Below are 230,686 nucleotides of genomic sequence, written 5' to 3' on the forward strand. Positions count from 1 at the left end.
GGGTAAAAAATATCGCTGCCTGCAGGCGCACCCGGCTATGGCACACTGGAACCCGGCTGCAGCGGGCTCGCTGTGGCAGTTGCAGTAAGCGGTTAATCTCCACACTTTTTAGTTTCAGGGGTTAATCAATAAAAAAGGCCGGTTGCCCGGCCTGAGTTTGATGACAAAGTCGTCTTGATGATCGAGATACCCGGGCATAGCACACCTGGGGGCGCTCCGGCGGGCAAGCCCGCTACGACCCCAACGGTGCACTCTCCCTAATAACGGACTTTGTCAGCAGTCTGAGGCCGGTTGCCCGGCCTTACTAAAATCAGTTATTAACCGGAATAACAGCACCTTTATATTTGGTGCGGATCCAGTCCTGGATCTCTTTCGAATGCAGAACTTTTACCAGTGCGACGATATCTGGCTTATTCTCATCACCACGGTGAACGGTAATGATATTGGCATAGGGGTTATTCTCGCCGCTTTCAACCGCGATGGGGCCTTTTACCGGGTCGAGACCGGCATCAATGGCGTAGTTGGCGTTGATCACTACCGCATCCCCTTCATTGTTGTTGTACATCTGCGGCAGCAGTGCACCTTCAACGTTAGCCAGGAAGTTCAGGTGTTTCGGGTTGGAAACGATATCGGTAATGCGTGCATCCACCTTGCTCACGCCAGGTTTCAGTTTGATCACCCCTTCTTTCTCAAAAATCGACAGGATACGGCCTTCTTCAGCCACAGCGTCACGCATAATCACTTTACCGTTCTCTGGCAGGTCTTTCAGTGATTTGTACTTTTTCGAGTAGATACCAATTGGCTCAATATGGATGGCACCGGCGCTGACAAAGTCATAACTTTTATCGTCGGCATGATCTTTCAGCACGCTTTTCAAATAAGGAATGTGCTGGAAATAGTTGGCGTCGATATCATGACTGGCTAGCGCAGTGTTCGGCAGAATGTAATCCTGGAAAGGTTTGATCTCCAGATCGATACCCTGCTTGGCCAGAATAGGCTTTGCCTGCTCGAGGATCTCGGCGTGCGGCACGTTAGAAGCGCCAACGGTCAACGTATCAGCCCATGCACTCAGGCTCAGTGTTGCCGCGATCAGCAGCGTCAGTGTTTTTTTCATTTTATTTTTCCTAAAAAAGTTAACGTTTGTCGAGCCGAGTAGTGAGGGCATCACCTAAGAACTGGATGATAAAAACAATCACCAGGATCATTACTGTGGCAACCAGGGTGACATCACCGTGGTTGCGCTGAAAACCCTCCAGATAGGCCAGGTTTCCCAGACCGCCTGCGCCAATCACCCCCGCCATCGCGCTATAACTGACCAGCGCAATCAGCGTGACGGTAATGCCGGAGACCAGCGCCGGAGATGACTCCGGCAGCAGCACGCGAAAAATCAGAGTACTGATACGTGCGCCCATCGACCGCGAGGCTTCAATCACCCCTTTGTCGACTTCACGCAGACTAATTTCCACCAGACGGGCATAGAAAGGTGCCGCACCGACGATCAGCGCTGGCAGTGCGGCATTCGCGCCGAGAATGGTGCCAATTAGCGTTTTGGTAAACGGGATCAGCAAGACAATCAAAATGATAAACGGGATCGAACGGAACACGTTGACCAGCACCGAAATCACCGAATATGCCGCGCGATTCTGAAACAGTCCGCCGCGAGCAGTCAGGAACAGCACCAGCCCAAGCACAATGCCCAGCACAAAGGTGGCAGCACCGGAAAGCGCGGTCATATACAGAGTTTCACCGGTGGCGGCCCACAGCTGTGCCAGCTTGAGATGAGGAAACAGGGTGTCAAACATGGGTCACCACCTCGGTGGTAATGTCATAGCGATGTAAATCCGCCAAAATACGCTCAAGCTGGCTGTCGCTGGCCGCGACCTGTAACCACAGCTCGCCAAAGGTTCCGTGAGTGGTTTGCGTCATTTTTCCATGCAAAATATTAAATGGCAGGGCATATTTCAGCGTCAGTTCGCCGACGATCGGCTGCTGAGTGCTGACCCCAATAAAGGTCAGCTTTAATACGCAACCGCCCTGGGCATCCACCAACTGCGGATTAAACGGCGTATTGGCGCTGCTGTATTCGGTCGTCTGTTTGACAAACTGACGGGTGATCGGCTGTTGCGGATGAGTAAATACCGACAGCACTTCGCCCTCTTCCACAATGCGCCCGGCTTCCATCACCGCCACGCGATGACAGATTTTGCGCACCACATGCATCTCATGAGTGATCAGCACAATCGTCAGCTGTAGCTGGCGGTTAATGCTCAGCAGCAGATCAAGAATTGAATCGGTGGTTTGCGGATCGAGCGCCGAAGTGGCCTCATCACACAACAGCACATCCGGGTTATTTGCCAGCGCACGAGCAATCCCCACGCGCTGCTTCTGTCCGCCGCTAAGTTGCGCCGGATAGGTATCTTCTTTACCGGTCAGACCAACAAGTCCAATCAACTCCTGCACTCGCTGCTTGATCACCGCTTTCGAAGCACCGGCAATTTGCAGGGGAAAGGCAATATTTTCGCTGACGGTCCGCGACCACAGCAAATTGAAATGCTGGAACACCATACTGATTTTAAGCCGTGCCCGGCGCAGCTGTTCACCAGTGGCATCAGTGATGCACTGACCGGCGATGGTTACGCTGCCGGACGTGGGTTTTTCCAAACCGTTCAGTAAACGAATCAGGGTACTTTTCCCTGCACCGCTATAACCAATAATGCCGTAAATCTGCCCTTGCTCTACCTGAAAACTGACGTCTTCAACGGCAGTTACCGGACCCGAACTGGCGTTGAATACTTTAGAAACGTTGCGTAAAACTATCATTCGTTGCCTGTTATCTGCCGTCATATCAGCGAAATCGGCTGATTAATTGAAATGATGATTTTTCATTTATTATTGATAAAACTAATCGCTAAGCGATATTAGTCAGGTCGCTAAATATTGCAAACGACTTAAAAATTATGGCTTATAACCAAAATGAAGATTTGATTTAAATTTAATCAAGAAATTATCGAAAGGAGGAATAAGCGGCGAGCAAAGCAAGGTCTAATACGACCTGCTATTCACTTTGGCCAAAGCGGGCACGATATTGCGCCGGGGTGGTGGCGAACTGACGGCGGAAATAGAGACGGAAGTTGGTGGTACTGCCAAAACCAGACACCTCGGCAATGCGCATAATGGTCAAGCTGCTCTCTTCCAACAGACCACGGGCTTTGCTGAGTCGTTCGGCCATTAGCCAACGCGCCGGAGTGGTACCGGTAGCATCCTTGAAACGGCGCAAAAAGGTGCGCGTACTCATGCCGACTGACTGGGCCAGTGCGGCAATAGGTGCCTCGGCGGGAAGCTCCCGCCGCAGACGATCCAACAATGGCCCAAGTCGGGCACTTTCGTATTGACTCGGCACCGCCCGTTCGACGAACTGTGCCTGACCGCCGTCGCGATGGGGCGGGATCACCAGTCGACGGGCGACCATATTGGCTTTGGCGGCACCAAAGTCGCGCCTCACCAGATGCAGGCAAAGATCGATACCTGCAGCGCTACCGGCGGCGGTCAGTACCTGGCCATTATCAATATAGAGCACATCGGCTACCACGCTGATATCCGGATAACGCGCCGCCAGCATTTCGCTGTAACGCCAGTGGGTGGTGGCGCGGCCGCCCCGCAATAGTCCGGCCTGCGCCAGAACAAAGGCGCCGGAACATATAGAGAGAATGCGCGCACCACGAACATGAGCTGCCTGTAATGCCAAGATCAGGTTATCCGGAGCGGGTCTGTCGATATGGGTCCAGCCGGGGATAATAATGGTGCCAGCCTGCTCCAGCAATTCCAGCCCGCCATCCACCAGTACGCGAATACCGCCACTCGCTCGCAGCTCGCCGGGGTCAACGCTGGCCACGGCAAACTGATACCAGTTATCGCCCATCTCAGGTCGGCGCAGGCCAAACACTTCAACGGCAATGCTGAATTCAAAAGTGCAAAGACCGTCATAGGCCAGTGCGACAACAGAAAGATTATCAGGGAATAATTTTGGCATGATTCAGATGTTATATGTCATTAGTGCCATCTTCCAGCGAAAGCTGTGCCGGGCTTACTATAAAGCCTGACCCACAGGAGAATAACATGAGCTATGTATCTGAAATAAAAGCAGCTTCACCAGAGGATGCCCGCGTCTGGTTTGCCAAACGCCTGACGCTGGAAACCGACTGTGCCGATGTGCACGCCGCCATGAACGCCAATGAGATGGATTTTGTCCTGTTACAGGTGGTCGGCCAGCCGCAGGCTTTCCGGCAACGGCATATCCCCGGGGCATTGCATCTGCCGCATCGGGAAATGACCGAACAGCGCATGTCACAATGGCCAAAAGATCAACTGTTCGTGGTGTACTGCGCGGGTCCGCACTGTAACGGCGCCGAACGTGCAGCATTAAAGCTGGCAGAGCTTGGCCGACCGGTCAAGGTGATGATTGGCGGGATCACCGGCTGGGAAGATGAAGGCTATGCCTTCGCAACCGGCGAATAGTCAGGGTAAATAAGCCGAATGCTCAAAGCGTTGTTTGCTGCATAAAGCCATCTGCAAACTGATGTCCGCTGTTTTGCCACAAGCTGACACAGGTCTGCGCCAACACCGCGGTGGGATCGATCGACAATAACTGCGCTGGCGACTTGATAGCCGCCAGCGCCACAGGCACTTCGGTACAAGCGAGGATTAAACGCTCGGCACCGCGAGCCAGCAGAGCATTGGCCAACTGTTGCAATAACCTGCCCGCCGTCTGTAACTCACCGCGTTTTACCGCATAGCAGCCTGGTACAAACCATTGCTGCATCTCCTGCTCATCAGGCAATAGGGAGTCGATACCCAACTCAGCCAGACGCTGCTGATACCACCCCGCCGCCAGCGTGCCCTGGGTAGCAATCAGCCCCACGCGTGCGGGGCGAGGTGATAAACGCGCCACCTGTTCCACCGTCACCTGCGCGATATGCAAGATAGGCGCCCGACTGGCGGCAGCCAGTGGTGCATACCAGTGATGCGCCGTATTACAGGGCATGACGATATGACTGACCGCGAGACGATTAAGCTGCTCGACGGCATGCAGTAACTGCGGCAGCGGCGACTCGCCGGTTCCCGCCAGCGCTTTTTGCCGATCGGCAATTTGTGGCACATTCCAGGTCACCACCGGCAGATGATCCTGGTCACGTTGCGCGGGCGTGCTGGCGAGGATTTTTTGTAATAAATCCAGGGTCGCCAGCGGTCCCATGCCGCCAATAACGCCCAATAACAGGGTTTCAGCCATGTTTTACGGCTTGCTGTAATACCGGGCGATAGCCAAACAATCCGGCAGAACCACCGGTGTGAATAAACACCACATTGTCGTCTTTGCCAAAATGCCCCTTGCGCACCAAATCGATCAACCCGGCCATGCCTTTGCCGGAGTACACCGGATCAAGCAAGATCCCTTCCAGCTGCGCCAGCAAGGTTACTGCCTCCAGCATACCGGCCGTTGGCAAGCCGTAGCCATCGCCAACATAATCACTGTTGACCACAATGGCGCTGTGCGGAAGTTCGCCCGGTACGCCCAATAAATCGCGGGTGCGTTGGGCCAGGGCATAAACATTTTGTTCCTGTTTTTCTCTTGGGGCACGCACGCTGATACCCAATAGCGGAATACCGCTGTTGGTGGCAGTCAGACCGGCCACCAGCCCGGCTTGCGTACCGGTACTGCCGGTGGCATGCACAATATGGTCAATGCGCAAACGCTGCTGGCTCGACTGATACAGCAGTTCTTCGGCACAGGCAACATAACCCAGAGCACCAATCGGGTTGGAACCACCGCCAGGAATAATATAAGGTTTATGCCCCTCGCCGCGCAGTTTGTCTGCCAACTTCTCCATAGCCAAAGCCATATCTGTACCGGCCGGTAACTGTTCGACAATGGTGCCGCCCAACAGATTATCCAGTAACACATTGCCTGAGAGCTGGTAATCATCACCGCTATCTGCAACCCGCTGTTCCAGCAATACCTGGGTTTTCAGGCCAATTTTCGCGGCGGCGGCAATGGTTTGCCGCACATGGTTAGACTGTGTGGCACCCTGGGTGATAATCACCTCAGCGCCAAGTTGCAAGGCATCCGCCAGCAAAAATTCCAGTTTGCGGGTTTTATTGCCACCGGTTGCCAGACCGGTGCAATCATCACGTTTGATATATAAATTCGGGCCGCCCAAATAACGGCTCAAATTGGTTAATGGTTCCAATGGCGTCGGAAAATGCCCTAAAGATAAACGGGGGAAACGTGCTAAATGCATAATAAATCCTTAATTAATTATTCTTCGATTAAGCCATTCCCGGGAAATAAACAGGCTTCCCGCGATAAATGAACAACCGCTGAATTATCAGCGGATAATAATGGGTTTAAAATCCGGCCTACAGCACCGACAGTTTTTGTAATTCAGCCAACTGCTGCCAGCTGACTTCATCAACTTCAATGCCGTGCTGCCAACGCTGCTGGTAAGCCTTCTGGGCTTTTTCGCCCGGCAGTAATATTTGATTATCGCTGGCGGAGCTTTTCACCCACTTCAGCAACTCGGGGATCTCCGCCTGATAACTGCTGGCGCCCCCCAACCGCTGTGGGTCAATTAATATGGACAACATGCTGTTGACGATACGCTTGCCAGGCTCTAACTGGCGTTCGGTCTTACCCCCGGTTAAGGCGGCACCCAATAATGAACAGACCAGGGATAACCCGGCACCTTTATGCTCGCCAAAGGCCAATAAAGCACCGAACGGCGAGGTCATTAACCAACGCGGATCGGTGGTCGGTTGCCCTTCATTATCTACTGCACAACCTGGCGGTAAGGCCTTGCCGGCATTCCAGGCAATACGTGCCTTATTACCGGCAATGGTGCTGGTGGCAAAATCGAGGATAATCGGCTGGCTGCCTTCGACCGGAATACCAGCGCAAAACGGGTTGGTGCCAAGACGTGCGGCTACCCCCTGCCAGGGCAAGACATTGGGGCGGCTATTATTGACATTGGCAAAATGCAAGGACACCAGACCAGCGTCAGCGGCCTGCTCGGCCCAGGCACCAATGCGCCCCAGATGATGGGAGTTGGCCAGGCTGATCACTGCCACGCCCGTCTCGCGGACGCGCTCAATGCCTTGTGTCATTACTTCTCGCCCGACCACCTGACCAAATCCCTGCTGGCCATCAAATGCAAGCAACGCCCCAAAATCCGCGGTTTTAACCCCACGCGCCCCAGGATGTAAATCACCTTCGGCTATGGCTGCAACATAACGTGGCAGCATGCTGACCCCGTGCGAGTCATGGCCTTTAAGGCTGGCTTCCACCAGATTATTCGCCACTTCACTGGCAATATCTGCGGCAACGTGAATGTCCGTTAAACGGTCGCGCAGGTATTCACGTAAATAACTGTGACTGAAAACTGGCATAATAACTTCCTGTATAACGATGTGAAATTACTATAACGCCAGCAAAAGTACCGATAACATATCAAATACAGATATTGATATGCGAAAAACAGATATTAAAAATAAGTGGCAAGGGAATTTTCAAAGCCAAGTCAGGCAGAATCAATCACAGGGAAGATACTTAAATTATCGCTAAGCTTATCCATAGATATGATAACGCCATTTAAAACATAAAAAATCATTAGATAACAATCCACTACAACAACAGGCATCGATAAGTTATAGCTTATAGCAAAAAACACCTTATAAATAAAAACCCTCAACCCTAGGATAAGTCATCCATTAAAAAATATGCCATCCTCACGCTTTCTGCCAGTAGCTTGGTTATTACTCTTTTGATTTAATTACGGCGAGGGTCAAATGAATTACTCTGCAAAACATAATAAACTTAAAACCGCAGTGGCCGCCTTTACACTTGTTGGATTGGGATTGGCGCCACTTGGCGCACAGGCAGAAGGCACATTACGCATAGCGCAACAATTTGGCATTGGCTATTTATTGCTGGACGTGGTGCGTGACCAGCATCTGATCGAAAAACACGGCAAAGCGCTGGGTGTCGATATCAACGTTGACTGGCGTACCCTTTCCGGTGCCACCGCCATTAATGAAGCCTTGATTTCCGGTGCTCTGGACGTGGCCTCAGCAGGGGTGCCGCCAATGCTTACCGTATGGGATCGCACCAATGGCAAACAAAATATCAAAGCCATTGCCTCGCTGGGCTCAATGCCGAACTATTTATTAAGCAATAACCCGGCAGTAAAAACCATTGCCGATCTGAGCGATAAAGATCGCATTGCCGTACCCGCTGCCGGTGTCGGCTTTCAGTCGCGCACCCTGCAAATTGCCAGCGCCGAGCGTTTTGGCGACAAGGATTACCGCCATTTTGACAATATCACCATCAGTCTGCCGCATCCCGATGCCAGCGCGGCGCTGATTGCCGGCGGCTCGGAAATTTCTGCGCACTTCTCCAGCCCGCCGTTCCAGTATCAGGCACTGGAACATGCCAATGTACATAAAATCCTTAGTTCTTATGATGTTCTCGGTGGTCAGGCAACCTTCAATGTGCTGTACGCCACCGAAAAATTCCATAATGACAATCCGAAAACCTACCAGGCATTCTACGACGCACTGGCCGAAGCCTCGCAATTGGTCAAAAACAACAAGAAGCTGGCAGCTGAGATCTATCTGCGCAGCGAAGACTCTCATCTGTCGACCGAGCTGGTGCAAAAAATCATCAGCGATCCGGAAATCGACTTTACCATTGCCCCAGAACGCACCTTTGTCTATGCCGAAAAGCTTTATCAGTTAGGGGTATTAAAAACCCAGGCCCACTCCTGGAAAGACTATTTCTTCCCGGAAGCCTACAACCAGCCCGGCAGCTAAGGGCCCTGAGACCAGCAACCCGCAATTTTAGCCTGTTGCCGTCATGGCGGCAGCAGGACACTCTACTAAGGCAGGCACTTTATGCTTATCGTCACAGACAACACGCCAACGCAGCCGTTATTGCAAGTTTCTGGTGTCGGGCTGGAATACAAAACCCAAAAACACCATATCCAGGCTACTTATGATGTGAGCTTTGACGTCTATCCAGGCGATCGTTTTATTTTGTTAGGGCCGTCAGGCTGTGGCAAATCCAGCCTGCTGAAAGCCATTGGCGGGTTTTTATCGCCCAGCCAGGGCACGCTGCGACTGGATGGTGAACTGATCCGTAAACCGGGTCCGGAACGTATGATGGTGTTTCAGGAGTTTGATCAGTTGCTGCCGTGGAAAACGGTGCTGGACAATACCCTGTTCCCTCTACTGGCCAGTAAAAAATTTCCGCCAAAAGAAGCGCGCGAACGGGCCCGCCATTTTTTGCATAAAGTCGGGTTATCCGCCTTTGCCGATGCCTATCCGCACACGCTATCCGGTGGTATGAAACAACGGGTAGCCATTGCCCGCGCCCTGGCAATGCAACCCAAAATTCTGCTGATGGATGAGCCATTCGCCGCTCTGGATGCCCTCACCCGGCAAAAAATGCAGGAAGAGCTGCTGGCGTTATGGGATGACGTGGGTTTTACCCTGCTGTTTGTCACACACTCTATTGAAGAGGCGCTGGTGGTGGGCAACCGTATTCTGCTGCTTTCACCGCACCCGGGGCGAGTACGGGCAGAAATCAATAGCCACCAATTTACGCTGAACGATTACGGCAGTAACGCCTTCCAGGCCAGCGCTCAGCATATCCACCAGCTGCTGTTCCCCGGACAACAAGCGGCGCTCAATAGATCTCCACAAGGTCATCAAGATGAACAGACAACCGCCCGTCCGAGCAGAATATCAGCGTGAACTGGAGCCGCTGCCCGCGATGGCGGTGGCCCACCCATTACCCTTGATCCAGCGATTATGGAACCAGACCTGGTTACGTAAAAGCGTGATCATTTTGGTACTGCTGCTGTTATGGCAAGCCGGGGCAATGTGGGAAAACAATGACCTGATGTTGCCGAGCCTCTGGCAAACCGGCCATGCCTTTATCGAAGATATGTTTAACGGCACCTTGCCGGCCAAAATTGCCATTTCGCTAAGTACCCTGCTCAGAGGGTATCTGATTGGCAGCCTGCTGGCCCTGGTGCTCAGTGCCTTCGCCGCCGCCACTCAGTTAGGGCGCGATTTACTCAGTAGCCTGACCGCTATGCTCAACCCCTTGCCGGCCATTGCCTTATTACCTGTGGCATTACTGTGGTTTGGTCTGGGTAACAGCAGTCTAATCTTTGTATTGGTGCACGCCGTACTCTGGCCGATGGCACTCAGCACATACAGCGGCTTCCTTGGGGTATCGGAGACCCTGCGCATGACCGGGCGTAATTATGGCCTGAAGGGCATACGCTATGTGATCTATCTACTGATCCCGGCTGCGCTGCCCGCCATTATCTCCGGCTTGAAAAATGGCTGGGCCTTTGCCTGGCGTACCCTGATTGCCGCTGAACTGGTATTTGGTGCCTCCAGCGGCAAAGGTGGACTAGGCTGGTACATCTTTCAAAACCGTAATGAGCTGTATACCGACCGGGTATTTGCCGGGCTGATTTCAGTGATCATCATTGGTTTATTGGTTGAAGGGCTGGTATTTGCCAGCGTGGAAAAACTCACCGTGAAACGCTGGGGTATGCAACGCTAAGCCCCAAAGAGGAAAGATTATTATGCTCGAAATTAAAGTGCCGCAAAGATATCTCAATCTTGACGGGGTGACCGCCAAAGTGGGGGAATATATTGCGCCCCTGGCACAGCAAGTGTTGATCGTTACCAGCCCCAGTGCATGGAAAGCGACCCGGGATCAGGTCGAGTACAGCTTGCAAGAACAGGGTATCGGCTTTCAACTGAGCTTTTTGTCGGGTCCTTGCAGTGAAAGCGCCGTCAATGCCATTGCACAACAGGCAAGCCTTTATGGCGCACAGCTGATCCTCGGCATCGGCGGTGGCAGAGTAATGGATGCCGCCAAAGCTGCTGGGGAAAAGCTACAGCAGTTGCCGGTGATTAACCTGCCGACCATTGCCGCTACCTGTGCCGCCTGGTCGCCAATTAGCGTGATCTATAATGACCATGGCGGACAAATTGGCCCGCTGACATTGCAACGCCTGCCGGTTTGGGTACTGGTGGACAGCCAGGTTATTGCTCAAAGCGACAGTCGCTACCTGCAAGCCGGTATCGTCGATGCGCTGGCAAAATGGTATGAATTCCAGCCCTATTTGCGCCAGGGTGACCAGGGACTCTCGTTGTTATTGAAAGCACAACCGGCCAGACTGGCGTTGGATACCTTTATCAGCCAGGGACAACAAGCGGTTAAAGACAACCAGAACGCAGAGGTCACGCCAGCGCTGCGCCAGGTTATCGATGCGGTGATTGCCCTTGCCGGCTTGGCAAACAGCATGCGTGATGAAATCCCGCGGGTTGGCATTGCACACGCCATTCACAACAGCATGACCCATATTGAGGAACTGCATCACTGGCTGCATGGTGAAAAAGTGGGGTTTGGCCTGGCGGTACAGGCGTTACTGGAGTCTGACCATGCGCAAACCCGTGAAGAGTTGTTGCCATTATTGAAGATATTTGGCTCACCACTGAGCTTGAGCTACCAGGGCAATGTGCCATCGGCCAATCTTGGGCAACAGATTGCGCAACGTATCCATATTGCGCCATCGGTGATCGCCCGGCTTCCTTTCCCATTGGACCAGGACCGTATTGCTAGCGCGATAGAAACTACCCTCAATCAATATCGTCCTCACTAAGCGGCAATAAAAACTCTCGGGGTGCCATGCCGCCCCGGGAGTGATATCCATTACTACGTGGGCATAGATGCGTCGGTATTTCCCACCATAGCGATAAAGTTATCGCGAATTAAATCCGCATAACGATCATCCCAGGCAATGCCGACATCCCAGCTCACATAACGTCCGGTTAACGGGATCTGATTAATGCTCGCCGGGGCAATATGCATAATGCTGTGCGGCAGAATTGCCACGCCAATACCGGCAATCACCAGTGCGAGAAGGGTTTGAATATCCCCCGCCTCCTGCGTTGACGACGGAAAAAGCTGAGCAGATTGCAGGTACATATCGGTTTGCGCATTCAGTCCCCGGCCACGCTCGTTATACAGGCGTAACAGCGGCAGGCGCTTTAACCAGGTTTCCACAGTGCAACCGTAATCTGCGGGTGTCACCATAATTAAATGGTCTTTGAATAACGCCTGATAATACAACGGAGCTTTCGCCGGAACCCGGACAAAACCAACTTGCAGTGATCCATTCTCCAACAAATCGTACTGTCTGGTTGACGGAATATCCTCCAGACTCACCTCAATTGCCGGGTATAACCGCCGAAATCTGGCGATGCATTGCGGGGCAAAATAGAAGCTGGACAGGCCAAACCCGATGTTGATCCGCCCTTCCTCTCCCCTGGCAATCTGCTTAGCATGTTGCAAGAAACTGTCGGCCTGCTTCAGCACCTTTATCGCTTCAGGCAGCAGTCGCTGCCCCCCCATCGTCAACTGGCTTCCATGGCGGCCACGAATAAACAGTGGCGTATTTAGCAATGACTCCAGCAAGTTAATCTGTTTGGTCAGCGCCGGTTGCGTCATCGACAGGGCCAGTGCCGCTTGCAAATAATTGCCCTTCTCCGCCAACACGACAAAGGCTTTCAGCAGCTTCAGGTTCATCTATTACATTCCATTTGGTAATCATGATTAAAAAACAATTCATTATAAAGTTATCAGCGAGATTGCTGTAATACCAACACTGTCTCGCCCCCAACTTTAGCTGTGGAGAAATTTGATGAGTAAACCGTTGCCAATTAAAGCCGCTGTTGTTCAGTTTCAGCATCAGGCCGGTAATAAAAAATATAATCTGCTGGTGATTGAGAAATTTATTGAACAGGCTGCCCTGCAAGGAGTACAGATCTTGGCCTTTCCGGAAATGTGCATCACTGGTTATTGGCATGTGCCAAAACTGCCTGCCGAACAGGTTGCCGCACTGGCAGAACCCCTGGCCAGTAGTCCTTCGCTAGCATTGGTGCGCTCGCTGGCGGCGAAGCATCAGATGATGATCTGCGTGGGTTTGATTGAGCGCGCTGAGAATGGTCATCTTTATAATGCCTATGTGGCCTGCATGCCGGATGGTGATTTTCATACTCATCGTAAATTGCATGCTTTTGAACACCAGGCGATAAGCAGCGGCGACAGCTATACCGTGTTTGACACCCCCTGGGGCGTTAAAGCAGGAATACTGATCTGTTGGGACAACAATCTGGTGGAAAACGTCCGCGCAACCACCTTGCTGGGTGCCGACATACTAATAGCACCGCACCAAACCGGTGGCACCCACTCACGCAGTCCGTACGGTATGAAACCGATCCCGCTCGCCTTGTGGGAGCAACGAGTGGAACGAAAAGAGGAGATCACCGCAGCTTTCCGCGGCGTCAATGGCCGGGAATGGTTGATGCGCTGGCTTCCCTCTCGCGCCCATGACAATGGTATTTTTATACTTTTCAGCAACGGCGTCGGCGCTGACGATGATGAAGTCCGCACAGGTAACGCCATGATCCTTAATCCTTATGGTTTTATTATCGAAGAAACCGACGCAGCGGCTGATGCGATGGTTACTGCCGAGCTTGATCTGTCACTCATTCCACTCAGCACTGGCCGTCGTTGGATCTACGGGCGACGCCCGGATTTGTATCACATTCTGACTGAACCGCAGGGTTATGAGCGCGATGCCATTACCGCACGTTTCTCTGAGGAAAAAACCGGTAAGAAATAAGATTTTACCGTCCCCATGCCACCATGTAGCCATCGTTGAACATAGACAGGTGGCTGTCACGCAAAGATGCCCGGTGCAAAATCAAAGCCCGGCGCATACACTATTAACCCTAAACATTCCCATTTTGCGCCGGGCTGGCTGACGCCATGCAAATTTGCCCGCAAATCCGATAGTTACCAAACGATAGCGCCAGTTGTAAGCCCGTTATAGGAGCTTATAACGGCATTAGACTCGGTGCCAGCATCAGACACGGCGCGGCTAAAACTCGTCATAAAGTAGTCATTTAACAATCAATTACAATTAAGCATGTGAGGGAAATGAGATGGCCGATATCGTAAATTGGGGCGTGCTTGGTTATGCCCGCATAGCAAGACTTTCCGTTATTCCGGCGATAGGCCGAGCGGCTAATGCCCGCCTGCTGGCCGTGGCCTCGCGCAATGCCGCTGACTTGCCCACAGATCAGTGGGAAAAAACCTATAACAATTACGAGGCCTTGCTGGCCGACGATGATATTCAGGCGGTCTATATTCCGTTGCCTAACTCCTTGCATAAAGAGTGGGTGATTAAGGCGTTGAACGCCGGCAAGCATGTTTTATGTGAAAAACCCCTGGGCTTAAACGCCGAGGAAGCACAGGCGATGCAGCAGGCCAGTAAAAAGCAGCAGCGACACTTGATGGAAGCGGTTATGTATCGCTATACCGACCGCACGCGGGTAGTAAAAGAGATACTCGATAGCGGCGTGCTGGGCGAACTTCGTCATATCAATGCTTCGTTCCGCTTTTTGCTGGATCGGGAAAATACCATCAAAGCAAAACCGGAATTGGGTGGCGGTGCACTTTATGATGTCGGCTGTTATCCGATAAATTTTGTCGGTATGGTCACCGGCCGTCTGCCGCTACGTTGCAAAGCGCTGGAGGAAACCCATGGCGGTGTCGATACCAATCTCTCGGCGCTATTGCAGTACGATGACGGCTTGATTGCCAATATTCACTGTGGATTTAATGCGTTTTCGCGAATTTACGCGGAAATTATCGGAACCAAGGGGATGTTGCAAATCGATAACACCTTCCTGGATGATGCCGGTGAAGTCTATTTACACCAGGCGGAAGGCGTGCGCGCCATTCCCGTGGCAGCATCCGATCGCTATAAGGCGGAAATCACCCATTTTTCCGATGCAGTGCTTAATCCATCATCGCCTTTGTTATCACTGGACGAGAGTATTATGAATTTGCAAGTTCTCGATATGATTAGAAAAAGCATACAGAGCTGAATACGCAAGGTGCGATGATAGCCTTGTGTGTATAACGGCCATGGGAGCAACGGTGATCGCTGAGTCGGTCACCGAATTGTATAATTGGGCTAGCCTCTGCAAATAACTCTTTACTGCCATCCATTTACTTTTCTGGAGCGATGATAGAGCTTTCTCAATTTATTTTAATTTCATTAATTATTATCAAAATGAAATTAAAGCCACCACAGTAAATACAAACATGAGTATAACCTGACACCCAGAAAAAAACTCGATAAGAAATCTCTTTATATCGTCCTGATATAAACCAGAACCGCTTGGTGAATTCTGCCACAGCAAAGAATATTCTTTAAATAGATACTTAAAAGCCTCAACAATACGGCATAAGTTCTTGCGGTATTTTGATTATATTATCTAAGCAAAAAAGCAATGCAGTAAATATTCCATTCATTGGAATTAACACTCCCCCGCCAGGAAATCTCTATTTAAAGGATTATTATGAAAATTAAAATAAAACCACTGAGAATATTAATCGCCATGTCACTCATGGCCACAGGCATGCCTGCCGCCATGGCCCATAACGATCAGGGGACTACCGCTACCCCAACCATCTATTTCGCTACCCATCCCAATATGAAGGCCAGTAACTCCCTGAGTTCAGTGTCGGCGACGATGGAGGTACAAGAGATGACCAGCGACACCGCGCCCTGGTACTGGGCCTATCAAGGATGGTTTATGAGTGAGGGGGCATTCTATTTTGGTCTGCAACCAAACGGTCACTACGGCAAAACGGCTCTATTCAGCGTCTTTGGCAAAGGCACACAAAGTAGTTTTTCTTCTTGTAAAGGTGGCGCCGACTCGACTAATCCGGATACCGGCATGAGCTGCCATATTCCTTATGATTGGGAAATTGGCCATAAATATACTTTTAATGTTAAGCGTATAAATCTGGACGCTAAGCAAAGCCTTGCCACCTGGAAAGGCATAGTCACCGATCAAACAACCGGCGAGCAAACAACTATCGGGGAAATCAAGGTTCCTGCTCGTTGGTCAGACATAGTGCCAAGTATCATTGGCTGGGCAGAATGGTTTCAAAATGGCGGGCTTACCTGCGCGCAACGCACCAATTTTGTGGTTAACTACAGCGCTGTCTCAGGTGTTTATTCCAACTCATCCTCGCCGTGGCACAGTTATGTTTCCGGAACCACGGCCAACACCTGTGCAACCTATGATAAAACCGGCCCTTACCCGGCAGAAGTGACAATGAGTGCCGGTGGGACATTTAATGATAGTAATAATCCGGGGCCAGGCGTTATTAAGCCGGTTGCCGTTGTTCCCGCAGACTTTACAGTAACACAGTCCTCCAGTTCGGCTGGCTACCCACTGGATGGTTCCGACAGCAAAAATGCCCAATCTTACAGCTGGAAAATTGTGCAGGGTGCGGGTGATTTCTGGCTACAGGAAAAGCAGGGTGGCATCTGGCTGCGCGAGGTGAAACAGGCCAAGGCTCGCGCATTGGTCCCGGCCAATAAAGTTGGAACAGCCGTCTATGAACTGACGGTTACCGGGAAAGATGGCACTCAAGACGCGCGTCGTGTGACGGTAACGGTGAAAGCGGCTAATAACAAACCGGAGATCCCTGCTGACGCGGAGTACCCAGCCTGGAAACAGGGTACCACCTACGTTGCTGGCAACAAGGTCACCTACGAGGGTGTCAAATATATTGCTAAATATTGGACCAATGAAAGACCCGCCAACAGCAATGCCTGGAATTTTGCCGATCCCAACTATCGCTCTGAGTGGAGTCCATCCAAGGCCTATAGCGGCGGCGCTCATGTCAGTTACCAAGGTAAAAATTATAAAGCGGCCTACTGGACTCAGGGTAATACGCCTGGCCAGCATGCAGTCTGGATTGCCGAATAAGGGGGAGTCAATCCGCTCGGTTGGCGCAAGAAATTACCCACTAGTCTATCCATAACGGAAAATGGGCAAAAGTAAGACGGCGCTTTGTTCGATACTGGCGCCGTCTTATTATCGTCGGTTGGCACGCCTTTAAGCAGCTGGAGGAAACTGACCTAATTGCATAAACAGACCAAACCAGTCTTCCAGATGCCAGGTGGTCGTAATACGCTCGCCGTTAAGCTGATGAATTTCATGTAAGCGGATGCTGACAAATTTACCGGTAGGCTCAATACCCATAAAATTTCCTTTATGGGTACCGGTAATTTCTGCGCGGACTGCAATCTGCCCAGGTACCTGTATCAGGTCATGAATGACGATCTGCACATCAGGAAAGGCTGCAGCGAACCCTTCAATAATCGGCTTTAGCCCTTCAGGACCCGGTGCCTGACCTGGAGCAAGGGGAATATCATTCCAGTCTGGCGTTACCGCCTCATAAATTAACTCAGGATTTTTCTCGCTAAATGCCTGATAAATTTTTTCAACGGCCTTACGTTCCGCTATAAGACGATTTGCCATTTCGTTATTGTCGGGCATTGTTATATTCCTCTGGCTGATAACATTTAATGTGGTTAATCTGAAGTACGCAGCAAGTATTACATTGGCATCAGCAGTTATTGAAATAAGAAATGAATATAGAGGAATATACACTTTATGGATTTTAGGGGGCTTGATCTCAATCTTCTGGTGGCTTTTGATGCACTGATGGAAGAACGGAATGTGACCCGCGCCGCCACCAGGGCCGCTGTTAGCCAGCCAGCGATGAGCGCGGCACTTTCTCGCTTGCGAACGCATTTTGCCGATCCGCTGTTTATTCGCAGCGCAGCAGGACTGCTGCCAACCGCCCGGGCAAAAGAGATTGGCCTGCACGTTGCCAAAGCCCTGAACGAACTGACAAACCTGTTGGTTACAGATGAACAATTCTCCCCGCAGAACAGAACCATGTCATTCACGCTGGGCATGTCGGAATACCCAATGATGGTATTACTGCCCTCGATTATGAAAGCCATTAATCAGCAGGCACCGGGGGTGACGATCCATGTGCAAGCCTATGTCGATCGCGATGAGGCCGTTGCCATGCTCGATAGCGGAAAAATCGACCTGGTAATCGGCATCCCACCGACGCAAGCTGAAAACAGAATATTATCGACGCCACTTTTCAGTGATGAATTTGTCACCCTGGTTCGCAGTGATAGTGAAGCCGCCAGAAGTGGGATGACGTTAGATCGCTATCTCAGTATGAGTCATATATTGGTCTCGCCGGAAGGTAATCACTATGGCCAGGTTGATGAGCGGCTCAGGGAGATGGGATTGACCCGCGAACTTCGCCTGACGCTGCCCACCATGTCTGCCGTCGCCAGAGTGGTTCAGCAGACCAATTATATTGCGACAGTTCTGAAGCGAAGCGTAGTAGTCAGCGAAACGGATGGAAGCATTGTTATGCTTAGCCCGCCGTTAGATATGCCGGAGATCCCCGTGCATCTGTTCTGGCACCGTCGATCCAATGACAGCAGTGCCCAACAATGGTTAAGAAAGCTGATTTGCGCGCAATCCAGTGAATTGATGTAAGTCTACCGGTTACGGGCTTGGGTGGCAGGATCCCATAAAATCTCCCCCAGGCAGCGTCCGCTGCATTTTTCCATTTCACCATAATCTTCTGTTAACCAAGCCCCATCAACACGCCACCTGGCTTAACTCATTTAAAAATATCAGCATTCAGTACTCCGTCAGCCCTCACTTTAGGCGTTTCCCCCTGACCAATACTGTCGCCCGCATTATAACTTTCATTTTGCAAGTAACTATGACTTGCAAAATGAAAGCCACTGGTAGAGGATGACTCCATGCCCTGCCAAAATGAGACCGCAAGATGAAAAATACGCCCTTATATGAAACCTCCTGTCCGATTGCCCGCAGTCTGGGACGCATTGGCGACAGTTGGTCGGTGATGATCCTCAGGGATATCACCGCAGGCTTTACCCGCTTTGATGAGTTTCAAAAAAGCTGCGGCATCGCCCCCAATATTCTTTCCCGCAGATTGAAAGACCTGATTGACGACGGATTGCTGGAGAAGGTGAAGTACAGTCTCTCTCCGCCCCGCTATGAATATCAACTCACGCAAAAAGGCAAAGATTTCCGCCCTGTGCTGTTGGCGCTGGCAGTCTGGGGAACCGAACACTTCTCTCCTGAAGGACCGCAGCTACAACTGGTGGAAACGGAAACCCATCGCCCGCTGCGAACGGCTATGGTCGATGCCGCTACTGGCGAGGTTGTCGTTCCAGAAGCTTACTCGCTGGTGCCCGGCCCTGCTGCTGACCCGATTATCCGCTACCGCCACGCTTATCTTAGCCAGAAAAAAGCCGGTGTTGAGCCTTTGAAATTTACCCCACCGGAAAAGCAAGGATAACAATGCATGAGTGTTTCTAATGCTGAACCGCAAGGCCGCACGACGGGCAAGTTTATGCAACGCCCCGCAATTGTACTGGCGCTGCTGGTGTCCTTTTTGGCGATCGCCGGTTACGGCATTTACTGGTGGCAAATTGCACGTTTTATGCAGACCACCGATGATGCTTACGTCGGCGGCAATATCAGTGTGATATCGACCAAGGTCTCTGGATATATCAATGAGATAGCCGTGAAAGATAACACCCGCGTCAACAAGGGTGACCTACTGGTGCGCCTTGACGATCGTGATTATCGTACCGCCCTGGAGAAAACGCAGGGAGAGATCGCCGCGCAGCAGGCTGCACTGGAAAATATCACTGCGTCACGGCAGTTGCAGCTCGCCACCATCGAGGGAATGAAAGCCGCCGTTGACGCCGCAGGAGCGGGCACCGCCAAGGCCGCTGGCGATAGTCGACGCTATGATTCTCTTGCCAGCGCGCAGGCTATTTCGCAACAGGTTAAAGACAATGCCCGTGCCGACTATCGCGGAGCAAAGGCTGATGAAGACAAGGCCAAAGCCGATTACCTGGCAGCACAGCGGCAACTGGCAGTCCTGGATGCCCATGAAAAACAGACCCTGGCAGCGCTGACTCAGGCGCGCGCCAGTGAAAAGCAGGATAAATTAAATCTCTCCTATACCGAGATCCGCGCCCCCTTTGACGGCGTGGTGGGTAATCGCCATATCTGGATCGGTTCCTACGTGGATGGCGGCACACAGCTATTTTCCCTGGTCTCTTCGCAGGGACTATGGGTTGATGCCAACTTCAAGGAGAACCAACTGGCGCGCATGCAACCGGGACAACCGGTAGAAATTGTCGCCGACGTGCTCTCCGGCAAGACGTTCCATGGCCGGGTGGGAAGTTTGTCGCCAGCAACCGGCGCACAGTTCAGTATTCTCCCGGCTGAAAATGCCACCGGAAACTTCACCAAAATTGTTCAACGCGTTCCCGTGCGCATTGAACTTGATGAGACCAACTCGATATCTGACCTGTTACGCCCCGGTCTTTCGGTACAAGCCACAGTCAATGAGAATGGCAGACAATGAGTGCCACTCACGCCACCAGCGACCGCTCCCCGGACGCTATGCCATCACGGCAGAAGATCATCGCCTTTGCCACCATGTGTCTGGGCATGTTTATCGCGCTGATTGATATTCAAATAGTGTCGGCCTCACTAAAGGATATCGGCGGCGGCCTTTCTGCCGGCCAGGATGAAACAGTGTGGGTACAGACCAGCTATCTGATTGCCGAAATCATCATTATTCCCCTTTCCGGCTGGCTGGCGCGGGTAATGTCAACGCACTGGCTGTTTTGCATTTCTGCGACCGGCTTTACGCTAATGAGTTTACTGTGCGGATGGGCATGGGATATTCAAAGCATGATCGCCTTTCGCGCATTGCAGGGATTTTTTGGCGGGTCAATGATCCCGCTAGTGTTCACCACCGCATTTGCGTTCTATCAGGGCAAGCAGCGGGTGATCGCCGCAGCGACCATCGGCGGTATTGCTTCGCTGGCGCCGACCCTGGGTCCGACGGTGGGTGGCTGGATAACCGATAATTTTAGCTGGCACTGGCTATTTTTTATCAACCTGCTGCCGGGGCTGTATATCGCCATTGCGGTCCCTGTTTTAGTCAGAATTGATAAACCCGACTTTCGTCTGCTGAAAAGCGCCGACTATCTGAGCATTCTGTTGCTGGCCGTTTCACTGGGATGCCTGGAATACACCCTTGAGGAAGGCCCGCGCTGGGGCTGGTTTGATGATGCCACTATCATGCTCACTGGCTGCATAGCCGCATTAAGTGGCCTGTTTTTTATTCTGCGTACACTTTATCATCCGCAGCCGGTGATGGATCTTTATGCCCTAAAAGACCGAACCTTTGCACTGGGCTGTTTTTTCTCTTTTATGGCCGGTCTGGGGATCTTTGCGACCATCTATATGACGCCACTGTTTCTTGGCACTGTGCGAGGCTTCAGCGCTCTGGATATTGGCCTGACTATTTTTTCCACCGGCGTGTTCCAGATCCTTTCTATTCCAATCTATTCGTGGCTGGCTAATCGGGTAGATTTACGCTGGTTGCTGATGACCGGCATGGCAGGATTCGCCCTGTCGATGTACTTTTTCACCCCGATTACCCACGACTGGGGAGCCGATCAGTTGCTGCTTCCCCAGGCGCTGCGGGGTATCGCCCAGCAGTTTGCCATCGCACCCGCAGTGACGCTGACTCTCGGTAGCATTCCTCCACAGCGTATGAAACTGGCCTCCGGCCTGTTCAACCTGATGCGTAATCTCGGTGGCGCGATAGGTATTGCCCTTTGCGGCACAATAATTAATAACCGTACCAATATGCACTATAACCGTCTGGCGGATCACCTAACGGCCAGCGACCCGGCGGTAAGCAATCTGCTTAATGCGGGCGCCCAACGTATGCTCAGCCAGGGTTTCTCAGCAGAGCATGCACAGTCGATTTCGCTGCACTCTCTCTCTATCATGGTGCTAAACGAAGCCAGGACCATGGCATTTTCAGATGCATTCTATCTGCTGCTGGTTGGCTTTTTGATTACCGTTGTTCTGGTTCCGTTGATGAAAAAACCTTGAAAGTGAGTGTTGGGAAAACACTAAGCAGTGAGTGTTGGGAAAACACTAAGCAGTGAGTGGAACAACAAGCCCGAAGCCCATGCCGAATAAGAGAGAGTCGATCACTGCTGACTCCTGAACGGCGGCGGCTTCCCGCTCTGCCGCTGTCTGAACGAACAGCTCTGGAGACCCCAGCCCCTCTCGATCCGCACGCTGTGGCATGTTCATTGTGCATACCTTGTTTTAGTGCCTTACATACAGGCGAAAATGTGCTGTATGAAGACCAAAATTCTGATTGAGTGGCACCCGAGGCTATTGCGCCTAAGAAAATGCCAGGCTTCTCTCAACTTCAGTGAAGTTATCGCGTTGATGATGAACCGCATACATATCGAGTCCGGTAAAGTGACATTGCTGCCACTTTGCTCCGAAATATCTCAGATAAAATGACTGATAAGTATCACCATACCCAAACCAACAACCGAGTTGATCAACTCCAGTAACCCCCAGGTCTTAAAGGTATCCTTCATTGAAATACCAAAGGTCTCTTTAAACAACAGAAAGCCACCGTCGTACATCAGCGTAATGGTATTACTGCCACAGGCTACGGCAAGAACCATCAATGCCGGATTAAGATTAAATGCCCCCACCATCGGTGCCACTATGCCTGCCGAGGTAATTGCGGCAACAGCACCCTGCCCGGTTAAAATACGGATCACGGCAGTGATAAGCCAGGCGACGATAAATGGCGAGAACGGAACATTACTCATCACATGAACAATGCTGTCACCCACGTCTGAGTCAATAATTACTTGTTTGAGAATACCACCGGCACTTATAACAAATAGCACATTGGCGATTTGAGCAATCGCCAGACTGACATTTTTGGTGATGCCTTCCGGCGTCAATCCGCGCTTAACGCCGAGAAACCACATCGCGGCGCAGGTGGCGAGGAACATACTGATTTCTGCGCTGCCCAGCAGTTCACAGACGTGCGTGAGTTCAGATTTATTACCCGCAAGCGGTTTGACCACCGAAGCCAAAATCATCAGCACGGCAGGTATCAAGGGGATCATAATACTGATTTTGAACGAAGGCAGATCCTTCACTGCAAGCTCTTCAATGGGTTTAATCATTGAATTAAGCGGCATATTATTGATGCCAGGCAGAAATTTGGGCAACAAGATACCGGCACAGAACAGCGCAGGCAGAATAACCAGCACGCCATAGAGGTAAACCTGCACGATATCTGCATTAAATGCGCTGATTAACGCCACCGGCCCAGGCTGAGGGGGAAACAGGCTGTGCCCCATAGTGGCTCCCACCACCGTTGGTATCACCAGCTTCATATAGGGGATATTGGCTTTTTTGGCAATATTCATCACCAGTGGCATGGCAATAAGAAATGCCACCTCATAAAACATTGCAATACCAAATATCACACCAATAAAAATAAGACCAACTGAAAGAAAGCGGGTACCGCAATGATAAATAACTGTATCGGCTATTTTTTGGCTGGCACCCGACTCTGTCATAAACTTACCGATAACGGCACCGAAAATAATAATCAGCGCCAAATGCCCCATAATACCGCCAATTCCTAGCTGTATTGTGGAAACAATTTTATTTAGCGGAATACCGACCATAATAGCAACAAATACGCCGGCAATAAGCAGAGAAAAAATATTGTGGAACTTGTATTTTAGGTTCAGTACCACCAATAGCGCGATACCTGTCAGCACCCAAAAGAGTGATAAGAAAGGTGACATCGTTATCCTCAGATATTATGTAGCTGTAGTGATAATCGGGCACAACGAGATGGCGGAGCCATGCTCCGCCAGGTGAGATTAGTGTTGACTAACGGCTTCCCATAATCCGAGAAGGTAGGTTACCCCCAGGGCACGGTCATAAAGTCCGTAACCGGGCCTGCCGGTCTCTCCCCAGATAAAACGCCCATGGTCAGGTCTGATATAACCGTCAAAGCCATTGTCGTGCAGTGATTTAATCACCTTAAGCATATTCAATGAGCCATATTGCGTAGGATGGGCAGATTCGTAGAAATCCTTATCCTTGATAATCTTGATATTTCGCACATGGGCAAAGTGAATACGCTTACGGCTGGAGAACTCTTTCAGGATGGCATAGACATCATTTTCAGGATCCTCGGCGATAGATCCGGTGCACAACGTCAGACCATTGGCCTCAGAGTCAACGGCATTACAGATCCAGTCCAAGTCGTCGCGGTTTTTAACCACCCGCGGTAAACCAAAAATTGAATACGGAGGATCATCGGGATGGATTGCCATCTTAACGCCGACTTCCTCACAAACCGGGATAATGGCTCGGAGGAAATACGCCAGATTTTCCCGCAGCAGCGCATCGTCAACGTCCTGGTATTTGGCAAACAATTCCTGCACTTTTGCCAGGCGTTCAGGTTCCCAACCGGGTAAGGCAAAACCATTGGAGTTTTCCAGAACCTCTTTAACCACTTCATCGAGACTTTTATCGATACCGGCTTTTTCAAACGCCATGGTCAATGAGCCATCGGGCAGCACATAGTTCATGTCGGTTTTCATCCAGTCAAACACTGGCATAAAGTTGTAGCAAATGACCTTTACACCAAAATCGGCCAGGTTACGGATAGTTTGCTGGTAGTTGGCAATATAGCGTTCACGTGAGGGCAAACCGATTTTGATATCATCATGAATATTGACGCTTTCAATTACCTCCATGGTTAGCCCGGCATTGTGGGCCTGTTCTATCAATGCCTTGATTTTCTCTTTGGGCCAGACTTCACCCACCGGCACATCGTAAAGCGCCCCGACAACACCCGTTACCCCCGGCACTTGCCTGATGTGCTCAAGTGGGATCTTGTCTTCTTCGGGACCAAACCAACGCATTGTCATTTGCATGCCTGTCACTCTCTTTGCTAAACACGGTAAAATGTAGACTACCATTCTAGTATACATAGCTTGTTTTCTACTGGATTTGACGGAGGTCACATTGCGGACAAGGGATAGATCCACTAATTAGTGGTCGGAAGGATCGCCTGGGGGGTTGCATTGATGCCAATAGAGATGACTATCGCCGGAAGCCAATGCACAAGACACCATGTGGCTTATCCATTGTTATCTTTGAATCATACAGCGAGCCACAGAAAACCAGTTCAAGATAATCAGGGAGTTAGACCGAGGGGGGGGGGTAATTTTCACATTCGCAGCAAGAACAAGCCGTGGGGTAACATAGACCAGCCAGACCGCCGGTTGGGCGATCTGGTGATGATTTCAATCTTCGGTTAATTCATCATACAGACTGTGCAGCCGTGTGCGCAGAAAGAGTACTGCCTTGTGCTTGCGCGATAATAAGGTCTGAACACTGGTGCCGGTTTCTTCCGCCAGTTCATTATAGCTGTAACCCAACAGTTCCGTTTTCTCAAACACTTCGCACTGTGCTGCCGGAAGTTCAGCTAACGCCGCCTCCAACTCCTCCCACAGCAGCGCTTTGAGATATTCATCCTCCGGCGTTTGTGCTACACCAAAAAGCGTTTCTGCCAGTTCGTCTTCCGGGCCATTCTCCTCGTCGTCGCTAAAAAAGTCGGCTAACGACAGTTCACGCTTTTTACGTGAGCGATCGATCATTTCGTTGCGTGCAGCACGGAACAGCCAGGCGGCGACATTTTCCACCGGCTGCTCCACCAGCATCAGCTTATAGGTGACTTCCTGCAATATGTCGTCAGCGTCAGCGCGCACCGATGTTCGGCCGCGGATAAACGCTTTTAACGTTGTCCGGCATGCGTTGATCGCTGACATTAGCAGTGAATCCTGCGGCATCACAATTACTCGGCGTCTGTGGATTTTGTCGCGCTGTTGTCTGCCTGTGGCTGGCTGTCGTCTTTGTCATCGCGACGTCCACGCCAGTCACAAGGCTGGCAGTGCCCACGGTGACCAAAGTGTTTACGGCGGTGCTGCATAAACTCTTCACGTTGTTCCGGTGTCAATTGCATCCAACGTTTATGCATACGGTGACGCGCCATGCCAATCATTCCCGGATGAAAACCCAAGCCGCCAAATAAGATACGGCACAACACCAGGCCACCCAAAGCCTGCCAGAAGCCAATGCTTTTCACACCGATGACTGCTGGCAAAATAGCATTCCACAGTGACATCACCAACAACCCAAGTATGGCCGCGAACGCTACACCCAGCAGCAATGGTTTTATCATGCGGTGACCACCAAAGTGGTGCCCATGACCCTGTCCACGCATATCAAAATCTCTCATTATTTATTACCTCATTATTACATTAGCGGATAACTGCCTGTAATGAGGTAGACGAATGAGCGGCAGAAATATTGTCAGGAAAACCAGATAATATTGACGATTAGTTTTAATACATTGAAACTAATGAACTTATTTTATAGTCATCGACCCTGTGATCTCGATAGGTTCGCAAAATCTCGGAGGCCCGCGATACGTGCCAAAGAGCAGCCAGTCCTCGCCCCAATGATCCACTCAAGATTTTCGGCAGATAACGCCAGCAAAGTTTGCCTATCGCCACGGCCCATAGCTGCAAAAAAATCTTTCACAATCTGGATATGCTCTTGGGTACTTATCGCAACCCCTCCTTTTTATTACTTCAGCCGAGATCAACGTTGAAGGCAATGTTCCAGCTGCCTGCGCCGTTTTTGGCCACACCGATAAGCATCAGACCAAGCGCCTCAAGCGTCTGGGCCATCTGCAAGCCACCGACATCGAACGGACGCAGCCCGAGACGCTCAAGGAAAGTCGAGACACGCGCCTTGGCCTGCGGATCGTCAGCCGCGATAAATGCGTCGAGAGCGACAGTCCGAGCAAGTACGTGGCCGAAGAGAGTATTAAATGCCTTCACCACATGCGCGCTGGCCGGGACACACTTGGCTATTTCCTGCGCACCAGAACTGCCGCCAGGGGTGACGAGGCCCGTAACGTCAGAGGAAATCGGGTTGCTGATGTCGATGATAATTTTGCCGTCGAGCGCCTTCCCGTAATCGGCCACGACTCGCGCAGCACTGGCGTACGGTACGGCGAGGATAACGATATTGCCCGCAGGTACGGCACCGTATTCCCCGATCATCGCGCCGCCGGCCAGTTGGTCGGCCAGCGTCTGCGCTTTGGCTGGGTCACGGCTGATCACTTCGACGGTGTATCCAGCCTTGGCAGTACGGCCAGCGATCGCTGCAGCCATGCCGCCTGAGCCGATAATGCTGATAGTGTTCATATGCAGTTTCCTCATAGGTTGGGGATTGCCCGGCGAACCGCGTCATCCGCCAGACTTATTGCCTCAGCTCAACTTAGCTGGCAGGAAAGTAGTGGCCGTTGTCGAGGTCGTCGAGCAGGCCTGGCTGTATGGGTTCCCAGCCGAGAGTCTGTCGGGTAATAAAGCTGGATGCCGGAAGGTCTAGCGTGACCAAATTCGCAAGAAAGCCAAAGTATCCCGGTATCATTAGCACGTCCGCGGGAATGCTTACCACTGGCAGGCCCAAACGTTTGCCAATGGCCTCAGCGATCTCGCGAAACGGGATCCCCTCGCCCTCAGTCCCGTGCCAACTTTTGCCAGCTGACCCTTTCTCTAGCGCGAGTCGAAATAAAGAGGCAAGGTCACGGCTGTGCACCGCCGGCCAGCGGTTCGCGCCGTCTCCGGGATAACCGACGACGCCTTTTTCCTTCGCAAGTGCAATCAGCAGCGGGAGGAAACCGGCATCGGTAGTGCTATGCGCAATGGTAGGGATCCGCACGATAGAAGAGCGCACGCCCCGCTCCGCGAGACCGACAACAGTGAGTTCCACAATGTTACGAACCCGCAAGGTGCCCTTATATGCATCGCCGCCGGGAAGGGCTGGGTCCTCCTCGGTGGCAGGACGACCCAGGTTTTCCCACCCTGGCGAACCAATGCTCCCCGATACGACCAGCGGCTTTCCGGTTCCGGCCAGTGCTTCGCCATACGCGAGCATAATTTGCAACTCCGCAGCGGCCACGGCATCAAGACCACCGGAGGGAAGCAGGTCTTGCCTGTGTGCGACGTGGATGACGCCATCGGACGCTGCAGCCGCCGCCTTGAGCCCATCGAGGTCGGAAATATCCCCGCGAAGAACCTTGGCACCCAGCGCGGCTACCACTGCCGCAGACTCATCCGACCGGGCCAAGCCAGTGACCTCATGACCAGCAGCGATAAGCTCGGGAATGATGTATGAACCAATATGGCCGGTCCCGCCAGTGACGAATACATGCATGTTACTGCTCCTTGTTGACTATATGATGCGAGAAGTTGTGGTACCGCGGCACTCAGCCGAGCAGGCTCACACCGATTGAGAACTTGCTGTGCTTGATGGAGTGGGTAATGAGGCCCAGTGACAGTAGACAGGCGTGTTCCAGCGTACGTGCCATAAACAGCGGTCCTGTATCCATCGGGCGCAATCCGAGACTCTCGATAAACGCCGAAACACGTGTCTTCGCCTGCCCATTGTCACCAGCAATAAACACGTCCAACGGGTGGCCCTCGGTAGGACCGGCAGCCAGAACGTGAGAAAACAAGGTGTTGAATGCCTTGACAACCTGCGCATCGGCAGGAGCAATGCTGGCGATCTCCTGGGCACCGGAACTGTCGTCGGGGGTCACGAAACTTGTGTAGTCGGTGGCAACGGGGTTGGTAATATCTACGAGGATCTTGCCTGCCAGCGCTTCGCTGTACTGCTTTACCACGTCGAGAACGGCAAGGTAGGGAACCGCCAAAATGACGATGTCGCCAGCCGGAACCGCGCGGAACGACCCTGTCGTCGCGCCCTGTCCTATCTGCTCAGCCAATGCCCGCGCCTTCACCGTATCGCGACTTATCACCTCGACGGTATGCCCAGCCTTGACAGAAAGACCTCCGATCGCTGCGGCCATGCCGCCTGATCCTATGATGCTGATAGTGCTCATATACAGCCTCTTCACTCGTTGGGTGGTGTTCATGCTATCCAAATAGTACGCTTTGCGGTATTATCTGGACCAGTGATACGAATATATGGATCAGTGATCCGCTTGTCAAGGAGCTATTATGAGAGCCGACGCCAGAAAAAATTATGACCACCTGCTTACCGTCGCGCGAGACGTCGTCACCGAGCACGGCATCAATGCATCTATGCGTGATATCGCCCGCCGCGCCGACGTTGGGTTGGCCACTCTGCTGCGACATTTTCCGACACGAGAAGCCCTGTTCGAAGCATTGCTATGTACAAAGTCGAACGTTCTGACGCAGAAAGCAGCCGAGCTGGCAACGACGGCACCACCTGACGAAGCACTCATCTCCTGGTTTCGTGACGGGTTAGCGTTCGTCCAAACCTATAGTGGTGTTTGTGCCTTGATGGCGAGCGCGCACACAGACCCGGACTCGGCGCTTTACGCTTCAACTACCGCGTTGCATTCTGCGGGGGCGCGATTACTTGCCCGAGCTCAAGCCGAGGGAACGGCGCGTGCTGATATAGATGGGGAGGACCTGTTCGCCCTAATGTCGGCGCTCAGTTGGCTCGTCGACCAACCGGCATTCACACCGAAGGAGGATCATCTCTTTCAGGTCATCACCAGCGCTATTTTTACAAATCCGGCTGGCAACGATGTCAAAAAGATAATGCGTTGAGGGAGATGGATTTCATATGGTCGATGGTTGCCGTTGAGCGCTTAACTGATCCTACTTATCCGAGCAGTTAAAAATGGGGGGATTACCTTTGGGCCTGAACAATAGGGCAGCTGTTAACTCCCACTGTTTTGTACGATTATTATTCCGCTCACGGTGTGACTATGGGCCATCAAAATCCGAAAACGAATCCCCAAGTGAGAAGTTTTTTCCTTCTCGCCTAGATTATTTATATAGCAACGAGGAAAGTCCTATAACCATTACGATGCTCATAACTACCTGAATCAAAACGACCAAAAAGGCAAGAGCACCAAACACGGTGATTTTTTTTCGAAGGATAAACGTAATACCGGAAAATACAGCACTGAACAGAATTGTTTTAAGTATGTAAGACAACGGCACCATCGAAGTGTGGCCTGTATGTATACCGGCCAAACCAATAAGACCGATAAACAGACCACCGCAAAAACCCCATCCCCAGAATGTCATCGGCAGACTTAGCTGCCCTGTTACCAGCTTCTTCAACACAACTGCACCCCTTTTATAAGGTAAATATATTAAAGATTTTTATCCCTCAGGTATCCTGGCCTACCGCAAAATTTAGTCCCAGCTAAATACTACTTTCCCGAGAGTGAATCCTAGTTTGTACGGTTGATTTTACATTCTGTCAGCAGAGTCACACAAGAGCATTTATTAATACCGATTGAATTGTGACCTACGGGAGTGCGGACAAAAACTTGAACCATTTGGAGATAGTCCATGTACTCATACGAAGATCGCATACCGGCGGTAAAACTATACATAAAACCAGGGAAACACATCGCAGCTCCCCTTCGTCAGTTGGGTTACCCGACGAAGAATGCTCTCAAAAGCTGATATCGGGAATACGAGCAATCCCATTACCAACACCATGAACATTAAATTTTGCAGAAGCACCCAGTCTATTCATTAGCCCCCCCTTAAAATACATAGTTTATATTAAAGTAAACTTGCATTACATGAGCAAAATCGCACTCTGCTAGCAAAATTTATTATGTGCAATTGTAATATCTAATGCGCCAATAAAATACTCAACTTCATAATAAGAAGAACCGAGATCTATAACGTTAAATTTTATTCTTTCAATGTCTTCGGTCTGGGCGAAATTGTATCGAATACTGGGAGTACTTTGTATTGAAAGTTTTTCGAAAGCACGACCCCATGAACATGAACATTCAAAATTTAATCTTGGCAATTCATTTCCTGAGTCATAGATTACATCTCTACTGAAGCCATTTTTCGATTCACTTATGCTAAAGCAATAGGATAGCATCTGTTTACTTGGATTCTGGCACTCCACTGAAATACATTTTTAAAAAACTTATTCGTTATTTTATTATAAAATCCAAAACCATAATGGAGAAAAAAATTATTATATTCATTGTAATAATAAAAAAATATACTAAAACCAGCACCAACGAAAATTAATAATGGAAACCATTTTTTTCTAAACAAACACCAGCAGAATGAAGTAACAAAAAAAACAACGGCAACCTTAAGAATAAATACGTCATAATTGCCGTATTTTTGATATCTCGTTAAATCAACATTAATGTAAGAAAGCATTAAGCTTAATGATGACAATAGTGGTAATTTAAATATTTTCTGTTGCCAACTCACCATAATATTTTCCTGTTTATTTAACAGTCGAATTTTTTTTGGGTTAAGAATCACTAAATCCATAATGTAAATTCATACTGCTGTAATAAATAGGTGGTATTATTCTAAAATTACTGGCAAGCGTTATTATCGTAAAAAAATATGCAAAAGAATTCCTTTACCTAATGCGTGACATTATAATATCCAGAAAAAACAAGAGGAGTTATTACGTTCTATTGTGAAGAGACCTGAAAAACACCATCAATTAATATAAAAATCACCTTACCAAGAAAATTCCTCTTCCATTTTATTTTTTAGCTTGCATTTTTATAGTCTAAATTAATGGAAATAATTACCAGCTAAAATAAAATTGCACCAGCAATATTCTTAGTAAGCCAAAAACTTATAATTTTAATAAAACCGATTATAAATTATATATACATTACTTAAATTAAGTTAATGCAAAAAGATGTAAAAAACAACGCATCAATTTAATTAGTCTACTTACAAACTGGTTTTTTATAATTTGTTGTCTATTGGTTTACTTTTAGTGATTATTTTAAGGCCAGAAAATATTTTATCAATGTTGAACTATAAGCTTAAAATGGTTAATTATATTGTATTATTTAAAATTTAAGATACGTTATACTAATTTAATCTTGTGAATAAAATATACGTGAGGAATTCTTTCCCATGCTCCGACTCCAACCGGTGTCCGAATTACGGAATGATAAAACTTCCGCGAACGGAGGCTATGCTGTTGAAAGTCCTTCGGCACCGAAAAGAAAATTATCTATCACGGAAACAGGTAGAATTAAGCACGCCGAAGACCAAAAGTCTACCGTAATTACCGCCCATAAAGTTACCCGCGATGTCCCGCCCCTACGTATTGGATGAGTGACATGACCTATATAAGGACGCGTGAAGGCTGGTTATATTTGGCCGTTGTTCTCGATCTCTTCTCAAGGCGGGTTATCGGCTGGAGCATAGGAAGGCGAATGACAGCAGAGTTAGTGATGGATGCACTATTGATGGCGGTATGGCGACGCAAACCACCGGCCAAGGTGTTGATCCATTAAGATAGTGTTCTAAATATACGAGCGAAAGATGTCAGCATTTTATGACAGCTCACAATTAAAAAGCAACATGAGTCATCGGGATAATTGCCATAATAACGCAGTGGCAGAAAGCTTTTTCCAGTTGCTAAAACGGGAACGCATAAAGAAACGGATCTATAAAAATAAGGAAGAAGCGAAGGCAGATATCTTCGATTATGTGGAGATGTTTTATAATGCTAAACGCCGCCACAGTGCCTGTGAGGGGCAATCCCCTGCAGTTTATGAAAGTGCCTGGTTTATGAGGCACGGAACCGTCCAGGAAACTGGGGTCTATTCAGAATGAGTGAATCTTTGTAGCGGGAGAACGACGGGGATATTGCAGGAAAGGGGCGGAGGAAAGATTCTATTTTGATGCTAATCATATCTTTTCTGGTTAGTACTTGCTCATATTGTGAACCGCGTTAGTGTGATAAGCATCGTTTGCCAAAAGGTTAAGACAATGAATGCCATAGAGCAGCATGCTGCAGCACTTCTGGATAGTGTTGCACGATGGAATGAAGTAACAACTCTGGCTAAATTACGCTATCAGGCCGAGTTGGCTCCTGATTTCAGCCTTATGGACTGGCTGAAGAATGACGAACTGGCTCTTTCACGCTATCTGCGATTTTTGCTTTCTCCTGATGAAACGCATGGGCAGTCAGCGCTGTTTTTAAAGGGATTTATCTCCCTCATTGAAAAAAGTGGACACGATAGTCCTATAGCTACCGGAGGTTGCCATCATAACGTCAGGGTTGATTATGAAGTCACTATTGAAAACAGAAGAAAGATAGACCTGTTGATCGCGTCTTCAGAGGGTGTTATTGCTATCGAAAATAAGCCATGGGCAGTAGATCAGGAAAATCAGTTACGGGATTATGCGTTATGGCTGAACAAACGTGAAAGACCATGGAAGTTAATTTATTTATGCAATCAGGAACCGGGTGAGTGGACTCTTCCTGACAATACACCTGAAATGCTGAAGCAACATATCCTCACAATATCCTGGCATGAAGTTGTCGAATGGCTGAATGTGTGTTTATTGCATGTTCGGGCAGGTGCGGTCAGAATATTTGTTGAATCATTGATCAAATATATAAACCAGTCTATTAATGGTGAGTTCATAATGGATAATAGCCGTGAGTTGTCAGAAATCATCCGCAAGGATAGTCACTCTATAGAATCAGCATTTATGATTTTTAACCAGATGAGTGAGGTTCGCCGTGATTTATTCAAAGAGTTAATTTCTGATTTAAATGATCACTTTACTGATTACCCTTTTGCTATTGAGATCTCTGATGTTGAACCATCGAGTCGGTGGGCCGGTTTTTACATACCGTTAAGCCCAGATGGTGTTTATTCTTTGTGCTGGGAATTTGACAGAACAAATTATAACGGCTTGTATTTTGGGATATCAGGAAAAGGTAAGAACGAAGAACATGAAGCTATAATCGGCACGGCTATATCTGACATTTTTCCACACATGCAGGGTAAACCCAGTAAACATTGGTCATGGTGGACTTGGGATCTCGATCCGCAAGGGAAAAACCGTATTCCTCAAAACTGGGGTAATGATGGCGCTACCTGGGCGAAGTTGGGTGCACGTAATGAAGACAGTATTTTTGATGCCCTGAGTGAAGTGATTCTGACGGTTCACAAAAAGCTAGATATGAATCTGTTCCGATAATGCTCTGCTCCCGCTGCTTAACACATTGTGATTTGAATCAGCGGGGACTCAGCAGTAAGCGCTCATGACCCATTTTATTGAGAATCATGAACAAGGACGGGAATGTTTTCCGGGATTGTGAAGGGTTGAGCAAGCCTAGCAGCGCGGTAATGTTTTTACACCAACCCAGAACAGTTTGAAAACGAGAATCTCGTTTAGGGTTGTGTCCACATTACTTGGGTAGGATCAATTGGCCGGTCATGCCGGCCAATCACGCGATTTAAGCACTCACTGATTTGTTATCGATATAACTTGGCAATATCTTCGTCCGTGCGATTACCATAAATTTCAATCTGCGCTAGTGCTGTCTCGATTTGCTGAAACTCAGGCGCGGTCAGTTCAACATCTGCTGCACCAAAGTTTTCCTTAAACCGTGCTTCACTACGCATGCCTGGGATCGGCACAATAAAATCATTTTTATGCAGCATCCACGCCAGCGAAATCTGTGCGGCAGTGGCCTGTTTTTGACTGGCGAATTGATCTAGCAAATCAATTAACGGCTGATTGGCCAGGATATTTTCTTTGTAATAGCGGGTAATACCTTTGCGCACATCATCGCCAGTGAACTTGCTTTGTGCATTATGTTTACCGCTCAGGAATCCGCTGGCCAATGGAGAGAAAGGAACGAAGCCGATGTTCAACTCAGCGCAAGCTGGAATAACATCCTTCTCGAACATTCTTTCCATGATGGAGTACTCACTTTGAATCGCGGTTAAAGGAGTTACGGCATGCGCGCGACGCAACTCTTGCTCCGTGGCCTGCGATTGGCCCCAACCGCGAATCTTACCGTCCTTGATAAGCTCCCCCATACATTCTGCGACTTCCTCTACCGGAATATCTTTATTCACCCGGTGTTGATAATAGAGATCGATATAGTCGGTTTGTAATCGCTGCAATGACGCATCAAGATGCGCGGTGATAATGGCCTTAAGCGACTTATCCCGCGTATCAGAAATATGCAGTTTAGTTGCCAGGATGGCTTGCTGGCGTAGCGGTTTCAGTGCTTCACCGACAATCGATTCATTGTCACCTGCACCATAAACTTCAGCAGTGTCAAAGAAGTTGCAGCCCATTTCAAAGGCGCGGCGTATCAGTCGGATCGATTCTCCACGTTCGGGCGCGGGACCATAACCATGACTAAATCCCATACAGCCAAGACCGATAGCCGAAACGTTGAGTTCTCGCAGTTTTCTGGATTTCATTCTAAAACCTCAATCACATGATTTAAGACGGAAGCACTTATTTCTCTAGTTCCTTTGCCAGAGCATTAATACGATCCGCGCGACAAGCGGCCAATACGATTTTTGCCCCCTGGCTTGCCAGAAGGCGAGCTGTCGCTTCACCGACGCCACTGCTGGCGCCGGTAATGACAATGACTTTCCCCGTCATGTTGTTGTGCATAACGACTTCTGAAGAAGAGTTAATGGATCGGTAGTGGGCGAACCCGGCTTATTATCAATAGTGCTGCAATAATCAGAGTAACGGCGCTGCCGATGACCGCACCGTATGGGCCTGAGTGATCGATTAGAACGCCGCCAAGTCCTGCACCTAAGGTGATAGCAAATTGAATCGCTGCGACTTGCAATCCTCCACCACTTTCAGCCTCATCGGAAACTGTACGTGTTACCCAGGTTGACCAGGCAACAGGTACGGCACCGAACAAGAATCCCCAAAGCACCATGAAAACTGAAACACCGATCGTCGACTGCCCGACATATAGCAGTGCAACAGCCAGCAGGGCCATGATCAGGGGAACAAGTGCGAGCGTTAAACGCAGGCTGTAACGCAACATATGTCCTGCGAATGAGGTTCCGACAATGTTCGCTACACCAAAGCAAAACAGCAGTGTTGATACGCCATTGACGCCAAAGCCTACTGCATGCTCAAGATAAGGGCGTAAGTAGGTGAAGAAGGCAAAGTGCCCACCAAAGACCAGCGCCATCCCGAGGATACCCGCCCCAAATTGCGGTCTTTTCAACAAGCCGAATAGCGTCGCCAGAGTTGACTGACTGTTAGGTTTCATCTCCGGCAACACACGCCACTGCCATAGGATGCCGATCAGTCCCAGCATCGCCGTTACGCCGAATACGCCTCGCCAGCCAATCAAACCACCTAACCAGGTACCAACTGGCGCAGCAATAGCCATCGCAATCGAAACGCCGCCAAAGATGATGGAAAGCGCGCGAGGGATTTTGGTTACTGGAACCAATCGCATTGCAATTGCCGCAGCCATCGACCAAAAGCCGCCGAGAGAAACGCCCAGTAACACTCGACCAGCAATCAGCGTGCTGTAGTGAGTTGAAAGACTGACCAGCACATTTGAGGCAATAAAAAACAGGCTAAACATCATCAGCACATGGCGACGATCGAGTCGACGCGTTGCGGCCGCGATGAATAGGCTGGCAATGGTTCCTACAACTGAAGTTGCCGTGACGGCCTGGCCTGCCATACCTTCAGTAATGTTAAGTGCGGATGCGATCGGTGTCAGAAGGCTAATAGGCAGCAACTCCGCTGTAACCAGACAAATCACGCTAAATGAAAGTGAAAATATCGCGCTCCATTGCGCCTTTACTGAGGCTTGCCGAGTTTCTTCTATGACTGAGGTTTGGCTCATAAATAACATCTCTGGTGATTTCAACAACGACAAACGATGCAGAAAGAATTGAAAATCAGAACAGAGTGTAGAGAATGTGCAACTATCTCAGAAGTGGCATACTTTGATTACTAGCATGAGGTAAATTCATAATGACTACGATTAACTACAACGGATTGTCGGTATTCATCGTTGTCGCACGCGAAAAAAGCTTTACTAAAGCGGCGGCAGAATTAGGTATTTCTCAGTCTGCTGTCAGCCACAGCATTAACGCGCTGGAAGAAAGTCTGGGCATGCGGCTGCTTACCCGAACGACGCGCGGGGCGGCCCCCACCGAAGCAGGGGAAAGGCTGCTTTCTAATCTTGCACCCTATTATTCAGGCATTCAGGCTGAACTTGCGGCGTTAACTGAGCTGCGCGAAAAACCTTCGGGGACTATCCGCATTAGCGCACATGACCATGCGGCCACAACAATTTTGTGGCCCAAGCTGGCACCGCTTTTGCGGGAATATCCCGATATTAATATTGAGATAAATATTGAGTATGGACTGATCAATATCGTCACCGAGCGCTTTGATGCGGGAGTCAGGAACGGAAGCCAAATAGCCAATGACATGATTGCCATGCGAATTTCGCCTGACTACAGAATGCTTGTTGTAGGCTCTCCTGATTATTTCAGCCGCCATCCTACCCCGCAAACGCCTCATGAATTGATATCACATAATTGTGCCAATCTTCGGCTTGCTACCCATGGTGGCTTGTACGCATGGGAATTCGCTTATGAGGGTAAGAGCCTGAACGTTCAGGTCTCCGGCCAAATGATTTTCAATACTTCTCCACAGATGCTGACTGCAGCGGTCGAGGGATATGGATTAGCATTTGCCCCAGAAGATATTCTTCAGCCTTACATTGAATCCGGTCAGCTAATTGCCGTACTTGAAGAGTGGAGCCCCTATGTTCCAGGTTATCATCTTTATTACCCCAGTCGCCGACACGCCTTGCCCGCTTTTCAACTGGTTCTTGAGGCATTGCGATTGCCTACCAGCTAATGTATTCAGATTGGAAGTTTTACCCCAGTTAATTACTCGCAGCGCGCAAGGAACTTTTTTCGGATGGTCTTTCATGTTCACCCCTGGGGGGTGGCCTATCCTTATCGGGATAATACCCCTCACGGCCAACAGATATTATTTAAGCTATGCATCGCCTACTGCATTTTCAATCATGTTTTATTGCATACTGACATGAGTCAAACTCATAAGTTTATCTCTTATAAAACTCAACAGTGTAAAATATTAGCAATGTTATAATTGCACTCATTGTCTTTTTATGTCATTAAATGCAAATAAACTTCAATCTAAGATTGATGAAAATCCCTCATATTAGCATTTGGTTTTTCACCATAGTGCCACCCATAAAGTTGCTATATTCTCAATTTATCACTTGGTGATTAAAATCATTTTCAGATAGATTCATGTTCTCAATATTCACATTCCAAAGTGAAATGAAGGAATATCTACGGAGATAATATGCGACTCACTAATAAGTTAATAAAATTACCTATATTAATAGTTGGTTCTTTAGCAATTTCATCCTTGTGCTATGCTGCAACCTCCGATACGACTTCTCCTGATTCTGTTCAAACGCTGAGTGCACGAGACGCTAGCTTATCGCCTGTGCAATGGTCTCCGAATGAGCTTAGCCAAATAATAAAAGCCGATGATCTTCACATCGCGCCCTTTCGTGAAGATGGAAAAACATATGGCACGCCAACATGGATTTGGTGTGTTGAGGTTGATGGCAACCTGTACGTTCGGGCATACAACGGTCAGCGTTCAAGTTGGTATCAGGCCGCCTTGCGAGAAAAAGCAGGGAAAATTGTTGCTGCAGGCATGACTAAAGAAGTCAGATTTGAATCTGTTCAAGGCGATATCAATACGCAGATCGACAACGCCTATAAAGAAAAATATCAGGGTAGTGGCTATCTGAATCATATGATCACTGGCGGCTCAAGAAATGCCACTATCAAAATTGTTCCTCTAAAAATAAATAGTGCAAGTTGAGCACATTGGAAATGCAATTTAGTCTGTTTATTATCAGGAGATAATTATGTCCCGAATAACCTCTGCATCATTTTTTTTAACACTCGCTGCCAGTTTTTCAACATTGGCGGCTAATAGTGATATTTCTTATGCGGTTTCTGCCAAACCCGTTAAAGAGAACGTCATTATCAGTAAAAATGGCAGTCGCCCATGGGTCACCGGTGCAGAGTCGAATTTTACCGGTACGGTGCGCATTGAACCTCTTTTTACTCAGCCAAAATCTCCGGTCAGAACCACCGTTGGGCATGTCAATTTTGAGCCTGGCGCCCGCAGCGCCTGGCACACACATCCCTTAGGACAAACCCTGGTGATCACCTCAGGATCCGGCTGGACGCAGGAATGGGGAGGAGAGAGGAAAACAGTCCATGCCGGAGACATTATCCATTGCCCACCGGGCGTGAAACACTGGCATGGCGCGACAGCATCTACCGGCATGTCACATCTGGCGATTCAGGAAGGCACGCCTGAGGGCAAAAATGTTGAGTGGATGGAAAAGGTGTCAGATCAGCAATATAGCAATGAATCATAAGGATTGATCTATGCGAACTCGCGCTATAACTATGCTTTCATTGGCCATTATGCTGAGTGGGTGTGTTCAGTCAGCATCAAAAAACCAATCTATCCCCTCATCTCCGTCACTAACCGATTTAGGACAGGCATCACCCGCATTAGAGAATTACACGCAGAAGTATGTGGATAATGATTTATGGAAAAGGCCGCAGCTTAGCCCACGCGATCGCAGCATTGTCACTATTGCTGCGCTTATCGCGCGCAATGACCGGGTAGAACTGCCTTACCATATCAACCTCGCGTTAAACAACGGAGTTAAACCGGGGGAAATTTCAGAGATTATTGCTCACCTGGCCTTTTACAGTGGCTGGCCAAGTGCCACATCCGCCGCTGAAATCACTCGCCGCGTGTTCGCCCGGCGCGGTATAACGCGAGCGCAATTGCCGCAAGCCGATGTCACATTGCAGCCCGTTGATCAAAAAGTTGAACAGGCGAGATCTACCCAGGTTGCTAATAGCTTTAATAAGGTTTCTTCAGGAACAGTGGAATTTACCGAGAAAGCGGTGTTTGGTGATTTGTGGCGACGTCCCGATCTTGCACCGAGAGATCGCAGCATGGTCACTGTCAGCGCTTTAATTGCCAGTGGTCAGATTGAGCAAATTGGCTACCATCTCAACCGGGCCATGAATAATGGTCTGACACAGAGCCAGGCGTCTGAAATGTTGACACAACTGGCGTTCTACGCCGGTTGGCCAAAAGTATTCTCGGCATTACCTGTAGTTAAAAAAGTTTTTGAATCACGCAGTAGTTAAACTCATTTCTGACAGGCTTTCTCGCCCGGGAAAGCCTGCCAATTAATCTCGATAGCGCAGCGCTTCTAGCACCAGCGAGAAAGCTTTTGAAGAGCCGCGTCGATTAGGATAGTAAATGTGCAACCCTTCCCAATAGGGCGTCCACTCCTCCATGACGCTAATCAACTCTCCAGATTTTAAATAAGGTGCAGCCAGCTCCTCTGGTACATGGCTTAAGCCGAAACCCGCTACAGCCGCTTTAACTATCTGGAATATGCTATGAAAGACGATCTGCCCCTCAACACGCGCTGTCACCTCACGGCCATCTTTCTCAAATTCCCATACGTAGAAGCCGCCATGTACCGGTAAACGCAAATTAATGCATTGATGTTTCAGCAGATCCTGTGGCGAGGTTGGCAACGTTTTTCCGGCGAAATAGTCCGGTGAACCGACGACCAAAAAACGCATATCAGGACCAATTCTTGCCGAAATCATGCCGCTTGCCAGTTGGCCTCCTAAACGCACACCGGCGTCGTAGCGTTTCTCGACGATGTCAGTTAGACCATAATCGTTAACGAATTCAATATTTATATCAGGATAGGTGCGCATTAAGAGTGACAGCTTTGGCCAGAGAATTGTTTCAATGGCGAAGTCGGTAGCTGAAATACGTATCGTTCCTGCCGGGTGCTCTTTTTTGTCATGCAAGGCAGCCAATTCGCTGTAGATATCATCAAACTTAGGTGCGAGACTGGCCAGTAACTGTTCACCAATTTCAGTGGGTGAAACGCTGCGCGTGGTCCGCGTCAGCAATCGAACCCCCATTTTAGTTTCAAGTGAACGCATGGTATGGCTGAGTGCAGACTGAGATACGCCCAACTGTGCCGCTGCTCGGGTAAAACTTTGTTCTCGCGCGACGGTGACGAATGCCACTAAATCATTGAGGTTATCTCGTGCCATTTCATTCGCTCCTTAAGTGATTGAAACTGATTTAACTATATATTTCTAAAAGTGTCTATGAATCTTAAATTCAGTTAAGCATCGATTAATGATAAATCCTCATAACTCTATTCGCGACTTTCACCTAATCAAAAAACATTAATTACGCTATGTTAATTAAGTCTTTATTTATGTTTTCTGTCGGTATTTACCCTTCGCTTTAGCTAAGGGGTTTTATTATTTATTGCATTGACGAGGAATCTTTATGCCGTGGTCCAGCAAAGAACTTAACGATATTGTTGAGGCGGATGACCTTCATATTTCACCTCTGCGCGCTGATGGTAAAACTATGGGCACGCCAACATGGATCTGGTGCGTAGAGGTTGAAGGTGCTTTGTATGTGCGTGCTTATAACGGCGTAGGTTCGCGATGGTATCAATCTGCATTGAAGCAAAAAGCGGGACAAATTGTTGCTGCGGGTGAAACCCGAGATGTAATCTTCGAAACTGTTCGCGGTGATATTATCGATAAGATTGATGATGCTTACCGAAAAAAATATAAAAATAGTCAATATCTTAGCCCAATGATAAGTCATCGTACGCGGGAAGCGACCATTCTCATAAAGCCGGCGCTCAAATGACGGCACGACGTTTTCTTAGCTTGTATGTGTTTGATAACAAGCAGAAGAAACTCAGACAAATGTTTAGCTCGGGAGACCGCCTGCGTGATGTTTATGCCACCGGTAACGCGATCTATGTGATGACTACCAATCGTTCACCCCGCTCGGAAGGCCCGTCTGCAGACAGATTAATGAAGTTAATGCTCAAAAAAACATGATTGCTACGCGAAGATCATTCGCAGTAATGAGAATTCTTCATGATTCCATCCCATCCAGGGCCGGTAATCACTATCGGCATATAATGTTAATATTGATGCTATTCGAAAGCCTGATCGGCGGGCTATTAAAAGCATAACAATTAACCAGGGAGTTATTTATGCCCCATATAATTGTCAAGATTGTTGGTCAGTCAGAAGAGGACAAGAAAATCATTGCTGCAGCATTAACTGATACCTTGAGCAAAACGCTGGGAATCAGTGGTGATTTCATTTCTTTGTCTATAGAGGATGTTTTAAAGGATAATTGGATGGAGGACGTGTACAAACCTGAGATTATAGAAAAGCCAAAAAATCTCTATAAAAAACCCGGCTACGATCCACTTTGATTTAGTCTGCCAGGCTCAGGTTTATTATTTAATATCCATGTGAATTTATCCATTTACATCTAGCACAAGCGCATGTTGATTAATTTGCGCTGATGATCTCCTGTGTGTCATAAAGAGGAAATAACCTATGAATTTTTCATTCAAAAATCAAGTTGCATTAGTTACGGGTGCAGCCTCTGGAATGGGTCTTGCCGCATCTAAGGCTTTCGCTGCATCGGGCGCGTCAGTCGTTATGGTGGATATCAATGAAGAAGCGGTTACAAACGCAGCCACTGAACTTAATTCAGCAGGCTACAGTGCGCTAGGTATTCGCTGCAATGTCGCGAATATTGACGAGGTGAAAGCTATGGTTGAGCAGGCTGTCGCCACCTTTGGGCGTATTGATGCGGCATTCAATAATGCGGGCGTACAAAGTCCAGTGGCTGAAACGGCAATTGCCGATCCTGAAGATTATGATTTCGTCATGGATATTAATTTGCGCGGTATCTGGAACTGCATGAAATACGAATTAATTCAGATGAAAAAACAAGGAAGTGGCGCAATCGTTAACAACTCTTCGCTTGGCGGTTTGGTCGGTATTGCCGAGCGCGGTATTTACCATGCTTCCAAGCACGGTGTGGTGGGCTTAACCAAAAGCGCTGGTCTGGAATATGCTCCGCAAAACATCCGCGTTAATGCTATCTGCCCTGGCATTATTGAGACGCCAATGGTGTCTGGCATGCTGGAAAGCCAGCCTGAAGCAATGGCAGAACTGATGAAAGATGTACCAATTAAGCGTCTGGGCCGTGCTGAAGAAATTGCTGATGCCGTACTTTGGTTGTGCAGCCCAGCCTCTACTTTTGTCATTGGTCATGCGCTGCCTGTTGATGGTGGCTATACCGTCCGTTAAATACCCTCGGGGTTCGTTTCAATTAAGGGGACGAGCCCCATTTTTGCTTTTGGTAAGAGTCTTCGCGTGTTGGGGGCGAATGGTCTGATTTAACACCTGTTTGGGGTGTTGAGCAGTCGCGCTTCCTCAATAAGCGTGATGGGTTATCTGGCCCGCCATCTGGCGGGCTAAATATTTAATTATCTTGAGAGTTTGGCTATGCAAGGTGAGTCGGTTGAGTCCAGTGAGTCTATGAATTTTATGCGGATGCTACTGACATTAATGTTGGTTGTTTTGGCCGGATTTTTGATTATTGGCATCGCACTGCCAGTGCTTCCCCGTTACGTACATCACCAGTTGGGATTCGGCACTTTTGCTGTCGGTTTAGTCACTGGCGCGCAGTTTGCCGCTTCTTTAGCAACTCGCTTCGCAGCCGGACGATATGCTGATCGGTGTGGCGGCAAACGAGCCATTTATCTGGGATTGTTGCTGGCAATAGCGGGGGGTGTTTTTTATTTAATTTCGCTACCGTTTGCGACTCAACCCATTACAGCTATTACTTTGGTGTTGATTGGCAGAGCAATAGTCGGTGGTGCAGAAAGCTTTATCATCACTGGCGGCATGACGTTGGGGTTGGCTCTGGCGGGCGGCAAACAAACCGGTAGAGTCATTGCATGGGTCGGCACCGCAATGTTTGCTGCTTTTGCCCTTGGCGCACCGCTAGGTACTGCCATATTTGACCATTCTGGTTTTGCCGCCATTGCAATAACAACAGCGCTGCTACCTATTGCTGCCATGCTCGTTGTTCGCATTTTGCCAGAACGCGTTGAACCTTCCGAACAGAGAGGAACCCTTTCCCAGGCTCTTTCATCGGTGTGGCTGCCCGGATTAGGGGCAGCTTTCAATGGCGTGGGCTATGCGGCTTTATTGTCGTTTTCTGTCCTGATGTACGCCGAAAAGGGCTGGGGAATGGGCTGGTTGCCGGTTAGCGCATTTGCAGCCGCGTTAATAGCCGCACGCCTCTTGCTGGGGCAGTTAATTGACCAGTCGGGTGCTATCCGTGTGGGTGTGATGTTTTCTCTGGGGACAGCGCTCGGGCAGGTTTTACTATGGGCAGCACCTTCTCCATGGCTTGCTGCCGCAGGCGCTGCATTAACGGGTGCTGGCTGGGCAATGGTCTATCCCGCCTTCGGGTCTGAAGCGGTCCGACGCTTGGGAGGGGGAAACAAAGGCGTAGCAATGGCAACGTACTCAGCATTTCCTGACCTTGCAATCGGTCTTTCAAGTCCGCTGTTAGGACTTGTGGTGTCAGCCGGTCACATGAGTATGGTTTTCCTCTGGAGCGCCTTTATTGTGATAATGGCAGTTCCTGTTGCGTTGCTAGCCAGAAAAAAACAATGATTTGAACGGGGGAAGCCCTCCTCTCTTTTAAAAGGCTCCCCCAATACGACTACAGATTCTTACCGAAGAATTCCGCCAGTTTATTTACTGCTGGGGTGACATATTGCGGCTTATCATAGAGATCAAAATGCGATGCGCCCGGAATCACCATAATTTCTTTTGGTTGTTTTGCCTGAGCGTACGCAGCTTCACTGAATTTAAGCGTTTCAGCGCGCGAGCCAGAAATAAGCAGAACCGGACGCGGTGAAATCAGATCCATATGTGCCAACGGATAATAGGCGAGGTGCAGCCCTGGGCTGGTAACGACGTAGCGATTGTGGGCATTGGGATGCGCACCGCGCGGCGTCAAATAATAGTTTGTTGCTTCGCGCACGAAGCTGGGAGAGCTTGCATTAATGCTACTTAAAGGTGGCAATAGCGGCTTCACTAGCACCGGCGCACCGGCTGCTTCTTTATTTAGTTGCTCATCCACGCTTGCCAGTAACTTGTGCTGATCTTCAACGGTTACAGGTATGCCTTCGATACCTGTGCGCGTCGCTTCGCCGATATCATAGGCTACCACCCCGGCAACAGCTTTCACGCGTAAATCGGTCTGGGCTTCGTTAAGGGTATATCCACCGCCAGCACAAACGCCAATAGCACCAATGCGATTAGCATCTACCTGCGGAAGACTGGCGAGATACCCTACCGCACTACGAATATCCTGCACTCGGTCAGAAGGGTCTTCCAGATCACGCGGAACACCGCCACTTTCACCATAGTGGGAAGCATCATAAGCCAGCGTAATAAATCCTTTTCGGGCCAACTGCTGCGCATATAATCCGGAGGTTTGTTCTTTAACGCCTCCCCATGGATGTGCAACCACTATTGCTGGATACTTTTTCGTAGCATCATAATTCGGTGGAAGATACAAGTTTCCGGCCATGCTGATTGTGCCGTTGTTAAATGTAATCTTTTGCGAGCCAACAATATTTATTCCCTCAGCAACAGTTTTAGGCGTGGCGGAAAAAGTATTGGCAGAATAGGCCATTAACAATGATAAGCAGAGTAGTGTATTTTTAAATGCTGGCATGGTTACCCCTCTTTGTGTCAAAGATGATTCTAATTTGATGGAACTTGAATAATTCACTCTTATCTGATCAATGTCGCACGGTGAATATAATAATCATCCAAACTGAATTACAGAGTTAATTCTAAATTTTCCAACGGCAAAAAACCTTGATTAAATAACGAATAGAGTTATTACAATAATTCATAAATTGAAAACTTTTTACAAAGTGGGCGGCGTTTACTGCTAAGCGCGGAGGTAATAAAAAAACCTAAAACGTGTTAAAAATGAATTTTTCAATACTTAATTAATGAAATTAATTCATAAAAGCATTCAGCGTCTGAGGGTTAATTCATAGCTTTTCATCATGCATACTGGAAATCCGATATGCAGATTAACTCTGCTTTATAAGAAGACGACGTCAGGCGAGAAACCTGTTTGTTCGAATCTTCAGATGAATACCCCACAAATTTAAGGAAATGAGATGACTATTATCAACAAAGTTGGCTCGCAAGCATCAATGGTTGGACCTGAAGACTGGTTCACTGGCACAGTCCGCATCGATCCCATGTTTGCTGCAGACGAGAATTCTCGTGCCAGCGCTGGCCACGTCACATTCGAACCAGGTGCACGTACAGCATGGCATACCCATCCACTGGGCCAACGTCTCATTGTGACCTCAGGATTCGGTTATGTCCAAACCTGGGGTGAGCCCGCTCGCGAGATTCGTGCAGGTGATGTCGTTTGTATTCCAGCCCATGAGAAACACTGGCATGGCGCAAGCGCTACTACAGCGATGACCCATATTGCAATCCAGGAAGCTCAAGATGGCAGCGTAGTTGAGTGGCTGGAAAAAGTCTCTGACGAACAATATGGAGATACCGAATAAGCAATAATATCGATGGAAAAGTTGTTGTAATCACAGGTGCCAGCAGCGGGTTGGGTGAATACACGGCGCGTAGTTTGAGTGCTAAAGGTGCAACTGTCATGCTTGTGTAGTCCCTCCGGTTTTTAGTACCACCGCCAATGAGGATCTCCGGCCAGTTTTTGCCTCGCATAGATAACGCGAGGCATATCACCCAGTGAGCTATGCGGACGTTCTTCGTTATATTCTGCGCGCCAGTCTTCTGTTAGCACAGGGACTTCTGACAGTGTTCTGAACAGATACATATCGAGTATTTCTGTTCGTAGCGTTTTGTTAAATCGCTCAATAAATCCGTTCTGCATTGGCCTGCCTGGCTGAATAAAATCGAGTATCACGCCGTGTAAAATAGTTGACTCAGACGGTAGTTCGTTACCGCTGCGTATAAATGCCGGATAGCCTCTTTCAGCACTTAACCGCTCCAGGAGGCATACATCTGCTTTAATCGGCGGTTTTCCTCTTCCAGCTCTTTCATTCGTTTGATATCAGAGAACTCCATACCGCCGTATTTAGATTTCCAGTTATAATAGCTGGCTTACGACACGCCGTTTTCGCGGCACATATCCTTAACATGCCGACCCCCTTCAACTTCTTTTAGAACTCGCGGGATCTGAGTTTCAGTGAAACACGCTTTCTTTATGATGAGCCTCCTTTGGTTGTATTTACTCTAACAAGCAGTAAGACTAAATTCAGCGGGACTACATATTCAGTATTTATGATTTAGATACATTAAGTTAGTCTTTTCATGTAAAAATGCACGAAACTATCATTTAATGAGATCTATAGGACAAAGGATCTTGAAAAGAAGTCGAAGGAGTCAGCAATGCTAAGCGTTATCAGTTTTACTTGGTTTGATATTTTTATACTATCAATGATATTGTTACTACCTGTTTTTATGGGGTTTGTGACTCTATTTTTGTTGTTGAAATCCGCCAGTCATTCAGGGGCCAGATCCCTTTTCCTGTGGCTGGTTTCACCTCAAATTCTAGCCACATTAATTTTCTGGTCGGTGCTGGATTTTTACAACATTGACCTATACGTTAACATAATTTTCATTGCTTCTGGAGCAATGCTGGTAGGTGTAATTATTAGCTACCTCTTCTTTAGAATAGGTACTTATACCATTTCAGGAATATTATGCGGGCATATTATTTCCCTTGCATTATTTTTTATCACTATTAATAGCATCAGTCCAAATTTACTTAAAAAATTGCAGTTTGGACGAGATAGACACCAACTACTTAGTATAGGTCAGAGTAAGGGAAGCGAGAGTTTAAATCGGCGACTTGAGAATGTGAAGTTTCGTCAGAAAATGTTAGTTGAAGCTGTTAATAATTCAAATATGCCTGAAGCGACGTTTCGGGAATTACTGGCTAGAGGTGCTGATCCATTCCAGACATACGCCATTAACGGTTCTATCTTTTCAACAGCGGTAAAGCATCATAATCTTAATGCGGTTCGCGTGTTTACCGAAAAGCTGGATGATGATAATAAACAGGGAAAAAGCAACCGAGACTTTCTGCGCGCGAAAAATCCGTTAGATCAGCCGTTCTATTTTTCAAGTAGACCTACAGAAGAAGAAAAAAAACAGTATATGGATACCGCGAAAATTATCCTCAATAAGATGCCTGAACTACTGAGTGATAAGGCTTACTACAGAATAATACCGAAAGCTAATGCAGAGCTTATTCAATTTTTATGGGACTACCATCCTCCTGAAAACCCTGTTTACCGTATTCAGGCAGAAGCGCTGCTGGGCATGGTGACGGTAGCGGATAAAATTGCCGCCACTCCAAGTATTCTTAAAGAGAAACCAGCCGCAGATTTCGCTGATTCGCTGTGGGAATACTTAGTTCAGTATGCTCCCCGCGCTGTGATCCAGTCCATACTAGAGAGAAATGTGGTGCAGTGGGCTGATTATAAAGATAAAGAAGGGAATAACCCGGTGCTGGAACAAGCTATCTATCGAGCAGGAAAATATGCTGGTGACGATCCGCAAGTACTGACGCTCGTGATGCGCGACATACTAGCACAAGGTGCTGTCTGGTCGCCGTCGCAGCTTGCTCACGGATTTTATACCGAGGCGGAGGGGTCGCATGTGGTCAGTTCATTACATAGTGCGGGTATAACCTGTACACAGCTTCGGGAAGCTCTATCTAACTTTGTTGTTGGGGAGACCTTTGATTATGGGGAGCAACGAATCAAGGAGGTTTGTCAGGCGGGAAAATAACCCCCTGTGGGCATGCGACTAAGTGAGTAAACTCTCAATCAGAGGTGACTTATGACAAAACCAGCATCAACCCGCAAAAAGCCCCGTAAGCAACACACGCCTGAATTTTGCATCGAGACCCTGAAGCTTGCAGAACGCATGGATGTTGCCGCTGCTGCCCAAGAAGTCAGCCTGTATGAATCACAGCTTTATGCCTGGCGCAGCAAGCTGAAGAATGCACATTCCTCTTCAGAACGTGAGCATCTTGGGTCGGTAGATCATAAAACTGGTGAACAATTGAAGCCTGCTGTAAAAGGCCGAAATATTAAACGTTATTTATGAGGCCAAAATGGGATTGAAATTAAGACTGCAATGGTTCGATAAGTTAACAGAGTTGGGTGTAGGTAAGGAATATTCTATTGATTTTGGTGATGATGCCAGCATCATGACTGATGGCTTAGGCTTACCAACAAAAGATATTGTAAATAACGGATCTTTTGAGCTAAGAAGTGATTGGGTCATGCATTTGCAGCCTCATTTCACACATCGTATTAATTTATCTTCTTATGATTATTTCATTTCATTCGATTATAGAGATAAATGGTAATAATAGGGTGTGATGATAGTTTAAGTCTATCATGATGTTAGACAATCTTATCTTCAAAAGAAGAATGTAAAACTGCCCTGTCTTTCAAGGTGATGGCTCGCAGTGCGAACCATCACCTGTCTAAAGTTTTTCTCTCTATTACTTGACGATTTGGTCCCCGTAGCGAGATTTACGCTGATATAGCTGTAGGTAGATTTCAGTAGATGAGAGTAGACAACGAGATGGAGTAACTAACTGATTTCATAAAGCAAAACGGACGTCAGTAGACGTCCGTTATATGTTAGTGGTGCCGGACTCGGAATCGACCTTTCCATATTATATGTTTTATCTTCAAACAACATTTTCGCCTTCCTTTAAATGCTCCTCTTTGTAATGGTTTGCCGACTATTAAAACATGAGGTTTATTTTATATTTATGCCCATAAATAAGTCAGTAATATATTTTTGGTTTTTGCCAAGCAACTTAATTAACCATATCAGATATTGTGTATTTATTTGGTGTTTTTATTTGAAAAAAAGCTGTTATTTATAATCTACAGGCACCCAGTGTTTTTGATAAAAATAAATAATATAAGGTATCTATATAGATGAATAAGAGGAGTGAAAATAGCAGCGAAATAATATGAAATAAAGGCTATGACATTTTTTGAAATCACATACTGATAAAGTGCTTTTAAGTCAAATTGCAGATCGGTTAGTATTGCATCAACTAAACCGTATAAATGACAAGGACAAGGGAATGGATCGTCAATACAACAATGGACTGCCCCCGGAACTGCTGACAACACTAAATCAATCCTCGTTTACAACGGAAGAACTGGCAGAGATAGATGATGAAGTGCGTGTGCTGGTTGCAGAACAGGAAACATCCCGTCGCCAGCATCCGATTATTGCTATTTACCGACCGGCTGTAGCAGGGTGTCTGACCCGGAATGATGGCACGGGTGATGAAATTATCAGCACCCCACAGGGAAGCAGTACAATGATCGTCCGGGAAGGTATGCCGCAGCCGGATGATTTTCTGGTTATCCCCGGAGTGTAACCAATGGGATATCGCACAGAGAATTATGGACGCGGACAGGCTTTTGAAAATGATAAAACAACGACCGGGGCAAGATGTATTGCCTCCATCGATGACAGCGAGTTTGATCGTCGTATAGTCCGGGTGGGAGATATGACCACACCTTGTCCGAAATGCGGGGAACGGGGACGGATTATTAATGGCGAATCGCGGGTTGAGTTCTTCGGAAAAGCTGTGGCAATGGACCGCTCTGAGGTCAGTTGTGGCTGTCCTCGCGGCACAAATCGTGTCATAGCTCCGGCTGGCCAATGGATGGGAAAAGGCAGAGATCCCGTAGAGGTTGCAAGGGAAGAACATGCAGCCAGAGTAGTTGCAGAGCGAGAAGCAGAGGAAAAACGACGGGCAGATGAGCGAGAACAAAACCGGGTCTTTGCCAAATCCTGCCTTCGTGGTGAGGGCTGTAATGATGCCGGGGAAGAGCAGGAACCTCATACCAATTTTGCTTCAATGGCATTTTATCATGCTGTTCCTCCTGCCGATCCGGCATCAGATACTGATGTTCCACAACACGCCCAGACCGCCAAGAAAAAAAATCCTGTAGACGATATACCGAAACCGAAAAAGCGAAGTGCCCTGTATAAATGGCTAAACGGTAATCACGAGGAAATGGATTATCAGGCAGCAACAGCCGCCGCCACGAGTGCTGCTAATGCTCAAACGGTTGTTGAAGGTGCCAGTGTTCTTGGTCTGGTAGGCGGAAGCGCTATTACCTCAGGAACGTGGGCGGTAAAACTTGGTGAGATAGCGAGCGGCCTCGGAAGGATTGCAGCCAGCGGCCCCGGTGCTCCTATAGCAGCAGTTGTGATGGGGATGATGCCCGGAAGGCTCAATGACGGTGAGCAGGATTTTATTGACCGTATGCGTCTGGAGCAGATGCGTGAAGCGCCAAGCCGTGTGCGTTATACATGGGAACAAGATGCTAAAGGTAACCCGGTTCCTCATGGCTGTCACACTCCACCCGGTAAAGATATGGTGCGTGTGCGCAAAATGGAGTGGGACAGCAGCCGAAAAGCCTATACGTTCACCACAGAGGAAGATCCGCGTATAACGATCATCTGGACGCCAGACAGTTCAGGTGTCAATGTTCCTGCAAATACAGGCAACCAAAACCCGGTAAGGATACCAAATCCGGTAGTTGTTGATCCGCTGCCGGAAAATACCAGCATTGAGGCCACAACCACTCCGGCACCGGAAGAAAAGAATTTTGCGGATTATATTCTTGTTCTGCCAATATCGGATATTCCGCCGATCTATATTTATTTAAGCAAAAGACCTGAAGACCCTATTTGGACCCAGAGAAGGAAAATCACCCAAGTTGAAAATGCATACAATCATTGGAAAAAACATGGTTCTGAGTTTCCTGAGTTAACTAACTCTAAAGAGTATGTTGATGCTACTCATGACTTTGTTAATAATCCTCCAAAAGGGACTATGACAAAAACAAGAGATAACGGTGATATTTTGTTATATCATCCCGAAAGTAATACGTTGGGTATCAAATCTAAAGATGGTGCTCCAAGAACGATGTTTAAACCAACTGACAAGATGGACTATTGGAATGATCAATAATTACTATCCATGCCCGTGCTGCGGGAAAATGGTGTTTGAATCTGTAGGTGAACACGATATTTGTCCTAATTGTAATTGGGAAGATGATCCTTTTCAGTCTAGAAATCCAAACAGAAAAGGTGGGGCAAATAAGATGAGTCTCAATGAAGCTAAAGATGCCTATCGGCAAGGTAAATCAGTCATATAAAAGTTAGGGGGATCTTGCTGAAGATCCCTTACATTTCTATGAAAATGGCATTTCTTATTTTTCATATAACCTGATGTTATTATAACAAATACTCCCAAATGAAAAAAACGTATGTGATTTTAGGAACCGATTTTGAGCTTGAACTCATAAGTATATTTGACGAGCTATCGACTATTGATTTTTCTCATGGTATAGAGTCACAAATAATGGTCTTAGATGAAGATTTATTACAATTATCATTTAAGTCTGGGATTATTGTTGATGTTGGTTGGTATCCAGCTTTTGAAACGACTGGCGAATTTATTATTAATCGAATAGCTAATGGTTGTTGGGATGCACCGGAGTCTAAATATAGTGTGGGATGGGATAAAAATAGACTAATATCGAAAATTAGAAAAGCAATTGGCTGAAATAATGAATCGTTCAGTATATTTATGCCCTTGTTGCAGTAAATATGCTTTTTCGGAACATGGAAGTTATGAAATTTGCCCGCTTTGTAATTGGGAATATGATCATGTAGTCCCCTCCTGAATTTAGTCTTACTGCTTGTTAGAGTTCTCTGGTTAAAATACAACCAAAGGAGGCTCATCATGAAGAAAGCGCGTTTCACTGAAACTCAGATCCTGCGAGTTCTAAAAGAAGTTGAAGGGGGTCGGCATGTTAAGGATATGTGCCGCGAAAACGGCGTGTCGGAAGCCAGCTATTACAACTGGAAATCTAAATACGGCGGTATGGAGTCCTCTGATATCAAACGAATGAAAGAGCTGGAAGAGGAAAACCGCCGATTAAAGCAGATGTATGCCTCCTTGAGCGGTTAAGTGCTGAAAGAGGCTATCCGGCATTTATACGCAGCGATAACGAACTACCGTCTGAGTCAACTATTTTACACGGCGTGATACTCGATTCTATTCAGCCAGGCAGGCAGGCAGGCCAATGCAGAACGGATTTATTGAGCGATTTAACAAAACGCTACGAACAGAAATACTCGATATGTATCTGTTCAGAACACAGTCAGAAGTCCGTGCGCTAACAGGAGACTGGCGCGCAGAATATAACGAAGAACGTCCGCATAGCTCACTGGGTGATACGCCTCCCGTTATCTATGCGAGGCAAAAACTGGCCGGAGATCCTCATTGGCGGTGGTACTAAAAACCGGAGGGACTACAAAGAGAGCGTTGACGCAGTTTGCAGGGGGTAGATAAAAATCGCTAAACCCAAAATGCGAAAAACCCGCCATAAGCGGGTTATTCTGAATAATGGTGCCCGGACTCGGAATCGAACCAAGGACACGGGGATTTTCAATCCCCTGCTCTACCGACTGAGCTATCCGGGCAACGGGGCGCATTAAACCGTATTGGCCCTGCGCCGTCAACGGCTTTTTTACAGAATGGCTACACCACAGGTTTGAATGATGTTTTTTAAAGCGAAATGACATCAGACTGCCTATTTGCTGTGCACTCCGCCCTGGGCTCACTCCTGCTGGTCCAACGATAGAAGCAGGACGGTGACCGCCCAAAGAGCCCTTTCATAGTGCCCATTGCTGTAACTCATTCATCCTGCGTGAATATTCAGCCAGATATCACACTATTAACCTGTGGTCGTGGCTGCTGTCTGCGGGGTGGAAAAAAAGGCATTGAGCACGCTACCCACCAATTGCGGTTTGCCCGACAGATCTTCATTCCACGGCGCGGAATGGTCGGCGCCTGTAAACTCGACAACCTCGGCGCTCGGCAGCACGACTTTCAGTGCTAACAAGGCATTCTTCAGATAGTCAGGACTGCGGTCACCGCCCATTAGCAGTACCCGTTGTTGTACAGTGCCCAAGTCGTGCAGCCGGGTGTTCATGCTGGCCACTACGTTAAAGTCATAACGCATGGCAGGAATCAACTCTTTAATCGACGTATAGTTATCCGTACGGCGCGCATTACCGCGCAACGCCAGTCCAGCTCCCAGACGCAACAACCATTGCGGTAGGACGCGCATCCGTTTGGGGCCTAGCCCGACAATTCTGCCAGCCGTGACCAATGCGGCAGCCAGTCGGCCCTGGTCGACTTGAGCGTTGAATTGGTGAACCAGTTCGTGGGCCATGCCATCCAGATAAAAAGGCGGTTCAAACACGGCTGCGCGTTCCACCGGTAGCCCGCACCGCAGGCCCTCAAGCACGATCATGGCACCCGAGCTAAGGCCAAACAAAAACTGCGCTCCGGTATCGGCAAGCAAGCAGCGCAGATCTTCAACATCGCGTTGGATCAAATGCGTGGCACTGTATGGACGAGGACTCATGCCACGCCCCCGCCTATCTGGTACGTGTACGGTAAACCGACTCGCCAAAGCGACTGCAAGCTGGCGATAGTTTTGCGCGGTGCCCATGGCGCCCTGTACCAGGACAATGCCTGGACCGTTGCCAAACGACTGATAACCAATCCGCGTGCCATCCGCCGAGATCGCTATTTTTACTACAGGTAAATGTTCCGTTGTCATCCCGTCGATCCTCAGCGCTCCATCATGCTTTTGGCGCAGACATTCTGGTCATCTGCGTCATCATGAAATCTGGCGCGACGCGGCTCATGACCCCAAGCACACGCGCCAGGCCCGGACGAATTTCAGTATGGCCTGCCTCAATTCCCTGAATGGCTTTTTTTACCAACGTCTCCACAGGCATGCCTTTCTGGCCTCGCATCTCTTTTTCAAACTCACCGCGGAACAGTGGCGTTTCGGTGCCTGGCGGTAATAGCTCCACAACTTTGACCGTGGTGTTTTTCAACTGTGTGCGCAAACATCGGCTATAGGCATGTAGACCCGCTTTGGCCGCGCTGTAGATCGGTGAAATGGTAAAAGGAATAAATGCCAGGCCGGAGGAGACATTGACAATCAACGCTTCAGGCTGCTTGCGCAAATGTGGCAGAAAATGTTGATTCAGCAAAATTGGTCCGTTCAAACCAATTGTGATTTCGCTGAGCAGATCGTCGGTATTACACACCTGGTTCAGATCGATATTGCGCATGATGCCTGCATTATTCACCAACACGTCCAACTGGGGAAATGTTGCGCTGACCTCACGAAAAAGCGTTGCGATCTGGGCGGGATCGCTTACATCACTTTGATAAACATGCAGCTCCGGCATCTGCTGACGCGCTTTTGCAAGCCGGATAGGATCGCGCCCGGTGATCAGTACGGTATTACCCATTTTTAGTAGTTGCTTTGCCAGTTCCAGTCCAATGCCGCTGCTGCCGCCGGTAATAAGAATGGTTTTGCCTTGTAGTTTCATGATTGTCTCCAGCGAGATTAGGGCTCTGCTTTAAAAACGGGATTTAAATGGATGACCCAGGTAACCAACTCGAGCAGCACGAGGATCAGGCTGAAAATTCGAGGCAAAGACATGGGCAGGTTCCAGGCGATACGCATCAAGGTGCAGAATCAATGTACACACTGACAACATATGTTGTCAATGCATACATTGTTATAATCCGTGCTTTGTTGCCCGAATACATTGCTATAATCTGTGCTTTGTTGTTCCAGGAGACGCACTGCAGTGCCAAATATAGAAAAACCAAAGCCTTACCATCACGGTGATCTGCGTGCGACGCTGCTTACGGTGGCAGAAGCCATGCTCGAAAGAGTTGGGGCAGAGGCATTATCATTGCGAGAAATCACCCGGGAGATCGGGGTAAGCAACAATGCGCCTCGGAGGCATTTTCCCAGCAAGCAGTCTTTGCTGGATGCTCTGGCCTTGCAAGGATTCGTGCGCCTGGGAGCGGCGCTGGACCAAGCCGCTGCCTGCGATCAGCCAGATTTTTTGCAGCGACTGCTTGCAATCGCCCGCGCCAATATCAGCTTTGCGAGGCAACATCGCGCGCTTTTTCGCCTTATGTTTGCCACCAAACAGCGGACGGATATATCGCCCGAATTACAGCAGGCGAGTTACAACGCGTTATTAGCTGGGCCGCGTACTATCATCTATGGTCAAGGCATCGGCGCGGTGGTGCCGGGCGACCCTATCCAGTTGGCCCTGACTGTGTTTGCTGCAGTAGAAGGCCTGATGTCTCTTTCAGTCGATGGAAAGCTTGGCGGCGTACCCATAGAGGATGTCGCCGAACAGATCATCGGAAACATTATGCAGGGGCTGGCACCTCGCTAACGGGCAACAGAACGGGTACATCTCAGGATCCGGCACTAGCCTGTGCGTCAGGCAAGGCCGAAACCGGCCCGTCCCTGACCTGACATAATCAAGCGGCATATCTGAGCGGATTAAATAGGATGCGGGCCGTGAGCACTAAGGCTGGCGGGGTTGACAGCCGTCCTAAGGTGCCTTATTTCCCGTTTCCTGAGTCGCTCCTTTGCCGTTCATCCAATGCTGTTCCGCCAAATCCATGCGCGACAGCTCTTTGCCTCTGTTGCACAAACAACTCGCCGTCGCTGTCCTCGGCAATACCCAGAACTGCGCGCTGGTAGGCATCACCAAGTGCCAGTGCCACCACCTCTGCGGCAAGGGGTTGCGCCGTCGTGGCAAGTACGCCGCCAGCCTCGAGCAGCCTCGCTATCCTCTGGCGAATGACATACATCCCCGACTGGTCAAAGACGTGAGCGAGCCCCGGAAAACGCCAACCTTCGGCAACAACCAGACGATACAGCGCCAGCCAGTCCGGCTCGATCAATGCCGACGTGAAGCCCTGTAACTCATCAGACAATCGGGTTGCGGCAGGTTGATCATCGCCGCCGCAAGGCGCGTTCTCCAGGCTGTGTCGAATTGATTCGCACATTCTGGTGACCAGCCCCTCGAACAACGCTTCCTTGCTTGGGAAGTGCCGATACAGTGTCATTTTTGCAATCCCCCCCTCGGATGCGACCCGGTCCAGGGTCGTCCCCCCCAACCCATCTCTGAGCAGAATAGGGCGAGCAGCGTCCAGGATCGACGCACGTTTCTCGGCCATTCTCAGCCGACGTGGATCATCGTCGCGCCACTTTCTGGCGTCCGCCGGATCACTCGATACGATTTTGTCTTGCATTAATCCCCCTTATTCGATACGTTATCGTATCGCATAAAACCAGCAGAGGCACGCGCAGCGCCATCCTGCTGAATGCGTAGAGCCGAAAACGGTCGCATCGAAGGCGATCGTTTCTTCAAAGGGCAGGACTAACGCGGCCTGCACCCGGAACTTTGGCAGAGGCACGTCACCACCACAGGAGCAATGTCATGAGCATCGGCGAAATCATCAATGCAATAGCGGCCTTGGCATTCGCCAGCGCTGGCATTGCCAATCTTGTCAACGTAGGTAACGTTGAAGCGGACTTCCAGCGTTGGGGCTATCCCAAGGGGTCGCGCCTGTTGACCGCGGGTCTGGAGCTCGTGGGCGCGGCTTGTCTGTTGATCCCCTCTGTGCAATGCATCGCACTCGGTGGTTTAGTACTGTTGATCCTGGCTGCGATCGTGACTCTTCTGAAAGAGCGTGAGCGCCTCACACACATCATACCGGCTATCGGCTTTCTCGGCTTGCTCCTGGCGGATGCCGCACTCTATTAATTCGACTTCTTGACAAGATAACCACCGCCATCGCGGTATTCAACGCCGACTCTTCCACCATTTTTTGAAGGAAACAATCATGCGCAACACCAATCAACTCCCCTGGATTTCGCCCTACACGATTCTGTCGCTGCTTATCGGATTGACGATCATTTTTCTCGGTGCCAACTTCATCCTCCATCCGCATGCAGGCGCCGCTGGCTATGGTTTGTCGGTAACCAGCACGGATGCCGACGCCTTCTTGCTTGCCAAAGGCGTGCGCGACATCGCCTCGGGCGTCGTCACACTCTGCCTGGTTGCCTTTGCCTCGAAGCGAGCGGTGGCGCTGTTCTTGCTGAGCATGACGATCGTCCCCATTGGCGACGCAATCATCGTAGCAACGACCGGCGGCGCACCTGCCTACGCGGTGCCGATGCATGTCATCACGGCACTGGTGATGCTGGTTCTGTCGCTGCTGATGCTTCGCAGCTCACCATTCACGCCCGCTGGCTAGTCGACCTATATACTGTCCGGGCCTTCTCGGCAATGTGACACGCAAATGTTTCTCCTCTGCGGCTACGGATGCGTTTTGCAAGGGGCCTGGTCATCTCCCCGACATTTTGCCAAGTAGTGGTTCAGCAATGGCTCTGTGACAACACAAAATAAAGTGTGGGTAAAAAAGATCCCAGCTAAGGACTGCACCCCAAAAGTTGGATACCAGCTTAGTAAGTTGCAGTTTTTTATGGCCAAGCCAAGAAATCCACCCTTCCCTCACCTCAGTTACGATCAACCAACAAGTATTCACCGCAACCTCTTTTAAACACAGCACAATCCCCCTTAATTTAAAAACACCTTCGTTGTTTGGCAAATTGCTGCGCTGCCGACAGGGGAATACACTCAGGGAGTCGATTTATAAAAGAGGCCTAAAAATGTCCGATAAAACGTATAAAATTGCCGTGATCCCCGGCGACGGTATTGGTAAGGAAGTGATGCCTGAAGGGGTCAAGGTGATGGAGCGCATTGCTGAAAAGCATGGTATCCATCTCGAATGGCAGTGGTTTGATTTTGCCAGCGCTGAATATTATCTCGAACATGGCAAAATGCTGCCTGATGACTGGTTTGCGACGCTTAAAGGCTTTGATGCCATCTATTTTGGCGCTGTGGGTTGGCCAGAGGTGGTGCCCGACCATATTTCGCTATGGGGTTCTTTACTACAGTTTAGACGCGAGTTTGACCAGTATGTCAATCTGCGTCCGGTGCGTCTGATGCCTGGGGTCAAAGCCCCGCTGGCTGGAAGGGAACCGGGAGATATCGATTTTTATGTGGTGAGAGAAAATACCGAAGGCGAGTATTCCAGCGTCGGCGGCATTATGTTCCCCAATACTGAGCGGGAAATCGTGATCCAGGAAACGGTAATGACGCGCACTGGCGTCGACCGTATTTTAAAATACGCGTTTGAATTGGCGCAAAAGCGGCCTAAAAAACATCTGACATCGGCAACCAAATCCAATGGCATTGCTATTACTATGCCCTATTGGGATCAACGCGTAGTCGCAATGGGTCAGCATTATCCAAAAGTTAAAGTAGATAAATATCATATTGATATTCTTACCGCGAATTTTGTTCTGCACCCTGATTGGTTCGACGTGGTGGTGGCCAGTAATCTGTTTGGCGATATTCTTTCCGATCTAGGTCCGGCATGTACCGGCACCATTGGTATTGCCCCTTCAGCGAATATCAATCCTGAAGGCCATTTTCCGAGTCTGTTTGAACCAGTTCATGGCTCGGCTCCGGATATCGCCGGTAAAGGTATTGCCAACCCGATAGGCCAAATCTGGTGCGGTGCTCTGATGCTGGAACATCTCGGTTATGCACAAGCCGGTGCCGAAGTCTTAAAGGCTATTGAAAAGGTATTGAGCCAGGGAGCCGAGCACGCACCGTTAACCGGCGATCTTGGTGGCAAAGGCAATACACGCCAATTGGGTCAGGCGATTGTCGACGCTATTGACAATTAACTGTTGGATATTATGGCTGTTCCCTTATTACGATCCTAAAAAGGCCTGAGGAAAAATATTTCTCTCAGGCCATAATCTTTATCTGCGCAAGTTATTAAAATTATATTTTAATTTTACTCCCTGCCCTGCTAGAATAAATTCTATTCTTTCCAAAAACATTTAATAATATTTAGGTATCAATTTGCCCTGGAATAATCTGACCTATTTTGGCGACAGCATGTTGGTATTACCTACCGCTGTCGTTCTTGCCTTGTTTATTGCCTGGAAAGTCAGTGGCCGTTATACCGCCCTGGCCTGGTTGTTCACTTTGGGTTGCGCCGGTTTTATTGTCAGCTTGTCCAAGCTATTATTTCTTACCTGGGGTATTGGTAGCGCTGCATTGGATTTTACCGGGTTTAGTGGCCATACCACCATGTCAGCGACATTATGGCCAGTGATGATGTGGTTAATCGGCGGAGCCTTTTCTCTTGGTAAACGGCGAGTGATGATCGCGATTGGCTTTTTGATCCCGCTCATGGTGGGTATCAGCCGGTTAGCACTGCATGCACATTCGCCAAGTGAAGTGATTGCCGGCATGCTACTGGGCAGTGGCTGCAGCAGCCTGTTCTTACATTTTAATCGCCATCAGCAGGTCAAAGGCTTAACCATTCCACAACTGGCTCTTCTGCTGCTATTGCCCCTTGCTCTGATGAATCACGGACAAAAAGCAACGACACAGCAGCTGCTCGAACACCTGGCGACCAAAATTAGCGGCCATCAGCCCTGGAGCAGAGAAAAACTGCTGCACCCGGATGACCAACGCCAACAATGGCAAAACCACGCAGAGGTCAACCATACAATTTAAGTCGGGCTTTTTGTTTGGCGGCGGCGAGATCAGCCTGCACCATTTCAATCACCAGATCCTGCAACGAGGTCTCCGGCACCCAGCCCAGTTTTTGCCGGGCTTTAGTGGGATCGGCCGCGAGTTTTTCCGTTTCATCATGACGGATAAAACGGGGATCAACACCAACCACCACATCCCCCACTTTTAGCGCTGCGGCGATTGGACTAATAATGGCGGCAATCACCCCTCTTTCATATAACCCTTTTCCCTCAAATCTCAGTTTGATACCCAATTCCAGCGCGGCGAAAGTAACAAACTGACGCACAGAGTATTTTACGCCGGTGGCAATCACAAAATCCTCAGGTTCGACTTGCTGCAACATCATCCACTGCATTTTTGCATAGTCTCGGGCATGCCCCCAGTCGCGCTGAGCATCCAGATTGCCGAGATACAGACATCTCTCCAGTCCCTGTGTGATATTGGCCAATGCTCGAGTGATCTTCCTGGTAACAAAAGCAGCACTGCGGCGTGGTGATTCATGGTTAAACAGGATGCCGTTACAGGCATACATACCAAAGGTTTCGCGATAATTTACCGTCGTCCAGTAGTCATAAATTTTGCCGACCGTATTGGTGTGACGAGGGGTAAAGTCTGACATTTCGCATGCCTGCATGCCATTGATCAGGCCACAAAGTTCTGAAGGCGAAGCCTGGTAATAGCGGGTTTTTTGTTCTAATCCCAAACAGCGAATAGCCTCAAGCATATCTAAAGTAGCAATGCCATCTAGGGTGCCTGCATATTCGGCGCTATCTGAAGAGGTAAAAGGGTGAGTAACTGCGCCTAAATTATAAATTTCGTCAGGACAGATTTCATCCAATAAACGACAAAGGCTGGCGACATCACACCAGTCACCATAGTGAAAAGTGAAATCGGGGTTGGTCTCATACCCCTCCTGATAATTCAGATCAGGGTAATCCGTATTTAATAATGGGTAATGACGATTAATACCATGGACAATGTAGCCTTTCTTTAATAAAAGCTCGGCCAGATAAGAACCGTCTTGCCCAGCGATACTGGTAATAAGTGCAACCTTAGACATATAAGATCCTTTGATTACAATTAAAAGATGCATCGCGAGTGATGCCAATGAATAAAAGTGAAATATTGATAATGAGCAATTGTAAGTACTAAGTACGCCATGGCACTAACAACCAGAAAGTGCTCACTTAGCCACTCGGCCAATAACGCCTTAATAGATCACTTTTTTACTCTCATTAAATACTTGCCATTTACTATGAATGTATTCTTTCAACTCTAAATGAAAACGTTCTGCGGAAAACCTCAGCGCATTATTACGACAGTCTTGCGGCAAAATATCAGCGCTGATCACGTCAAAATGATGTACCGCCTGGATCAGTGATGAGACGGTTTGGTCAAGGAAAAAAACGCCCGTTGGATTTTGTTCGCCAAAAGGTCTGATTGTTTCTAAAACGCCACCTTTGCCAAAGGCAATAACCGGCGTGCCACATGCCTGGGCTTCAACCGGAGTAATGCCAAAATCTTCCTCTGCGGCAAAAACAAAGGCTTTTGTCCGCCGCATATGGTCCTGCATCACCTCATCAGGCTGGTAGCCAAGAATTTCAATATTCTTACCGGCTTTGGCCTTAATTTTCGCCATTTCAGGACCGTCGCCGATAACGATAAGCTTTTTATCCGGCATTTGGCTAAAGGCTTCAACAATCAGGTCAATGCGCTTGTAGGGAACCATCCGCGAGGCGGTAAAATAAAAATCCTCTTTGTCTTCTTGTAGCTGAAAGCGGTCAACGTCTACAGGGGGATAAATAACATCAGCTTCCCGGCCATAGACCTTTTTGATACGACGAGCAATAAACTGGGAGTTAGCTATAAAATGATCAACACCATTGGCTGTGCGGCAGTCCCAGATCCTGATTTTATGTAAAAACCAGCGAGCCAGTTTGCCTTTTAACCCTTTATCCAATCCGGATTCCCTTAAATATTGATGCTGAAAATCCCAGGCATAACGAATGGGCGAATGAACATAGCTGATATGTAGCTGATCGGGACCGGTTAACACCCCTTTCGCCACTGCATGACTACTGGACAAGATAATGTCATGCTTAGTGACATCGAGCTGTTCAATTGCCAAAGGCATCAGCGGTAAATACTGTTGATACTTTCGTTTTGCCCCGGGTAATCGCTGGATAAATGACGTCGTTGCTTTTTTATTATTAAATAAACGTCTGGAGTCATCGGAAAGAAAATCCACAACAGAGTAAAGCGTTGAGTCCGGAAATAAATTTATAAACTCGGCAATGACTTTTTCGGCGCCGGCGAATCCCACTAACCAATCAGCAACAATACCCACATCAATATCGCGTGCCATTTTTCATTCCTTTTATAATTAAGCATGAGATAACTTTCAATAGCCGAACACCTTATTGGGGACGCAAGAAAGCCATCTCAGCTTATTTTATATTTAAAAGCCCAATAATACCCAAGGGTAAATATATAAAGAAAGTGCTATGCCGTAGATGAGTAAAATCAATTCATATTTAACTTATTAATGATATTACTATTCGAGACATGAGAATAAGAAACGCGTTATTCACTACGCAGAATAAAGAGAATTTTCCTGGTCTGTTCTTCCATCAATGCGACATCAGCACGTGATTCAACATTCAGACGGACAACGGGTTCAGTATTGGAACTGCGTAAATTAAATCGCCATTGTTCAAATTCCAGGCTGATACCATCTGTGTAGTCGATGCTCAATGCTTCATCTTGATAGACGGACAATACACGCGCAATGGCTTCTTGTGGCTGTTGCAGCTTGCTATTAATCTCACCCGAGGCCGGATAGGCCAGCATGCGATCGTTCACCAGCTGTCTTAGGGATTTGCCCTTGACTTGCAGCAGTTCGGATACCAATAACCAGGGGATCATACCGCTATCACAATAGGCAAAGTCACGAAAATAGTGATGGGCACTCATTTCACCACCGTATACGGCATCCTCCTGGCGCATGCGTTCTTTGATAAACGCATGACCGGTTTTGGACATAATTGGCGTACCGCCAGCCCGCTTGACAATATCAATGGTGTTCCAGCTCAGGCGAGGATCGTGAATAATTCGCGATCCCGGATTTTTCTCAAGGAAAGCTTCCGCCAATAAACCGACGATATAGTAACCCTCAATAAAATTCCCCGCGTCATCAAACAGAAAACAGCGATCGAAATCCCCGTCAAAAGCGATACCCATATCAGCGTGATGTTTAATAATCGCATCAGTAGTGTCCTGGCGGCATTCGGGTAACAGAGGATTAGGTATCCCGTTGGGAAAATGCCCATCAGGTTGATGATGGACCTTGATAAATTCAACAGCAGCTCCGGCCTGTTGGAAACGCTGTTCAATGGCATCTACCACGTGACCTGCGGCACCATTCCCCGAGTTAAGCACCAGCTTTAACGGTCGAGTGAAATTCTTTAGATCAACGTAGCTCAACAGCTTATCAATATAAGCGTCAAGGACGGTAGTTTCCTCATAATAGCCACGCTGCCCTTCTTGCACACTGGCGAATTCATTTGCCTCAGCCAATATCTGGATATCACGTAAACCGGTATCACCACTGATCGGTTTTGATTGCTCACGGACCAACTTCATACCATTATAATTCATTGGATTATGGCTGGCAGTTACTTCAATACCGCCATCCACTTGCAGGTACGAGGTAGCAAAATAAATTTCTTCTGTTCCCGCGACGCCAATATCCAAAACATCAGTACCTGCATCTTGCAAACCCCGGGCCAGGGCCAGCTTTAATGCTTCACTGGTTAAACGAACATCACCACCCACCACCATTTTTTTCGGCTTTAAATATTCACCATAAGCACGACCAATTCTATAGGCAATTTTTTCATCTAATTCGACATCCAACTCACCCCGGATGTCATAAGCTTTAAAGCAAGTCAATTTACCTGACATAATTCATCCCCAACTTAGCAACGGCCATAATGGTCTTTTGTACGAATAATATCGTCGTCTCCCAGATAGGAGCCCGACTGGATTTCCAGAAGTTCTAACGGAATTTTCCCCGGGTTTTCCAACATATGTTGAGCACCCACCGGAATAAAAGTGGATTGGTTCTCGGTTAAAAGATAAGTGTTATCTTCAAGCGTGACCTTGGCAGTACCCGAGAGGATCACCCAGTGCTCGGCTCGGTGATGGTGCATTTGTAGTGAGAACTGTCCTCCGGGTTTTACCGTAAGACGGTTAACATGGTAGCGAGGTCGGTCTACGACTTTATCGTTACGTCCCCATGGGCGATAAGATTCACGATGTACACGATATTCCTGACGCCCGTTGGCTTTCAAAAATTCGACGACTTTCTTGACGTCCTGCACCTGCGACTTATCAATGACCAACACGGCGTCCTTGGTATTGACGATCACCAGATTTTCAACGCCAATTGCCGCCACTAACTTTTCGTCAGTGTTGATATAGCAATTACTTGCATTGTGGGTAAAGACATCACCGGTTAGTGCATTACCTTGCGGATTTTTATTATTAACTTCCCATAAAGCGGACCAGGAACCCACATCACTCCACCCGGCATCCAATGGCACAACAATGGCATCACTGGTTTTTTCCATTACTGCATAATCGACAGACTCATCCGGACAGGCGAGAAAGGCCGTTTTATCAATGCGGATAAAGTCCTGCTGAGCATCCGGCTCTGAGGCTTCGATCGCTTGCAGACAAATCTCAAGAATATCTGCACGGAATTTGGCTATCTCTTCGAGGAAACGCTTGGCGCGGAACAAGAACATACCGCTATTCCAGTAATATTCCCCGCATTCGAGATATTGCAACGCCGTGGCCAGATCCGGCTTTTCAACAAAGCGCTGCACGCGGAAAACAGAAGCCGCCGTACCGCTTAACTCTGTACCACGCTGGATATAGCCATAACCGGTTTCCGGGCCGGTGGGGACGATACCAAAGGTAACCAGCTTGCCCTGCTCGGCATAGGGAATGGCATTCTCTACCGCCTGATGGAATGCAGCCGGGTTTTCGATAACATGATCGGCAGCCAGCACCAGCAGTAAGGGATCATCACCATTGGCGATAGCACTTAATGCCGCAAGGGTAATTGCGGGTGCGGTATTACGACCGGCAGGCTCGAGAATAATATTATTAGAGAGTCGGTTAATCTGGCGTAATTGCTCAGCAACCAAAAAACGATGCTGCTCATTGCAAATAACCAAGGGTTCTGAGACTCGCAGACCATTTAAGCGAGTTACCGTTTCCTGCAGCATTGATTGTTCGCCATAAAGACGAAGAAATTGTTTAGGGTAAAGTTCGCGCGACATTGGCCATAAACGACTGCCGGTACCACCGGCCATAATTACGGGAAGGATCATTGTTACCCTCGAAAATAAGCGTAGAATGGAATTTAACCTTGCATATATAAAATAGATGCATGATAGATTTTTACACGAGGCAAACTAATAAATTATTGCAGAATAATATATGGATGACGTAGTTTTAACTCACGGCAAAATCACTACATTTCCCAATAAGTTGTTTAGCATATTCAATGTGTAATTTTTTATTTTCCAGTTTAGTATTCATACCAATCTTCTCACCGGAAAAACTGAAATTAGCTGTAGCGTTGCCCTTGGCATCAACATCAATGCGGTTGAAAAAATCAAATAATCCATCAAAACGGCAATTGTCGACCTTATTTTTAAAGCCACCATTGACAAATATCACCGGCGTACCCATTGCCAGGCAAGGTAAGGCGGTATGGATACGAGACGTAACAACGAGTTTGGCATTTGCCAAGCGTCTTAAAAAGTCGTCAGCTCGCTTAAATCCTTCGCTGGCACTGATATAAGGAACAATTTGTGTTTCAAACCGGGCTTTTTTAATAAGATCGGGTTGGAAATATTTATTTAACACACGGTTGCGATGATTAAACTCAAAGGCTCTACCATTCAGGATACGCTTGCCAAATCTTAAAGGTTTGCGTATCAATTCAGGCAATGTCATTGAGTCATACATGACATCGATAAAATAGACATCATCTGTTACCTTATCTCGTTTGTAGGTCTCACCCAAGGTAAGGGTCATGCAGCCCGAATAATAAGCATCAATGCCCTTCGATTTCAACAAGTCACGAGTATAGAAATCACGACAACCAATCGGTTCAAACTTTTTTAAATGCGCAAGGGATGCCGGAGTAAAAAAGGCATCTGCAATGGTAGAATTTATATGAATAGAAACGTATAGCGGATCAATTTTATCAGAAGGTGGAAAGTTCTGTGGTATATCCATATACCATGCATTCATGATCATTTTGACGATATCGCCTTTATAATCATTCATATGATCGCGAGGAATAAGAGAATCAACAGATGTCAGGAACTGCCTGGCCGCCGTGCTCTGCACATAGTCACCCAAGTTAATCCAGTTTCTTTTGACATAGATATCGCTTTCATATGTCATTACACCAAACTTATTATTCATAACACCACCTTTTAAAATATAAAATTAAAAACGTTTTTTAATCATCGAGATAATAAAGTGTCTTTCCTGAGAGTTAATAACAAAAAGAGAAAGCATAATCATAACAAACACAAAATTAAATGAAGTTAAACAAACCAGTCCCCAGAACCCATCCAATAAATAATGATTAATATAGCTACTAACGCAAATGGAAATTGCGGCGACAAAGGCAAGTCGAGGGAAATCATTCAATAGAAAAGTTTTTTGGCTGATCTCGGCAACTCGGGCTACAAACAGGACTCTATAGAGTAGAAGAGAAAATGCACATATAATACGCGCAGAATAAGCCACATAAATAGAACAGCCTAAAAGATACAATATGAATGACAAAAGCAATGAAAGAAGCATAATCATGGAAACAAGCAATTGATATCTCTTCAATTTACCAACGGCATAAATTGCTGTGATATATGGACCTGATAATGAGTCAACCAATATATATATAATCACTATTCTGATCAGCTCAACCAGGTAAGGCGGCGTCTGGTTTAGCCATAGACCCACAATAATATGAGCATCAACAAAAACGGGAATCGCTGAGATTAGCACTACGCAGGCAGTAAGCTTACACGACAAAGAAAGCAATGATGAAACCTCATTGCGGTTACCGATTGAATGTTGTTTGATTATCTGTGGATTAATTGCAGTCTGTAATGTTCCAATAATTCTATTGAAAGCGATGAGGATCTGTTCTGCTAGCCATATAGAACCATTTGCTATCACGCCAACAAAGAAATAAGTGAGTAAAGCAATCCCCTGAGATAAACCTACCACACTCAGTGATCCAATCATCGACCAACCGGAAAAAGAAAATATCTCTTTAAACAGCAATTTATTATCTTTTACTCGCAAATTTAATTTGCAGAGGTCTAGCCTGGAGACACATAAAAAAACATACAACAAAAAGACTAAAATATAACCCATCAGTAGAAATAGTGCATAAGAAACTATTTTATTATCAAAGCTAAAAAGTGTGAATACAAAAACCATTAACCAACGTTGAAACGCATCAAAAATGCCAATTTTAGCAAACAAGTCCATTTTTTCGCAGGCGATCAGAGCTGCCATAAATGGCGTTTGCATAATTTGAAAAAGCAAAGAAACGATGGATATCTGATAGACCCAAAAAACTTCTATAACCCGGTTTTCTGGAACCGTTAACTTATGAATAAGAAACCATAACCCGAATGTTTCTGCAAACAGCAGGATCAGACCACAAATAATCAGGTGAACAAGAATACTGGTATTGAATACTTTGTTTGTCCATTCGCTATCCCCCCTACCCAGGCCAACAGATAAAAAACGTTGGGTCGCTAAAGCTGAAACATTTTGAATAAATGAGAAAAGTACAATAATACTGCCGACAACACTATATAATCCAAAATCGTAAACACCCAATGCTTTCAAAACCATTCGTGATGTATAAAATGTCACAAACATTATAAGTAACATTCTGCCGTAGAGCATGAACGTATTTTTAGCCATTAACTTTTTATCAACCACTGATTGCTCTCTTAGATAATATCACCAGGCTAATATTTAATTGAAAAACCCAAGCTTTGGATGCCATTAGTAATATACCAATGGCAATTTTGATTACTTTGTAGCTGAATGATTAATATGTCGTAATTGATTCAGAAAATCCGAGTCAGAAGTGGTGTTATCCCAGGTTACATTTCCTTTATGGCCTAAATAATTAATAACCAAATGCGTTTGACCATTTACTGATTGGTCAATCATACTTACTTCACTATTTTTTATCAGGCCGCTGAACTCATTAAGTAATGCAGCGGAAGATTTAAAATTAAGATCATTACTCAATAGGCCAAAATGATGTTCTCTATTATAACTACTAACACCATCATCAATTAAGTCATACCACCATATGCCTTTGATATAATTCCTAGATTTTGCTAAAAGTGTATATTTAATAGTATCTATACCAGCCCTGCCTTCCTGGAAACCGCCAAAGAGATAGTTAGTAGGATATCCCACTTCTGTTATATAAATAGGCACATCACTATTATGGATGTTTTTTAATTCCTTCTCAAAAGAATCGACTTCCAGGCTATTACCCTCAGGTGATTGCAATGCGGTATCTTTGAACTGAAAAGAATAAGGATGTATTGAAATTGCGTCTATATAATTTAGAATTCCTTTGCTAACTAAACCCAACATCCATTTTCTATCCTGTTCTTTCAAAGGATTGATTGAACCTGTCATTATGATAGCGGAAGGATCAGCCTTTCTTATTGCTAAGGAAGTTTCTTTAACGAGTGACAAATAAATATCATCACTTGGTCGTTTATTCTTTTTGTTTGGGACACCCGTGCCTAATAACCATTCGTTCCATATTTCATAATATTTAACCTTACCTTTATAGCGAGTAGCAATCCAGGCTGCATACTTGGCAAAATTTGCAATATCTGCATCCGTAGAAGGATAATTACCCTGGGTATATAAACGATTACCATAATCAAGAATAAGAATTCCGGACATTCCATACTTCTGTTGGATATTTCCAAAAACATCGCCATTTTTATTTATAATGTCAGGAATAGAATAAATATTTGGCCGAACCTCCACTAATTGCCAAGGAATTTCATCCCTAATTGAAGTGAACCCCATTCCTTTAGCAATATCCATATAAAATGAAGAGTTTTTATGATAAGAAGCCAGGTGAGTGCCAACACCGAGCTCAAAAGAATATGCATTTAACGAGTATAAAAACAAGATCATAAACTTTATTGCAATCTTCATGTTAATTTTACTCAGTTTAACTGATGTGGAAACGATAAAATTCATAGTAGACCATTAATAGCCGCCTCTATTTTTTTTACTGTGCCTTCCCAAGTGTATTTACCAGCCCGGGTTATACCATTTTTAATTAACAAATTTCTATAGTCAATATCATTATATAATTTTTCAATAGCATGCGTAATTTCGCTCGTACTCTCAGGGTTGACCAATAAGGCCGCATCACCAGAAATTTCAACAAGTGATGTCGAGTTAGACGTAATCACCGCAGTTCCGCAAGCCATAGACTCGATCGCAGGCAATCCAAAACCTTCATATAATGAAGGAAACAATAAAAACTCGGCACCGCGATAGAACTGTGCCAGCTTGTCATTAGATAAACTTCCGGAAAATAAAACTCTGTTATTGACATTATACTTATCAATTATTTTCTTTAATTCTGCAGAAATATCACCACTAAAGATCAATTTAATTTCTTTAGGTATAATTGCCAGACAGAAAGCTTCAAGCGCTCTCACCTCATTCTTATGAGCCTTTCTGTTTCCGACAATAAACACATAAGGAAAACCAGGCTGATATGGTTTAACATTCAAATTAAACTCATTAGACACACCGTTGCCCACGACTATAACTTTATCAGCATCAACTCCAGACCATTTCATAATTCTGTCTTTTGAAAACTCAGAAACAGTTAATACTTTGGCACTATTTATGCAAGCTCGCTTCAAAACAAAGCTATAATACATCTTCTTCAAAAAGGAACTATTATAGCTAAGATCGATATGATTCAAATCATGGACTGTAATTATACTTCGCTCAAGAAATAATAAAGGTGCATTGTAGCCAGGAGAAAAAAATAGACCATCTAAACGGAATAGCGATAGTGTCAATTTAAAAACATCGAATCTGCCAGCAGGATTACCGTGTAACCTAATATCCTGTAATGGAAGTTTTGATTTCTTTATTTCACTAGCAAACCGACCTATTCCATGACTACCACACCATCTAGAATCAAAGTAAATTTTTTTCATCACAAAGCCTTTATGATTTGTTCGTGAGATGCTTCTGAAAAACTATATAAGGAAACAAGATAAGCCAAGATAAAAATCATTGGGAATAAATAAAAACCAATCAACCCAGCGCATGATATCAAATATACAACACTAATTATAATGCCATGACTATAGTAAGTACTATTGGAAAAGGATTTAGGTATTTTTAAAAAGAAAAACACGAACAACAATAAAAACAGGGAAATACCAACGACACCCACGCAACCATATAATGCATAGTATGTATTTTCTACCAAGTAAGCTTCATCTCCTCCTTTACCAAAAATAACATACAAAAGGTAGGAATTCATATCATTCATCAATGTACTTATCTGTTGTTGTCTTATCTCTATCGAACTGGTGTCATTCCCTAATACGAAGCCATTAATTTTGTCCACCAATAATATTCCGTAATCCCCCATATTCACGTACCAATAGTTATATATATAAAATCCTATTAGGCAAAAACATGAAATGAAGACTAACGATAAAACTTTATATATTCCCTTCATGAAAAATATACTGAACAAAAATAGCATCAAAAGCATTATATATCCAGAGGCTGTATTCTGCATCAGCAATACACCCGTGAAAACTGCTATTGAAAATATCCTGGCAGATTTTTTATGAAGAAAATATATAGAGAATATTATTGCAACAATAAGTACCAAACTATCCATGGTGGGATACCCAATTGATAACCTCCCACTCCAATTCCTTTGGAGAAGATGAGAACTAAGACCAGTACCAATAAAAAAAATCGTTACCAAACAATAAATCATAGTAAATCTAATATACAGTCTAGGTATATTATAATAAATATCCTTGTACATTATTCGTATAAAAAAAAGACAATTCATTAAGCAGTAAAATGAAAGTAACTTGACCCATACACTCCATCCGCCAAACGATAAAGTACCACGGGTTAAAGAAGTAAGAGCGTACTTTGTTGTCGCAAAACAGATAACAAGAACAAAAAGAGCAAAGAAATTACATAAAATTATAAAAGTACTATTTATTTTTGTATTACTACCAAATGCTTTTAAAAGAAGAAGGAGTAATAAAATTACAGAGGCAAATTCTTTGACATATGATATAGGGTTATTTTGTAAGAAAGTATCTCTTAAACCATCAAGAGTGGCGAAACCGACTAACACTATGACTAAAAAATTTATGATAGATTTCATTTCATTACCAATATAGTTTTGCTTTCAAATATCACTCACCGGCAGTGTTAGTATGTGTAAAAATGAGATTTTTTCCTATCTTTTCATAATGAAATTAAATAATTTTTCCTTTAGTTTTTTACACTCATAGCTATACTCCCCAACATCATATAAACTCTCTTTGCCTAGGTAATCCTTCATACCATCTCTCGCCGGTGCGACAATGGGTATATTCCTTTTTATCCCTTCTAACATTATTAGTGGAACCCCTTCATAATTTGAAGGTATTACAATGACATCTACATTATATGCATAGTCCCATACAGTTTGTATCCAACCGACAAAAACTACCGAGATGTTTGATGGTAAGCCCTTTGCAATATTTTTCAATTTTGGCATATCGGGACCATCACCGATAACGATGATCTCTATTTTCAAATCAAGATTTAATTCTTTTACGGCTTTTATTAGTTTATCTTGTCCTTTTTGCCGAAAGAAAATTCTACCCGCCATTAAAATTCTGAAGGTGTCTGTAGAATTAGCAAACTCATAGCCGACGTGTCTTATTTGTGTAAGTGGCGGCGAAGGTACAAAGTTCTTAAGCACACGAACAGTGGCTCTGGAGTTTTTTTTGTCCAAGTCCTTTTTGAAGCTATCACAAATTGTGATGTAATGTGTACAGTTACTGTAAACAAATTTCGAAAGATAATCTTTCATCCCTCCCCCTTTACTCCCCATTTTCTTAAAACTATGGGTGTAGGGGATATAACTAGTAACCTTAATTGACATCAATTTCGAGGCATTAACAAATCCTGAGCCCAACTCTATGTCACCCTGGACAATGATGATTTCATCACTAATAGCATTTATTTTTTTTAAAAAAAACATAGCTTTCATTATTTGGCTAACATTTAAAAAAGAATGAATAATCTCCATCTTATTATGTTTAACCGAATGCGGTGCGTAAGGTATATTATTTGTCTTTAGTAAGTTATTTAATTTTTCATTATCTTTTGGAGCATAACAAGATATCCTAAAGCCCTTTACTAAGAATTTTTTTATATGCTCAATCGCCATTAACTCATGACCACCAACAATATCTGCTGTAAATACCACTGCTATACTTTTATTTTTAAGCATGACTGCACCAGTTTGATATATGGGCATTAATTACAGGGCACATTAGCCAACTAGATTAGGAAGCTAATAGCTTATGTTAACTACGGCCCAGTAACCTTACATTGATATAAATAAAGTAAAAATTTATAAATTCAAAACTTATTTTTATAAGGATCTTTACTCAAATCAATTATCTTTGCGATTCTCATAGGTGTACCCATATTGACTATAACCGTAATTATAGTAACTGCTCGCTTTCTTAACAATTCTATTCAAAATACATCCTTTGACGCTGACACCGCTTTGTTGAAAGCGTTTTATACTGGTCTCAACTTCTTTTGATGTATCGCCTTCAAACCTAACAACTAGAAGAGTCGTACCAACATGTCTACCAATAATTGCAGCATCAGTAACAGCAAGAATAGGAGGGGAGTCAATAATTACTAAATCATAATTTTCAGAAGCCCACCGTAGGAGATCCTCAAATCTGGAATGCATCAGTAATTCAGCTGGGTTAGGCGATATTTTACCTCGAGATATAAAATCAATACCTGCAGAATCAATCCTTTTAATTATCTCATTTATAGGAACAATACCTGATAAATAAGTAGACAGCCCTTTCTCATTATCGACTCCAAAGCTTTTATTGATATATCCTCTTCTCATATCAGCATCGATAAACAAAACCTTTTTACCTGTATTGGCGATAATAACAGCCAAATTACTACTAATAAATGTTTTACCTGATTCAGGGCTAGACCCAGATATCATTAATATTTTATTTTTAGCCTCCATCATTGCAAAATGAAGACTTGTCCGCAGACTCCGCATGGCTTCAATAGCCAAATCAGCGGGGTTATTTATCGCTAGCAGTGGGTTATTTTTCCCATCAGGCTTTTTAGAAGATTTTAATTTGATAGTTGGTTTCTTTAAATATTTCGTTAACCAATCTGATTCAGGCACGCTGGCATAAACACTAACACCTAATTCCTCAACTTCTTCTGGCGATTCGATTCCTCTGCGTAAGAACACTTTTACCAGGACGATGAAAACTGAAATAAATACGCCAAGAACAAAGCCAATTAAAACCACGAGTATTTTATTAGGCTTTATCGGCTTGGGTTCAGTCACTGCATTATCAATAATTCTCGCGTTACCAATTGCACTTGCCTTGGCAATACTTAACTCTTGCTGCCTATTCAGCAATTGCATATATACAGCCCGCCCAGAGTCTACATCCCGACTAAGCCGCATGACTTCTTGCTGCGTGGCAGGCATTTGAGACACTTTTTGATTCAGTTTAGATTTTTCATCAAGTAAAGTCTGTCGTTTTTCATTTAACGCTTTATAAGTAGGATGTTCTTTAGTATAGAGTTGAGAGATTTCAGCCTCACGGAAGGTCAACTCATTAAGCTGATTATCTACATTAACAATCTGATTTAAAACTGATTGAGACTCCATAGTTAAATCAACCGAGTCTTTTTGGCGGCGGTATTGGTTTAATTTATCCTCTGCAGCATTGAGGTCACTACGCACCTTAGGAAGCTGCAGTTGCAAAAAGTCTAAACTTTTAGCATCTTGTGCCGCCTGGCGTGCGATGTTTTGATCAACATAGTTGCTGCTTATACTATCCAGAATCTGAGAAAGAAGAATCGGATTGTCGCCAGTCAAAGACAGGTTCAACATGCCTGTATCTTTACCTTGATCAGTAATAGACAACACCTTAAGCAAATTATTAATTGCTTCAAGTTTAGTCTGATATTTTACAGTAAAGCTGGTTCCCTTGGCGGCATTTATTTCACTAACCTTTATTTTTAAATTAGGGCTTTCCAGCAATACGCCAACATGACCGACCAGACTTATATTATCATTTTCAACACGATAGCTACTTTTGTCTATTATTGTTAAAGTAATTTTTGGATCGTCAATACCATCAGACGGCATGTATAGATTCGTTATAGTAACGTCCCCCGGCGTCTGGTGAGTGAGTCGTGCCCAACCTTTTCCAAATATAGGGAAAAAGTCTGGGGATTTTATAATTTGTAAGTTTAGCTCATCAATAGTCTTGTCCAAAATCATTCTTGATTGCATCAAAGCTATCTCAGGTGCTGACTGAGGTTGGCTATCCGGCAGAACCTGGCTCAAGCTATTAAGGATTGCATTACCTTGCTTTTGCTCCACTTGAATAAGCGCATCGGCTTGATATATTGGCGTTGCGAACAATGCGTAAACAATAGCTAAAAGTGTAAGGATAACCGTCATACTTATAATTATTTTATAATGATCAATTATCTCACCAACAATGCGCCCTAAATCTAAATCTTCAGATTTAGATGTTACCGGTTTATTTGAGAGTACAGATGACATTCATTAGTTCCCTAAGATATTATTCGATAAGTTTTTCAACCCAACTTTGGCTAGCTTTCTCGATCAACTGGTATATATACTCAAAAGCCTCTTGGCTTTTGCCATAGGGATCCGGTATTTCGCGTTTATCTAGCCAATGCCCGAGATACATTACTTTTCCACGTGCTTCAGGAGAAATGTGACTGATTTTTTCCATATGGAATTTTTCCATAACCAAAATCAAATCATATTGTTGTCCCAGGGTTGCCGTAAATTGAGTTGCTTCATGCCCATCAAGTGCCAGGTTATGAGATTGAGCGACAAGTACAGCAGATGGGTCGGCAGAGTGACCGACTAATGCTTTAATACCTGCTGAGTCTATCTTTTTCTTAGGAAGCGTACGTCTTAGCAACCGCTCGGCGATTGGCGAGCGACAAATATTCCCCGTGCACACAATCAACACTGAATTGAACATAGTTAATTCCATTGCTTAATATAGCGCGTACCTTCGATCATGTCGTGAACACCTGTAATGGTCGGAACGATCTGCGAGATAACACGGTTCCAGCGCACAATAGGGGCTGTTGTAACATAAACAATATCGTAGGGTTCTAGCTGAAATTCAGTGCTCATCACCATAGATGAAGCATCTTTGGCATTAAGTTGATAGATATCGGCAATTTTCTCCTTGTTACTACCTTTCAATGGCCGGATAACAAAGATCCCGGAGGCGTCAGACATTGCTTGTGAAATACCTTCAGAATTTCCCAGAGCCTCTGCCAGAGTCATGCCACTGCGATCCATTTTAAGCGTGCTCTGTTTGCCAACTTCGCCCATCACAAAGACCTTCAAGTCATCGTTACGCGGCACAAATAAAATATCGCCTGGATACAATAAATGGTTCTGAGTCAGATCACCTTTCTGCATTAAGGCCTGTAGGGATATCCGGGTATCAATCCCTTTGTGGTTTAACACCACATTGCGCCAATCCGCATCCGGCGCCAGACCGCCAGCATTGTTTATCGCATCAATAATAGTTAGAGGGATATTGGTAATAGGTTGTTGTCCGGATTTCGCTACTTCACCGGTGGTGTACACTTTCTGTGAGCGGAAGGCGGCAATACTCACGTCAACCTGAGGGCTCTCAATGTAGGTTGCCAGACGATTACTGATCTCGGTACGAACTTCAGCCACGGTTTTACCTGACACTTTTAATTTACCGATGTAGGGATAGAAGATCGTACCATCAGAATTAACCCAGTTACCCGTGTCGCTGGCGCTACGGTATTGTCCGGCCGGAGTAGTCAATTCTGGATGGTCCCAAACAGTTACCATCAGAACGTCGCCTACGCCGATGCGGTATTCATAGTTTTTTAATAACTGGTCCAACTGCGGATTAGGCCGCGCCATAACAGCTGCCGGACGCAGTTTATCGATCAAACCTGGCGTCATCGGATAAACATTCACTAATTTGTCAATATCGTAATTATTGTCAGGCTGTTCAACAACCGTCTTCCCTTGAGTACCCAACTGCTGGCCGGGAATGACGGTACAACCACTTAACAAACCCAACATTAATGCCAGCGCGGAAACCTTATATAAATTTTTTTTCATGAGTTCACATTAATTGCAGTTCAAATAAATATCTGCCAGACAATCCGATTTTCTATTCTGTCCGGCAGTCGCGATCCTTCATTTATGCTGTAGTGAGTGACGGTGAAGTCAGCCGTCGCAAAATTTTAAGAAACCACGATATTTGTTTAATTTATCTAATTTAAATCAAATGACATCGCAGGCTTATATTAATAAGCACCACTTTTGCTAAACACCACATTAACCGTTTTAAATAAAATGGAGATATCGTTCCACATTGACCAATTTTTCACATACCAGGCATCAAGATAAACACGGGTTTCGTAATCGACGTCGCTACGTCCACTGACTTGCCAGAGCCCGGTCATGCCCGGTTTACTGAGCAAATAATAATCCACTTCATCAGAATAGCGTTCCAGTTCGGCGGTAATGATTGGCCGAGGTCCTACAAGGCTCATATCACCTCTGAGTACGTTAAATAGCTGAGGTAATTCATCCAGGCTGGTTTTTCGCATAAAATCACCTATGCGAGTAATACGAGGATCATTTTTTAGTTTAAATGTCTCATTCCACTCCATACGGGCAGCAGGATCTTTAGCCAGCAACTCCTCCAGCACTTCTTTGGAATTAACCACCATTGAGCGAAATTTTAAACATTTGAACGCTCGCCCACCCTGACCAACACGCTCATGTCCGTAAATGGCTGGGCCACCGTCTTTTTTCACTTTGTAGGAGATATACAGTAGCAGTGGTGACAACAGGATAATCCCGGCCAATGAAGCAAAAATATCAAAAACTCTCTTCGCGGCGCGAGAGGACCATTTAGCCAGATTCTGGTGCACACGGAAAATCATGACTTCATGACTAAAAATAAACGACATATCGGTGTTATCTAGTGGCATACCACGCAGAGTCGGGATGACAGAGACATAGCGATAGCCATTGATCATAAACATTCTAAGCCAGGCATTACGGATTGCCCCTTGGTGTGACTCTACAGCCACAATAAATTGCGTTTTTTTATTGCCGTGACTGCGTAACCAGTGCTCATCGCAGGTGATTACCGGTACACCTTCGATTTTATCACCTGGTTTGTCACTCTCCTCTGTGGAGATAAAATTGAGCACCCCCAGACCGAGATTGATGTCACTTTTGATGGCTTTAAATGCTTCTTGGGCATTGGCACCTGTGCCGATGATAATCGCATCACGCTGCCACAAACCAAAAGAATCCAAAACTCGCTTGGTCATCATCCTGGCGACAGGTACTGCCACCAAAATCAGCATCCAGGTCAACAACCAGAGGTAGCGGGAGAAATACCACTTGGCAAAGGCAATGACCGCCATCTCAATAACTGCAAAAATCAGTAAAGTGCGGATGATCTCTTTGAGTTCATACCAAAATGTTTTGCGATAGTGATAGTGTCTGAGCCGCAGGTAAAACCAGCCTACGCAACCCAGGGCTAAAAGCCAATGCAGCGCTACCCAACCCACAATTTGCTGCTGTGGGATACGTAAGTCGAAGTCGCTCATTGTCATACTGAGTATCCACTTCGCTAAATACAGCGAGAATGAAAAACTCAGCAGGTCAGATAACGCCAGAAGTATACTTGACCAGAGGTTTTTGGTGAGAAATATCATATTACCCTCACAAAAAAATAATAATTACTTCATTTATACCCGCCTATGAAGTAACTCTATATAAGGTTTAACATAAGATACTGACATTTATTAACTTTCATTTCAGTATCAGTTTTTACTTATTTTCGGTTATAAAGCAATCAGACAAGCTACCGCCCTTGATTTACGGCCACCACTTTGCCAAAAACTCCAAATATATTACCCCCTCTATTTTTAAATAAGTTTTCCTTACTTAAAAATAAAGACGTTAAATTTTAACAAAATAATCATCCCATCAGAGCACTCAGGATTAAACACACCCTTATCTATGATGTAATATTTATTTATTTTAATTTATAGCGTTTTTCTTTAAACGGAGGTAGTGGCTAAATGACGCTAAACCATCCTTATAAGCAAGTCAATTAAAACGATATTAATAAAGAAAAAGTTCCCAATGAATGAATTTTTTCAAAAATCATTATGCCTCCATTTAATTGTGTTTTTTTTAACAAAAGTCGAGCTATGGCTTAATTCATCCTGAGTATAGGGTAGCCACAACAGACCTTGCATTGCCTGGATATCAACAGTGCTGAGATACTCAATATGTTGAGAATTTTCCACACCATTGACTATCGAACCTTTGCAATACGGCTGCAGGTAATTCACCATTTGTTTTAGCGAGAAGGTTCCCTGGTGCTGCCAAAAAAAACTCTTGCTGATCTTTATATATTCAAAACTTTCATTCATGACTAGCGATAAGCTGGTGTGTCCGCTGCCAAAATTATCAAGCCATAGTGGACAATATTGTCCTAACTTATGTAATAGTGGTCGGCGTTGGCCAGGTTCTAGCTCAGGAAAAACTTCGTTAACTTCTAAACGTATATAATCATTCTCCGTTAATATATTACGGATTGAGTCGTTATTACAGATATGCAGTGCAATCTCATAATCGACATTTATGGCCAGCAATAAGCTATTGTCTATAAAGATACTGGCATTCAGGCAAGCGATAGTAACCTGTTCAAAAAAAATTTTCACTTTTTGTGAGGGAGTCATGCCATAAAGGTAATTATCTGCTCTTACCGGGTTTTCTAACTCGTCATTTTTGATGACCAATTCAAAACCTAGTAACTCCCCTGTTTTCAGGACAATAGGTTCAAACAGGTATTCAAGCCCCTTTTTCTTATTCACTGACTCTTCATCCCCTGAAAATAGGCAATTAACAATATTTATTAAATATTGACTTAGTCGCGAGTATGCCCTGCTATGGAATAAATCTGTTACCTGGTTATTCGGCTTCCGACATCATGCCCTTGAAGAAAAAACAAGGCAGAACTGCTGCTGACATCCACGCCAATCTTTCTTAATGAATTGCACTTGTGAACACTGATCGTCTTGACGCTAAGTTTTAAAATATTTGAAATATTCATTACTGACAGGCCAGACATCATCATCACCAATACCTTACCTTCCATCTTGGTAATGTTATAGTCATAGACCGCAGAGTTACTGGTCATATTTCTTAGCTGGATAAACTGCTCCACGCTATTGATAAAATCGATAATGTTCTTTTGCTTTTCAAGAAATTTGAATTTTTTCTTGAAAAATAGTTCTAGCATCAACATATCAACCGAGGAAGAAACTATGAGGATCCTTTCCGGGTCGAGTATATCTTCATTCTGTTTTAGAAAATCATAGCACTTGTGGAACCCACATCCCGATGGATCAATAATAAGATAATCCTTAGTTGACAGGCTTACTCCATCATTTTGATTGAAAGATATAACACCGTTAATATACGGCAGTTTTTTCGAGATAATTTCTTTCAACGCCAATTTGGTAAATTGACACTCACTCCAGATGATTATCCGAGGCATGAAACCGCCTAATAGTAGGTTAGAAAACTTTCCCTCACTTCCCGATAGCACGGGAGAAATAAGGCCCCTTCCCGAACAGTTTTTTGAAAAAGCAGATTATAAAAAATGATCTACTTCATGTTTATTCCCGTTTCTTTATGTTATGTAGAATAATACGCAGCAGAAACTCTTCAAATCGTTTTTCTCACTTGTAAATCCTAGCAGCGATAGGTATTACCAATCAATTAACGGTTTCTTATCGGTACAACACAATAAATAGCTAGGACGATTCTTACGTATTTTCTTATTTCAGGTCCAAAACACCGCCAATTCAGTTCAAATATTATTAATAATCATTCAAATCTAAGAACGTTCTTACCCAAATTCAACAATACATCATAAGTAAACGATTTAGAATATAGCTCCGATAATTACATACAAAGCGATATAATATCCCGTTATAATGTAAATTTAAGTATTTATTTTTATGCCGCAAGTGACTATTTTTGATGTTTGTATTCGATTTTCAGAAATTCTCGCCAAAAACCACCGTGAGGCTCTTTTTTTTGAGCTAATAATTCGTATTTTTAAAGAATTCATTAGCAATTATTTATATTTAAGTATCATCCTAAATTTTCGAAATCCATACAAATCTCTATGCATTTCATGACTATAATAAGCTAACCTAACAGGAGAGCCATGTTCAGAACTAGGATCTTTCCTAAGTCATCCTGTTCCCTATAGATAGCCGAGTATGTCAACCCGGTCTGACACCGACGTAACCATCAAGTAATTTTTGACTTATGTATGAAATATGTACTAGCAGCGAATTTATCCGCTTTGGTTAAAGGAATAACAGTTTGTGGGAGGTCGATATATGCAGGACAAGCAGATCGCTTATGACGACTAAAAAGGAAAGAGGGAAGTAAGACGCTAAGACATTAGCTATGGTGTTTGTTAACGGCTGCGAGGAGTAAAGCCTTGGCGCCAGGGATGACATGACTGGATTTTGCAGACGCGAATTTTACCGCGCCATTGTGGCAAGTTCTGGAGTTAACCCGTTATAGATTGCGGATTTTGGCAGCTTCGTCAGCAATTAGGCTGTAATTAATGGTTTTTCATAGATAAAGCTGCGGCGAGATACATACGCTGCTGGTATCTTTTTTACTGCTAACAATGCAGTTAATTCGTTAATGATACCGCCTGATTAATTAACTCGTGTGTTAGCAAGCAAGTGCTTACACTGCCTCCATATGTGTTAAATCGGGTTATGAGCAAGTCTGATTTTTATCAGTCAGCAGCGAGGGGCGACCACATTGCCGGATCCACTTTACCGTTGGCCACGCAGACATAATGGGATCTGCATCAGACTCGTCAGACTCAGTGGGGGACACAAAATTGCGCAGCTTATGCCGTCAGATAGCCTAATCCGGCAAAGCCGCTATTCATCGCAAGAATAAATCGCCTTAATGGCACATCTGCCCAGCTAACTGACTGTTTCCGGTCCTGCGCCAGCTACCTGGTGTTTGCCCAAACTGACGTTTAAAACTACGGGTAAAAGACTGTTGTGAGTCAAAGCCCAATGAAATGGCCACGCTGACAATCGTCTCGCGGCTGCTGGCTAACATATCCGCCGATTTCTTCATTTTCTGCAAACGAATATATTCGCCCATGGGCAGCCCGGTATGTTCTTTAAACATCCGCTGCAAATGCCAGCGCGAATAGCCTGCGCGTTCCGCAACAGTTTTGATATCCAGACGCTCTTCCAGGTTATGGTCAATCCAGTCAATCAGGTCGTGAATAAAGTCTTCGGTTTTCATCTCCGCTCTCCCGCAGTGGTTGCTGATGCCCTCACCAGGAGAGCCTTTTTTTAAACTGCCGCAGTTTGATCTAAAATGCAAGTTTTACTATTGCATTTTATGCCACTTATCGCCAGAGTTAGCACTGAATGAAAAACGACCACAAAGATAGCACATAAAGTGCAACAATAATTCTTGCACTTTATTTACGCGCTGCCTACAATCGCCACCTGGTTAGTGTATCAGTAATTAATACTTTATTGTGTCAATGATCGGCACAAATCCGTAAAAACCCTTCAGACAAAGGACGTTACCCCGGTGGACAGGACCGCGGTATTGCCTGACAGCGTTTATTCACTGGAAATAAAAATAATGATTAGCCTGCAAAATGCTTTGCTTATACCACGCAGCACTCTCGATGGCGTGCAGTTAGCCCGCCGTCTTTCCGGGATTGCTCTGGCGATGGTTTTACTTTCAGGGTGTGATAATAGCGTGGCACAACATTCGGCACCTCCTGCGCCGGCAGTCAGCGCGGCAAACGTGTTGATGAAGCCTATTACGCAATGGGATGAATTTACCGGTCGGGTAGAAGCGGTGCAAAGCGTGCAGTTGCGTCCACGGGTTTCTGGCTACATTGATAAGGTCAATTACCAAGAAGGGGATGAGGTCAAAAAAGGCCAGGTGTTGTTTACCATTGATGACCGTACTTATCGCGCAGCGCAACAGCAGGCGCTGGCGCAACTGGTACACGCCCGCAATCAGGCTGCGCTGACACGCAGCGAGTCGGCACGCACCGAAACATTGGTCGGTTCGCAGGCAGTCTCCAAAGAACTCTGGGAACAACGTCGATCCGCGGCGTCACAAGCACAATCCGACGTACTAGCCGCTCAGGCCCAGCTGGATATGGCACAGCTTAACCTGGACTTTACCCGCGTCATCGCCCCTATCGATGGCAAGGCCAGTCGGGCAATGATCACCGCAGGCAATCTGGTGACCGCCGGTGACAGCGCCAGCGTACTGACCACCCTGGTTTCTCTCGATAAAGTCTATGTTTATTTCGATGTAGATGAAGGTACCTTCCTGCGGTATCAGGCTATTGCCCGCGATGAAAAGCACCGTAACGCGGCGTTGCCGGTACATGTCGCGCTGGTTGGCGAAAGCGGTTATCCCCATCAGGGTGTAGTCGACTTTACCGATAACCAGCTGACGGCCAGTACCGGCACCATTCGTATGCGTGCCCTGCTCAACAACAGCGATCGCAGCTTTACGCCGGGTCTGTTTGCCCGCGTGCAAATGCCGGGTAGCCCGCAATTTGATGCCATGCTGATTGACGATAAGGCCGTATTGACCGATCAGGATCGCAAGTTTGTTTATGTCGTCGATCAGGCAGGCAAAGCGGAACGGCGCGATATCCAAATTGGTGCGCTGTCCGGTGGCTTGCGCATTGTCAAGCAAGGGCTGAAAGCCGGCGACCGGGTGATTGTCGATGGTGTGCAAAAAGTCTTTATGCCGGGCATGCCAGTCAATGCCAAAAGCGTGGAGATGGCCGCCAACACGCCTTCTACCGCCCCAGAACAAGCACAATAACAGGATCTGACCCATGGACTTTTCCCGCTTTTTTATCGACCGGCCGATTTTTGCCGCCGTACTGTCGATCCTGATCCTGGTGACCGGCGCAATTGCCATTCCGCTGTTGCCGGTAAGCGAATATCCGGACGTAGTACCGCCCAGCGTGCAAGTGCGGGCGCAATACCCGGGGGCTAACCCGAAAGAGATCGCCGAGACCGTAGCCACACCGCTGGAAGAGGCGATCAACGGCGTCGAAAACATGATGTATATGAAATCAGTGGCCGGTTCTGATGGCGTACTGGTGACTACCGTGACTTTTCGCCCAGGAACCGATCCCGACCAGGCTCAGGTTCAGGTACAAAACCGCGTGGCACAAGCTGCTGCCCGTCTGCCTGCCGATGTTCAGCGTCAGGGGGTAACCACGCAGAAGCAATCCCCGACCATGACTCTGGTGGTGCACCTTTATTCGCCGTCAGGTAAATACGACTCACTGTATCTGCGCAACTATGCCACCTTGAAAGTAAAAGATGAGCTGGCGCGTTTGCCGGGTGTCGGCCAGGTCGAGATTTTTGGCGCTGGTGAATATGCCATGCGCGTTTGGCTCGATCCCAATAAAGTCGCGGCGCGAGGTTTAACGGCGTCCGATGTGGTCACCGCCATGCGCGAGCAAAACGTCCAGGTTTCTGCCGGTCAGCTCGGTGCCGAGCCTATGCCGAAAGATAGCGATTATCTGCTGTCGATCAACGCCCAGGGTCGTCTGAAAGATGAAGCCGAGTTTGGCAATATCATTCTTAAAAGCGGCGATAACGGCGAAATTGTCCGTCTGCGCGATGTAGCACGTATTGAGATGGGTTCCGGCAGCTATGCGCTGCGTTCGCAGTTAAATAATAAAGATGCGGTGGGCATTGGTATCTTTCAGGCACCGGGAGCCAACGCCATCGATCTGTCTGACGCGGTACGCGCCAAAATGGCCGAACTTTCTACCCGTTTTCCGGACGGCCTGACCTGGCGTGCCCCATACGATCCTACCGTCTTTGTACGCGACTCCATCAGCGCGGTGGTTCATACGCTGCTCGAAGCGGTGGTGTTGGTAGTGCTGGTGGTTATTCTGTTCCTGCAAACCTGGCGCGCATCGATTATTCCGTTACTGGCGGTGCCAATTTCGGTAGTCGGCACCTTTAGTATTTTATATTTGCTCGGTTTTTCCCTTAACACCCTTAGCCTGTTTGGTCTGGTACTCGCCATAGGTATTGTGGTCGATGATGCCATAGTGGTGGTTGAAAACGTCGAACGTAATATAGAAGAGGGACTGGCCCCGCGCGAAGCGGCCCATCAGGCGATGCGCGAAGTATCAGGGCCAATCATTGCCATTGCCCTGGTGCTGTGTGCGGTGTTTGTGCCAATGGCCTTTTTGTCCGGGGTTACCGGTCAGTTTTACAAACAATTTGCCGTTACCATTGCCATTTCTACGGTAATTTCGGCAATCAACTCGCTGACGCTCTCTCCGGCGCTGGCCGCCCTGCTGCTAAAACCCCATGGCGCAGCAAAGGATCTGCCGTCACGCCTGATCGATCGGCTGTTCGGCTGGCTTTTCCGTCCGTTTAACCGCTTTTTTAATGCCAGCTCACACGGTTATCAAGGTGCGGTAGGCAAAGCATTGGGGCAACGCGGCGCGGTATTTGTTATCTATATTCTGCTGTTGGGTGCCGCTGGCTTGATGTTCAAGACAGTGCCGGGGGGCTTTATCCCCACGCAGGATAAGCTGTATCTGATTGCCGGGGTTAAAATGCCGGAAGGATCGTCGTTATCGCGTACCGATGCGGTAATACGTAAAATCAGCGCCCTCGGTTTAAGCACTGACGGCGTGATCGATGCCGTGGCTTTCCCGGGCCTGAATGCCCTGCAATTTACCAATACACCGAACACCGGTACGGTATTTTTCGCCCTTAAACCATTGAGCGAGCGTACCCGTACGGCAGCGCAGATTAATGCGGAAATCAACGCCAAGATCTCGCAGATCCAGGAAGGCTTTGCCTTTTCGATTATGCCGCCGCCAATCCTCGGGTTAGGTCAGGGATCGGGTTATTCTCTGTATATTCAGGATCGTGCCGGTCTTGGCTATGGTGCATTGCAATCGGCGATAAACACCATGTCAGGTGCCATTATGCAAACGCCGGGCATGAGTTTCCCGATCTCGTCCTATCAGGCCAACGTCCCGCAACTGGAAGCCAAAATCGATCGTGAAAAGGCCAAGGCTCAGGGCGTATCCCTGGATGACTTGTTCAGTACGTTGCAGACTTACCTGGGTTCTTCCTATATCAATGACTTCAACCGTTTTGGCCGCACCTGGAAAGTCATGGCCCAGGCTGACGGTCAGTTCCGCGACAGTGTCGAAGATATTGCCAATTTGCGTACGCGCAATAATAAAGGCGAGATGGTACCCATTGGCAGCATGGTCAATATCACTACCACCTATGGCCCCGATCCGGTGATCCGCTATAACGGCTATCCGGCGGCTGACCTGATTGGTGATGCCGACCCACGCGTGCTGTCATCGGCGCAGGCGATGACCGAGCTAAGTGGCCTGTCTAAAAATCTGCTGCCCAACGGCATGAACATCGAATGGACCGACCTGAGTTATCAACAGTCGACGCAGGGTAACGCCGCGATTATTGTCTTCCCAATGTCGGTATTACTGGCCTTTTTGGTGCTCGCCGCGCTGTATGAAAGCTGGACCTTGCCGCTGGCGGTGATCATGATTGTGCCAATGACCATGCTATCGGCGCTGTTTGGCGTCTGGCTAACCGGCGGCGACAACAATGTGTTTGTACAAGTCGGCCTGGTGGTATTGATGGGTCTGGCCTGTAAGAACGCCATTCTGATTGTCGAATTTGCCCGCGAACTGGAACTGCAGGGCAAAGGCATTATAGAAGCCGCACTGGAAGCCTGCCGTCTGCGTTTACGGCCGATTGTTATGACCTCCATTGCTTTTATTGCCGGGACGGTGCCGTTGATTCTTGGCCACGGGGCCGGGGCAGAAGTTCGAGGCGTTACCGGGATCACCGTATTCTCGGGAATGTTGGGGGTCACGCTGTTTGGCTTGTTCCTGACCCCGGTATTCTATGTCGCCTTAAGAAAACTGGTCAGCCGCAAGAAAACACCGGCTAGCGAAACTATCACCGCCTAGACCTTCTATTGGGCCTGCCAGAAACAGCAAGGGGGACTCGCCGTAAAGCGAGTCCCCCTCAGACTGCTGACAAAGTCCGTTATTAGGGAGAGTGCACCGTTGGGGTCGTAGCGGGCTTGCCCGCCGGAGCGCCCCTAGGTGTGCTATGCCCGGGTATCTCGATCATCAAGACGACTTTGTCATCAAACTCAGGGGGACTCGCCGTAAAGCGAGTCCCCCTTTTTATGCCGGGTACTACGGGCAAAAAAATATCTTATTTACCCATCAACGCCGCGCTGGCTTTGCTGCAACTGTAGCTGCCATTGCGCTCAAACTCTACTAATGCATCGGCCACGCTATAGCGCGCCAGCACCGCCATCGAGGCCTCTTCAGCTTCGTAGACCACCGATTTGAAATAGCTGCAGGCATTGGCGCTGACCAGGCATTTGGCCGAGCCTTCCGGCCGCGAGGCCCAAAGACGCTTGTCTTCAATAACGCTGGTATATATATCACGCAGGGTAATGGATTCAGCGGTACGCCCCAGGCGGATTGAGCCGGTGCGTCCCAACGTCGAAACGATGATCCCGTGATGGGTTAATGGCACCATCAGCTTTCGAATAAAGCTGGGGTTGGCTTCCAGACTCGCCGCCAAAATGGCACTGGTACAGCGCTGACCTGACTTTTCAGCCAGAGCGACACTAAAAACCATCTGCATTGCGGTCGGAAAGCGAAAATCTAACATATCGGCATCCTGGGGAAGCGGAGTATAAAAATCAACCTTTTTCAGGTAAAACATAGCCTGCCTGAATGGTTAATAATATAACAAACACTGGCCTATTTTTGAAGTTTAGGCGCACATAAAGCCCCTATTTTGCTGGCTATAAGCGAAAAATCGGCGATTGAGCACGATCCTGGCAAAACAGTGTCAACAAAGTGTAAGCAGGTGGCAAAGAAATCGTTTGCAGAGGGATTTTGGTTATTTCAGGGATATCGAGACAGAGGGCAGACATAAGGAGAGAACGGCGTAGCACAAGCAGATGTTGTGCTACGCAATAAGGGAGAGCTTAGTGCTTAGGCACTTAACCAACCTAATTTAATCACAAACAGAATCGACAGGATCACCAGCGCAGCATTCAGTTCACGCGCACGGCCACTGAACAGTTTCACCAGCGTCCAGGTAATGAAACCAAAGGCAATACCGTTAGCAATAGAATAGGTCAACGGCATGGTCAACGCGGTCACGGTCACAGGGGCAGCCACGGTGATATCTTTCCAGTCAATTTCAGCCAGACCGGACGTCATCAATACCGCAATAAACAGCAGTGCCGGAGCAGTTGCAAATTCCGGTACGCTACCCGCCAGTGGAGCAAAGAACAGGCTAAGCAGGAACAGAATACCCACCACAATCGCGGTCAAACCGGTACGACCACCGGCACTGACGCCAGCGGCAGACTCGATATAGCTGGTAGTGGTTGAAGTACCCAACAGCGAACCAAACAGTGCAGCGGCGCTATCGGCAACCAGAGCACGGCCCATTTTCGGGATATTGCCGTCTTCGTCCAGCAGACCGGCACGCTTGGTCACACCAATCAGCGTACCTGAGTTATCAAAGACATCCACAAACAGGAAGGCAAAGATCACACTGATCAGCCCAACGTTAAAGGCACCTTTAATATCCAGTTGCAGGAAGGTTGGCGCAATGGACGGCGGCATAGACATAATGCCACCGAAAGGCGAGAAGCCTAAGGCGATGGACAGAATGGTCACCGCAAGAATACCGATCAGTACCGCACCGGTCACTTTACGCGCTTCGAGAACCACAATAATGATAAAGCCCAGAATGGCAAACAGTGGCGCAGGTTTGGTTAAATCACCAATGCCCACCAGCGTAGCCGGATTACCCACTACAATGCCGGACCCTTCCAGGGCAATCAGCGCCAGGAATAAACCGATACCGGCGGCAATAGCGGATCGCAGCGGTAAAGGAATACTGCGGATAATCCATTCGCGAATTTTGAAGATGGATAATGCAAAGAAAATACAGGCGGAGAGAAAAACGGCACCCAAGGCAATCTGCCAGCTGTAATGCATATGCAGCACAACGGTATAAGTGAAGAAGGCGTTTAAGCCCATGCCCGGCGCCAGCGCGATAGGATAGTTGGCAATAAATCCCATCAATGCGGAACCGATTGCGGCAGCCAGACAAGTTGCAACAAACACTGAGCCTTTATCCATACCGGTGGCACCGAGGATAGAAGGGTTCACAAACAAAATATAGGCCATGGCCAGAAAAGTGGTAAGCCCTGCCACAATCTCAGTGCGTACGTTAGTACGATGAGCTTTGAGTTTAAATAATTTCTCTAACATTAGATGTCTCTCGGTCGCGTTATATGAATACACGCTTGTTATAGGTTTTGTTTTTCAAAACACGTCCGTGAGCCAGAAGTCTGGGTGCCCTAGATTCGTCTAACTCTAAAACGACACACGGAAAACTGCTGCGTGTTTTGACGAACCCTGTCATCACTGCTTTATACCTGTCTACTTATTTGTATAAAAAAAAGCTGATGTGGCTGTTTTACAAAGAAGCACCGTACAATCTAGGAAAAATAGGTGATGCAGTCCATAATAGATATCTCACTAAATCACTGCAAAAATTAGTACACCCCCTTATGTCACCATTTTCTCGGTTTTCACAGTATTTTGTTGAAGTCGCCCACACCGGCAGTTTGCGCAAAGCCGCAGAGATTTTGCACGTCTCCGCGTCGGCGATTAACCGGCAAATTCTGCAGGCAGAACAGACCATGGAGACGCCGCTGTTTGAGCGATTGCCTACCGGTCTCAAGCTGACTTCCGCCGGTGAAGTGCTGTTTGACGATATCAAACGCTGGCGCAAGGAATTTACCCGCACGCGAGAAAAATTTGATGAAATGCAGGGACTACGCCGCGGTCATGTCACTATTGCGATGATTGCTGCATTAAGCGAAGGGATGATTGCGCAGTTGATTGCCGATATTGGTAAAGAATATCCGAACCTCACCTTTAATATCAGAATCGAAGAAAGCCGCAATATTAGCGAGCACGTTAGTTCGTCGGAGGTGGATTTCGGCCTGCTGCTCGATCCGGTAGAACATACCGGTCTGGAAGTACGCGCCTTTGCCGAACTGCCCATTGGTATCGCTATGCCAAAAGGCCATCCCCTGGCTCATAAAACCTCGCTGTCATTTAGCGATATCACTGAATATCGGCAGATTATTCCGTCCGAACCGCTGATGGTCAACGCCCGCGCCAAACTGCTGTATAACCGCTATCAGCTGCATGAAACCCCTTCGATTGTCTGTAATGATGTGCGCATGATGCGTGAATTGATCCGCAAAGGGGCTGGTGTCGGAGTATTAAGCCTGCTTGACGTGATCCCCGATTTACAGGAAAACCGCCTGGCGTTTGTGCCGCTGCAGGGCCACAGCGTAAAACCGCTAACGCTGGCACTCTGCGTCGCCCCCCGTCGTCAGTTATCGCGGGCGGCACAAATCGTTATTCAGAAAATGATTGTGATGATGGAAACGCTGTCGATGTAGCTCATGGCGGCTGTGTCAGGTTCCCGTACTACTGACGGACACCTGACACAGCCTGGCACATCAGCCTTTGCTGATTTTTTCAAAGAAAGCCATAGATTCAGCGGGAAACCCCGCCATCGCTGATTTCATCAGATCTTCCGGATTGGGCGATAGGGGATGTTCCCCCGGCGTCGTTGCACCTGCAGGGGATTTCATTGCTGCCGCAGCCTGCTGTACGGCCTGTTGCGCACTCTCCGGTTGCGGGAATTGACTCATCATCTTGCTCAACTCTTGCGAGGATTGAGCCTGGCTGGACGAGATGGTGGACATAATTTGCTGCATTAAATCCGCACTATTAATATTCATACCCGCAGCCCCTTTTATAAAGGCGTCGCTAAGGCTGCTTTGCGAGGTTTGACTTATTTTTGCCGACTCGGCAAGCATGGCGATAAGTTTACTGGGATCTAACATAATCACTCCTTTCTATTATTTAATTGCCGGACAAGAAAACTGACTGAGCGCCGTCGACCATAGCGGGAAGTCTTTCATGGTCGAAAGCAGCTCTACTTTAAACATGCCGCGAATACCCGCGATGGCCATCGAGAGCTCTCGACGATCGCTTGCCTGCATCAACGGATTACTCTTGTCGTATAAATGAAACAATGCCCAGGGACCGTTGAAACTGGCAGTTTGAATTTTGCCGTTGACATCTTTAAAGGATAAACGCACATAGGCACCACCATTCTTGCCGGGCCAGCGAATATTCACCGGCTGCGAACTCCCGTGGCTATAGCGAATAATTTGCCCGTCGATATCCAATACCGCTTCGACAATCTCCGGAGATAACGACAGCGGGCGCAAAAACATTGAGAAGGACAGGTTATCGCTGCCGGCAGTGAAAAACGTATCGCTGATCAGTGAGGCTTGCTGAAAAGCCTGCAAAGTACCGCTGCTCAGCAGGCTGTGCCGACTGTCTTTTACCCGCCAGTTGCCTGAATGGGTATCCACATAAGGCTCGAGGTTCTGTATAAAATAACGTCTTATGCTGCCCGATGGCGCAAACATGCGGGAGAAATCATCAATACCGATCTCCTTTTTGGCATTTCGCACAAAGGGATAGCGCCCTGCTACCTTATTACGGCAGAGATCGGCGGCAAAGCTGGCGGCCCCCTTATTGAGGTTGTTACGGCTAATTTGCAGGCTCTTGCTATCACCGACATCGAGCAAATCCTGCATCACACTGCGTACTGGTTCAGGCTGGCGAGCGGCAGACATGCGCAGGCGATTAATGGCACTGTTTTGCGGGATCACCTCTCCCGCGCGCAGCGAAAAAGCCAGGGAAGATAACTGGTTATAAAGCTCCTCAAAGCTTCTGGCCAAAGGATCGCTGTTGCCGCCCACCGATTGCATCAACTGTTGACCAAGGCGACGCAGCACCTCAAAGCGCTGCTCCAGCGCTTTCTCCGGGGTGATGCGAAAACGGCTGCGCTCACCGGAAATTTCTCCAACCACATCACGGCGTACATTTTCCAACGCACTCTTTTTACGGCCAAACCAACTCGACACATTATTCTGTTGACTGCCATCCAGGCTGGTCTGCCGGGTGGCGAAGCGGATCAAATTGGCCAGGGGAGAAGAAGGATCGGAAAATTGCCGTGCCAACTGGGCGGCATCATCCAGGCTGCCCACCGGTCTGACGCGAATGTCTTTCAGGAAAGCGTCCCAGCTATCGGCATACTCCTGTAGATAGAGTTTTCTCACTTCATCCGCCAATTTTTGCTCGGAAGTCAGCATATCGCTGACTTTGCTGCGATCTTCGTCCTTCAGCACCCAGGCTTCTTCATTGATCATCGCCTTGACGGCGCTGTCCAACTGCGCACGGAAAACATCGTGATAACTGGCCAGGGTATAAAAGGCAGGTACCGCAATATCGGAAACCGTTGCCGTGCTTTTACGCCGCAGCATCAGCGAAACATTGGCTCCCGCCGCCGTAGCCAGGGTGATGTTTTCAATGGAGCTGCTCGCTGCCCGGGCTTGCAACGCGCGCACCACACGAACATGCATCGGAATATTCATTGCCTTGACGCGGGCCAGACGCACCAGATCCGCGCTAAGGCTGGTGACCGGTGCCATGCTTTGCAGACTGCCACTAAACATCTCGCGTAAATGAAGGGCAAACAGCCGCTTGTCGGCGGGAGAATAGCCCTGAGGCACAAAGCTGGACCAGCGCTTCATAAACCAGTTAACCAGCGCATCCGCCGAGCGGTGCTCAGCTTTGCCCAGCATCAGATAGACCTTCAGGGTGTTATAAACGTCCGCGTCACCGGCGCTGATATCTCGCCCCAGCTCACTGGTGATATAACGCTCTATCGCGGGCCAGAAAAACTTGAATAAGTGACGATGATAGGTCTGCTCTGCTGCGCGATTAATTAACCGGTGTTCGAGATAGGGATTACTGAGCGGGGTGACATTATTAGACAGTTGCGCCGTCATATACCCCAATTGCTCATAGGCCGAAACCACATCGTCACTTAGCTGATTGGTGGTCGGAATTTCCCGCACAATACGTTTGGTCTCGTCAAAGCGGGCGGTAATATAGGCAATGTACTCTTCCTCCCAGAAATATTGAACCGCCAGCAGTTTGCCGACAAAAGCCAAGAGTGCCAGGGTAAAGCCATAGCGTAACGCCCGACCAATGCGCTCGCGGGCGGGTAATTTATGTGAATCAATCACGCCGCGCTCGGCAATGGCATTATCCAGCAACGGGGCATAAATCTGCCCGATGGCTTTGGATTGCCAGTCGCCGATCGGCGAAAGGGAGTTGAAACCCGCATGCTGAATGGCGGTGGTACTGCCAAGCCAGATCTGCTGCAAACGTCCGCAGTAGTAACCGGCTGATTGCACAAATACCTGTTCCAGAAAATTAAACAACGGCTTGTGCAAGGCACCTGTTGCCTCGGTAAAAAACAGCAATTGTCGCCGCACGTCGGCTCGCGGTTCGGCTTGCAGCCTCTGTTGTATATAATCACTGATGTGCATGGAGAGCCGAACAAAGGCCTCTTCAGCCGCCGCGAAATCCAACTGCCCGTAGGCGTTTTTTACCAGTTGGATACCCAGTCCCTGCTCCAGGATCTCCTCACTGGCCACCGACAGGAATGCAGCCCCGCCCGGCAAAGTATCCAACTGATTAATGGCCAGATAGACGGCGATATCCTGGTGAAAATGGTCGGCAATTTCCAGCATCCGTACCCGTAAGGTATCGGCCAGCGACTTGCGCTCGGTTAATGACGCCTGCATTAGCCAGCGGCCATCCAGGCAGAGGATAATGCCATCGATACCCGGTTTGCGGCGGTAACGGCGGATCAGAGTAAAGAGCTTCTTTTGCGCCCGACAGGACTCCTCACTCTGACCATGCAACTGTGCCCACTCGCCTGCCGTATCGATATATACCGCGCGATCGGTCAACCACCAGTTACAGTCCAGCGTTGGGCCAACGTCAGAAATTTGCGTAAAACCATATTGTTCGGACAACAAAAAGCGTTTACCGCTTTCATTAATTAACGAGGTTTTTCCGCTGCCCGTCGGTCCGAGCACCAGAAACCACGGCAGATCGTTGATATAGCCCTTACGCCAGCGGTAGCGAATCCGCTGCCACCCAGAAGAGCGGCTGGCAATACCCACGGCTTTCAGGGTCTTGATGGCATCAAAAAAGCGCGCAGTGACGCGATCGCGTAAGTGTCGCCGACGGTGCTCCAACTGCGGCGCCCGTGCATGACGAAATAGCCAGCCAAGGATTGCGGCCACCATTGGCCACAACGCCCACACTAATATCAGTGTGATAATGACGCCTCGGACCCATACCGCGCGCAATGGCACATAGAAACCAATAGAAACCAGCGGGCCGATCCACCAGACAATGGCAGATAAAATCAGGGCAATAATAATGATCAGACTCTGACGCAACATAAAATCTTCCTTTAGCCAGCAACCGCAGCGGACTTAAACCAGGAAGGGGCCGATGACACCGATGTATTGGTCTCTCTCTGCGCACGCTCCCCAATTTTCCATAAAATATCAACACGACGATTTTTACGCCGTCCTTCCTCGCTGGCATTATCGGCCAGCGGTTCACTTTCGCCCTTGCCGATGGCTTTGATATCGCGGTTGTATTTACTGTTGACCAGTGTCCCCTCGCGCAGTCTGGCCGCCACCGTCTCCGCTCTGGCCTGCGACAACCGCAGATTGCTGTTTGCCTGACTGTTTTTAAAGGGTTGTGCGTCAGTGTGACCAATCACTTCCAGATCTCCCGGCCAGCTGGCCAGCGCTTCCCCCAGGCGTTCGATATTGCGTTTATTGACAAACTCCGCTGACAAGGTGGATTTGCCGGTGGCAAAGGCACCGTCGGAGGTAAAGAGTAATAACCAGCCGCGCGGATCTTCCCGCACCTCCAGCCAGCCTTCGCTTAAAATCTGCGGTAACGGCTGAGGCAAGGTCTCCATAATGTCTATTTTGCGCGGAACAGGGGGTTCCCAGGCGAGGATCGCATTGCGAATCCCCCGTGATTTATCATGCAGATACACCGAAGCGGTACCATAAGCCAGCAAACAGACAACAGTCCCCACCGCCAATAACCGCAGCGGCGAGATCTTTCTGCGCCTGGGCCGGGCAATCTCGGGGATCACCCGGGTAAGTTCCGGCATGCCATCTGCACCATAGAGTTGCTGATTAATCCGCACCAGCAGATCCATCAGCAACACATCGCCCCGCTCCATCACCCGATATTTGCCTTTGAAACCCAGTGAGAGGATCAGATGGTACAGCCCAATAAAATGGCTGAATTTCGCGGGATCCTGCAGATAGTGATGCAGATCGTCAAAGCAGCGCTCCCCGCCCCAGGCGTCCTGGAAAAACTCCACCAACAGGCTGGGACCCGAAGCCTGCGGAGTGCCGGCCTCGGTCATACAGAAATCACTGTAAGTACACAGCAGATAGGCCAGCTTGCGCACATCGTCAGGCAAGGTTTGTTGCATTAACAAACGTTGTTGAAAGTTTTGGATTTCGCGTACCAGCTGGCTACGCACGGCAACTGCATCCGCCCCGGCCTCCTTTGCCTGTTCCAGCAGCAATAACACTGGCATCGCCGCGGCAATACAGGAGTTGGCCCACTGACCACAGACATTGCCAATTTTTATCCTGCCAGACGTCCCAGCCTTGGCCGAAATAGTCGGGTTGGCGGGCGGCAGAGAAGCGAGCATTTCCGGCGGCGTACTTTCAGTTGCCTGCCCTGCGGCCATTGATCCACCCAACGCCGCACCGGCCACCGCTTTTATTACCGGGGTGACCGCCATCTGCGGATATTTTTGCAACGCATGTTGAGCGGATGGAAAAGGCGTCTGCGGGCGAGACCATGAGTTCATCTTGTCCTCCCGCTACGCAAGCCCCAGCCGTCAAAACGCAGTCCCGGGAAGTCTCCGACTACGCTTAGGGCAATGGCCGCACCAGACAGGGTTTCACGATACAGCGGGTCAGCGGTATCCACTTCAAAATAGAGGCTGTCAGGATAATAAGGCAGATGACGGGGTGCTGCCGCCATATTGAGGATGCGTAAACCAGGAAGTTGTAAATCAATAAGTTGACTGATTTTCTCCACCGGTCCCAACTTGACCTGAGCGGGGAAATAACTGCGCAGCAAATCGACGGGCATATCGGCACTGACCGCAAAGACCAGTTTCTCCAGACGCAGCTGCGGATCGTTTTGACACACATAGATATTGTCCCCGCGATCGGCAAAGGGCAGCGCCACCGCCGGTGATTCAATCACTAATGACAAGGCGCGGCGCAGCGCGGCAAATAGTTGAAAGAAACCGCTGTCCGCCTGGCTATGAACATAGGTCAACTCACCGCGATCGCGGATCGCTTCGCTGCCGGGAATAAAGCAGAGACGGCCTAACAAACCAAGTAAAAACTGATACAGAGTTTCCGGATGCACCAGCGGGCGGCTTAACAAATGCGCCAGGCGCAGGTGATATTCCCCCAGCGTTTGCAACAGCATAATTTCCAGCATTTCGGAGAAACCGCCCCCTGCGTGGTGAACATCCGGGAGATAGACGGCATTTAGCCGCTGGGAAATCAGTCCCTGCAGTTCCTGGGTGGCGCTGATGATCCAGCCCGCCGCGCGGCAGTCGAGCATTGGCGGTAAAAAATGGCTATTGAGCGAAATACGGCCATCAGGCATTCTCTCGCCCAATTTCGCCACCGGTATTACCGTTTCGGCCCGGCTGGTGGCCTCCTGCGCGCACAGACGCAGTTGCAGATTGCCCAACTGCACCGGGACCTTTCTCGGCAGACTTTCCACGGTCTGCACGCGATTACGATCGGCAATTTCTGCGGTAATGACCTTATAGCGACTTGCGCCCTGCCCGGTAAAATCAATCCAGTTATTTCCAGGCATATCCATTAATACCGCCAGACAGAGGGTTTTATGCTGATAGCTGGCGTCAAGGTCAATGGGCAACGGCAAGGGGTCGCGATCCGGCATGGCAAACTGCGTGCCGTCAGGAAACACACCAGCCGCATGTTTCAGGGCGAATTTGCCTTGTTCGAGCAGCCCTTCATCGATCTCCAGTTTGCTTACCCCCCAGTGATAAGCGCCAAGGGTATTGATCCGCGAATGGAAGAGACTTTCCATAAAACGCTCTTGCTGTTGAAAATGCTGTGGCTCCATCAACATCCCTTCAACCCAGGCGACCCGTTGAGTTGGCAACATAATTATCCCTATTATTTATCTGATAGCCGAAAGCGAAGAAAAATCAGCGTTAATTTCCATATTAAAATTTGTATTCGGTTCCACTCTTCTTTCAATTAATGAAAGTTCTCCCACTCCTGCTTGAAACTCTGCGCCAACCACCAGCCATCTCTCTTGTGGCCCGGTTATTGACGACCGGTAGGTCAGGTGCCTATTAGGCAGCAAAATATAAACCTGGTATTTCAATACCTCTTTGCCAAGCCCGGCATCGTCACATATTCGTCCGGCATACAGCCCGGGAGGATCCCAGCCCGCCCGTGACGTTTCAAAAATACAGACTCTTAACGGCTGCGCTTTTACCCCATTGCCGGGATTAACATTCGATCCGGCGGTAATATTGACCGTAACAACTGGGTTTCTCGGCCGGTCAGTGGATATTTGACAGCCACCCAGCAGCCCAAAAAGTAACGCAGCACAAATCGCAATAACGATATTACGCATTGATAAAATATTTTAATTGGCTCGGCGAAGCTTGTACGCAAACCATATTACCGCTATTGGTCATACTCATATCCCCCATCCTGGTTGCCGGATTGCCTTGAATAAAGTATTTTGCCGAGCCCTGCATTGGCGTCATAGCGCCACAATAGGTTCCTGATGCCACCCCGAGCAGCCCCCCGCTATCTATTGTTGCCACGCGCAGAGTCGCCATATTTTGTTCGTTGCCTCCACAGCAATAGTAATTGCTGATATTGGGGATACCGGCATCGTTGGGCGCAATATTGGTACCCGGTATCGGGATCATCGGATCGCAGGCCACAAAACTCATGCCACCTGCTCGGGTATTTGCCGCTGTCATCGTTTTACCCCATATGTATTTGACTGCCATCCACCTTAAGTACGGTGGCACCTTTTACCGAGGCTAACCGCCCCTTGATAATCAATGTCTGCGCGGCCTGATGATGAATATTTTCTGCCTGCAGATTATCCGTATGCTTTATTTGGCGATGAGCATGATCGGCGCGGACAAACAGCCGACGTGAAACCTGTTCCATACGTTCCGCCAGCCAGCGCGAGGTGGCAGCAAGCAGGCTGATATTTTCTGCCTGTAAAGTGATCCCCTCCTTGCCCTGTAGGCTGATATTGGGCGCAACCAAATGCAAATCATGCTCCTGGCTATTGATAACCCTGGGCCCGGCACTTGTTCTCGCCAGAATATCGGTGATAATCAGCGTCTGACGATCAAAAACCGCCCTGACGCGATCCCCCTCCTGTGGACTAATCAGACAGCTCACCGCCGTTTTCAGCGCGTGATCGGGCCAGGGGAATAAATAAAAATTTCCGGCCGCATCTATTTTGACATCCGCGATCACCGGGCTGCCAGCAGGTAAAGTTGTTGAGGCATCAAGGTAGCGACGTCGGGTTGCCGACGAACAGGTACTGATCACTTCTTCAGACATAACGACTCACTCCTGAGGGTAAGGCAGCAAATAACGGATTCTCGCGGGCTCCCGGCTGATGCCGGGCATACCAGCGATCAATGGTTCGCAATATTTTGTCTTGGTCCTGCGGCGCTATGGCCGAGAGTTGATCCTTGCCAGCATAGGTACGGATTTGCTGCATTTTGATGGCATTTAACTGGCAATGCCTGACGGTTGCTTCGCACATTTGTGCGTAAGAAAAGTCAGCCATACTCAGATTACAATGATCAAATATTGAACCAATCAAACGCGAGCGATTAAATAATGTCTGTTGCAAATTGCAATCAGTAAAATTTACCCTCTCTGCTTGCGCCGCACTAAAATCAGCCTGCGGACACTGGCAATTTGTTAGCCGCGCCTCGGTGAAGATGCCAGACAGCAATACGGTTTTTGCCAGCTCACATTCAATAAGTTCTGAACGATGAAAACTGCACAGGTTTAATACCAACGCCGACAAATTTACCTGATCAAGCCGACAGTTATGCCAGACATAATTATCACCGCCAATTTTATGATAACTCACAGCCTGCAGGCGGGTGTTGCCCATGACCTGCCGCCTAATATCAACGCGCTGCCATTGGCAGTTTTCCAGATGGCAGTCATACCAGTTGGCATCATAAAAACTACCGCCGCGCATTTCACACTCGGTTAAATGCACGCTATTTGCCATCCATTGCGACAGCGTGACCGCAGCAAATTGTAATTTATGAATATCTACATTATGCATTAACATACCTTCGACGCGGCAATTGTCCCATAATACCTGGGTGAGGTCTGTTTGTTGCCAACATATCTCAGCCAGTTGCGTTACCGCACAAGTAAGATTTTCTATTTTACAGTTATAAAAACGGATATCTTCGAGACGACAATTGGTTAACTTTATATTTTTAAAGGTACAGCGCTCAAAGCTTATTTTTGACAAATCCATTTTATCAAAACTAAAATCAATAAAATCACATTCAATAAAATGATAATTAAACCTCTTACCATTGCAAATATACCTATTATGATAAAGCTGTTTTTCTCTATGCTGTTGGCAACCTGTGTTTTCAAAAGGCGCTATATTAGATAAAAAAGCAGGTTCATGCTGAATATTACTTACTGAATCGGCATTTGTCATCATTAACTATTCCATTATTGCTGCAAATACTTTATTGCGCGGCCACCAGTTTGACTTCTCCAATAAACAGCTCACAAAGCGGCTATTGCTGTTTCCGCTAATCCGCGCAAAATGGCAGGAAATTAAATTGCATTGTATAAACTGACAATCATCAATGGTCGCCTGGTAAAAACTCCCTTGTTGTAAACTGCTTTTCTCAACTCTGGCCTGACTGAGATCGCTATTGTTGAATTTGGCCATCGCCATATCGCAGGCATAAATTTTGGCATGACGCAACGAGGCATAATCAAAGTTGCACTCCATCACTGAGCAATAGATAAGTTCTGCCTGGTTCAGTGTTGCCCCGCGCAACCCCACTTTATTTAACAGGCACTGTTCAATTTTAATGCCGCTAAAGTCGGTGTGATCTGACAAGGTCAAACAGTCAAGTTTACAATCCGTAAATGCCACGCCGCTCCACTGTCCCTGCAACAACGAGCTTTTTTCCAATACCGAACGGGCAAAAGTGGTCTTTTGTAGTTGGCAGGCATCAAAGGTACAGGCGTTGATGGCGGTGGCAGAACAACGCCATAAATGAAAGGATACCGCGCTAAATATCGTGTGGGTGAAATGACTCTGGGTAAACTGACAATCAACAATCTGCGCCTGGTCCAGCACGCTATCCTTCCATTCCATCGCCAGACAATTGCCGGCAGAAAAATGGGTTTGATGCCACTTAACCGCCTCGAATAAGCTGCTGTTAAAGACAAATTGTTGCACACAGCCGCCGGTGACCGCGCAGTGGCGCAAGGTTGAATGCGCGATTTCGACCTGTTGCCACTGGCAGTTTTCAAATTGGCAATAATCAAAGCAACAATGGTCAAATGCCACGGCGGAAAACACACAGTCGGTAAACAGGCACTGTTTGAAATGCCGCCCATGGATATGCTCTTTCTCAATATGTTGTCTGATAAACACCTTGCCGCTGATCTCATTTTCCATGCCGCTCGCCAGGATGGCAGGCAAGCCCTCCTGGCGGCCCTGAGTGAGCGCTTGCCAGTTGATGGGCGCAGGTTTTTCAACGTTCTTTTCGGCATCGCGACGCTGTTGGTGCTCTGTAATAGACTGCCTGATCTGCTGATAGTAAAGCCGGTGATTGTTTTTCACCCCAGGCCGGTAAGCGCTGGAAGTCGGGTGATCCTCCGCCGAATCAATAACGTTCATGCCCATCCCCTGCGGCATAAGGTCGGGATCGTAGAGAAACTCAAAATCGGCGCAGTCTGGGGCGGTCCGTTTGGCGTAAACCCCGCTAAAATGCCGGGCGTCTCGCGGCTGTTGGGAACCATCGAGGGCAATCATCAATGCTGACAGCGGCTCGGCAAGCAAGTGGCTTAAGGGTAGGGCTCCGGTAAACACCATAAGCCCGAGATCGGCATCAGGTAATAGCCATAGCGTTTTCTTCTGCAAGGCAATGGGCTGCAGTGTCCCGGGATGCTGTCGATCCACGCCAAAAGCGTGCGCGACAACCTGGGGAAACATCCCCTGGATCACCTGGTTATCGGCGCGAAAGCCGCGTAGCTCGAAAGGCACCTTGTCTGGCCATGCCGGCTGGCTGTACCACTGGGCCGGAGCGGCTGCCTGAAAATACTCCGGGTTCAAAGCCTCTGGATAACCGGGAAAGGTGGTTTGCAAATATTGCCCGTCAGCCATTTCCGGGGCGACTTGATCCAGCCAGCGTTTACGGATGGCAAAGTCATAAGGGATCGGCGTCGGGGCCGCCAAAGGGGCATGGACCTGCGCACTGCCCGTCTGGCCGAGATCCATCAACAAAGGCGACCGCCCGTCCTGATATCCTTGCCCCAACGGATTGTCGACACAGCGGGCGCCGCCATAACTCTGCCGGTGATCGAGAGCCATAGTCACAAAAGGTTCCACCTGTACCGCGCTGGCAGGCGCCGCACCTTCCAGACGCCACTGGCGCTTAATCCCGGCCACATTTACGCTGGCATGCAGGCTGGTCACCGCTTTACCAATCCCGGCATGTCCGGCAAGCAGATATTCGGCAAAGGGTTTTGGCTCGGCAGCATCGAGTATGGGCAGAGAGAGTGGCGCACTTTGCCAGGCATGCCAGATTTCCGGCTCACAGGCAAAGTGCTGTTCATCGGATAAATAAAAACCGGCCACCACGCTCAAACCGAGATAGCTTTGCTCACCAAGCTGGTAAGCCCCTTTAAGCAGAATAAGTTGCTGAGGTTTGATAATGCGCATCAGTTTTTACATTCCATACCGGCGTTTTTTATTTCACAGCCGACATTGGTAATCAATCGGCCTACCGTCGAAACACGACCGCCGGTGGTCACCACATGAGCGCCAATATTCTCCACCAGTACGCCGAGATTATTCACCACCGCACCGTGGGTATTTACCGTACTGCCAGACTGCGTACTATTGACGCCAATCACCTGGGCGTTAGTGCCAATCACCTGGCTGGCAGCGGCAATCACCGTATTTTGATTGCCGATTAACGCGTTGCTATTAAGGGTAAATAACGATTCCTCGCCGGTAAAAGAAGTTCTCACACCGGTAAAGGCATTACTTACGCCAATCAGATCGTTGCTCACCCCGATAGCGCCATTGTGCATGCCGGTAAGATGATTACGCAGTCCGGTAAAGGCGCTATCTGCGGCGGTAAAATGCTTTCTGATACCGGTAAAAGCCGCCTCGGCACCGGTAAACGAGGTTTTCAGACCGGTGGAATTGGTATTAACGCCGGTAATCGAGGTTTCAATCCCGGTGGCCAGGTTTTTTATGCCGGTAATATTGGTCGCAATACCGTAAGTATCAGTGGCGATACCGGTCAGCCCGGTATGTATTTCGGTGGAGGTAATTTCATAATTAAACACACAGCGATAAGTGTTAACCACAGTGTCATAACGATTATTGGCTACCATTAAATACATATTATGTTCAACGGTAGTGTGGTAATCCCGCTCGGCATGGATTTTTACCCGTTCCTGACCACAGGCATCATCGAGGGTGATCTCATTATGTTTGGTGTGCGGACTATGATTAAGGGAACGGGAAACAATCCCGGAAAGATGACTCTGTTGCGGTAAATTATAGGGCGGCGGATTATCACCATTATAAACAATGCCGGTCACCATGGGCCGATCAAGGTTACCATCGACATAAGTGATCAGGACTTCCTGCCCGACCCGCGGCATTGCCACCACGCCCCATCCTTTGCCGGCCCAGGCCTGAGCAACCCGTACCCAGCAAGAACAGTGCTCTTGGTCACTATTGAAACGGTCCCAGTGAAAATGCACCCGGATACGGGCGTGGCAATCGGTATGCACTTCGGCAAGCGGTGCGCCCACCACGGTGGCACTTTGCAGACCCGGCACCGCCGGTTTAGGGGTTCTCACCTGCGGGCGAAAGGCAATATCCTGATTAACCACCCTCAGTTGGCCATGAATAATTTCATCATGACAGCTTGCCGCAGTGGAACTGTCGGAGGTGGCTCTGCGGAAATGGAACCAGGAGGCCACCACTTTAAAATCACGGTTTAGATCGTCATTAATATGGCCGTATAAGGTAAAGGCGAAACCCGGTCTAAGACTAAAATTATCGGTCTGCACCTCAATCAATTGCGCCTGGCTTTGCATCATTTCCAGACGCAGACGCGCAATGGACTCCCCTCTGGCGGTATCCTTATAGCCTGCCGCATAGTCGTACCACGCCAGCGGCACGCCAGGCAGACCTTTGTCCGTCTCTTCAACCTGGCTCTGCAAATCATTACGGGGGTGCAAATAGTCAAAATCGCGCAACACAATCTCATTGGGGCGTATTTTTATTGAGCGCGAAATTTGCTGCACCCCGCCGCGAGATAAAACCGGGAGGTCGCCATCGCTAAGATAAGGAATAAGGTAATGATGGGGATCAACCCGGAAATTTTGCCGATCGCTGATCACCAGCGTTTGCTGACAATTTTCATGCAGGAAGTAATACCAGATACCTTCGTCTTCCAGTAAGCGATGTATAAAACAGAGATCTGTCTCGGCAAACTGCACGCAATACTCACGCAGCGGCGGCAGTTGTGAAACCTCAAATCTGAAGGCGGCACAGCCATAAGCGGCAAAGACTTTTTCAATAATCGCCAGCGCATTGACCTCCTGGAATATGCGGCTGTTTCTGTTTTTTTGCAGAAACCACAGCCAGGAGCTCAGTTCCAGTTTATAAACGCTGTTGTTATGGCGAAATCCCTCATCAGCACAGCCAACGATATAAAGCTCATAATAATTGCGCGTTTTGCATTCAGCCTGTGGGAAAACCGGCGCGCTTGGGTCACAAGGATTGGGGGCCCAGTTAATCTGCACCGCGATCTTTTGCCCTAATAGTTCATCAAGATGAGTGATAGGGCATGGCGTCTCAAAATAGAGATCGTATTGCGGCACTTCTGACAGTGATTCCTGGGTTTTAAATTCGTAGGCGTAAGCACATCTCGCCTCTAAACTTGCGTTGCTGATTTTAATATCTAACATAGCCACCTCAAAACCTATTAATATTCAATCAATAACATTGAATCTGACACGACCGATTTATTAAAAAGTTACGCAAAGCTCACTGTTCTCAACCTGCAGGCTGATGCATTCGCTTGGGGTTTCACTCTTTTTACGCTGTAATAGTTCATTGCCTATTACCGGCAAAATCGTCTGTCTTAATAGATCTTCAATGGCGCGACCACTATTGGGATGTGACTGTACTTTACTGGCCAGCCACTGCGTGCTGCCGCCGTCAAAAACCAAGTCGCTATTGATCTCATGTTTTAAACGCGTTTTTAACTGCAGCAGATGCTTCTCGGCGATATTAATCAGCGCATCTTTATTTAGCGGCAAGTAGGGAATAATGTGCATTCTGGCCAACAAGGCCGGGGAAAACTTTTGCAATAAGGCCTGATAGACAACGGGTCGCAGGGTCGAAAAAGGCATCTCTGGCTGTTGTGCCAGTGCTGCTTCAATTTCGGCGCCCCCCTGATTACAGGTGACAAGAATAAAACATTGGCGGAAGCTGACGATCCGCCCTTCGCCGTCCTCCATCCAGCCTTTGTCAAACACCTGATAGAAGATGTCATGCACATCGCCATGAGCCTTATCAAACTCATCGAGCAAGATCACCGAATAGGGTTTACGCCGCACGGCCTCGGTCAGTTTGCCGCCTTTACCGTAACCGACATAACCAGGAGGCGCGCCCTTCAACGTCGATACCGTATGCGCTTCCTGAAACTCACTCATATTAAAGGTAATAAGATTATGCGCGCCGGAATAAATCGCCTCCGCCAGCGCGGTGGCCGTTTCGGTTTTACCGGTGCCGGTGGGGCCTGCCAGCAAAAAGACCCCCAGCGGTTTTTCTGGTGGCTGAATACCGGCGTGCGCCATACGCACCGCCTGCGCTATTTCTCGGATCGCCTGCGATTGACCAAATACTCGTGTACCCAATAGCGACTCGAGATTGAGGGCATTATCAAGATCGTCTTCGATCATCCGTCCGCTGGGGATACCGGTCCAGTCGGAGAGCACATCGGCGATAACCTGCTCATCCACCCAGGCATGCACTAAAGGATCCTCAATAGCCGCCAGTTCGGCCAATACCGGTTGTAGCGGCATACTTTCCTGGCTCTCGGCTTGCTTAAATTGCGCCACCAGCCGCTGCTCGCAGGCATTGCGCTCGACCAGACACTGCAAATGCTGCTGTTGTTGTTCGACAGCCTGCTCCAGCATAACCAGACGCTCAGACTCCGCCGCGCCTAATGTGATCTCCGCTTTAAGCGCGGTAATCTCGCGCTGCTTTACCTCAATGGCGCTGCCCGCCAGCGCCAGACGCTGCGCGGGAATATGCTGACTTAGTGACACCCGCGCACAGGCGGTATCCAGCAGGCTGATGGCTTTATCGGGTAACTGGCGGGTAGGCAGATTGCGTAGCGACAGGCGCACGGCGGCACGGATGGCGGCATCGCGGATAATCACCCCGTGATGCCGGGCAAAATGCGGAGCAATCCCCCGCAGCATATCGATAGCCTTTTCCTCTGCCGGTTCGTCCACCAGCACACGCTGAAAACGACGGGTCAAGGCGGCATCGGGTTCAATAAACTGCTTGTACTCAGACCAGGTAGTTGCAGCGATCATCCGCAAGCTACCACGCGCCAGCATCGGTTTGAGCAGATTGACCGCATCACCGGTTCCCGCCTGACCTCCGGCCCCGACCAGGGTATGCGCCTCATCGCAAAAAAGAATGATCGGCGACGGCGATTGCGCAATGGCGTCAATCAGTGCTTTTAAGCGCGATTCAAATTCTCCGCGCATACTGGCACCGGCCTGCATGCGCCCCAAATCCAGCGAGAGCAGCCGTGCATCCTTGAGCTGAGGCGGTACATTGCCCTGCGCCAGTTGACTGGCCAGGGCTTCGACGACGGCGGTTTTCCCCACTCCGGCTTCACCCACCAGGATCGGGTTGTTTTGTCGACGTCGCAGCAGAATGTCTACCAGTTGGCGCAGCTCGCTATCGCGACCAATCACCGGATCAATCTCACCCTCTCGCGCTTGCTGCGTCAGGTCGCTGCACCACTTAGTCAGCACCTGTTGCCCTTGTTGCTCACCGGTTGTCGCCGCATTCTCCGCCAACTGGCCGATCTCCTGCTGTTCCCGTGAGTTGCCGACAATATCGGCAAACTCGGCAAACACCTGCGGGACGGGGATTTTTTTAAATTCGCTGCTCAAACGGTAGAGCCAGCGCTGCAGTTCACTGTCTTGCAGTATCCCCAACAGGATATGCGCGGTTCTGACCATGCTGGCACCATCGGCAACCTGGCTCATCAGCAAGCCACGCTCAATGGCAAGCTCCAGACGGGCCGAGAGATCCTGCACTGTACTTGATCGAGAAGGCATGCAGCTTAGGATCTTGTCCAGTTGGTCATTAAGGCGCGGAAGGTTTATGTCGTAATGGACACAAAGTAAGGGCACATCCCCTTGCGACCGATCGACCAGGGTTTTCAGCAAATGCTCGAGTTCAACATATTCATGCCGGAAAGTGCCACACAGACGCGTCGCCTTGACGACACTCTGATAGGCAAAATCACCCAGCCTGGAAAACAGTTTTTCACGTTGATACATGTAAGAATCTCCATATTCTTAATTTTGGGTCAGCGCTATTGGCTGCGAATAGATCGAGAAATTCGTTTTTAACCATCCGCTCTTTCCCAAATGCCAGCGGCCCAATTTCGCAGATAGATCAGGCGTGGTGGTCATTAATAGCTCGACATTAAATAACAACTGATGACTCACAAAATCGCGACAGATAGCCAGTAACGCCCCCAGACGCCGCCCCCCTGCCTGGAAATCGAGATAGTCGGGATAAGCCAGCGGTCCAATACGAAGTTTTACCGTATGTTGGCAATCAAAAAATCGTTTTCCCAGACGCGTGGCTCCCATACGCCCTAATACCTGAAGATGTCTATTATCAGGATCCTCGATCCAGGAGGGGTAGCGCGGAATAATGGTCAGCGGGATAGAAAAATAGCTGACTAAAATCTGCTGCAAATTTTTCAGATTGCCTCGTCCGGGCAAAAAGGCGGCCGGTACGCTGTTTCTCACCCGTTGATAATCGCTGAACCTTGAGTCAAGGTCGGCAAAACCGTTAATCTTTTGCAATCGCCCCATAAAAGCATTACCGACCGGGTTCTCGTATCCCAGGGCCACATGCAGGTTCGACCAGGCGCGATAATGCAACACCGCCAGACGTTGCGTTAACAGACTGATAAAATGTTCAAAGGCGGTGTTTCTTTTCAGCAATCGTTGATGGCGGGCATGCTCGGTCATATGGATCGGCAACGGGCCATAGGGCGCAAACAGACCAAAATGCCGACAGACAATAATCACTTGCTGCTGTCCGCTGATCGCATGGATTTTTTGCTCGACGGCCTGGACTTCCCCTGGGGCAAAGGACATATCGGCAGGCTGCACAATATGCAAGTTGCCATAGCTGCCATGGCTGATATCACGCAGTCTGATGCCCTGGCTGGGCGATCTTTCAATACGGCGCAACAGCTCAAAAAAAGCAACATCCGGCGATAACCCCGCAATAACCGCCATCCGTTGCCGCGCGCCGTCAGTCAGGGGTGAATATCGATAGCGGCCAGCGTCAGCCATGATCTATTGGCCCCCATTCCGCAAAAAACTCATTATCCATCGTGAGCTTGAAGCGTAACGTCTGGTTAAGCTGGCAATATTCCGACAGCGCGTAATGCAGGATCTTGCTAAACAGAAAACTCCCCTGGTCGGCGTGGTGACGCGGATCTATATTAATTTCTGCCACAGTGCCTCGGGTCCAGCAAATTGGCCCCGCTTCCTGCCGGGCTTCAAAACACTGGCGCATAGTCGCCGCCGTAATACTGGCCACGCGCTTTCTTTGGCTGGCATCGCTATGTTGGGCAAACAGACTCAACCAGTTTCTCAATAATGAAGAACAGTCGCCGGTGTTATCTTTATTTGAATTCAGCGGGTTAATCGATAGCGCCTGGATCGCCTGCCATGATTGTTCCATATCCGGAAGCGGACGTGGCCGCGTGGGCTGACGTAGCAACTCAATGCCGGTCACAGGAAAAGAGTGCTCAAATTTCAGCACAGGCCGGGAGAGATCCTGGGGCGAGAAATCACGGTCAATCACCATGGCATTGGTAGACAACGTCTGTAGCGGCGAGCCGGCAAGGTCATTGCCCCGTTCTGCCAGGGTAATAAATACCTCATGCTCGCCGAGGGCAGACTGCTTGCCTTTTTTACCGCCACGCACCGCTTTGCGCTGTAATGAATAGGCAGTCTCGGCGGCGGCGCGATCAAATGCCGCCATCTCGGGAAGAGAGGTGAAGGAAACGTCCTCGCCATTTTCTCGGATACCTTGCACCCGGGTTAGATGATGAATTTCGTAACGCGTCGGGTTAAGGCGATCGACAATAATCTGTTGCTCACTGGCATCAGGGTCAAGGGCCACAGGATCGCAGCGTTTAGCGTATAAATTAATTACCGGCGTGGCAAAAAGTCGAAAGTCATGCACAGTCAAACGCTGTAATAAAGTCAAAGGTACGGTATCGAGGGAGAAGATCATCTCAAAATCACCCGCCTGGTTACAATCAGCCAAAAAGCGGCCGATATGCTGCACATCGACGCCATAAAAACGCTCCGGCGCAACAAAATACTCGCGTAACAATCGACTGCCAGGCAGCTCGGCAATCGCCACCGGCAACAGCGCCTCACGCTCATTGACCCCACTCAGACGAAGGCACTCCCTGGCCTCCAACACGGTAACCTGCGCAAAGGGATGCTGCTGGCTCCACAGCACCACTCGCTGGCAATGGTGTAATAACAAGGTCAGTAACTGGTTGGCTCGAACATGATCCCCCGCCAGCGTCAAATGCAGCAGCTCGCAATCGAGGCTGGCTAACGGCATCACCCCCTGCGTGCTAAAACCCAGGCGAATAAATGCCGATCCGGCGCTGAGCTGATGACGCACCTTTTCCGGCAAACTGGCCGAGGGGGCACTGACGCATTCAGCTGATGCCAGGATCAGCGGCAGTACCTTCACCTCTCTGCCAGTAACCATTACGACGGATCTGTTTTTTAAAGAGGGGTCCGCCAGCACCACTTTACTGCCTTTGGCGATAGAGACCGGATTCTGCCAGCGAGGCGAGGTCAAGTCGGGAGTGACGGCAATCGTGGCCATGGACGGCACCGGCGTATGCCAGAAAGGTGCCAGCCGCGATAACATTTGCAGCGCAAATTCCGGGTATTCGTTTTCAATGCGCTGCTGGACACGCGCACTCAGAAAGGCCGTTCCTTCCAGCAAACGTTCAACAAAAGGATCCTGTCCCCCCTCGCCATGCATACCTAAATGTTGGGCAATCTGCGGATGCTCTTCTGCGAAAGCACGACCTGATTCACGCAGATGCGCCAGCTCATTGTTATAGATATTTAGAAAGCGTTCACTTTTCATATAAAAACGTTAGCCATAGGTAATGATTAAATAACCTGTACCGTGCCGCATGAATAATCGAGGGCAATGCGTATATTGATCATATGGTCTTCATGGCTTAACTGGCAGCGGCCATGAATATCAAACAGCAATGCCAGCACGGCAGGTTGTTCGGCATCGACAATCGGAATAACGATAATACTTTTGGGATCGATCCTCGGTTCAAACGTAGTAATAATATTTTGTATATGGGCGGCAAGCACTTTTAGTTCGACGCTAATAGGCAATTGTCGACTCAATGAAGGCAGACCATAGTTGATAACCGCACCTGCACAATAAGGACGATGAGCTAAATTTAATGATGCGCTGCGTGAGGCATCATTGAGTAAGGCGGCAATATCTCTGATTAAGCTTTTTTGCCAGCTAAAGGATTGAGCGCCATCTGAAGATATCGCCAATTTATCGTAAAGAGCCGGAATAGAGGCTTTCATCCTTCCCCCCTTATAGACAGATTAATCGCCCCTCCCGCAGAGGGGCAAAACAGCCATCAGCCAACGCTATTGGTGGCGCGATTATATTTAAAGACTTTCGGTCCACCGGCCAGGCCACCGTCGCCATTTTGCGGCGTGTATTCGATATGAAACTCCTGGAAATTGATGGTCACCACTTCCACCGGCCGCGACTGTACTTCCTCAAGGCCACTGACTTCATTGCCATTGCTATGGGACATGGAGGTATTGCCGCCAATACGGTAAGAAGAGATCAGACATTTGCTAAGCTCAATGGTCAGGAAGGTCAGCGGTTCGCTGGCACCGTTTTTACGACAGATTAGCCTGGCGGTGGGAAAATGCTTTCCTGTGGTACAGAGACTAATCAGCGGCGCGGTGGCGGCGCTGGCCAGGAAACGCACTTCCAGATCGTCAACGCTCACTTTACCCGAGCCTCCGGCGCCATTAATGCCAAAATCGCCGCTATTGCGCTCACCCCATTTCCAGGAAGAGACATGGATAGTATTAGGGTATTGCAGATCTTTTGATTCTCCTGGTGCCTGGTTAATTTCCAGGAAATAATCGACATCACCACCACTTTTACTTATTGCTGCCATTTTCAACTCCTTTGAATGTATATAAGGTAGATCCTGTTGTTTACTACTGATTACAAAACAATGGGTTTTACTTGTTACCCGCTAAATAAAGGTTATTTATCTTTCTTTGCCGACGGCAATTTTGAAACCAGGCGCAGAGAAACGGTCATGCCTTCCAGCTGATAATGAGGGCGCAGGAAAAAATTGGCGCGATAGTAGCCGGGATCATCTTCCACTTCCTCAACATGGACTTCGGCGGCGGACAGCGGGCGTTTGGCCTTGGTGGCCTCACTGGAAATCGCCGGATCGCCGTCGACATAGTTCATTAGCCATTTATTAAGCCAGGATTGCATTTCATCGCGCGAGCTAAATGAACCGACCTTGTCGCGCACAATACATTTCAAATAATGCGCGAAACGACAGGTGGCAAAAATATAAGGCAAGCGCGACGACAGTTTGGCATTAGCGGTGGCATCGGCATCTTCATACAGCGTGGGTTTATTTAAGGTACAAGAGCCGATAAAGGCCGCAAAATCGGTGTTTTTTCGATAGACCAAGGGTAAAAACCCCGCTTCGGACAGTTCATGCTCACGACGATCGGAAATGGCGATCTCCGTCGGGCAGGTCAACTCATAGCCTCCCTCATCAGAAGGAAAAGCATAGGTCGGCAACTCTTCTACCGCGCCCCCCGATTCAATACCGCGGATACGCGAACACCAGCCATATTCATAAAATGCACGATTGATATTCACGCCCATGGCATAGGCGGCATTAGCCCAGGCAAAGTCCTCGGCATGGTCTGCCCGCACCTGCTCCTCGAAGGAGAAATCCTCCACCAGGTTGGTTTTGACGCCATAAGGCAGTCGCGCCAGAAATCTCGGTAGGGTTAAAACCAGATAGCGCGAATCATTACTCTCGCGCAAACGACGCCAGGAGGCATATTCCGGCGTGGTAAAAATTTTGCCGATATCACGCGGGTTGGCCAGCTCTGCCCACTTTTCCATTTGCATCAGTGCCGGTGCTGCCGCAGAGATAAACGGGCAGTGCGCCGCTGCCGCTATCCTCGCCATTTCCGTCAATAGCGATACGCTTTGCGGGCTGTGATCAAACTCAAAATCACCGATCAGACAGCCAAAAGGTTCGCCGCCAAACTGCCCGTACTCCTGCTCATAAACCTGTTTGAAGATTGGACTTTGATCCCACGCCGCCCCCCGATAGCGACGCAGGGTGCGCGTCAATTCCAGTTGATTGATATTCAACACGCGAATTTTCAAATTTTCGCTGACGCTGGTGTTAGCCACCAGGTAAGACAAGCCACGCCAGGCGGATTCCAGCTTTTGGAATGCCGCATGATGCAAAATTTCATTAACCTGGGTAGAAATTTTTTCGTCGATTTCGGCAATCAACGACTCTACCGTCAGTACGACATCGCGGTTTACCGTAATCTGCTTGCTGCCAACATAATCCACAAGCGTGGTCACCGCTTGACGAACTGCGTCTCCCGCCTCGTCGGTGCGAGGGCGAAAGGAACGCTTTAACAAAGTATCCAGTTCGTTGTCAGCCAACTCGACGGCTGAATGCTTTACCGTCTGCGCTTTTTTTGGCATCAGCCCCTGCTTGGTCATTGTGTTTTCCTTCTGGCAGGCAGCGCGGTTTTTTTGCTGTTGCTTAGCCCCTGGAGAAACTCGGGGTCCTCCAGCAGTTGTTTAACCACCTCTTCGGCACTCGCCTTACCGTCCATATAGGTGATCAGCTCTGATAAATGCGTTCTGGCGGCCAGCAACCGGGCGAGTTCAGGCACGTTTTTCGCAATGGCACCCGGTTCAAAATCTTCCATGCGGTGAAAATCCAGCGAAACCGCAAGCAGTTGGTCTTTATTTTCGCTTAAGGTATTGTTGACCTGCAGCTGTAAATGAGGGTCGATGGCCCGCATGCGGGCGTTAAAATTGTCCTGATCAAAGGTAAGATATTTACGCTCTTCTATCGCGGGTAAAGGTTTTTTGCGATCGCCAGATAAATCAGCCATCACGCCAGTCACAAAAGGCAGCTCGACCTTTTTTTGACTGCCATAAATTTCAACGTCATACTCAATTTGCACCCGCGGGGCATTATTTTTACCAATAAATTTTTGTGAACTCTCTTTAGCCATCACTTGCTCCTGACGTTCCGACAATACCGCTATGGTTCCTGGTGTGCTGAACCGGCATTGGGAATATTCCATTATTTACCAATATATTGCTGAAGTGTATCCAGTGCCTCGGGGATTAATTCCTGCACAATACTCTCAAAGTCCATACCGATCATTTTTTGTGTTCTTTTGATAAAAATAGGTGCCGGATGTCCTGGCTCATGACGGTTAAAATATTCAATAACGCTGTTAAGCATTAATATGGCATCTTGTCGGCAGGTAATATTGCCGGCAGACGAGAGGGATGTCTTACTGGTCACCGTTATTGGCATCACAGACAGTTCCTCGTCACTGGCCTTATCTTCGGGGGTAGCCCGTTGATAATTTAATGCACCGATTTTTTTTAACACCTGGCCGAGAAAGACAATAATATGGCGACAATCCAGACGGTAGCCATCGCCGAGATTGGCTTTTTTATTGGCATAATTTTCAATTCGCTCTAATCCGTCGACACAATACTGCAATTGTTCTGCAAGTGGCGGCAGCGACTGAGAAAGATAATACTGGCAGGATTTTTCGAGCATCATGATCATTTCAGGAAACGAGGGTTGTCCGTCTTTGCGTTCTGCACCAAATAAAACAATATGTTCCAGGGTTAACTCGCTATTGGCCAGCAACCTGGCTGCCTTGATTTCCGACAGACATTGCGGAGTCGATAGCCAGCCCAGTGCCGCGGCATGGCCGCTACCAGCAGGTTCATCATGAATATGTGGGTAAACGTCATCAGGATTTTTCACTAAGGCATCATCAATCAATTTAATTGTTTTATATAACGCGGCGATACCCAAAGTATGCAGTTCGCTGCGCATTAGCCACATGGCAACCCGTAAGTCGATGCAGGCGGTTAACAGATAAGTGGCCTTTTCCTGAATAAAGTTCCAGCTTATTGGCAAAGATTGCGAAATAATATTCAAAGGGTCGCTGGCATCATCATTCTCGGCTAGCATAAAGAGGATTTCGTTATACAAAGGGTCATATTCCACCCCGTCGTTTTTATCAAAAACCACCTCATCCATAAGTTTCTCCCTATAAAATATCAACTATGCATCTGGCCCACTAAAAGTAAAAAAACCGACCCATTGCTTTGCACCGAAAAATAATTTACCCTCCGCAATCAGGTAACACAAATAAACATTGGTTAATACGCTATTAACGCTAAGTCAATCCACCACATAATAAAACCAATAAAAAATGAAAATCATAAAATACAAAGCATAACAAATAACAATGCACTCAACAGAATTACATTGTTAAAACAGACCAAAACTATTGATTAAATTAAACCTGGAAAGTCATATGCAAAGATTTGACCTAAATCTTCTCGTCGTTCTCGACGCGCTGCTGGAAAATTGCAGTGTCAGCAAAGCGGCATTAGCATTAAATGTCTCGCCGCCGGCAATAAGCAAATCATTAAATCGTATTCGTGAACTATTTAATGACAAATTGCTGGTGCGTTCAGGTAATAATCTGATACTGACGCCTCGCGCACTGCAACTTAAGCCGCAAATTCGCCATGCTATCGATATTATTGAAGTTATTTTTAAAGTCACTCCCCATTGCCAGCTTGCCTCGCCGCACAAGTTCGTGATTGCCGCCAACGATGTGCTTAGATCTAAAATCAATCATCACTGGTCAGCGATCAACCAGGATAGCGAGTTGGTGGTTGAGTTTACCCGCCAGGAACACGACGCAGACTTTCTGCGCAAAAATAGCGCAGATTTATACCTGGGTGAAATACGCGAGTTTCCCCCCGAGACCATGGTCAGAACCCTGTGCCATGAACAGTCAGTGATCATCACGCGGCGTAGTAATCAGCAACTGTCAGCGCAGACCTCTCTTGACGAACTGGCCGCATATCGTTTTGTTACTATCAACGATACCCTCAATAAAGATATTGATGCGTTTTTTATCCGCCAGGGGCTAGAACGCCGAATATCTGCCGTGGGACTGAACTACTTTTCGCTGATCGAAGAAGTGATGTTAAATAACGCACTGGCCATTGTTCCGGACTCATTTTCACAGGTGATCAAACGGCTCAATCTGGATATCAAGGCGATAGAATCCTCGCTGCAACTGCCCACCATGACGCTTATCCAGGCCTGGCACCCGAAATATAACAACTTCACCGCTCATAAACGACTGCGTGACATCATTTGCGAGCTCTTTGCCCGGCCGTAGCGCCACTGGATAAACGTTAACCAAATCAGGCAGTAAACCACCAAAGCCCACGGGTTGTCAGTATTGACAGGGCCATCACGTTATTCCTTCATTCAGCAGAATAAAATCAATGTTCAGACGTCGATAAAAATCGAATTACTGATAATAAACAGAAACTTAAATGTCACTCTTTCGTCATAAAAATGACATATTTGCAACCAATAATTTTATGGGGATCCATCGCCTTTCAGTGCCTGGTTTCTCCTTTTGTTCCCAATTAAGACCCCAATAAGGGAAGCGTCTATGGCTATGCACGAAAATGGTTCTGGCGATGAGTTCACCTTTAACCAACGCCTGTTACAAGAGTTCTACGACAGCTACGATGAAGAGCTGGAGATGGAATTTGACGACCAGCGCCTTGGTGAAGGGGAGAATGCCGCCGACCATCATAAAACCTGGCGTAAACAGTATTTTCGCGAGCTGTTAAGGCTGCAGGGTGAGCTGGTGAAATTGCAGGATTGGGTGATGCGCAGCGGTCATCGCATCGTGATTATCTTTGAAGGACGCGATGCTGCAGGCAAAGGCGGGGTGATCAAACGCATCACTCAGCGCCTCAATCCACGTACCTGTCGCGTAGCCGCGCTCCCGGCCCCCAACGATCGCGAGCGCACCCAGTGGTATTTCCAGCGCTATATTGCCCACTTACCCGCCGCCGGTGAGATGGTGCTATTTGATCGTAGCTGGTACAACCGCGCCGGGGTGGAAAAGGTGATGGGCTTTTGCAGCGATGCCGAATATGAAGAGTTCTTTCGCAGCGTGCCGGAATTTGAAAAAATGCTCACCCGTAGCGGCATTCAGATCATTAAATACTGGTTCTCCATCACTGACGAAGAGCAGGAACTGCGTTTTTTAAGCCGCATTCATGACCCGCTAAAACAGTGGAAACTCAGCCCGATGGATCTGGAAAGCCGTCGCCGTTGGGAAGACTATACCGCTGCCAAAGAGGTGATGCTCAAACGTACCCACATTGCCGAAGCACCCTGGTGGATCGTGCAGGGGGTAGATAAGAAAAAAGCCCGTCTCAACTGTATTAATCATCTGCTGCAACAGGTGGCCTACCAGGAGATGGAAACCCCCACCATTACCCTGCCACCGCGTAACTTCAGCGATGACTACAAACGTACACTGTTGCCGGAAACCATGATAGTTCCCGACTTGTATGACTGATGTGCTGCGGACCCCGGGGCATCAACGGGGTCCCGTTATCACTACTCGGCGATCACCTTTTTTTCGCTGAGAAAATCGATAAATACGCGAATTTTTGGCAACAGATGACGACTACTGGGCCACACCACTGAAAATTTCCCCGCTTCACCAAGATAGTCGGCAAGCACCGGCAGCAGCGCGCCCGAAGCCAGATATTCGCTGACAATAAACTGCGGGACATAGCACAGACCAATACCGCGCAGTGACGCCTGCAATAATCCTTCAAGGTTGTTAAACGAAACCGGGCTGTTCAGCGCCACCTGAAGCGGGTTGATAAAATCCCAGCTTTGCAACTGCCCGCTTTTAGGAAAACGGTAACGCAGGCATAAATGCCGCGACAAATCTTCGGGGCATTGCGGCGCGGCATAACGCGCAAAATAGTCCGCACTGCCGACTATCACAAAGCGAAAAGGCCCCAGTTGGCGCGACATCATCTCAGAATCGGTGAGTTCACCGCTGCGGATCGCCACATCCATGCCTTCGGCGATCAAATCCACCATACGGTCGCTAAAGTCGAGTTCCAGCTCTATTTCGGGATAGCGCTGCATAAACTCCGATAAATGCGGCAGCAGCATACGATAACCGATGGCGGGCAGACTGACCCGCAGCTTGCCGCGCGGCAGGGATGACAGCCGCGATAGCTCGTGCTCCGCCTCTTCGATCTGCGTCACAATCTGCTGACAGCGTTGAAAAAACAGCTGGCCTTCATCGGTCAGACTGATGTGCCGGGTACTGCGGTTAAACAGCCTGACCTTTAGCCGGGCTTCCAGACGGGCAACGCTTTTGCCCACCGCCGAGGCGGAGACCCCCATGCGCTCACCGGCGGCGGTAAAACTCTGGCACTGCGCGGCGCGGACAAAGGCCATTAGACCGTTGATATTATCCATGCTTCCTCATTAGAGCCTTTTTGTCCTTAATCATCGGACATCCAGCCCATTTCTGCAAAATTAAAGACATTTTATCATCAACGTCACCAACAATATCCGTAAAGACCGATCGCTGAACTGGAGCTACGTTATGCACCCCACTCCCTCCCCCGTTATCTCCGCCAACAAGATGCCGCAGTTAGTGGCTATCTGCCTGGCCGGCGTTATTTTGCCATTGAGTTTTGTCAGCGGTTCAATAGCCACGCCCGTTATCAGCCGTGAACTGGGCGGCAGTGCGCAGGCGCTAAGCTGGATCACCAACGCCTTTATGCTCGGCTTTGGCTGCTTTTTAATGGCCGCTGGCGCGCTGGCGGATGAAGTTGGACGCAAGAAGGTGTTTATTGGCGGCGTAGCACTGTTTGCTTTGCTGTCGGGACTGATTGGCTTTAGCTCCAGTCTGCTGTGGATAGATCTGCTGCGCGCCGCCCAGGGTATTGCTGCCGCCGCCGCGTTGGCAGGAGGGTCAGCGGCACTGGCGCAGGAGTTTGAAGGGCGCGCCCAAACCCAGGCATTTAGCCTGCTCGGCAGCAGTTTTGGCGTCGGGCTGGCCTTTGGCCCCCTGCTGGCCGGCCTGCTGATTGCCCATTTTGGCTGGCGTTCGGTCTTTCTCTCGTCGATGGTGATCGCCGTACTGGCTCTCACACTCGCGATATCACGGCTGCATGAATCGCGAAATCCACACGCTGCCGGTATTGACTGGCCAGGGACGGTGCTGTTTACCGCCATGCTGGTGCTGCTGACCAGCGGGCTGATGGCCATTCCGGAAAAAGGCCTGTTCAGCGGCGAAGTCATGGGCCTGCTGGCGGCAACCTTGCTGCTGCTGGCGTTTTTTGTTGCCGTTGAGCGGCGCGTGCGTCAGCCGATGCTGGATTTGTCGCTGTTCCGCTATGCGCGCTTTATCGGCGTACAGGCCTTGCCGTTGGCCACTGCATTCAGTTTTGTGGTGCTACTGGTTTTGCTGCCGATGCAATTTATTGGCATTGCCGGCATGTCTGAACAACAGGCAGGATTAATGATGATGGCGCTGTCACTGCCGATGCTGATTGTCCCGCTACTGGCGGCCCTGCTGACCCGTTGGATCTCCGCAGGGATAATCTGCACGCTCGGCCTGGTGATCGCCGCCGTCGGCCTGGTTGGACTAAGTCAGGCCATCGCCGGTCAACATATGCCGGCAACGCTGCTGCCTATGGCGGTGATTGGTATTGGCGTCGGCTTGCCCTGGGGATTGATGGACGGCTTGTCGATCACCGTGGTGCCGAAAGAGCGGGCCGGAATGGCCACCGGCATCTTTAGCACCACCAGAGTCGCCGGGGAAGGCATTGCTTTAGCCATAGTTGCAGCTGCGCTGGCCGGTTTGGTCGCCCATGGTCTGCAAAGCGGCCATCTGGCTGGCACCGCCCCTTACGCCAATCAGGCGGTACAGCGTCTGGCGACCGGCGATCTCCAGCAAACGCTGCGACTGCTGCCCGATGCCAGCGCAACACAGTTGGTCCCCATTTACGCCCACGCCTTGCAACATCTCCTGTTGTGGCTGGCTGCCCTGACGCTGCTATCGGCAGTGATCGTGTTTGCGGCCCTGGGTGGCCGAAGTCAGAACCGTCTTGCCCGCAGTAAAAAGCCGCTGTGCGAAGCGGACCAATAAAAAAGCCCCCCTCCTTTTATGCATGAACTATATGCCCCCTAACTAATAACATCAGGTTAATGGTTAGGGGAAAATATTTCTGAAATCAATAAATCCCTGCACTTTGCTTTACGACATAACGGCATAAATACTTAAGCATCTCGACTGAGACGTAGTTACCATCAAAATAAAAAACCAAATAAACTAAAATATAAAACATTTTAATTTAAAAAATTTAACATATCGATATATTAATTTATATTGTCAATAAATGCTGAAATATCCCCTTAAGTTAAATTTCTTAAATTATATTTATACCTGACTCGCTATCTGATGAGGCTAGCTAATGAAATCGCCAGTAAATGGCCTGCCAAGATAAACGGCCCCGGCATTTTAGCTTTAACGCAGTCGCGACAGGATAACCGCCCGGTGGCCGGTCAGGGCTAAAACCGCTGCCATCGCAGCGCGGGGGGACGATGACTTTTATCCACAAAAAAGAAAGCATCGATAATACAATGAATTATATTTATTTTTTTCTCTTCACCACCACGGATTTCCACTTGCAGGCACATCAGTGTTAGTCGTTATTGGGAGTCATCATGGGTACCAAACACATCGCTATTTCCGCGCTGTTAAGCGCAGCAACTTTTTCCTTATCCCCCACTGCCCTGGCCGCCGGGACGCTGACCGGCCAGATTGGTGTACAACTGACCATCAGCACCGGTTGTACCGTCGGTAACGGCACCAATACCGGTGGAACAAACCAATGGGGTAACATCAATTTTGGTAATTATGCCGATTTAACCAGTGTGATTAACGGTACGCTGCTGGGGGCAAATGGTACCTCGGCGGTGACTGTCACCTGTAACACCGGCCTGACCCCCACCTTGTCCCTTGGCGCAGGCAGCAACAGTACCGCCGGTCTGAGAGCCATGAGCGCTGGCGGAGCCACCACCATTCCGTATCGCCTCTATTCCGATACCGCGCGCACCAGCGAAATTGCCGTCAATACCCCGGTAGCGCTGGCTATCGGCGCACAAAACTTTCCGATTTATGCCCGCGTTCTGCCCGCCGATCAGACATCAACTACCCCGGCGGCGGGTACCTATAGCGATATCGTTCTCGCCACCCTTGCCTGGTAATTGCCAAGAGCAAGAAGCCAGGATCCGTCGGTCATAGGGATAAGGTATGCGTATTAACGGACAGGGCTTGCTGCTGCTATTGACACTCGCTCCGCAGCTTGCCGCACCGCTGTTTGCCGCCACTTTATCCGTTCAGGCCACGCTGCTACCGGCCTGTGAAGCCGGTAGCAGCACATCGACCGGCACCGCTTTCGGTACCCTGAATTTTGGTAACTATGCCAGCTTAAGCAATGTGATCAATGCCACCAGCGCCCAACTGGCCGGGTCAATCAGAGTGAAATGCGTCAATGGCCTGAGTTATAAAATCTTGCTCGATGGCGGCAACAGCGGCGACGTCACTAATCGCAAAATGGTCAATACCAGCAATGCCAGCCTGACCCTGCTCTACAACCTCTATAGCGACCGACCAGGAGGCACTATCTGGAATAACACCAGCGGCGTCAGCGAAATAGGCAACGGGACCGATCAGTGGCATACGGTTTTTGGCCGCGTTCCGGCGCAGACCACGCCGGCGTCCGGGGTCTACAGCGATACCGTCAATGTTACCGTTATCTGGTAGGCACACCGGCGGTAGGCTGAGGCTCGGTCGCCGCTGGCGGCTGATCATATCCTCGTTGCTGACATTGACTCAACCGGCACTGGCAGCGACTACCCCTGCCCTAAGCTTTACCGTCTCGGCGACCATTACCGGCGGTTGTGCCTTTGGCAGCACGCCAGCCAGCCCGGTCAGCAATCTGGGTACCCTGAATTTTGGTTCACTGTCGTCAATCCCCGGCAATATTGATATTGCCAGCAGTAGTGGCGCAGGTTCGGTGGTGGTGACCTGTACCCCCGGCACCGCCGTCAGTATCGCCATGGATTATGGCCTGCACGGTGGTAACAGCACACAGCGCTATCTGGCCAACAGTGCCGGCACCGCCACCCTGGCCTATCAGCTTTATCAGGATAGTGCCCACAGCAAAGTCTGGGGTAGCGGGGCGCTGGCGATGTCTGTCGCCGCCTTTCCGGCAACAACCCAGACTTACAACGTCTATGGCCGCTTATTTGCCGTCGGCACCCTCCCTGGCGCAGGGATTTATAGCGATACAGTAACAGTCACTTTAACTTATTGATTATCAGGAAGGGATTATGATTTTTAGTGGTTTACGCTGCCTGCTGTGCGGGTTGGCACTGGTTGCCGCCGGTGGTGCAGTGTTTACGGTTTCTGCCGCCAGCTCGGTACTGGTCTGGCCGGTGTATCAAGTGATCGAAGCCGATCAAAACGGATCGGCACTGTGGCTGGAAAATCGCGGCGCGGCCCCGGTCTCATTGCAGGTGCGGGTGTTTGCCTGGAAACAGCATGACTTTAACGAGATCTATGCCGACCAAAATGACGTAGCGATTAGCCCGCCTTTTGCCACCGTCGCCCCCGGGCAGCGCCAGTTGATCCGCCTGATCCGCAATGCCCCGGTAGCGGCGGGCAGCGAGCAGGCCTATCGCATTATTATTGACGAAGTGCCGTCACCGCAGACGCCGTCCCCGGCAGAAAATAAAGCCACCGTGGGTTTACAACTGCAAATGCGTTATCTGTTGCCACTGTTTGTCGATGGCGAAGGCATCTGGACCAATGAACGCAGTGATATAAAACGCGACAGCGCCACCGCCAGCCAACCACACCTGACCTGGAGCCTGCAAAATGTCGCGGGCAAACCCTATCTGCAAGTGCGTAATAACGGCAAAGTCCACGCGCGTCTCAGCAACCTGTTCTGGTCGGCCAAAGGTGAAGTAAAGCAGGCAGTGAAAACCGTGACGCCGGGCTTCCTTGGCTATGTTCTGCCGGGACAAGTCATGCGCTGGCCGCTGCCGCCGACCACCACCATGCCGGGTTCAGCCAGCCAGTTAAACGCCCAGATTGCCGACAACAGCCCGCCGATTGTGATCGACCGCGGCGAATAACGGCGGGGATCAGCAACTATGCCAAACAGACCTTCGATCCTGAAAAAACCTTTTCAGGATCGTCGAAGCATACTCTACGCCAGCGGCCTGAGTCTGGTTGCCTGCGGGGTGCAGGGACAAGAGTACAATGCATTGCCCGCACCACCGCGCGCCGCTACTGTGGTCAGCAGCACTACCTATTATCTGACGCTGGTGGTTAACGGCCAGAGCGATAATCAGGTGGTGCCGGTTATCTACCGTAACGGCAGCTATCTGCTGGAATCCGGCATATTGGCAAAAAATCATGTGCATTTAAACGGACAGCAACAGGGACTGGTGGATATCAGCACCTTGCCGCAGGTCAAAAGCCGTTATGACGCCTCGGCACAGCAATTACTGATCACTGTACCGGACGACTGGCTACCCAGGCAGGATATTGCCGGCAAAAAACTGATCGACTACACCCCGGCGCAAAGCGGCAACGGCTTGCTGTTCAACTACGATAGCTATTATAGCGACCCGCATCAGGGCTCGCGCAGCGTGGCGACCTACCTCGAACAGCGGCTGTTTAGCGATGTCGGCATACTGTCCAATACCGGCACCTGGCGATATACCCAGGCTAACTCCGGCAGCAATGCGACCCTCAATAGCCAGGATGGCTATCTGCGCTATGACACCTATTGGCGCTACAGCGATGACCAGCGGATGATCGGCTATCAGTTGGGGGATGTGGTGAGCAATTCGCTGACCTGGAGTAATTCAGCGCGAATGGGCGGCTTGCGCATCAGTCGCAACTTTGCCGTCCGTCCCGATATTGTTACCTATCCGCTGGTGCAGTACAGCGGCACCGCCGCGGTGCCCACCGCCGTGGATCTGTTTATCAACGGTTATAAGGCCAGCAGCAGCCAGCTAAACGCCGGGCCTTTTACCCTGACCAACGTGCCTTATATCAATGGCGCGGGCGAAGCGACGGTGGTCACCACCGACGCCCTCGGACGACAGGTGACCACCAGCGTCCCCTTTTATGTCTCCAACCAATTACTGCGCCAGGGCTTAAGCGACTTTGACTTTTCAGTGGGTAAAGTGCGTAAAAACTACGGCATCGATAGTCTGGATTATGACGATCCGGCCGTCAGCGGTATCTATCGTTTCGGCCTCAGTCATGCCCTGACCTTATCCACTCATGGCGAAGCCACCAAGGGATTGCGACTGGCGGGCGCCGGGGCCGATATAGGCGTTTGGCAACTTGGCACCCTGAGCCTGTCCGCCAGTCAAAGCCAGACCGATCGGCGACTGATCGCCACTTCCTGGCCTGCCGAAAGCAGCGTTAGCTCCCTCGACGGGCCGACCACCGGCAATGCCGATACACAACCCATCGGCACCAACAGTGGTTATGCCATGGCCAACCAACGCACCCGCGGCAGGCAATATACCCTGGGTTATTCCTACTATTCGACGCAATACAGTCTGGCGCTGCAGCGTTTATCACGCACCGACGGCTATCAGGATATCAATGCCTATACCAGCAATACCGCCCTTAGCCTACGGGCGGATCAGGCCACCTTTAGCGTGTCGCCCTTTGGTCAGTCAAATGGCACGGTGGGCATTGGCTATTTTGACGTTGAGGCGGCAGACAGAAGCCATAGCCGCCTGCTGAATCTTTCTTATAGCCGGTCACTGTGGGCGCAGAGCAGCCTGTTTCTGTCGCTGAATAAAACCCTGGGCACCAGCGGTTACAGCGCCCAGCTGCAATTGATTATTCCCCTCGATTTTGGCGGCAACCTAAATATCGGCAGCCAGCGCGACAGCGCCGGTCACTACCAACAACAGATCGGTGCCAGCAAATCAGCGCCCACCGAGGGCGGCCTCGGCTGGGATCTGGCCTACGCCAGCGGCAATAACGCCTGGCAACAGGCCGATGCCACCTGGAAAACCCGCTATGCCACCGTGCAGGGCGGCATTTATGGTCCCAGAGGGGAATACACCAACTGGGCCGATATCAGCGGTTCGCTGGTGTTTATCGACCATGACCTGTTTATTGCCGACAAAATCAATGACGCTTTTGCGGTGGTCAATACCGATCACTATCCCGGTGTACCGGTGCTGTACGAAAACCAGAAAGTCGGCACTAGCGATAAAAACGGTCATTTGCTGCTGCCCAACGTCAGCGCGTTTTATCCGGCAAAAATTGATATCGACCCGCTTCCGCTGCCGGTGGATGTTATTGCGCCAGTGGTATCGCAAAGGGTTTCGGTACGAGAAGGCAGCGGCGTGGTGGTCAATTTCCCGGTTAAAAAAGTGTTGTCGGCCTCGATTCGTTTACTTGATGTCCATGGACAACCACTAAAGCTCGGCACCCTGGTCAGCGAGCAACACAGCCAGCAAACCACGGTGGTCGGCTATGACGGGCTGGTCTATTTCAGCAATCTGCAAACCCATAACCGCCTGCGTATTGAGCAGGAAGACCGCACCACTTGTCTGATTGCCTTTGATTTGGACCCTAACAGCCAGCGTATTGCCCAGCTCGGCCCGCTGGTTTGCCGGCCGATACACAATGCGCCACAAGAGGATAAAAAATGAACGTTGCCAGACGACTACGGGTGATCATGTTATTACTGTTAACGCTGAGCGGGATGGGCCAGGCATTCGCCGACTGCACAAACGGCGTGGGTGCGGCAACCGGCAGCGCCAGTTTTGGGACACTCAGTTCTTTTACCCTGGCCGGAACGGCGCAATTGGTCACCGCCACCACCAACTATAAATGTACCAGTAGCGCCATACTGACGCTGCTGGCCACCAATACCATTATGGTGACTGCCTCTTCGACCACCAACGCGCTGGGCACCACGCCAAGACTCTATGCCCCGGCGAACGGCAGCATCCCGGCAAGCTATGTGCCCTATACTCTGTGCATTGATGCGGGCTGTAGCACCCCGCTGAATGTCGGTGCCAGTTATACCTGGACACAAACCTCATTGCTCGGCCTGCTGGGACTGTTTGGCGGCCCCAACGGTTCAATGCCGTTATATCTGAAAACCTCGCTGGTCAATGTCCCGGCAGGCACTTATAGCGATACGGTTAACCTCCGTTGGGCGTCACACGTCTGTTTTCTGGGTGTTGCCGGACTCTGTGCCTATACCGACCAGACAGCCACTACCACGCTGGTGGTGACCCTGACGGTGACCAACTTTTGCTATCTGGATAGCGCCCCCAACGTCAGTTTTGGGTCACAGCCCTTCCCGGCAAATTTTACCTCACCGGTCACCAGCAACAGTTTGAGCGTGCGCTGCAGTCCCAGTGCCGCTTATACCGTCAAACTGGTCAGCAGCAACCCTTCCAGCGGCCAATACCGGCAAATGTCGGCGCTGGTCAACGGCAGCACCTATTATCTGCAATACCAGTTGCTCAAAGCCGATGCCACAGTGTGGACCGCCAGCAACGATCTGGCAGCTACCGGCAATGGCAACTCTCAGGCGGTCAATTACAGGGCACAGGTCAATACCAGCCAGGCCAACGTACCGGCAGGCAACTACAGTGATACCGTCACGGTAACGGTCTCTTATTAGCGGGGATTATTTATCGAGGGGAAAGCATACCGTCAGCAAGGAGTGCTGACGGTCAGAGCATTACAGCGATTTAAGGATTTTCATGGTCTCGTCGACGTTGATCTCGTCTTCGGAAAAGATAAAGGTATGATTTTGGAAAGTGGTCACCGCCAGCTTTTTCATCGTGCGGGTGGTAGCCTGATTCTCTTCATCTTTCGGCTTGATACGGTTCATCAGCAGTCCTACCGACAGGATGGCATTCTCTTTATCGACTTTGGCATCTGCTGGCACTTCTTCGCTGTAGGCCAGGAATGACTTGATACTGGTGATCTTGATGCGCTCACCGGCGATATGAATATATTTGCTTTCCGGAGCCACTTTCACCGCAAAGGCGGACAACCCTTTGGTATTGGTCGTCGGTTCAAAGGTCACCACCGCGTCTTTTTTAATCAGCTCAGGATTGGCGACTTTAATAATATGGAAATAACGGTTATCGCCGTTTTCATCTTTGATAAAGCCGAAACCTTTATCTTCAAACCAGGTTGTGATGACACCGTTCATCGTTATTACCGCCTAATATTCGTTCAAAAAAGCCTGTTTTAACCTTTAACCTGTCGGGATCCCAGGGGGCTAAAAGAGTAAAGTCGCCTAGTTTAATGCACATTGCCTGCGAAGTCCTGTGATTTGCGGCCACCTTGCTCACAAAGCCTGGGTGTTATCGCGCTTTGCGAAACGTCAGATTAAAGCGATATTGGCCGGTCAACGGATGTTCTCCGGCTTTTAACGGCAGCACACCGTGATAACGCAACCTTGCTGCCCCGCCCCACACCACCACATCGCCATGGGTTAAATTGACGCGCTGGGTTTTATCACTGCGCTCCAGACCGCCAAACTGAAAGATGGCGGGCAGGCCCAGCGAGACAGAAACAATCGGCTGCGCCAGATCCACTTCGTCCTTATCCTGATGCAGCGACATTTTTGCCCCCGGCTGGTAGCGATTGATCAGACAAGCATCGGGAACAAAATCGTTGAACCCCACCTCGCGGGCCGCACGCATCGCCAGCGTGCGGAACAGATCCGGCATGGCCGGCCAGGGATGATGACTTTCCGGCGAGGTGGCCTGATAGCGATAGCCACGACTGTCGGTAACCCAGCCCAGTTCGCCGCAGTTGGTCATCGCCACCGACATGGCGTACCCGCCGGGGGTGGCCCGATATTGAAACGGCATCAGCCTGGCAATACTCTCGATGGCTCGCAGCAATTCGCTTTCATCGGCCAGCGCGGCACCGCGTAATACCGCCGCACCGGGACAGAGATCTTCGCGCCAGTGGGGGTGAAAATCCGGGTGATCGAAAAGATCCAGATTCATGCGTCCTCCTGCTCAATAAGCCCAGGCTAAGTATAACAGCCCGTTGCCCATCCTGAAGTCCGGGACACTGGCGGCAATAAAAAACCCGCCAACAACCCGCAATATAATGAGGGTCGATGGCGGGCTTGTTACGAATGAACAGACCAGGCTGCGGCGTTTAGTGCGCCGCTGCGCCGATTTTCTCTTCTCCTACCAGACCGACCTTCAGGTAACCCGCCGTTCGCAGATTATCCATCACGCTCATGATAGTGGCGTAATTCACCGACTTATCGGCGCGGAAGAAAATAGTGGTCTGTTTATCGCCCTGGGTGCGCTGATTAAGCATGCCACTGAGATTGGCAGCAGTAACCGGCTCATCGCCGAGGAACATCTGATTATCGGCTTTAACGGTCAGAAACAGCGGCTTGGGAGGGCGCGGCTGTGACTGCGCGCTGGAGGCGGGTAAATTAACCCGCACATCTACCGTTGCCAGGGGGGCTGCCACCATAAAAATGATCAGCAAAACCAGCATAACGTCGATAAAAGGGGTGACATTGATATCATGCATTTCACCGCTTTCATCGAAGTCGTCGTTTAAACGAATGGCCATGATTGACTTACCCTAAGCGTAACTGATGACCCGCCTGAGCGCGCGGTGCCTCACTGGCACTGGCCGCCAAATCCAGATCGCGCCCTTGCAGCAACAGGATCTGCGCCGCCACGTCACCCACCTGATGGCGGTACGAGGCAATGGTACGGGCAAAAATGTTATAGATCACTACCGCCGGTATCGCCGCGACCAACCCAACAGCGGTGGCCAGCAGTGCTTCGGCAATCCCGGGAGCCACCACCGCCAGATTGGTGGTTTGCGTTTGCGCAATACCAATAAAGCTGTTCATGATCCCCCAGACGGTACCAAACAGACCGACAAACGGCGAGATCGCACCGATAGTGGCCAGAATACCGTTGCCACGGCCCATATAGCGGCCCGCTGCGCTAACGCGACGTTCAAGACGGAAACCGGTACGATCTTTAATGCCGTTGTTATCCGTTGAACCGGCAGAGAGTTCCAGTTCGTTTTGCGCATCGCGCAGCATCAGGCTGCTGATGCTGTTGGCAGCAAAACTGTCTGCCTGCTCAATAGCCTCTTGCAGCGAGCGCACCGGCAGCAAGGCTGACAGTTCACGACGCAAACGACGCTTGCCGGCAAAGACTTCCGCGCCCTTGCTGAAAAGCAGCGTCCAGGTCACCACCGAAGCCAACAGCAGGCCAATCATCACAATTTTTACGATGATATCAGCATGATGATACATACCGAGGACCGACAGATCTTTCGGGATCACCGGGGCAGAAGGGGTTTGATCGGATGCCGGTGCCGCAGTGCTCTCATTGCCACTGGTGCTTTGCAGTGCGGGCAAACTGTTGTCTGTTGCATTGGCAACCGGCGCGGATGCAGATTGGGTTGACGCTGTGACCGCATTGGCGGCAGTGGCAGCAGGTGCCGCCCAGGCGCTAGCGCTTAATCCCGCCATCAGCACCAGAGAAGTCAGGATCCTGGATGCTGCTCCTGTTTTACGCGTACTTATCATCTGTTTTACGTCCGTTAAAAATGACACTGCTTTATTCATCTTAATGCGACACGTTTGCACGTCGCGCCTCCAGCCATAATCAATTAATCAAACAAACATTAATAGCGGCAAAGCATAACAAATTAAAATGCATAATTGATAGTGGTTCTCATTATTATTTACATTCCTAATCCGCCTGCTATGCGCAGCATTATCAAGGCATGGCGGCCATACGGCATTGATTGAAGACAAACTTTGCCCCGGCTCGCAGTTTTAAGCGCAATTTTATGCAATCAGAACTTCAGTACCGACAGCATATAATGAAAATTTCTCACTCAGCCGGCCAAAAGCGCATCCTCGGCATGAGGGCATGATAACGTAATAAAAAAGTGCCGCCAGTGGTCTGCCAAGGCCGCGCATAAGGTGGCTGGCGTTTAGCGTCATACAGCAAACACATAATCAAGGTGAGTCGGTCTTATGTCCTCAAAAAAAATTGAAACGGCGTTGGTTAGCGCGGGCAGAAATAAAAAATTTACTCAGGGTTCGGTCAATGCCGTGATCCAGCGCGCTTCCTCTTTAGTCTTTGAGAGCGTGGCAGCCAAAAAATTTGCCACTGCCAATCGCGCCAAGGGCGAACTGTTCTATGGTCGTCGCGGCACCCTGACCCACTTTTCCCTGCAAGAAGCGATGGTCGAGCTGGAAGGCGGTGCAGGCTGTGCGCTCTACCCCTGCGGCGCGGCGGCAGTAAGCAATGCCATCCTGTCGTTTGTGTCCAGCGGCGATCACCTGCTGGTGGCCGGCTCGGCCTATGAACCCACGCAAGACTTCTGCGAAAAAGTATTGGTCAAACTGGGGGTCAGCACCACCTATTACCCGGCGTCTATTGGTGAGAACATCGCTTCATTGATGCAGCCCAATACCAAGGTGGTATTTTTGGAGTCTCCTGGCTCAATCACCATGGAAGTGCCGGATATTCCGGCTATTGTCAAAGCGGTACGCGCCGTCTCCCCCGAGGTGGTCATTATGATCGACAACACCTGGGCAGCGGGGATCCTGTTTAAAGCCCTGGAGTTTGATATCGATATCTCTATCCAGGCAGGGACCAAATATATTATCGGCCACTCCGACGCCATGCTCGGCACCGCAGTCGCCAACGCCCGCTGTTGGGATCAGTTGCGTGAACACTCCTATCTGATGGGCCAAATGGTCGATGCCGATACCGCCTATGTCGCCAGCCGCGGTTTACGCACTATGGGTATTCGTCTCAAGCAACATGCCGAGAGCAGCATCCGCATTGCCCACTGGCTGCAATCCCGCCCGGAAGTGGCGCGCGTCAATCATCCGGCACTGCCCGGCAGTCAGGGTCATGAGTTTTGGAAACGTGATTTTAGCGGCAGTTGCGGTCTGTTTTCCTTTATTCTCAAACAGCGCCTGACCGACGCCCAGCTCAGTGCTTATCTCGATAACTTTGAGCATTTCAGCATGGCCTATTCCTGGGGAGGATTTGAATCGTTGGTGCTGGCCAACCAGCCGGAAGAAATTCAGGCCATCCGCCCGGCAGAGCAGGTTGATTTTAACGGTACGCTGGTGCGCGTGCATATCGGTCTGGAGCACTGTGACGACCTGATTGCCGACCTTGAGGCGGCGTTTGCGCGCATTGCTTAAACCCGGTCAGCGCGCGATAATAGTGCAAGAATTATGCGCGACCTCCACAATTGGCACACAGTCTGACGAATGATTGCGACAAACCGCGCAATTCCTTACAAATCTGGTAGGAGCCTGCACGGTTTTTGACCATAATACGCCATCACTTATAAAAATTTTTTAAGATATTTTTCTTGTAGTGTGGCGTCAGGTGGTCAGATCACGTTGCCTTTGATGTAGAGTGATCACCCATATAGAGCACTACAGTTTTTGCAGCAAAATCTGACAGGAAAGCATTATGGCGGTATTGACACAGATCCTTCATGCACTTTGGCAACATGACTTTAGCGTCTTGGCTAACCCCAACGTGCTATGGGTTGTATATGCCGTCCTGTTTACCACGTTGTTTCTTGAAAACGGCCTGCTTCCTGCCTCTTTTCTTCCCGGTGATAGCCTGCTGTTACTGACCGGGGCGCTGGTTGCCAAAGGCGTGATGAGCATGTTGCCTACCTTGTTGATCCTGGTCGTGGCCTCAAGTCTGGGTTGTTGGCTCAGTTATTTGCAGGGCCGCTGGCTGGGCCATAGCCGAATGGTTAAAGGCTGGCTGCTGCAGTTACCGGCACACTACCATCAGCGCGCCCATACCCTGTTTACCAAACACGGGCTGACCGCTCTGTTGATTGGCCGTTTCCTGGCGTTTGTGCGCACCCTGCTGCCGACCATCGCCGGTATCTCTGGCCTCGATAATGCACGCTTTCAGCTGTTTAACTGGCTAAGCGCGGTGTTATGGGTCGGAGTGATTATGGGCATGGGCTTTGCCCTCTGCCATATCCCTATCGTTAAACGTCACGAAGACCAGGTCATGGCCGGACTGATGGTATTGCCTGCCCTGCTGCTGATCACCGGACTTGCCGGTGCACTGTTGGTGGTTTGGCGCAACAAACGCAAAATCGTCCTCTGAAACGTCCCCCGGCAGCCTACGCAAGTAAGTTACCGGGGTGAGCTTTCAGGCCAGGCAACTGCCGCTGGCAAGAATACCGGTCCCCCTCCTGCCAGAAGCTATGAGCCAAACACCGTTTCAGCCAGATTCAATATATTCTCTTCGCGCATACGCGCAATTTCATCACTCGGCGTGACGCCAAAATAACGTTTAAATTCCCGGCTGAACTGCGAGGCACTCTCATAGCCAACCCGTATGGCGGCGCTACTGGCTTTGATGCCGTCGTACACCATCATGGTTCGCGCCTTGTGCAGGCGATAGTTTTTAAGATACTGCAAGGGTGAGGTGCTGGTTACCGCTTTAAAATTATGGTGAAACGCCGAGACACTCATATTCACATCGCTGGCCAGTTGCTCCACGCTCAGCGCCTGCGCATATTGGTTTTCTATCTTGCGCAGCGCTTTGGCAATCTGACTAAAGTGAGTATGGCGATTCACCAGTGCCTGCAACGCGCCACCGTTCTCGCTGGTTAAAATAAAAAACAGGATTTCACGAATGATCTGCGGCCCCAACACTTTGGCGTGTAGCGGTTTTTCCATTACATCCAGCAAGCGTTCGCTGGCGCAAAGAATATCGGCATCCAGTAACCCCGAGGTGATACCCGAGGAGTGATCCGCCTGGTGCGAAAACCCTTCATCCCCCATTTCGATCAGCAAATCCTGCAACATCACCGCATCAATACGTATAGATATCCCGGTGACCGGATGCTCGGCGGTGCCAAAGGTCTCACACTCAAAGGGCAGCGGCACGGTGAGCATCAGGTAATTTTTGGGATCATAGGCAAAGACTTTATTGCCCAGGTAACCAATTTTACGTCCCTGAAAAACCAGGGTGATACTGGGGTTGTACATCACCGGCTGACGAGGATGGTAAACGGAGTAACACATCAGCGTTACCTGCGGCAACGGCGACTGAAATTTGTCTTTTTCGCTGCTCATGCGCTCGACCTTTTTTGCCAAATGAGCACAAAGCACTGCCACATTTTCCATTACTGTTCTCCGCAAAAAAACAAACTGACAATAATAGTGCCACAAGACCCATTGTTTCTATAGCGCATTGCAGGATCAGGCAAGGTTTTAGCAGGAATATGCTGCCATCGGCCTTCACCCTGCGAACCACTCTCTCCGTAGGGAAAACCACTGACGCTAACCGCCGCTGGCGATAAATCTTTGAAAAATAATCATTAGCAAACACAGCGAAATAACAATTCGTTTACTAAACTTATCTGATTACACATTCCCCTCAACAGGAGAAAGTTATGTCAACGCAACCCTTTATCAAACTTCATGACGGCAATTTGATGCCGCAGCTCGGTCTTGGCGTATGGCAAGCCAGCAATGACGAAGCGACCCATGCGGTCAGCACCGCGCTCAATACTGGCTATCGCCATATTGATACTGCGGCCATTTACAAAAATGAAGCAGGCGTCGGCAAGGCGCTGGCGCAAACCACCATTGCCCGTAACGAGCTGTTTATCACCACCAAACTGTGGAATGACCAGCAGATCTATGCCCAGAAGGGACTGGAAGAGAGCCTGGAGAAATTAAAGCTCGACTATGTTGATCTTTACCTGATCCACTGGCCGGAACCGCAGCAGGATAACTACGTGGCCGCCTGGAAGCAGCTACTGAAACTCAAGGAGCAGGGGCTGGCAAAAAGCGTCGGTGTCTGTAACTTTCATATTCCCCATCTGCAACGGCTGATTGATGAAACCGGTGTTGCTCCGGCGGTTAACCAGATTGAGCTGCACCCGATGCTGCAACAACGGCAAATGCACGCCTGGAACGCCACCCATCGGATCGCCACCGAATCCTGGAGCCCGCTGGCACAGGGCGGAAAAGGCGTATTTGACCAACCGCTTATCCAGCAACTGGCCGAAAAATATAGCAAAACCCCGGCGCAAATTGTCATTCGCTGGCATCTGGACAGCGGGTTGATTGTTATTCCCAAGTCCGTGACCCCAAAACGCATTCATGAAAATTTTGACGTCTTTGACTTTAAGCTGGAAAAAGATGAGCTGCTGGCGTTTGGCAAGCTGGATATTGGCAAACGTTTAGGTCCGGACCCGGATAAAAAATAGCGCCATAGCAACCTCTGCAACTGGCTGAACTGCACCCCAAAAGTTGGCGAGCCAACGGATTAAGGTGCAGTTTTTTATGCATCGCCATCTTCCCGCTAGTGCAAAGCGATCTGCATTACCAGATGAATGCCAAATTCCGATTAATGGATATTTCCAGGACATCGGGTCAATTAAGCTCAAGACTCCTGATTAAATTTGCGGAGGAGTTTTGAATAATTCAATTGCAATCAATAGATTATCTGAAACATATTGCTATGCACATCCAGGTGCCCGTCTGCAGAAAATCAGCCGGCATGCCACTAAAGCGACAGTGCACAGCCAAAGAGTGCGTTATCTGCCAGGGCTGGAAATTCACACCACGCATAACGGCAGCACACTCATCCACCAACGGCAGTGTATTACCCTGCACGGCCTGCGCGTTCTGCACCGGCAACAGGGAAAACCCGTGGACAGCGAAAACCATCAGGTTTGCTATAGCCTCAGCGAGCGTAATGGCAGTCGTACCCTTGAACTTGATGGTCGCGGGCGGATTATCAGCAGGGAAAGCTATTATCCTTTCGGCGGCACGGCCCTGTGGGCAACGCGCCAGCAGACGGCAGCGGACGTTAAAACCCGACGTTATTGCGGCAAGGAACGGGATGCCAGCGGGCTTTATTATTACGGTTTCCGCTACTATGCGCCCTGGCTGATGCGTTGGCTAAATACGGACCCGGCAAGCACAGCGGATGGACTGAACTTATTCGCCATGGTGCGGAATAATCCTGTTACCCTGCAGGACAGAGAGGGCTGCATCGCCACATCACTCGAGGCTATCAGCGGACTTAAACAAACAGCAAATATGCTCTTTACGGCAAATATTCAGCCAGATCAGACGTTTGCCGAGCAGGAAATCGCGCATTTCCCTTTGCTGGTGGAAGCCGCCAACCATTGCTATCCCGATCTCAAGCTCACTTATTTTTCAAACCATAAAGATTTTATTAAACAATTAGGTGAAGGTATTTCTTACGGGCAAAGTCGCTATATTTTCCCACCCTACGGGGCGCACCGCGTGCTGGTTGATGCGTTACGTACTGAAGATAATAAAATATCATTAGTCGCCTTTGATTCATTGGGTAGTATTTTAAGAGCCAAGTCCGATACTGAGAAATTTACCACTGAGCTAAATAAAACTCATCCTGGTACGCCTTTCGTTTCCTTTGCCACCGGCATACAGTCCTCTCCCTCAGGTTGCAGTTTCTTTAGCCTGGTTCTGGGGATCCATGCCAGCAAAGAGAAAGAGTCAGTCTTGCAGATACATAATGCCCTGCGTACCAGCGGTAAATATAAAGGATTTAGTGGGCAAGAATATATTGCCGATCGCGTTAAATCCACGCTGTTTGATTCGGCACCGCTTGATATCCTTCCTGAGGTTTTTTTCAAACATACGCAACGTAAAAGCCAAATGAAGTGGTTGGTCGAAGTCCGGCCTGAACTGGCCGAGAAGCCTGTCAATAAAAAACAGCAGACTATTCTGGCAAGACAATATAGCCTTTTGCGCGAAGACCTGCAGACAAATAAAAATTACTCATACTCTATCGAGCTAAAAAGAATATCACTTTTAACCTACGCAGAAAGTTACTTTAGAAGGAGAGCAAGTTAAGTCTAATGATGGGCATTGGTTTATACACACCATACAGCAACTATTACGCGGGTCCGTCACCTTTAGCTGCCGGACCCGCATTTAGCTTTAGTATACCGAGTCGCCCTCTCTCTCCTCTGACGATGAATACTTCAGATATTTAACGGGGTATTATCGCCCTTGCCGCGCCCCTATTTATTGATCATCGGAATGATCATGAAAACTAATCCGTTAAAATACAAACCATCCAATATGCTGACTTTTTATTTTCTACCTTTATTTTTGAGGAAGCTAAAAAGGTCTATTTTACTCACCGAGTTAATTAACACCTCACTTAATGGCAAGACACAAATGGCGGCAATCATGGCACAAACTTCCCGCTCCGGTATGCCAAGGCTACGATTTACAAAGGGTTCTAAAAAGTAACCCGCCAGACTGGTGATGATAAAAACAACAAAGCGTTCTTTTGTTGAGCGACGTCGTCGCCGTAAACAAAACAAAATAGCACCCACGGCAGCCGCGCATAACACCAATAATTCTTGCGACATATCACTCCTTAAAATAGTCTTATTAAAAAATTTATTATTATTTAATAAATATAAAAACCTTTTAAATATACATAAAAACCAAAGCCATAAAATGAAATAAAATAAAATCTTATTGCCCGACATTTCCTAAAAATAGACTTTTAGTATAGATGGACAAGCTTGATTAATTGAATTGTGATCGATATGAAAGGAATGAATATTACCAATCAATAGCATTTGCCAAAAAGGTTTTGCAGCCATTAATCTTCGAGCTATTAACTTAGTCACACTTGAATAAGTTCTTCTTATTATTATCACCAAGGGAAAATCGTATGAATAACCGAACTTTTGGCTACATATACCACGTTGACTGCGTCCACTCACGGAACTATCAGCGCAAGTCATTAATCGAAGCAGGTTGTGAAATTATTTATGAAGAGAAAAACATGTTTCAATCAATAGAATTGAACAAGTGTATTAATGAATTAAATAATGGCGATAAATTAATCACCCTGCGGGTGAACAAGTTATTTAGCAACCGTAAAATGATGCTTGATTGGTTAATTGAACTCACAAAAAGAAATATTACCATTATCAGCGTCGCCGATGCGCTAACGCTATCTTCAGAAAAGAACAGCTCGACTTTGCGTCTTTGTCTGGCATTAAAAAAACTGCATGAACAGCGAAAGAAAAAACATAAACTCAAAACCTGTCGTCCATGTCGCCTGACAGAACAACAAACCACCTTTATTTACCAGTCATTGCAACGAAAAGAAGCCTCGCTGACTGAGCTGGCGCAACGCTATCAGGTATCGCGCACTACGTTGTATACCGCCCTTAAACGTTTCAAAATGGAGAGCGGAAAATGAGTAAATTAATGCTGCCACTCTTGGGTTATCTACGTGGTAATAGTCTGGTCAGGGCACAACAAAAAGCGTTATTACAAAAATCAGGCTGCACCCGTTTTCTTGAGGATGACGATGACGGTTTTGCGCTGGCACCAGCACTACAGCAGGCGCAAAACCTGCCGCAGACACCGGTAACCTTAATCATGACCAATCTGGAAAGTCTTGGCGGCCCTCTTGGCGTGCAGCTTGAATGGTTACGCAAGTGGTTTTCTGATGGAAATCATGTGTATACATTGGATAGCGAGCTGGACAGTCTTCATTTTTCTGAGACAACAACGTTAATAGCCATTCTTGCCGGCCACAACCCCGATGCCACCCCGGCACCGGCAGGACGCCCAAGCGGTCTTTCCGCCGAAGCCCTGAAACTGGCCGAGCGTGCCGAAGCGCTTTATCACGAAAAAAAACTCAATGCCAAACAGTGCGCACGGCGTCTGGGTATCGCCCGCAGTACTTACTACCGCTATTTAAAACATCGCGGGATCCAGCTCGGCCCGGCAAAAAAACCGTCTGACGTCAAATAGGCCGCTTATCTGAGCCCCTTCTTATCATGGTACTGAGGCTATTAATGCAACACCGGTCACCGTAGCCTCAGTATGAATTCATCTATTTGGAGGTATAAATGTCAGTCAATCAGCATACCAATACGCCGACACTCTCGGTATTCAATAATCGGGCATTGGTGGTCAGAGAAGTCGCCTGGTATCGAATCGATAAAGAGAGTGAGCCACAGGCGCGCATTACCCGTCACCAGTTTGATAACCAGGGAAGACTGCGGAGCAGCATTGATCCTCGCTTATATAAAAATCAGGCCGATAAACCCAATTTTCGCTACCAATACAGTTTGAGCCATCGTCAACTTCGCTGTGACAGTGTCGATGCCGGGAGCAGGCAAGAGTTATTCAATGCGCAGGGATTGCCCATTGCCAGCATGGATAGCCGTGGAACTCTGATGCGACAGGAGTACGACCAGGCCAATCGTCTGATTGCCCGTTATGAAAAATTGCACAACGAGCACGAAACCTGTACTGACAGAATGACTTATGGGCCGCCAGATGCAGAAAATAATGCGCGGGGCCAACTGATCCGCCATGACGACCCGGCGGGTAGCCAACACACCTCCACTTTTAGCTTGTCGGGTAAGCCACTGGCTGAGACGCGTTTTTTCTTGCGCAGTATGGATACCCCTGACTGGCCGTTGCCACTCGCCGAACGTGAGGCACTCCTTGAGGCCGAAGGCTACACCACACGCTGGCATTTTGCCGCCAGCGGTGAAGTGCTCGAGCAAACCGATGCGGCCAACAATAAGCAGCGTCATCGCTATACCCTGAGCGGTGCCCCGGCCTGGTGTGAGGTCGAACTTGCAGATAAAACCATTATTCCGGTACTGAGCGAAATTGAGTACAGCGTATTTGGCCAGGCGGTGTATGAAAAAGCCGGTAATAACGTGATTACCCGCCGCGAATTTCGCCCGACAGACCAGCGACTACTGCGTATTCTGGTACGCGGCCCAGCCGCCGAGGGGCGGGCAAATGGCGCGATTTTGCAAGATTTGAACTACAGCTATGATGCCATCGGCAATGTGCTCAGCGTGCGCGATAATGCGCAAAAAACCCGTTATTTTCGCAATCAGCGCATTGATTTAATTAGCCAATATCGCTACGACAGCTTGTCGCAACTGATCCAGGCAACCGGACAGGAAAGTGTTAATGCCGGGCAACAAGGGCCACAGCTTCCGGCCTGTGAAAATCCTGATTCGGCCCAGTTGCGTAACTATACCCGCGACTATCGCTATGACGAGGGCAATAACTTGCTGACCATGCGTCATATCGCCGATAAAAATAACTATACGCAAACCATGGTGGTGTCACCAACATCCAACCGTTCGGTTCGCCAAACCGGTGGCATCCAGCCGGAGCAGGTCGATAGTTTCTTTGATGCCAACGGCAACCTGATGCAGTTAACCGGTAACCAGCAGATGACCTGGGATGGCCGCAACCAGTTGCAGTCGGTGGCACTGGTTCAGGATAGCCAGGAGCCGTAGTCAGTTCTCCACTTCCCCATGCACTGGCTAACATAGCGGCTGCATGCGGGACTCCACACTTAAGCGTAAATTTTCCCTCCTCCGTTTATTAAAAAATCCGGCCTCCTGCTATCAGGGGGCCGGATCGCCATGCTTTGCTGCGGGCGTTGATTAACGCCTGCTGGCAGACATTAACCAGTCAGGTCTTGCTAATCCCTGGGTATCATTGTTGTCCAAAGCCACGCTATACCACGGGTGATAAGCGACCTGTGACCACTCATTGTTGGCATCCAGCACATCGGTAGGACGCCCCAACGGGTCATACCACAGGCAGGAGCAATAGCCATATGCACGCAAGGCTTCATCGGCGAGATATTGCCAGCCATCAACAAAATAAGGCTGATATTCCCTGACCGGCTGGCCTTTATTGTTGTACTCCACGCGCTGACTCACCGCCCACCGCTGATTGCTGTAAGCCAGCAGCGGTTTACCCTGCTCATCCAACGCCAGATGACCTTGTTCGTCGCGGAAATAGGCTTCGCCCGCTTCAACATTATGTTTTGTCTGCAGGATACGGCCAAAACCATCACTAAAACTGATAGCAATACGGATTTGCCGCAACGGGTCGCCAGGATAGCGATCGCTGCTCAGACTGGCGCTGCATATTACTTTGCCGGTTAACTCAAACCTGTCGATGGCATAAAAATTGACGCTGGCCAGATCGCCCAATGCCTGTTCCGGCTTGTTCAGCGCCTCTTCCAGCGTGCTAATGGCGAAGTCGTGATCGGCGAACTTGCCAAACCCTGTCGACTGCCCCTGCTCTTTCCCCTGATAGGTTGAGGCGATAACCCGCCCCAGGGGATCGAAAAGATTCGCTGTCACCGTACCTTGCGGATCAGTCATCCGGGTGGGTTGCAGCAGACGATAGTCGTAGTCGGACTCGCTCACCAATCCCGCCGCGTCGGTGACCTTAACCACGGTCAGCAAATATTTGTCGTATTCGATCAGGCTATAGGGATGGGCTTCGCTGGCCCGTTGGCGCAAGAGGCGGAAAAATTGCTTCTCGTCGCCATATTCACTGAGCGCGCTGCGTAGCAGCCATAAGGGTTCCCCTGTTGCACCACGACGATAACCGGCAGCCAGTAACGCCTGCTCCAGCGCTTCGCCCTCCAGCCATCCCGTATACGCCGTCAATGCCTCGGCATCAAACTCTGCGCTTTCGCTATAGAGCGGCAGACCAAGTGGATGAGGTTTTCCGCTGGCATCGGGTTGTAACACCACGCGTTGCCAGCCAGTCTCGGTACGTGCTGCCGAGTTTGCCGCCAGCCAGCCATCTTCTGTTTTCAGAAACTCATAGCTGATGCCGTCGGTGGCCGGGCGCAGTGATGCCGGAAAGTTGAGCGTTGCTGTGCTCGCCTGATTCGGTAGCCCCAGTCGCCAAAAACCCGCCTCTTCGCGATGCTGATATTGAGTGCGGATTTCCTCAATACGCCAGTAATCCTGTTGTTGGTCAAAAGAGTGCGCCCACCATTTGGCCTGCGCCGTTTCCGCAGCAAACGGGCATACCGGTGCAGCGCGGCGCGGCGCATTGATGCTTGCCTGGTACTCTGGCAAGCCGCGCGCATCCCATGCCAGTAACACCTGATGAGTAGCCTGCGGATCGCTGGCGACACCGTCATAGATCCAGACGTGTTGCTCAAGGACCGCCGGTTGGACAATCGCCTGATCCTGCCAGACCGGCATTTGCAGCAAGCGCAACAACGGGCGCGTTGCGGATACGCTATAAGGCACCGACATGCCTTCCCCGTAGACTTCTTGCCGAGACACCGACCCTTTCAAGGCGCGGTTAAGCGGATGAGCCAATGCTGTTATTAACGCCGCCGAAAGCGGAATATCTCCGTTTTCAGCAGGCTGAGTACAAAACATAGCCCCCACCGGCTGACAGTCTTCATCCTGGTAAAACCCGCTTCGATCCAGCGGTCCACCCGTGTGATACCAGGTCTTATTGATCACCGCGGCAGTAAAACCCTGTTGCCGGTCGGGGAGACTCAAGCTTTCGCTATCGCGTTGGATAACCAGGCCAAAGCCATTAAATTCGCGCTCACGACCATCAAACCAGCCGCGACGAAAACTGTATTGGGTTGTGGTGCAATTACCGCTGATTTTGTCGCGGACCTCAACACGCTTAACCAACTGGACCGGAAAAGGCAATCGTGATACCGCGTCGGGATTTTCCTGCTTTTCATCGAGCCACTCTTGCGCCGAACTGCGATAGAACCACAGTGTTTCGCTGCCCAGCGGGTTGATTTGTTTATAAAGCAAATAGGGTTTAACCGGGGATAAATCCAGTCGATAGTGACGGGGAGAAGGATAAGCCTGGGTGAGGATCAGACTGGCGAACCCCTGACCCGAAAGGTCGGCGAAGGTCAATTTGCTTAACGAATCGATACGCTCACCCGGTGGCAGCGGCAGTATCAGCGGATTTTCGGTGTCAAAACCATTACCGCACCGATTACGAAACACCAATAGCTGATCCGGCTGCGCAATAATAATATCTACCGCGCCACTGCCATCGAGATCCGCCAGACTGATTTGCGCCGGATGGAGCTCTCCGGGGGCGAAAGGCAGCGTCGCCAGCAACAGCGGCTGGCCAAAACAACCATGCCCCAGATTGGGCCAGCACTGTACCTGGTTGTGACGAATACGGATCAGATGCTGCTGACCGCTGCCCAATACATCGCTGAAGGCCACTAACTCGTCAATCGCGCTACCCTGCAAGGGCAGATCTTCGCCACTATGGGCAATATCAATCGGTGCGGCAAATTCGCCGCCTTGATTACGATATAGTCTGACGCTGCGCGGACCAATCAGACTTAAATCCGCCAGATAGCCGCCCAGTACCGCCATTTGTGCCTGCGGATGGTGAAACTCACTGGGAAATGCCTGATAGGGAATAAAATCGGACCAGTTTTTGTCGCTTTGCGCGGTAAAAAAACCGGCGCCGCCGGGTTGAGATACCACCCAATCAAGATAACCGTCGCCGGTCATATCGGTAAGTAATGCCTGTGGCGAATCGGCCAGACCCAGCGGTTGCTGCGGCAAAGGCTGTTCATCGCCGTAATCCACGTCATCACCACCGCTGCTGGCGCGCTTTGCACACCGATAGCGCCAGCCTTCGGCAGAACGATATAAAATCCCGGCAATACCTTCACCATATAAATCAACCCATTGATAATTGCCGCCGTCGCAGATCTGCGCCATTTTCTCCATTTTCTTCCAGCTTTCGGCGCTGGCATTGGCCGTAAAACCGCTATACTCCTGGCGCAGTGAGGGCAGTCGGGCCATTTTATCCGCAACGGCATAACCAAACTGGTCAACGCTGTCGAGATGAGTCAGATACGGCGATTCGCTATGATTGAGACGCAGGCGAGAGACTAAAACCGGTTCCGTCCCCAGTTCGGCAAAACGATGAAACATCAACGCCTGGCGGCAAAGTCGCAGCGTACGCAGCTCAAAACCCAGGGCATAATCACTGTGCGGATCCTGGCGAAGTGGCCATTGATTACTGACCTGAGCCTGATAAAGCGGTGTCGCGTCATCCGTGGCGGCATATTCACCGTAGTCCATCACCAGTTCAAAATGCCAGTCAGCAGGCATATTAGCGGTTAATAAGTACGGCAGAGTCTGGGCGGTTCGATTGCCATACCTGGCACGATCCAGATAGCGCTGAGCCTGGTGATCGCGTAGCAACTCACCGGCATTCAAGCCAAAATCGTTCTCGCTACGATATTGATAATGGATATGCTCGCCGGTTGGCGACAGGCTCTCTTCCAGCAACCAGCGGGCAATACGTTGTTGCGGTGCTGCGGGGTCGGCTATGCGCGCCAACTCGCTGAAGCCGTAGATATTGATAGATCCATCAACGCCGCGCACCATCCAGAAAGCGGTTTTACCTGCCGGGCCATTGTCATTGGCCGCGGTCCAGCGTTCAATCTTGCTGAAGTCACCGACAATGCGTGGCATAAACTGCTCTACCCGATAGCTGGCGTTGAGTGGTTGACCGAGTAACTCGCTGACCAAATCAACCTGTGCTTCTCCCTGCTCATTGCACACCGCAACCAACACTTCGCCGTCGGGACCGGTGAGTTGATCGTTGTCATTATAGGCGGGCACTCCCTGGTGGCTGCGGCGAGCTATCATCGGCAGGGGCATATTCCAGCCCATGCCAAAAGCGCTATGGCCATTGCCGCTGGCGTAACTTAACAACAGTGAAGGCATAAATCCCCGTCCCAAACTGATTGGTAACGGAATTTGCACCCCACCCTGACCGGTGGCACCCACACTGTCTAAACTCTGTCGTATACCGGTAAGGGCACCGCCGCCTTTTGGCAAACTGACGGAGGGGATGGCAACAGCAGCAGACCTATTCTCTGAAGGCATAATCTTTCCTTTAACAATGAGTGACAGGGAAACAGCGGGTCTTGATACCTATGGCAGCTAACCCGTCGAAAATAAAAATAAGCTTACTCAGCGGGTTATCTCACTAATAGTGAGTCAGGCTTTGCAGACAACAGTACGCAGGATCGGTCAGCGTGCTTATCCAGCACGCTGAATACCCGCGAACAGGGGAAAGCCTGCGATTAATGGGCCACCGCAGACTTACCTCAACCGGGGATGCATAACCCGCTAATAGCCCTATCTGAGCGAGGACATATTGACGATCAAATGCTTGTTTTTTTGTTTTGCTACCAATGGATTACGATTAAGGTTATTGGTATAGGACACTATTGCCTGGGTACAGGATGGGCAGGGAGATAGCAGCGAGTTTATCTTTAAGGTAAAGGGGCCATTAGGATCAAATACAATATTACGTATGGCATTTAATACTTTAATCTCAGTGTCATTGACGCGTTTTTCCGGGTTATTGCCGCTACTGCAGGCAATGGGAAAAAAAATACTGTCCTGGGCAGAGATACCATTAGTAATAAAACTATAACCGCCGACATCCTCAGAGCTGTAACCCGTATGAGGTTTATTCGACAACGCGATATAATTCCTCAACACTTTGGTTTTCCCTTTGCCTTCTAATGTCGCGGTAACAATATTAGCCTTGGTCACGGTGCGTACAATATCAAACAGGCGGCCTGAAAAATTTTTATGGGCCGGATCAACAGCGGCTATATCTTTAATCGCTTTATCAATATTTTTAAAATTGACAACACTATTCTGGTTATTGCGATCGGCTTTTAAGCTGTTGGCCAATTTTTTAGTGGTGGCAAAGGTGTTCACTTTCTGCAGGACCTCCAGCGCACTGGTTAAAAATTCTTTTGCGTCACTGGCGCTCATCGGCATATCCAGATCGCCGCCCCCCGTCTGCGTATGGAATTGTTTGAGGTTTGCCACCGCGGCAGGGTTAGCGGCAGAAAGCTCTTTCATTAAATATGTCCCCTCCTGGCCCATGGACAACCCCTGGAGAGTGGTCAGAAAGGTATTACTCTCGTCATGAGGTAATTGGGTGGCGAGACGCGTGGCCAGGCTGGTGTAGTGGGCATTTTGATGCAGCGAATAAAGGCCCGAGGCCAGTGCGCAACCATCGGGATCGCGGAAGGTTGTCGGGTTATTGCGTACAAAGCGACAGATATTCAGACCATCGGCTGTTCCTGCCGGATCGGTATTTAGCCAACGCATCAGCCAGGGAGCATAATAGCGGAAGCCATAGTAGGACAAGCCGCTGGCGTCTCGCTCCTTACCGGAATAGCGTATCGTTTTATAGCTGGCTTGCGTCTGATTGCGCGTAGCCCAGAGCGCCGTGCCACCAAAAGGATAATAGTGCTCGTGGCTGATAACTTGCCCCTCGCCGTCCAGTTCCAGGGTGCTACTGCCGATATCGTCATTGGCGCTAAAACGACGCTGCTTATTGTCCGCCTGCGTTGGCTTGCCCTGTTGCCAGCAGAGAATCCGCAGACCGTTAACGCTAATCACCAACAGCTTTTCAGTTTGGAGTTCCGCACTGGCTGTGGTGCAGATCTCCAGCCCAGGCAAATAACGCACCCGTCGTTGCCGTGTAGTGGTTTTGGTATTTAGTTGATGGTTTTTTAGCAGCCGTTGGCCTTCGCGAGCATAATGATAGCTTTCATATGAGCGATTATTTATAAGAGTGACGTTCATTGTTTATTCCATGCTAATTTTATTGCTCAATATAAATCCATATTGGTCCGTAAAATAGTCACCGTAATTTGCCATTACGATAAAAGATTACTGCCAAGTAAAAACAACCTATATTTACACTTCTTCTACTGGTTATCCTCGCTCGGCAGGTTATTTATTTAACATCAAGTCGCTTATACAGAAATATTTATTTTTGAAGGGCTCGCCTGATTAAATTAATCCTTTTATCTTCAATGGACGCACTATAAGTGCGGCCTTCACGCTGCAAAATATAGGCTCCTTGCCTGGCCATAATGCTATCGCGATAAATATCGACATCAGGTTTATTTTTGTTGGTATCAAAGTACTCGGTAAGGCGTTTTTTAGAGTGAGTATGCTTCATAAAACTGACAGGCAAATAGAGTGATGAATATTCTTTGGCTATTACCCCGAAGTCTATATGTCGATTTAACCCACCAGCAAGGTGCTTGTGATGTAAATCATCCATGGCTTGCTGCTCGGCATACATTTTTAACGAAAAGTGAAGACTGAAAATACCACAATCTACCGGACTATTTTGGATATTGGCTTCGATCATGGCAACTTTGGCAGAGGGGATCTCTGCGTCAACTGCACTTAATACTCTGACTGCTAATATCGCTGGCCCATTTTTATTCATATTGGCGGGTTCAACGCCAATAACCGATATCTCGCCAGAGTTAATAGAAATATCTAAAGCGGCGTAGTGAATACCCACGCCCATATTGACAATAAACTGCCCGCGATAACCATCGGCGTGATTGTCTTTTAATTTTTTCAATTCACTCACAAACTCTGTGGGCGATCTTGCCAGATCAAGATTCATACCCGGCTTTCTTTTCTTCTCGTTCTCAATTAAATGCGGCAGAAATTTAGTATCAAAAACATGAATTTTTGGGTGTTGCATGTTTTCTGTATAATATTTCCTGGCTTCATGCAGATAATCAAGCATGGTTGCTGTTGTTGCAATACTGCTGCCGGGGGTGGGGGAAAGCCCTTGCTTATCCCGGAAGGTAACGGGATTATTTTGCACCATACGAAAAAGATTCACCCCATCCACCGTACCCGCCGGGTCGCCATTAAGCCAGCGCATCAGCCAAGGCGCATAATAGCGGAAGCCATAGTACAACAGCCCGCTGGCGTCCCGCTCCTTGCCGGAATAGCGTCGCGTTTTATAGTCGGCTGGCGTCTGATTGCCCGTGGCCCAGAGGGCAGTGCCGCCGAAAGGATAATAGTGCTCGCGGCTGATGATTTTTCCCAGGCCATCGAGTTCCAGGGTGCAACTGTCGATGTTGTTGTTGGCGCTAAAGCGGATCTGCTTAGGGTCAGCTTGCGTGGGTTTGCCCTGTTGCCAACCGAGAATACGCAGGTTGTGGACGGTAATCACCTGCAACTTTGCCGTTTGTTTATCTGCACTGTCTGTGATGCGAATTTCCAGCCCTGGCAGGTAACACACCCGTCGTTGGCGTAGAGTGGCTTTGGTATTAAACCGGCTGCTTTTAAGCACGCGTTGACCTTCTCGAGCATAGTGATAACGCTCAACGGAGCCTGGCAAAGCAAGAGTCGGGTTGTCAGTCATATATGATCCTCTATAAAACCCCGGCCAGCGAAAGCACGGGGTTTTATATTAGTCAGCGAAAAAAACTGTTATTCAGGTTTAGGCTTCATGGCGTCACAGACGGCTTTCGCAAAGGCATCACCGCCGTTTAATGCCCGATACCGCACTTTGACAATGACATCGGTCATACGCTCGAGCAGCTGTTTCTGTGCCGGGTGTCCGGCGACATTAGGGAAACTCAGCTCCCAGCTCGAGTGGACGCCATTCCCCTCAAACGGCAGATAACGTTCATCCGCCAGATTCTCGACAAATAAACCGCCATCCTCAAATCCGCTGGACAATGCCACCTGCTGGGAGGCTCGCAAGTTACTGCGAATATTGGCCGAGGTGATCTCGCCGCCAGCCAACCGGGCAAAATCCCCGGCATCTGCTTTTAGCAGAAAATGGCTTGAGGTTTGGGTCAACAACGCGCTGATGTTTTGATAAGGCCCGATAACCGCCGGCACCGAGAGGGTTATCTGCACAATACGGCGTTGATAGAGGCCGGGGTAACGCTGCGCAAAGGCTTTTTCATTAAGGCTAAAGGTAAACTTGGCATCCCCTTGCGAGGTTTTCACCACCTGATCCCAGGCTTTCTGACCGATCAGTTCTTTCAGCGAGAGGGTGTGAGTCAGCTCTAAATGACGCTCATGACGCAGCAGATATTTCTGCTCCATCTGCAGCAGGCCCAGTTTAAGATTTTCACCGCACAACAGACCATATCGCGCTTCGTTCCAGTCATCTGCGCGCAAAGGCGAAGGCTCATTAAACCAACCGGTGTCGCAGCGCCATGCCGCTTCGGTCGCCTTGCACAGGCTGACCGCAGCGTCGCGGGCCTGGCGAAACAAACCGCGCAGTTGGCCGATTAACCATTGGTACAGCTGGACATTGCTGACGCGCTGCGCCCAAAACTCCAGCAACTGATTAAATTGCTGTCCCTGAAACCGGGTTTGCGCCAACTGTTTGGCATATTGGGCATTTTGCTTTTCCTGAGCCTTGATTTGCGCATCTATCTGGGTTTTCTCATGCTCTGCCAGCCGATACTGGATTTCCCAGTCCTGACGGCGACGGTGATACATGGCGGTCGATTGCAGATTGCCAGCCACGGTATTCAGTGCCGAAGCCACACCTTGCATCAGATATCCCGGAATACGGGCCGCGCCCCCCCAGCGTTGACCACCATTTGCCATACCAAAGGTATTGGGGAATAAATCCAGCGCCTCGCCCCCCGCAAAGGCATAGCTGGCCCCACTATAAAGTGCCCCGGCAATGATCGAGTGAGTCATCGCCTTACTCTCGTCATCACTGATATTTTCGTCATACAGTTTCTTGTAATGATCATAACGCGTGGTCGCCGAGCGTTTTGACTCCCGCAATGCGGCAAGGCTTTGATCGCCCATATCAATAGCTTGCTGCTGTAAATCAAGGGTATAAGGCAGTAATTCCTTTTGATGGGTTAACTGCAGTTTATCCAGTTTTAGCTGGTCCTGGCGTTCCATAAAACCTTGCAACTGGTTGCCAAACTGAATAAGCGTTTCTACCGCGCTCTGCGCCCGGGTATGCATCACCTGAAAGCGGAACGGCGGCACCATCAGGCTATTTGCCGAACCGGTGCCGTTCAGGCTCTGCCCGCTGGCCAAACGACGCTGTAGTTCTGCCGGATTACCGGGGGCATCGTATAGCGGCAACGTCAGTGGCTTGCCGTCGAGGGTCAGGAAATGACGCAGGTTGTACATACGCGTTTGCAAATCATCCCAGAGCTGTTGCAAGCCACTATCCTGTGGCAACAGGAACGGGGCATCGTAGTGGGCGGCGGCGTAATCATCGGCCTGCAGCGGCAGTTCACTGCCTGGCAAACGTTGTTCCAATTGGCGCAGGGCCTGGTTGCTTGTCTGACTGAGTTCACCGAGGGTAACAGGCTGCCAGCGTTGTGCCGTGGCGCGTTGCGGTTCGCCCCCCAGCAGGGTAAGCGCCTGCACATAGAACTGTTTCGCTTCATTAAGGCCGTCGCGGCTCAGTTCGCGGTAAAGCGCATCGCCCTGCTCCATCAGGAAACGAATACGGTTAGCAAACAGCGCTTTTTTATAATAAATCGGATGTGCCACCGCCATGGCATTGGCATCGTTGGGGGTTTTCAGGCGGGCATTCTCCATACCCGTTTCCTGCAGTGGCCGCACTTGCCAGTAACGTCCCTCTTTTTTATGCGGCGTAAACAGGCGATTAAGCCAGCTTTGCGCCTCGCTGAAATTCAGTTGTGCCGTATAGTGATTGGCAATTAACCAGGGGACATAGAGAAAAAGCTCCCAAAAATAACGGCCGTAGGCACCGTTAAAATCGAGCGACACATCCGGTTCGCCATCGACCACAGCCGGTTCGGTCAGATGCTGGGTTTCCCAGCTAAACAGCGATCCCAAACTACTATGGGCACGCGGCACCATTTGGCTGGCAAACTGGGTAGTGAGTGGATAGTTTCGCGCCTGGTCGCCATAGGTGCTCATATAACGTAATGAATTCCATTTATCTTCCCAAATATTATCGGCCGGCTTTTCCTCATCCGTTTCTGATTTATTGGCATCGTCTTTATTGGCAGTTGGTTTCACCGCTGGCTCGGGTGCTTTAAGCTGACAGAAAGAGCCGTTATTATTGTGCGTCAGATCTAAATCTTTTTGCACCAGGAAAATAGTATCACCGCTGGTGGCTCCCCCCTCTTCGCCTTTGTATTTAGCAATCATTCCCGCAGCAACACCGGAGTCTGGTTGCGAATTAAGTAAATCATCCAACACAAAGCCTTTTGATTTAGGGGATCCGGCAAGGCTTAGCCCTATCATGGATTTCCCCTCAAAACCGGCGGCAATAATATTGCCGACCATAACAAAATTGCAGGAAAAATCATCTATTGACTGCTCAAAGCAGATAGACCAGTTGCCATCCAGCTGTTGCTGGCCCAGGCGCAACGTACATTGGTCGGTTTTTTTACCTTGTTCATTTTGCAGCTGTTTATTTTCGGCCCAGGCAATATAGAGACGACCATTGCGATACATCGGGCGAATAGATTTATCCTCTGCGCCATTAAGCGGCAAATTAATCTGTTCCCAATTACCCCAGGCATTCAGCGAAGGCTTCAGATTCTCTTTACCATTGGTTTCTGACAAATCCAGGCAGCGAATATAGAAAGTCATTGGGGAAGTGTAAGTGCGGCCAATAAAATAGAAACGGGCACTGTTAACATCTTTTCCAGATTGATACGCACTAAGAATTTTCAGATTGCTGATAGTCTCAAAATTATTCAGATACTCCAGTATGCCTTTTTTAATACTGTTTTCTTGCAGTTTACCCTGGCTCAGAGTTTGCAATAATGTGGTAAATTCGGCGGTCTGATACTGGCGCATCGCCGGATCAAGATAGTTTTCAGGGTGGCTTTCCAACTGGCGCAAACCGGCCCACAGCGAATAACGATGCTGCCACTGTTGCCACTTTTCTATTTCGTCGGCTTGCGCTTTCAGCCCCGGTTCCAGATCCTGACTAATACGTCCCAAATATTGCTGCAGGCTGGCAATTGCTTCGCCAACGCGACTGGTTGTCACTTTTTGGGTCACACCGGGATCGATAAGCAGATACTCATACAATGCATCAACGTCGGTGACTTTATCTTTCAATGCAGCATCTTTAGCAATAACGTGATGAATATAATAGGCTACCAGCGCCTGATGCTGTTGCTCTGCTAATGTAGTGAAAATCATTGTTGTGACTCCTGAAATTTTGCTCTCACACAATTGAGCAGGGTGTGGGCCAAGGTCTGACGGCTATCAAAATCACTAGCGGGTGTCATTTGTGAAATATGATGAATGTTGTCCAGGCTGAGTTCGGTTTGATTAAGCAAAGTCTGTTGACGGATAAGGAGCGCCAAACCGTGCATCGAGACAGGTTTTTGCGCCAGGGCCAATTTGCAGTCGCTGTCGTTAAAAGCAAACAAGGCTTGCAGATGCTGCTTATTTTTTTCAGCACGCTGCTGCGACTTGCTGTCGGCATTGAGGGCGTAGAGAGCGATCTTGTTGACCGGTGAGTTGGCATTTTTCAGCCATGACAAAATCAGTGCTTCGCCATCCTCAACGCTGTCACGCAATTGCGCGAAGCTACACAGGTGATAGAACAGCTCCAGCGTCAGCACCGCGTCTGTCGGCCGATTGGGAGTGCTGTGCCACCATTGCGGATTGTCGATCAGGCTGGTCAGTAACGCCGGGCTAAGATTGAGCTGTAGAACAACTGCTGCAAACATACTGATTTTAAATACAATAATTCGTACCGTTTGCGGTGCGGTCTCTTCGCTCGTTACCAGCGCGGCATTAAGCAGTGTTTGTTCGCTTTCACCAACCAAACGCAATAATAGTGGCGGAATTTGCGACATCAGCCCGAATTTATTACTGAGTTCATCGCTGACCGTTTTACGCTGCTTTTCCATATCAGCCGACAGGGCCATCGCCAGCGTTTTTTGCACTTCTGGCAGCGTGGCCAATTTCAGATCTTTAGTCGCCGCTATCAGTAGATCGGATAAGGTGTCGCTGGTTAAGTCACTGTGGAAGACACCTTGTGGATCCACCAGCGAGTTGAGTACAGCGAGCCAATCGATCGCCACTTTGTCGTCATCTTGCGTCGGGATATTGTGATTATCGATCCAATGGCGGGTGATCAGCGAACCGCTTACCTGCGCGGCCAGTGTCTGTAACCAGCTACGCAGCGGGGGAGTATCGGTTATCTGCTGACCGCGGGTCACCAGTTGGAGCAAGGTGCCTGGCGCAATGTGGTTTTGCTGCAACCAGCGCGCTGCCTGCTCGAGCACCATCATCACATCCAGCATATCGGTTTTATCTTCTGTCGCTAAAAAACGCTCGGCTTCGGAACGGGATGACAGGGTCGGTTTACCGGCAAGTTGCTGCCAGACATTTGCCGGTTCGGGGAAAATCAGGTTGACCAGCGCCACACCCTCTTCGGGTTTATAACCCAGCAGACGAAACAGCGAGGTCAGGCGATAAAATGCCGAGACCACTGCCAGTGAACGACGTAATTTATCCGGGAAGTGGGTTAACTCATCCCTTTTACCTTTGCCATTTCCATCGTCGACCTCGATCCATTCCCAGGTATCCCACTGTTGCGCCACCAATGGCGCCAACAGACGGTATTCGTTGGCATTAATTCCCAACCCCGAACAGAGTTGCATAATCCACACCGGCAGCGGATCGGCGGGACTATGCTCAAAAGGCAGACCGTCAAGGATCATGGCATTGTCTGTCGCACTATTTTTATTAAAAATACGATCAAACAGCGGTACACCGCGGCCAATGGCATAAGGGCTGATTTCATTAAGCAGAGCGGCAAAGTGTTCCGCACTGACGCCATAACGTTGCTGCCATTGTCTGAACACACCCAGCGCTCGTAATGTGTTATCGCTGAAAGTCAGGCTGGCGCTGTGGTTGCCCTCTTCGGCTCGCATGCAGGCGGTGAGCAACAGATCCAACTGTTCAGGATTTAATTTTTTATCATCAGGCGCTAACGCCTTCTGTAAACGGATAAAACGATGCAGACGCTCGATCAGTTCGGGAGAACCGGTCAGCATCGGGGCATCCGGCGAGGAGTCGTCAATGGTAATGCGAGGCCCGCGTGCAGCATGCAGATAAACCGCACCATAATGATAAGGTGCCGGGAAACTGTCTGCACTTTTGCCTGTTTTGCACAGCGCATTTTGCGGCGGGCAATTGACCGAGATGCGTGGCCTATGATCTTGCTGGCAAAGAAGCTGTTCGAGTTCGCTGCGCGTTAATTGACAACGGGCTAATACGCTGGCCAGCGGCAAGCTGACAACCGACTGATAAGGCGTGTCACTAAGCCGTTGGCCATAGTGTTGCAGACAGTAACTCTCAGTATTTCGCTGATGCACGTCGGCATTTTTACCTTCAATAATAATGGCATAACTAAATTCGGCGAAAACCCTTCCGCTGTTGTTATCTTTTGCCTGTAAACGCAGGGTACCGGTATAGGACTCGTTATCACCGACAACCGGAACATCCTGTAAAGTCAGCTTCAGGTAGCGTTTAAGGGGGACAGTTTCATCGGTTTTTACGTCATTGATATAGCGTGAATAGGACTTTTTGTCGCTTTGCTGAATATTGACGCCGTGCACCTTCACTTGCCTGGTGGCTTGTGAATCTTTTGCATTGCTACTACAGGTGATGGTGAAAATGGTCGCTTTATTCGCTTCCCAGTCCAATACCAATTCATCCGCCGCCGGTTCGGCAGTTACCCTGGCATCGCGTGGGGTAGTAAAGGCGTAGCGATAGGCACGGCTTTTGCCGGAAGTCTGGCCGCCGACCACGATGGGTTTTAGCGTGTCTGGCGTCATCCAGGGGACCAGGCTGGTAATATCCGGACCGAGAATTTCGTCGCCCTTTTTACGTAATACACCGGAGTAAATAACCGGCGCCTGACAACACAGTGCCGAAAGTTCAGGGTTGGTGGCAAAGCCGGTACGTTGAGCACGGCGCATAATCGTCGTTTGGGCTATATCTTGCGCTAAAAAAATCGGCTGTTCGGCGTTTTCCAGCATCACTTCATCCCAGCGGGTCTGGCATGCCTGCAAACTCTGCGTAATGGTGCTCCCCGGCGCATCGTAAGGTAAGGTGAACGGAAAACGGCTGGTTGCCAGGCATTCTGCGCTGGAGAGCATTTTGCCATTCTGGTCAGACGCCTGCTGCTGCTCGATCCCCTGACTAAGAATTTCATTGACCAGGTCCTGCGTGCAGACTTCAGCTTTATGGCTGTTGGCATCAATCAGCATGTTGGCCAAATCGGGACGGCGATGTGACAATTTATTGGCCTGCGGGGTGGCAGACTGTTCAATGTTTAGCGCGGTTTGATACAAATTATTCAAGTAGGCTGCCGGTGAATGCGTCGCCTCCAGACTGTCCGGCAGACACAGCTTGCCCAGGTCCTCCGGGAACAAATTTGGGTAGGTCGGAGTTTCTGCCAGGCCCAGAGGGCTGTTGAACTGCTTAGCCGACTGATCTACCTGTCCTAATGACTTGAGATAAGTATGGGTGATCTGGCTGGCGCGGCTCAGGGCAGTATCGTAGAGTGCCGTCGCCTGTTCCGTGGATAACTTGATGTCATCAACAACGCCATTAACCATTTTGTCGATAAAACGTTGCCGACTCTGTCTGACAACATCAAATACCGACTGAATACCAAGTTTTTTTAGCTGTTGATAAAGTGGATATTGCTCAATATCTGGCATGTGTATGCTCCTGGCTTAAAGTGCGCGATAAGGACCGCACCTTGTCGATGCGGCTTATGTGCAGATTAAAAAGGAGCAGGTATCATTAATACCGGTAAACTGCGAAGGACATTTCCCATGTGCCAGATACGCCAGGCACACAGGAAATATTTAGTTTTATTAATTGGTTACTACCGGCAGTCCATATCTTTTTCTGCAAATATCACAGAAGGTAAGGTACTGATACAACTCGGGCGACTCATATAATCGAGGCTTTCACCAAACAGGCAATGGGTCACGGTTTTTTCCCCGCTTACGCTGTGCGCGCTGGCCTTGACGCTACTCTGTTTGGTTCCGGCGTTGGTGAGTTGCACGGGAATGCGCAGCAGCAAACGTTGATTCGGTTTCAGCACCACGTTGGCATCCAGCAGTTGCTGGTTATCCGTGCCGTTCCAGCTTTTATTGATCCCTTGGCTGATATCACTTTTGTGACTGATGCTCGGCGCGTCAGTGGCACGCAGACCGCGCGGCAACATATATTGCAGCTGGCTGCCGGACAATCCCCATTTACCGGCACGCAGACTCAGGCAGTAGTTAAATGCCTGAGTGCTGATCACCGTTTCGCCGTTATTGACTTCCGGCGACGCAATTTCCAGATGTAGCGCCTGCGCCAGCGGGAAGTTGTCCGTCTGCAATTTTAGTGGTACTTCGCGCTTTAGCTGGCCCAGCACGTCAGCAGACGACCCCAGCAATGCCTGGCTGGTCAGTGTACCTTGCGCATTTTCATCAATTTTCACTGGCAACAACAAGGTGAATCTCTCGCCTTTTTCCAGCACTGGCGTGCCCTCTTTCACCCTAAAAAGATCGGTCTGACTTCCGCTCCCTGTCCACTGCAAATTGAGGCTGGCCGAGACTTTACTGGCATTATCGGGATGCAGATCGGTGTTTTCGGCATCCAGTACCGGCCTGCCGGTACTGCTTAAACCCGTGGGCAAGATAACCTGTGCCATCATCCCTTTGACATCACTGGCCGCCGTGACGCTCAGTTTTAAGCGCAACGTATCCCCCGGCGTGCAGCCATTTGACTGGTCGAGATCGTCGCATGGACTCAGGCTGAGATCGGCATCTTTAAACAGCGGTGTCAGATACTTATTGTCACTCGACACCAGATTGCCGGCAACATCGGTACTGTTGATATGCAGCACCCAGGATTTATTCAGATCGAGTCCGCGCAGCAGGGCAGTAAAAAAACCGTTGCCATCCAGGGTGACCGGTTGGCTGCTTTGCCAGGATGTCGCGCCGACTTCCTGCCACTGGATCACGGTCAGCAGTTTATCTTGCTCACTGTCAGTCACCCGTGCTTTTACCTCGATATTGCTATCTACCAGCGCGAGCGGCTGGTCTTTATCCCAGGAAATAACCGGTTTATCTTTTTTATAAATCACCCTGGATTCAGGCAGCCACTTACTGGCATTTCCCGCTTTGTCTGTAGCATTGAGGGTAAATCGATAGGTCAGGCCCGGTGATAACGTGACCTTCTCACTCCATTGATTGCCATTTTGTTTTGCCGCCTTATATTGCCAGCTCACGCCATTATCACTGGTCCAACTGAGGGATCCTTTTGCCACGCCTGAGGCGGCGTCAGTGGCGGTCATCGCTGGTGACACCTCGGCATGGGTCAGCCAGTATGTTTTACCCGGTTTAATCTCACCCGCCCAGGCGACAGTGGGCGCAACATTATCAATCTCAATAAAGGTTGCCTGCTGGTGTTCCGTCCACGGGGAGAGATTACCGGCGACATCTTCTAGCTGTGCCTGGATCTCGTACGCCCGACCTACGGGTTCCAGCACCAGCTCGGCCTGCCAGTGGTTACCCGCCCCGCTAAGATGGACCTCCTTCCATGGCTGAAAATTGCCGTTGTTGTAGGGGGAGTAACGCAGCTTGCCACCTTTGATACCAGCAAAATTGTCATGGCCGTTGACGGAAACCGTGACCCGCGAATTATTGACCCAACGCGTTTGGTTTGCATAGTTGTCCCCACTCCAGCTCACAGTTGGCGGAGTATTATCGAAGCCGACATAGGTGGACGCTGTCCAGTCAGATTTCACTCCATCAACATTGGTTATCTGTGCCTGAAACTCATACAACACACCCGGATTGAGACGCGGTGTCGCCGACCACTGAGTGCCACTGCCCTGCAACGGCATATATTGCCATTTGCCGTCCTTGGCTCGGTAAAACAGCTGTCCACTGTTGATCTCACCGGCGGAATACTCTTTAGTAGCCAGCGTCAGTCTGACATCCGCTTTATTGGTGTACAGCGTTTGGTCATTTTTATACTCGCCGCTCCAGCTGATTTCGGGTTTAATATTCTTATATTTAACAACATGGTAATCGCACGTTGTTCGGTTATTGCCGAGGTCCATACAGATACGCAGGGTGCGCGTTTGCCCGGATTGCCAGATGCCTGAGGTATCCACTGTGGCAGTAAAGCTCTTGCTGGTCGGACTGGGGATAACTTTGGTTTTAGCGGGAAAACCGTCAACCGAGACCGTCATCTTGTCGATATATTTATCCAATCCGCTTTGATAATTTTGGATTTCCACCGGGAACGTCATGCTCTCTTTTTTTATGTGGATTTCACTGGCAAGATTATCGGTGCGGATACGTGGCGAAGGGAGTTGATCCACCACCATCAGACTAAGGGTTCTGTTATATACATGATAACGATGCTTGCCATCTTTCCCCATATTGGCGGCGAGTATCTTTGCATTATAATTTCCCGTTTGCTGAGGAAATATAACCTGGCGATCATAAAAATATCCATCTGTAGCAGGATCTTTCATAATATCATCAGCAATATATTTACCTGTTGCCCGGTCATAAAACTCGGTTAAAAACATATTGCCACTGTAGAATGCTCGACCGCTCATTTTGTAATATTTATCACTACGCTGAACGAGCAAATGTTCAAGAATTTTTCCTTTGCTGTTGTCATAGTTAATCGCTGAAATATCGCCTTTCACTGGATTAATGTATACCTCCCGCGTATCCGAGGCTTCACGATTGGCTCCCGTCCAGATACTGTGAAACAATGTCTGCACTTTTAGCGTGTAGATGTTTTCGGGAGCAAACATTAGTGGATCAATATCATAGTAACTGTCGAATAAATTGCTCCCCGCCGCACAGTAATAATCCCCACGATTAATGCGAAAGGTAAAAATACATCTTTCTGCCGTAAATGCATCGCCATCACGAACATCTATTTTATATTCTAGTTTATCCCCCAGATTTCTATACACTCTATCCCCATTATTCCCCTGGGGCTTAGTATATTTAACTGAAAAATTCTCTGCACTTACAGGGCTAAATATCCCTATCAAGGCAACTGCGAAAATCACTCTTAATACAACTTTTATTTGCCCATAAAACATACCATCATCTCCTTACGGTTAAAAAGGCAGGCTAAAAGAGGGTGTGTCGTATTAATAGGCTTCTATTGTCTATGGCGAATAAACTTGCAGAATAAAAAAGCAGATATCCGTTGCCAGTGGTAGCAAGCTAACCGCTACTTGCTGGCAGGTTTTAATGGCGAGTCATATCAGGGATGTAACAGGAGCAGTCAACGCGTAAACGGCACAAATTACGGGGCAAGCATGGGTTGCACCACCAGTTGGCCCATGCTGCCGCGGTCGGCCAACTCCAGCGTCTGGCTGTAGTATAAGAACGGGAAGTGCTCATAGGAAGGTTGATTGAAATACACCAGCAACTCCACCTCACCGTCAACCCAGACGGTATCCTTGAATCCGGCATCCTCCACCAGCGGAGCAGCACCGTTAACGGATTTCACCATAAAGACCACCCCCTGCACGTGAAAAGGCTGTGGCAGATCGGCGTGGATGGTCCAGCGTTCCCAGGTGCCTTGCATGGCCTGCACATCGGTTCTGGCGATATCAAATACCGAGCCGTTAATGCCCGGCTGGCGGTCGCCAAGGCGGAAATCGCGGCTACGCACCACGCTGCCGGTGATCAGTTGATCGGGCAATAAGCGCATAGGCAGATTATCGGTGACCAACGGCAACAGGCCGGTAGGTTTCAAGGTCAGTACCAGCGTTGATACCAAAATACTGGACGGCTGAAACAGTCCGCGCAGACGATCCATAATGCCCGCCGCTTCACCGGCAGAAATCGATACTTCATCGCCCTGCGACATATCAATCAGCACTTCGCGACGCTCACCAGGAGCCAGCGACAGCCGCTGCACACTTACCGGTGCTGGCAGGAAGCCAAGATCGGAGGCCACCACATGAAAGGCACGGCGGTCACTCATCGTCAGCTCATAGCGGCGAGCATTAGAGGCATTAAGCAACCGCAGGCGCACCCAACCTCGGGAAACCTGGACATACGGCCCCTGTACGCCGTTAACCAACATGGTGTCACCAAAGAACCCGCCGCTGGATGGCGTGTCATATTGCGGCACGCCAAAGCTATCCAGGCGTTTGTCCTGGATAATGATCGGGAAATCATCAACACCATAGTGGTTGGGTAACGGCAGATTTTTGCTGACTTCATCTTCCACCAGCCACATCCCCGCCAGGCCATTGTAAACCTGGGCAGCCATATGGTCTGGCGTATTGGCCTGATACCAGCAGGTAGCGGCCGGTTGGCGGATCGGTAACACCGGCGACCAGTCACTGCCCGGCGACATCATGCGCGCACCGCCACCGGTCAGGGTGCCGGGGACCTGCAAACCGCTGATGGTCACCGAGGTCGGCACCGGCAAGCGGTTACTGTAAATCAGTTTGACATCATCACCGCTGAACACCCGCACCGTCGGCCCAAGGTACATGCCATTAAAACCCCATACCGGAGCTTTGGCACCGCCGAGAAAAGACCAGTGGGACTGTTGCAGAGTAAGGAAAAGCGGCTGCCCGCGGCGCGATTCAATCAGCGGCGGAACAGGCAAGACGGGTTGCGAGTCGCTGGCATATGCCCTCAGTGGCAATGATCCAGCGGCAAGCGCCATGCCAGATGCCTGTAAAAAGGTGCGACGACTGAGGGACATATCTTCTCCATAAGAGCAAAATCAAAGCGGTAGTCTACGCACGCTAACCTTCAATGGTGACGTGCGCTAAAATAATCACCCTCGGTTAGCAGAGATAAAACGCAACCGATAATCCCATTCTGGTGATTTAACGTCTGCCTCGGGCCGGTGCAGAAGGCCCAAAGCAGAGCAGTGGTATGGGTACCGCTATTTTTTATTCGTCATTGCCGCTTCGCGCGCCGCAACTTCGGCATCCAACTCGGCGATTTTTTCGCCCATCATCTGCCGGCAGTGCTCAGCCAGCTCGCGCAAACGCTCTTTGCCATATTGTGAGGTATCCACCGGCGGCAACATTTCAATAATAACCAGACCATTAGACCAGCGATTGAGTTTGATTTTATTGCTGGTATTGGAGACGCAAATCGGCACAATCGGCACGCCAGCCGCAATGGCCGCATGAAAAGCCCCGGTTTTAAAAGGCATCAAGCCGCGTCCCCGGCTACGTGTTCCTTCCGGAAACATCCAGATAGAGATATCTTTCTTTTTAAACTGCTCAACAACCTGCGAGATGGTGCCATGCGCCTTGGCACGGTTATCACGATCAATCAGCAGGTTACCGGTCAGCCAGTAGAGCGGGCCGAAAAAGGGGATCCACAGCAGGCTTTTTTTGCCCACGGTCACCGTTCTTGGCTGAACCATACTGGACGCGGTCACCATATCGTAATTGTTCTGGTGATTGGCGATATAGATACAGTTACCGTAGTGTGCCGCATCAGGTGGGGTGCGCTTTTCAACCTTCAGGCCAAATATGGGTGCCAAGCCGCCAAAAAGATGACCGAAAGTCGCTACATGTTTTGGATTTCTTGGGCTGAAAAGGCAATAAATCGAACCGAAAATGCACACCAGAATTGAGAAAACCACGACATAAATAAAGCGAAAAATAAGTAACATAACACCCTCTTAAGCATACAACCGAAGCCAAACCAGGTCTGACCCTGTCGTTCCTTTGCCGCTGGGCTATTCTCGGGCCTCAGCAGGCTCTATACAATAGTTATTCTTCTCCCGCAGAGAGTTTTTCTTAATCCAAATAATTTATCGCGGCAAAAATGTAAATTATTTGCGCTGCGGCGCAAGATTATCAGCAGACTCCGCAACTTACCCCTCCGCGCCACGCGCTTTGGCAACCCAGGGCTTTCAGGGCAACGAAGTGCCCCAAAAGCCCTGACCAGGCACGCAATTACTCTTCGCTATTGCCAGTTGCAGGGCGCGCCGGGGTGTCGATTTCAACGCGGTCAACGTTCTGTAGCCCTCGCGGCAACAGCGTGCCTTTACGACCCCGTTCGGCACAGTATTTCTGCAAATCCTCAGGACGCAGGGTCAACTTGCGTTTACCGGCATATAAGGTGATTGACGTCTGCGGTGACAATACCAGCAACCAGGCCAGTTTGTCCTCACCGGATGCCGCCTGCGCCGCCGGGATCGAGACGATCTTGTTGCCTTTGCCTTTTGACAACTGCGGCAAATCGGCAACCGGGAACAACAGCATACGACCGACACTGGTGATCGACAGCAGCATCGCTTCGTCGTCAGTCAGTTCGATCGGCGGCAACACTTTCGCATTGTCCGGCAAGGAAATCATCGCCTTGCCCGCGCGGTTACGAGCCACCAGATCGTTAAAGGTACAGACAAAACCGTAACCGGCATCGGAGGCCATCAACAGTTTCTGATCGTCTGCGGCCATCAGCACCTGCTGAATAGTGGCACCCGGCGGCGGCGTCAGTTTGCCGGTTAACGGCTCACCCTGACCTCGCGCCGAAGGCAGCGTATTGCTATCGAGCGCGTAGCTGCGCCCGGTGGAGTCGATAAACACCACCGGCTGGTTACTCTTGCCTCGAGCGGCACTGCGGAAGCTGTCACCCGCCTTATAGCTTAGCCCAAGCGGGTCTATATCGTGGCCTTTGGCACCACGTACCCAGCCCATTTCAGACAATACGACTGTGACCGGCTCAGACGGAATAAAGTCATGCTCGCTCATCGCCTTGGCTTCGCTGCGTTCGATAATTGGCGAACGACGATCGTCACCGTAGGCTTCGGCATCGGCCTGAATTTCTTTGCGGATCAGCGTACTCAATTTACGTTCTGAAGCCAGCAGCGACTGCAGTTGGTCACGCTCTTTCGCCAGTTCATCCTGCTCACCGCGGATCTTCACCTCTTCGAGTTTGGCCAGGTGGCGCAATTTCAATTCGAGGATCGATTCTGCCTGGGTATCACTGAGCCCAAAGCGCGCCATCAACACCGGCTTGGGTTCATCTTCGCTGCGAATGATATGGATGACTTCGTCAATATTGAGGAAGGCGATCAATAAGCCTTCTAAAATATGCAGACGCTTCAACACTTTATCCAGACGGAAATTCAGGCGACGGCGGACGGTATCACGACGGTAGGATAACCATTCGGTAAGGATCTCCAGCAAGCCTTTGACCTGCGGGCGGTTATCCAGACCGATCATATTCATATTGATGCGGTAGCTACGTTCAAGATCGGTAGTGGCGAACAGATGATTCATCACCTGCTCGAGATCGACACGATTAGTACGCGGCACAATCACCAGCCGCGTTGGATTTTCATGATCCGATTCGTCACGCAAGTCATCTACCATCGGCAGTTTCTTGGCGCGCATCTGGCTGGCAATCTGCTCCAGCACCTTGGCGCCGGAGACCTGATGCGGCAACGCGGTGATCACCGCACTGCCGTCTTCTTTTTTCCATAGCGCGCGCATGCGCACCGAGCCTTTGCCCGACTCATAAATTTTGCGTATTTCATTACGCGGCGTAATTATTTCGGCTTCAGTAGGGAAGTCCGGTCCCTGCACATACTCCAGCAGGTCCTCGAGCGAACTGCCCGGCTTCTCAAGCAGCGCCACCAGGGCATTGGCAATTTCACGCAGGTTATGCGGCGGAATATCCGTCGCCATACCGACGGCAATACCGGTGGTGCCATTGAGCAGAATATTCGGCAGACGCGCAGGCAGCATTTTCGGCTCCTGCATGGTGCCGTCAAAGTTTGGCACCCAGTCGGCGGTGCCCTGCGCCAATTCACGCAGCAGCACTTCGGCATATTTCGACAGCCGTGATTCGGTATAACGCATGGCAGCAAAGGATTTCGGATCATCCGGTGCCCCCCAGTTGCCCTGACCGTCCACCAGCGTATAGCGATAGGAGAACGGCTGTGCCATCAGCACCATGGCTTCATAGCAGGCGCTGTCGCCGTGTGGATGATACTTACCCAACACGTCACCCACGGTACGGGCGGATTTTTTAAACTTGGCGCTATTGCTCAGGCCCAGCTCGGACATGGCATAAATAATGCGACGCTGAACCGGCTTCAGGCCGTCGCCAATGTACGGCAATGCCCGATCCATGATCACGTACATGGAGTAGTTGAGATAGGCATTCTCGGTAAAGGTGTGCAGCGCTAAACGCTCTGTACCATCATGAGTCATTTCACTCATTACTTTTTATCCTCAGACCCGTGGCACTCTTGTGCTGGAAAATAGACGTTCTGGAAAATACGGAGGCCTGCTTACAGACACGCACAGGCGTGGTCGCACAAGGCGATGATGTTCGCGATAGTACATCATATGGCGTATTGCTGTCACAGTTGCTGTGCGATGAGCCGCGTTTGTGGCGACGATCATCAACGCAGATAGTGATGTAATATCGATAACTTCGAGGCTTTATTGCATATTTAGCAACAGTATTGTGCTCTGGCGCACATTTTTTCTACCTGCGATTTTCGGTACACTCTCTGGCAATAGTTTACTAACGAGGTCAATGCCATGAGCAACATACTGATTATTAATGCGGGCAAAGCATTTGGACATTCAAAAGGTGTCCTCAACAGCAGCCTGACCGAGGTTGCCGACACCTTTCTGCGCGACGCCGGGCACAGCGTACGCGTAACCCATATCGAAGCGGGTTATGATATCGAAGCAGAAGTTGAGAGCTACCTGTGGGCTGACGCGGTGATCTACCAGATGCCGGGTTGGTGGATGGGCGCGCCCTGGACGATGAAAAAATATATTGATGAAGTCTTTACCATCGGTCACGGCAAGCTGTACGCCAGCGACGGTCGCACTCGTTCCGATGAGTCGAAAAAGTACGGCTCTGGCGGTCTGATCCAGGGTACGGCTTATATGCTGTCAGTCACCTGGAACGCCCCCGTTGAGGCTTTTGAAGATAAAGACCAGTTCTTCCACGGCGTCGGCGTTGATGGCGTTTATCTGCCTTTCCATAAAGCCAATCAGTTCCTCGGCATGGATACGCTGCCAACCTTTATGTGTAATGATGTGATTAAGCAGCCGGATATCGACGGTGATTTCGCCCGTTATCGTGCCCATTTAGACAATGTGTTTGGCAACGCCTGAGCACACTGTCACTATCAAGATGCGCCATCGGAGTGGGTCAGAGACAACCGGGACCCACAGTATCAAGGGTAAATCGAGGTTTTTATGATCACCGTTATTGCTGAAATCATCATTAAGCCGGGCCGTCGTAACGCCGTATTGGAAAAAATCACCCATTTGCTGCCCCAGGTGCTGGCAGAAAAAGGCTGTCATCGCTACGAGCCTTTTATTGACGTCAAAGGGCAGATCCCCTGGCGCCATAGCGCGCCTGATTCGATCTTTATGCTCGAGGAGTGGCAAAGCATGGCTCATCTGGAAGATCATCAGCAAGCGGCGCATATGCACAGCCATCGTGAAAATATTAAAAACGATGTGCAGGAAGTGAAAATCAATATTATCGAAAAAGCCTGATCCTGCTGATGGCAGATAAAAAAAACGGAGATGCTTAACGCACTCCGGTTCAGACTGCTGACAAAGTTCGTTATTAGGGAGAGTGCACCGTTGGGGTCGTAGCGGGCTTGCCCGCCGGAGCGCCCCTAGGTGTGCTATGCCCGGGTATCTCGATCATCAAGACGACTTGGTCATCAAACTCAACCGGAGATGCTTAACGCACTCCGGTTTTTTTATAGGGCAGCCCTGCCGCCTGCTATCAGCAACAAAAACTCAAACCGACAATTCCGCGGTATCGCCCTTATCTTGCAGCCAGTTACGGCGATCTTCAGAGCGTTTTTTCGCCAACAACATATCCATCATGCGCAGCGTCTGCTCAACGTTTTCTTCGCTGATGGTCAGTTGCACCAGACGGCGGGTGTTGGGATCCAGCGTGGTTTCACGCAGTTGCAGCGGGTTCATCTCGCCCAGCCCTTTGAAGCGCTGTACATTGGGTTTACCCTTTTTGCGTTTAAGCTGTTCCAGCACGCCGGTTTTCTCTTCTTCATCCAGCGCATAGAACACTTCTTTGCCCAGGTCGATGCGATACAGCGGCGGCATGGCAACATACACATGTCCATCGCGTACCAGCGCGCGGAAGTGGCGAACAAACAGCGCACACAGCAGCGTCGCGATATGCAGACCATCGGAGTCGGCATCGGCGAGAATACAAATCTTGCCGTAGCGCAGCTGGCTTAAATCTTCGCTGTCCGGATCGATGCCGATCGCCACGGAAATATCGTGAACTTCCTGCGAGGCCAGCACTTCATCAGAGGAGACTTCCCAGGTGTTAAGGATCTTGCCTTTCAGCGGCATGATCGCCTGATATTCGCGGTCTCGCGCCTGCTTGGCCGATCCACCGGCGGAATCCCCTTCCACCAGAAAGAGTTCGGTCATTTTTAAATCTTGCGAGGTACAGTCCGCCAGCTTGCCAGGCAGTGCCGGTCCGCTGGTCAGCTTTTTACGTACCACTTTTTTTGCGGCACGCATACGGCGCTGGGCGCTGGAAATCGCCAGCTCGGCCAGCTGTTCCGCCGCCTGCACGTTCTGGTTGAGCCACAGGCTAAAGGCGTCTTTCACCACGCCGGAAACAAAGGCCGCACACTGACGGGAAGAGAGACGCTCTTTGGTCTGCCCGGCAAACTGCGGATCCTGCATTTTTACCGACAACACATAGGCACAGCGATCCCAGATATCATCTGCCGACAGCTTGACGCCGCGTGGCAGGATATTGCGGTATTCACAAAACTCGCGCATGGCGTCAAGCAAACCCTGACGCAGACCGTTAACGTGGGTACCGCCCTGCATGGTCGGGATCAGGTTAACGTAGCTTTCGGTCAGCATTTCGCCGCCTTCCGGCAGCCATAACAGCGCCCAGTGAACCGCTTCGGTCTCGCCGGAAAATGCGCCGACAAAAGCCGTTTCCGGCAGGGTAACCAGGCCGTTGACCGCTTCCATCAGGTAATCGGTCAAACCGTCCTGATAGCACCAGCGTTGTTCGGTATTATTAAGCTGATCTTTAAAAACGATTTCGACCCCGGGGCACAGCACCGCTTTGGCCTTCAGCAAATGGCTGAGGCGGCTGACCGAAAAACGCGGGCTGTCAAAAAAGCTCTCATCGGGCCAGAAATGGACGCTGGTACCGGTATTACGTTTACCGACGGTGCCGATAACGGTCAGATCTTCAACTTTATCGCCGTTCTCAAATGCCATGGCATAAACTTGCGCATCGCGGCGCACGGTGACTTCTACCCGTTTCGACAGGGCGTTGACCACCGAGATGCCGACGCCGTGCAAGCCACCGGAAAACTGATAGTTTTTATTGGAAAACTTGCCACCGGCATGCAAACGGCAAAAAATCAGCTCTACCGCCGGGATCCCTTCATCCGGATGGATATCCACCGGCATACCGCGACCATCGTCGATCACTTCCAGGGACTGGTCGGGGTACAGGATCACTTCAATACGACGGGCATGACCCGCCAGCGCCTCATCGACGCTGTTATCGATAACTTCCTGCCCAAGATGGTTGGGACGGCTGGTATCGGTATACATGCCGGGACGGCGACGCACAGGTTCAAGGCCGCTAAGAACCTCAATAGAATCCGCGTTATAAGTTGATTGGCTCATCTGGTATTAATTCGTGGCTCTGGTTGTGAGTGAACGATTCTGTTGTTGGCAAACATGGCGTGAGTGGCTCGCAAAACTTAATCTGTAGCCAACCCCAGGAAATCCACAATCGGTGAGAAATAACGTTCAAAGCCGACAAAAGCGTGGTTGCCCTCAGGTTCTATCGTTTGGCGGCATAGCGCGTAGTACGCCACGGCCTGCCGATAGTCGAGGATTTCGTCGCCGGTTTGCTGGAGTAACCAAAGTAAATCCGGTGACTCCAACGGCTCGATCTGCATCACTTTGAGATCGTAAACATGGCGTGACTCTAACACATATTGCTGGCCGGTGTAGGGGTTGTGATTGAGTCCGAGAAAGTCGATTAACAGTTCATATGGCCGCACGGCGGGATTAACCACTACCGCCGGCAAGGTAAAGCATTGAGAAAGCCAGGTCGCATAGTAGCCACCGAGAGAAGAACCGACAATACCGATTTTCTCACCCGATCGGCTCATCACCAGCGTTTCCAGCTGCTCGGCAGCTTCGGCCGGATAAGGCAGCAGCGTGGGGATCAGCATCTCGATCTGCGGATGGTGTTCTGCCAGCCAGTGCTGCAAGGCCATGGCCTTCGCTGACTGGGGGGAACTGTTAAAACCATGCAGATATAGCAATGTGCTCATCAGTAGCCTTCCGAATCGGAATCTGGGCGAAATTCATCGCTCTGCAAGCGACAGACTTCCGTTTCCACTCGACCATCGGGATGCAGCGTCAGATAGCGCCAACCGGGAGCCAGGGTATCGAGGGTAAAATTGGTGCAATGCGGTTTGAACTGCACGCAGGTTGACGGTGTGGCATACAGACGTCTGCCGTACCAGTCGAGGTCCAGCTCCTGGTGGATATGACCGCACAGCAGGGTGGTGACCTTGGGGTAGTTCTGCAGCACCCGCGCCAGCGTATGGGCATTGCGCAGGCTGTGTTGATCCAGCCAGGTACAACCCGACGGCAGCGGATGATGGTGCAGCATAATCAGCGTAAAGCGCTGCGGCTGCTCATCAAGACAGCGCTTCATCCACTCCAGCTGATACTCGCTGAGCTCGCCATGGGGAACGCCAAATACCTGCGTATCCAGTAACAGGATCTGCCAGTTGTCGCCGAGCAGCACCTGTTTCGACGGATGGATCCCGGCCTCGGCCAGGGCGTCAACCATCGCCGGCTGAAAGTCGTGATTTCCCGGTAACCAGACGCAGGGCGCGGCAAAGCGACTCACGCCATGGGCAAAGTGGTGATAGGCCTCTACGGATTGATCCTGAGCCAGGTCACCGGTTGCCGCTATAATGTCAACCTCGCGCTGCTGGGCGCAAATGGCATCCAGCACGGCACGATAGCTGCGCAGCGTATTCACACCCAGCAAGGTCTGATCTTCACCGGCAAAAAGGTGGGTATCTGTAATCTGCAATATCCTGACTTTGGCCCCATCTACCAAAGGCAGTTTAAACAGGCTTTCCAAATTCGGTCCTTTGTTATTGAAGTCTGTCTAACAAACCGGAACTGGCATGGCTCCATGGGCCAGACAATAGCGCAGCCAATCAGCAAGAAACTGGTTAATTTGATGCTTTTCGTCGCGCTGATGCAACTTTTTATTAGGATAATCATAGCTTGCTTTGAAGCGGAAGATCTGTTGGCTTGCACACACTTCGGCAACCATCGCATCGTGGTAGAGCCGCACGCTCATCGAGGGCAGGCTCCAATAGCTGACAGCGGGTAGCGTCTGTTTGATCTCCACCAGCGAGGTATAGCGTGTCGATTCCAGAATTTTCAACTGATAGGTGGCGGCAGGCACCTGATAAATCACCGTTTGTCCGACCTCATCGTTGCGCGGCAATAAACGGCGCAATTGTGCAAAATTGGTTTCGCACAATCTCATCATTTCAGGAAAATCGGGAACATAGCGCTTAATCATTCGTTAACCCATTCTTTTCTTAAGGATTCATGGTGCAGAGCCAGCCACTGTAAGGCAATCACTGACGCGGCATTATCTATCGCTCCTTCTTCCACCCAGCGGTAAGCCTGTTCCCGGCTGACCACATGCACCTGGATGTCTTCATTTTCGGTTTCCAGACCATGAATTCCTGTTGCCGTCGAGGCATCGACCTCACCCACCATAATAGAAAGACGCTCACTGGTGCCACCCGGACTTGCCAGATAACTCAGCATAGGTTTACAGCGTCCAATCACAATGCCGGCTTCTTCCAACGCTTCACGGCGGGCGACATCTTCTACCGATTCGCCCTCTTCGATCATACCGGCGACCATCTCCAGTAGCCAGGGGGTAGCGCTGCTTTCGATGGCCGGCAGTCGTATCTGTTCGATCAGTACCACTTCATCACGCACCGGATCATAAGGTAGCAGAACCGCAGCATGTCCACGCTCAAAAACTTCACGCACCACCTCGCCACTCATTTCACCATTAAACAGGCGATGACGGAACCGATAAGCGTTAATGGCAAAAAAACCTTTGTAGCGTGTTTCAATCGCAATAATTTCTACATCATTTTTTCCGAAACTTACTGGTGAATCTTTGAATTGCTTCATAACGGGGTCACCCTGTCATCTGTCAAAAGTAAATTAGCGCTCGATCAGGCTATTTTCATAAAGATGCGGTAATAATGATCGCAACTATTTATGATAGATTTGGATCCAACCGCGCGAGATGGCACATTAAGCCACGTATTTTGCTCATTGGTCTCTGCTAGAATCCGCATCTATTGGTTTTAATGACAGCATTAAATAATAACATTGCTGCACTACAAGGAATGCAAATGAAGAAACTGCTCCCTCTTCTGATCGTGTTGGGCCTCGGCGGCTTCAGCACCTTAAGTCAGGCTGAAAATCTCATGCAGGTCTACAAGCAAGCCAGGGAAAGTAACCCGGATTTGCGCGCGTCAGCCGCAACGCGTGATGCTGCATTTGAAAAAATTAACGAATCGCGCAGCCCGTTGCTGCCGCAGTTGGGACTTGGGGTCGATTATAACCATACCAATGGTTATCGCGATGCCAATGGCATCAACAGCAACGTCAGCAGCGGAAGTTTGCAACTGACACAAACGCTGTTTGATATGTCCAAGTGGCGTGCCCTGACCCTGCAGGAAAAAACGGCAGGTATCGCCGATGTGACTTTCCAGACCGCCCAGCAAGCGTTGATTCTGAACACCGCCACGGCCTATTTCAACGTTTTGAGTGCGATTGATGCCCTCTCCTATACCGAAGCACAGAAACAGGCGGTATATCGCGAACTGGATCAGACCACTCAGCGCTTTAACGTCGGCCTGGTTGCCATTACCGACGTGCAAAATGCCCGTTCAACTTATGATACCGTGTTGGCCAATGAAGTGACTGCCCGTAACGCCCTGGACAACTCGCTGGAAGTGTTACGTCAGGTTAGCGGCGTTTATTACCCAGAGCTGGCGTCATTGAATATAGACAACTTTCAGACGCAACGCCCGGAGCCGGTCAATAACCTGTTGAAAGAGTCCGAAAATCGCAACCTGAGCCTGCTTTCTGCCCGCCTGTCTCAGGATTTGGCGCGTGAACAGATCCGCTACTACCAGACCGGGCATATGCCGACGCTCGATTTGACGGCCTCCACCGGGCTGACCAATACCAAATACAACGGCTCAGCTACGCAAAACAGCAACAGCTATAACGATTCCGATGCCGGTCAAAACAAAATTGGCCTCAGCCTGACGGTGCCAATCTACAGCGGCGGTTCCGTCAACTCGCAGGTGAAACAGGCGCAATTCAATTTTGTCTCCGCCAGTGAGCAGTTGGAAAGCGCGCATCGCAGCGTAGTGCAAACCGTCCGTTCTTCCTTTAACAATATTTCAGCCTCTATCAGCAGCATCAACGCCTACAAACAGGCAGTGGTCTCTGCGCAAAGTTCGCTGGATGCCATGGAAGCCGGTTATCAGGTGGGTACCCGCACCATCGTTGACGTGCTGGATGCCACTACTACCCTGTACAATGCCAAACAACAGCTTTCTAGTGCGCGTTATAACTACATGATTAATCAGCTTAATATAAAATCAGCACTGGGTACGCTCAACGAAAACGATTTGCTGGCGCTCAATGGCGCGCTGGGCAAACCGGTGCCAACCAGTCCTGAACAAGTGGCTCCTGAAACGCCGGATCAAAACGCCGTTGCCAATGGGACCAAGTCGGCACCAGCCGCAGCGACCCCGGTCAAGCATAAAAGCGTAAAAAAAGCCGGTAACCCCTTCCAGAACTAAGGGAGTTGCAGGATAAGTAACGTTGCTTATGCAGGCAACGTCACTCAGACCCTAAAACCGCCCACATTCGGGCGGTTAAGACTGCTGACAAAGTCCGTTATTAGGGAGAGTGCACCGTTGGGGTCGTAGCGGGCTTGCCCGCCGGAGCGCCCCCAGGTGTGCTATGCCCGGCTATCTCGATCATCAAGACGACTTTGTTATCAAACTCGACCGCCCACATTCGGGCGGTTTTTCTTTTTCTTTCGCCTTAACTGCCGTAATTTTCCGCTCTGAACGTAAAGTCTCGTAACCTTTGCCATTCCTGCTTTAATAGTAAGCACCTTTCCCTTATTCTTATTCTGTTACAAATTTGACTTATTCTGGGACAGGGCGAAAAGCCCAACTATGGGATCAATACCATGAAACGGACACAAAACATCAATCTGGAGACCTTCCGGAAATCCTGGCGTAGCTCGCGTATGACCCCCGTGGCATTAGCTATCAGCGCCGTATTTATGCTTAGCGCCTGCGAACAAAGCGACGATACCGTAGCGCTGTATAAAAATGCCGATGACTGTAGCAAAGCCAACCCGTCGACCAGTGCCCAATGCACCACCGCATTCAATGCCGCGAAAAAAGAAGCCGAAAAAACGGCCCCCAAATATGCCAATCGCGCCGACTGCGTGGCCGAATTCGGTGAAGCACAGTGTACCCAGGTGCCAGCACAGGCCGGTATGTCTGCCGAATCTCAGCAAAGCGGTGGCAGCATGTGGATGCCTTTAATGGCTGGCTTTATGATGGGAAGAATGATGGGCGGCGGCGGATATGCCCAGCAGCCGTTATTTACCTCGCAGTCGGCGGGCAGCCCGGCCAATGGCAAATTTGTTGATGCCAGCGGTAAAAGCTATGGCCCGGCGACCACCGGCCGCAGCATCAACGTGCCGCCAAGCGCCATGGCCCCGAAACCGGCCACCACCAGCACCGTCACCCGCGGCGGCTTTGGTGAAAGCGTCGCCAAACAAACCTCAATGCAGCGCAGTTCCGCCGCGACTACCCGCATGCCTGCCCGCAGCATGGGTGGCTAAGCATGAAACGTGTAGCCATCAACGAACGGCCAAACTGGCGCGAGAAAGCCACTGAATTCGGTTTTAATTTCCACACCATGTATGGCGAGCCCTACTGGTGTGAAGACGCCTATTATCAGTTTACCCTGGCGCAAATTGAACAAATCGAAGATGCCACCGCCGAGCTGCATCAAATGTGCCTGCAAGTGGTAGAAAAAGTAGTAAACAGCGATACGCTGATGGCGAAATTCCAAATTCCCAAACATTGTTGGGAGTTTGTCAGAGCTTCATGGCGCAACAAGCAGCCCTCGCTCTATTCGCGCATGGATTTGGTCTACGACGGCATTCATCCTCCCAAGCTGCTGGAAAACAATGCCGATACCCCCACGTCACTGTACGAAGCCGCTTTTTTCCAGTGGTTATGGCTGGAAGATCAAATTGCCGCAGGCAATCTGCCGCCGCATGCCGATCAGTACAACAGCCTGCAAGAAAAGCTGATCGCCCGCTTTGCCGAGCTGAAAAACCAGCATGGTTTCTCCTTGCTGCACTTTGCCTGCTGTCAGGATACCGAGGAAGATCGTGGCACCGTGCAATATTTGCAGGACTGCGCACAAGAAGCCGGGCTGGCCAGTGAGTTTTTATTTATAGAAGAAATCGGCCTGGGTGAACGCGGCCAGTTTAGCGATATGCAGGATCAGGTGATTGCCAACCTGTTTAAACTCTATCCCTGGGAGTTTATGTTCCGCGAAGTGTTCTCCACCAAGCTGGAAGATGCCGGTGTGCGTTGGCTGGAACCGGCGTGGAAAGCCATCTTGTCCAATAAGGCCTTGCTGCCGTTGCTGTGGGAAATGTTCCCCCATCACCCCAACCTGCTGGCCGCTTACTTCGCCGAAGATGCGCATCCGCCAATGGATCACTATGTGATCAAGCCGCTGTTCTCCCGCGAAGGGGCCAATATTCGTATTATCGAAAAAGGTCAGGAAGTGGCCAGAGTCGAAGGACCTTATGGCAAAGAAGGCATGATTGTGCAGGAATACTGCCAACTGCCGCGCTTTAATGACAGCTATACCCTGATCGGCAGCTGGCTGGTCAACGATCAGCCCTGTGGCATTGGCCTGCGAGAAGATCGCGCGCTGATCACGCAGGATCTGTCACGCTTCTATCCCCACAGCATTATTGGCTGATCGCCGCGATAAAAAAACGGATAATAGCCTCGGCCATTGTCCGTTTTTATTGCATCAATCTTAGCCAACCTGCACTGACAACATGCTCAGTGAGCCCATCACAATCCCCTGCGTCGGCAGAGTAATTGGCTCAACGCCGTCCCATGCGCCGATAACATACAACAATGGCAGGAAATGATCCGGCGTCGGGTTAGATAACGCCCCGCCCTCTTGCTGCATAAAATTCACCAATGGGTGATCTTTGGCTTCCCCTTTCCAGGCAAGATTGTCGATCACAAACTGGTTAAAAGACACGGCCCAGGGATAAGGCTCGGTATTACCTTCCCATTTCACCATACGTAAGTTGTGCACTACGTTACCGCTGGCAACGATCATCACCCCTTCATCGCGCAACGCCGCCAGTTTCTTGCCCAATTCATAATGGTATTCAGCCGGTTTGGTACCGTCGATGCTCAACTGCACCATTGGGATATCGGCATCTGGATACATTTTGATCACCACGCCCCATGAGCCATGATCAAATCCCCATTCGCTGTGATCGGCCAAAACCTCGACCGGCGCTAACAGTTCCTGAATACGTTTGGCTAATGCTGGTGAACCCGGTGCCGGGTAGCGTTTCTCAAATAACGCCTGCGGAAAGCCGCCAAAATCATGGATAGTGCGCGGATTTTCCATGGCGGTCACCGCGGTGCCACGGGTATACCAGTGGGCGGAAACGGCAACAATGGCCTTCGGACGCGGTAGAGTTGTGCCTAACGCTTCCCAGGTACGGGTGTAGATATTGTCTTCAAGCACGTTCATCGGGCTACCGTGGCCCAAAAACAGTGCGGGCATACGTGAGGCGGTCATAATAGGTTCCTTACCACTCAGGTTAAGAGGCAACAGCCGCGGACTGCGCGGCGGTTCGATAGAAATAAGTTACTCTTTTTCCACGGTGGACACAGCCGGATAAGCGTGATGATGATATTCAATAAATTTGAATGGTAATAGCGATCCTGCCGGGATGCACCAGCCACCGCACCCCAGGGATGGTCAGTAAACTCAGAGGGCAATCTTTTCGTCAGCCAGCCGGGAATAGGCCTCAGTCTGCCCGTTAAATTGAATAATCGTATCCTGATTGCCGCAAGGAGTATCAGCACGCATCGGACAGTCGCGATTGATTAGCTTATCCTCAATGCCCATCCACTCGGCAAATAGCGCTAAAAAATTCATCGCACTTCTCGGCTGCGGGTTAACTTGTCGCTGCTGGCTGTCCGAGGCGGTAATAAACAACGGAATATTATAGTTTTCTTTAAAATTATCGTGATGCGACAAACGCGCATAAGGCGTGTTGGCATCGTCAAATGACAGACCGTGGTCAGAAAAGTACATCATCGACCAGGTTTGACCGCTGGCATTGGCCAAAGCCGCCACCTGGGCCAATAATTGATCGGTTTGTTTGATGCTCTCGATATAACAGGATATTTCTTTCGACTTTCTAAAAACCCCATAACGCCCGTCGGTACGCGTACAGGCATCAGGATGCGAGCCTATCAGATGGATCACCACCAGCTTGCTGGGCCGGGGGTCAGCAATGCCGCCGCCTATTGCCGACAACAATTGGCTATCGGGCAGATAATGGGCATCGTCAGACTCACCATTATGCAGAAACAGTGATTGATCGGCATGTTTACCAATAGAAGCCACCGGCGTGTCATGAACCCCGAGCGATCCCTGGTTGGAGAGCCAGTAGGTATAGAATCCGGCCTTTCTGGCCAGGGTAATAATATTGTTATTAAGCTCGATACGTCCTTGTTGGCGCAGCGCCAGACTGTTTTTTAATGAGGTCTGGGTGGAAGAAGCTGCCGAAATATAGTGTGAAAAGATCTCTCCCGGCGTTGAACTCATAAACGGCGTATTGGCCACCGGGAAACCATAAGCGTGAAGAAAATCGCGACGCGCGCTTTCGCCAATCACCAGAATATGCAGTTGATAACGGGAATCCTTGACTTCAGGATGCCAGCGATCAGGAGTGGTGAGACTGAGTTTTAACAGGGCATTTTGTTCGGCAACCAGACGGTAATTTATCAGGATATCGGTAAACACTCGGAATATTGGCATCCCGTTGCTGGCTAAATTAAACTCACCAGTGGTTAAATATAATTTAACTGGGGTGGATATCATCGATAACACCACTGCCGTAATTGCCAGCCCTCTATATTTAAATCTTTTTATTTTAAAGTTAAAAATGGCCAGCATTAAAAGCACACCAATCAGCGAACAAGCGTAATAAACCCACGGGATAGCGTGAATAAAATCGCCGCCTTCTTTCCGGTTGGAGTAGAACACCGCCAGCACGCCGTTAAAATCGGGAGGACCATAGGTCCAGCCAACGGGCACGTAGCTTGAACTAATAAGACACACCAGGACTAACAGCGCTTGATACAGGCGCGAAGACAGACTGGCAGTGACCATTAGCAACAGGAATAAGGTAATGATATACCCCGGTTTAAATGGATAACCAAAGGATGAACAGGCAAACAGGCAAAATAAAAAAAGCAGTATGACTTTTTTATATTTTTTAATATATAGAGATAAACGCAAAGCTGCACCTAACAGTGACGAATAGATGGCAAAAATATTATCCTTTTATCTTTAAATACCTCATAAACTGTTGATTAATTGCGCGGGTAATTCGCCTCAATAAAACTTATAAAACCTTAATATAAGCTGTTTTACTTTATCCCGTTAATAAATAAAAAGGGCCAGTGTGATCGCACTGGCCCTTCAGACTGCTGACAAAGTCCGTTATTAGGGAGAGTGCACCGTTGGGGTCGTAGCGGGCTTGCCCGCCGGAGCGCCCCTAGGTGTGCTATGCCCGGGTATCTCGATCATCAAGACGACTTTGTCATCAAACTCAAGGGCCAGTGTGTGATCACACTGGCCCTTTTTATTTAATTTATACCTGGTCAAAAAATCGCTAATCAGCCTGCTTGCTGAGTTTGCGACAAACGGTAAGCCACCAGATCTTCAATGGTCACTACCGGCATATTATTTTTATTGGCAAAAACGATCACTTCAGGCGCATGCGCCATGCTGCCATCATCATTGGTCAATTCGCAGAGCACGCCATAAGGGCGTAAACCGGCCAGGCTAACCAGGTCGATGGTGGCTTCAGTATGGCCACGACGGGTTAACACGCCGCCAGGCTGGGCACGCAGCGGAAAAACGTGGCCGGGGCGGTTAAGATCTGTCGGTTTGGCACCATCGGCAATGGCCGCACGCACAGTGGTCAAACGGTCAGCAGCCGACACACCAGTGGTCACGCCTTTGGCGGCTTCGATGGTGACGGTAAAGGCTGTTTGATAATGGCTGGAGTTATGCTCAACCATCATCGGCAACTCAAGTTGCAGGCGACGTTCATCGGTCAGGCACAGGCAAACAATACCGCTACCGTGACGAATGGACAGCGCCATTTGTTCAACGGTCATTTTTTCTGCGGCAAAAATCATGTCGCCTTCATTTTCACGATTTTCGTCATCCAGCACCATAACCCCCTGACCATTACGCAAGGCGGCGAGAGCACGTTCCACGCGTTGAGAAGGGGTACCGAATTCGGAAAGTAGAGTCTGATTCATGGTAAAATAACCTCATAAACACTATGAAAAATAAATGGATTACCAGAATCAGGGCGTCTTGCGGAGTAAGCATAGCCAGCCAAAGCGAGCTATCGCTATAAAATAACGTAGCGGGCATCACGGCCCGATAAATTCGTTACTCTCTCCCATCCGGACTATTACCGTCGGCCCCGGAATTACACCGGATCTGCTGACCTTGAACCGCCGACCAAAGCCGGACAACCCAAGCGCTCGCGGGCTTCCACGATGATGAAAATGTGTTTCATCAATATGTTCTGTGGTTTACCGCCGGTGGGGACTTGCACCCCGCCCTGAGAATAAGCAAGCTAACTATAGCGCCAAAAAAAGGGCAGAGCAATGCTCCCTTTGTGCGATTAAGCTGTGCGCAAAGGTTTATAGAATGGCAGCCAGGGATTACACTATTAAGCATTCCCCTTTTCTTAATAAGGTAACAATAATGATCGACACTAAAAAAATTGAACAAATTGCGCGTCAGGTACATGAAGCCATGCCTAAGGGGATCCGCGAGTTTGGCGAAGATACCGAAAAGAAAGTACGCCAGGTGCTGCAGGCGCAATTTAGCCGGATGGATTTAGTCAATCGAGAAGAGTTTGATGTGCAGACGCAAGTGTTACTGCGTACCCGCGAAAAGCTGGCAGTGCTGGAACAACGTCTGAGCGAACTGGAAGGCAAACTGGCCGCTGGCGCGGAAAAACCGCAGCCATAAACCGCGATCAATGCCCCGGGTTGTTATCCGCCTGGCAAGCCGAGGCGATACAACGGGGAACATTCGTTGGCAAAAAGGCCTGCTGATGCAGGCCCATATTGCCACCCATCACAGCGCAGCGTTATTCCTGCGACCTGATTTGGTTGATGATGCGGGTAGTGGATAAACCATCTTCAAAATTCAGCACTTTGACTTCACCACCTGCCGCCCAGACTTCATCACAGCCGGCAATCTGGTGAGGTTGATAATCCCCGCCTTTTACCAGCAGGTCCGGTAAAATACCGGCAATCAGGCGACGCGGGGTATCTTCTTCAAAACTGACTACCCAGTCAACGGCACCCAGCGCAGCCAGCACGGCCATACGCTGCGCCAGTGGATTTACCGGACGGGTTTCCCCTTTCAGACGTTTGGTTGAGGCATCGCTATTGACCGCAACAATCAGACGATCGCCGAGCTTGCGCGCATTGGCCAGATAAGAGACGTGACCGGCGTGCAAAATGTCAAAAATACCGTTGGTCATCACCACTTTTTCACCGCGTTGCCGCGCCAGGTTAACGGCGAGTTGCAGCTCTTCTTCGCTCATCACACCAAAGCCGCTATCGGCACGGCCATGCACCGCATTTTCCAGCTCAACGGTAGAGACAGTCGAGGTCCCCAGTTTACCCACCACCACGCCAGCAGCGGCGTTAGCCAGGAAACAGGCATCTTCCAGACTGCTGCCGGCAGCAAGCACCGTCGCCAATACGCCGATCACCGTATCACCGGCACCGGTCACATCATAAACTTCCTGGGCCTGAGTCGGCATATGCAGCGGGGCTTTCCCCGGTTGCAACAGAGTCATGCCCTGTTCAGAACGGGTTACCAACAGCGCGGCAAGATCAAAGCGAGCAATCAGCGCCATGCCCTTCTCGACCAGTTGATCTTCATCCTTGCAGGGACCGACCACCGCTTCAAATTCGGAAAGGTTAGGCGTCAGCAGGGTAGCACCACGGTAGCGTTCAAAGTCCGATCCTTTAGGATCGACCAGCACCGGTACACCGGATTTTTTCGCCAGCGCGATCATCGCCTGCACGTCTTTTAATGCCCCTTTGGCATAGTCAGACAGCACCATTGCCCCAGTGTCCGGCAGCGCATGCCGGATTTTTTCCAGCAGCGGCTGCAGGTCAATACCGTCAAATCCCTCTTCAAAATCAAGACGGATCAACTGCTGGTTACGGGAAAGCACGCGCAGTTTGGTAATGGTAGGATGGGTAGGCACCGCCAAAAAATCACAGCTGACCTTGACTGCGCTCAGGCGCTCGCTCAACGCGCGGGCGGCATCATCGGCACCGGTCAGGCCAATCAACTGCGAACGAGCACCGAGAGAGGCGATATTCATGGCGACGTTTGCCGCACCGCCTGGACGCTCTTCTATGGTACTGACCTTAACAACCGGTACCGGCGCTTCCGGCGAGATGCGGCTGGTGGGGCCATACCAGTAGCGGTCCAGCATTACATCACCGACCACCAAAACTCCGGCACGGTGAAACTCAGGCAAAGTCACTTTCATCCGACACTCCAAAACAGATAAAACTTGGCAGACAGGTCCCAGGGATAAATCCTGGCCACCATCAGGTTGTCATCGCAAAAACAATGCGCGCGATAATATCACAAGCAAAAAAGGTTGGGAGTAAAACCCATAGGCCATTCAGCCCAACCAACGCTGCCAGCTGGCTTTGACTTGCTCGCGTTCAGCGACAAATCTATTGACCGCCACCTTGCCGTTATGTTCCTGCAAGGCCAAATGATGGATCTCATCGCGCAAGGTGACATAAGCATGGGTTAATTGCACCGCTTCGTCCTGGGACATAATCTGATATTTGGCCATCAACTCAAAGATGCGCACATTGTCTGACCAGCGGGTCAGATCCGGCTCGCTGCTGGCATAGCGCAGCACCAGATACTGGGCAATAAACTCAATATCGGTAATCCCACCGGGATCGGCTTTAAGATCGAAAACGTCGCTTTTCTTACTGCCGAGGTGGGCGATCATCTTCTCACGCATTTCGCGCACCTCTTTTTTAAGCGCTTCGCCATCGCGGGGCAGACAGAGGATATCGCGGCGAATGGCATTAATCTGCCGGGTCATTTCCGGGCTGCCATAGACCACCCGCGCGCGCACCAGGGCCTGATGCTCCCAGGTCCAGGCGCTTTCCCGCTGATAATCGCTAAAGGCCGTAATGGTACTTACCAGCATGCCGGAAGCCCCGGAGGGACGCAGACGATCGTCAACTTCATAGAGAATGCCAGAGGCGGTGCGGGTACCGAACAGATGCATAATCCTTTGCGCCAGCCGCAGATAGAACTGCCGTCCGTCAATGCAACGCGGCCCTTCGGTAACCACATCAATCGGGCAATCGTGGATAAAGACCAAATCCATATCAGAGCTGTAGCCCAGCTCCCAGCCACCCAGTTTGCCGTAGCCGATAACGGCAAAACCGCGCCCTTCCTGCTGCTGCAAATGGGCAGGCTGGCCGTAGCGCGTCAGCATATGATCCCACGCCTGCTGGATCACTGCCGTCAGGATCGCCTCGGCGAGATAAGTCAGATGATCGCTGACTTTCATCACCGGTAACGCCCCGGCAATATCTCCTGCGGCAATGCGCAACTGCTGCGCCTGCTTAAACTGGCGCAGAGCTTCAATCTGTTGCTCTTCATCATCTGCCGGAACCCGCAGCAGATACTGGCGCAGTTCATCGGGATAGGATTGTGGGGCAATAGGCTGATAGAGGGTATTGGGGTCGAGCAATTCATCCAGCAAAATCGGATGACGGGCCAGTTGGTTGGCCACCATCGGCGAAGCGGCACAGAGGCGGATAAGTTGTTTAAGCGCCCCCGGATACTCCACCAGCAGTTCGATATAAGTGGTGCGGGTGACAATATTAAGCAGCAACAGCGTCAGCCGCTGCAACAGGATATCCGCATCAGGGTAAGTACACACTTGCGCCAGCATCCTTGGCATAAGCTGGTCGAGCTGATCACGTCCGCGCGGCCCTATGGTACGTTTATCCATATCACGACGGAATTCGGCAATAGTACGCAGCAGATTGCCGCGCCCCTGCGCCGAAAGCTGTGCGGCCAGCGGCAGCAGATCGCTGTCGTCAAGGGTGTCGATCCACAGACTGTTAAACTGCTCCTGCTGCGGATCGTCCCCGGCATCGGGTGAATCATCGCCAATCAGATCGTTAAACACGACGCGCACCGCCTGCATATGGCCGACGATAGTGGCATAAAGTTCGTCCCAACTGGCGGCATTCATCCCCCAGGCCAGACGCTGGCGATTAAGCTCGTCGGCGGGCAAGGTTTGCGTTTGCTCATCGGCAATCGCCTGCAGCAGGTTTTCCAGTCGACGTAAAAACAGATAGCTGGCAGTCAATTGTTGTACCTGCGACTCGGGCAACAGATGCAGCGCCTGCACCGCCTGTAGCGTCGGCAATAACGCCCGCTGTTGCAGAGAAGGCTCGCGACCACCGCGGATCAGCTGAAACACCTGAACGATAAACTCAATCTCGCGAATACCGCCGGCACCGAGCTTGATATTGTCCTTTAAGCCACGGCGACGCACTTCGCGGGCAATCATGCCTTTCATATTGCGCAGCGACTGGATCACGCTGAAATCGATATAGCGGCGAAAGACGAAAGGCTTGAGCATCTTGCGAATTTCCTGGCTACTTTCGTCTTGCGCACCGCCCATCAGCTTGGCTTTGACCATGGCATAACGCTCCCAGTCTCGCCCCTGTTCCTGATAGTAGTCTTCCAGCGCTGAAAAGCTCATCACCAGCGGGCCGCTGTCGCCAAAGGGCCGCAAACGCATATCCACCCGATAGACAAAACCGTCGATAGTTGCCTGATCCAGGGCCTTAATCAGCCGCTGCCCGAGGCGGGTAAAAAACTGGGCATTTTCCAGTTGGCGTCGACCACCCTCGGTCTGACCATTCTCTGGATAAGAAAAAATCAGATCAATATCCGATGAAAAATTCAGCTCACCGCCACCCAGCTTGCCCATGCCCAAAATCAGCAGCTTTTGCGCTACCCCGGCAGCATTGACCGGGGTTCCCCATTCGCGACAACAGGCGTCATACAACCAGTCGCGGGCGGCGACAATCAGCGTTTCCGCCAGCACGCTTAACTGCTGTAGCGTCTGCTCACAGCTGCTGGTCTGCATTGCCTGCGACCAGCTGATACGCAACATTTTTGCCTTGCGAAACTGACGCAAGACTTTCATTAACTGCGCTTCATCCTGCACCGCGCTCAACGCCTGCCCGAGTTCTGCCTCGTAATGTTGCCATTCATCCACCGTGGGCGGTACCGCCGAGATCTCCTGCCACCATTGCGGACGAGTAATAAAGTTCTCACTGATAAAATCGCTGCTGGCTAAGACGCGCAGCGCATTTTCGTCAAGTTGCGGTATATCGCTAAGCTGCTGTTGATCAAGGCTTTGTTTAAAACGTAGCTGCAGCTTTTCGGCCTGGGCGGCCAGCAGTGGGGTGAGAGGCAACATTGTTCGGGGTCCTTTCAGGTACGGCCCAGGTTCACCCGGGCCGATCGGTCAATTAACGAGGCTGTCCATTTAACCAAAATGCCGTTTGCATTACGGCATGCTGACGGGCCGAATCTTCCCAGGCGTGCTGTTGCTGCACAATCGCCTGTTGTAACTCGGTCCACACCGTAATATAGGCCAATGCCTCTTCGCGCGGATAGGCACCTGACAGTAGATGGAAAGAGATGATTTGACGCTTTAATCGCGCCAGCTGATCGCGGAAACCCTCTTCGCTCAGGGACTGGGCAAAGGCTTCTTTCAGGTCGGCAGCGGTACGGCCCAGCATAATATCGGCAAAGCGTTTAAAGGAGCCGTCGAGCTTTTTCTGCGATTTATCATCGATAAAAGGTTTCCAGCCCGCCATTGCCAACCAAGATGTGAGCACTAACTTACATTTCAGATAGCTGGCGCTGAGACACAGCGTCTGGGCATCAATACCTTTTTGCTCCAGCTGTTCTGCCAGCTCGGTTAATAGCGCACGCAGCTCGGTGGTGGCTTTACGCGGGATTAAGCCACCGTAGACCACCAGCACCTGACGCACAGTTTCCACCGCCTGCAATACCGTCATTCGCGCCGCTTTATCGCCGCGTACCCATAGTTCTTCATGGTACTGCCAGTGGCTCAGTGCCATTTCCAGCATACCGCTCAGTGCCTGTTCCACAGTGGCCTTGGGCGCGGCCTGAAACACCGGCAGGGTACGAGCTTCGCGTAACAGATTACCCTGCGCCAAATGATACCCGCGCGCCGCTTTGCTCAGGCCGCCGAGACGCAGCCCGCCGTTTTTACCCACCAACGAGGCCAGCGCCAGCAGATCGGCGGTATTACCCTGTTTGATCTCCAGCTCGATTTCTGACAGCGGTTCCGACAGTTCGCCGGCGGTAACCTCTCCCTGATCCAGCCCCAGTTCAATCTCGCTGTCCTGGAAAGTGATCAACCACTTCTCACGGACAAAATCTGTGCGGAACAGCGGCTTAAGTGCAGCTTGCAGCGCATCGAGATCGCACTCTTGCGGCCAGATATCTGCCGGAAACAGGCTGAGATCGAGTTCTGGACGGGAAAGGCTGACATTATATTCCGGCCGTTGATGCAAACCGGCAACCACTTTACCAGCGGTTTTAATGGTCATTTCATAGCTGTCATCAAAGCCGCGAATGCGCAGCCCCATATCCCAGGAACGCAGACGGTTATCCAAGGTTTCGTAGTAAATATTGGTTAATTTCTGTGGCGCAGAGTGCTGACAGGAAAACTCGGCCAACTGTGCGGGCAGCTCGGCAATCGCAGCAGGGCTGGCGATAAATTTTAGTTCTATTTCTAAGGTCATAAGTCTTTGCACCGATTCTTGGCAGATAAGTAATATTTATCCCCAAATTCTACCACACAGACCGCCCATCACGGGATTGTAAGATAGTTCCCATTTAGGTTTATGCATTGCGTCGTCACACTGTTGCCCTTACTATCGTTCAATATGAATTTTATACCCAATAGGTTTCAAGCGGCATCAAGGCGACAAGCGCTTCAATTTAAGGACATTTAATGGGTCCACTGCCCCGCAGGGTTGTAGCTGGCCAGCGCGCAGCAGCTTGAAAGGTGAAAGGGATATCGACATGCACGGTGCCGAATGACAGGCCCTCAAACGACGAAGAATGAATAATGCATAAATTACGCCTGTTTGGTTTCGCTTTGCTCACTTTAGGCCTCACCTGGGGCGCCCATGCTGACGAGAAACGCTATGTTTCTGACGATTTGATCACCTATATCCATAGCGGTCCAGGTAATCAGTTTCGCATCGTTGGCACACTAAACTCCGGTGATGAAGTTACGTTAAAGAACGTCAATAATGCCACCAACTACGGCCAGATCGTTGATAGCAAAGGCCGCGACGCCTGGATCCCCCTCGATCAGCTTAGCACCACACCAAGTCTGCGTACTCAGGTACCCAACTTGCAGCAACAGGTGAAAACCCTGACTGACAAGCTGACCAATATTGATAATAGCTGGAACCAACGCACCGCAGAAATGCAGCAAAAAGTGGCCTCCAGCGACGGGATCATCAACGGACTGAAAAAAGAGAACCAGGATCTGAAAAACCAGCTGATTGTGGCGCAGAAAAAAGTCAGTGCCGTCAATGTGCAGCTGGATGACAAACAGAGAACCATTATCCTGCAATGGTTTATGTATGGCGGTGGCGTTGCCGGGGTCGGTTTGATCCTGGGTCTGCTGTTGCCGCATCTGGTACCGCGTCGCAAGAAAAAAGACCGCTGGATGAGCTGATTGGTCAGCAACTTGACCCGCAATGTAAGGCACCCGGCGTGCCTTTTTGTGTTGGCGCAAGCGCAAAAATAATTTAACAAATTTGCTACAATGATGACTGGTGTCGCTGTATTGAGCTGGCAATGTCAGCGCGATAGCAGCTGTGGCTTCTCTACCCGGTCATCTTTCTCAGGAGCTTTAACCTTGAAAATCTATCTGGTCGGCGGTGCCGTCCGCGACAACCTGTTAAACCTTGCCGTCACTGAGCACGACTGGGTAGTGGTGGGCTCCACTCCCGAAGCCATGCTCGAACAGGGCTATCAGCAGGTTGGCAAAGATTTTCCGGTTTTCCTGCATCCGGTCAGCCACGATGAATACGCCCTCGCCCGTACAGAACGCAAATCCGGCGCTGGCTATCACGGTTTTACCTGTTACTCCTCGCCAGATGTCACGCTGGAACAGGACTTGATGCGTCGCGATCTGACCATTAATGCCATCGCCAAAAGCCCGGACGGTGAGTTAATCGACCCTTATCATGGCCAGGCCGATCTTGACGCCCGCGTTTTACGCCATGTTTCCGATGCCTTTGGCGAAGATCCTCTACGCGTTTTGCGCCTGGCACGCTTTGCCGCCCGCTTTGCCCATCTGGGATTTCGCATTGCCGAAGAAACCATGGCATTAGTCACCAAAATGGCCGCCAGCGGCGAGCTTGAGGCCTTAACGCCGGAAAGAGTATGGAAAGAGACCGAGAAGGCGCTGAACACCGCCGATCCGCAGATTTATTTTCAGGTATTGCGGGACTGTAATGCCCTCGGTGTGCTGTTCCCCGAAGTGGATAAACTGTTTGGCGTGCCCGCGCCCGAGAAGTGGCATCCCGAGATCGATACCGGTATTCACACCCTGATGGCGCTGAAAATTGCTGCCGAACTCAGTCCTGAGGTCGATGTGCGTTTCTCTGCCCTGTGCCACGATCTGGGCAAGGGGCTGACGCCACCGCAATATTGGCCTCACCATCACGGCCACGGCCCGGCGGGTGTCAAGCTGGTAACCCGGCTGTGTCAGCGACTGCGCGTCCCGACCGCTATTCGCGATCTGGCGGTATTGGTGGCCGAGTTTCATGACCTGATCCATACCGTTGAACGCCTGCGCCCGGAAACGCTGCTCAAGCTGTTCGACAATATCGATGTCTGGCGCAAACCCCAGCGTCTGGAGCAGATGATTATCACCAGCGAAGCCGATGCCCGCGGCAGAACCGGCTTTGAAAGCAACCCTTATCCTCAGGGCGATTATCTGCGCGCCGCCTTTGCAGCGGCCAACAGTGTGTCGATTAAAGAAGTGGTGGCGATGGGACTGCAAGGCATGGCCATCCGTGAGGAGCTTGGGCAACGGCGTATCAAGGCCATTGCCCAATGGCGAGAAACGCAGGAAATGCTTAGCCGTTAAGAGTCTCTGTGACTTTAATGACCAGGCTGATTTCAGGCTACCCCCGCCAAGTTAATGCCCATAAACTGGCGGATCCGTTGCAGATCGGGTTGCGCGTGACCATTGGCAATCAGCTTGGGCGTGGCATCGACCTGAATATGCCCTTGCTCCATCAACAGAATGCGATCGGAGATCGCCAGCGCGAAATCGATTTCATGGGTGACGATCAGCATGGTCATCCCTTCGCGGGCCAGATCGCCAATCACCTTTAGTACCTCGCCTACCAGTTCCGGATCCAGCGCCGAAGTCGGCTCATCAAACAACATAATATCCGGCGACAACGCCAGTGCGCGGGCGATAGCCACCCGCTGTTGCTGCCCGCCGGAGAGCTGATGGGGATATTTATCGACATGCGCCAGCAGGCCGACCTTATCGAGCAGATACAGTGCCTGACTGCGGCATTCACTCTCACTGGCCGATTGCCGATGATAGCGTGGAGCCAGCATCAGGTTCTGCAAAATTGTGTAATGCGGAAACAGATTAAATCCCTGAAATACCATACCGACGCGGCGTATCCCCTGCCGCATGGCAGCGGTTTTGCCGCTGTCGCTGGCGGCGATAAAACTTTCGCCAAACAACACGATCTCGCCGCTATTAAGTTTTTCCAGGCCGTTGATGGTGCGGATCAACGAGGTTTTTCCCGATCCCGAGGGACCAATAATGCTGATCACCTCGCCAGGAGCCACCCGCAGATCGATCCCCTGTAATACCTGATGCGTTCCGTAGGCTTTATGGATATTTTTTAACGTCAGCGCGTCCGGTGAACCGGGCAGCAATTCCGGCTGACGAAAAACCAGCGGTGTCGCCTGTTGCCGCAGCTGTTGCAGCTCAGGCTCACTGCGGGTTTGCGGTGAACGCGTCTGCACATTCACCCGGCGTTCCAGCAGCTGAAATAACAGCGTAAACAACGAGACGATCAACACGTAGTACAGGGCAACTGCGGCCAGGGTTTCCATCACCATAAAATTTTCGGCATACAGTCGCTGGCCGGTCATCAGCAGTTCGGGCAGCGAAATTACCGAGACCAACGAGGTCTGTTTAACGATGGTGACAAACTCATTGATCAGTGCCGGTAATGAAATCTGAAGCGCCTGCGGGATAACAATCCGTCGCTGGATCCCCAAAAAGCTTAATCCCAGCGCATGTCCGGCTTCATGCTGCCCTTTGGCGACCGACAGCAATCCGCCACGGTGGATCTCGGCCATATAGGCAGTCTCCACCAGCACGGTTGCCACCAGCCCGGCAAAAAAGGCATTCCCCAGAAAGCGGCCCGTGGCCGGGATCATTTGCGGCAAGTTATAGACAAAAACCACCAGCACCAATAACGGAATACTGCGAAACAGCCAGATATATATCCCGCTGGCACCTTTCACCCACCCCGGCCCGGATTGTCGCCCGCTGGCAACAATAAACCCCAGTACCAGACCTATGCCCCATGCCAGCACGCTCAGTTCGACAACGGTCACGCTTGCCAACCAGAATGCGCGCATAGAGAACAACGAAAAAAAGTAGTTCCAGTCAAAAGTCATAGTGATACCGGGCCTCGGGAAAAGTAATAAGACAAAGTTCCGCTGTCAGTGAGAAGCCGTGTCGGCAATACCGTAGGGCTGATATTTTTGCAGCAATCGTGGGTACTGGCCGTTTTCACGCAGGGCATGCAAGGCGGAGGCAATTTTCTCGGACAGTGCCTTGTTATCTTTCTTCACGTAAATCCCCAGCGTCTGTGGATAGATGGTATGCGGCGAGCTGATTTTGACCCTTCCGTTGCTGTGTTCGGCAAACATGCGCACCGCACCGGCAATATCCACCTGTGCCTGAATATGGCCGGAAAGCAGTGCCTGCAAGGTTTCCGGCGCGGTAGGAAACTCTTTGATTACGATCGCCTGTTTGCCCTGCGGCAGGCAGTAGTCAGTGGAGAGCTGCTCCAGTTTTTTCACCCAGGAAGTCCCCTGTTGCAGACCGACGGTTAAGCCACAGAGATCTTGTTCAGTGGCCGGCATCACCGGCGCGTTGGCAGCTACCAGAATATAAGCACCGGTATCGGCATAAGGAATGGCGTCCGCCTTGGCGGTGCGTTCCGGGGTGATATACAGCGCTGAAATAACCGCATCATGTCGGGCCGCGTTAAGCCCGAGGATCAGACCACTGAATTTGGTATCGACCAGTTGCAGTTTCATGCCCATTTGCTTACTGAGCATCTCGGCCAGTTCGGCATCGAAACCGACAATTTTACTCTCCTGCCAGGATTCAAACGGTGGATAGGCCACCTCCAGACCGACTTTTAACTGACCCGGTGTCAAGGTGCCCTCGTCAGCATGGGCAAGCGTCGCGCTACCGGCAAAGGTCAGCGAAAGTACCAGGGCAGAACAGAGACGACGTAATGCAACAGAAGCTGTCATAGCTTGACTCCAGTAGATTGAGAGGATTGTCGATAACGGGCATCGGCGAGCTGGCAAAGTAATTCGAACATCATGGTGGCACCGGTCAGACTGGTCAGGTTTCCCTGATCGAACGGTGGCGAGACTTCTACAACATCGGCCCCCACCAAATGCAAACCTTGCAGATGACGAATACATTGCTGCCCTTGCAGGGAGGTGAGACCGCCGATTTCTGGCGTGCCGGTACCGGGAGCAAAAGCCGGATCCAGCACATCAATATCAAAGCTGACATAGACCGGCAGATCGCCAACAATCTGCCGCGCCTGTTGCATTACCGCATCGATCCCCCTGGCCGCCACCTGCTCCATCGGGATCACCGTAATGCCGCATTCGGCGGCAAAAGCGTGGTCATGGGCAGAAAACAGCGAGCCACGGATGCCGATCTGCACGGTACGCCGTGGATCGATCAGCCCTTCCTCCACTGCACGACGGAAAGGGGTGCCGTGGGTAAAACGCTCGTGACCAAAATAGCTGTCATTGGTATCGGAATGGGCGTCGAAGTGGATCAGCCCCAAAGGTTGTGCTTTTCCCAGGGCGCGCAGGATCGGCAGCGTGGTCAGATGATCGCCGCCAGCCGTCAGGGGCAGCACCTGCTGGCTAACCAGCTGTTGATAAAAGGCTTCGATCTTCGCCAGGCTGTCTTGCAGATCCATGGGATTAACGCCGACATCACCGAGATCCCCGACACGGGCCAGATCATATGGGGAGATCAGACTGACGGGATGCACCCGACGGATCAGGCTGGAAGCATTGCGCAGTTCGCGCGGACCGTGGCGCGTTCCCGCGCGGTTGGTGGTGCCGCCATCCCAGGGAACGCCGACGATACCGATATCCAGCGCCTCGCTGAGCGCGCCAAAGGGCAAACGAAAGAAGGTTGGCAGGCCGGTGTAACGGGGAATATCGCCGTTTTGCGGCTGCGGATTATGCGGCTCGCTCATACTCTGGCCTCCCGTGGATAGCGCACACCGGGCAAGACACAGAGCATTTCATACAGCAGGTTGGCCCCCAGTTGTGCAGTAACGCCGCTGATATCATAAGGGGGTGACACTTCCACCAGATCGCAGCCCACCAGATCCAGGCCACGGCAGCCACGGACGATCTCCAGCGCCTGAATGGCACTTAGACCGCCGACTTCCGGCGTACCTGTTCCCGGCGCCCAGGCGGGATCGAGGCTGTCGATATCATAGGAAAGGTAGACCGGCCCTTGCCCGAGTTTTTGGCGGATCTCCGCCATCAGCGGCGTCATACTGCGATGCCAGCAGGCTTCCACCGGGATCAGTTGAAACCCCTGATCGACTCCCCACTGAAAATCGTCGCTGGTGTAACCCTGTGCACGCTGGCCGATCTGGACGACACGATGACAGTCCAGCAAGCCTTCTTCGACCGCACGACGAAAGGTGGTGCCGTGGGCAATTTTTTCGCCAAACATCTCGTCGTTGGTATCGGTATGGGCATCGACATGGATCAGCCCCATGGGACCATGTTTTTTGGCCAGCGCCCGCAGGATGGGCAGTGATAAGGTGTGGTCGCCGCCCAGGGTCAGCGGGATCAGTGGCCAGTCATTGAGAGTGGTGTAGTAGTCTTCAATAATATCGACGGATTTCAGCAGGCTGTAGGTGTTAATGGGCACATCACCCAGATCGCCGATGTGCAGTGAGTCGAAGGGAGCCGCTCCGGTGGCCATATTGTAAGGTCGAATCATCACTGACTCGTTACGAATATGCCGCGGTCCGTAGCGGGTACCGGCGCGCTGGGAGGTACCAACATCCAGCGGAATGCCAATAAACGCCACATCCAGCCCCTGTGGCCCGTCGCTGTATGGCAAACGCATCATGGTGGTGCGCCCGGCAAAACGTGGCATCTCATTACCACTTTGCGGCTGATGATAAGTTGTTTCCATCTGGCACTTTCCCCTTATTGATTTAGATCCGCTTCTGCAGTGGATGGGGAGATAGTGCTATGGACGGCAGGTAGAGAAAAATAGCAAAATACAAAAAATTAGTTCAGTAAAATGACAACTAACAACTTCCACTTTGGGTGAATAACACATTATGTCTATTGGCAAATTTCCCAACCTGCGCCTGCTGCATATTTTCACCACGGTGGCGAAATATCATGGCTATACCGGCGCGCAGCAGGAGCTTAATCTCACGCTATCCGCCATCAGTAACTATATGAGCGAGCTGGAAGAAAAACTGGGGTTTATCGTCTGTCGGCGCGGCAGAGGCGGGTTTTCCCTGACCCCGAAAGGCGAAGCTTTTCTTCAGCAGAGCCTGAGTCTGCTTAATGCGGCAGAGAATTTTGAGCGCTATACCGCCTCATTGAGTGGCGAACAGAGCGGCGTGATGAATTTGGGCATTATTGATTCTACGGTCACCGACCCACGCTTGCCGATCACCGAGGCCATCAGCCAGTTCAGTGAGCGTTTTCCGCTGGTGCATCTCAATCTGCAAATTAAAAGCCCCAATACGCTGTTGCAGGGGATCCTGAATAATGAACTGGATGTGGCAGTCGGCAACTTCTCGCTACAGGGCAATAGTGTGATTGCCCATCCGCTGTATCGAGAACAACATTGGTTGTACTGCAGCAATCAGCATGAGCTATTCGATGTGCGCCATCCTACCGTCGCCCATATTGCGCAAATGCGCATGGTGACGCGCAGTTACTGGAGCCAGGCAGAATTGGGAAAACGCGGGTTTAAGCACAGCACGGCGAGTGTAGAAAGTATGGAGGCGCAGTTGATGCTGATTTTATCGGGCAAGTATGTGGGTTATCTGCCGGAACACTATGCCTTTCCCTGGGTGCAAAATCAGCGGTTGCGCGCGCTGCTGCCCACCGATTACGGTTATCAGGCACCCTTTTCGCTGATTTTTCGCCGGGGACGCAGTAAGGAGATCCTGGTACGCAGCATGCGGGATCTGCTGAGAACCGCGTCAAAATCCCATAAAGCTCGACACTAATGCCTGCGGCAACGCCGAGGGAACAGGTCATAGCGTTCAGGTTGCCACCAGACAACCTGAACGCTAACGGCGAAGGTGATTAATGGATAAACACCCAATACACCAGGCCGGCGACCACAAAGCGGTAGAAGGCAAAAGGCACAAAGGAGATGCGTTTAATCACTGCCAGGAAGGTTTTAATGGCAATCAGCGCGACGATAAAGGCGGTAACAAAGCCAACGGCAAACATCGGCAGATCCTGCCATCCCAGCAATGAATGATTTTTATAGAGATCCAGTACGCTGGCCCCCATCATCATCGGCACCGCCAGCAGAAAGGAAAACTCAGAAGCAGCAAAACGGCTGACGCCTAATAACAGCCCGCCGCCAATGGTTGCACCCGAACGGGAAAATCCCGGCCAGAGGGCAAAACATTGAAAACAGCCAATCAAAAATGCCTGCAAATAAGTGATATCGTCGATGCCCTGCGCTTTAGGATTTTTCGGTTTTATCCATTCAGCCAACAGAAGAAACACCCCACCGACCACCAGTGAATACATCACATAACGGGGTTCAAACAAGGCTTTAATGGCATGGCTAAATACCAACCCCACCACCACCGCCGGTATCATACCCAATATAATATGCAGCAATGTCAGATGACCCGTGCCGGTTCCTTCGTGTTTAACCTTGCCAAAATGGATACCAATCAGGCCAAACAGACGTCGCCAGAACATGACCACCACGGCCAAAATAGAACCTAACTGGATGATAACTTCGAATATTTTCGATTTCTCATCCGTAAAACCCAGTAAATTACCCGCAATAATTAAATGTCCGGTTGATGACACCGGCAAGAATTCGGTTAACCCTTCGACGATACCCAAAATCATCGCAACAAATAGCTGATGACTGTCCGTTACCATAATTTACCCTGCCTTAATAAGGTTCATAAACAAAGCCGAATTTTATTACCCGACTGAGATAAATATTAAGAATTCGCCTAGTTTTGTGTTAACTGCTATGTTTTAAACATATCAATTAATAACACCTTATTATGACAGCAGTTTTTCATTTTTTACTTTTAAAATTCTTAAAATAGTAAAATTATTTTTCGCGCTGTCCACGTTCGATAATGACGCCCACATTTGCCGCCTGGGCAATCGCCCCTGGCTTGCTTAATTTAATCCGCACCCAGGGAGTGTTAAAACGCTTGATCAGTAACTCGGCCACCTCTTCGGCAACGCGCTCAACCAACGCAAAGCTTTGCGAAGTCACATGAGCAATCACTGCCTCGCTGACATCGGCATAGCTCAGGCAATCGTTAACATCGTCACTTTTCGCCGATTTTTTGTTATCCCAGGCCAGTTCGATATCAAACACCAATTTCTGCTGAATGGTTTGTTCCCACTCAAAAGCGCCTATGGTAGTAATGACATTTAATTGCTCAATAAATACGATATCCATCACGCGTTTCTCTGTTATTGGCTTTAGCGAGATAACCCAAAACTTCCCAAGATACAGACACAAAGCCCATACACCTGTGACTTGAAAGCTAACGGGTATACCACTTACAGCGGAAAATGCGTATTATCCACGGATGCAGTAATTAAAACGACCCCCTACATAGACGGAATTGCTTTTATGAGTGCAACCGCGCTTGGAATGATTATTTTCGCCTACCTTTGCGGCTCAATTTCCAGTGCCATTCTGGTCTGTCGCCTGGCGAGATTACCCGATCCCCGCACCCAAGGCTCCGGCAACCCGGGCGCTACCAACGTTCTGCGCGTTGGCGGTCGAGCGGCGGCGGCAACCGTGCTTATTTTCGACGTATTAAAGGGCATGATACCGGTCTGGCTGGCCTATAAACTGAATATTCCCCCGATGTATCTGGGTCTGACGGCGATTGCCGCCTGTCTGGGTCATATCTATCCGGTATTTTTTGGTTTTAAGGGGGGGAAAGGCGTGGCTACGGCATTTGGTGCTATCGCCCCTATCGGCTGGGATTTGACCGGGCTGATGACGGGCACCTGGCTGCTGACCCTGCTATTAAGCGGTTATTCGTCGCTGGGAGCGATTATCAGTGCGCTGATTGCACCCTTTTATGTCTGGTGGTTCAAACCGCAGTTCACCTTTCCGGTGGCGATGCTCTCCTGTCTGATCCTGTTGCGTCATCACGACAATATTCAGCGTCTGTGGCGCGGTCAGGAAACCAAAATCTGGACCATGCTAAAAGAGAAAAGAGCCGCTAAAAAGGCAGCACAAGCCGCAGCCAAAAACGACAATAACGGCAAGTAATAGGCCGCTAATAGCCATAAAAAAAACGACCATAAAGGTCGATTGGGTTTCGTGATGAAGTTGTCTTGCCGATCGAGATACACGGGCATAGCCCAATAACAGCAAGTAATACGCAGCTAATAGCCATAAAAAAATGACCATAAAGGTCGATTGGGTTTCGTGATGAAGTTGTCTTGCCGATCGAGATACACGGGCATAGCACACCTAGGGGCGCTCCGGCGGGCAAGCCCGCTACGACCCCAACGGTGCACTCTCCCTAAAAACGGACTTTACCAGTCGCCTGAAACGATCATAAGGGTCGTTTTTTTTATTTAAATCAGGACCTGAGTATTTCGAGGCGACGCAGCAACGCCGTCGCAGCCCGTCGGCCGGAGTCAGACGAGCCTGGCTGAGCCGGAGCGAGACCAGGCGCAAGGAGCCGAGAAAACGGAGCGTACATCAGTACGTGAGTATTTCGAAACGACGCAGCAACGCCGTCGCAGCTCGTCGACCGGAGTCAGACGAGCCTGGCTGAGCCGGAGCGAGACCAGGCGCAAGGAGCCGAGAAAACGGAGCGTACATCAGTACGTGAGTATTTCGAAACGACGCAGCAACGCCGTCGCAACCCGTCGACCGGAGTCAGACGAGCCTGGCTGAGCCGGAGCGAGACCAGGCGCAAGGAGCCGAGAAAACGGAGCGTACATCAGTACGTGAGTATTTCGAGGTGACGCAGCAACGCCGTCGCAGCCCGTCGACCGGAGTCAGACGAGCCTGGCTGAGCCGGAGCGAGACCAGGCGCAAGGAGCCGAGAAAACGGAGCGTACATCAGTACGTGAGTATTTCGAGGTGACGCGGCAACGCCGTCGCAGCCCGTCGACCGGAGTCAGACGAGCCTGGCTGAGCCGGAGCGAGACCAGGCGCAAGGAGCCGAGAAAACGGAGCGTACATCAGTACGTGAGTATTTCGAGGCGACGCAGCAACGCCGTCGCAGCCCGGCTCAGACAGGCGAGAGGTCGGATAATGGCCAACGCGGCCGCACCGTCACCCCCAGATCCTCCGCCGCCCCACTGTGTAAACGCACCGTACCGGCATAGGCAATCATCGCGCCATTATCGGTACAGAATTCCGGGCGGGCATAAAAGACTTCGCCGCCGCGTTTTTCCATCATCTCGGCCAGCTTGCTGCGCAGTGTACGGTTGGCGCTGACGCCACCGGCCATCACCAAACGTTTAAATCCGGTGTGCTCTAGCGCCCTTTTGCATTTGATAGCCAACGTATCGACGACTGCATCTTCAAAAGCGCGGGCAATATCGGCATGGGTTTGCGCGTCGCTGTCATTGCCACGAATGGTATTGGCAGCAAAGGTTTTCAAGCCGGAGAAGCTAAAGTCGAGACCAGGGCGATCGGTCATTGGCCGCGGAAAAGTAAAGCGTCCTGGCTGTCCCTGTTGCGCCATTTTTGACAGCAGCGGACCACCGGGATAATCCAGGCCAAGCAATTTTGCCGTTTTATCAAAGGCTTCACCGGCGGCGTCATCTACGGACTCGCCGAGCAAGGTATATTCACCAATGCCGGTCACGCTGATCAACTGGGTATGACCGCCGGAAACCAGCAGCGCCACAAAAGGAAATGCCGGTGGATTGTCTTCCAGCATCGGTGCCAACAGATGCCCTTCCATATGATGCACCGGGATAGCCGGAACGTTCCAGGCAAAAGCCAGCGAGCGGCCAATGGTGGCCCCCACAAGCAGCGCACCCACCAGCCCGGGACCGGCGGTATAGGCGACAGCGTCAATATCTTTCGCCGCAAGATTGGCTTCCTGCAACGCAGCCTGGATCAGTGGCAAGGTTTTGCGCACATGGTCGCGCGAGGCCAGCTCAGGCACCACACCGCCGTAGTCGGCATGTAATTTTACCTGACTATACAATTGGTTAGCCATTAAGCCTTGTTCTGTGTCGTAAATTGCAATGCCGGTTTCATCGCAGGACGTCTCTATACCCAGTACTCGCATCACTGATCCCATCATGTTTTGGTGCAAACGTGCGGCGCGTAGTCTAGCACACAACCCACTGCCGGTATTACTTCCTGCAGGGAGGATCGCGCGTTTTACCACCAGCAATGCCAGTTTTATGAACAAAGCGACGATTAAAGTCGAGCAATTTAAGTTGTTTGGTATATAATCGCGGGCCGACGCAAAAGCGAGCGCTCAGTCCTTCGACGAGAGGATTGTAATGCGCCTGTTTCAATTTGCCATTGGGCTTTACAACGCCTGGCAAGTTGGAGTAAAATTCCGCACCATTTTGAAATGTGCTGGTACAACACCAGCAAACAAACCGATTTTATCGAGGTGAGAGGCACATGCCTGTAATTAAAGTACGTGAAAACGAGCCGTTCGACGTAGCTCTGCGCCGCTTCAAGCGTTCCTGCGAAAAAGCGGGTGTTCTGGCCGAAGTTCGTCGTCGTGAATTCTATGAAAAACCGACTACCGAACGTAAACGCGCTAAAGCATCTGCAGTAAAACGCCACGCCAAGAAACTGGCTCGCGAAAACGCACGTCGCACTCGTCTGTATTAATTCTTCGGGGGCAACCCCACCCGCGTGATACTGTTTTTTAAAACGCGCAGACCGAGTAGTTGCATACGAAGGCCGTGCTTTCCGAAAGGAATGCGCGGCTTGTTCTCGTTTATAGGCTATATCCACAAGATTTTGCGGTGCAGTGCAGCGGCAACCGACCCCGGCCCGGCGACCTTACCCGGTAAGTGACGCAGGACAGGCAAAGAAGCCCCAGGCAACAGCGACGCAAAAGACCACGGATAAGTGAGTAAGGGGCTTATGGCTGGGAGAATTCCGCGCGTATTTATCAATGACTTGCTAGCTCGTACCGATATCGTCGATTTAGTCGATGCCCGGGTAAAGCTGAAAAAACAAGGCAAGAATTATCACGCGTGCTGCCCATTTCACCATGAGAAAACACCCTCATTCACCGTAAACAGCGATAAGCAGTTTTATCATTGTTTCGGCTGTGGAGCACACGGCAACGCCGTCGACTTCCTGATGAACTATGACCGGCTTGAATTTGTCGAGTGCATCGAGGAACTGGCCACCATGCAAGGTCTGGAAGTGCCGTATGAAGTGGGCACCGGTCCGACCCCGATGGAACGCCACCAGCGTCAAAGTCTTTATCAGTTGATGGAACCGCTTAGCGCCTTCTATCAGCAATCGCTTAAACAGCCAGCCGGGGCACCTGCCCGTGAGTATCTGGCGCAACGTGGTTTAAGCGATGCAGTAATCGATCATTTTGCCATTGGTTTCGCCCCTCCGGGCTGGGACAACGCGTTAAAGCGTTTTGGTAAAACCGCTGACGACAGAAGTTCTCTGACCGATGCCGGTATGTTGATCACCAACGAACAAGGGCGCAATTACGATCGCTTTCGCGAACGGGTTATGTTCCCCATCCGTGATAAACGCGGCCGGGTGATTGCGTTTGGTGGACGAGTGCTGGGTGATGCCTTACCCAAGTATCTCAACTCGCCAGAAACAGAAATTTTCCATAAAGGCCGCCAGTTGTATGGCCTGTATGAAGCACAGGTAAATCACCCTACGCCCGCGCGGCTGCTGGTGGTTGAAGGTTATATGGACGTGGTGGCCCTGGCGCAGTTCGGCATTGATTATGCTGTGGCGTCACTGGGAACCTCGACCACGGCGGAACATATTCAGTTGTTGTTCCGCGCCACCGATACGGTGATTTGCTGTTACGACGGTGACCGGGCTGGCCGAGAAGCCGCCTGGCGCGCGCTGGAAACGGCACTGCCCTATCTGCAGGATGGCCGCCAGTTGCGCTTTATGTTTTTGCCCGATGGCGAAGATCCGGACACTCTGGTGCGCAAAGAAGGCAAACAGCTATTTGAACAACGGATGGAAGAGGCGCATTCAATCTCGACTTTCCTGTTTGACACGCTAATGCCGCAGGTGGATTTGAGCAGTCCTGAAGGGCGCACCAAGCTGAGTATGCTGGCGTTGCCGCTGATCAGTCAGGTGCCGGGCGAGACGCTGCGGTTGTATTTGCGTCAGCAGTTAGGCAATAAGCTCGGAATTTTAGATGATAGCCAGTTAGAAAAACTGATGCCCAAGGCAGCAGACAGTGCAAATAGCTACCAGCCGCCCCAGCTAAAACGCACAACCATGCGTATACTGATAGGGTTACTGGTACAAAATCCACAACTGGCTACACTTATACCCTCACTGCAAGGTTTAGAGCAGTCGAAACAGCCGGGGCTTGACCTGTTTACCGAATTGGTCACGACCTGTTTAGCCCAGCCGGGGCTGACTACCGGCCAGTTGCTAGAGATGTATCGAGACAACAAGTTTTACCAGCAACTTGAAACTCTTGCAACTTGGAACCATATGATCGTTGAAGACACGGTTGAAGAAGTGTTTCTTGCAACGCTCGCCAGTTTGTACGACTCGATACTGGAGCAACGTCAGGAAGACCTGATTGCTCGCGACAGAACTCACGGATTGAGTGCCGAAGAACGTAAAGAACTTTGGTCACTTAACCAGGCGTTAGCCAAGAAAAATTAAGCCTGAAGTTAACAGGTATTAACACTAACGGCTTAAGTGCCGATATAAAGCAGGGTGCTACCCCGCAAAATGCCGCCATAGTGGGCCGCGGCGATATCAAATACGCCCCAAATGTTATTGTTGGCGGTTTCGCCGACCGACACCAACCCAATACTCTGAAGTGTGGATACCGTCTTATGGAGCAAAACCCGCAGTCACAGCTTAAGCTACTTGTCACCCGTGGTAAGGAGCAAGGCTATTTGACCTATGCTGAGGTCAATGACCATCTGCCGGAAGATATCGTCGACTCCGACCAGATCGAAGACATCATCCAGATGATTAACGACATGGGTATTCAAGTGCTGGAAGAAGCACCTGATGCCGATGACTTAATGCTGGCGGAGAACAGACCCGATACTGACGAAGATGCAGCAGAAGCCGCAGCGCAGGTGCTCTCCAGCGTAGAATCTGAAATCGGTCGTACCACCGACCCTGTGCGTATGTATATGCGCGAAATGGGTACCGTTGAACTCTTGACCCGTGAAGGCGAAATTGATATCGCCAAACGTATTGAAGACGGTATCAACCAGGTGCAGTGCTCGGTTGCCGAGTACCCGGAAGCTATCACCTACTTGCTGGATCAATACGACCGAGTGGAAGCGGGCGAAGCACGCCTGTCCGACCTGATCACCGGTTTTGTCGATCCTAACGCCGAAGAAGAAGTCGCCCCAACCGCGACTCACGTCGGTTCTGAGTTGACCAATGAAGAATTGGACGACACAGACGACGATGAAGACGAAGACGACGATGCTGAAGACGACAACAGCATTGACCCTGAGCTGGCGCGTCAGAAGTTCACCGAACTGCGTGAACAACATGAAGCAACCCGTCAGGTTATCAAGAAAAACGGCCGTAGCCACAAAAGCTCAGCCGAAGAAATTCTGAAACTGTCCGACGTCTTCAAACAGTTCCGTCTGGTGCCAAAACAGTTTGATTTCCTGGTTAACAGCATGCGTTCCATGATGGATCGCGTTCGTGCTCAGGAACGTCTGATCATGAAGCTGTGCGTTGAACAGTGCAAAATGCCGAAGAAAAACTTCGTCAACCTGTTTGCCGGCAACGAAACCAGCGATACCTGGTTTACAGCGGCACTGGCAATGGCCAAGCCATGGTCTGAAAAACTGAAAGAAGTGACCGAAGATGTACAGCGCGGGCTAATGAAGCTGCGCCAGATCGAAGAAGAAACCGGTCTGACCATCGAGCAGGTCAAAGATATCAACCGTCGCATGTCGATCGGTGAAGCGAAAGCGCGTCGCGCGAAGAAAGAGATGGTCGAAGCCAACTTGCGTCTGGTTATTTCTATCGCCAAGAAATACACCAACCGCGGTTTGCAGTTCCTCGATCTGATCCAGGAAGGCAACATCGGTCTGATGAAAGCCGTAGACAAGTTTGAATATCGCCGTGGTTATAAGTTCTCGACTTATGCCACCTGGTGGATCCGTCAGGCTATCACGCGCTCTATCGCCGACCAGGCACGTACCATCCGTATCCCGGTACATATGATTGAGACCATTAACAAACTCAACCGTATCTCCCGTCAGATGCTGCAAGAGATGGGCCGTGAGCCAACGCCGGAAGAGCTGGCTGAACGCATGTTGATGCCAGAAGACAAAATCCGCAAAGTGCTAAAGATTGCCAAAGAGCCTATCTCCATGGAAACGCCAATCGGCGACGATGAAGATTCGCATCTGGGTGATTTTATCGAGGATACCACCCTCGAGCTGCCGCTGGATTCTGCCACCTCGGAAAGCCTGCGCTCGGCAACACATGACGTGTTGGCCGGCCTGACCGCCCGCGAAGCCAAAGTACTGCGTATGCGTTTCGGTATCGATATGAACACTGACCACACTCTGGAAGAAGTGGGCAAACAGTTCGACGTTACTCGTGAACGTATCCGTCAGATCGAAGCCAAAGCGTTGCGCAAACTGCGCCACCCTAGCCGCTCCGAAGTACTGCGCAGCTTCCTCGACGATTAATCGACGACCGCAGCAAACAAAAGCCCCGCCCGGCTATCCCGGCGGGGCTTTTTTATGGCGCTAAAACGCTGCCATTGAGGCTGTGGGCTAGCGCAAGGCCTGGTGCAACTGATGATAAGCACTAACCAGCTCGTCGAGCGTAGCGCGATTGAGGCCGCTGGGATTGGGTAACACCCAGACCTCGGTATCGCCCAGTTGCAGCGACTGACGTCCCCAGGCTACCTGACGAATACCAAAGGCGCGGCTAAACGCCTGCTTACCCAATACCGCCAGTGCCCGAGGCTGAAACTGCATGATCTTGGCCTTAAGCGCTTCCCCACCCTGCTGCAATTCATTACGCGCCAACTCGGTGGCCTCGACCGTCGGCCGCTCAACCAGCATGGTAATACCGCAGCCGGTATCCAACAGATGCTGCTCCTCTTCCGGCTTAAGCAAGCGATCGGTAAAGCCCGCCTGATAAATCACCTTCCAAAAACGATTATTGGCATTGGCAAAATGATAGCCATGATGCGCCGTGGATAACCCCGGATTGATACCGCAGAACACCACGCGCAGATCATGGCTGATAATGTCAGTGATCATCTGTGCTCCTTAAGCTTAATTTGAACTCCCACTCTAAAAACTCACAGCAATAACAACAAGCTAAAAGTTGCACAGAAAACGCGCATACAGTAGCCGCAAGTGTAGACCTGAAGCAAGGAACTACCGTATAATCCCGACCCGCGGCCCCTTAGCTCAGTTGGTTAGAGCACGCGACTCATAATCGCTTGGTCACTGGTTCAAGTCCAGTAGGGGCCACCAAATTTTACCTTTCAAATCAGTATATTAAGCTACTCTTTGTCGAGTGGCTTTTTTGTTTGTAATCGCTAGTGTCCCCTTTTCGCCCCCCAGCTTTCATACCATGCCATTCGATGCCTCTTTAGGATGGCTTTTAAGGCATGATAATAAGTACAACTATCCCTACTTCTTACAAACAACAATTCTTCTGTTTGTCATCAATTCCATAGTTTGAATCAACACCGTCTTTAGACAATAAAAAACCCGCACAATGGCGGGTTGATATGCAAGGGTCTTTGTTAGCCAATAACGGGATCGTACTTCACTTTTAAGCCGCTTGCGCTGTTACCGGTTGCGCTTATGGCGGATGCATTCAACGGCCCCCCCGGTATTGTTATGCGTATGGCTGGCGATCAATTCAGCAAGTTGTTTCACCACATCCAGAGTATCAAGCATCAGTTGGCAGACGTTGATGGACTGGCTCCCAATCCACACCACCGGCGCAATCACTTCCTGCCGGACTCCGGCTGACCGGCCCCTCATCAACTAACAATCGTGATTTAGTAACAATACATTTTAACATTGGCCACCACACGAAGATTTTACGGCAGCTTTGAGCGATTAGCTGCCGCCGATAGAGTGGTGACAACGGTTTGTGGCATCCCAGTTCGGCTCCACTGGAGTTTTAAATTCAGAAAACAATTTCGCCGGTTCGGTATAAACCGTAACGGCATAGTCGGCTGGGATTTCCCGCACACCATAGTGAGAGTCAAGAAAATAGCGCTTTCCAGGTTGCGGGATGAATGAAGCCCACCGGGATTCTACGTATCCCGCTTTATTGTACTCCTGTGTTCCGTCACCCCACTGCCCTGCGGCATTGAGTTGCTGAAAAGCCATCAGACGTCCTGGCTGAACTTTACCTGTCAGAACTCGCCCTTCTGAGGGCAGGAAATTTGAAACCAGTTCGTAACGTTCATCCCTGTCAAAGCACGCACCTTTCTTTTCATAGATAGAGAGATAGAACGTACCCACAAAACCTTTTGGATCTATTACGACGACGGTAGCGGCATCCTTACCTTCATAATTTCTGTAATTAAGGGGCAGTAAGGCAGAGCATCCGGTCAGTAAAAAAACCAAAAAAAATGCAGTAAGTCGATGATAAGTAGAATATAAAGTCATGATCTTTCTGTTCCAGATATAAAATGTATCTGATGCTATCGGCCGATCCAGGTGCAAACTTTATTGGTGTTGTCTGTTTTGATCCATCAGTGGCGATCGGGTCACGGGTAAAAATGATCATTCGCTTTGCAGATCAGTATTTTTACTTTTCTAATTTTATTGGTGATTTATCGTGAGGAGGTTCGCCAGAGTTAACTATTGTCATTCAAGAACAAAGTTGGCATGTGAGTTCAACTGGTCGATGCAACGCTATCCTTAAAGTCAGAGTGCACCATTCCACGGGGAGCAGCTCACAACCGCACTGATTCTTATGGAATTTTAACAAGGCCTTGTTTGTAAACTTCTGGCTTTAACGCTATATCCACTTTGGCGGGGAACACGAAATCGAATAAAAATAACGGCTGATGCGTTTACATGGTACTCACTCTAGAGATTATCAATATGACTCGTATCGCGCCTGTAATCGCCCTTGGTTTTTTTATCCATCCACTTTCGTTATACGCCAGCCCTACCAGCTACAGTATCAACACTCAACAAACGACCATCGCCCTCTCCTGGCATGCATTTGGGGATACCTCTAAAGCCAGTATGGGAAAGGTGACGGGGGAAATCACACTGGATGCAGGAAATGAAAGGGAGGATCGTATCGATGTCACCATTCCGCTCACAACCCTTGAGGCTTCCAATAGCTTGTTAACCTTTCAGATGAAAAGCCGTCTTTTTTTTGATGCAGAAAGCTACCCGAACATCGCCTTCACCAGTAGCCGCGTTGTGGCATTGGGAAATGGACATTTTCGAGTGTTTGGGACTCTGGCAGTCAAGAACGTCACACGTCCGGTGATCCTTAATGCCATATTGGAGGGAAAAAATAACGAATTCTCCGATACCGAGAACATTTTTCTGCATGCCTCGACAGCGATTTCACGTTCCGCGTTCAAGATGGATAGTTTTGCCGCACTTGTGGATGACACCGTGACGATCAATATTGAAATTCAGGCCCGCCCGCATCAGGCCACATAAATAATCCCGGCAGCCAGATAATCGGCATGCCGGGGCATCCCTTTGTCTAGGCAAGTGCAGCCTGCAAGGTCAATGCACTTTGTTTCAACTGGGATGCAGGATTTCGGCCAATCAACACAAACTGATATTTTTTAGAATGCCACCAGACGAGGTTCATTGTATGGCGCTGCTCATTATTAAGCTCTGTACTTACAGGACGCGGGTCCGGTGAAATGCACAGCGCCATCGGACCGAAATCGGCATGCATCCAGGCAATTTGCGCAATCGAGGTGCTGTCGTAGCGCAGCATGCGCACCATTTTCAGCTCTGCACCCTGCAAGACAAGTTGTTGCTCATTAGCCTCTAAACCTATGTCCTGTGCCGTACGTGCCAGCCCACGCTGCAAAGCTGGTGCTGAACTGTCTGCATCGAGCAATGTTTCTGCGCTGTACAACGACATATATTGGGCCTCAAGGTCGCGAATTTTTTCACTTTCGCTCTGGACCTTTGTTGTCGGGCGTGTGAAATAGCCCAGACCTGAACCGATCACCAGAAAACTGAGCGATGCCGCGATCAGAGAGCGGCGACTGACACCGGTTACCCTGTGCGTAATTGCGGGTTGCCGGGCCAGCAACTCGACCAGCTGTTTCTCCATGCGGAACTGTGGCGCATCTTTAAGTAGCGGTGCAAACGCCTGGGGGAAATCTGCCAGGTTTAGCCGTAGTGCGTCGGTTCGTTGCGCCAGTTGTTCATCCTGACCAAGCGCGATCTCAAATAGCCGGGCATCGGTTGCATGCATTTCACCATCCAACCAGGCGACTATTGCCTCATCGCTGTACGGTGCAATAAATCTGATGGATTTCAATATTGCTTCTCCTTTGCAGGGGGCGGCGTGTGAACAACCTGGGCTATTTTCGCCCGCGCTGTAGCCAGTCGGCTCATGATAGTACCAATAGGTACCGATAATGTTTCTGCCGCCTCCTGATAGGTGAAGCCTTCAACATAGACTAAAAAAACAGCATTGCGTTGTGCTTCCGGTAAGGCACTCACGTGCTGCATTATTTTCGCATAATGCATCCGATCTTCCTCCTGTTCATATGTATCTGAGGCCAGTAATTCATCGCTTTCAACGAACCCCTGCCCCTGGCGCACGCGGTGGGCACGGATATCTGAAATCCAGATCGAGTGAAGGATGGTGAATAGCCAGCTGTCAATGCGAGTTCCGGGGGTGAACTGCGCGCTTTTTTCAAGCGCGCGGACACAGGTAGACTGAACCAGTTCTTCGGCAACCTCGCGGTTACGCGACAGAACCAGCCCATAGCGCCAAAGGCGTGTCAGATGCTCAGCAAGATGCTGACGAACGTCACTGGTGGTAATTTTTTTATCCTCTTGCCATTACTCAGGACTCAGGATGGCCATCAATGGCGGCCTGCAGATCTCTATACTCCTCACAGCGATGGCCGCAAAGTGTAGCAATGGTTTTCAATTGTTCTTTTGCCAGATCCGGACGCCCTTTCACCAGCCATGCTTCACCAAGGTATTCACGTACTTTGGCATAGGTCGGATCGAGTGCTAATGAACGCTGGTAATATCCGATACCTTCATCAGTACGGCCCAGCTTACGTGTGGCATACCCCCGATAATTCCAGGCTTCCGCAGTATTGCCATTCTTTAGCGTGTTGAGTAAAGCCAATGCCGCCTGATATTCCCCTTTTTTTGCGAGATGATAAGCATAACGGGTTTTATCCGTATCACTGAGTCGGCTTGTTTTCTCCGCTACGCACTGTTTTGTCGTACTGTCATAAACCTGCCCGCCAGGACAATCTGGTGTCTTGCTGTTGGTATTATCGTCACCAGCTGCGAAAAGCGGGGTGACAGGCATCAGAACAAACACCACAGGAAGCAGAAAACCGCGCAGGGTAGCTGAAGGTAAAAAAGAAAATGCATTCATTGTGAACTCCCGGATTAACGAAAAGCGCGACCAGGCAACATACGACGAAGTACGCTGTCCCGTAACAGGTAATGATGACAAAGCGCAGCTATTGCATGTGCAGACGCCAGAATGATCAGCGCCCAGGCCACATTGCCGTGCCACACAGCCAGGGTATGTCGTAGCGTTGAAGCGATTGTCACCCAGCCAGACAGTTCAAAAAGTCCAAAGAACTGGAAGGGTTCCTGCTGCGACCAGCGGAAAAGAAACCCGAGTACGATTTGTGCGAAAAGGAGGAGATAAAGCGCCACGTGCATTCCATGCGCGAGCAGTTTTGCTGACCGTGCACCTTCAACCGGCGGCATCGAGAAACGGGCAGAGTGCTGACTGAGTAGTCTCCATAACAGCCGGACGATCATCACCAGTGCCAGTAAAATTCCGCAGGAAATATGAATGGCCTGCAATCCTTTTCTCAGTGGTGTTCCCGGTTCCAGCAGCACCCAGAAATGTGCGCTGGCGAAAAGGAAAATGACACTGGCTGCCGTTATCCAGTGCAGGGCCAGGGTGAAGGTGTCGTAGCGTTGTCGTATTACTGGTTGTGTTGTTGCGGTCATAAGCCAGATCCCATCAGTGTGTTAATGATGGGTAAACGCGACAACGGCTATATCTATTCGATAAAAAATACTTTTTTTTCGTTTTTTATCCTGGCGTGCAACTCCCGCTCCGATGCCAGTATCTTATGTGAACGCAGAAAGAACCCCGTTGCGATATTTTTTGATTACATCGCAATGTTTTATAACTGTACGCGTCGGCATGGTTCGAACGATGCAAATCCCCTTCACTGATGTGCTCAAAAGCCAGCGCTGCACGCGGCTGGCATTCCCGACCGAGGATGTTGGGGCTATTCCCTCTGGAGTGACGAGTTGTAAATTAAGTGATAGGGCATGTATTCATCTATCTATTCACAAATCTATTCAAAAAGCGATTCAACATTATGCCTACTCGCTCTGACACGATACGCCGGTTGCTCAGCCCAGGCCCGATACAAGCAAGACAACTCATTGAAATAATGGAAATTAGACAGCCAACGCTGTCCCGCGCATTGAGATATATTGGCGATGACATTGTTCGAATCGGCGCTGGTCCATCTATTCAATACGCTCTACGCGATGTTTATCGCGGATTCAGATCTGCACCCATTTATCGCATCACTGATGAAGGACGCGTTAATCTCCTTGGCGAGCTTATTCCGGTTCATCCTGAGGGATTTGTTATGGTGCGGACTAATATAGTCCCAAGCATATGGGTATATAAATGAAACCTTCCTGGATATAGCGCACTGAGATACAGCCATTCACCAGTGGTCCTTCATCATTCTTTCGAACTCCAGTTCATCACGCATGGGGTTCAAAAATTGTTTTAATACCGACAGTGAACGCAATTCTTTGCGTATCTGGATCTCGTTGTCGATCATTAGCTGCAAATTATCACGATGTTTTCTTAATTTTTTATCCATGGTTTTTGCCGTCTTGGCGCCAAACATCTGCCAGACCATTCCCGACAAAGTTCCAGGATCGCGGGCCTCAGCCATTTCAGCGTTAAGAGTGGCAATGCGCTGTTGCAGCAGGGTATTAATTGCGGGGATTTCTGTTTGACTGAAGTGGAATTCCGGGTCGACATATTGATGGTACATCTCAACTATCGTCCAAATATCATGTGTTTTTTTAGCCTTCGACAGTTGCACCATCAACAGATGTTTTTCTGCTTTTTTTGCCGGTTCTGCTTCTCGGTCAGGATGAAGTACACCTGCCAGCTTTTTGTACATTCGGTTAACTTGCTGCGATTTTAGCAGGCTGTTAAAACTCTGCTGTGCGCTGTCTGCCGTGTGGCTGCCACCGTGGTGAGACCTCTCCTCACTGTGAGTAGTATCGGCATTGGCTCGACTCTCACCAAACAGACGCTCCATGGTGGTGAACATGTTTTCTGGATCTGACATCATCTTGAGCAACTCTTCATCACTCAGGCCACCATCAGAGCCAAATAGCTCATTGATATTCTGGCGAAAGTCCTCAACATCATCAGGCGTCGGTTCAGTATCAACCATTTTATTTACGGCAAAATACCGCTGGCGCAATGCCTCAAGATCGAGATGCTCATTAAATGGATGGTTGAGCAGTTCATCAACCTCTTCTTCTATCCATAAAAACAGTGCATCACGATCATATTTCCCCAGGGATTTTTTATCGGCAAATGATAATAGTCGCGTAGTTTTGTCATAAAGAGCCTGTAAGTACTGATGCTCAACAGGTAGTACCTCTTCGCAAAATCGAGCCAGTAGCGCCTCTTGCTGTTTATGCTGATCAGCGATCTGACGTTGTAGTTTTTCAATAGTGGCCCAGTGCGCCTTAAATTGCTGCTGCGGATCAAGGCGTTTGGAGGCCACTGCGGCTTTGGTTTTTACCAGTGATCGCTTTGCCATATTGTTCTCCTTACGTGAAAACATCGCTATAGCCCATGCTTTTATTACATTATCAGATACCACTTGCCGTGCAATTACGATGCTTTATATCGCCTTGCCTACCATAGGTAAATTCATATTCGGCCTGCTTAAATCTTTTAAAAAAAACCATTTTTTGGTTTCCTTAAGCCGGCCAGTAAACGAGATCCTGATGCTGCTTCAGGTTAAATGAGGAAGAAAATTGCTACCCGGCGGGGTAGTGAACTTGATATCCCAGCGAAAAGGCTCACTGAGGGCTTCGCGGCCGCGAAAACGCAGGATATCGGGGGTAACCGGGCTGTGACAGATTACGAGGTGATAAGGCGAGGGGGAGAGTTTCCCGGTAAATGTGGCTGTATCCATTAAACTGGCACCTTCCTGGTTGCACAATCCAGCCACTATCCGCGTGGCTAACGCATATACTTTGCGCAAATAATTGTGTAATGCTTGCGCGAAATGGGCAACAGTTTTTTATAGGTTGGTGCTTTTATGTTTTTAATATGCTGATTTTAAAAGCAGTGGTACCTAAAATCAGCGGAGGAAAATGATAAATAGCAAACGACGCGACCCCCTTGCGGCCAGACAAATTTAAATCTTTGCAACAACCCCAAGCTTCTATCTGCGATTCACAACCGGCAACACTTAATCACTCAAGCCTTAACATTTCTCGCCGATAAAAATAACTCGAGTGTCGTGCTTCATTTTTCCCTATAACCAGAGGAATACCTATGTCCATCGGTGCAATTGGTAGCAACGCGATTACCGCCCAAATTCAGGCAAAAACCACCAGTGCGGAAGCGGCTGAATCAACGAAAGTTCCTGACCATGATGGCGATGCTGACGATGCAGCAAGTGCGGTAACCGCACTGAAAGCAGCAAGCACCTCGGCTGCGCCTTCAGTTAACGCTAACGGACAATCAGTCGGCAATATCATTAGCGTTAAAGCATAAGAATTATCTAAATAAGCCTGTTACCCGCTGACAGGCTTTTAACCAGCAGTATCGCGCGCCCTCCCCATTACCTTGCCCCTGCAGTTACAACCGGTAACACTCAATGACTACGCCTTTTGGCTTTTTTGCCGATAAATCTAAATTGAGTATCGTGCTTTATTCCTTAAACCAAGGAAATACCTATGTCCATCAGTGCAATTGGTAGCAGTACCAGCATAGCCAGCGTGCAAACTACCGCAAAGAGTGATGAACCCATAAAAGTTCATCATCATCGTAGTGGCGGTGCAAGTAGCGCATTGGGTGGGTTGTCTTCGGCAATCTCGGCGTCTTCGTCTTCGTCTTCAGTGAACGCCAGCGGACAGTCTGTCGGCAATATCATCAATGTTACGGCATAAATATCATTAAGCTAAGCCTGTTATCTTCTCGCAGGCTTATATACCGCTTCGACTGGCCCTACCGCCTTTGGCTGGATAATTGAGTTAGTGACTAGATCGGGTCAATATGGGTCATCATATTCAGCACATCATACATACCCATCACTTTAGTTCTGGCAGCCGCGGCAATATCGTGCCCGCATCGCACTGTTAATTCACCGTCTACTTCGATATGCACATCTACACTAATTAAATCGCCCATTTTTCGAGTTTTAAATTCATGGATGCCTTGTACACCATCAATATCAAGAATAGTTTTTTTGATTTTTTCTTCTATTTCAGAATCGGCGGCGCGGTCCATCAAATCATTAAATGCTTCCCAGAAAAATGTCGCCCCCATTTTAAAAATCATTATGCCGACAATAAAAGCCGCAATAGGGTCGAAGAGTTTATAACCTAACAGATTACCGATAATCCCAATCGCCACCACAAAGGAGGAGGCGGCATCGGAACGGGCATGCCAGGCATTGGCGACCAGCATGCTGGACTTGACTTTGGTGGCTACCGCTATCATATAGCGGAATAATATCTCTTTTAAAATCAAAGATAAAACTGCAATTACCAGAGCCACAGGGTGAACGCTGGCAATGGTATCGGGAAGGCGAAGCTTGTGTACTGCCGACAACAGCATCCCCACCCCCACCACCAGCAGAACGCCGCCAAGGATTAATGAGGCGGCGTTTTCATAGCGATGGTGGCCATAGGGGTGATCCTCATCCGGGCCGCGCTGGCTTTTCTTATTGGCCACCAGCACCACGAAATCGGAAAACAAATCGGAAAAAGAGTGAATACCATCTGATATCAGCCCCTGAGAACCGGAAAAAAAACCGACCACTAGCTGAATAATCGACAAAAAAGTGTTAACGACCACGCTCACCAGGGTACTTTTCCGTGCGGCCTTGACCTTGACTTCATTTGTTTCGGCAAGATCAGATATATCTTCGCTTTGCTGCATGTGCCCTTCTCCGAGCTATCTATAATCATGACTGCCAATATAAACTTTATTTATTAGTTTTTCATTAATTGTGCAATTCATTAATATAAGCGTAAATGGTTCTCATTATTTATTTAAAATAAAAGCCATTCAACAAATCAGCTGTATTATTATCCGCCGTCTGTTAGAAAGGAAACAGGCTCTGCTGCGGGTGCTGATCCTCAGGAGTCGCAGCAGAAAAGTTATGCCCCTCCAGCGTCAGCAAATAGGCTTTGGCCTCGAGACCGCCGGCAAAACCGGTCAGGGTGCCCGTTGCGCCAATCACCCGGTGGCAAGGGGCAATAATGGAGATAGGATTTCTACCGTTAGCGGCACCGACGGCACGCATGGCTTTGGGATTACCCAGCTCACGGGCAATTTGCCCATAGCTGCGCGTTTCTCCAAAAGGAATAGTCAGCAGTGCCTGCCAGACCTGTTGCTGAAACTCGGTGCCCTGGAAATCGAGCGGTAAATCAAAACGGGTACGACTACCGGCAAAATATTGGTTTAGCTGCCGCTCGGTTTCCAGCAACAGCGGATGCTGGTTGTCTTCCCTGAGTGCCCCCAGCCGGACACGATTCTCACGCTCCGACTGCCACAACACCGCTGCCAGCTTATCGCCACGGGCGACCAGGGTCAAAAGGCCAACCGGCGAGGGCATCAGTTTGCATGCATTTTCCATAATATCAACTCTTGGCAACGGCAGATTAGATGGCATCTAGTGTAGGAAGTTTTCGGCAGGATGATAAGCGAATAATCAGTAAAACGGAGGAAGAAACGAGGTAAATAATAAAGCCGGTTTTACCCGGCCTTAATTGAGTGAAATGCTTATTTCAGGCCCATCTCAGCGCGAAGCTCGGCTTTGGCGGCATCAAACTCAGTGTTGAACTCAGGCTGTTCAAACATCTTCTGTGCGATCAGCGCAGCGCCGGTGCGACTCATCACGGTATCAGAACGATAGTGGAAACCGGCTACCAGGCGGTTTTCGGCATACACCGCGGCGCGGGCAAACAGCTCGTTACGCTTTTCAGGCACCATATCCGCCAGCACTGTGGCCATCAGATAACCCAGCGTCGAGTGACCGGAAGGCCATGAACCCGAGGTGGATTTTTTCAGCAACGGATGGATTTCGTCGGAAACCATATAAGGGCGTGAACGATGGAAGAATTTTTTGGCATGATCGTCCACCACATCTTCGGTGGCCACCACTCGCTCAAATAAGGCAGCGACTTTAGGCAGTTTGGCGGCATCAAACTTTGCCCCCATGACATCGGCAAAGCGCCAAACATTTTCCTGGGCATCGGCAATGGCCGCTTTTTCTTCTTCCGGAGTCCGCTTGGCCTGAATAGCCAGCAGTTCGGCAATTTCGGCTTTGGTTTGTGCCGAATCATCGGCCGGTGGAGCAGGCAGATACTGGCTTAAATCCACTTCTTTACTGGTGATATAGGGTTTGGCTTCATCAACAGCATTGGCATTAAATACGGCACCGAGGGTCAAAAAAGCGAGAACAGCGACAAAGTTACGCAAGATGATAGCTCCAGGTTAATAACAAATATGGCTGGAGTCTATTGAGCCAATATGACAGCGCAATGACATTCGCTGCAGCGTATCGAAGCAATAACCCGCCCTTTTTTATAACTTTTATACGATTTGCGCTGATTGATATTCCAGATTGTTTTTTGCACAACTTCCGAATGCAATGTTAGAATGTGATCTGAGTCACACTTTATATCATTTTACATTTCCAAGCTTCTACCATTACCTATTTAAAATCAGTCTATTAGGCTGAAGTTATGTTGTTTTGTAAGCGTAAAAGATTGATTGCATTAAAAGGAACAAACTCGATGAATACCCTGACTACTGGCTTCATGATGATGCGCTGGGAAATACTGAGCGCAGTGATGATGTTTTTCTCCAGCCAATTAAATGTGGTCTGTCGTAAAACCAGTAAACACACGCTGGCATTTATGTGCAGTGGTCTTGGCCTGTCTATGACCTGTTGGTTTGTGATGGGACTGATGGGTATGACATTCAGTATCGAAGCCATGACGCAGTTCTGGATGTCGTCGAAGGAAGTTTTTTTTGATGTAATGAGCAAAACGCCGACCAACTGGCCAATGCCTTAATCGCCTGCAGGCCATGATATAAGGCCTCTGGCTCGGCGGGTAACCCGATTACCCGCGATTTCTGCTTACCCGTCTAAACGACTACCCTGTTCCTCCCTTCTTGCTCTGCCAGGGGTGCAATCCTTGTTTGCGCCCCTGCGTTGATTTCTGCAACGTTCTCAATCGCCTGATAACAAATTGCGATCCTCCTCGACACAAAAAAAATAATCCGTTATATATCAAATATATTAATTGCTAAACCTTGAATTACCGTATTAGATTCTCCCTCTATACTTACTAAAAATGACAATTAATAAGCTTGTCTTCACGTTGATGAACATTTCTACCGGTAAGCTGATTTTTGGATTAAGGATCGTGAATGAAATCGCATCACTTTATTAGCGCAGTCGCTTTACTATTTAGCTCTCAACTTTTTGCCCAAAGTGGGCTGGTAGCAGCAGATACCCATACTATTCCTCAGCTTCAAGTCAAGGAGCGGGACGCCTTTATCACCCAGTTAATGAGTAAAATGACGCTGACCGAAAAAATCGGCCAGCTGAATTTGGTAAGTGTCGGGCCTGATAATCCTAAAGAAAAAATTATGGCTGACATTCGCGCCGATAAGGTTGGCGGCGTTTTTAATACCGTCACCAAGCACGATATCCGCCAAATGCAGGATCAGGTGCAATACAGCCGCCTGAAGATCCCCCCTTTTTATGCCTATGATGTGGTACACGGTCAACGCACCATTTTCCCAATCAGCCTCGGTCTGGCATCGAGCTGGGATATGAACGCCGTAGCCACCAGCGCGCGTATCTCCGCTGAAGAAACCGCAGCAGACGGCCTGAACATGACCTTTTCGCCGATGGTGGATATCACTCGCGATCCGCGTTGGGGCCGCGTCTCAGAGGGTTTTGGCGAAGATACCTATCTCACCTCGCGACTGGCGTTTGAAATGGTCAAAGCCTATCAGGGCAATGATCCTTCTCGTCCCGACAGCGTAATGGCTAACGTCAAACACTATGCGCTCTACGGTGCCGCCGAAGGTGGGCGCGACTACAACACCGTGGATATGAGCCTGACGCGCATGTTCAACGACTATATGCCACCGTATAAAGCAGCACTGGATGCCGGCGCAGGCGGCGTGATGGTTGCCCTCAACTCGGTTAATGGTATTCCGGCAACCTCCAATAGCTGGCTGTTAAAAGATATTCTGCGCGATCAATGGAAGTTTCACGGCTTAACGGTCAGTGACCACGGTGCCATTGGCGGGTTGGTCAAACACGGCGTGGCCGAGAACGATCGTCAGGCAGCTGCCATGGCGCTGAAGTCTGGCGTCGATATGGATATGGCCGACAATATGTATGGTCAGTATCTGGCCGGCCTGTTGAAAGACGGACTGGTTTCCCAGCAGGATATCGATCGGGCAGTGCGTGATGTGCTGACCGCCAAATGGGATATGGGACTGTTTATCGACCCTTACCGCCATCTAGGTGCCGCCAGTACCGATCCGGTCGATACCAATGCCGAAAGCCGTTTACATCGTGCCGAGGCACGTGAAGTCGCCCGCGCCTCTCAGGTGTTGTTAAAAAATGATAACCATACCTTGCCGCTGCAGAAAAAAGGCACCATCGCACTGATTGGCGCGCTGGCAAATAGTCAGCGCGATATGATGGGCAGCTGGTCAGCCGCCGGGGTCGCCAAACAGTCGGTCACCCTGCTGCAGGGCATGAAGGATGTCATTGGCAATAAAGCCACGATACTTTATGCCCGCGGGTCAAATATCATTGATGATAAAGCGATTTATGATTATCTTAACTCCTATGAAAAACAGGTGTTTAACGATCCACGTACGCCACAGCAGATGATTGACGAAGCGGTGAAAACCGCGCAGAAAGCCGATGTGATCGTCGCCGTGGTCGGTGAATCTCAGGGAATGGCGCACGAAGCCTCCAGCCGTGCCGATATCAGTATCCCGCAACCACAGCAAGATCTGCTCAAGGCATTAAAAGCCACCGGCAAACCTTTGGTGCTGGTGCTGATGAACGGCCGTCCTTTGACCCTGCCGTGGGAAAACCAAATCGCTGACGCCATGCTGGAAACCTGGTTTAGCGGTACGGAAGGCGGGCACGCCATCGCCGATGTACTATTTGGCGATTACAATCCATCCGGCAAGTTGCCAATGACCTTCCCACGCGCCGTCGGGCAAATTCCGCTGTACAACAGTGTTCTGAATACCGGCAGGCCGTTTAATCCACAGAAACCCGACAAATATACCTCGCGCTACTTTGATATGACCAATGGCCCGCTGTTCCCGTTTGGTTATGGTCTGAGTTACACCCAGTTCAGCGTCTCGGATATTCACATGTCGGCGACCACATTGGCCAAAACAGGCGATGTCAAAGCCAGCGTCATGGTGAAAAACACCGGCAAAGTGGCCGGCGCTACCGTCGTTCAGCTCTATATGCAGGACGTAACTGCCTCGATCAGCCGTCCGGTTAAGGAATTGAAAAACTTCGAAAAAGTCTATTTGGCTCCCGGCGAGGAAAAACTCGTAACATTTACGATCAATGAAAGGGATTGTCGTTTCTTTAACAACCAGTTGAAATGGGCATCTGAAGCCGGAAAATTCAATGTTTTCGTAGGATTAGACTCGCAAGACCTGAAAGAGAATAGCTTCCTGCTGCTTTAGTCTCGGCAGGGGGCGGCCCAACCGGGTTGCTGTTGCCATAAGCAGCCAACCCAGTTATCACCAGAAGTATAACGAGTAGAAAACCTTAAGGGCCGTGCGACCAGGGATACGGCCCGGTAGTCCGGTGCAGGAAGATAACCTGTACTTTTAAAAAAGCCTTACAAGAGGCAATCAAAACAGTTTCGCGGTTCTTTGAAACTGTTTGCAAAGCGTCATTTTCAACGTAGCAACTGGCTATCTATTGAACAGTTGCTATCATTAAATTCAATGTCTTAGGATTTTGTCGCGGCCGTAGCGGATAACCGTTTCGCCGCCGCTGCGATGGAACCGGACCAGAGTAAGCTCCGCTGGGCAAAGAGACGTGGTAGTACGTCTGTCACCCAGGGCGGCATATGCTTTACTTGCGGAGATTCTTTATGAACGATGCTCAAGATGGCTCAATTTTGTACCTGCACTTTGGTACTCCTCGCCCTTATTGGCGACTGGGCACTGACAGTAATGCCCTCGAGCTGTCGGCTGAAAAAGGAATCACAAATATTGCCGTGGCGTTAACGGCATATCAGGCAGCGCGCATTCGCGAACTGACCGGGATCACCTCCTGCTTTACCATTGATATCACCCTGTTTGGTACCCCGATTTGCCTGTATCTGGTGGGCAGAAAAATCGATAACTCCGCCTGGGCGGGGACGGCGTCCGATTTTGAAGACACCGCTTCGGTTGCCCATGACCTTGAAGTGGGTCTGACTTTTGCTGAACAGGTGGTCTCCGAAGCCAACTCGGTAATTGTGATTATCGATCAGGAAGGCAAAGTCCATCGTTTTAACCGCCTGAGTGAGGAGTACACCGGCCTGCGCGAAGAAGACGTGATTGGACGCAGCGCCTACGATCTTTTTATGTCGATGGAGGAAGGCATTGCCTCACGGCAAAATATCAGCAGTTTTTTCCAGAAAGAACAGTCCTATGAAGTTGAACGCTGGATCAATACGGTTAAAGGTCAGCGACTGTTTTTGTTCCGTAATAAATTTGTGCACAGCGGCAGTGGTAAGCAGCAAAAGTATCTGATCTGTTCAGGATCAGATATTACCGATGAACGCATGGCTCAGGATCGGCTGCGCATTTTGGCCAATACCGATTTGGTCACCGGGCTGCCCAATCGCAATGCGTTGCAGGAACAGTTACACAGCGCCATTGAAAATCGTGGCGAATATCAGGTAGGCGTGATCTACCTCGATCTGGATAACTTCAAAAAAGTTAACGATGCCTATGGTCATATGTTTGGCGATCGCCTGCTGAAAGAAGTTGCCGGTGCCATTGAGGATTGTCTGGCAGATAATCAAGTGCTGGCCAGATTGGGCGGTGATGAGTTTATCATTTTGGCCCTCAATACCTCCGTGGAACAGCTCGCAGGGATCAGTCAACAGATCCTTGGGCGTTTAAAAGCCCCCTTCCGCATTGGCCTGATTGAGGTCTATACCGCCTGTTCCATTGGTATTGCCGTCTGCCCGCAGCACGGCACAGATTCCGACAGCCTGGTGCGCAACGCCGATACAGCCATGTATGTCGCCAAAGAGAAAGGCAAAAACACCCACTGCATCTTCTCGGACGAGATGAACAGAAAGGTATCCAACTATATGTGGCTGGACACTAATCTGCGTAAGGCTATGGAAGAACAGCAACTACTGCTTTATTACCAGCCCAAGGTGGGCATGAACGGCAAGGTCGAAAGCGTTGAAGCCCTGCTGCGTTGGCGTTCACCAGAACGCGGTATTATTACGCCGCAAGAATTTATCCCTTACGCCGAAGAGTCCGGGCTGATTGCGCCGTTGGGGAAATGGGTAATAGAAACTGCGGCTCGCCAGGCAGCTATCTGGCAGCAGAAAGGGCTGAACCTGCGCATTGCAGTTAACCTTTCCGGTCGTCAGTTAACCAACGGTTCCTTTGTCAGCACCTTTATTTCCGCTATAGAGAATTCGGGTATGAAAGGCTGCATGATCGATTTTGAGCTGACGGAAAGTTATCTGGTTGAAGATGAAAAAGCGGCAGTCAGCATGATTAATCATCTGCATAAGCTGGGGTCAGAAGTGCATCTGGATGATTTCGGCACCGGCTACTCTTCGCTCTCTCAGCTGGCGCGTATTCCTCTCGACTGTATCAAGCTCGATCAAAGCTTTATTCGCGGCATCAATCATAACCCGGTGTCTCAGGCGCTGGTTCGAGCGATTGTGGCGGTGGCACGCACTCTGCAATTGACCGTGGTGGCGGAAGGTGTAGAAACCGTTGAAGAAGAGCGTCTGGTAAACGAGATCGGCGTAGACAGCATCCAGGGCTTTCTTTATGCGAAGCCAATGCCCGCGGAGGAACTGGAGCACTGGCTTGCACAAAAAAATTTGCTTCACCCAATGGTTTAGAACAATTAAAAAACTACAGGCTAATCGTCAGTGGTGGCGATTAGCCTTGTTTACGCAGGGTTGCGGTATGGCGGTTTTGCAGCATCACTAAACGCTCCATATAGGCGAGGTCTTTCTCTTCAATGGTAAAGGCCGCATCGACCCAATCTTCGGTAATATCCATCAACTCAGAGCGTGACAGCTGCAACACCCGCTGACGCGCGCGCAGCATGGCCCGTATGCCATTCAGTTTTGGACGCAAGGTATCAATAAAGGTTCTGGTGGCATTAAACGCCTCGCCGGGCTGGAATAACACATCCACCAGACCCCGGCTCTCAAACCATTCTGCGGTATGCGATTCACCGGTAGAAATCAGCTCTTCTGCCAGACGCATCGTGGCTTTGCGCGCCACCAGCGAATAGCCGCCCATTCCAGGGAACAGGTTAAAGGCAATTTCCGGGAAGCCCATTCTGGCGGTATTTTGTGCCAGCACATAATGATGGGCCAACGCGGCTTCAAAGCCGCCGCCCAGCGCCGTTCCTTCAATCATAGAAATACTGATCGCCCCCACATCAAAACCGCGTGCCGCAGCATGGACACAGTCAATACATGCCCGAGCATAAGCGCGTAATGCTTCACGTTTTTCGTTAACAATCGAATCGACAAAAAAGCTCAGATCGCCGCCAACATTATAAATATTTGGCACCAATGACCCGGTTACCCAAAAATCGAATCGAAGACCCGACGCTTTGGCAGCGTAGGTTAGCTTCATAATGTCTTCGATAAGCGCCTGGTTAAAACATGGCCGAGGGTAAGCCTTTAACATCATCCACATGACATTACGGCCTTCTTCATAATAGGCGGCTAATTGAGACATTTGCCCAGCTTCAGTGAAAGGACGGCAAGCGGTATGGTCAACAAGATTCATAGTATAAATATCCAGGTTAGATTTTGGAAATTTGGGTGAAGCAGCTCCAGCCTAGTCCAGCTCTAACCCGAACTGAATCGTTTAGATGCTATTAACTAAAAATAATCCGAACATAATGAATGATCACTTTTGTAAGAAAATAGTTAGTAAAATAAGCAAGATGCGATAAACACAAAAAAATTAACCCTTTCATGAGCGGCGATTAATTATCCTATTTAGGTTTTGTTCCATGGGGGAAATATAAGAGGTACATAAATCAGCAAAGGGGATTAATAAGAAAAAAGTATTTGCTTTAAACTGCCTCATTTTATTTTTAAATATAGGTTGGCTATAAATACCACTTCAATTATTCCCCCTCGACGCGACCGGATGACAGAGCACAGCAGAGAGCTGCGCCAAAAGACAGATCTTTATGATGTCTATCACATACCCCATCGCGCGCCTTTCCAAGGCGGGTGGCACAAGCTAGATTTAATCTTATCTCATCCGACCACTTAAGTGGCGTCAATGGAACCCGCCAATGGAGTAAGTATGAACAATCAAGCCAGCCCCTACCCTCATCTGTTATCTCCGTTGGATCTGGGTTTTACACAGCTAAAAAATCGTGTACTGATGGGCTCAATGCATACCGGGCTGGAAGAAAAAGCCGACGGACCGCAGCGTTTGGCCGCGTTTTATGCCGAGCGAGCCGCAGCGGGAGTAGGACTGATTGTTACCGGCGGCATTGCGCCTAATGCGCAGGGCGTGGTCTATCAGGGAGGCTCGGTGCTGGACCAGCCGGGACAGATCCACCACCACCGCATCGTCACTGAGGCCGTGCACGCCGCCGGTGGCAAAATTGCCCTGCAAATCCTGCATGCCGGACGCTACAGCTATCAGCCTCATCCGGTCGCGCCTTCTGCCCTGCAAGCGCCGATTAACCGCTTTACGCCACAGGCGCTCACTGAGCAGCAAATTGAGCAAACTCTGGAAGATTTTGCCCGCTGTGCCCATCTGGCCCAGCAGGCGGGATACGACGGCGTCGAAATTATGGGTTCCGAAGGTTACCTGATTAACCAGTTTCTGGTGGCGCGCACTAATCAGCGCCAGGATCAATGGGGCGGAACTGCCGAAAAACGTCGGCGCTTTGCTCTGGAAGCGGTGCGCCGTGTGCGCGCCATTTGCGGCGTCTCCTTTATCATTATTTATCGCTTATCAATGCTGGATCTGGTGGAGCAAGGCGCCAACTGGCAAGAAACCGTGCTGCTGGCCCAGGGCATTGAGCAGGCCGGTGCCACCCTTATCAATACCGGCATTGGCTGGCATGAGGCACGAATTCCCACCATCGCCACCCGCGTCCCCCGTGCTGCATTCAGTTGGGTGACGCAAAGATTGATGGGTCAGGTGACCATCCCGCTGATCGCCACTAACCGCATTAACGATCCGCAGGTGGCCGAAGATCTGCTGGCTAAAGGCTGTGCCGATATGGTGTCGATGGCGCGCCCTTTCCTCGCCGATGCCGCCCTGGTGCAAAAAGCGGCCGAGGGGCGCGCAGACGAGATCAACACCTGCATCGGCTGCAATCAGGCCTGTCTCGATCAGATCTTTGTCGGTGAGCTGACCTCTTGCCTGGTCAATCCCCGCGCCTGCCGGGAAACCGAGATGCCGATCCTGGCCGCTACGCAGCGCAAACGCCTGGCAGTGGTCGGTGCCGGGCCGGCGGGGATGGCTTTTGCCACCACGGCGGCAAGTCGTGGTCATCAGGTAACGCTTTTTGATGCCCAGCGGGAAATCGGCGGTCAGTTTAACCTCGCCAAACAGATCCCCGGCAAAGAGGAGTTCTATCAAACGCTGCGCTATTTTTCCCACCAGCTGGCGCGACTTAATGTGGAGCTAAGGCTGGGGGAAAAAGTTGAAGCGGCAGCGCTGGAGGATTTCGACGAGGTGATCCTCGCCTGCGGTATTTTGCCGCGTCTGCCGGAGATTGCCGGGATCGATCATCCCAGCGTATTGACCTATCTCGAGGTGTTGCGCGATAAAAAAGCGGTGGGCCAGCGGGTGGCGATCATCGGCGCAGGCGGTATCGGTTTTGATGTCGCGGAATATCTTAGCCATGTAGCGCCATCGTCCAGCCTGGATATTACCGCCTTTAACCAGGAATGGGGGATTGACCAAAGCCTGAGTGGGCACGGCGGTCTGGCAGCAAAAGGGCCAGATCCTCGCCGCGCGGCGCGCAACATTATTCTGTTGCAACGCAAAAGCAGCAAAATGGGGGCCGGACTGGGTAAAACCACTGGCTGGATCCATCGTACCAGCCTGCTGGCACGCGGCGTGCAGATGCAAAACGGCGTGACTTATCAACGCATTGACAACCAGGGTCTGCATATTCTGCACGAAGGCGAAGCCTGCTGCCTGGCAGTGGACAATGTGATTATCTGTGCCGGACAAGAGCCACAGCGTGCGCTGGCGGCCCCGTTGCAACAAAGGGGGAAGGTGGTACATCTGATTGGCGGTGCGGATGTAGCGGTGGAACTGGATGCCCGTCGCGCAATCGATCAGGGCACCCGTCTGGGACTGAGTATCTAACCCTTAGCTACCGGCAGCCGTTTTCACCGCACGCAACACCACAAACTTCTGATTGGTGGCGATGGTGGTGCAGTTGCCAAACAAGCGGCGCAGTTTTTGGTAATAGTCGAGATGACGATTACCAACAATACGCAGCTCGCCGCCAGCCTGCAGACAGCGCTTGGCATCGCAGAACATGCGCCAGGCGGTATCATCGCTGATCACGTGCCCCTGGTGGAACGGCGGGTTACACAATACAGCGTGCAAGGTCTCACGCTCGCAGCCGGCCAGCATATTGTTGACCTCAAACTCGCAGCGGCCAAGATCTTGCGGCAGGTTATTGGCTACGTTGGCACGGCTGGATTCCACCGCCATATAGGATTCGTCGACAAACAGCATTTCCGCTTCGGGATTAAGCGCCAGCGCGGTAATACCCACCACGCCATTGCCACAGCCCAGATCGGCAATACGGCCAACAATGCCTTCCGGCAGATGCTGCATAAAGAAACGGGCACCAATATCCAGTCCGGTACGTGAAAACACGTTGGCGTGGTTGGTGATGCGCATTTCGCTGTCGTCCAGCGCCCACTCGGTGGTCACCGGTTCGGCAGCCTGTACCGGATTTTCCGGGAAGCAGTGGATCAGACGCGCCTTTTTCCAGGCAAGACTGGTGCGGGTAGACCCAAGGATTTTTTCAAACAGCTGCAGCGTCGAATTATGCACATCGCGCGCTTTGGCACCGGCAATAATCTGAGTATCTTTCGTCACCACTTCGCGTAGCGCACGCAGTTGCTGCTCCAGCAAGGCCAGGGTTTTCGGGATCTTGATCACCACCAGTCCCGGTGCCTGCGGTAACGCCGCCAGGCTGCTTTGCAGTGTAACCTGAGTCTCGTCCAGCTCATTAAGACGCAGATTATGCCGTGTGGCCAGCTGACTCATAAAAGAGTCGCCAATGCTGACCGGAGAGAAGGCGTGCAGCGCACAGGCCAAGGTGCCAAAACTGTCGTTAAAAATCAGCAGTGGACGGCCATTGAGTGTGTCGGTGCTCAGGGTTTGCAATAAATATTCATCGGCTGCTTCCCAGGCTTGTAACGTAGTGGCTTCTTCCTGTAGCGGATAACGTTCCAGCTCAAGATGCAGTGTACCCTGTTCAAAATGGCTCATTGGCCCTCCTCATAATTCAATTTGCGCTGTTTATCCCTTAAATTGCGCTATCAGTAAAATGTTTTTTCAGTTAAAAAGGTGTTTATCTGCCAACCCTGGCTGCCCGCGGATGGTAGCACGGCATTTACCTGCCGCTATCCGCGCCATTAAAGAGAGCCAAAGCAAACAGTTATGCCTGAATTGACCTATCTGCAGGGCTACCCGGACCATCTTGTGACTCAGGTGCGCCAATTGATCGACCAGCAGCGTCTGGGCAGTGTGCTGCTTAGCCGTTATCCCGAGCCGCACGATCTGAGCACCGATAAATCGCTGTATCAGTTTACTCTCGATTTAAAGAATCAATACTTGCGCAGCTCATCTCCGCTCAGCAAAGTGGCCTATGACAATAAAATTCATGTGATGCGCCATGCGCTGGGACTGCATACGGCGATCTCGCGCATACAAGGTGGCAAGCTGAAAGCCAAAGCCGAAATCCGCGTCGCCACGGTGTTTAAAAGCGCCCCCGAGGCGTTTTTGCGCATGATAGTGGTGCATGAGTTGGCGCATCTGAAAGAGAAAGAGCATAACAAAGCCTTTTACAGCCTCTGTTGCCATATGACGCCAGACTATCATCAACTTGAGTTTGATACGCGTATGTATCTGACCCATCTTGAGTTATTCGGCAAGCTTTACGACTAGATCCGATCCTGCAACTTTGCTGATTTTGCCAAGGGAGTACACCATGATTCGCTTTGCCGTAGTGGGAACCAACTGGATAACCCAACGCTTTATCGATGCCGCCCATGAGAGCGGTAAACTCAAGCTGACAGCAGTGTATTCCCGTCAACTGGAAAAGGCCAAAGCCTTCGGTCACGACTACCCCGTTGAGCATTATTTTGACTCTCTGGAGGCGCTGGCAGCCTCGGATGAGATCGATGCCGTCTATCTCGCCAGCCCCAACTCGCTGCACTGCGAGCAAGCGCTGCTGTTTCTCAGCCATCAGAAACACGTGATTTGCGAAAAGCCGCTGGCGTCGACGCTGCAACAGGCCGAACAGATGATCGCCTGTGCCACAGCCAACCAGGTAGTGCTGTTTGAAGCCTTTAAAACCGCCTATCTGCCCAATTTTCTGCATATGAAAAGCACCCTCAGCCGCATGGGCACATTGCGCAAAGCCATACTGAATTACTGTCAGTATTCGTCCCGCTATCCGCGCTATCTGGCCGGGGAAAACCCGAATACCTTTAATCCGGCGTTTTCCAATGGCTCGATTATGGATATTGGCTATTACTGCCTGGCGAGCAGCGTCGCGCTGTTTGGTGAGCCAGATACGGTATTTGCCACAGCCACCCTGCTCGACAGCGGCGTCGATGCCCAAGGTACCGTAGTGATGAGCTACCGCCATCATGCCTATGGTAACTTCGAGGTGGTGATTAACCATTCCAAGGTCAGTGATTCCTGGCTGGCCAGCGAAATTCAGGGGGAGGACGCCACGCTGCATATGGAGAAGCTCTCCGAATGCCAAACCCTGAGTTTTACCCCGCGCGGTGGCCAAAAACTGGATCTCACCCAGCCGCAGCATATCAATACCATGCTGTATGAGGCGGAAACCTTCGCCACGCTGGTGGAAAGCAAGTTTTATCATCATCCGGGGCTGGAAGTCTCGCGCATTACCGCCAAACTATTAACCGAAATTCGTCGTCAGACTGGCGTGCATTTCCCTGCCGACGAACAAAATTAAGGAGTCAGCATGAGTCTGTCTGCTCAGAAACCGCTGCTAATTTTGCAAACCGGCCATGCGCCGGAACCTATCCGCGCAGTGCACGGCAACTTTCCGCAGATGTTTATCCGCCAGGGGAATATCGACAGCCAACAGTTGGCGATCGTCGATTTGCCGGCCGGTGAACGTCCGGCCTCCCCGCAGCACTACGCTGGCGCGGTGATCACCGGATCGCGCAGTATGGTGACCGAGCACCTCGACTGGAGCGAATACGCCGCCGACTGGATCCGCCAGGCCATGTTGATCGACCTGCCAATGCTCGGGGCCTGCTATGGCCATCAGTTGATGGCCTATGCCCTTGGCGGGGAAGTCGACTACCATCCGCAGGGGATCGAAGTGGGCACCGAAGAGATTGAACTGCTGCCTGCAGCACAGCAGGATCCGCTGATCTCCACACTGCCCGCCCGCTTTAGCGCCAATCTGATCCATCTGCAAAGCGTGATCCAGCCCCCGGCCTGCGCGACAGTGCTGGCAAGATCGGCCCACGATGCCCATCAGATCCTGCGCTATGGCCGCAATGCGATCAGCACCCAGTTTCATCCGGAGTTCAGCGCCGCGGTAATGAAAACCTACCTGCCCTGGCTGGCGCAACAGACGGCAGAGAGCAGCGTCGACTATCATCACAAGCTGCAATCAGTCACGGATACCCCGCTTAGTCAGGGACTGCTACTGCATTTTGTCGCCTCAGTGGGCAAACAGCAGGCACTGGCGGGCTGAAGATCAATCGTTCATCGCCAGAACTTTGCCTGTCGTTGATAAAAGCGGCTAATGTCTTTTGACGTTAGCCGTTTTTTTATTGTCTGATCGAGGGGGAGCTGATGATGAATTCCGTAGGAAACCCGCTGCTTTGGGGCTCATTTGCTGTGGTGGTGGTCATTATGCTGACCATAGATATGTTGTTGCAGGGCCGCAAGGGCGCGCACAGCATGACCATGAAAAGCGCCGCGCTATGGTCGCTGCTGTGGGTCGGGCTGTCGTTGCTGTTTAACCTGGCTTTCTGGTGGTATCTCAATGGCGAGTTTGGACGTGACGTGGCGGACAGGCAGGCGCTGGCATTTCTTACCGGCTATCTGATTGAAAAAGCCCTGGCCGTCGATAACGTCTTTGTCTGGTTAATGCTGTTTGGCTACTTCAGTGTACCGGCCAGTCTGCAACGCCGCGTGCTGGTTTATGGCGTGCTGGGGGCGATCGTGCTGCGCACCGGGATGATTTTTGCCGGCAGTTGGCTGGTAGCGGAGTTTAGTTGGATCCTCTATGTCTTTGGCGCCTTTTTGCTGTTTACCGGTATTAAAATGGCGCTGGCCAAAGAGGATGAGGGCGCGATTGGCGATAAGCCGCTGATCCGCTGGCTGCGCAGCCACTTACGCATGACCGACCAACTATCGGGGGAGAAATTCTTTGTTCGCCGCCAGGGTTTGCTGTATGCCACGCCGCTGGTACTGGTGCTGATCATGGTGGAACTGAGCGATGTGATTTTTGCCGTCGACAGTATTCCGGCAATCTTTGCCGTGACCACTGACCCTTTTATTGTGCTGACCTCTAACCTGTTTGCCATTCTTGGTCTACGCGCCATGTACTTCCTGCTGGCCAACGTGGCGGAACGCTTCTCGATGCTAAAATATGGCCTGGCGCTGATCCTGGTATTTATCGGTGCCAAAATGCTGTTGCTGGATGTGGTGCATATCCCGGTGGCTATTTCACTGGCGGTGGTCGCCACTATTCTGGCGCTGACGCTGATTATCAATGCCTGGGTCAACCAGCGCCACGACAAGTCACAGCATTAGTCGTGACCAGGAGAGCGGCGAACCGCTCTCCTGCTGGCCCGATTTATTGCACTTTAAAAGCATTTAACAGCCGCGTTAACGGGTTGACCATGGCGATCACCACTTCATCCTGCACCAGCGCGGCATCATCAAGCTGCCGTTGCGCCAGTTGTCGATAGCTGTCGCTGATCCCCTGACCTTTTTGCCACTTGTCCAGCAGCATCAACCCCAGCTCGGACAGGCGCTGTACCTGCTCGGCCACCGGTTGTAGCGGTTTAAGTACCGAGTTTTGCGCCAGCAGCGGCTGTACCCAGGCGGTGTTATTGCGCCACAACGCCAGTTGCACACGTACCGCCTGCGCAGCCGATTTATCCTGCGGATGGGCAATCAAGATTTGCAACTGCTGATCCAACTGACGCGTCGCGTTGCTCTCTGCCGGTAAGGCATCAGCCAACCGGTTCAAGGCAGCAAACTGGTTGTATTGCCCGGCCTGAAACTTGAGATGTTGACGGGTGTAATATTGCGCTGGCTCCAGCGCGCTGGCGAACAGTTGCAGCGGCATAATATCGTTACTGTTAGCCAGGCGGGTCAACAAGCGGCTGCTTTCTGCCTGCTGTTGCAAGCCGACTGACACCACCGACCAGGCGTCGATCGCCTGGAGCCGCTGGTACATATTGGCTTCATCCTGCACCTCCTGCGGCGACCAAAGTCGTTCCGCAACCGCAAAGGCCCGTGGCCACAGTTTGATATCGAGGATCTCCGGGGTAACGTTCTCGCTCCATAGCGCCGCTTCGCCGCCAAGAATATTTTTCATTGCCGCCTGATCGGGCACCTGCGACGGCAGCCCCGCGGGGATAGCAGCGAGGGCACTGCCGCTGACCGGATAACGCACATTGCCCAGCAGAAAGTAGCCACTGAGTTTACCCTGTTGCAGGTTGAGCACCGGTTGCGTATCGCCCATCCAGGTATCAACGGCAAAACTGAGCTGGCCGTCGCGCTGCCAGTGAATATCCCGCAGCGCACGGCGGGTTTTCCCGCTAAAGTCGATAAAGCCACGCCAGCCTTTCTCGCCGTCAATCAGCGTAAAACTGCCGGTAACCGCGCTGCCCTTCAACCGTGGCATAGTAAATTGCCAGCTCTGGGCCTTTTCATCTTTGGCGACCTGAGTCTCTACGTCTAAAGTTTGCGGCAGGATGGCATTACGATAGTGATAGGCGGTGCTCTGCGGCTGATCGAGATAAAAGCCGGTGGAGAGGATCCCCTGATAGCCCTGCGCCGCGCTGGCGGCAAGAGAGTCAGGGCCTTGCCAGGACTGGATAACGATATTGTGCGGTAGATCGGGATGGAAAATCTCATCCCAGCCAACCATTTTACGATGATGCCTGGCTAAAATTTTCTCTACCCGCTGATTAAAATAGGCCTGCAACCCATGGCTGTCCGCCAGTTGCTGACGACGCATAAAGGCCTGTATTTTCTTTGATTGCTTCCACTGTGAGTCGTCCACCTCGTCGCCGCCGATATGCAAATATGCGTCGGGGAAAATCTCTGCCAGTTCCCCGGTCAGGGTATCGATAAAGGCATAAACCTTTTCGTTGCTGGGGTCGAGGGTCGGCGGATGCACGCCCCATCCTCGCTCCATGGCATAAGGGCCGGGAGCGCTAAGCAATGCCGGATAGGCCACGGCAATGCTTGAGGCATGGCCGGGAAAATCAATCTCTGGCACCACGCGAATACCCAGCCGGGTGGCGTAGGCCACCACCTCTTTCATCTGCTGTGGCGTATAAAAATTGCCGTCGCTGGCCAGCTGTTGCAGCAAGGGGTAATGGGTCGAGGCAAAACGCCAGCCCTGATCGTCAGTCAGATGCCAGTGCAATACGTTAAGTTTTGCCGCCGCCATACCGTCAAGCTGGCGCAGAATATCGGCCACCGGCAGAAAGTGACGGGCAGGATCGAGCAACAGGCCACGCCACGGGAAACGCGGCGCGTCGTTAATGGTGACCGCTGGCAGAAAGGTATTGTCACCGTCGCGACGCAGCAACTGTAGCAGGGTTTCCATACCACGCAGCGCGCCAAAACGCGTGGCTGCCGCCAGGGTGGCACCTTGCGGGGTAACGATCAGTTGATAGCTTTCATCGCTGGCGAGCTGTGGCACTGCCGCCACGCGTTTGGCGATATAGATTTGAATACCGGCCCGGGTGCTGTCTTGCGGGGCTGGTAGCAGCTGCCAGCCGGTCTGCCGCTCAATTCGGCTGCGCCACAGTGTTGGCATTTCTCCCAGATCGTCACCGCTGACCGCGATCGCCAGATGATTATCCAGCACCCATTTTTGCGCTACATCGGGCAACACCACCTGCCGCGGCCAGGGCATCAGATCCAGGCTTTCCGCCCCCGGCGGCAGCTCGGCACGAACCAGAAAGGACAGCAATAAAGAAGCGGTAATCACCACATGCTTAAAAGATAACATCAGCATCTTCCCTTGAAGAAAAGCGACAGCTAGCCAGCTCGCTGAATCATAAAGGATTAAGCATAGTCAGAATGTGGTTCATAGCGGGAATTTGCGGTGAAAATTGCGTTTTTTCGGGTTAACTCTGCTTACCGTGCGGTTATTTGTCTTTATGCTGCGCGTAAACGCCTTGACGGGTTATCTGGCCTGCAAGACGTTGCATCTCGCAGGCCAGTCGCTCCCTTATTGCCAGCCGTAACGACGGACAAAGAAGCCTTTCACACCTTGCGTCATCACCATATAGCCACCGAGGATCACCACCAGCCATGGGAAATAGCTTAGCGGTAACGCCTGCAGTTGCAGGAATCCTGCTGCCGGTGAGAAGATCAGTGCAATACCGGTCACCACCACTGCCAGGGTCATAAAGCACAGTGACCATGAGGCGCGACTTTGAATAAAGGGCACCTTGCGGGTGCGGATCATATGCACAATCAGCGTTTGTGACAGCAGGCCTTCAATAAACCAGCCAGACTGGAACAGGGTTTGCATGTCCGGCGTATTGGCCTTAAATACCCACCACATCAGCGAGAAGGTCAAAATATCAAACACTGAGCTGATCGGGCCAAAGAACACCATAAAGCGGCCAATATCGCCGGCGTTCCAGCGCTGCGGTTTTGCCAGTTGCTCCTCATCGACGTTATCGAAGGGGATCGCCACCTGTGAGACATCATAAATCAGGTTCTGCACCAGCAGATGCAGCGGTAACATCGGCAGGAAGGGCAGAAAGGCACTGGCTACCAATACGCTGAAAACATTACCAAAGTTGGAGCTGGCGGTCATTTTGATATATTTGAGCATATTGGCAAAGGTACGACGCCCTTCCGTTACGCCCTGTTCCAGCACCATCAGGCTTTTTTCCAGCAGGATAATATCTGCCGCTTCTTTGGCAATATCCACCGCCGAGTCAACGGAAATCCCGATATCCGCCGCGCGCAGCGCCGGAGCATCGTTAATACCATCGCCCATAAAACCGACCACATGTCCCTGTTCACGCAGCACGCGCACAATACGTTCTTTATGCAAGGGGGCCAGTTTGGCAAACACGCTGGTTTTCAGCGCCACTGCGGCAAGCTCGGCATCGCCAAGCCGTTCCACTTCACTGCCGATCAGGATATGGTCGACGGCCAATCCGACATCTTTACACACCTTGCGCGCCACCAGCGGATTATCGCCGGTGAGGATCTTCACGGTGACCCCTTTGTTTTGCAACGCTTTCAGCGCCGGTGCAGTGCTCTCTTTTGGCGGATCGAGAAAGGCGATATATCCGGCGAGGATCAGGCTGGACTCATCGGCCACCGCATAATCGCGGGTGTTGGAAGGCATCACTTTGTGTGCCACCGCCACCACGCGCAGCCCCTGCTGATTAAGATCGTCAGTTATCAGCCGAATGCGCGTCAACAACTGTTCGGTCAGAGGGACGGTTTCGTCATTAAGCTGCACCAACGTACAGATCGACAGGATCTCTTCCAGCGCGCCTTTGCAGATCAGGCGATGATGATCTTCCGCTTCTGATACCACCACCGACATGCGGCGACGATCGAAATCAAAAGGGATCTCATCGATCTTCAGATAACGATTGAAATTTTTCCCAGCCTGAATGGCTTCGGCACTTTCCAGCACCGCCACGTCGAGCAGGTTTTTCAGGCCAGTCTGATGATAACTGTTTAGCCAGGCCAGATGCAGCACGCTATCGGAAGGCGATCCCAGCACATCGGTATGACGCTCAAGAATAATTTTATCCTGCGTCAGGGTACCGGTTTTGTCGGTACACAGAATATCCATGGCCCCGAAGTTCTGAATGGCATCCAGATGTTTGACAATCACTTTCTGCCGCGAGAGTTTTACCGCCCCTTTCGCCAGCGTAGAAGTCACGATCATCGGCAGCATTTCCGGCGTCAGGCCAACGGCCACCGACAGCGAGAACAGCGCCGCTTCCCACCAGTCGCCTTTGGTATAGCCATTAATCAGCAGCACAATCGGCGTCATAACCATCATAAAACGGATCAGCAGCCAGCTGACTTTACTGATACCACTCTGGAAGGCGTTAGGCTGCTCATCTTGCTGGATCACCCGCTCAGCCAACTGGCCGAACCAGGTCTGGCCGCCGGTGGCAATCACCATTGCCATCGCTGTCCCGCTGACCACATTGGTGCCCATAAAGCACAGGGTATCTTGCTCCAGCGGATCGCAATCTTCCGGCATACGGCTGTTGGCCTGCTTTTCGACCGGCAACGACTCACCGGTCAGTGCCGCCTGGCTGATAAACAGATCTTTGGCCGAGAGGATACGCAGATCGGCGGGGATCATATCGCCAGCCGAGAGTTTCACCAGATCGCCGGGCACCAGTTGGTTGATCGGCAATTCCAGTTGTTCACTGCGCCCGCTCTGCTCATCGCAGCGCAATACCGTGGCGGTATTGCTGACCATGGCTTTTAACGCATCCGCCGCTTTATTGGAACGCGCTTCCTGGATAAAGCGCATCAGGGTGGAAATCACCACCATGCTGCTGATGACCAGGGTGGCTTTGATATCTTCCGTGGCGTAGGACACCAGGGCAAGAATGGTCAACAGCAGGTTAAAGGGGTTGCGATAGCAGATCCACAGATGCTGCCACCAGGGTGCAGGCTGTTGATCGTCAGTCTGGTTGGCGCCGACTACCTCACGAATGGCGGCCGCTTCTCCCTCGGTCAGCCCTTCAAAATGGCTGCCAAATTTGGCGTACAGCTGTTCTGCGCTGGCACGAGCGCAGGCCTGACTGTGTTGGGCAACCGATAAAGGCACCGCTTGACCAATAGCAGGCTGGATATTTTCTTCCAGCATTGGAGAACGGCGGATCAAACGGCGAGGTAAATTACGGCTAAAGAGATCAAATAGCCGTTGGGTCATAGTCTTAAACATAATTCGCACCTTTCTTGCGCCCACAGCCTGTCCCCGGCGTTATTGGCAGTGGCGGCACAGACCATAACCTTGCTGAAGCAAGTCAGGCGTATAAACCGGCAGTGCGAATATCACGGGTACCACGGCCACAGGTATGGCAAAGGGTAATAAAAAGCAGGGCGAACGCTCAAATGAGGGATCGCTGCCGCTTACCAAAATTTATCCGGTAAGCCACAGCTAAAAAAGGCAGGTGCTTACCGGATCACGACGGACTTACAGTGTTGGGGTCGGGATCCATTAAGGTTTTCTCGGTCGGTTAAACAATATGCCGGCACTCAGCCGCGGATCTTTTGCGGGGGGTTTTACTCGCCAGGCATCTGAAGAATTGATTACTGCGGCTATGCCACCAGGAATTAACGGTGCGCATTGTCGCGCAAAATACGCGGCGCGGGGTGATCCTGATCAATTACGAGTGCGAATACTACACTGCCAAGTATTAACCGTACTTAAACCATGTAAAAACAAAGATAAACCAGATGATCAACCCGGTGAACTTAATGACAACGTTGTCTGGATGATTGAGAAACACCTGCTCTCACCCACGACAGCCCCAGCCGGTGCGCCATCGCGCTCATTTTGCTATTTGGGCAGGTTCCTCGGGCAAAATTCAGGCCAAAATAATGGCAATTTCCGCCAAATGTTCAGCAAACATTCGGATATGAAACTTCCTTGTTTGAAATCAACAAATGTGCCATTAAGCCTACCCCCGGATCAACATATGGTGTGTATAGTATGCCACCTGACCTACATGTAGTGTTATGTCGGGTAAAAGACAACTAGCGCGACAAGCCGCACCAGCCGTGGTCTGCGCCGTTGTCAACATGCGAATCGCATCTGAAGGAGTGTCATTGTGAAATCAGAAACCCTCACCCGGGAAAACGTACAAACGGAAATCAACCGACCTGTAGTCATCAAACGCGATGGCTGTAAGGTACCGTTTGACGAGCAATTAATTAGCCAAGCCGTTCAGCGTGCCGCCCTGGCCGCGAACGTCAATGACGTTGATTATTGCGCCCAGGTGGCACGGGGAGTGACCGACAGCCTGAACCATCAGTCGCAAGTGGATATCCATGAGATCCAGGAAGCGGTAGAAAACCAACTGATGGCCGGTCCTTATAAGCAGCTGGCACGAACCTATATCGAATATCGTCACGATCGTGACG

General features: G+C 50.0%; 192 protein-coding genes, 2 tRNA genes, 8 pseudogenes and 1 riboswitch (2 of these 203 only partly in view). Of the genes and pseudogenes, 87 read left to right on the plus strand and 115 right to left on the minus strand.

All coding sequences use genetic code 11. The features are described 5' to 3' along the window. Positions 1 to 88, plus strand: partial view of a carbohydrate-binding protein gene (locus GW590_RS01785; protein ID WP_169401300.1) — the final stretch only. Its footprint begins 1,685 nt before the window's first position; 88 of the gene's 1,773 nt are visible here — the last part of the coding sequence; its start codon lies beyond the left edge, outside the window; it ends in the stop codon at positions 86 to 88. A gap of 222 nt (positions 89 to 310) precedes the next feature. On the opposite strand, the gene GW590_RS01790 is transcribed toward GW590_RS01785, so the two are convergent. The 4 genes from GW590_RS01790 to ftrA form a co-directional block, all read right to left on the minus strand. Next, the gene (locus GW590_RS01790; RefSeq protein ID WP_169401301.1) at positions 311 to 1,114 is read right to left on the minus strand and encodes a MetQ/NlpA family ABC transporter substrate-binding protein; all 804 of its coding nucleotides are present in this window, start codon (positions 1,112 to 1,114) and stop codon (positions 311 to 313) included. Positions 1,115 to 1,133: 19 nt separating this feature from the next. Then, a complete protein-coding gene (locus GW590_RS01795; protein WP_169401302.1) occupies positions 1,134 to 1,802 on the minus strand; it encodes a methionine ABC transporter permease in 669 nt (222 codons plus the stop codon). After that, positions 1,795 to 2,820: a methionine ABC transporter ATP-binding protein gene (locus GW590_RS01800; protein WP_169401303.1), complete on the minus strand. Its 1,026-nt coding sequence runs from the start codon at positions 2,818 to 2,820 to the stop codon at positions 1,795 to 1,797. Before GW590_RS01800 ends, GW590_RS01795 begins: the two co-directional genes overlap by 8 nt. A gap of 235 nt (positions 2,821 to 3,055) precedes the next feature. Then, positions 3,056 to 4,030, minus strand: coding sequence for a transcriptional regulator FtrA (gene ftrA, locus GW590_RS01805; protein ID WP_169401304.1), 975 nt, complete (start codon positions 4,028 to 4,030; stop codon positions 3,056 to 3,058). A gap of 86 nt (positions 4,031 to 4,116) precedes the next feature. Here ftrA and GW590_RS01810 point away from each other — a divergent pair, with 86 nt between their 5' ends. Next, the gene (locus GW590_RS01810) at positions 4,117 to 4,515 is read left to right on the plus strand and encodes a rhodanese-like domain-containing protein (RefSeq protein WP_169401305.1); all 399 of its coding nucleotides are present in this window, start codon (positions 4,117 to 4,119) and stop codon (positions 4,513 to 4,515) included. 22 nt (positions 4,516 to 4,537) lie between these two features. Here GW590_RS01810 and cuyB read toward each other — a convergent pair whose 3' ends face one another. From cuyB to GW590_RS01825, 3 genes are all read right to left on the minus strand, one after another. Beyond that, entirely contained in the window at positions 4,538 to 5,287 is a 750-nt protein-coding gene (gene cuyB / locus GW590_RS01815; protein WP_169401306.1) for a cysteate racemase, read from the minus strand. Next, positions 5,280 to 6,296: a D-cysteate sulfo-lyase gene (gene cuyA / locus GW590_RS01820; RefSeq protein WP_169401307.1), complete on the minus strand. Its 1,017-nt coding sequence runs from the start codon at positions 6,294 to 6,296 to the stop codon at positions 5,280 to 5,282. Before cuyA ends, cuyB begins: the two co-directional genes overlap by 8 nt. A gap of 118 nt (positions 6,297 to 6,414) precedes the next feature. Then, positions 6,415 to 7,440: a malate/lactate/ureidoglycolate dehydrogenase gene (locus GW590_RS01825; protein WP_169401308.1), complete on the minus strand. Its 1,026-nt coding sequence runs from the start codon at positions 7,438 to 7,440 to the stop codon at positions 6,415 to 6,417. A 399-nt stretch (positions 7,441 to 7,839) separates the two neighbouring features. Between GW590_RS01825 and GW590_RS01830 the strand changes: the two genes are divergently transcribed. The 4 genes from GW590_RS01830 to GW590_RS01845 all read left to right on the plus strand — a co-directional run bounded on the left by GW590_RS01830 (position 7,840) and on the right by GW590_RS01845 (position 11,738). Further along, positions 7,840 to 8,862 (plus strand): ABC transporter substrate-binding protein, encoded by a 1,023-nt coding sequence (locus GW590_RS01830; RefSeq protein ID WP_169401309.1) that lies wholly within the window; start codon positions 7,840 to 7,842, stop codon positions 8,860 to 8,862. Between the two features lie 81 nt (positions 8,863 to 8,943). Continuing rightward, complete coding sequence (locus tag GW590_RS01835; RefSeq protein ID WP_169401310.1) at positions 8,944 to 9,804, plus strand: ABC transporter ATP-binding protein; 861 nt, start codon at positions 8,944 to 8,946, stop codon at positions 9,802 to 9,804. Continuing rightward, entirely contained in the window at positions 9,764 to 10,630 is an 867-nt protein-coding gene (locus GW590_RS01840) for an ABC transporter permease (protein WP_169401311.1), read from the plus strand. Before GW590_RS01835 ends, GW590_RS01840 begins: the two co-directional genes overlap by 41 nt. A gap of 22 nt (positions 10,631 to 10,652) precedes the next feature. Further along, positions 10,653 to 11,738, plus strand: a complete 1,086-nt coding sequence (locus GW590_RS01845; RefSeq protein WP_169401312.1) for an iron-containing alcohol dehydrogenase family protein — start codon at positions 10,653 to 10,655, stop codon at positions 11,736 to 11,738. A gap of 53 nt (positions 11,739 to 11,791) precedes the next feature. Here GW590_RS01845 and GW590_RS01850 read toward each other — a convergent pair whose 3' ends face one another. Then, complete coding sequence (locus GW590_RS01850; protein ID WP_169401313.1) at positions 11,792 to 12,664, minus strand: LysR family transcriptional regulator; 873 nt, start codon at positions 12,662 to 12,664, stop codon at positions 11,792 to 11,794. A gap of 115 nt (positions 12,665 to 12,779) precedes the next feature. Between GW590_RS01850 and GW590_RS01855 the strand changes: the two genes are divergently transcribed. The 3 genes from GW590_RS01855 to GW590_RS01865 all read left to right on the plus strand — a co-directional run bounded on the left by GW590_RS01855 (position 12,780) and on the right by GW590_RS01865 (position 16,935). Beyond that, on the plus strand, positions 12,780 to 13,763 hold the full coding sequence (locus GW590_RS01855) for a nitrilase family protein (protein WP_211186585.1): 984 nt from the start codon (positions 12,780 to 12,782) through the stop codon (positions 13,761 to 13,763). A gap of 322 nt (positions 13,764 to 14,085) precedes the next feature. Beyond that, a complete protein-coding gene (locus tag GW590_RS01860) occupies positions 14,086 to 15,033 on the plus strand; it encodes a Gfo/Idh/MocA family protein (protein ID WP_169401315.1) in 948 nt (315 codons plus the stop codon). 477 nt (positions 15,034 to 15,510) lie between these two features. Then, positions 15,511 to 16,935 (plus strand): carbohydrate-binding protein, encoded by a 1,425-nt coding sequence (locus tag GW590_RS01865; RefSeq protein WP_169401316.1) that lies wholly within the window; start codon positions 15,511 to 15,513, stop codon positions 16,933 to 16,935. 129 nt (positions 16,936 to 17,064) lie between these two features. Here the strand turns inward: GW590_RS01865 and GW590_RS01870 are convergent, their stop codons facing one another. Continuing rightward, entirely contained in the window at positions 17,065 to 17,508 is a 444-nt protein-coding gene (locus GW590_RS01870; RefSeq protein WP_169401317.1) for an ester cyclase, read from the minus strand. 117 nt (positions 17,509 to 17,625) lie between these two features. On the opposite strand from GW590_RS01870, the gene GW590_RS01875 reads away from it, so the two are divergent. The 4 genes from GW590_RS01875 (at position 17,626) to GW590_RS01890 (ending at position 22,008) form a co-directional block, all read left to right on the plus strand. Further along, positions 17,626 to 18,540 (plus strand): LysR family transcriptional regulator, encoded by a 915-nt coding sequence (locus tag GW590_RS01875; protein ID WP_169401318.1) that lies wholly within the window; start codon positions 17,626 to 17,628, stop codon positions 18,538 to 18,540. 298 nt (positions 18,541 to 18,838) lie between these two features. Beyond that, the gene (locus GW590_RS01880) at positions 18,839 to 19,375 is read left to right on the plus strand and encodes a winged helix-turn-helix transcriptional regulator (protein ID WP_169401319.1); all 537 of its coding nucleotides are present in this window, start codon (positions 18,839 to 18,841) and stop codon (positions 19,373 to 19,375) included. A gap of 54 nt (positions 19,376 to 19,429) precedes the next feature. After that, positions 19,430 to 20,458, plus strand: a complete 1,029-nt coding sequence (locus tag GW590_RS01885; protein ID WP_169401647.1) for an HlyD family secretion protein — start codon at positions 19,430 to 19,432, stop codon at positions 20,456 to 20,458. Beyond that, complete coding sequence (locus GW590_RS01890) at positions 20,455 to 22,008, plus strand: DHA2 family efflux MFS transporter permease subunit (RefSeq protein ID WP_235955829.1); 1,554 nt, start codon at positions 20,455 to 20,457, stop codon at positions 22,006 to 22,008. The genes GW590_RS01885 and GW590_RS01890 overlap by 4 nt, the downstream gene beginning before the upstream one ends. A 413-nt stretch (positions 22,009 to 22,421) precedes the next feature. On the opposite strand, the gene GW590_RS01895 is transcribed toward GW590_RS01890, so the two are convergent. From GW590_RS01895 to GW590_RS01925, 7 genes are all read right to left on the minus strand, one after another. Further along, positions 22,422 to 23,753 (minus strand): gluconate:H+ symporter, encoded by a 1,332-nt coding sequence (locus GW590_RS01895; protein WP_169401320.1) that lies wholly within the window; start codon positions 23,751 to 23,753, stop codon positions 22,422 to 22,424. Positions 23,754 to 23,831: 78 nt separating this feature from the next. Beyond that, positions 23,832 to 24,896: a mannonate dehydratase gene (uxuA, locus tag GW590_RS01900; RefSeq protein ID WP_169401321.1), complete on the minus strand. Its 1,065-nt coding sequence runs from the start codon at positions 24,894 to 24,896 to the stop codon at positions 23,832 to 23,834. 372 nt (positions 24,897 to 25,268) lie between these two features. Then, positions 25,269 to 25,814 (minus strand): RNA polymerase sigma factor, encoded by a 546-nt coding sequence (locus GW590_RS01905; protein ID WP_169401322.1) that lies wholly within the window; start codon positions 25,812 to 25,814, stop codon positions 25,269 to 25,271. 5 nt (positions 25,815 to 25,819) lie between these two features. Further along, a complete protein-coding gene (locus GW590_RS01910; RefSeq protein ID WP_169401323.1) occupies positions 25,820 to 26,263 on the minus strand; it encodes a hypothetical protein in 444 nt (147 codons plus the stop codon). A 355-nt stretch (positions 26,264 to 26,618) separates the two neighbouring features. Beyond that, positions 26,619 to 27,239, minus strand: a complete 621-nt coding sequence (locus GW590_RS01915; protein ID WP_169401324.1) for an NADPH-dependent F420 reductase — start codon at positions 27,237 to 27,239, stop codon at positions 26,619 to 26,621. Positions 27,240 to 27,312: 73 nt separating this feature from the next. Next, the gene (locus tag GW590_RS01920) at positions 27,313 to 28,251 is read right to left on the minus strand and encodes an SDR family oxidoreductase (RefSeq protein WP_169401325.1); all 939 of its coding nucleotides are present in this window, start codon (positions 28,249 to 28,251) and stop codon (positions 27,313 to 27,315) included. Between the two features lie 52 nt (positions 28,252 to 28,303). Next, positions 28,304 to 28,972, minus strand: coding sequence for an NADPH-dependent F420 reductase (locus GW590_RS01925; protein ID WP_169401326.1), 669 nt, complete (start codon positions 28,970 to 28,972; stop codon positions 28,304 to 28,306). Positions 28,973 to 29,057: 85 nt separating this feature from the next. Between GW590_RS01925 and GW590_RS01930 the strand changes: the two genes are divergently transcribed. After that, the gene (locus tag GW590_RS01930) at positions 29,058 to 29,636 is read left to right on the plus strand and encodes a TetR/AcrR family transcriptional regulator (protein WP_169401327.1); all 579 of its coding nucleotides are present in this window, start codon (positions 29,058 to 29,060) and stop codon (positions 29,634 to 29,636) included. Between the two features lie 222 nt (positions 29,637 to 29,858). Here the strand turns inward: GW590_RS01930 and GW590_RS01935 are convergent, their stop codons facing one another. Together GW590_RS01935 and GW590_RS01940 are read right to left on the minus strand one after the other, a co-directional pair. Then, positions 29,859 to 30,161, minus strand: a complete 303-nt coding sequence (locus tag GW590_RS01935; RefSeq protein ID WP_169401328.1) for a hypothetical protein — start codon at positions 30,159 to 30,161, stop codon at positions 29,859 to 29,861. Positions 30,162 to 30,920: 759 nt separating this feature from the next. Next, positions 30,921 to 31,355, minus strand: a complete 435-nt coding sequence (locus GW590_RS01940; protein ID WP_169401329.1) for a hypothetical protein — start codon at positions 31,353 to 31,355, stop codon at positions 30,921 to 30,923. A 791-nt stretch (positions 31,356 to 32,146) separates the two neighbouring features. Between GW590_RS01940 and GW590_RS01945 the strand changes: the two are divergent. Further along, positions 32,147 to 32,672, plus strand: a pseudogene (locus GW590_RS01945) (IS3 family transposase); the annotation flags it as partial. 156 nt (positions 32,673 to 32,828) lie between these two features. Then, positions 32,829 to 34,052: a PDDEXK-like family protein gene (locus GW590_RS01950; RefSeq protein ID WP_169401330.1), complete on the plus strand. Its 1,224-nt coding sequence runs from the start codon at positions 32,829 to 32,831 to the stop codon at positions 34,050 to 34,052. Between the two features lie 278 nt (positions 34,053 to 34,330). Here GW590_RS01950 and GW590_RS01955 read toward each other — a convergent pair whose 3' ends face one another. The 3 genes and pseudogenes from GW590_RS01955 to GW590_RS01965 all read right to left on the minus strand — a co-directional run bounded on the left by GW590_RS01955 (position 34,331) and on the right by GW590_RS01965 (position 36,705). Next, entirely contained in the window at positions 34,331 to 35,293 is a 963-nt protein-coding gene (locus tag GW590_RS01955) for an aldo/keto reductase (RefSeq protein WP_169401331.1), read from the minus strand. A 46-nt stretch (positions 35,294 to 35,339) separates the two neighbouring features. Further along, positions 35,340 to 35,492, minus strand: a pseudogene (locus GW590_RS01960) (SDR family NAD(P)-dependent oxidoreductase); the annotation flags it as partial. 19 nt (positions 35,493 to 35,511) lie between these two features. Next, positions 35,512 to 36,705 (minus strand): MFS transporter, encoded by a 1,194-nt coding sequence (locus GW590_RS01965; RefSeq protein WP_169401332.1) that lies wholly within the window; start codon positions 36,703 to 36,705, stop codon positions 35,512 to 35,514. Between the two features lie 131 nt (positions 36,706 to 36,836). Between GW590_RS01965 and GW590_RS01970 the strand changes: the two genes are divergently transcribed. From GW590_RS01970 to GW590_RS01985, 4 genes are all read left to right on the plus strand, one after another. Continuing rightward, a complete protein-coding gene (locus GW590_RS01970) occupies positions 36,837 to 37,733 on the plus strand; it encodes a LysR family transcriptional regulator (protein ID WP_169401333.1) in 897 nt (298 codons plus the stop codon). 477 nt (positions 37,734 to 38,210) lie between these two features. After that, a complete protein-coding gene (locus GW590_RS01975; protein WP_169401334.1) occupies positions 38,211 to 38,744 on the plus strand; it encodes a DUF2255 family protein in 534 nt (177 codons plus the stop codon). A 46-nt stretch (positions 38,745 to 38,790) separates the two neighbouring features. After that, positions 38,791 to 39,312, plus strand: coding sequence for a (R)-mandelonitrile lyase (locus GW590_RS01980; protein ID WP_169401335.1), 522 nt, complete (start codon positions 38,791 to 38,793; stop codon positions 39,310 to 39,312). 10 nt (positions 39,313 to 39,322) lie between these two features. After that, positions 39,323 to 40,105, plus strand: coding sequence for a carboxymuconolactone decarboxylase family protein (locus GW590_RS01985; protein ID WP_169401336.1), 783 nt, complete (start codon positions 39,323 to 39,325; stop codon positions 40,103 to 40,105). 42 nt (positions 40,106 to 40,147) lie between these two features. Here GW590_RS01985 and GW590_RS01990 read toward each other — a convergent pair whose 3' ends face one another. Next, the gene (locus GW590_RS01990; protein ID WP_169401337.1) at positions 40,148 to 41,041 is read right to left on the minus strand and encodes a LysR family transcriptional regulator; all 894 of its coding nucleotides are present in this window, start codon (positions 41,039 to 41,041) and stop codon (positions 40,148 to 40,150) included. Between the two features lie 244 nt (positions 41,042 to 41,285). Between GW590_RS01990 and GW590_RS01995 the strand changes: the two genes are divergently transcribed. From GW590_RS01995 to GW590_RS02015, 5 genes are all read left to right on the plus strand, one after another. Continuing rightward, a complete protein-coding gene (locus GW590_RS01995) occupies positions 41,286 to 41,660 on the plus strand; it encodes a DUF2255 family protein (RefSeq protein WP_169401338.1) in 375 nt (124 codons plus the stop codon). Beyond that, positions 41,657 to 41,857: a hypothetical protein gene (locus GW590_RS02000; protein ID WP_211186586.1), complete on the plus strand. Its 201-nt coding sequence runs from the start codon at positions 41,657 to 41,659 to the stop codon at positions 41,855 to 41,857. The genes GW590_RS01995 and GW590_RS02000 overlap by 4 nt, the downstream gene beginning before the upstream one ends. A 158-nt stretch (positions 41,858 to 42,015) precedes the next feature. After that, positions 42,016 to 42,243, plus strand: coding sequence for a tautomerase family protein (locus tag GW590_RS02005; RefSeq protein WP_169401339.1), 228 nt, complete (start codon positions 42,016 to 42,018; stop codon positions 42,241 to 42,243). A 127-nt stretch (positions 42,244 to 42,370) separates the two neighbouring features. Then, positions 42,371 to 43,132, plus strand: a complete 762-nt coding sequence (locus GW590_RS02010; RefSeq protein WP_169401340.1) for an SDR family NAD(P)-dependent oxidoreductase — start codon at positions 42,371 to 42,373, stop codon at positions 43,130 to 43,132. 231 nt (positions 43,133 to 43,363) lie between these two features. After that, positions 43,364 to 44,512 carry an arabinose transporter gene (locus GW590_RS02015; RefSeq protein ID WP_268952795.1) on the plus strand — a complete coding sequence of 383 codons (1,149 nt, stop codon included), beginning with the start codon at positions 43,364 to 43,366 and terminating at the stop codon, positions 44,510 to 44,512. A gap of 49 nt (positions 44,513 to 44,561) precedes the next feature. On the opposite strand, the gene GW590_RS02020 is transcribed toward GW590_RS02015, so the two are convergent. Further along, positions 44,562 to 45,584, minus strand: coding sequence for an alpha/beta hydrolase (locus GW590_RS02020; RefSeq protein ID WP_169401342.1), 1,023 nt, complete (start codon positions 45,582 to 45,584; stop codon positions 44,562 to 44,564). A 460-nt stretch (positions 45,585 to 46,044) separates the two neighbouring features. Here GW590_RS02020 and GW590_RS02025 point away from each other — a divergent pair, with 460 nt between their 5' ends. Then, a complete protein-coding gene (locus GW590_RS02025) occupies positions 46,045 to 46,449 on the plus strand; it encodes a (R)-mandelonitrile lyase (RefSeq protein ID WP_169401343.1) in 405 nt (134 codons plus the stop codon). Continuing rightward, positions 46,446 to 46,553: pseudogene (locus GW590_RS02030) on the plus strand (SDR family NAD(P)-dependent oxidoreductase); the annotation flags it as partial. The gene GW590_RS02025 and the pseudogene GW590_RS02030, both read left to right, overlap by 4 nt. Positions 46,554 to 46,571: 18 nt before the next feature. Here the strand turns inward: GW590_RS02030 and GW590_RS02035 are convergent. Beyond that, a pseudogene (locus GW590_RS02035) lies at positions 46,572 to 47,122 on the minus strand (integrase core domain-containing protein). A 183-nt stretch (positions 47,123 to 47,305) separates the two neighbouring features. Here GW590_RS02035 and GW590_RS02040 point away from each other — a divergent pair. From GW590_RS02040 to GW590_RS24255, 10 genes and pseudogenes are all read left to right on the plus strand, one after another. Then, entirely contained in the window at positions 47,306 to 48,712 is a 1,407-nt protein-coding gene (locus GW590_RS02040; protein WP_169401344.1) for a hypothetical protein, read from the plus strand. Between the two features lie 51 nt (positions 48,713 to 48,763). Then, a pseudogene (locus GW590_RS02045) lies at positions 48,764 to 49,024 on the plus strand (colicin E3/pyocin S6 family cytotoxin); the annotation flags it as partial. Positions 49,025 to 49,040: 16 nt separating this feature from the next. Next, entirely contained in the window at positions 49,041 to 49,298 is a 258-nt protein-coding gene (locus tag GW590_RS02050; RefSeq protein WP_154750878.1) for a colicin E3-like toxin immunity protein, read from the plus strand. Positions 49,299 to 50,036: 738 nt separating this feature from the next. Further along, a complete protein-coding gene (locus GW590_RS02055; RefSeq protein ID WP_169401345.1) occupies positions 50,037 to 50,339 on the plus strand; it encodes a hypothetical protein in 303 nt (100 codons plus the stop codon). Between the two features lie 3 nt (positions 50,340 to 50,342). Next, entirely contained in the window at positions 50,343 to 51,947 is a 1,605-nt protein-coding gene (locus GW590_RS02060) for an S-type pyocin domain-containing protein (RefSeq protein ID WP_169401346.1), read from the plus strand. Further along, on the plus strand, positions 51,937 to 52,134 hold the full coding sequence (locus tag GW590_RS02065) for a CPCC family cysteine-rich protein (RefSeq protein ID WP_211186587.1): 198 nt from the start codon (positions 51,937 to 51,939) through the stop codon (positions 52,132 to 52,134). Before GW590_RS02060 ends, GW590_RS02065 begins: the two co-directional genes overlap by 11 nt. A gap of 98 nt (positions 52,135 to 52,232) precedes the next feature. Continuing rightward, positions 52,233 to 52,544 (plus strand): hypothetical protein, encoded by a 312-nt coding sequence (locus GW590_RS02070; RefSeq protein WP_169401347.1) that lies wholly within the window; start codon positions 52,233 to 52,235, stop codon positions 52,542 to 52,544. 4 nt (positions 52,545 to 52,548) lie between these two features. After that, a complete protein-coding gene (locus tag GW590_RS24590; RefSeq protein WP_211186588.1) occupies positions 52,549 to 52,665 on the plus strand; it encodes a CPCC family cysteine-rich protein in 117 nt (38 codons plus the stop codon). 59 nt (positions 52,666 to 52,724) lie between these two features. Next, a pseudogene (locus GW590_RS24250) lies at positions 52,725 to 52,946 on the plus strand (transposase); the annotation flags it as partial. A 106-nt stretch (positions 52,947 to 53,052) separates the two neighbouring features. After that, positions 53,053 to 53,283 (plus strand): annotated as a pseudogene (locus GW590_RS24255) (integrase core domain-containing protein); the annotation flags it as partial. 108 nt (positions 53,284 to 53,391) lie between these two features. Here GW590_RS24255 and GW590_RS02085 read toward each other — a convergent pair. From GW590_RS02085 to GW590_RS02095, 3 genes are all read right to left on the minus strand, one after another. Next, a tRNA-Phe gene (locus tag GW590_RS02085) sits at positions 53,392 to 53,467 on the minus strand. Between the two features lie 254 nt (positions 53,468 to 53,721). Next, the gene (locus GW590_RS02090; protein ID WP_169401349.1) at positions 53,722 to 54,615 is read right to left on the minus strand and encodes an alpha/beta fold hydrolase; all 894 of its coding nucleotides are present in this window, start codon (positions 54,613 to 54,615) and stop codon (positions 53,722 to 53,724) included. A gap of 22 nt (positions 54,616 to 54,637) precedes the next feature. After that, positions 54,638 to 55,402, minus strand: coding sequence for an SDR family oxidoreductase (locus GW590_RS02095; RefSeq protein ID WP_169401350.1), 765 nt, complete (start codon positions 55,400 to 55,402; stop codon positions 54,638 to 54,640). A gap of 264 nt (positions 55,403 to 55,666) precedes the next feature. On the opposite strand from GW590_RS02095, the gene GW590_RS02100 reads away from it, so the two are divergent. Then, positions 55,667 to 56,272, plus strand: a complete 606-nt coding sequence (locus GW590_RS02100; RefSeq protein WP_169401351.1) for a TetR/AcrR family transcriptional regulator — start codon at positions 55,667 to 55,669, stop codon at positions 56,270 to 56,272. Between the two features lie 172 nt (positions 56,273 to 56,444). On the opposite strand, the gene GW590_RS02105 is transcribed toward GW590_RS02100, so the two are convergent. Next, the gene (locus GW590_RS02105) at positions 56,445 to 57,140 is read right to left on the minus strand and encodes a TetR/AcrR family transcriptional regulator (RefSeq protein ID WP_169401352.1); all 696 of its coding nucleotides are present in this window, start codon (positions 57,138 to 57,140) and stop codon (positions 56,445 to 56,447) included. A gap of 188 nt (positions 57,141 to 57,328) precedes the next feature. Between GW590_RS02105 and GW590_RS02110 the strand changes: the two genes are divergently transcribed. From GW590_RS02110 to GW590_RS02125, 4 genes are all read left to right on the plus strand, one after another. Continuing rightward, a complete protein-coding gene (locus tag GW590_RS02110) occupies positions 57,329 to 57,655 on the plus strand; it encodes a DoxX family protein (RefSeq protein WP_169401353.1) in 327 nt (108 codons plus the stop codon). A 79-nt stretch (positions 57,656 to 57,734) separates the two neighbouring features. Next, the gene (locus tag GW590_RS02115) at positions 57,735 to 58,148 is read left to right on the plus strand and encodes a DUF4267 domain-containing protein (protein WP_169401354.1); all 414 of its coding nucleotides are present in this window, start codon (positions 57,735 to 57,737) and stop codon (positions 58,146 to 58,148) included. A 415-nt stretch (positions 58,149 to 58,563) separates the two neighbouring features. After that, positions 58,564 to 59,649, plus strand: coding sequence for a tartrate dehydrogenase (locus GW590_RS02120; RefSeq protein ID WP_169401355.1), 1,086 nt, complete (start codon positions 58,564 to 58,566; stop codon positions 59,647 to 59,649). Positions 59,650 to 59,830: 181 nt separating this feature from the next. Next, positions 59,831 to 60,493, plus strand: a complete 663-nt coding sequence (locus tag GW590_RS02125; protein ID WP_169401356.1) for a phosphatase PAP2 family protein — start codon at positions 59,831 to 59,833, stop codon at positions 60,491 to 60,493. Here GW590_RS02125 and gmd read toward each other — a convergent pair. From gmd to GW590_RS02210, 17 genes are all read right to left on the minus strand, one after another. After that, a complete protein-coding gene (gene gmd / locus GW590_RS02130) occupies positions 60,477 to 61,571 on the minus strand; it encodes a GDP-mannose 4,6-dehydratase (protein WP_169401357.1) in 1,095 nt (364 codons plus the stop codon). The genes GW590_RS02125 and gmd overlap by 17 nt on opposite strands. Before the next feature lie 150 nt (positions 61,572 to 61,721). Further along, positions 61,722 to 62,876 carry a glycosyltransferase family 4 protein gene (locus tag GW590_RS02135; RefSeq protein WP_169401358.1) on the minus strand — a complete coding sequence of 385 codons (1,155 nt, stop codon included), beginning with the start codon at positions 62,874 to 62,876 and terminating at the stop codon, positions 61,722 to 61,724. Between the two features lie 218 nt (positions 62,877 to 63,094). Next, positions 63,095 to 64,474, minus strand: a complete 1,380-nt coding sequence (cpsG, locus tag GW590_RS02140) for a phosphomannomutase CpsG (RefSeq protein ID WP_169401359.1) — start codon at positions 64,472 to 64,474, stop codon at positions 63,095 to 63,097. 14 nt (positions 64,475 to 64,488) lie between these two features. Next, positions 64,489 to 65,910 carry a mannose-1-phosphate guanylyltransferase/mannose-6-phosphate isomerase gene (locus GW590_RS02145; protein ID WP_169401360.1) on the minus strand — a complete coding sequence of 474 codons (1,422 nt, stop codon included), beginning with the start codon at positions 65,908 to 65,910 and terminating at the stop codon, positions 64,489 to 64,491. Positions 65,911 to 66,034: 124 nt separating this feature from the next. Further along, positions 66,035 to 67,018, minus strand: a complete 984-nt coding sequence (locus tag GW590_RS02150; RefSeq protein WP_169401361.1) for a polysaccharide pyruvyl transferase family protein — start codon at positions 67,016 to 67,018, stop codon at positions 66,035 to 66,037. 24 nt (positions 67,019 to 67,042) lie between these two features. Continuing rightward, positions 67,043 to 68,560 carry an MATE family efflux transporter gene (locus GW590_RS02155; protein WP_169401362.1) on the minus strand — a complete coding sequence of 506 codons (1,518 nt, stop codon included), beginning with the start codon at positions 68,558 to 68,560 and terminating at the stop codon, positions 67,043 to 67,045. Between the two features lie 93 nt (positions 68,561 to 68,653). Continuing rightward, positions 68,654 to 69,862: a cellulase family glycosylhydrolase gene (locus GW590_RS02160; protein ID WP_169401363.1), complete on the minus strand. Its 1,209-nt coding sequence runs from the start codon at positions 69,860 to 69,862 to the stop codon at positions 68,654 to 68,656. After that, complete coding sequence (locus tag GW590_RS02165) at positions 69,859 to 70,845, minus strand: glycosyltransferase family 4 protein (RefSeq protein ID WP_169401364.1); 987 nt, start codon at positions 70,843 to 70,845, stop codon at positions 69,859 to 69,861. The genes GW590_RS02160 and GW590_RS02165 overlap by 4 nt, the downstream gene beginning before the upstream one ends. Next, positions 70,845 to 72,053 (minus strand): hypothetical protein, encoded by a 1,209-nt coding sequence (locus GW590_RS02170; RefSeq protein WP_169401365.1) that lies wholly within the window; start codon positions 72,051 to 72,053, stop codon positions 70,845 to 70,847. The genes GW590_RS02165 and GW590_RS02170 overlap by 1 nt, the downstream gene beginning before the upstream one ends. A gap of 75 nt (positions 72,054 to 72,128) precedes the next feature. After that, a complete protein-coding gene (locus GW590_RS02175; protein WP_169401366.1) occupies positions 72,129 to 73,172 on the minus strand; it encodes a glycosyltransferase in 1,044 nt (347 codons plus the stop codon). 165 nt (positions 73,173 to 73,337) lie between these two features. Beyond that, the gene (locus GW590_RS02180) at positions 73,338 to 75,518 is read right to left on the minus strand and encodes a polysaccharide biosynthesis tyrosine autokinase (protein ID WP_169401367.1); all 2,181 of its coding nucleotides are present in this window, start codon (positions 75,516 to 75,518) and stop codon (positions 73,338 to 73,340) included. Positions 75,519 to 75,537: 19 nt separating this feature from the next. Further along, positions 75,538 to 75,972, minus strand: a complete 435-nt coding sequence (locus tag GW590_RS02185) for an arsenate reductase/protein-tyrosine-phosphatase family protein (protein WP_169401368.1) — start codon at positions 75,970 to 75,972, stop codon at positions 75,538 to 75,540. Positions 75,973 to 75,974: 2 nt separating this feature from the next. Continuing rightward, positions 75,975 to 77,111 (minus strand): polysaccharide export protein, encoded by a 1,137-nt coding sequence (locus tag GW590_RS02190; protein ID WP_169401369.1) that lies wholly within the window; start codon positions 77,109 to 77,111, stop codon positions 75,975 to 75,977. A 188-nt stretch (positions 77,112 to 77,299) separates the two neighbouring features. Beyond that, a complete protein-coding gene (wbaP, locus tag GW590_RS02195; RefSeq protein WP_169401370.1) occupies positions 77,300 to 78,730 on the minus strand; it encodes an undecaprenyl-phosphate galactose phosphotransferase WbaP in 1,431 nt (476 codons plus the stop codon). Between the two features lie 447 nt (positions 78,731 to 79,177). Next, a complete protein-coding gene (locus GW590_RS02200; protein WP_169401371.1) occupies positions 79,178 to 79,900 on the minus strand; it encodes an EAL domain-containing protein in 723 nt (240 codons plus the stop codon). Between the two features lie 89 nt (positions 79,901 to 79,989). Next, on the minus strand, positions 79,990 to 80,586 hold the full coding sequence (locus tag GW590_RS02205) for a LuxR C-terminal-related transcriptional regulator (RefSeq protein WP_169401372.1): 597 nt from the start codon (positions 80,584 to 80,586) through the stop codon (positions 79,990 to 79,992). A 1,445-nt stretch (positions 80,587 to 82,031) separates the two neighbouring features. Next, on the minus strand, positions 82,032 to 82,385 hold the full coding sequence (locus GW590_RS02210) for a helix-turn-helix domain-containing protein (protein ID WP_169401373.1): 354 nt from the start codon (positions 82,383 to 82,385) through the stop codon (positions 82,032 to 82,034). A gap of 441 nt (positions 82,386 to 82,826) precedes the next feature. On the opposite strand from GW590_RS02210, the gene GW590_RS02215 reads away from it, so the two are divergent. Both GW590_RS02215 and oqxB read left to right on the plus strand, forming a co-directional pair. Next, positions 82,827 to 83,951, plus strand: a complete 1,125-nt coding sequence (locus GW590_RS02215; protein ID WP_408014905.1) for an efflux RND transporter periplasmic adaptor subunit — start codon at positions 82,827 to 82,829, stop codon at positions 83,949 to 83,951. A 13-nt stretch (positions 83,952 to 83,964) separates the two neighbouring features. Then, complete coding sequence (oqxB, locus tag GW590_RS02220; RefSeq protein ID WP_169401374.1) at positions 83,965 to 87,120, plus strand: multidrug efflux RND transporter permease subunit OqxB; 3,156 nt, start codon at positions 83,965 to 83,967, stop codon at positions 87,118 to 87,120. Between the two features lie 253 nt (positions 87,121 to 87,373). Here oqxB and GW590_RS02225 read toward each other — a convergent pair whose 3' ends face one another. Both GW590_RS02225 and GW590_RS02230 read right to left on the minus strand, forming a co-directional pair. After that, a complete protein-coding gene (locus tag GW590_RS02225) occupies positions 87,374 to 87,841 on the minus strand; it encodes an RrF2 family transcriptional regulator (protein WP_169401375.1) in 468 nt (155 codons plus the stop codon). A gap of 329 nt (positions 87,842 to 88,170) precedes the next feature. Beyond that, on the minus strand, positions 88,171 to 89,466 hold the full coding sequence (locus GW590_RS02230) for an NCS2 family permease (RefSeq protein WP_169401376.1): 1,296 nt from the start codon (positions 89,464 to 89,466) through the stop codon (positions 88,171 to 88,173). Positions 89,467 to 89,768: 302 nt separating this feature from the next. Here GW590_RS02230 and GW590_RS02235 point away from each other — a divergent pair, with 302 nt between their 5' ends. Continuing rightward, entirely contained in the window at positions 89,769 to 90,674 is a 906-nt protein-coding gene (locus GW590_RS02235; protein ID WP_169401377.1) for a LysR family transcriptional regulator, read from the plus strand. A 60-nt stretch (positions 90,675 to 90,734) separates the two neighbouring features. On the opposite strand, the gene GW590_RS02240 is transcribed toward GW590_RS02235, so the two are convergent. The 18 genes from GW590_RS02240 to GW590_RS02325 form a co-directional block, all read right to left on the minus strand. Beyond that, positions 90,735 to 91,124 (minus strand): DUF6277 family protein, encoded by a 390-nt coding sequence (locus GW590_RS02240; RefSeq protein WP_169401378.1) that lies wholly within the window; start codon positions 91,122 to 91,124, stop codon positions 90,735 to 90,737. Between the two features lie 15 nt (positions 91,125 to 91,139). Continuing rightward, on the minus strand, positions 91,140 to 94,619 hold the full coding sequence (gene tssM, locus GW590_RS02245) for a type VI secretion system membrane subunit TssM (protein ID WP_169401379.1): 3,480 nt from the start codon (positions 94,617 to 94,619) through the stop codon (positions 91,140 to 91,142). An 11-nt stretch (positions 94,620 to 94,630) separates the two neighbouring features. After that, on the minus strand, positions 94,631 to 96,070 hold the full coding sequence (locus tag GW590_RS02250; RefSeq protein ID WP_169401380.1) for a DotU/TssL family secretion system protein: 1,440 nt from the start codon (positions 96,068 to 96,070) through the stop codon (positions 94,631 to 94,633). Continuing rightward, entirely contained in the window at positions 96,067 to 97,419 is a 1,353-nt protein-coding gene (gene tssK / locus GW590_RS02255; RefSeq protein ID WP_169401381.1) for a type VI secretion system baseplate subunit TssK, read from the minus strand. Before tssK ends, GW590_RS02250 begins: the two co-directional genes overlap by 4 nt. 15 nt (positions 97,420 to 97,434) lie before the next feature. Continuing rightward, complete coding sequence (locus GW590_RS02260) at positions 97,435 to 97,899, minus strand: type VI secretion lipoprotein TssJ (RefSeq protein ID WP_169401382.1); 465 nt, start codon at positions 97,897 to 97,899, stop codon at positions 97,435 to 97,437. Then, positions 97,892 to 98,257: a PAAR-like domain-containing protein gene (locus GW590_RS02265; protein WP_169401383.1), complete on the minus strand. Its 366-nt coding sequence runs from the start codon at positions 98,255 to 98,257 to the stop codon at positions 97,892 to 97,894. Before GW590_RS02265 ends, GW590_RS02260 begins: the two co-directional genes overlap by 8 nt. Before the next feature lie 4 nt (positions 98,258 to 98,261). Then, positions 98,262 to 98,858 carry a DUF3540 domain-containing protein gene (locus GW590_RS02270; protein ID WP_169401384.1) on the minus strand — a complete coding sequence of 199 codons (597 nt, stop codon included), beginning with the start codon at positions 98,856 to 98,858 and terminating at the stop codon, positions 98,262 to 98,264. Next, a complete protein-coding gene (locus GW590_RS02275; protein WP_169401385.1) occupies positions 98,851 to 100,002 on the minus strand; it encodes a pentapeptide repeat-containing protein in 1,152 nt (383 codons plus the stop codon). The genes GW590_RS02270 and GW590_RS02275 overlap by 8 nt, the downstream gene beginning before the upstream one ends. Positions 100,003 to 100,005: 3 nt before the next feature. Then, on the minus strand, positions 100,006 to 102,246 hold the full coding sequence (locus GW590_RS02280; protein WP_169401386.1) for a DUF2169 family type VI secretion system accessory protein: 2,241 nt from the start codon (positions 102,244 to 102,246) through the stop codon (positions 100,006 to 100,008). Next, complete coding sequence (locus GW590_RS02285) at positions 102,246 to 104,519, minus strand: type VI secretion system Vgr family protein (RefSeq protein ID WP_169401387.1); 2,274 nt, start codon at positions 104,517 to 104,519, stop codon at positions 102,246 to 102,248. The genes GW590_RS02280 and GW590_RS02285 overlap by 1 nt, the downstream gene beginning before the upstream one ends. A gap of 60 nt (positions 104,520 to 104,579) precedes the next feature. After that, the gene (gene tssH / locus GW590_RS02290; RefSeq protein ID WP_169401388.1) at positions 104,580 to 107,144 is read right to left on the minus strand and encodes a type VI secretion system ATPase TssH; all 2,565 of its coding nucleotides are present in this window, start codon (positions 107,142 to 107,144) and stop codon (positions 104,580 to 104,582) included. 18 nt (positions 107,145 to 107,162) lie between these two features. Further along, on the minus strand, positions 107,163 to 108,179 hold the full coding sequence (gene tssG, locus GW590_RS02295; RefSeq protein ID WP_169401389.1) for a type VI secretion system baseplate subunit TssG: 1,017 nt from the start codon (positions 108,177 to 108,179) through the stop codon (positions 107,163 to 107,165). Then, on the minus strand, positions 108,172 to 110,016 hold the full coding sequence (gene tssF / locus GW590_RS02300; RefSeq protein ID WP_169401390.1) for a type VI secretion system baseplate subunit TssF: 1,845 nt from the start codon (positions 110,014 to 110,016) through the stop codon (positions 108,172 to 108,174). Before tssF ends, tssG begins: the two co-directional genes overlap by 8 nt. 26 nt (positions 110,017 to 110,042) lie before the next feature. Then, positions 110,043 to 110,486, minus strand: coding sequence for a type VI secretion system baseplate subunit TssE (locus tag GW590_RS02305; protein ID WP_169401391.1), 444 nt, complete (start codon positions 110,484 to 110,486; stop codon positions 110,043 to 110,045). Positions 110,487 to 110,542: 56 nt separating this feature from the next. Beyond that, a complete protein-coding gene (locus tag GW590_RS02310; RefSeq protein WP_169401392.1) occupies positions 110,543 to 111,100 on the minus strand; it encodes an Hcp family type VI secretion system effector in 558 nt (185 codons plus the stop codon). Between the two features lie 92 nt (positions 111,101 to 111,192). After that, a complete protein-coding gene (tssC, locus tag GW590_RS02315; protein ID WP_169401651.1) occupies positions 111,193 to 112,686 on the minus strand; it encodes a type VI secretion system contractile sheath large subunit in 1,494 nt (497 codons plus the stop codon). A 14-nt stretch (positions 112,687 to 112,700) separates the two neighbouring features. Next, positions 112,701 to 113,228 carry a type VI secretion system contractile sheath small subunit gene (gene tssB / locus GW590_RS02320; protein ID WP_169401393.1) on the minus strand — a complete coding sequence of 176 codons (528 nt, stop codon included), beginning with the start codon at positions 113,226 to 113,228 and terminating at the stop codon, positions 112,701 to 112,703. Between the two features lie 71 nt (positions 113,229 to 113,299). Next, positions 113,300 to 114,283 (minus strand): type VI secretion system protein TssA, encoded by a 984-nt coding sequence (locus GW590_RS02325; protein ID WP_169401394.1) that lies wholly within the window; start codon positions 114,281 to 114,283, stop codon positions 113,300 to 113,302. 280 nt (positions 114,284 to 114,563) lie between these two features. Here GW590_RS02325 and GW590_RS02330 point away from each other — a divergent pair, with 280 nt between their 5' ends. Further along, positions 114,564 to 115,445 carry a LysR family transcriptional regulator gene (locus tag GW590_RS02330; protein ID WP_169401395.1) on the plus strand — a complete coding sequence of 294 codons (882 nt, stop codon included), beginning with the start codon at positions 114,564 to 114,566 and terminating at the stop codon, positions 115,443 to 115,445. Between the two features lie 282 nt (positions 115,446 to 115,727). Continuing rightward, positions 115,728 to 116,651 (plus strand): polyphosphate kinase 2, encoded by a 924-nt coding sequence (gene ppk2 / locus GW590_RS02335; RefSeq protein WP_169401396.1) that lies wholly within the window; start codon positions 115,728 to 115,730, stop codon positions 116,649 to 116,651. Between the two features lie 41 nt (positions 116,652 to 116,692). Here the strand turns inward: ppk2 and GW590_RS02340 are convergent, their stop codons facing one another. Next, complete coding sequence (locus GW590_RS02340; RefSeq protein WP_169401397.1) at positions 116,693 to 117,577, minus strand: LysR family transcriptional regulator; 885 nt, start codon at positions 117,575 to 117,577, stop codon at positions 116,693 to 116,695. Positions 117,578 to 117,707: 130 nt separating this feature from the next. On the opposite strand from GW590_RS02340, the gene GW590_RS02345 reads away from it, so the two are divergent. From GW590_RS02345 to GW590_RS02375, 7 genes are all read left to right on the plus strand, one after another. Further along, a complete protein-coding gene (locus GW590_RS02345; RefSeq protein WP_211186589.1) occupies positions 117,708 to 119,258 on the plus strand; it encodes an MFS transporter in 1,551 nt (516 codons plus the stop codon). 578 nt (positions 119,259 to 119,836) lie between these two features. Further along, positions 119,837 to 120,379, plus strand: coding sequence for a Csu type fimbrial protein (locus GW590_RS02350; protein ID WP_169401398.1), 543 nt, complete (start codon positions 119,837 to 119,839; stop codon positions 120,377 to 120,379). 46 nt (positions 120,380 to 120,425) lie between these two features. Continuing rightward, a complete protein-coding gene (locus GW590_RS02355) occupies positions 120,426 to 120,938 on the plus strand; it encodes a Csu type fimbrial protein (protein ID WP_169401399.1) in 513 nt (170 codons plus the stop codon). Beyond that, entirely contained in the window at positions 120,919 to 121,491 is a 573-nt protein-coding gene (locus tag GW590_RS02360; protein ID WP_169401400.1) for a Csu type fimbrial protein, read from the plus strand. The genes GW590_RS02355 and GW590_RS02360 overlap by 20 nt, the downstream gene beginning before the upstream one ends. A 16-nt stretch (positions 121,492 to 121,507) precedes the next feature. Then, positions 121,508 to 122,314: a fimbrial biogenesis chaperone gene (locus GW590_RS02365; RefSeq protein WP_169401401.1), complete on the plus strand. Its 807-nt coding sequence runs from the start codon at positions 121,508 to 121,510 to the stop codon at positions 122,312 to 122,314. An 18-nt stretch (positions 122,315 to 122,332) separates the two neighbouring features. Next, positions 122,333 to 124,873 (plus strand): fimbria/pilus outer membrane usher protein, encoded by a 2,541-nt coding sequence (locus tag GW590_RS02370; RefSeq protein ID WP_169401402.1) that lies wholly within the window; start codon positions 122,333 to 122,335, stop codon positions 124,871 to 124,873. Further along, positions 124,870 to 125,859: a Csu type fimbrial protein gene (locus GW590_RS02375; RefSeq protein ID WP_169401403.1), complete on the plus strand. Its 990-nt coding sequence runs from the start codon at positions 124,870 to 124,872 to the stop codon at positions 125,857 to 125,859. The genes GW590_RS02370 and GW590_RS02375 overlap by 4 nt, the downstream gene beginning before the upstream one ends. Before the next feature lie 60 nt (positions 125,860 to 125,919). Here GW590_RS02375 and GW590_RS02380 read toward each other — a convergent pair whose 3' ends face one another. The 4 genes from GW590_RS02380 to exbB form a co-directional block, all read right to left on the minus strand. Next, complete coding sequence (locus GW590_RS02380; RefSeq protein WP_169401404.1) at positions 125,920 to 126,399, minus strand: cold-shock protein; 480 nt, start codon at positions 126,397 to 126,399, stop codon at positions 125,920 to 125,922. A 154-nt stretch (positions 126,400 to 126,553) separates the two neighbouring features. Next, entirely contained in the window at positions 126,554 to 127,207 is a 654-nt protein-coding gene (gene alkB, locus GW590_RS02385; protein ID WP_169401405.1) for a DNA oxidative demethylase AlkB, read from the minus strand. A gap of 157 nt (positions 127,208 to 127,364) precedes the next feature. Continuing rightward, on the minus strand, positions 127,365 to 127,796 hold the full coding sequence (gene exbD, locus GW590_RS02390; protein ID WP_169401406.1) for a TonB system transport protein ExbD: 432 nt from the start codon (positions 127,794 to 127,796) through the stop codon (positions 127,365 to 127,367). 7 nt (positions 127,797 to 127,803) lie between these two features. Continuing rightward, positions 127,804 to 128,814 carry a tol-pal system-associated acyl-CoA thioesterase gene (gene exbB / locus GW590_RS02395; RefSeq protein ID WP_169401407.1) on the minus strand — a complete coding sequence of 337 codons (1,011 nt, stop codon included), beginning with the start codon at positions 128,812 to 128,814 and terminating at the stop codon, positions 127,804 to 127,806. Between the two features lie 417 nt (positions 128,815 to 129,231). Between exbB and metC the strand changes: the two genes are divergently transcribed. Both metC and GW590_RS02405 read left to right on the plus strand, forming a co-directional pair. Beyond that, on the plus strand, positions 129,232 to 130,419 hold the full coding sequence (gene metC, locus GW590_RS02400) for a cystathionine beta-lyase (RefSeq protein WP_169401408.1): 1,188 nt from the start codon (positions 129,232 to 129,234) through the stop codon (positions 130,417 to 130,419). Positions 130,420 to 130,696: 277 nt separating this feature from the next. Further along, a complete protein-coding gene (locus GW590_RS02405; protein WP_169401409.1) occupies positions 130,697 to 131,359 on the plus strand; it encodes a DedA family protein in 663 nt (220 codons plus the stop codon). 98 nt (positions 131,360 to 131,457) lie between these two features. Here the strand turns inward: GW590_RS02405 and GW590_RS02410 are convergent, their stop codons facing one another. Further along, entirely contained in the window at positions 131,458 to 132,387 is a 930-nt protein-coding gene (locus tag GW590_RS02410) for an AraC family transcriptional regulator (RefSeq protein WP_169401410.1), read from the minus strand. Between the two features lie 269 nt (positions 132,388 to 132,656). Here GW590_RS02410 and dkgA point away from each other — a divergent pair, with 269 nt between their 5' ends. Both dkgA and GW590_RS24155 read left to right on the plus strand, forming a co-directional pair. Further along, positions 132,657 to 133,478 carry a 2,5-didehydrogluconate reductase DkgA gene (gene dkgA, locus GW590_RS02415; protein WP_169401411.1) on the plus strand — a complete coding sequence of 274 codons (822 nt, stop codon included), beginning with the start codon at positions 132,657 to 132,659 and terminating at the stop codon, positions 133,476 to 133,478. A 208-nt stretch (positions 133,479 to 133,686) separates the two neighbouring features. After that, on the plus strand, positions 133,687 to 135,117 hold the full coding sequence (locus GW590_RS24155; protein ID WP_211186590.1) for a YopJ family acetyltransferase: 1,431 nt from the start codon (positions 133,687 to 133,689) through the stop codon (positions 135,115 to 135,117). A 242-nt stretch (positions 135,118 to 135,359) separates the two neighbouring features. On the opposite strand, the gene GW590_RS02425 is transcribed toward GW590_RS24155, so the two are convergent. Beyond that, complete coding sequence (locus GW590_RS02425) at positions 135,360 to 135,644, minus strand: hypothetical protein (RefSeq protein WP_169401412.1); 285 nt, start codon at positions 135,642 to 135,644, stop codon at positions 135,360 to 135,362. A gap of 311 nt (positions 135,645 to 135,955) precedes the next feature. Here GW590_RS02425 and GW590_RS02430 point away from each other — a divergent pair, with 311 nt between their 5' ends. The 3 genes from GW590_RS02430 to GW590_RS02440 all read left to right on the plus strand — a co-directional run bounded on the left by GW590_RS02430 (position 135,956) and on the right by GW590_RS02440 (position 138,572). Further along, positions 135,956 to 136,492: a recombinase family protein gene (locus GW590_RS02430; RefSeq protein ID WP_169401413.1), complete on the plus strand. Its 537-nt coding sequence runs from the start codon at positions 135,956 to 135,958 to the stop codon at positions 136,490 to 136,492. Next, positions 136,489 to 137,052 (plus strand): helix-turn-helix domain-containing protein, encoded by a 564-nt coding sequence (locus GW590_RS02435; protein WP_169401414.1) that lies wholly within the window; start codon positions 136,489 to 136,491, stop codon positions 137,050 to 137,052. Before GW590_RS02430 ends, GW590_RS02435 begins: the two co-directional genes overlap by 4 nt. Positions 137,053 to 137,150: 98 nt before the next feature. Further along, entirely contained in the window at positions 137,151 to 138,572 is a 1,422-nt protein-coding gene (locus GW590_RS02440) for an RHS repeat domain-containing protein (RefSeq protein WP_169401415.1), read from the plus strand. Between the two features lie 150 nt (positions 138,573 to 138,722). On the opposite strand, the gene GW590_RS02445 is transcribed toward GW590_RS02440, so the two are convergent. The 9 genes from GW590_RS02445 to parC form a co-directional block, all read right to left on the minus strand. Continuing rightward, positions 138,723 to 142,991 (minus strand): SpvB/TcaC N-terminal domain-containing protein, encoded by a 4,269-nt coding sequence (locus GW590_RS02445; protein WP_169401416.1) that lies wholly within the window; start codon positions 142,989 to 142,991, stop codon positions 138,723 to 138,725. A gap of 255 nt (positions 142,992 to 143,246) precedes the next feature. Continuing rightward, positions 143,247 to 144,719, minus strand: coding sequence for an RHS repeat-associated core domain-containing protein (locus GW590_RS24500; RefSeq protein WP_169401417.1), 1,473 nt, complete (start codon positions 144,717 to 144,719; stop codon positions 143,247 to 143,249). A 187-nt stretch (positions 144,720 to 144,906) separates the two neighbouring features. Beyond that, positions 144,907 to 146,316, minus strand: coding sequence for a YopJ family acetyltransferase (locus GW590_RS02455; RefSeq protein WP_169401418.1), 1,410 nt, complete (start codon positions 146,314 to 146,316; stop codon positions 144,907 to 144,909). A 68-nt stretch (positions 146,317 to 146,384) separates the two neighbouring features. After that, on the minus strand, positions 146,385 to 150,074 hold the full coding sequence (locus GW590_RS02460; RefSeq protein ID WP_169401419.1) for a Tc toxin subunit A-related protein: 3,690 nt from the start codon (positions 150,072 to 150,074) through the stop codon (positions 146,385 to 146,387). Then, positions 150,071 to 153,619 (minus strand): Tc toxin subunit A, encoded by a 3,549-nt coding sequence (locus tag GW590_RS02465; protein ID WP_169401420.1) that lies wholly within the window; start codon positions 153,617 to 153,619, stop codon positions 150,071 to 150,073. Before GW590_RS02465 ends, GW590_RS02460 begins: the two co-directional genes overlap by 4 nt. 170 nt (positions 153,620 to 153,789) lie before the next feature. Continuing rightward, positions 153,790 to 156,900 carry a phage tail protein gene (locus GW590_RS02470; RefSeq protein ID WP_169401421.1) on the minus strand — a complete coding sequence of 1,037 codons (3,111 nt, stop codon included), beginning with the start codon at positions 156,898 to 156,900 and terminating at the stop codon, positions 153,790 to 153,792. A gap of 341 nt (positions 156,901 to 157,241) precedes the next feature. Continuing rightward, the gene (ftsP, locus tag GW590_RS02475; RefSeq protein ID WP_169401422.1) at positions 157,242 to 158,663 is read right to left on the minus strand and encodes a cell division protein FtsP; all 1,422 of its coding nucleotides are present in this window, start codon (positions 158,661 to 158,663) and stop codon (positions 157,242 to 157,244) included. Positions 158,664 to 158,849: 186 nt separating this feature from the next. After that, entirely contained in the window at positions 158,850 to 159,593 is a 744-nt protein-coding gene (locus GW590_RS02480; protein WP_169401423.1) for a 1-acylglycerol-3-phosphate O-acyltransferase, read from the minus strand. Positions 159,594 to 159,879: 286 nt separating this feature from the next. Next, positions 159,880 to 162,153, minus strand: coding sequence for a DNA topoisomerase IV subunit A (gene parC, locus GW590_RS02485; protein WP_169401424.1), 2,274 nt, complete (start codon positions 162,151 to 162,153; stop codon positions 159,880 to 159,882). A 327-nt stretch (positions 162,154 to 162,480) separates the two neighbouring features. Here parC and GW590_RS02490 point away from each other — a divergent pair, with 327 nt between their 5' ends. Beyond that, positions 162,481 to 163,068 (plus strand): NAD(P)H-dependent oxidoreductase, encoded by a 588-nt coding sequence (locus GW590_RS02490; RefSeq protein ID WP_169401425.1) that lies wholly within the window; start codon positions 162,481 to 162,483, stop codon positions 163,066 to 163,068. 84 nt (positions 163,069 to 163,152) lie between these two features. Continuing rightward, on the plus strand, positions 163,153 to 163,458 hold the full coding sequence (locus GW590_RS02495) for a putative quinol monooxygenase (RefSeq protein WP_169401426.1): 306 nt from the start codon (positions 163,153 to 163,155) through the stop codon (positions 163,456 to 163,458). A gap of 252 nt (positions 163,459 to 163,710) precedes the next feature. Here the strand turns inward: GW590_RS02495 and parE are convergent, their stop codons facing one another. The 5 genes from parE to nudF all read right to left on the minus strand — a co-directional run bounded on the left by parE (position 163,711) and on the right by nudF (position 168,177). After that, positions 163,711 to 165,606 (minus strand): DNA topoisomerase IV subunit B, encoded by a 1,896-nt coding sequence (gene parE, locus GW590_RS02500; protein WP_169401427.1) that lies wholly within the window; start codon positions 165,604 to 165,606, stop codon positions 163,711 to 163,713. 77 nt (positions 165,607 to 165,683) lie between these two features. Further along, positions 165,684 to 166,265: an esterase YqiA gene (gene yqiA, locus GW590_RS02505; RefSeq protein WP_169401428.1), complete on the minus strand. Its 582-nt coding sequence runs from the start codon at positions 166,263 to 166,265 to the stop codon at positions 165,684 to 165,686. After that, positions 166,265 to 167,092 (minus strand): 3',5'-cyclic-AMP phosphodiesterase, encoded by an 828-nt coding sequence (gene cpdA, locus GW590_RS02510; protein ID WP_169401429.1) that lies wholly within the window; start codon positions 167,090 to 167,092, stop codon positions 166,265 to 166,267. Before cpdA ends, yqiA begins: the two co-directional genes overlap by 1 nt. A gap of 27 nt (positions 167,093 to 167,119) precedes the next feature. After that, positions 167,120 to 167,545: a DUF1249 family protein gene (locus GW590_RS02515; RefSeq protein ID WP_169401430.1), complete on the minus strand. Its 426-nt coding sequence runs from the start codon at positions 167,543 to 167,545 to the stop codon at positions 167,120 to 167,122. After that, positions 167,542 to 168,177 carry an ADP-ribose diphosphatase gene (nudF, locus tag GW590_RS02520; RefSeq protein ID WP_169401431.1) on the minus strand — a complete coding sequence of 212 codons (636 nt, stop codon included), beginning with the start codon at positions 168,175 to 168,177 and terminating at the stop codon, positions 167,542 to 167,544. Before nudF ends, GW590_RS02515 begins: the two co-directional genes overlap by 4 nt. A gap of 227 nt (positions 168,178 to 168,404) precedes the next feature. Here nudF and tolC point away from each other — a divergent pair, with 227 nt between their 5' ends. The 3 genes from tolC to GW590_RS02535 all read left to right on the plus strand — a co-directional run bounded on the left by tolC (position 168,405) and on the right by GW590_RS02535 (position 172,098). Further along, positions 168,405 to 169,871 (plus strand): outer membrane channel protein TolC, encoded by a 1,467-nt coding sequence (tolC, locus tag GW590_RS02525; protein ID WP_169401432.1) that lies wholly within the window; start codon positions 168,405 to 168,407, stop codon positions 169,869 to 169,871. Between the two features lie 398 nt (positions 169,872 to 170,269). Next, the gene (locus tag GW590_RS02530; protein ID WP_169401433.1) at positions 170,270 to 170,935 is read left to right on the plus strand and encodes a DUF1190 family protein; all 666 of its coding nucleotides are present in this window, start codon (positions 170,270 to 170,272) and stop codon (positions 170,933 to 170,935) included. A gap of 2 nt (positions 170,936 to 170,937) precedes the next feature. Next, the gene (locus tag GW590_RS02535; RefSeq protein ID WP_169401434.1) at positions 170,938 to 172,098 is read left to right on the plus strand and encodes a glutathionylspermidine synthase family protein; all 1,161 of its coding nucleotides are present in this window, start codon (positions 170,938 to 170,940) and stop codon (positions 172,096 to 172,098) included. A 60-nt stretch (positions 172,099 to 172,158) separates the two neighbouring features. On the opposite strand, the gene ygiD is transcribed toward GW590_RS02535, so the two are convergent. From ygiD to ribB, 3 genes are all read right to left on the minus strand, one after another. Beyond that, positions 172,159 to 172,947 carry a 4,5-DOPA-extradiol-dioxygenase gene (gene ygiD / locus GW590_RS02540; protein WP_169401435.1) on the minus strand — a complete coding sequence of 263 codons (789 nt, stop codon included), beginning with the start codon at positions 172,945 to 172,947 and terminating at the stop codon, positions 172,159 to 172,161. 192 nt (positions 172,948 to 173,139) lie between these two features. Further along, positions 173,140 to 174,681, minus strand: a complete 1,542-nt coding sequence (locus GW590_RS02545; protein WP_169401436.1) for a phosphoethanolamine transferase — start codon at positions 174,679 to 174,681, stop codon at positions 173,140 to 173,142. 380 nt (positions 174,682 to 175,061) lie between these two features. Beyond that, a complete protein-coding gene (gene ribB / locus GW590_RS02550; RefSeq protein WP_169401437.1) occupies positions 175,062 to 175,715 on the minus strand; it encodes a 3,4-dihydroxy-2-butanone-4-phosphate synthase in 654 nt (217 codons plus the stop codon). A gap of 134 nt (positions 175,716 to 175,849) precedes the next feature. After that, positions 175,850 to 176,038, minus strand: a riboswitch (FMN riboswitch). Positions 176,039 to 176,172: 134 nt separating this feature from the next. On the opposite strand from ribB, the gene ubiK reads away from it, so the two are divergent. Further along, the gene (gene ubiK, locus GW590_RS02555; RefSeq protein WP_169401438.1) at positions 176,173 to 176,442 is read left to right on the plus strand and encodes a ubiquinone biosynthesis accessory factor UbiK; all 270 of its coding nucleotides are present in this window, start codon (positions 176,173 to 176,175) and stop codon (positions 176,440 to 176,442) included. 121 nt (positions 176,443 to 176,563) lie between these two features. On the opposite strand, the gene hldE is transcribed toward ubiK, so the two are convergent. The 3 genes from hldE to GW590_RS02570 form a co-directional block, all read right to left on the minus strand. After that, complete coding sequence (hldE, locus tag GW590_RS02560) at positions 176,564 to 177,991, minus strand: bifunctional D-glycero-beta-D-manno-heptose-7-phosphate kinase/D-glycero-beta-D-manno-heptose 1-phosphate adenylyltransferase HldE (protein ID WP_169401439.1); 1,428 nt, start codon at positions 177,989 to 177,991, stop codon at positions 176,564 to 176,566. A gap of 138 nt (positions 177,992 to 178,129) precedes the next feature. After that, positions 178,130 to 180,982, minus strand: a complete 2,853-nt coding sequence (gene glnE / locus GW590_RS02565) for a bifunctional [glutamate--ammonia ligase]-adenylyl-L-tyrosine phosphorylase/[glutamate--ammonia-ligase] adenylyltransferase (protein WP_169401440.1) — start codon at positions 180,980 to 180,982, stop codon at positions 178,130 to 178,132. Positions 180,983 to 181,034: 52 nt separating this feature from the next. Then, positions 181,035 to 182,342, minus strand: a complete 1,308-nt coding sequence (locus GW590_RS02570; protein ID WP_169401441.1) for a CYTH domain-containing protein — start codon at positions 182,340 to 182,342, stop codon at positions 181,035 to 181,037. 329 nt (positions 182,343 to 182,671) lie between these two features. On the opposite strand from GW590_RS02570, the gene GW590_RS02575 reads away from it, so the two are divergent. Together GW590_RS02575 and GW590_RS02580 are read left to right on the plus strand one after the other, a co-directional pair. Further along, positions 182,672 to 183,292, plus strand: a complete 621-nt coding sequence (locus tag GW590_RS02575) for a TIGR04211 family SH3 domain-containing protein (protein ID WP_169401442.1) — start codon at positions 182,672 to 182,674, stop codon at positions 183,290 to 183,292. Positions 183,293 to 183,475: 183 nt separating this feature from the next. Then, entirely contained in the window at positions 183,476 to 184,714 is a 1,239-nt protein-coding gene (locus GW590_RS02580) for a multifunctional CCA addition/repair protein (RefSeq protein WP_169401443.1), read from the plus strand. A gap of 32 nt (positions 184,715 to 184,746) precedes the next feature. Here the strand turns inward: GW590_RS02580 and GW590_RS02585 are convergent, their stop codons facing one another. The 4 genes from GW590_RS02585 to speB (GW590_RS02600) are packed head-to-tail and all read right to left on the minus strand — an operon-like array spanning position 184,747 to position 189,091. Further along, a complete protein-coding gene (locus GW590_RS02585; protein ID WP_169401444.1) occupies positions 184,747 to 186,282 on the minus strand; it encodes an amino acid ABC transporter permease/ATP-binding protein in 1,536 nt (511 codons plus the stop codon). Positions 186,283 to 186,327: 45 nt separating this feature from the next. Next, positions 186,328 to 187,152 carry a transporter substrate-binding domain-containing protein gene (locus GW590_RS02590; protein WP_169401445.1) on the minus strand — a complete coding sequence of 275 codons (825 nt, stop codon included), beginning with the start codon at positions 187,150 to 187,152 and terminating at the stop codon, positions 186,328 to 186,330. Further along, the gene (gene speB, locus GW590_RS02595) at positions 187,149 to 188,129 is read right to left on the minus strand and encodes an agmatinase (RefSeq protein ID WP_169401446.1); all 981 of its coding nucleotides are present in this window, start codon (positions 188,127 to 188,129) and stop codon (positions 187,149 to 187,151) included. The genes GW590_RS02590 and speB (GW590_RS02595) overlap by 4 nt, the downstream gene beginning before the upstream one ends. Beyond that, positions 188,126 to 189,091 (minus strand): agmatinase, encoded by a 966-nt coding sequence (speB, locus tag GW590_RS02600; protein ID WP_169401447.1) that lies wholly within the window; start codon positions 189,089 to 189,091, stop codon positions 188,126 to 188,128. Before speB (GW590_RS02600) ends, speB (GW590_RS02595) begins: the two co-directional genes overlap by 4 nt. A gap of 151 nt (positions 189,092 to 189,242) precedes the next feature. Between speB (GW590_RS02600) and GW590_RS02605 the strand changes: the two genes are divergently transcribed. After that, positions 189,243 to 190,151 (plus strand): LysR family transcriptional regulator, encoded by a 909-nt coding sequence (locus GW590_RS02605; RefSeq protein ID WP_169401448.1) that lies wholly within the window; start codon positions 189,243 to 189,245, stop codon positions 190,149 to 190,151. Between the two features lie 79 nt (positions 190,152 to 190,230). On the opposite strand, the gene bacA is transcribed toward GW590_RS02605, so the two are convergent. Further along, complete coding sequence (gene bacA / locus GW590_RS02610; protein ID WP_169401449.1) at positions 190,231 to 191,055, minus strand: undecaprenyl-diphosphate phosphatase; 825 nt, start codon at positions 191,053 to 191,055, stop codon at positions 190,231 to 190,233. 181 nt (positions 191,056 to 191,236) lie between these two features. Continuing rightward, positions 191,237 to 191,596: a bifunctional dihydroneopterin aldolase/7,8-dihydroneopterin epimerase gene (folB, locus tag GW590_RS02615; protein ID WP_169401450.1), complete on the minus strand. Its 360-nt coding sequence runs from the start codon at positions 191,594 to 191,596 to the stop codon at positions 191,237 to 191,239. Positions 191,597 to 191,773: 177 nt separating this feature from the next. On the opposite strand from folB, the gene plsY reads away from it, so the two are divergent. Next, entirely contained in the window at positions 191,774 to 192,427 is a 654-nt protein-coding gene (gene plsY / locus GW590_RS02620; protein WP_169401451.1) for a glycerol-3-phosphate 1-O-acyltransferase PlsY, read from the plus strand. Between the two features lie 976 nt (positions 192,428 to 193,403). Here the strand turns inward: plsY and tsaD are convergent. Next, positions 193,404 to 194,417 (minus strand): tRNA (adenosine(37)-N6)-threonylcarbamoyltransferase complex transferase subunit TsaD, encoded by a 1,014-nt coding sequence (gene tsaD / locus GW590_RS02625; protein WP_169401452.1) that lies wholly within the window; start codon positions 194,415 to 194,417, stop codon positions 193,404 to 193,406. A gap of 347 nt (positions 194,418 to 194,764) precedes the next feature. Here tsaD and rpsU point away from each other — a divergent pair, with 347 nt between their 5' ends. From rpsU to rpoD, 3 genes are all read left to right on the plus strand, one after another. Beyond that, a complete protein-coding gene (gene rpsU / locus GW590_RS02630; RefSeq protein ID WP_001144069.1) occupies positions 194,765 to 194,980 on the plus strand; it encodes a 30S ribosomal protein S21 in 216 nt (71 codons plus the stop codon). A 258-nt stretch (positions 194,981 to 195,238) separates the two neighbouring features. Further along, positions 195,239 to 196,987 carry a DNA primase gene (gene dnaG, locus GW590_RS02635; protein WP_169401453.1) on the plus strand — a complete coding sequence of 583 codons (1,749 nt, stop codon included), beginning with the start codon at positions 195,239 to 195,241 and terminating at the stop codon, positions 196,985 to 196,987. A gap of 176 nt (positions 196,988 to 197,163) precedes the next feature. Then, positions 197,164 to 199,002 (plus strand): RNA polymerase sigma factor RpoD, encoded by a 1,839-nt coding sequence (gene rpoD / locus GW590_RS02640; protein WP_169401454.1) that lies wholly within the window; start codon positions 197,164 to 197,166, stop codon positions 199,000 to 199,002. Between the two features lie 87 nt (positions 199,003 to 199,089). Here the strand turns inward: rpoD and mug are convergent, their stop codons facing one another. Continuing rightward, positions 199,090 to 199,584, minus strand: coding sequence for a G/U mismatch-specific DNA glycosylase (mug, locus tag GW590_RS02645; RefSeq protein ID WP_169401455.1), 495 nt, complete (start codon positions 199,582 to 199,584; stop codon positions 199,090 to 199,092). Between the two features lie 142 nt (positions 199,585 to 199,726). Between mug and GW590_RS02650 the strand changes: the two genes are divergently transcribed. Further along, positions 199,727 to 199,803, plus strand: a tRNA-Ile gene (locus GW590_RS02650). A gap of 275 nt (positions 199,804 to 200,078) precedes the next feature. Here the strand turns inward: GW590_RS02650 and GW590_RS24260 are convergent. Next, positions 200,079 to 200,307, minus strand: a pseudogene (locus GW590_RS24260) (hypothetical protein); the annotation flags it as partial. Between the two features lie 93 nt (positions 200,308 to 200,400). Next, positions 200,401 to 200,958, minus strand: coding sequence for a hypothetical protein (locus tag GW590_RS02660; protein WP_169401457.1), 558 nt, complete (start codon positions 200,956 to 200,958; stop codon positions 200,401 to 200,403). Positions 200,959 to 201,399: 441 nt separating this feature from the next. Between GW590_RS02660 and GW590_RS02665 the strand changes: the two genes are divergently transcribed. Further along, positions 201,400 to 201,978: a YceI family protein gene (locus GW590_RS02665; protein WP_169401458.1), complete on the plus strand. Its 579-nt coding sequence runs from the start codon at positions 201,400 to 201,402 to the stop codon at positions 201,976 to 201,978. A gap of 46 nt (positions 201,979 to 202,024) precedes the next feature. On the opposite strand, the gene GW590_RS02670 is transcribed toward GW590_RS02665, so the two are convergent. The 6 genes from GW590_RS02670 to GW590_RS02695 form a co-directional block, all read right to left on the minus strand. Beyond that, positions 202,025 to 202,822: an anti-sigma factor family protein gene (locus GW590_RS02670; protein ID WP_169401459.1), complete on the minus strand. Its 798-nt coding sequence runs from the start codon at positions 202,820 to 202,822 to the stop codon at positions 202,025 to 202,027. Further along, positions 202,819 to 203,334, minus strand: coding sequence for a sigma-70 family RNA polymerase sigma factor (locus GW590_RS02675; RefSeq protein WP_169401653.1), 516 nt, complete (start codon positions 203,332 to 203,334; stop codon positions 202,819 to 202,821). The genes GW590_RS02670 and GW590_RS02675 overlap by 4 nt, the downstream gene beginning before the upstream one ends. Before the next feature lie 22 nt (positions 203,335 to 203,356). Next, complete coding sequence (locus GW590_RS02680) at positions 203,357 to 203,908, minus strand: tetratricopeptide repeat protein (protein WP_169401460.1); 552 nt, start codon at positions 203,906 to 203,908, stop codon at positions 203,357 to 203,359. Between the two features lie 14 nt (positions 203,909 to 203,922). Further along, positions 203,923 to 204,501, minus strand: a complete 579-nt coding sequence (locus GW590_RS02685; RefSeq protein ID WP_169401461.1) for a cytochrome b — start codon at positions 204,499 to 204,501, stop codon at positions 203,923 to 203,925. Between the two features lie 740 nt (positions 204,502 to 205,241). Next, positions 205,242 to 206,390, minus strand: coding sequence for a hypothetical protein (locus GW590_RS02690; RefSeq protein WP_169401462.1), 1,149 nt, complete (start codon positions 206,388 to 206,390; stop codon positions 205,242 to 205,244). 174 nt (positions 206,391 to 206,564) lie between these two features. After that, positions 206,565 to 206,747: a hypothetical protein gene (locus GW590_RS02695; RefSeq protein WP_169401463.1), complete on the minus strand. Its 183-nt coding sequence runs from the start codon at positions 206,745 to 206,747 to the stop codon at positions 206,565 to 206,567. Between the two features lie 365 nt (positions 206,748 to 207,112). Between GW590_RS02695 and GW590_RS02700 the strand changes: the two genes are divergently transcribed. Beyond that, on the plus strand, positions 207,113 to 207,334 hold the full coding sequence (locus GW590_RS02700; RefSeq protein WP_169401464.1) for a hypothetical protein: 222 nt from the start codon (positions 207,113 to 207,115) through the stop codon (positions 207,332 to 207,334). 182 nt (positions 207,335 to 207,516) lie between these two features. Beyond that, complete coding sequence (locus GW590_RS02705; RefSeq protein WP_169401465.1) at positions 207,517 to 207,729, plus strand: hypothetical protein; 213 nt, start codon at positions 207,517 to 207,519, stop codon at positions 207,727 to 207,729. A gap of 91 nt (positions 207,730 to 207,820) precedes the next feature. Here GW590_RS02705 and GW590_RS02710 read toward each other — a convergent pair whose 3' ends face one another. The 3 genes from GW590_RS02710 to GW590_RS02720 form a co-directional block, all read right to left on the minus strand. Next, positions 207,821 to 208,723, minus strand: a complete 903-nt coding sequence (locus tag GW590_RS02710) for a cation diffusion facilitator family transporter (protein WP_169401466.1) — start codon at positions 208,721 to 208,723, stop codon at positions 207,821 to 207,823. 163 nt (positions 208,724 to 208,886) lie between these two features. Beyond that, positions 208,887 to 209,423, minus strand: coding sequence for a methylated-DNA--[protein]-cysteine S-methyltransferase (locus tag GW590_RS02715; RefSeq protein ID WP_169401467.1), 537 nt, complete (start codon positions 209,421 to 209,423; stop codon positions 208,887 to 208,889). 146 nt (positions 209,424 to 209,569) lie between these two features. Then, entirely contained in the window at positions 209,570 to 210,268 is a 699-nt protein-coding gene (locus GW590_RS02720; protein ID WP_169401468.1) for an acid phosphatase, read from the minus strand. A gap of 317 nt (positions 210,269 to 210,585) precedes the next feature. On the opposite strand from GW590_RS02720, the gene GW590_RS02725 reads away from it, so the two are divergent. The 3 genes from GW590_RS02725 (at position 210,586) to pdeR (ending at position 215,946) form a co-directional block, all read left to right on the plus strand. Then, positions 210,586 to 210,867 (plus strand): YjcB family protein, encoded by a 282-nt coding sequence (locus tag GW590_RS02725; protein WP_169401469.1) that lies wholly within the window; start codon positions 210,586 to 210,588, stop codon positions 210,865 to 210,867. Between the two features lie 358 nt (positions 210,868 to 211,225). Further along, positions 211,226 to 213,538 carry a beta-glucosidase BglX gene (bglX, locus tag GW590_RS02730; RefSeq protein ID WP_169401470.1) on the plus strand — a complete coding sequence of 771 codons (2,313 nt, stop codon included), beginning with the start codon at positions 211,226 to 211,228 and terminating at the stop codon, positions 213,536 to 213,538. A 416-nt stretch (positions 213,539 to 213,954) separates the two neighbouring features. After that, the gene (pdeR, locus tag GW590_RS02735) at positions 213,955 to 215,946 is read left to right on the plus strand and encodes a cyclic di-GMP phosphodiesterase (RefSeq protein ID WP_169401471.1); all 1,992 of its coding nucleotides are present in this window, start codon (positions 213,955 to 213,957) and stop codon (positions 215,944 to 215,946) included. 40 nt (positions 215,947 to 215,986) lie between these two features. On the opposite strand, the gene GW590_RS02740 is transcribed toward pdeR, so the two are convergent. After that, positions 215,987 to 216,853 (minus strand): crotonase/enoyl-CoA hydratase family protein, encoded by an 867-nt coding sequence (locus tag GW590_RS02740; RefSeq protein WP_169401472.1) that lies wholly within the window; start codon positions 216,851 to 216,853, stop codon positions 215,987 to 215,989. Between the two features lie 531 nt (positions 216,854 to 217,384). Here GW590_RS02740 and GW590_RS02745 point away from each other — a divergent pair. Further along, the gene (locus GW590_RS02745) at positions 217,385 to 219,418 is read left to right on the plus strand and encodes an NADPH-dependent 2,4-dienoyl-CoA reductase (RefSeq protein ID WP_169401473.1); all 2,034 of its coding nucleotides are present in this window, start codon (positions 217,385 to 217,387) and stop codon (positions 219,416 to 219,418) included. 3 nt (positions 219,419 to 219,421) lie between these two features. Here the strand turns inward: GW590_RS02745 and rlmG are convergent, their stop codons facing one another. After that, complete coding sequence (rlmG, locus tag GW590_RS02750) at positions 219,422 to 220,561, minus strand: 23S rRNA (guanine(1835)-N(2))-methyltransferase RlmG (RefSeq protein WP_169401474.1); 1,140 nt, start codon at positions 220,559 to 220,561, stop codon at positions 219,422 to 219,424. A gap of 171 nt (positions 220,562 to 220,732) precedes the next feature. On the opposite strand from rlmG, the gene GW590_RS02755 reads away from it, so the two are divergent. The 4 genes from GW590_RS02755 to GW590_RS02770 all read left to right on the plus strand — a co-directional run bounded on the left by GW590_RS02755 (position 220,733) and on the right by GW590_RS02770 (position 224,104). After that, positions 220,733 to 221,239: a M48 metallopeptidase family protein gene (locus tag GW590_RS02755; protein ID WP_169401475.1), complete on the plus strand. Its 507-nt coding sequence runs from the start codon at positions 220,733 to 220,735 to the stop codon at positions 221,237 to 221,239. Between the two features lie 43 nt (positions 221,240 to 221,282). Continuing rightward, positions 221,283 to 222,281, plus strand: a complete 999-nt coding sequence (locus tag GW590_RS02760) for a Gfo/Idh/MocA family protein (RefSeq protein ID WP_169401476.1) — start codon at positions 221,283 to 221,285, stop codon at positions 222,279 to 222,281. Between the two features lie 9 nt (positions 222,282 to 222,290). Next, a complete protein-coding gene (locus tag GW590_RS02765) occupies positions 222,291 to 223,037 on the plus strand; it encodes a glutamine amidotransferase (protein WP_169401477.1) in 747 nt (248 codons plus the stop codon). 104 nt (positions 223,038 to 223,141) lie between these two features. Further along, positions 223,142 to 224,104 (plus strand): TerC family protein, encoded by a 963-nt coding sequence (locus GW590_RS02770; RefSeq protein ID WP_169401654.1) that lies wholly within the window; start codon positions 223,142 to 223,144, stop codon positions 224,102 to 224,104. A 43-nt stretch (positions 224,105 to 224,147) separates the two neighbouring features. Here the strand turns inward: GW590_RS02770 and GW590_RS02775 are convergent, their stop codons facing one another. Together GW590_RS02775 and mgtA are read right to left on the minus strand one after the other, a co-directional pair. After that, positions 224,148 to 226,547 carry a beta-N-acetylhexosaminidase gene (locus GW590_RS02775; RefSeq protein ID WP_408014901.1) on the minus strand — a complete coding sequence of 800 codons (2,400 nt, stop codon included), beginning with the start codon at positions 226,545 to 226,547 and terminating at the stop codon, positions 224,148 to 224,150. Between the two features lie 222 nt (positions 226,548 to 226,769). Next, on the minus strand, positions 226,770 to 229,484 hold the full coding sequence (gene mgtA, locus GW590_RS02780; protein ID WP_169401479.1) for a magnesium-translocating P-type ATPase: 2,715 nt from the start codon (positions 229,482 to 229,484) through the stop codon (positions 226,770 to 226,772). Between the two features lie 931 nt (positions 229,485 to 230,415). Here mgtA and nrdD point away from each other — a divergent pair. Continuing rightward, on the plus strand, positions 230,416 to 230,686 hold the 5' end (the start) of the coding sequence (gene nrdD / locus GW590_RS02785; protein ID WP_169401655.1) for an anaerobic ribonucleoside-triphosphate reductase. 1,871 nt of this gene lie beyond the right edge of the window; the window shows 271 of its 2,142 coding nt (coding positions 1-271); it begins with the start codon at positions 230,416 to 230,418; the stop codon falls past the right edge of the window.

Source organism: Rouxiella aceris (assembly GCF_012933545.1).
Classification (GTDB): domain Bacteria; phylum Pseudomonadota; class Gammaproteobacteria; order Enterobacterales; family Enterobacteriaceae; genus Rouxiella; species Rouxiella aceris.

Bases quoted from the DNA above. Each gene is read 5' to 3' on its own strand.
- GW590_RS02040 (WP_169401344.1), top strand. From the start codon at position 47,306: ATGCTAAGCGTTATCAGTTTTACTTGGTTTGATATTTTTATACTATCA.
- GW590_RS02215 (WP_408014905.1), top strand. From the start codon at position 82,827: ATGGTTTTACTTTCAGGGTGTGATAATAGCGTGGCACAACATTCGGCA.
- bglX (WP_169401470.1), top strand. From the start codon at position 211,226: ATGAAATCGCATCACTTTATTAGCGCAGTCGCTTTACTATTTAGCTCT.
- GW590_RS02575 (WP_169401442.1), top strand. From the start codon at position 182,672: ATGCATAAATTACGCCTGTTTGGTTTCGCTTTGCTCACTTTAGGCCTC.
- GW590_RS02115 (WP_169401354.1), top strand. From the start codon at position 57,735: ATGCGCAACACCAATCAACTCCCCTGGATTTCGCCCTACACGATTCTG.
- GW590_RS02260 (WP_169401382.1), bottom strand. From the start codon at position 97,899: ATGCGTAATATCGTTATTGCGATTTGTGCTGCGTTACTTTTTGGGCTG.
- GW590_RS01880 (WP_169401319.1), top strand. From the start codon at position 18,839: ATGAAAAATACGCCCTTATATGAAACCTCCTGTCCGATTGCCCGCAGT.
- exbD (WP_169401406.1), bottom strand. From the start codon at position 127,796: ATGGCCATTCGTTTAAACGACGACTTCGATGAAAGCGGTGAAATGCAT.
- GW590_RS02330 (WP_169401395.1), top strand. From the start codon at position 114,564: ATGCAAAGATTTGACCTAAATCTTCTCGTCGTTCTCGACGCGCTGCTG.
- plsY (WP_169401451.1), top strand. From the start codon at position 191,774: ATGAGTGCAACCGCGCTTGGAATGATTATTTTCGCCTACCTTTGCGGC.
- GW590_RS01860 (WP_169401315.1), top strand. From the start codon at position 14,086: ATGGCCGATATCGTAAATTGGGGCGTGCTTGGTTATGCCCGCATAGCA.
- GW590_RS02660 (WP_169401457.1), bottom strand. From the start codon at position 200,958: ATGACTTTATATTCTACTTATCATCGACTTACTGCATTTTTTTTGGTT.
- GW590_RS01895 (WP_169401320.1), bottom strand. From the start codon at position 23,753: ATGTCACCTTTCTTATCACTCTTTTGGGTGCTGACAGGTATCGCGCTA.
- GW590_RS02230 (WP_169401376.1), bottom strand. From the start codon at position 89,466: ATGTTAGAGAAATTATTTAAACTCAAAGCTCATCGTACTAACGTACGC.
- GW590_RS02715 (WP_169401467.1), bottom strand. From the start codon at position 209,423: ATGGAAAATGCATGCAAACTGATGCCCTCGCCGGTTGGCCTTTTGACC.
- dnaG (WP_169401453.1), top strand. From the start codon at position 195,239: ATGGCTGGGAGAATTCCGCGCGTATTTATCAATGACTTGCTAGCTCGT.
- GW590_RS01975 (WP_169401334.1), top strand. From the start codon at position 38,211: ATGCGACTCACTAATAAGTTAATAAAATTACCTATATTAATAGTTGGT.
- GW590_RS02430 (WP_169401413.1), top strand. From the start codon at position 135,956: ATGAATAACCGAACTTTTGGCTACATATACCACGTTGACTGCGTCCAC.
- GW590_RS02605 (WP_169401448.1), top strand. From the start codon at position 189,243: ATGTCTATTGGCAAATTTCCCAACCTGCGCCTGCTGCATATTTTCACC.
- GW590_RS02055 (WP_169401345.1), top strand. From the start codon at position 50,037: ATGGATCGTCAATACAACAATGGACTGCCCCCGGAACTGCTGACAACA.
- speB (WP_169401446.1), bottom strand. From the start codon at position 188,129: ATGAGCGAGCCGCATAATCCGCAGCCGCAAAACGGCGATATTCCCCGT.
- GW590_RS01920 (WP_169401325.1), bottom strand. From the start codon at position 28,251: ATGCATGTATTCGTCACTGGCGGGACCGGCCATATTGGTTCATACATC.
- tssK (WP_169401381.1), bottom strand. From the start codon at position 97,419: ATGTTGCCAACTCAACGGGTCGCCTGGGTTGAAGGGATGTTGATGGAG.
- GW590_RS02210 (WP_169401373.1), bottom strand. From the start codon at position 82,385: ATGAAAACCGAAGACTTTATTCACGACCTGATTGACTGGATTGACCAT.
- mug (WP_169401455.1), bottom strand. From the start codon at position 199,584: ATGATCACTGACATTATCAGCCATGATCTGCGCGTGGTGTTCTGCGGT.
- parC (WP_169401424.1), bottom strand. From the start codon at position 162,153: ATGAGTGAAATGACTCATGATGGTACAGAGCGTTTAGCGCTGCACACC.
- GW590_RS02535 (WP_169401434.1), top strand. From the start codon at position 170,938: ATGAAACGTGTAGCCATCAACGAACGGCCAAACTGGCGCGAGAAAGCC.
- GW590_RS02455 (WP_169401418.1), bottom strand. From the start codon at position 146,316: ATGACTGACAACCCGACTCTTGCTTTGCCAGGCTCCGTTGAGCGTTAT.
- GW590_RS01910 (WP_169401323.1), bottom strand. From the start codon at position 26,263: ATGAGAGATTTTGATATGCGTGGACAGGGTCATGGGCACCACTTTGGT.
- GW590_RS01885 (WP_169401647.1), top strand. From the start codon at position 19,430: ATGCAACGCCCCGCAATTGTACTGGCGCTGCTGGTGTCCTTTTTGGCG.
- GW590_RS02010 (WP_169401340.1), top strand. From the start codon at position 42,371: ATGAATTTTTCATTCAAAAATCAAGTTGCATTAGTTACGGGTGCAGCC.
- GW590_RS02490 (WP_169401425.1), top strand. From the start codon at position 162,481: ATGAGCAACATACTGATTATTAATGCGGGCAAAGCATTTGGACATTCA.
- uxuA (WP_169401321.1), bottom strand. From the start codon at position 24,896: ATGCAAATGACAATGCGTTGGTTTGGTCCCGAAGAAGACAAGATCCCA.
- GW590_RS02305 (WP_169401391.1), bottom strand. From the start codon at position 110,486: ATGAAAGCCTCTATTCCGGCTCTTTACGATAAATTGGCGATATCTTCA.
- ppk2 (WP_169401396.1), top strand. From the start codon at position 115,728: ATGGCTATGCACGAAAATGGTTCTGGCGATGAGTTCACCTTTAACCAA.
- GW590_RS02175 (WP_169401366.1), bottom strand. From the start codon at position 73,172: ATGCTTAAAAATAAAAGTATAGCAGTGGTATTTACAGCAGATATTGTT.
- GW590_RS02690 (WP_169401462.1), bottom strand. From the start codon at position 206,390: ATGTTTTCACGTAAGGAGAACAATATGGCAAAGCGATCACTGGTAAAA.
- GW590_RS01990 (WP_169401337.1), bottom strand. From the start codon at position 41,041: ATGGCACGAGATAACCTCAATGATTTAGTGGCATTCGTCACCGTCGCG.
- GW590_RS02090 (WP_169401349.1), bottom strand. From the start codon at position 54,615: ATGACAACGGAACATTTACCTGTAGTAAAAATAGCGATCTCGGCGGAT.
- GW590_RS01835 (WP_169401310.1), top strand. From the start codon at position 8,944: ATGCTTATCGTCACAGACAACACGCCAACGCAGCCGTTATTGCAAGTT.
- yqiA (WP_169401428.1), bottom strand. From the start codon at position 166,265: ATGAGCACATTGCTATATCTGCATGGTTTTAACAGTTCCCCCCAGTCA.
- GW590_RS02370 (WP_169401402.1), top strand. From the start codon at position 122,333: ATGCCAAACAGACCTTCGATCCTGAAAAAACCTTTTCAGGATCGTCGA.
- GW590_RS02375 (WP_169401403.1), top strand. From the start codon at position 124,870: ATGAACGTTGCCAGACGACTACGGGTGATCATGTTATTACTGTTAACG.
- GW590_RS02590 (WP_169401445.1), bottom strand. From the start codon at position 187,152: ATGACAGCTTCTGTTGCATTACGTCGTCTCTGTTCTGCCCTGGTACTT.
- GW590_RS02775 (WP_408014901.1), bottom strand. From the start codon at position 226,547: ATGTTATCTTTTAAGCATGTGGTGATTACCGCTTCTTTATTGCTGTCC.
- GW590_RS01980 (WP_169401335.1), top strand. From the start codon at position 38,791: ATGTCCCGAATAACCTCTGCATCATTTTTTTTAACACTCGCTGCCAGT.
- metC (WP_169401408.1), top strand. From the start codon at position 129,232: ATGTCCTCAAAAAAAATTGAAACGGCGTTGGTTAGCGCGGGCAGAAAT.
- tssF (WP_169401390.1), bottom strand. From the start codon at position 110,016: ATGAAAAGTGAACGCTTTCTAAATATCTATAACAATGAGCTGGCGCAT.
- GW590_RS01925 (WP_169401326.1), bottom strand. From the start codon at position 28,972: ATGAACACCACCCAACGAGTGAAGAGGCTGTATATGAGCACTATCAGC.
- nudF (WP_169401431.1), bottom strand. From the start codon at position 168,177: ATGAAGCAATTCAAAGATTCACCAGTAAGTTTCGGAAAAAATGATGTA.
- GW590_RS02270 (WP_169401384.1), bottom strand. From the start codon at position 98,858: ATGTCTGAAGAAGTGATCAGTACCTGTTCGTCGGCAACCCGACGTCGC.
- GW590_RS02365 (WP_169401401.1), top strand. From the start codon at position 121,508: ATGATTTTTAGTGGTTTACGCTGCCTGCTGTGCGGGTTGGCACTGGTT.
- GW590_RS02000 (WP_211186586.1), top strand. From the start codon at position 41,657: ATGACGGCACGACGTTTTCTTAGCTTGTATGTGTTTGATAACAAGCAG.
- GW590_RS02440 (WP_169401415.1), top strand. From the start codon at position 137,151: ATGTCAGTCAATCAGCATACCAATACGCCGACACTCTCGGTATTCAAT.
- GW590_RS02050 (WP_154750878.1), top strand. From the start codon at position 49,041: ATGGGATTGAAATTAAGACTGCAATGGTTCGATAAGTTAACAGAGTTG.
- GW590_RS02205 (WP_169401372.1), bottom strand. From the start codon at position 80,586: ATGCCTCGGATAATCATCTGGAGTGAGTGTCAATTTACCAAATTGGCG.
- GW590_RS02745 (WP_169401473.1), top strand. From the start codon at position 217,385: ATGAACAATCAAGCCAGCCCCTACCCTCATCTGTTATCTCCGTTGGAT.
- GW590_RS02240 (WP_169401378.1), bottom strand. From the start codon at position 91,124: ATGTTAGATCCCAGTAAACTTATCGCCATGCTTGCCGAGTCGGCAAAA.
- GW590_RS01850 (WP_169401313.1), bottom strand. From the start codon at position 12,664: ATGAACCTGAAGCTGCTGAAAGCCTTTGTCGTGTTGGCGGAGAAGGGC.
- GW590_RS01825 (WP_169401308.1), bottom strand. From the start codon at position 7,440: ATGCCAGTTTTCAGTCACAGTTATTTACGTGAATACCTGCGCGACCGT.
- ftrA (WP_169401304.1), bottom strand. From the start codon at position 4,030: ATGCCAAAATTATTCCCTGATAATCTTTCTGTTGTCGCACTGGCCTAT.
- GW590_RS02700 (WP_169401464.1), top strand. From the start codon at position 207,113: ATGTCCATCGGTGCAATTGGTAGCAACGCGATTACCGCCCAAATTCAG.
- GW590_RS02760 (WP_169401476.1), top strand. From the start codon at position 221,283: ATGATTCGCTTTGCCGTAGTGGGAACCAACTGGATAACCCAACGCTTT.
- GW590_RS02480 (WP_169401423.1), bottom strand. From the start codon at position 159,593: ATGTTACTTATTTTTCGCTTTATTTATGTCGTGGTTTTCTCAATTCTG.
- GW590_RS02410 (WP_169401410.1), bottom strand. From the start codon at position 132,387: ATGGAAAATGTGGCAGTGCTTTGTGCTCATTTGGCAAAAAAGGTCGAG.
- ribB (WP_169401437.1), bottom strand. From the start codon at position 175,715: ATGAATCAGACTCTACTTTCCGAATTCGGTACCCCTTCTCAACGCGTG.
- GW590_RS02250 (WP_169401380.1), bottom strand. From the start codon at position 96,070: ATGAACTCATGGTCTCGCCCGCAGACGCCTTTTCCATCCGCTCAACAT.
- rpsU (WP_001144069.1), top strand. From the start codon at position 194,765: ATGCCTGTAATTAAAGTACGTGAAAACGAGCCGTTCGACGTAGCTCTG.
- GW590_RS02710 (WP_169401466.1), bottom strand. From the start codon at position 208,723: ATGCAGCAAAGCGAAGATATATCTGATCTTGCCGAAACAAATGAAGTC.
- GW590_RS01950 (WP_169401330.1), top strand. From the start codon at position 32,829: ATGAATGCCATAGAGCAGCATGCTGCAGCACTTCTGGATAGTGTTGCA.
- GW590_RS01985 (WP_169401336.1), top strand. From the start codon at position 39,323: ATGCGAACTCGCGCTATAACTATGCTTTCATTGGCCATTATGCTGAGT.
- GW590_RS02185 (WP_169401368.1), bottom strand. From the start codon at position 75,972: ATGTTCAATTCAGTGTTGATTGTGTGCACGGGGAATATTTGTCGCTCG.
- GW590_RS02065 (WP_211186587.1), top strand. From the start codon at position 51,937: ATGATCAATAATTACTATCCATGCCCGTGCTGCGGGAAAATGGTGTTT.
- GW590_RS01940 (WP_169401329.1), bottom strand. From the start codon at position 31,355: ATGGATTTAGTGATTCTTAACCCAAAAAAAATTCGACTGTTAAATAAA.
- wbaP (WP_169401370.1), bottom strand. From the start codon at position 78,730: ATGATATTTCTCACCAAAAACCTCTGGTCAAGTATACTTCTGGCGTTA.
- ftsP (WP_169401422.1), bottom strand. From the start codon at position 158,663: ATGTCCCTCAGTCGTCGCACCTTTTTACAGGCATCTGGCATGGCGCTT.
- GW590_RS01915 (WP_169401324.1), bottom strand. From the start codon at position 27,239: ATGAACACTATCAGCATTATCGGCTCAGGCGGCATGGCTGCAGCGATC.
- GW590_RS01865 (WP_169401316.1), top strand. From the start codon at position 15,511: ATGAAAATTAAAATAAAACCACTGAGAATATTAATCGCCATGTCACTC.
- GW590_RS02235 (WP_169401377.1), top strand. From the start codon at position 89,769: ATGTCACCATTTTCTCGGTTTTCACAGTATTTTGTTGAAGTCGCCCAC.
- GW590_RS01870 (WP_169401317.1), bottom strand. From the start codon at position 17,508: ATGCCCGACAATAACGAAATGGCAAATCGTCTTATAGCGGAACGTAAG.
- GW590_RS02685 (WP_169401461.1), bottom strand. From the start codon at position 204,501: ATGACCGCAACAACACAACCAGTAATACGACAACGCTACGACACCTTC.
- GW590_RS02020 (WP_169401342.1), bottom strand. From the start codon at position 45,584: ATGCCAGCATTTAAAAATACACTACTCTGCTTATCATTGTTAATGGCC.
- GW590_RS01970 (WP_169401333.1), top strand. From the start codon at position 36,837: ATGACTACGATTAACTACAACGGATTGTCGGTATTCATCGTTGTCGCA.
- GW590_RS24500 (WP_169401417.1), bottom strand. From the start codon at position 144,719: ATGAACGTCACTCTTATAAATAATCGCTCATATGAAAGCTATCATTAT.
- GW590_RS01840 (WP_169401311.1), top strand. From the start codon at position 9,764: ATGAACAGACAACCGCCCGTCCGAGCAGAATATCAGCGTGAACTGGAG.
- GW590_RS02005 (WP_169401339.1), top strand. From the start codon at position 42,016: ATGCCCCATATAATTGTCAAGATTGTTGGTCAGTCAGAAGAGGACAAG.
- tsaD (WP_169401452.1), bottom strand. From the start codon at position 194,417: ATGCGAGTACTGGGTATAGAGACGTCCTGCGATGAAACCGGCATTGCA.
- GW590_RS02015 (WP_268952795.1), top strand. From the start codon at position 43,364: ATGAATTTTATGCGGATGCTACTGACATTAATGTTGGTTGTTTTGGCC.
- GW590_RS02425 (WP_169401412.1), bottom strand. From the start codon at position 135,644: ATGTCGCAAGAATTATTGGTGTTATGCGCGGCTGCCGTGGGTGCTATT.
- GW590_RS02275 (WP_169401385.1), bottom strand. From the start codon at position 100,002: ATGATGACAAATGCCGATTCAGTAAGTAATATTCAGCATGAACCTGCT.
- cuyB (WP_169401306.1), bottom strand. From the start codon at position 5,287: ATGGCTGAAACCCTGTTATTGGGCGTTATTGGCGGCATGGGACCGCTG.
- GW590_RS02530 (WP_169401433.1), top strand. From the start codon at position 170,270: ATGAAACGGACACAAAACATCAATCTGGAGACCTTCCGGAAATCCTGG.
- GW590_RS02145 (WP_169401360.1), bottom strand. From the start codon at position 65,910: ATGATCCTTCCCGTAATTATGGCCGGTGGTACCGGCAGTCGTTTATGG.
- GW590_RS02350 (WP_169401398.1), top strand. From the start codon at position 119,837: ATGGGTACCAAACACATCGCTATTTCCGCGCTGTTAAGCGCAGCAACT.
- tssM (WP_169401379.1), bottom strand. From the start codon at position 94,619: ATGTTGCGTCAGAGTCTGATCATTATTATTGCCCTGATTTTATCTGCC.
- GW590_RS24590 (WP_211186588.1), top strand. From the start codon at position 52,549: ATGAATCGTTCAGTATATTTATGCCCTTGTTGCAGTAAATATGCTTTT.
- GW590_RS02765 (WP_169401477.1), top strand. From the start codon at position 222,291: ATGAGTCTGTCTGCTCAGAAACCGCTGCTAATTTTGCAAACCGGCCAT.
- GW590_RS02265 (WP_169401383.1), bottom strand. From the start codon at position 98,257: ATGACAGCGGCAAATACCCGAGCAGGTGGCATGAGTTTTGTGGCCTGC.
- tssG (WP_169401389.1), bottom strand. From the start codon at position 108,179: ATGGCTGACGCTGGCCGCTATCGATATTCACCCCTGACTGACGGCGCG.
- exbB (WP_169401407.1), bottom strand. From the start codon at position 128,814: ATGAATAAAGCAGTGTCATTTTTAACGGACGTAAAACAGATGATAAGT.
- cuyA (WP_169401307.1), bottom strand. From the start codon at position 6,296: ATGCATTTAGCACGTTTCCCCCGTTTATCTTTAGGGCATTTTCCGACG.
- mgtA (WP_169401479.1), bottom strand. From the start codon at position 229,484: ATGTTTAAGACTATGACCCAACGGCTATTTGATCTCTTTAGCCGTAAT.
- GW590_RS02380 (WP_169401404.1), bottom strand. From the start codon at position 126,399: ATGAACGGTGTCATCACAACCTGGTTTGAAGATAAAGGTTTCGGCTTT.
- GW590_RS01810 (WP_169401305.1), top strand. From the start codon at position 4,117: ATGAGCTATGTATCTGAAATAAAAGCAGCTTCACCAGAGGATGCCCGC.
- GW590_RS02285 (WP_169401387.1), bottom strand. From the start codon at position 104,519: ATGTTAGATATTAAAATCAGCAACGCAAGTTTAGAGGCGAGATGTGCT.
- GW590_RS02280 (WP_169401386.1), bottom strand. From the start codon at position 102,246: ATGCGCATTATCAAACCTCAGCAACTTATTCTGCTTAAAGGGGCTTAC.
- GW590_RS01930 (WP_169401327.1), top strand. From the start codon at position 29,058: ATGAGAGCCGACGCCAGAAAAAATTATGACCACCTGCTTACCGTCGCG.
- GW590_RS02105 (WP_169401352.1), bottom strand. From the start codon at position 57,140: ATGCAAGACAAAATCGTATCGAGTGATCCGGCGGACGCCAGAAAGTGG.
- GW590_RS01890 (WP_235955829.1), top strand. From the start codon at position 20,455: ATGAGTGCCACTCACGCCACCAGCGACCGCTCCCCGGACGCTATGCCA.
- GW590_RS01955 (WP_169401331.1), bottom strand. From the start codon at position 35,293: ATGAAATCCAGAAAACTGCGAGAACTCAACGTTTCGGCTATCGGTCTT.
- oqxB (WP_169401374.1), top strand. From the start codon at position 83,965: ATGGACTTTTCCCGCTTTTTTATCGACCGGCCGATTTTTGCCGCCGTA.
- GW590_RS01845 (WP_169401312.1), top strand. From the start codon at position 10,653: ATGCTCGAAATTAAAGTGCCGCAAAGATATCTCAATCTTGACGGGGTG.
- parE (WP_169401427.1), bottom strand. From the start codon at position 165,606: ATGAGCCAATCAACTTATAACGCGGATTCTATTGAGGTTCTTAGCGGC.
- GW590_RS02325 (WP_169401394.1), bottom strand. From the start codon at position 114,283: ATGGATGAGGTGGTTTTTGATAAAAACGACGGGGTGGAATATGACCCT.
- GW590_RS02770 (WP_169401654.1), top strand. From the start codon at position 223,142: ATGAATTCCGTAGGAAACCCGCTGCTTTGGGGCTCATTTGCTGTGGTG.
- GW590_RS02025 (WP_169401343.1), top strand. From the start codon at position 46,045: ATGACTATTATCAACAAAGTTGGCTCGCAAGCATCAATGGTTGGACCT.
- rlmG (WP_169401474.1), bottom strand. From the start codon at position 220,561: ATGAGCCATTTTGAACAGGGTACACTGCATCTTGAGCTGGAACGTTAT.
- GW590_RS02120 (WP_169401355.1), top strand. From the start codon at position 58,564: ATGTCCGATAAAACGTATAAAATTGCCGTGATCCCCGGCGACGGTATT.
- GW590_RS02165 (WP_169401364.1), bottom strand. From the start codon at position 70,845: ATGAAAAAAATTTACTTTGATTCTAGATGGTGTGGTAGTCATGGAATA.
- ygiD (WP_169401435.1), bottom strand. From the start codon at position 172,947: ATGACCGCCTCACGTATGCCCGCACTGTTTTTGGGCCACGGTAGCCCG.
- GW590_RS02345 (WP_211186589.1), top strand. From the start codon at position 117,708: ATGCACCCCACTCCCTCCCCCGTTATCTCCGCCAACAAGATGCCGCAG.
- GW590_RS02355 (WP_169401399.1), top strand. From the start codon at position 120,426: ATGCGTATTAACGGACAGGGCTTGCTGCTGCTATTGACACTCGCTCCG.
- GW590_RS02340 (WP_169401397.1), bottom strand. From the start codon at position 117,577: ATGGATAATATCAACGGTCTAATGGCCTTTGTCCGCGCCGCGCAGTGC.
- GW590_RS02190 (WP_169401369.1), bottom strand. From the start codon at position 77,111: ATGAAAAAAAATTTATATAAGGTTTCCGCGCTGGCATTAATGTTGGGT.
- alkB (WP_169401405.1), bottom strand. From the start codon at position 127,207: ATGAATCTGGATCTTTTCGATCACCCGGATTTTCACCCCCACTGGCGC.
- GW590_RS02160 (WP_169401363.1), bottom strand. From the start codon at position 69,862: ATGAATTTTATCGTTTCCACATCAGTTAAACTGAGTAAAATTAACATG.
- GW590_RS02570 (WP_169401441.1), bottom strand. From the start codon at position 182,342: ATGACCTTAGAAATAGAACTAAAATTTATCGCCAGCCCTGCTGCGATT.
- rpoD (WP_169401454.1), top strand. From the start codon at position 197,164: ATGGAGCAAAACCCGCAGTCACAGCTTAAGCTACTTGTCACCCGTGGT.
- GW590_RS02180 (WP_169401367.1), bottom strand. From the start codon at position 75,518: ATGTCATCTGTACTCTCAAATAAACCGGTAACATCTAAATCTGAAGAT.
- tolC (WP_169401432.1), top strand. From the start codon at position 168,405: ATGAAGAAACTGCTCCCTCTTCTGATCGTGTTGGGCCTCGGCGGCTTC.
- bacA (WP_169401449.1), bottom strand. From the start codon at position 191,055: ATGGTAACGGACAGTCATCAGCTATTTGTTGCGATGATTTTGGGTATC.
- GW590_RS02740 (WP_169401472.1), bottom strand. From the start codon at position 216,853: ATGAATCTTGTTGACCATACCGCTTGCCGTCCTTTCACTGAAGCTGGG.
- GW590_RS02435 (WP_169401414.1), top strand. From the start codon at position 136,489: ATGAGTAAATTAATGCTGCCACTCTTGGGTTATCTACGTGGTAATAGT.
- pdeR (WP_169401471.1), top strand. From the start codon at position 213,955: ATGAACGATGCTCAAGATGGCTCAATTTTGTACCTGCACTTTGGTACT.
- GW590_RS02725 (WP_169401469.1), top strand. From the start codon at position 210,586: ATGAATACCCTGACTACTGGCTTCATGATGATGCGCTGGGAAATACTG.
- GW590_RS02095 (WP_169401350.1), bottom strand. From the start codon at position 55,402: ATGAAACTACAAGGCAAAACCATTCTTATTACCGGCGGCAGCAGCGGC.
- GW590_RS01830 (WP_169401309.1), top strand. From the start codon at position 7,840: ATGAATTACTCTGCAAAACATAATAAACTTAAAACCGCAGTGGCCGCC.
- GW590_RS01875 (WP_169401318.1), top strand. From the start codon at position 17,626: ATGGATTTTAGGGGGCTTGATCTCAATCTTCTGGTGGCTTTTGATGCA.
- GW590_RS02585 (WP_169401444.1), bottom strand. From the start codon at position 186,282: ATGACTTTTGACTGGAACTACTTTTTTTCGTTGTTCTCTATGCGCGCA.
- GW590_RS02695 (WP_169401463.1), bottom strand. From the start codon at position 206,747: ATGGATACAGCCACATTTACCGGGAAACTCTCCCCCTCGCCTTATCAC.
- folB (WP_169401450.1), bottom strand. From the start codon at position 191,596: ATGGATATCGTATTTATTGAGCAATTAAATGTCATTACTACCATAGGC.
- speB (WP_169401447.1), bottom strand. From the start codon at position 189,091: ATGGAAACAACTTATCATCAGCCGCAAAGTGGTAATGAGATGCCACGT.
- GW590_RS01790 (WP_169401301.1), bottom strand. From the start codon at position 1,114: ATGAAAAAAACACTGACGCTGCTGATCGCGGCAACACTGAGCCTGAGT.
- GW590_RS02360 (WP_169401400.1), top strand. From the start codon at position 120,919: ATGTTACCGTTATCTGGTAGGCACACCGGCGGTAGGCTGAGGCTCGGT.
- GW590_RS01905 (WP_169401322.1), bottom strand. From the start codon at position 25,814: ATGCCGCAGGATTCACTGCTAATGTCAGCGATCAACGCATGCCGGACA.
- GW590_RS01995 (WP_169401338.1), top strand. From the start codon at position 41,286: ATGCCGTGGTCCAGCAAAGAACTTAACGATATTGTTGAGGCGGATGAC.
- GW590_RS01855 (WP_211186585.1), top strand. From the start codon at position 12,780: ATGAGTAAACCGTTGCCAATTAAAGCCGCTGTTGTTCAGTTTCAGCAT.
- ubiK (WP_169401438.1), top strand. From the start codon at position 176,173: ATGATCGACACTAAAAAAATTGAACAAATTGCGCGTCAGGTACATGAA.
- GW590_RS02110 (WP_169401353.1), top strand. From the start codon at position 57,329: ATGAGCATCGGCGAAATCATCAATGCAATAGCGGCCTTGGCATTCGCC.
- GW590_RS02070 (WP_169401347.1), top strand. From the start codon at position 52,233: ATGAAAAAAACGTATGTGATTTTAGGAACCGATTTTGAGCTTGAACTC.
- GW590_RS02135 (WP_169401358.1), bottom strand. From the start codon at position 62,876: ATGGCACGCGATATTGATGTGGGTATTGTTGCTGATTGGTTAGTGGGA.
- hldE (WP_169401439.1), bottom strand. From the start codon at position 177,991: ATGAAAGTGACTTTGCCTGAGTTTCACCGTGCCGGAGTTTTGGTGGTC.
- GW590_RS02755 (WP_169401475.1), top strand. From the start codon at position 220,733: ATGCCTGAATTGACCTATCTGCAGGGCTACCCGGACCATCTTGTGACT.
- GW590_RS02680 (WP_169401460.1), bottom strand. From the start codon at position 203,908: ATGAATGCATTTTCTTTTTTACCTTCAGCTACCCTGCGCGGTTTTCTG.
- dkgA (WP_169401411.1), top strand. From the start codon at position 132,657: ATGTCAACGCAACCCTTTATCAAACTTCATGACGGCAATTTGATGCCG.
- tssB (WP_169401393.1), bottom strand. From the start codon at position 113,228: ATGGCTAAAGAGAGTTCACAAAAATTTATTGGTAAAAATAATGCCCCG.
- GW590_RS02060 (WP_169401346.1), top strand. From the start codon at position 50,343: ATGGGATATCGCACAGAGAATTATGGACGCGGACAGGCTTTTGAAAAT.
- GW590_RS02225 (WP_169401375.1), bottom strand. From the start codon at position 87,841: ATGTTAGATTTTCGCTTTCCGACCGCAATGCAGATGGTTTTTAGTGTC.
- GW590_RS01965 (WP_169401332.1), bottom strand. From the start codon at position 36,705: ATGAGCCAAACCTCAGTCATAGAAGAAACTCGGCAAGCCTCAGTAAAG.
- GW590_RS02405 (WP_169401409.1), top strand. From the start codon at position 130,697: ATGGCGGTATTGACACAGATCCTTCATGCACTTTGGCAACATGACTTT.
- GW590_RS02495 (WP_169401426.1), top strand. From the start codon at position 163,153: ATGATCACCGTTATTGCTGAAATCATCATTAAGCCGGGCCGTCGTAAC.
- GW590_RS01795 (WP_169401302.1), bottom strand. From the start codon at position 1,802: ATGTTTGACACCCTGTTTCCTCATCTCAAGCTGGCACAGCTGTGGGCC.
- cpsG (WP_169401359.1), bottom strand. From the start codon at position 64,474: ATGTCAGGTAAATTGACTTGCTTTAAAGCTTATGACATCCGGGGTGAG.
- gmd (WP_169401357.1), bottom strand. From the start codon at position 61,571: ATGTCTAAGGTTGCACTTATTACCAGTATCGCTGGGCAAGACGGTTCT.
- GW590_RS02465 (WP_169401420.1), bottom strand. From the start codon at position 153,619: ATGCCAGATATTGAGCAATATCCACTTTATCAACAGCTAAAAAAACTT.
- GW590_RS02665 (WP_169401458.1), top strand. From the start codon at position 201,400: ATGACTCGTATCGCGCCTGTAATCGCCCTTGGTTTTTTTATCCATCCA.
- GW590_RS02515 (WP_169401430.1), bottom strand. From the start codon at position 167,545: ATGATTAAGCGCTATGTTCCCGATTTTCCTGAAATGATGAGATTGTGC.
- GW590_RS02445 (WP_169401416.1), bottom strand. From the start codon at position 142,991: ATGCCTTCAGAGAATAGGTCTGCTGCTGTTGCCATCCCCTCCGTCAGT.
- glnE (WP_169401440.1), bottom strand. From the start codon at position 180,982: ATGTTGCCTCTCACCCCACTGCTGGCCGCCCAGGCCGAAAAGCTGCAG.
- GW590_RS02705 (WP_169401465.1), top strand. From the start codon at position 207,517: ATGTCCATCAGTGCAATTGGTAGCAGTACCAGCATAGCCAGCGTGCAA.
- GW590_RS02310 (WP_169401392.1), bottom strand. From the start codon at position 111,100: ATGGCAGCAATAAGTAAAAGTGGTGGTGATGTCGATTATTTCCTGGAA.
- tssH (WP_169401388.1), bottom strand. From the start codon at position 107,144: ATGTATCAACGTGAAAAACTGTTTTCCAGGCTGGGTGATTTTGCCTAT.
- GW590_RS02150 (WP_169401361.1), bottom strand. From the start codon at position 67,018: ATGAATAATAAGTTTGGTGTAATGACATATGAAAGCGATATCTATGTC.
- GW590_RS02460 (WP_169401419.1), bottom strand. From the start codon at position 150,074: ATGATTTTCACTACATTAGCAGAGCAACAGCATCAGGCGCTGGTAGCC.
- GW590_RS01800 (WP_169401303.1), bottom strand. From the start codon at position 2,820: ATGATAGTTTTACGCAACGTTTCTAAAGTATTCAACGCCAGTTCGGGT.
- GW590_RS02170 (WP_169401365.1), bottom strand. From the start codon at position 72,053: ATGAAATCTATCATAAATTTTTTAGTCATAGTGTTAGTCGGTTTCGCC.
- tssC (WP_169401651.1), bottom strand. From the start codon at position 112,686: ATGCCAAAAAAAGCGCAGACGGTAAAGCATTCAGCCGTCGAGTTGGCT.